Genomic DNA, 225,585 nt, shown 5'->3' on the forward strand with positions numbered 1-225,585 from the left:
TTGATCGGCCGCAGGTCCAGCTGCGCCCGCACCTTGGCTTCGGCAAAACGCTCGACCTCGAACAGGTCCTCACGCATGCGCTCGTCACGCAGTGCAATGCCACTGCTCACCGAATCCATCTCGATGCTCAGCCCCGCCACGCCTTTGCGGTCGACCGTGCCATGCAGCACCAGAAAGCGGTGCACTTCGGCAGTGTCACCGTTTTTGCCGGTAATGAACGACAGGCGCGACGATTCGCCATCGAGGTGCCAATTGGCGTGGGCAGGCAGGCACAAAGCCAGCAACAAGGCGGGCAGCAGACGGGGCAGCTTGAACATGACAGATCTCGTGAAACCAGGCCGCCAACCTTACCCGCCCGCCTTCATGGCAGCAAGCGGCAGCCCTCGTGCGGGCCCTGCCAGCTAGCCTGATTGCGCCGCCCCAACCCCTCGGCAGTGACTCGTCGCTGCTGGCTGTTTTCCTCCAGCAGGCTCAGCGGCAGCCATTGCTTTACATAGCCTTGGCAGTAGGCCTGCCCGAAGCCCATGACGAAGCGGCACGAGCAGTATTCCTTGGCCGAGTAGGCCGAGAGGATGCCGGGGAAATCAGCCAACGCCTGACGCTCCTGCCAGGCCCAGAACACAAGGCCCAGCAACACCAGCAACAAGGCCCGCTTCATGTGCCCTCCCGGGGCACTGCCGCCAGTACCCGCTTGAGCAGTTCGTCGTGCTGGTAGCTGCCGTCGCGGTCATCGGCATAGCGCACGATCACCAGCTTTTGCGCGGGCAGCACGTACAGCGCCTGGCCCCAGTGGCCAAGGGCGGCGTAGGCGTCTTCGGGTGCACTCGGCCAAGGCCGTTGGGCGCCGGCCAACGGCCGGTTGAGCCACCAGTGGCCGCCAGGGTTGGCCTCACCGGGCACAGGTTCGGCATGGGTAAACGCTGTTCGGTTGAAGGCCACCCAGGCCGTGGGCAGCAGTTGCCGGCCTTGCCAGCGCCCGTCACGCTGCATCAGCAAGCCGATTCGCGCCAGGTCGCGGGCGCTGAGGTACAGATAGGAAGAGCCCACGTAGGTGCCCGCCCCGTCACGCTCCCACACCGCGCTGTCGATACCTAACGGGCTGAACAGCGCGTGCCAGGGGTAATCGGGGTACTGCCCGGCATCGAGCATGCCGCGCAGTGCAGCCGCCAGCAGGTTGCTGTCACCACTGGAATAGAGAAAACGCTCACCGGGGCTGGCCGCCGTACCCCGCGCCGCCGTATAGGCCGCCATGTCCTCGCGGCCACGGGTGTATAGCATGGCCACCACTGATGACTTGAGGGGGGCGTATTCGTAGTCTTCCTGCCAGTCCAGGCCACTGGCCCAGTGCAGCAGATCGGCCATGCGTATGCCGGGATGGCCGCGCATGGCGGGATAGAAACGGGTGACCGGATCTTCCAGCTGGAAGCGCCCTTCGCCTTGGGCCACGCCCATCAGCGTGGCGAGTACGCTCTTGCTTACCGACCAGGTCAGGTGCGCGGTGGCGGCAGTGGTGGGGGCGGTGTAGCGCTCGTGGAGGATACGGCCATCGCGGATGATCAGCAGCGCGTCGGTGCGGATGCCGCTGCGGTCGGGGGCAGTGCGAGGGGGGAAGGCGTAGGCGTCGACGGCTTGCCAGTCGAAACGGGCAGGATCGTTCTGCCAGTCAGGGTCAGGCCAGTCCTCGGCTTCGGCGGTTGCCAAGGCCAGGCAAAGAACCAATAGCAGACCTTTCAGCATTGTGTTTCAGCTCGAAATTTTGGGGCCGCCTTGCGGCCCCCCGGGATCATCGGTTCACAAAAACCTATCAGGCCTTCATGACAATCCCGCAGCCGCCCAAGCCTTGTTCAGGCGCTGCTCGCGCGCCGCCGCAGCCAACGCCATCACCCCTTGGTCACGCTGCCAGATTTGCGCCCAATGCACCGGCCCTGCCGCCAATGCTGCGTCGATCGCCCCCCGCAACGCCTGGAACTGCGCAAACAAACCACCCAACAGCAAATGGCCATCCGTGCAGTCGGCACACTGCCGGCTACCCTCGGCACACCCGGCCAGCAGCCCAAGCAGTTGCAGGCGTAAAGCCTGCGGCCAGGCGCTTTCCTGCCCCACGCCATACAACCAGGCCGTCAGTGCCGTGAGCACATACAAGTCCTCCAGCGAGCGAAACGGCTTCACATAAGCATCCCAGCCGTCACCGGCCAGCAGCTCGCACGCCGCCTGTTCCAGCAGCAAGCGCCCATGGCCCACCTCCGGCATCAACGGCAAGGTCGGCAATGGCTCCAGGGTCACGCCGGGCTCCCCGGGGTACACCACCGCCAGGTTCAATTGTGGCGCCGCGCCTGCGGTTTCGCTGCGGGCCGCCACCAGCAGCCACTCCGCCTCCAGCCCGGCGGTGACGAAGTCCTTGCTGCCGGTCAGGCGCAAGCCGTCCAGGCGCGTGTGCATGTCCGCCGGCCGCACGCTGCGCCGCTCGGTCGCGCACAGCGCGCCGAGGCTGGACGGTGCACTGGGCCACAGCACGCGCAAGGCGGCCTGGTAACCCACCAGAAAAGCCAGGCCCGGCGTGGCCATCGCGCGCCCGCCCAGTGCCGCCAGTTCGAAGGGGACAACCGGGCCGAGGCGCTCGAGCAGCGCGGCATAGGTTTCGCCCAGAGTGCCCGCCGGCGCGTGGCGAAGCGGGTCGTTCAATCGTTGCAACCAGGCCATGGGACGGCTCCTTGCTGGGGCTTTCTGGTCAAGGTTTGGGGGGTGTCACGCAAGCATCACCAAAGATTCACAGGGGTGACACCGCGTCTACCTAGGCTGACTTTGCACAACAAAGCCGACCGGCCGCAACCCTTCATGGCTGGCTTATGGAGACTCGTAATGACTCGGATCGCTCATTCTGGCGACAACAGCACTGAACGCCGTCTGCAAGCCGAACGCCTGGTTGGCGCCGCGGCGCTGCAAGAGGCCCAGGCCCTGCGCTTCAAAGTGTTCAGCGCAGAATTCAAGGCCAAGCTCAAGGGTGCCGAGCACGGCCTGGACATGGACGACTACGACGTGCACTGCCGCCACATTGGTGTACGCGACCTGAGCACAGGCGAGCTGGTGGCCACCACCCGCCTGCTCGACCACCAGGCCGCCAGCAGCCTGGGCCGCTTCTACAGTGAAGAAGAATTCCGCCTGCACGGCCTGTTGCAGCTGCAGGGCCCGATCCTCGAACTGGGCCGCACCTGCGTAGCCCCCGACTACCGCAACGGCGGCACCATCGCCGTGCTGTGGGGTGAACTGGCCGAGGTGCTCAACGAGGGCCGCTACAGCTACCTGATGGGCTGTGCCAGCATCCCGATGCAGGACGGCGGCGTGCAGGCCCATGCCGTGATGCAGCGCCTGCGTGATCGCTACCTGTGCAACGAGCACCTGCGGGCCGAGCCAAAGAACCCGCTGCCAAGCCTGGCGTTGCCGGGCAACGTCATCGCCGAAATGCCACCGCTGCTCAAGGCCTACATGCGCCTGGGCGCAAAGATTTGCGGCGAGCCTTGCTGGGACGAGGACTTCCAGGTGGCCGACGTATTCATCCTGCTCAAGCGCGATAATCTCTGCCCGCGCTACGCCCGGCACTTCAAGGCGGCGGTCTGATGCAGAAGCTGCGGGTAGTAGCCCGCCTGACCCGACTGCTGCTCGTGCTGTTGCTGGGTATGTTCATGGCCAGTCTTATTGCCCTCGGCGAACGCCTCGGTTTCAAGGCTCCCCTTGAGCGCCGCCAGCGCTGGACCTGCCTGTTCATGAAACGCCTGGTCGCCGCCCTGCCCTTCAACGTGCGTGTAGTCGGCGAACTGCCGCAGCGGCCGATGCTGTGGGTCAGCAACCACGTTTCGTGGACCGACATCCCCCTGCTCGGCATGCTGCTGCCCCTGTCGTTCCTGTCCAAGGCTGAAGTGCGTCATTGGCCGGTGGCGGGTTGGCTGGCGGAAAAAGCCGGCACACTGTTCATTCGCCGTGGTGGTGGCGACAGCCAGCGCCTGCACGAACAGATCGCCGGGCAACTGGGGCTGGCGCGCCCCCTGCTGATCTTCCCCGAAGGCACCACTACCTGCGGTCGCAACTTGCGCACCTTCCATGGCCGCCTGTTGGCAGGTGCCATCGACCGGGGCGCGGCGGTGCAGCCGGTGGCTATCCAGTATCTGCGTGATGGCCAGATCGATCCGATTGCGCCGTTCATTGGCGACGATGATCTGGTGTCGCACCTGATGCGCCTGTTTGCCCAGCCGCGAGGCGAGGTGTGCATTCACTTGCTGCCACCTATCGGCAGCGTGGGCAAGGAGCGTGCGGTGCTGGCGTTGCAAGCACAGCAGGCGATTCACCTGGCTTTGTTCGGGGTTGAAGAAGTTGAAGCAGTGCCAAGGCGGCCGGCGCGGGCTGCCTGAGCCTGGCGTGGGCAAGCTGGCGCCTGCGAGATCGAGCGCCGCGCGGGCGGCGCTCGATCTCACAGGCGCTACAAGTCCTCAGCCCTACGCTGCGCCGCCGCAAAAGCCTGTAACTGGGGATAGAACTCGCGAAAATCCGCCAGCAGCGGCTCATACAGCCGCTCCAGTTCCACCATTACCCCGGCCATCCCCTCAGGCCGCGACAAGCGTCGGGCAATGCCGTTGAACACCTGTTCCAGCGTGGCAAAATCGCCATAAGCCCCTAGCCAGTCATCCGCTGCCATGAACGGCGCAATCCGCGCCAATCGCCCCGGCAGCTCGGGCTCCGCCAGCAGCACCCTGTAAAACGCGCCAGTAAACTGCGCCAGTGGCTGCTCGGCGTAGTGGCCCCAATGCCGCGCCAGGCAATGGTCGAAGAAGACATCCAGCACGATGCCGGCAAAGCGCCGCCGCTCGCGCGGAAAGCGCGCCAGTGCCGCCAGCACCAGCGGATGCTGATCGGTGTAGCTGTCGATATGCCGGTGCAGCCGGATAGCCGCCTCCAGCGCAGGAGGGAAGCGCCCTTCCAGCGAGCCTTTGACAAAATCGCCATACAGGCTGCCAAGCAGTTGTTGCGGCGCCGGGCCGCCCAGGTGCAGGTGTGCGAGGTAGTTCATGGGCGCAGTCTACCACCGCTCCGCCTTATATCGTTATAACGCGATATACCGATTCGCGCTCAGCTCAGAACCTCTTGGTATTTGGATATCGGGAACAGCCGATTTACATTTCGCTCTATCGCGATATACCGCTACAACGAGCCTCCACCCATGCCTCTTGATCTCGACGAAATCATAAAAGCGCTGGCCCATCCGGTCAGGCGAGAAATCCTCAGCTGGCTGAAAGACCCGGCAACGCAATTCCCCGACCAGTACCACAGCACCGAAAACGGTGTGTGTGCCGGGCAGATCGACCAACGCTGCGGCCTGTCGCAGTCGACCGTCTCCGCCCACCTGGCCACCTTGCAGCGCGCCGGGCTCATCAGCAGCCAGAAGATTGGCCAATGGCACTTCTTCAAACGCAACGAAGCCACCATTGAGGCATTCCTCGAACAACTGCGCCAAACACTTTGACAAGGCAGGTAACCGCTATGACCACGCTTTTCGATCCGATCACCCTGGGCGACCTGCAACTGCCCAACCGCATCATCATGGCCCCGCTCACCCGCTGCCGTGCCGACGAAGGCCGCGTGCCCAATGCGCTGATGGCCGAATACTATGTACAGCGCGCCAGCGCCGGGCTGATCCTCAGCGAAGCGACTTCGGTCACTGCCATGGGCGTCGGCTACCCGGATACCCCCGGTATCTGGAACGATGAGCAGGTGCGTGGCTGGAACAACGTCACCAAGGCCGTGCACGCCGCCGGCGGGCGCATCTTCCTGCAGCTGTGGCACGTTGGCCGTATTTCCCACCCCAGCTACCTGAACGGCGAGCTGCCGGTGGCCCCCAGCGCAATCCAGCCCAAGGGCCATGTAAGCCTGGTGCGCCCGCTAAGTGACTACCCCACCCCGCGCGCGCTGGAAACCGAGGAAATCAACGACATCGTCGAGGCCTACCGCAGCGGTGCCGAAAACGCCAAGGCTGCCGGTTTCGATGGTGTAGAGATTCACGGCGCCAACGGTTACCTGCTTGACCAGTTCCTGCAAAGCAGCACCAACCAGCGCACTGACCTCTACGGAGGGTCGCTGGAAAACCGTGCACGCCTGCTGCTGGAGGTGACCGATGCGGCCATCGAAGTGTGGGGCGCAAACCGCGTAGGCGTGCACCTGGCGCCGCGTGCCGATGCTCACGACATGGGTGATGCCGACCGCGCCGAAACCTTCACCTACGTGGCTCGCGAGCTGGGCAAGCGAGGCATTGCCTTTATCTGCTCGCGGGAGCGGGAAGCCGATGACAGCATCGGCCCATTGATCAAAGAGGCATTCGGCGGCCCGTACATCGTCAACGAGCGGTTTGACAAGGCCAGCGCCAATGCGGCCCTGGCCAGTGGCAAAGCCGATGCAGTGGCGTTTGGCGTGCCGTTCATCGCCAACCCCGACCTGCCGGCGCGGCTGGCGGCGGATGCGCCATTGAACGAGGCGCGGCCAGAGACTTTCTATGGCAAGGGGCCGGTGGGGTACATCGATTATCCGCGGTTGTAATCACGATTGCCGGGGCCGCTTTGCGGCCCATCGCGACACAAGGCCGCTCCCACAGGGATAAGCACAGCCCTCAAGGTAGCGCCGAACTTGTGGGAGCGGCCTTGTGTCGCGAAAGGAGGGCAAAGCCCTCCCGCGCTCTGTTACGGCCGGGCGTTGATCTGCTGCTGCAGGTTCTGAATCTGGCTCTGCAGCGTATTCAGGTTGCGCGTCGTCTGCGCACGGAAGGCATCGAATTCCTGCACCGACGCACCACCGGACGCTGCCGCAGCCGGGCGGTTGTCGATCTGGCTCTTCAACACCAAAATATCCTGTTCCAGGCCCTGGATTGCCGCGCTCGGGTTGCCCTGCTTCTTCAGCGCCGCCACATCGCTCCCACAGGGATAAGCACAGCCCTCAAGGTAGCGCCGAACTTGTGGGAGCGGCCTTGTGTCGCGAAAGGAGGGCAAAGCCCTCCCGCGCTCTGTTACGGCCGGGCGTTGATCTGCTGCTGCAGGTTCTGAATCTGGCTCTGCAGCGTATTCAGGTTGCGCGTCGTCTGCGCACGGAAGGCATCGAATTCCTGCACCGACGCACCACCGGACGCTGCCGCAGCCGGGCGGTTGTCGATCTGGCTCTTCAACACCAAAATATCCTGTTCCAGGCCCTGGATTGCCGCGCTCGGGTTGCCCTGCTTCTTCAGCGCCGCCACATCGCTGCCCAGGCTCTTGAGCTGCCCGTCCAGCGTGCCGCCATCCACCTGCGCGGCCTTCAGCGCGGCAACCTGCTCGTTCAGGCCCTTCAACTGGGCATCCAGCTTGCCGCCATCAACCTGCCCTGAACGCAACGCGGCCAGCTCGCCATTCACCAGCTTCAACTGCGCCTGCAGCTGGCTTTGCAGCTCGGTCACAGCCTTCTGCTGTTCACGGGTATCGGCCAGCACCTGCTCCAGGCGCTTACCCAGGTCGCCGGTCTGCCCGGCTACGCCTTGCTGCAACTGGCGCAACTGCAGCTTCAGCGCCTCGCTGCTGGTATTAACACCGGACTCGCTGGCCTCAACCTTGCCACTGATCGCCTGCAAGCGCCCGGCTGCTTCTTCACTGATGCGGGCAAAGCTCTCCTGGGTCGCCACCAGTTGCTGCTCCATCAGCGAGATCTGCTGGAAGCTCCACCAGCCCAGGCCCGCCAACGCGATGAACGAAGCGCACAGCAGCGCCCACAACGGCCCCGTGCTGGCACCACGGGCGGCTTTCTGCCGGCTGCGCACCACGTGCGCCGGTATCAGTTCGTCATCATCAACGGTGCCCGCCCGCAAGGTAGGCACATCATCGTAGTCATCGTGAGCATGGTTACGCATGGATACATTCAACCGCGGTAGTCGCACAGAGGCACGAGTATAAACCGCAAGCGCGGCGCATTGATGACCATTGTCAGCCAGACGGCCTCACTGCGCAGGCGGCAAATGCTTCCACCAGCCGCAGAATTCATCCAGTGCCGTCCACAGGCTGACCTTGGGCTGGTAGTCCAGGTACTGCCGGGCGCGGCTGATATCCAGGGTAAAGTCACGGCTCATCACCTGCATCCCCAGGCGCGACAAGGTCGGTTGCGGGCGCCCCGGCCACAACATGCAAGCGGCCTCATTCAGCGCGGCCAGGCTATAGGCCAGGCCGTAGGAGCGGTAGCGGGTCACCTGTGGCAGTTGCATCTGGCGCATCACGTAGTTGACCACGTCCCACAGCGGCAGCGGCTGGCCGTTGCTGATGTTGTAGGCCTGGCCCAGCGCACGCTCGTCGGCGAACAACGCGCTGAGCAGTGCTTCGTTGAGGTTGTGCACGCTGGTGAAATCGACTTTGTTCAAACCGTTGCCGATGATCGCCATGCGGCCTTTGCGCTGCATCTGCATCAGCCGCGGAAAAATGCTGGCATCGCCGGCACCGGTGACAAAGCGCGGGCGCAGCGCCAGTACTTCGAGGCCGAACTCCTGGGCCCCGAACACTTTTTGCTCGGCCAGGTGCTTGGTTTGCCCATAATGGTCGTGAAAACGGCGCGGCACTTGCTCTTCACGGATGTCCAGGCGCGAACGGCCATTGAAATAGATCGAAGGCGACGACAGGTGCACCAGGCGCCGCACATGTTCCTTCAGGCAGCCCTCGACCACGTTTTCGGTGACGACCACATTGCCTTGGTAGAAGTCCTGGTAGCGCCCCCAGTTGCCCACTGCGCCGGCGCAGTGCACCACCGCCTCGATGCCTTGGCACAGGCGGCGGGCCAACTCGGGGTCGCCCAGGTCGCCAGGGATGAACTGGGCGCCGCGCTTGACCAGGTGCTCGACCCCTTCGGCGCGGCGGCCGCTGACCCGCACGTCCAGGCCCTGCTCCAGGGCGTAGCGCGCAAAGCGCCCGCCAATGAAGCCACTCGCGCCGGTGACCAGAATTCGCATGTAAGACTCCGTCTTGCCAGATTTCAGATGCAACTGACGCCAGCCGTGGCTACAAGGGCACCAGCCATTGCCGTGCGGTGTGCCGCAGGTGGTCGGTCAGTTGCGCGAGCAATTGCCCGCCATTGCGCCAATGATGCCAGTACAGCGGCACGTCGATGGGGGTATCGCTGCAGATTTCCACCAACTGCCCGTTGGCCAGTTGCTCACGGGCCTGCAATTCGGGCACCAGCCCCCAGCCCAGCCCGGCCTCGGTCATGCGCAGGAAGCCTTCGGATGACGGGCACAGGTGGTGCAGGAAACCATCCTCGATGCCCAGTGAGGCCAGATAGCGATGCTGCAGGAAATCATCCGGGCCGTACACGATCGCCGGGGTGCGGGCCAGGCGGCTGGCGACAAAGCCTTGGGGGAAATGCCGCGCCATGAACCCGGGGCTGGCCAATGCCCGGTAGCGCATGGCCCCCAGCAGCAGGCTGCGCGCCCCGGCTACCGGGCGTTCACTGCCACACAGGCAGGCCGCCACTTCGCCAGCACGCATGCGTTTCAGGCCCACTTCCTGGTCTTCTACGACCAGGTCGGTCAATACGTTCTGCTGCGCACAGAAGTTGCCCACCGCACCGGCCCACCAGGTGGCCAGGCTATCGGCGTTGAGCGCAATGCGCAGGCGTTCCGGCATGCCCTCCTCGTCCAGCGCCGGCACCTGGCGCTGCAAGTCACGTTCCAGCAGGCGCACCTGCTGCACATGGTTGAGCAACTGACGGCCGACTTCGGTTGGGCTGGGCGGCGCGGCACGCACCAGCACGGGCTGCCCGACGCGCGCTTCGAGCAGCTTGATGCGCTGGGAGATGGCCGACTGCGACAAGCCCAGCACTTGCGCGGCACGCTCGAAACCACCCTGTTCGATCACCGCCGCCAGGGCGGCCAGCAACTTGTAGTCGAACATCGATTTTCCTAATGACGGATCAGCTTTATTTGTTTTTCTTATACAGCGCAAGCCACCACAATGGCCAGCATCTTTAAGGTTCCTTTTATGGAGAGCACGCCATGTGGCAAAGCTATCTCAACGGCATGCTGGTGGCCTTCGGCCTTATCATGGCCATTGGCGCACAGAACGCCTTCGTCCTCGCCCAGAGCCTGCGCCGTGAGCACCACTTGCCGGTAGCAGCATTGTGCATCGTCTGCGATGCCCTCCTGGTGGCTGCCGGGGTATTCGGCCTGGCCACGGTGCTGGCCCACAACCCGACCTTGCTGGCGGTGGCGCGTTGGGGCGGCGCCGTGTTCCTGGTCTGGTACGGCGCCAAGGCGCTGCGCAGCGCCTGTTCCAGCCAGAGCCTGAAGCATCAGCAGGGCCAGGGCGTACGCTCGCGCCGTGCCGTGCTGCTCAGTGCCCTGGCGGTGACGCTGCTGAACCCGCACGTCTACCTCGATACGGTGTTGCTGATCGGTTCGCTGGGCGCCCAGCAGACTCAGCCTGGCGCCTATGTGGCCGGGGCGGCCAGTGCCTCGCTGCTGTGGTTCTCGACCCTGGCGATTGGCGCGGCCTGGCTGGCACCGTGGCTGGCACGGCCGGCGACCTGGCGCATGCTCGACCTCATGGTGGCGGTGATGATGTTCGCAGTGGCGGCGCAACTGATCTTTTCCTGAACAGACACCACCGGTCGGTATCGTGTAACCGCTCTGGAACCTCTATTCCCTATCTTTGTTGCGTGGTTATGCGCCGGGGCTGGTGCTATGATCGGCCCCTTGCGTCGCAAAGAGTACAAACTCGCCGACGCTCATAGGGCCGCCCGTGATCGGCCCTGCGCAAACCGCGAACTAGACCTGAATCAGGAGATCCACCATGGCTTTTGAATTGCCGCCGCTGCCGTACGCCCACGATGCCCTGCAGCCGCACATCTCCAAGGAAACCCTGGAGTTTCACCACGACAAGCACCACAACACCTATGTCGTGAACCTGAACAACCTGGTCCCAGGCACCGAATTCGAAGGCAAGACCCTGGAAGAGATCGTCAAGAGCTCTTCGGGCGGCATCTTCAACAACGCCGCTCAGGTCTGGAACCACACCTTCTACTGGAACTGCCTGTCGCCAAACGGCGGCGGCCAGCCTACCGGTGCCCTGGCTGAGGCCATCAACACCGCTTTCGGTTCCTTCGACAAGTTCAAGGAAGAGTTCACCAAGACTTCGGTTGGCACCTTCGGTTCCGGCTGGGGCTGGCTGGTGAAGAAAGCTGACGGTTCCCTGGCCCTGGCCAGCACCATCGGCGCCGGCTGCCCGCTGACCAGCGGCGACACCCCGCTGCTGACCTGCGACGTCTGGGAACACGCCTACTACATCGACTACCGCAACCTGCGTCCGAAGTACGTCGAGGCGTTCTGGAACCTGGTCAACTGGGCCTTCGTTGCCGAGCAGTTCGAAGGCAAGACCTTCAAGGCCTGAGTCATCCAGCCTTGATCAAAAAACCCGGCCATGTGCCGGGTTTTTTTGTGCCTGAATCAGACGCGAAGAGGCCTGCACGGTTTTGCTTGCTCAGCCTGCATAGCGCGCTAACATCAAACCTCTGGAAGATTGACGCAGCGCACTCAAGTTGCGGGGTCAGGCAACCGATACACTGCTCATGATCGGCCGATAGTGTATCGTCATCGTTGATGGCAAAATGATGCCATGCGCATGGATTAAGGAAACCCCATTGAAGCTGGAATTGCGGAACAGCTTGTCGGTCAAGTTGCTCAGGGTCGTGCTGCTGTCGGCGTTGGCGGTTGGCGTCGTGCTCAGCTGTGCGCAAATTGTCTACGACACCTACAAGACCCGCCAGGCCGTGAACAACGATGCCCAGCGTATCCTCGACATGTTCCGCGACCCCTCCACCCAGGCGGTATACAGCCTCGACCGCGAAATGGGCATGCAGGTGATGGAAGGCCTGTTCCAGGACGAATCGGTGCGCATGGCGTCCATCGGCCACCCCAACGAAACCATGCTGGCCGAAAAGTCCCGCCCGCTGCAGGACATGCCCATGCGCTGGCTGACCGACCCGATCCTCGGCCAGGAACGCACCTACACCACGCAACTGGTTGGCCGCGGCCCCTATAGCGAATACTACGGCGACCTGAGCATTACCCTCGACACCTCGTCCTACGGCGAAGACTTCCTGATCAACGCGGTGATCATCTTCATTTCCGGCGTACTGCGGGCCTTGGCCATGGGCCTGGTGTTGTACCTGGTCTACCACTGGCTGCTGACCAAACCGCTGTCCAAGATCATCGAGCACCTCACCCAGATCAACCCCGACCGCCCGAGCCAGCACCAGATCCCGCTGCTCAAAGGCCACGAGAAGAACGAACTGGGTCTCTGGGTCAACACGGCCAACCAGTTGCTGGCGTCGATCGAGCGCAACACTCACCTACGCCATGAAGCCGAAAACAGCCTGCAGCGCATGGCCCAGTACGATTTCCTCACAGGCCTGCCCAACCGCCAGCAACTGCAGCAGCAACTGGACAAGATCCTCGTCGATGGCGGTCGCCTGCAACACCGTGTGGCAGTGTTGTGCGTGGGCCTGGACGATTTCAAGGGCATCAACGAACAGTTCAGCTACCAGGTTGGTGACCAACTGCTACTGGCCTTGGCCGACCGCCTGCGCGCCCACAGCGGCCGCCTGGGCGCCCTGGCGCGGCTGGGTGGTGACCAGTTTGCCCTGGTACAGGCCAATATCGAGCAGCCCTACGAGGCGGCCGAACTGGCGCAGAGCATCCTCGACGACCTGGAAGTGCCGTTCGACCTCGACCACCACCAGCAGATCCGTCTGCGCGCCACCATCGGCATCACCCTGTTCCCCGAAGACGGCGACAGCACCGAGAAGCTGCTGCAGAAAGCCGAACAGACCATGACCCTGGCCAAGGCCCGTTCGCGCAACCGCTACCAGTTCTACATTGCCAGCGTCGACAGCGAGATGCGCCGCCGCCGCGAGCTGGAAAAGGACCTGCGCGAAGCCCTTCCGCGCAACCAGCTGTACCTTGTGTACCAACCACAGATCAGCTACCGCGACCACCGTGTGGTCGGCGTCGAGGCGCTGCTGCGCTGGCAGCATCCAGAGCTGGGCATGGTGCCACCGGACCAGTTCATTCCGCTGGCCGAACAGAACGGCAGCATCATCAGCATTGGCGAATGGGTACTGGACCAGGCTTGCCGGCAACTGCGCGAATGGCACGACCAGGGCTTCAGCGAGCTGCGCATGGCGGTCAACCTGTCCACCGTGCAGCTGCACCACAGTGAACTGCCACGGGTGGTCAACAACCTGCTGCAGGCCTACCGTCTGCCGCCACGCAGCCTGGAGCTGGAAGTCACCGAAACCGGCCTGATGGAAGACATCAGCACTGCCGCCCAGCACCTGCTGAGCCTGCGCCGCTCCGGGGCGCTGATTGCTATCGACGACTTCGGCACCGGCTATTCGTCGCTCAGCTACCTGAAATCGCTGCCGCTGGACAAGATCAAGATCGACAAGAGCTTCGTCCAGGACCTGCTGGACGACGATGACGACGCCACCATCGTTCGCGCCATCATCCAGCTGGGCAAGAGCCTGGGCATGCAGGTGATCGCCGAAGGCGTGGAAACCGCCGAACAGGAAACCTACATCATTGCCCAAGGCTGCCACGAGGGCCAGGGCTATCACTACAGCAAGCCGCTGTCAGCCCGTGAACTGACCCACTTCCTCAAGCAGGCGCAGCGCAATCAGGTTTCGATGCTCTGAGCTGGCAGGCCTGGTTACAGGCTGTGACCCGCATTTACATGAATTGCGCGCCCGCCCCTTTACAGCAAATGCAAATCTTTCGCATGATGTTGCGCTTTCGCGTGCCACGGCGCACGGCCCACCCCTTGGTCCAACCACACGACGCAGGAAAACCAACAATGATTCGAATGCCTCTGGCCTCCGCCAGTCTGCTGGCCATTGCCATCGCTCTCGCCGGTTGCGGTGAAGGCAAGGACGACAAAGCCGCCGCGCCGCAAGCTCAGGCACCTGCCGCCGCCAGCACCACCGCTGCTGCGCCTGGGGCTGTTGACGAAGCCGCCGGCAAAGCCGTGGTCAAGCACTACGCCGAAATGGTCTACGCCGTGTACAGCGACTCGCTGAGCACCGCCAAGACCCTGCAGAGCGCAGTCGATGCGTTCCTGGCCAAGCCCAACGACGAAACCCTGAAAGCCGCCAAGCAAGCCTGGGTCGCCGCGCGCGTACCGTACCTGCAGACCGAGGCCTTCCGCTTCGGTAACACCATCATCGACGACTGGGAAGGCCAGGTGAACGCCTGGCCGCTGGACGAAGGCCTGATCGACTACGTCGACAAGAGCTACGAGCACGCCCTGGGCAACCCGGCTGCTGGTGCCAACATCATCGCCAACACCGAGATCCAGGTGGGCGAAGAGAAGGTCGACGTCAAGGACATTACCCCTGAAAAACTGGCCAGCCTGAACGAGCTGGCTGGCTCCGAGGCCAACGTTGCCACCGGCTATCACGCCATCGAGTTCCTGCTCTGGGGCCAGGACCTGAACGGTACCGGTCCAGGCGCTGGCAACCGCCCGGCGTCCGACTACCTGGAAGGCCAAGGCGCTACCGGTGGCCACAACGACCGCCGCCGTACCTACCTGAAAGCGGTCACCGACCTGCTGGTCACCGACCTCGAAGAGATGGTCGGCAACTGGGCACCGAACGTGGCCGACAACTACCGCGCCAAGCTGGAAGCCGAGCCTGTCAACGACGGCCTGCGCAAGATGCTGTTCGGCATGGGGAGCCTGTCGCTGGGTGAACTGGCGGGTGAGCGCATGAAGGTTTCGCTGGAAGCCAACTCGCCGGAAGACGAGCAGGACTGCTTCAGCGACAACACTCACTACTCGCACTTCTACGACGCCAAGGGCATCCGCAATGTCTACCTGGGCGAGTACACCCGCCCGGACGGCACCAAGGTCAGCGGCCCGAGCCTGTCGTCGCTGGTGGCCAAAGCCGATCCTGCTGCCGACGCCACCCTCAAGGCCGACCTGGAAGCCACTGAAGCCAAGATCCAGGTGATGGTCGACCACGCCCTTAAAGGCGAGCACTACGACCAGTTGATTGCAGCTGACAATGCTGCCGGCAACCAGATCGTGCGTGATGCCATCGCGGCCCTGGTCAAACAGACCGGCTCGATTGAACAGGCCGCTGGCAAGCTGGGCATTGCCAATCTGAACCCGGACACTGCGGACCACGAGTTCTGATCCTGCTGTAGCGCCTCATCGCAAACGCCCGGCCTAGTGCCGGGCGTTTTCATTTGTAGGCCTGGTAAAGCGCTTCCTGCTGCCTGAGGTACACGCAAGTGCCCATCCTGTAGCCCTTCAAGCAACCCAAACAGGAGGCAAAGTGCTGCAGATTCTTGATGTCTGGGGCGAAGGCCGAATCGTCCAGCGTGTAAATGGGAGGAACCTTGTTACCGGATTCACCCATGCCTACAACCTGAACAAGGCGGGCCAGCTCATCTCCAACGGGCCGTTTACGGGTAGGCATATTCCCAACCTGATTGTCGTATACGAATACGATGCTCCGGATTTTCCCCTCGACGATCACGCAGTCCCTCACGTAACGCTGATGGGCGCTCCGATCACCCACCATGTGGCCGAGGAAATCTGCCGGGTTGTTGCACGCCCCGGCAAGGTTTACCTGTACGACCCCAACGAAACCGACCGCAAAATGTTCGAGGCCGTTGCCTTCGCCCAGGGGCTGCAGCCAATGGGCCGCTTCGTGCCCGCTGAACTCGCGCCGCCTTTCAACGAGATCACCCTGCTCGCAGCCTACGTCTACCGCACCCCGACGGCCCCGTTGCCACGCCCGGAAATCCAACACTAGAAGGAAACGCCAAATGGCCAGCCTCACCTACCTGCACTCCATCGCCAACAACACGCCCTATACCCTGACCCTGATCGACGGTGAAAACCGCAGCCAGAGCCTGGCAATAGGCGCCCAGCAAGCATGGAATGGCTCGCTCGCCGTGCCCTGGATCGGCAAATCGAGTGAAAACCACAAGGCCTTGCGCTTGATCCTCGGCCCGAATGCCGAGACCAACATCTGGGTATTTCAGGATTACTGGCAGCCCGCGCACAAGGATGCAATCAAGTGCCTCACCGCCTCATCCATGGAGTACGCCAGCGAGGAAGTCATCGAGGTCCCAGGCGACAACCGTGATGGCGGTAGCAAGAACCTGATCATCAGCCTGGTCAACAGAGAGTTCAAACTGTTGATGGCCTGAGCCCCCTCGGCAGCGACGATTTCATCAAGCAAACGCAAATTGCTCTTATTCAATGATCCTGGGCCTGCTAAGCTTGCACGCCGGTTTTTCGCTCACGCCCAGGATCCTTGATGTCCTCGTCGCTGTTCCGACTCTCTCCTCTGCTGCTGGCCTTTGCCCTCGCCGCCTGTGACGACGCCCCGCGTTTCACCCAGGCCGAGCCTGGCGAAGCATTGTCGGCCGGCAAGGCGACCGTGCAGCGCGCTGACCGCAACGCCTATTCCCTGCCTTCGGCCAACCTCTCGCCCGAGCGCCGCGTGGACTTCGCCGTGGGCAACAGTTTCTTCCGCAACCCCTGGGTCATCGCGCCGTCCACCACCACCGCCCGCGACGGGCTGGGCCCGCTGTTCAACACCAATGCCTGCCAGAACTGCCATGTTCGCGATGGCCGTGGCCACCCGCCAGCGCCGGGTGACAGCAACGCGGTGGGCATGCTGGTACGCCTGTCGATCCCCGACCAGCCCTACCTGGCCAAAGTGATCGAGCGCCTCGGCGTGGTACCGGAGCCGGTGTACGGCACCCAGCTGCAGGACATGGCCATCCCCGGCGTGGCGCCTGAAGGCAAGGTGCGGGTCAGCTATACACAGCAAACCGTGTCGTTCAAGGACGGCCACCAGGTCGAACTGCGCAAACCTGCCCTGCAGATCACCCAGCTCGGCTATGGCGTGATGCACCCCGACACGCGGTTTTCGGCGCGGGTCGCCCCGCCCATGATCGGCCTGGGCCTGCTCGAAGCCATTCCCGAAGCCGACCTGCTGGCCAATGAAGACCCGGACGACCGCAACCACGATGGCATCCGCGGGCGGGCCAACCGGGTGTGGGACGATGCCCAGGGCAAGACCGTGATCGGCCGCTTCGGCTGGAAAGCCGGTCAGCCCAACGTCAACCAGCAGAACGTGCATGCCTTTGCCGGTGACATGGGCCTGACCAGCACCCTGCAGCCACACGATGATTGCACCCCGGCCCAGGCCGACTGCCTGGCCGCACCCAACGGCGACGGCGCCAACGGCGAGAAAGAAGTCAGCGACAACATCCTGCGCCTGGTGACCTTCTACACCCGCAACCTGGCCGTGCCGGCCCGCCGCGATGTGGGCGCGCCGCAGGTGCTGGCGGGCAAGAACCTGTTCTACCAGGCTGGCTGCCAGGGTTGCCACACACCGCAGTTCACCACGGCTGCCGAGACTACCGAACCAGAACTGGCCAACCAGGTCATCCGCCCCTACAGCGACCTGTTGCTGCATGACATGGGCCCAGGCCTGGCCGACGAACGCACTGAATTCGCCGCCAACGGCCAAGACTGGCGTACCGCGCCACTGTGGGGCATCGGGCTGAGCGAAACAGTGGCAGGCCACAGCCAGTTCCTGCATGACGGCCGCGCCCGCAACCTGCTTGAAGCCGTGCTCTGGCATGGTGGTGAAGCCGAGGCGGCACGCAACTTCGTACTCACTTTCAATGCCGAGCAACGCACTGCGTTGCTGGCGTTCCTGAACTCACTTTAAAACGCGCTAAGGAGCCGGGCATGTTCCGACCCAAACTGTTGTTCACCAGCCTCGCCGCACTCGCCCTCGGCGCCTGCTCGCCGCAGGACCCGCAAGCCGTGACCTCCGCCGCCATCGCCAAGCAAGTGATCCTGCCCACCTACAGCCGCTGGGTCGAAGCCGACCGCACGCTGGCCGCCAGCGCCCTGGCCTACTGCGAAGGCAAGGAAGACCTGGCCAAGGCCCGCGCCGACTTCCTCAACGCGCAGAAGGCCTGGGCCGAGCTGCAGCCGCTGCTGGTCGGCCCGTTGGCCGAAGGCAACCGCGCCTGGCAGGTGCAGTTCTGGCCCGACAAGAAGAACCTGGTCGGCCGCCAGGTCGAACAGCTCGTCAATGGCGACAAGCCGGTCGATGCCGCGACTCTGGGCAAGGCCAGCGTGGTGGTACGTGGCTTGTCAGCCTACGAGTACATCCTGTTCGACAGCAAGCCGGACATCGCCACTGCCGAGCAGAAAGCCCGCTACTGCCCGCTGCTGGTGGCCATCGGTGAACACCAGAAGGTCCTGGCCGAGGAGATCCTCAAGGGCTGGAACAGCACCGACGGCATGCTTTCGCAGATGACCAAGTTCCCGAACCAGCGCTACGCAGACTCTCACGAGGCAATCGCAGACCTGCTGCGCTCCCAGGTCACCGCCCTGGATACCCTGAAGAAGAAGCTGGGTGCGCCGATGGGTCGCCAGAGCAAGGGCATCCCGCAGCCGCTGCAAGCCGAAGCCTGGCGCAGCCACAATTCGCTGAAGAGCCTGGAGGCCACCCTCAAGGCCGCCGAAACCGTTTGGGTCGGGGTCGACAACCAGGGCCTGCGCGGCCTCCTGCCCAGCGGTCAGAAAGCGCTGGCAGACAAGATCGACGCCGCCTACGCTACCTCGCTCAAACTGCTGGCCGACAACCAGAAAACGCTCGGTGAGCTGCTGGCCGACGACGCAGGCCAGCAAACCCTCAACCAGCTCTACGACAGCCTCAACGCCGTCCATCGCCTGCACGAAGGCGAGCTGGCCAAGGCGCTGAACATCCAGCTGGGCTTCAATGCCAACGACGGTGACTGATCATGCTGCGACGCCAGGCACTCAAACTCGGTAGCGTATTGCTCAGCGCCCTCACCTTGGGCGGCTGGAGCCTGTTCCGCAACAAAGGCAGCGAACCTTTGCTGCTCTCGGCGCGTGACGATGGCGACGGCAAGCACTATGCCGTCGGTTTTCGCCTGGACGGCACCCAGGTGTTCAGCACCCAGGTCGCCCAGCGTTGCCATGCCATCGTCCACCACCCCGAGCAGCCGATCGCCTTGTTCGTCGCCCGCCGCCCCGGTACCGAAAGCTACCTGGTCGACTTGCGCGACGGGCGCCTGCTGCAAACGGTGGTTTCGCAGCCTAACCGGCACTTCTACGGCCACGCGGTGGTACACAAGGGCGGCGAATGGCTGTATGCCACCGAGAACGACACCACCGACCCGGGGCGCGGCGTGCTTGGCGTATACCGTTTCGAGGGCGAACGCCTGGTGCACACCGGCGAGATCCCGACCCACGGCATTGGCCCGCATGAGGTCGCCTGGCTGCCCGATGGTGAAACACTGATCGTGGCCAATGGCGGTATCCGTACCGAAGCCGAAAGCCGGGTAGAGATGAACCTCGACGCCATGCAGCCAAGCCTGGTGCTGATGCAGCGCGACGGTACCCTGCTGAGCAAGGAAACCTTGGCCCAGCAGATGAACAGCGTGCGCCACCTGGCGGTGGGCAGCGATGGCACCATTGCTGCCTGCCAGCAGTTCATGGGCGATGCCGACGAAACTGCCGAGCTGTTGGCGATCAAACGCCCGGGCGAGCCGTTCAAGGCCTTCCCGGTGCCGGAACGCCAGTTGCAGGCCATGGCCCAGTACACTGCCAGTGTCGCCATCCACAGCGAACTGCGACTGGTGGCGCTGACTGCGCCAAGGGCCAACCGCCTGTTCGTCTGGGACCTGGACAGCGGCGCGGTGCGGCTGGACGCGCCCATGCCCGATTGCGCGGGGGTTGGCGCGGTGAAAGACGGCTTTGTCGTCACCTCCGGGCAGGGCCGTTGCCGCTTCTACGATTGCCGTAAGGCCGAGCTGGTCGGGCAGCCGATGAACCTGCCGTCCGGTTTCTGGGACAATCACCTGCATCTTGTCTGATTGATCCGCTGCCTGCACCGGCCCTATCGCCGGCAAGCCAGCTCCCACAGGTACACCACAGGTCCTGAAACCTACGGTGTACCTGTGGGAGCTGGCTTGCCGGCGATAGGGCCGGTGCAGACAATTCACTCCCCTTCAATCAAAAAACAGTCAATACTTCCCCCATCCACACGTGGGCAGGATCGCCCGTTGTCGTGTCCAGGCTAATAACAACCGTATCCAGGGAACCGGACCTATGCTGCGCCGCCGCATGCTGATCATGTTGGCCGTGGTTCTGCTGATCGTGCTGGCCTTGGGGGGCTACAAGGCTTTCTCCATCTACCAGCAGATCCAGATGTTCACTGCCCCCAAGCCGCCCATCACCGTAGCGGCAGCCTTGGCCGAACAGCGCCAGTGGCAGGAGCGCCTGCCCGCCGTCGGCAGCCTCAAGGCCCTGCAGGGTGTGGAACTGAGCCTGGAGGTAGAAGGGATCGTCAAATCCCTGCACTTCGACTCGGGCCAGCAGGTCAAGGCCGGGCAACTGCTGCTGCAACTCAACGACGACCAGGAAACGGCCCTGCTCGGCACCGCCCAGGCTGACCTGGGCCTGGCCAAGGTCGATTTTGGCCGGGGCAGCCAGCTGGTCGGTGACTCGGCCATCTCCCGTGGCGAGTTTGATCGCCTAAGCTCCCAGTACCGCCGAAACCAGGCGGTGGTCGAGCAGCTCAAGGCGCAGAAGATCAAGAAGAGCATCAACGCCCCGTTCAGCGGCACCATCGGCATCCGCCAGGTAGACATCGGCCAATACCTCGCCGCCGGCACGATGATCGCCACCCTGCAGGATACGTCCAGCCTGTACGTCGACTTCAACGTACCGGAACAGGCCCTGCCGAAGCTGAGCCTGGGCCAGCAAGTGCTGTTACAGGTGGCCGCCTACCCGGGCCAGACCTTCCCCGCCAGCCTCAGCGCCATCAACCCCAAGGTGGAAGAAACCACACGCAACCTGCTGGTCCGTGCCGTCCTGGCCAACCCCGACGGCAAGCTGCTGCCAGGCATGTTCGCCAACCTGCTGATCTTGTTGCCCAACCCTCAATCACAAGTGGTGGTGCCGGAAAGCGCGATCACCTACACCCTGTATGGCAACTCGGTGTACGTCGCCACGCCAAAGAAGGACAAGGATGGCCAGCCCGAAACCGACGACAAGGGCCAACCCCGGCTGGTCGCCGAACAACGCACGGTTCAAACCGGCGAGCGCCGCGACGGTGTGGTGGTGGTCAGCAAGGGCCTGCAGGCCGGCGAACAGGTGGTCACCGCCGGGCAACTGAAGCTCACCCCGGGCGCCGCGATCCGCATCGGCCAGGACCAAGCCCTCAAGCCCGAACAGGGCGTCCCGGGCAAGGACTGACAGGAGGCTGGCATGGCGTTTACCGATCCGTTCATCCGTCGCCCGGTGCTGGCCAGCGTGGTCAGCCTGCTGATCCTGCTGCTGGGCTTCCAGGCCTGGAACAAGCTGCAGATCCGCCAGTACCCACAAATGGAAAACGCCCTGATCACGGTGACCACCGCCTACCCCGGGGCCAACGCCGAGACCATCCAGGGCTACATCACCCAGCCGCTGCAGCAAAGCCTGGCCAGCGCCGAAGGCATCGACTACATGACTTCGGTGAGCCGGCAGAACTTCTCGATCATTTCCATCTACGCGCGTATCGGCGCCGACAGCGACCGGTTGTTCACCGAGCTGCTGGCCAAGGCCAACGAAGTGCGCAACAAACTCCCTCAGGACTCCGAAGACCCGGTGCTCAGCAAGGAAGCCGCCGATGCCTCGGCGCTGATGTACGTCAGCTTCTACAGCAAGGAAATGAGCAACCCGCAGATCACCGACTACCTGTCGCGGGTCATCCAGCCCAAGCTGGCCACGTTGCCAGGCATGGCCGAGGCGGAGATTCTCGGCAACCAGGTGTTTGCCATGCGGATCTGGATCGACCCGGTGAAGCTGGCCGGCTTCGGCCTGTCTGCCACTGACGTGACCAATGCGGTACGCCGCTACAACTTCCTGTCTGCCGCCGGTGAGGTGAAGGGCGAGTACGTGGTCACCAGTATCAACGCCAGTACCGAGCTGAAATCGGCCGAGGCATTCGCCGCCTTGCCGGTCAAGACCAGCGGTGACAGCCGTGTGCTGCTTGGCGATGTGGCGCGGGTCGAGATGGGGGCAGAAAACTACGACACGGTCAGTTCGTTCGACGGTACTCCGTCGGTGTATATCGGCATCAAGGCCACCCCGGCAGCCAACCCGCTGGATGTGATCAAGGAAGTTCGGCGCATCATGCCCGAGCTGGAAAGCCAGCTGCCCTCGGCGCTCAAGGTGTCGATCGCCTACGACGCCACCCTGTTCATCCAGGCCTCCATCGACGAAGTGGTCAAAACCCTCGGTGAAGCGGTGCTGATCGTCATCGTGGTGGTGTTCCTGTTCCTCGGCGCCCTGCGCTCGGTACTGATCCCGGTGGTGACCATTCCCCTGTCGATGATCGGCGTGCTGTTCTTCATGCAAATGATGGGCTACTCGCTCAACCTGCTGACCCTGCTGGCCATGGTGTTGGCCATCGGCCTGGTGGTGGACGATGCCATTGTCGTGGTGGAGAACATCCACCGGCACATGGAGGAAGGCAAGTCGCCGTTCGACGCGGCACTTGAGGGCGCCCGGGAAATTGCCATGCCAGTGGTGTCGATGACCATCACCCTGGCTGCCGTCTATGCGCCGATCGGCTTCCTCACCGGGCTTACAGGGGCCTTGTTCAAGGAGTTCGCCCTGACCCTGGCCGGGGCGGTGATCATTTCCGGCATCGTGGCCCTGACCCTTTCACCGATGATGTGCGCCCTGCTGCTGCGCCGGGAGCAGAACCCCAGCGGCCTGGCCCATCGCCTTGACCAGCTGTTCGAACGCCTGAAGGTACGCTACCAGCGCCTGCTGCACGCCACCCTCGACAGTCGGCCGGTGGTGCTGGTGTTTGCCGTGATCGTGCTGTGCCTGATCCCGGTGCTGCTCAAGTTCACCCAGAACGAACTGGCACCCAACGAGGACCAGGGGGTGATCTTCATGATCAGCAGCTCGCCGCAGCCGGCCAACCTCGATTACCTCAATGCCTACACCGACCAGTTCACACCCCTGTTCAAAACCTTCCCCGAGTATTACTCGTCGTTCCAGATCAATGGTTTCAATGGTGTGCAGAGCGGCATTGGTGGTTTTTTGCTCAAGCCTTGGAACGAGCGCGAACGTACACAGATGGAGCTGCTGCCGCTGGTGCAGGCCAAACTTGAGGAAGTCGGCGGCCTGCAGATTTTCGGCTTCAACCTGCCCTCGTTGCCCGGCACTGGCGAGGGCCTGCCGTTCCAGTTCGTGATCAATACCGCTGGCGACTACCCGGCGCTGCTGGAGGTGGCCCAGCGCATCAAGACGCGCGCCCAGGCATCTGGCAAGTTCGCCTTCCTCGACATCGACCTGGCCTTCGACAAGCCTGAAGTGGTGGTCGACATCGACCGGGCCAAGGCGGCGCAGATGGGGGTGTCGATGGACACGTTGGGCGGCACACTGGCCACCTTGCTGGGCGAGGCGGAAATCAACCGCTTCACGCTGGAAGGACGCAGCTACAAGGTAATTGCCCAGGTCGAGCGGCCATACCGCGACAACCCCGGCTGGCTGAACAACTACTACGTGAAGAACGACCAGGGCAAACTGCTGCCACTCTCGACCCTGATCACCCTCACCGACCGCGCCCGCCCGCGCCAGCTCAACCAGTTTCAGCAGTTGAACTCGGCGATCATCCAGGGCGTGCCCATGGTCAGCCTGGGCGAAGCGCTGAAGACCGTGCAGGACATCGCCCGCGAAGAGGCCCCCGAAGGCTTCGCCTTCGACTATGCCGGCGTGGCCCGCCAATACGTGCAGGAAGGCAGCGCGCTGTGGGTGACCTTCGGCCTGGCACTGGCGATCATCTTCCTGGTGCTGGCAGCGCAATTCGAAAGCTTCCGCGACCCGCTGGTAATCCTGGTGACGGTGCCGTTATCCATCTGCGGGGCGCTGCTGCCGCTGTTCCTGGGTATATCGAGCATGAACATCTACACCCAGGTGGGGCTGGTGACCTTGATCGGGCTGATCAGCAAGCACGGCATTCTCATCGTCGAGTTCGCCAACCAGCTGCGTGAGGAGCGCGGCCTAAGCGTGCGCGAGGCCATCGAAGAAGCGGCGGCCATTCGCCTGCGGCCGGTGCTGATGACTACGGCGGCGATGGTGTTCGGCATGGTGCCGCTGATTCTGGCGACCGGCGCCGGGGCGGTCAGCCGTTTTGACATCGGGACGGTGATCGCCACCGGGATGTCGATTGGCACACTGTTTACCTTGTTCGTGCTGCCTTGTATCTACACCTTGTTGGCGCACAAGACGAATGCCAAGGAACCTGCAACAGCCTGACCGGCCTCTTCGCGGGCTTGCCCGCTCCCGCAGACAGGGCATCGGGCCTGACATGGGTGCAGTACCTGTGGGAGCGGGCAAGCCCGCGAAGAGGCAGTATGGGTACAGAAGGCCGATAGAAAATCACTGCTACGCAACACAATCTAATAATTACCGCTCACAAGCTCCCACATCATTCAGATTCACGGCTGATCTTCCTGCTCGCCAGTGAAAGACTGAACAACTGTCTCATCCACTCTGCCCGGTAACTATTAGACTCAGAATGGCAGGCTACCCGCGAGCCAGACGTCTTCCAGCAAAATTCAAACACTCCTGGAAATGGCTTCGGTAAAAAATCCTACACCTTGATCAGAAGTTTCGCCACCCTCTTCGGCTTGTACATCTTGGGCTTAACGCTATTATCAAAAACGTCGCAATGACGCGACGCACACATGGATAAATCAATAATTTTCAAAAACCATCCCTCTACCGGCAAGGTGGTTATTGACCCTCTAAAAGACAATTGCATGCTTCGGATATCCGCAATATCCAAAATCACGATGTTGGCAATTAAACGCACCGATGCATTGAAAAATTCAGGCTATACGTTACAGTTCAGGGCAGCGGGAATCGTCTCTCTATGAGTCAGGCCAAAAACTTTAAAATCACCATTCTTCGCCCATTGCTTTTGATTCTTTTATGTCTATTAGGCGTTTTTCCTCTGGACGTCATCCTTCCTTCGTTCCCTGCGCTTTCAGAAGCCTTTCAAGTAGAACCAAAGCAAATAGCTTACTCTGTAAGCTTATTCGCGTTTGGCGTAGCTGTGGCGCAAATATTTATTGGCCCTCTGTCTGACCGAACTGGGCGTAAAAGGCTATTAATCGTTGGTTTGGGGGTATCCATTGCTGGGGCTATTGGCTGCCTAATTTCAACTGACTATGAGATTTTTTTGGCATTTCGGTTGTTGCAAGCCGCCGGCTGTGGCAGCTTGGTTCTTGGCCAAGCACTTGTACAGGACCTGTATAGTGGAAAGCAGCGCAACACCATGCGCATCTTGTTGACGAGTGCAAGTGGTTTATTCATATCCATCTCGCCCGTCGCCGGTGCAGCTATCCAACAATCAATCGGCTGGACAGGCAGCTTTACTGTATTTATTGGAATAGCCATCTCAGTCATCGTGCTTGCATGGGTTCTGCTGAACGAAACACCTGTTTTATGCGCGGGTAATTCAGGTGTTCAAAGTTATATTGTGATGTTGCGCGACGCCTTCTATGTAACCTATTCCCTACAGGCCACTTTAGCGTTCGCCTGCCATTTTTCCTTCATCGTCGTTGCACCACTGGTACTGATGGAGCAGCTAGGCCTTACACCGTATCAGTTTTCCGTTGTATTCATCGCCTACGGGCTGGCGTATGTCGTTGGTGGTGCCATCGCGACTTTCTTGAACAATCGCATCAGCGCACAAGCTCAGATCTGCGCGGGATTTCTACTGATAGGCTCCGCAGGTGCGGCCCTATTGATTTGGCAGTGGGTGGCAGGGCTGACAGTAATAGGCCTCATGATACCGATGATTTTATGTACAGCAGGAACGACGTTGGTACGCCCCGCTGCGGCTACGCAAGCATTAGCCCGCTATCCGCAGCAGGCAGGGGCAGCAGCGTCGCTCAACACAACAGTGCTATTTGCCGGGGGTGGTTTCGCAGGCACTGTGATTGCGTCAGCTGAACAGCTGCTTCCATTGAGCCTGGGGATTCTGTTCTTGAGCAGCGCCCTTGGCGGTTTCCTGCTGCTCACGCGCCTCAAAGGCAATAGCCTGCAGCACTGCTAACATCTGCAGAAGAGGCCGGAAAGCCCGACACAAAAATGCCAGAGGCCCCGCAATCGCGAGGCCTCTGGCATTTCTAGCTACCGCAGGGTTCAACCAAATGGCCGTAACCCCTGACGCAAACCAAACAGGAACAGCAAAAGGTCCTGGTCCGGCGCAACCTGTGCCTGCTGCTGCTGTTTCGCTTCCCGCGGCAACGCGCACTGGTCGGCCATTTCAGCCTTGCTGAACACGGTCGGCCTGGGCTCTTCCCAGGCAGCCACCGCCACGGTGGTGACCGCCAGGCCAGCTACCAGGAACAAAGCTCGAGCGATTTCTAGTTTCATTACCCTAACCCTTTGACAGCGCTGCCAAACGCCATCTTGTAAAAGTAGAGCAGCGTCTGCCATTCCGCGTCATTGAGCGACGAATGGCGGCGCAGTTGGCGCAGGTCGTTGCCAGCCGCACGCTGACAACTGATGCGCCGCCTGCACTTCTCAAGGTCCAGCAGCGCCACTTCGACGCGCGCTTGCTCGCCTTCGCCAATCACCTTGATGAATACGTGCTTGCCATACAGGCAGCCGTGCTGCCAGTGCCCCAGGTGCATACGCGCCAGGTTATCCGCCAGGTCCTTGAGCATGCGCTCATGCACCACCTGCGGGTAGCGCTCGCGGGCACCTTCGGCATGCCAGGTGTCTAGCTCGACAAAACCATCCAGCGCTTCGCTCACCAGCAGCGCACGCCACTGGTGGTCGGCATCGCGTTCGGCGCCACAGAAGACAATGCGGGGTACACGCACACCCAGTTGCTCGAAACTGTTCAACGCATCGAGTTCACGCAATACGGTCGGCCGGCCGAAAGGGTGCAGCAGGCTGCGATAGATATGCCCGACCTGGCGCTTGGCATACAGCAGCTTGCCGCTGGCATCGTTGAGGCGTTGCACACCACTCTCGCCGCCGCGGCGCTGGTTAGGCTCCTCGACCCACTCGCCCTGTTGGCGCCAGTAAAAATCGAACCGCGACTCCCCGTTCTGGGCTACAGCCATCAAACACTACCCCTTACGCAATACATAGACCCGCCACATGGCATAGAACGGCAGGAAGTCGAGGCGTTCCTGGATTCTGAAGCCGGCGGCCCTGAATTCTTCTTCAACCGTTTCGGCAGGTAACACGAAACGGTTCTGGTAATTGTCCTGCTCGGCCTTGGCACTGCGGCGGTGTTCCAGTTTTTTCCGGCGCCAGGCCTTGAAATTGCCATCCACCCACAGTGAAAGGATCACACTATCACGGCTAACCCGCTGAAATTCCGAAAGAATGGTCTTTCGGTGGGCAGATTCGCCAATGTGATGGAACAGGCGCATGCAGAAAATGCTGTCCACCGCGTTATCCGGCAGGTCAATGGCAAACGCTGACGTCTGCAAAGGACGTACCCGCGCCACCACTTCTGGCGGTTGCGCGGCGCACGCTGTCTCGATCATCGCTTCGGAATTGTCGGCACCAATAATCACCCTGTTGGGCTTTTCTGCCAACAGCGGCCAGAAGCGGCCCGCACCGCACGGCAGGTCCAGTACCAGGCCAGGCTCACCTGCCAATGCCAGGGCGCGGCGCGCCAGTTGCTCATCTCGCTTGTGGGAAAGGCGTCGCGCCAGGCCGTCCTGGTGCTTGAGAAAGTACTCACGCGCATGGTCTTTGTCGTACTTCTCGGAAAATTCAAGCTTGATGGGGCTACGCATTGGGCATCTCCTGACTCCAGTGCCGCTCACCTTAGGCAAGCAAGCGTTGGAATCAGGTCACGCCAATGTGAAAAAAATGTTGCCCTCCCTTCGACCTGTTACAAGCCATTACTCGGCCATGGCGTTCAGGTCGCCTTTGCCCGTGGTACTGCTCAGGTCTACCTGGAAACGGCAACCATGCGGCAAGGTGGATGTCAGGGTGACACGCCAGCCTTGGTCATCACAGATCCGCTGTACCAGCGAAAGCCCCAGCCCCAGGCCCTCACCGCGCCGCTCATCGCCGCGTACGAACGGCTTGAACATGGCCTCGCGCTGCTCTTCGGGAATGCCCACACCGCTGTCCTCCACACTGAAACCGTTGGCTTCCAGGCTCAGGCGGATGTAGCCGCTGTCGGTGTAGTGCGCAGCATTACGCAACAGGTTACCCATCACTGACTGCAGGAAAGTGGCGTTGTACAGCACCGGGCTTGCGCTGACGCGGCCATCGAAGTACAGGGTAAGGCCCTTCTGCTCGATGGTATCGCGCCACACGCCGATAAGCTCGTCGGCCACTTCGCGAAGGGTCGCCTGCGAAGCCACCGCCCCCTCGTCACGCTGCGCCCGCGCCAGCATCAGGAAGGTCTTGACCAGTTCGCGCATTTCTTCGGTGGCCCGCGCCACGCGCTCCACCTGGCTACGCGCGCGGGCGTCGAGGTTGGGGTTCTCCATCAGCAGTTCGCAGGACGTGGCCAACACCATCAAAGGCGTACGCAGTTCGTGGCTGACGTCACTGGTGAACAGCCGTTCGCGGGTCAGTGCGTCGCGCAGGCGGCCCAGGGTGTCATCGAAAGCCACTGCCAACTGGCCAACTTCGTCCGCGGCATAGTCCGGTGCCAGCGGCGGGGCCAGGCCCAGCAGCTGGTCACGGTGGCGTACCTGGCGAGCCAGGCGGATCACCGGCGCCATCACCCGGCGCGCCACCAGCCAGCCGAGGATAACGGCCAGCACCAGGCTGAGCACGAAGCCCACCACCACCACCGCGAACAGCACGCGCTCGCGTTCTTCGAAGTCGCTCTGGTCCTGCAGCAGCACATAACGGCGGCCATCGACGATCTCGACCATGGCGTGGTACGACAGCTGGTCGCGAAACACCTCGTGAAAGCCCCGGTCGAGGTGGCGCAGATCTTTGGGCAGCTCGAAGTCGTCACGCCCGCCGCTGAAGTAGAACAGCTGATCGGGGCGTGGCCGGTGGCTCCAGTCGCTGACGCTGTCCATGCGCAGCAGGCGCTGCAGGTCACCGCCCAATACCGAGGAAATCAACCGCTCTTCGACCAGGTGCACAGTGGCAACGATGCCGAAGGCGAACGCCCCGGCCACCAGCGCGCTCATCAAGGCAAAGGCGATGATGATGCGCTGGGCAAGGCTTTGCTTAAACTCCATCGCGACCCTCGGCGAGGCGATAGCCGACGCCATGGACGGTATGCAGCAACGGTTTTTCAAACGGTTTGTCGATCACCTGGCGCAGCTGGTGTACATGGCTGCGCAGGCTGTCGCTGTCAGGGCAGTCGTCGCCCCACAAAGCCTCTTCCAGCACTTCGCGGCGCAGTACGTGCGGGCTTTTCTGCATCAGCACTGCCAGCAGCTTGAGACCGACCGGGTTGAGCTTGAGCAAGCGCCCCTGACGGGTAACCTCCAGGGTGTCGAGGTCGTAGCTGAGGTCGGACACCTGCAGCGTGCGGCGCCCACCGCCCTGGGCACGGCGCAGCACCGCTTCGATGCGGGCCGCCAGCTCCGACAGGGCGAACGGCTTGAGCAGGTAGTCGTCGGCACCGGAGCGGAAGCCTTGCAGGCGGTCGTCCAGCTGGTCGCGGGCGGTAAGCATGATCACCGGCGTGTCGCGGCGGGCGTCCTCACGCAAGCGCTTGCAGAGGGTGTAGCCATCGATGCCGGGCAGCATGATGTCCAGCACGATCAGGTCGTAGTGTTCGGTGGCCGCCAGGTGCAGGCCGGACAGGCCGTCCTGGGCGCAGTCGACGGTATAGCCCTTCATGCCCAGATAATCGGCCAGGTTGGCCAGGATATCGCGGTTGTCTTCAACCAAAAGAATGCGCATCGGTTTCTCCTGTGCGGCGCTTCTCGCTGTGGTGCGCGGCAGGCGCAGCTTAAGGCCAATGCCTGCATGGTGCCAGCCCCAAGCAAAATTCACCGCACTTGACGGTTTTTTCACTGATCCTTCACGGACACAGGATAGCGGGCGGCCGACAATGCCCGATCTTTTTCGTGCCCTGGAGCCGTCATGCAGCAACGAACCCGCCCTCGCCCGATCAATTACTGGCTGTACCTCGGCATACCCTTGGCGACTGCGCTGGCCTTGATCCTGCTGGAGCTGACTTCAGTCGACATGGATGTGGCCAACCTGTTCTTCGATCCCGCTGCCGGGCAGTTCATTGGCCGCCACAGTTATCTGCTGGAAACCATCCTGCACGACCGGGTCAAGCAACTGGTGATCTTGCTGGGTGTGTTGTCGCTGCTGACGTTTGCCGCCAGTTTCTTCTGGAAGCGCCTGTTCGGCTGGCGCCGCGAACTGGGCTGCCTGGTGCTGGCCCTGGGCCTGTCCACAGCCTTTGTCACGCCGCTGAAAAAGGTGACCCAGGTGCAGTGCCCGTGGAGCCTGACCCAGTTTGGCGGCACGGAAACCTACAGCAAGCTGCTGGAGCCGCGTCCGGCCACCGACAAGCCTGGGCTGTGCTGGCCGGGTGGGCATGCAGCTACCGGGTTCTGCCTGTTTGGTCTGTTCTTCATGCTGCGTGATCGAAAGCCGCGGTTGGCACGGGTGGCGTTCGTAGTGGCGCTGATAGCCGGATCAGTGCTGGGTGTGGGGCGGATGATGCAGGGGGCGCACTTTTTGTCGCACAACGTGTGGACGGCCGTGTTCTGCTGGTTGATCGGGTTAGGGTCGTATTACCTGGTTCTGTATCGGCGGGGCGTGGTGGAGGCGCCATCTGTCGAACCTAGCGTCGCCTGACAGAGGGGCCGCTTTGCGGCCCATTCACAGCACAAGGCTGCGAAGAGGCCCTCACAGGAAAATAAAAAGCCCCGGTTCTCACGAACCGGGGCTTTTTAATGGTGCAGGGGGTAAGGCTGGCTTACATCATGCCGCCCATGCCACCCATGCCGCCCATATCTGGCATGCCGCCGCCAGCTGGGGCTTCGCTCGGAGCGTCAGCAATCATGGCTTCGGTGGTGATCATCAGACCGCCGATCGAAGCAGCAGCTTGCAGGGCCGAACGGGTGACCTTGGCCGGGTCCAGGATACCCATCTCGATCATGTCGCCGTATTCGCCGGTAGCAGCGTTGTAACCGTAGTTGCCGGAACCTTGCTTGACCTTGTCAGCGACAACGCTTGGCTCGTCGCCGGCGTTGGCAGTGATCTGGCGCAGCGGCGCTTCAACAGCGCGACGCAGCAGGGCGATACCGACGTTCTGGTCTTCGTTGTCGCCTTTCAGGTCAACGATTGCGTTCAGGGCGCGAACCAGGGCAACACCACCGCCAGGCACCACGCCTTCTTCAACGGCTGCACGGGTAGCGTGCAGGGCGTCTTCAACGCGGGCTTTCTTCTCTTTCATTTCAACTTCGGTGCCGGCACCGACCTTGATCACGGCAACACCGCCAGCCAGCTTGGCCAGACGCTCTTGCAGCTTCTCACGGTCGTAGTCCGAGGAAGTCTCTTCGATCTGGGCACGGATCTGCTTGACGCGCGCCTGGATGTCATCTTCAACGCCAGCGCCGTCGATGATGGTGGTGTTTTCCTTGGACAGGATGACGCGCTTGGCGTTACCCAGGTGCTCCAGGGTAGCGGTTTCCAGGGACAGGCCGATTTCTTCGGAGATGACCTGGCCGCCGGTCAGGACAGCGATGTCCTGCAGCATGGCCTTGCGACGGTCGCCGAAGCCCGGAGCCTTGACAGCAGCAACCTTGACGATGCCGCGCATGTTGTTGACTACCAGGGTAGCCAGCGCTTCACCTTCAACGTCCTCGGCAACGATCAGCAGAGGGCGGCCGGCCTTGGCAACGGCTTCCAGAACTGGCAGCAGCTCACGGATGTTGGAGATCTTCTTGTCGACCAGCAGCAGCAGTGGGCCTTCCAGCTCGGCAACCATGGTGTCCGGCTTGTTGACGAAGTACGGCGACAGGTAGCCGCGGTCGAACTGCATGCCTTCTACAACAGACAGTTCGTTATCCAGGCCCGAGCCTTCTTCAACGGTGATCACGCCTTCTTTACCGACTTTTTCCATGGCTTCGGCAATGATGTTGCCGATGGAGTCGTCAGAGTTGGCGGAGATGGTGCCTACCTGAGCGATGGCCTTGGAGTCGGCGCATGGCTTGGACAGGTTTTTCAGCTCGGCAACAACGGCGGCGGTCGCCTTGTCGATGCCGCGCTTCAGGTCCATCGGGTTCATGCCGGCAGCGACGGCTTTCAGGCCTTCGTTGACGATGGCCTGAGCCAGAACGGTAGCGGTGGTGGTGCCGTCACCGGCAGCGTCGTTGGCCTTGGAAGCAACTTCCTTGACCAGCTGGGCGCCCATGTTTTCGAAGGCGTCTTTCAGCTCGATTTCTTTGGCGACGGAAACGCCGTCCTTGGTGATGGTTGGCGCGCCGAAGCTCTTGGCCAGTACCACGTTACGGCCTTTCGGGCCCAGGGTCGCTTTTACAGCGTCAGCCAGTACGTTGACACCAACCAGCATTTTCTTACGAGCGGAATCGCCAAACTTTACGTCTTTAGCAGCCATGATCGTTTAATCCTTGAAATTCTTTGGAGTAACGGGAAGTCGGGGAAATCAGCCTTCGACAACGGCGAGGATTTCGTTCTCGGCCATGACCAGCAGGTCTTCGCCATCGACTTTCACGGTGTTGCTGCCCGAGTAAGGGCCGAAGACCACTTTGTCACCCACTTTCACGGCCAGCGCGCGAACTTCGCCGTTGTCCAGGATGCGACCGGTGCCGACGGCTACAACTTCGCCGCGGTTTGGTTTTTCAGCGGCCGAACCCGGCAGGACGATACCGCCAGCGGTTTTCGATTCTTCTTCGCTGCGACGGATGACTACGCGGTCATGCAGAGGACGAAGCTTCATTGTCGATCTCTCCCAAATTGTGGTTTTCATCGGCCGGTATCGACACCGGCGGGTTGATGCTGTCCGGCGTTGCCGGGAAGTGGCCCGCGTTGGGCGAACCACTTGTGTAATGTCTGGTGTTGCCACCAGAAACCTTGCGGTGACCACATACATGAGGCCGCCATAATCAATTACAAGGCTAGGTACACAAAATTTTTCATCAGGCCGAAAAAGACCGGGGCCGCTTTTGCGGCCCCGGTGCGTTCTACTTGTCGCGGCGCTCGTACTCGCCTTCGATCACGTTCGGGCGATGGCCGCCCTCACGCGGCTGCGCCTGGAACGGGTCGTCCTGGAACGCTCGCTGGCGCATGGCCTGGGCCTCGGCACGCTCGCGCATCTTGCGCGCAGCCAGATGACGGGTGAACGGCAGGAGGCACACCAGGCCGAGCACGTCGCTGATGAAGCCTGGCAACAGCAGCAGGCCGCCACCGACGGCCAGCATCATGCCCTGGAACATGTCTTCGGCGGGCAGTTCACCGCGCTGCAGGCTCTCACGGGCACGCAATGCGGTGGCCAGCCCGGCCACCCGCATCACCAGCACGCCCAAGGCGGAGCCGGCGATGATCAGCAGCAGCGCCGGGAAGAACCCGATCGCGGCACTGACCTTCACGAACACGAACAGCTCCAGCACGGGAAACAGCAGAAACAACAGTAGAAAAGCACGCATCAAAGCAATCCTCGTTGGAAGACAACCTTCCTGTAAGACCTACAGATGGATGCAGATGCTCGGTTTTTCAACCCTCGACCTGCGCCGCAGTGGGCCACTGGTCAGCGCGCGCCAGCAAAACAAGGGCTTCGCGGACTTGTGTCGGCGTATTGCAAATACTGGGAAAAGGCAACCAGTGCACCGCCTGGCCAATGCGCAGGTGCATGCCCTCGCTGTCCACCCCGGCCATCTGCGCCGGCACATGCTGTGGCAGGTCGGTCAGCGCTACATAGTGGGCGATGGCGTTGGCATGATCGCTGTTCATGTGCTCGACCATGCTCGCCTCGGCTTTGCCGGCGAACGGGTTGGGCAAGGTCACCTGGTCGAGCCAGTGGATCGCGCCAAAGCCGCCAATGTAGCGGTGACGCACGGGCTGCAATACCCAGAAGTCGAAGTCGTGGGCCTTGTGGTAGTTGGCCGCGTCCGGGAAATAGCGGTAGTAGCGCTCGGCAGCCGCTTCCACAGTGGCCTCGTCGACCAGCTTGTGCGCCTCGGCCATCACGGTCAGGCGCCCTACTGCCTGCACATCCTCGGCCTCGCGCTCACCCACCAGCAGCGAGCACTTGGGGTCTTTCTGCAGGTTGTGGGTGTGCTGGGCGATGCGGCTGATCAGGATCAACGGGTTACCGTCGGCGTCAAGGCAATACGGCACGACCGAGCCGAACGGGTAGCCCGGCATTGACTTGGAATGGGTCGAGAGCACGCCGCGGTACTCCTTGAGCAGCAGTTCCCGGGCTGGGCGGATGGCGTTGGTACTCACTTGAGGGCAGCTCCTGGCGGACTGGGAGGGGGACAAGATAAGCATTATCACCCAATGCTGCCAATGGGGCTGCTGTGCAGCCCCCGGCGATTTACCAGGTAACGCCGAAGCCAGCGGTATAGCGGGTCTTGTCCAGGTCACTTTCACGCGTGCCGGTGATAATGTCCTTTTCAGCCTTGAGGTTCAGCGAGGCCCACTCGGTGACCTTGTAGCGCAGGCCAACTTCGGCATCCAGCGAGTAGTCGGCCACGCCACCCAGCGGCTTGGCGAACTCGCCGTTGGTAAACAGCTGCACGTTCTTGCCGATCAGGTAGCGGGTGTAGTCCCACTTTACCGCTGCGGAATAGAAGTTGTCCTTGCCGCCGTCCTGGTACTCGAAGTCGGTGCGGTTGATCAGTGAACCCAGCGAGAACGCCCCCAGTTCATCGTCCCAGAACTGGTAACCCGGGCCGGTACCGACAGTGCGCTGACGGGCCAGGTCTTCGATGCGGTCACGCTTGTATTCCGCACGCCCCTGCCAGAACCACTTCTCGGTAATGAAGCGGTCCAGTGCGTACTCGGCGCTCCAGTTGTCGGTAGTGGTGACGTCGTCCTTGGTCTCGCGGTTGTATTCGCCTTCGGCATTGTGCCGCCAGCGGCCATGGCGAGCGGTGGTCTTGAAGCCTACGTCGTAATCGTCGGTGTCGTTCTCGGCGCGCTTGTAGTCCAGCGCCACATCGACGTTGCCTTTCCACACGAAGTCCTCGACCAGCGGTTTGGGCTTCATGATCTGCTCGATGCTGGCCAGTTCCACAGTCTTCGGCGCCTCGCCGTTGGCCAAGGTCACCTTGCCGGGCTCTGCGGCTTTCAGCGACTTGGCTTTTTCACCGGTGTAGGCGTCTTGCTTGACCAGCATCTCCTGGTCGCTTTCCAAGGTCTGGACTTGTTTCCAGTCCAGCGCAATGGACCCACCGTACGGGGTTTCCAGCAGCAGCTTGCCGCCGTCGAAGACTTTGATCTTGCCACTGAGCCGGTCACCGTTCTTCATCCATACGGTGTCGGCCAACACCGGAGAGGCGCACAAGGAGGCAGCTAGCAGGCACAACAACGATCTAGAATACATAAGCGGGCTATGGGTTCGATTTGACAAAAAAGCCGGGCATTATCCAGATACCGACGGCCAGAGCAAGGACAGACCGAGCACATGGCGTTGAGTTCAACTCTCATTTGCCGGACCACCGGTCCAGTTTCATCTGCAGCCCAAGGGGGGCGTGATGTCTGATGGATATGAGCACGCACTGGGGAGTGCCGAGGGCCGACGAACGGTGTTGTACTCGGTACTCGGCCAAGTGCCGCCCGGCAAGGTGGTGAGCTACGGCCAACTGGCCGAGCTGGCGGGGCTTGGCCGCGCGGCACGTTGGGTCGGGCGCACCCTTGGGCAGCTGCCGGCAGACACCCGGCTGCCCTGGCACCGGGTACTCGGCGCAGGTGGCCGGCTGAGCCTGGCATTGGGTACGCCATCAGGGGATGAACAGCGGGCGCGATTACGCGCAGAGGGTGTGAATGTAACCAACAATCGTGTGGATATGTCGCGCCATGGCTGGCGCCCAATGGAGCACAGCGGTTAGAGTGCGCGCTTTGTTTTCGTAAACTTGAGGCAGATGTTGGCCCATGCCCCGTAAAACCTGGCGCGCTGCGCTTGCTGCCTATGCCAGCCCGTCAACCTTGGTACTTTTGCTGCTCGGTTTCGCCGCTGGCCTGCCCTACATGCTGGTGTTCTCGACCCTGTCCGTGTGGTTGCGTGAAGCCGGCGTTGCCCGCGAAACCATTGGTTACGCCAGCCTGATCGGCTTGGCCTACGCCTTCAAATGGGTGTGGTCGCCGCTGCTGGACCAATGGCGCCTGCCGCTACTCGGCGGCCTGGGGCGCCGGCGCTCGTGGTTGCTGCTGTCGCAAGCGCTGGTGGTGGTCGGGCTGGTTGGCATGAGCCTGTGCGACCCGCAACAACACCTGTCGTGGTTGATTGCCATGGCGGTGCTGGTAGCGTTCGCCTCTGCCACACAAGATATCGCCGTCGACGCCTATCGCCTGGAAATCGCCGACGACCAACGCCAGGCCGCACTCGCCGCCAGCTACATGGCCGGTTACCGGGTGGCCGCATTGCTCGCCACGGCAGGCGCACTGTTCTTCGCCGAATGGTTCGGCTCCACGGGTTTCAGTTATTTGCACAAGGCCTGGGCCGGCACGTATGTGATGTTCGGGGTGATGATGCTGCCCGCCCTGTTCACCACGCTGGTCATGCGCGAGCCGCCAGTGCCCATGCGTACCCAATTGTCGGCAGCGCGCTATGGGCTGATGCACCAGCTGGCGTCGGTGTTCGTACTGATCATCCTGCTGGTGTCGGTACCCGCCAGCTTTACCCAGATGTTCAATACCGGCTGGTCCAGCGTCATTTCCGGTGATGCCACGCCGCTCGACCTGTTGCTGGAAGACCGCGCTTTCCTGCGCCTGATCCTCTATGTGCTGCTGAGCTGGGCGTGCCTGTCCAGCCTGGGCCGCCGGGGCCTGGCCCCGGTGCTGACCCCGGTCAACGACTTCATCACCCGCTATCGCTGGCAGGCCCTGCTGCTGCTTGGTCTGATCGCCACGTATCGCATGTCGGATACCGTGATGGGCGTGATGGCCAACGTGTTCTACATCGACATGGGCTTCACCAAGGACCAGATCGCCAGTGTCAGCAAGATCTTCGGCCTGATCATGACCTTGGTCGGCGCCGGGGTTGGCGGCCTGCTGATCGTGCGTTTTGGCATCATGCCGATCCTGTTCATCGGCGGTATAGCCTCGGCCGGCACCAACATCCTGTTCCTGATGCTGGCCGACATGGGGCCGAACCTGGAAATGCTGGTGGTGACCATCTCGCTGGACAACTTCAGCTCCGGCATGGCCACCTCGGCCTTTGTTGCCTACCTGTCGAGCCTGACCAACCTGAAGTTCTCGGCGACGCAGTACGCGCTGCTTAGCTCGATCATGCTGCTGTTGCCGCGGCTGATCGGCGGGTATTCAGGGGTTATGGTGGAGAAGTTCGGCTACCACGACTTCTTCCTGATCACCGCATTGCTGGGTGTGCCTACGCTGATTCTGATCGCCCTCCAGTGGCGCCAGGAAGCCGGGCGAGGCAAGCCGGTGGCAGAGGAAGGTTCAGCCGCTGAGCGGCCCTGAAAGAACTCTATCCCTGTACCGGCCCTTTCGCGGGTAAACCCGCTCCCACAGGTACTGCACAGCGCTCAAAGACGGTGCCGTACCTGTGGGAGCGGGTTTACCCGCGAAAGGGCCGGTACAGCCAACTGAATTTACTGAGCAACAGCCCCTTCCCCAGGCCGCCCACCGACGACAAACCACAACGGCCACAACGCCAGAGCCCCCGCCACACCCGCCGCCATGGCAAAGTGCAACAAGCTGGCCCCGGCGCCGATCATCGCCAGCACCGCACCGCCCAACCCCAGCAGGGCAATGGTGATCATCCCCAGCATGGCCGAGACCAGGCCTTTGCTCTGTTCGCTGGAGAACAATGTCATGCGGTACAGCACAGCGTTGGCCACACCCAGCCCCAGCGCGTACAGCGACATGCCCGCCACCACACTGGTAACGCTCGGCCAGGACCAGGTCGCCAGCACCATCAGGCACAAGCCGGCCAGGTAAGGCCATAGCGCGCCACGCACCAGGGCCGGGAGTGGGTAGCGATCGGCGATGCGGTTGATGATCAGGTTACCGAGGATCAGCCCGCCAAACACCGGCAGCTGCCACAACGCATATTCCATCGTGCTCAGCCCCTCATCGTGGATGAGCAGCACCGGCGACAGGCCGATCCAGCCAATCAGCGGCAAACCGACCAGGCCCAACGCAGCGCTGCCAGCGACAAAGCGCCGGTTCGTCAGCAACTGACCGTAGCCCGCCAGCAGTGGCAGCAGGTGAATCGGCGTGAACGCCAGGCGCGAGCCGTCGCGGCGTTCCACACCGAGAGTCTCCGGCATCAGGCGGTACAACAGCCCCCACACCAGCACCGCGCCAATGGCAAAGGCCACGAACAGCCAGCGCCAGTCCAGCCACTGCAGCAGCAGGGTTCCCACCAATGGCCCAAGCAGGGGTGACAGCAAGGCGATGTTGGCCAGCAAGGCCATCATGCGCACAGCGTCAGCCTCGCTGAAGGCTTCGTTCAGGGCCGGGTAGCTGACTGTGACGACAAAGCCGAGGCCGATGCCCTGCAACAGGCGCAGCAGGTTGAACAGGCCAATGTCGTGAACCCAGAAGGTGGCCAGACAGGCCAGGCCGAAAAACGCGCAGCCAACCAGAAGCAGCGGACGCCGGCCATAACGGTCGGCCAGTGGACCGATCAGCCATTGCAGCACCACGCCCCCCAACAGATAGAGGTTCAGGGCATGGGGGATGTAGTCGGGGCTGGCGTTCAGGTCGCCCACCACCACCGGCATGGCCGGCATGACGGCGTCGCTGGCCAAATAAGTCAGCAGCTCGAACAAGGCCAGGGTCAGGCCGAACAACAAGGCGCGCAGCGGGGTGATGTACAGCAGTGGTTTCATGATGGCATATCGGGTGTGGCAGGTGGGGCCAGGGTATATGCCAGAAAAGTCGAGCAATTGCTGTGAACAAGTGTAAAACCGGGGCCGCTTCGGGGCTTGCCCGCTTGCACAGAGGTCAAGCAATCCCTGTGAGAGCGGGCAACCCCGCGAAAGGGGCACGCAGCGGCCCCTTTGATGACAACGCGGTACTACTGCGTGGCCGTTTCCTGCACCACACGAATCACCCGCTGCGGAAACGGAATGTCGATCCCCTCGGCTTTCAGGCGGTCACGCGCCTGCTCGTTGAGCATGAACATCACGTCCCAGTAATCGGACGTCTTGGTCCACAAGCGCAGCGAGACGGTAATCGAGCTGTCGCCCAGCGTCGCCACTACCGCCTGCGGTGCCGGGTCGGGCAGAACACGCGGGTCCTTTGCCAGCTCCAGCAGCACGTTGCGGGCCTTCTGCAGGTCGGCCTCGTAGTCCACACCCACATCGAATACCACCTTGCGGGTAGGCTGGCGGTTGGTGTTGGTAATGATGCCGTTGGACAGGCTGCCGTTAGGCATGATCACAGTCTTGTTGTCACCGGTACGCAACACGGTGTGGAAGATCTGGATGCTGTCGACTGTCCCGGCAACGCCCTGCGCCTCGATCCAGTCACCGATGCGGAAGGGGCGGAACATCAGGATCAGCACACCACCGGCAAAGTTCGCCAGGCTGCCCTGCAAGGCCAGGCCGATAGCCAGGCCCGCAGCACCGATAGCGGCCACGAACGAGGTGGTCTCGATGCCAATCATCGAGGCCACGCTGACCAACAGCAGCACCTTCAGCACGATGTTCGCCAGGGTGCTGATGAAACCCTGCAGCGCCAGGTCGGCGTTGCGCAAGCCCACCAGCTTGCCGAGGCGTGCGCTGACTTTGTTGATGATCCACCAGCCCACCGCCAGGGTCAGCAGTGCCAGCAGCACACGGCTGCCGTACTCCATGATCAAGGGGATCCAGGTCTGGGATTGGCGGACGAGCTGATCGACTTCAGCGTTCAAATCCATATTCATCTCCTGATGCCGAGCGGCAAGTACACGGTAGAACAGGCTGCGCGCATTCACACAGCCCCGGCCCCCATGGACATCATTGCGCCATCGGGGTTCCGGCCCGCAACCGCATCAATCGCGGAAGTTGTTGAACTGCAGCGGCATGTCGAATTCCTTGGTGCGCAGCAGCGCAATGGCTTCCTGCAGGTCGTCACGCTTCTTGCCGGTGACCCGCACCTGCTCACCCTGGATGGCGGCTTGCACTTTCAGCTTGCCATCCTTGATGGTGGCAACGATCTTCTTCGCCAGGTCTTTGTCGATGCCTTCGCGGAATTTGGCTTCCTGCTTCTTTTCCTTGCCGGAAGGGTACGGGTCCTTGGTTTCCAGGCACTTCACGTCGATCTTGCGCTTGACCAATGCAAGGCGCAGGATTTCCAGCATCGCTTCGAGCTGGAATTCTTCCTCGGCGGTGAGCATCACGGTCTGATCTTTGTCCTTGAACTCAAAGGTGCCCTTGCCTTTCAGGTCGTAACGGCGATCAAGTTCCTTGATGGCGTTATCAACGGCGTTCTGCACTTCGTGCTTGTCCAGTTCCGATACCACGTCGAACGAAGGCATGGTTGTTCTCCCAAAATAAAAGCGCGCTCAGGCTGAAGATGGAGCGCGCTGGGTTTGACGGTTAAAATGCGGACTCATTATAACGGGTTGCGAAACGCATATGAGCAGCACCTGGCATATTCTCGGCGCCGGTAGCCTGGGCAGCCTATGGGCCTGCCGCCTGGCGCGCACAGGCAAGGCAGTGCGCCTGATCCTGCGTGACGGGCAACGGCTGCAGGCTTATCAGCAGGCTGGCGGCCTGACACTGGTCGAACAGGACCACTCCCAGCACTACGCCATCCCTGCCGAAACCGCGCAGGCACAGGGCCCCATCCACCGCCTGCTGGTGGCCTGCAAGGCCTACGACGCAGCCCCGGCGATCGCCAGTGTGGCAGCGCGTCTGGCCGAGGGGGCCGAAGTACTGTTGCTGCAAAACGGCCTGGGCAGCCAGGACGAAGTGGCCGACCTGGTGCCCCACGCACGCTGCATCTTCGCCTCCAGCACTGAAGGGGCCTTTCGCGAGGGGGGCTGGCAGGTGCGCTTTGCCGGCCACGGTTTCAACTGGCTGGGCGACCCACGCAACCCGACAACACCCGCCTGGTTCGATGACCTGCACCAAGCCGGCATACCTGCCGAGTGGACGGTCGATATCCTCACCCGCCTGTGGCGCAAGCTGGCGCTCAACTGCGCCATCAACCCGCTGACCGTGCTACACGAATGCCAGAACGGCGGGTTGCTTGGGCACCTGGCTGAAGTCGATGCGCTGTGCGCCGAACTGGTCCAGTTGCTGCGGCGCTGCGGCCAGCCGCAAGCGGCAGATGAGCTCAGCGAAGAAGTGCAGCGGGTGATCCTTGCCACCGCAGCCAACTACTCTTCCATGTATCAGGATGTGCGCGCGGGCCGACGCACCGAGGTGCACTACCTGCTCGGCCATGCCTGTCGGGCGGCCGGGCGCCACGGCCTGCAACTGCCACAGCTTGAACACTTGCTGCAGCGCCTGGTCGATAACTTGCGCATGCGTGGCTTGCCCTGCGACTGACGCGCCCCTTTCAACCGGATACGGACATTGCCTAGCCCATGACCTTGCGCCAACGCCTGGAAAACCTCCCGGTCGGGCAGAAGCTGCTGGCGGCCCTGCTGGTATTGCTGGTGACCATCCTGCTGGTGGCCAACCTCACCTTCATTAGCGCCGCCTACTGGATCACCCAGGAAAGCATGGCGCCGCAGGCACTGCAGACCATCGGCCGGCTGGTGGCCAACCCGCAGCTGGCGGCCCGCGCTGGCGACACCCCGGAAACCGCCAGTGCCCTGCTCAAGGAACTGGACAGCTACACGCCGCTACGCGCCGCCGCTGTCTACGGCGGCGACGGGCGTATGCTGGCACAACTGCAGCATGGCGAGCCGCTGGCCCTGCCCAAGCGTTTTCGCAACATAGACGGCTGGCGCCTGATGGAGTTTCGCAGCACCCAGCTGATCCGCATACCGCGCGACGCCAACCCGCCTGCACACCTGCTGCTGGTGGCCAGCAGCGAGCTGCCCATGGCGTTCTACACCGGCACACTGAGCGCCAGCCTGGGCATACTGGTGTTCAGCATCCTGCTGTGGATTGTGGTCGCCCGGCAGATAAAACGCCTGATCACCCAGCCGATCAACCAGCTCGAAGAGCTCAGCCGCCAGGTCACCCGCGAAGAGAGCTACGCCTTGCGGGCCAAGCGCGGCAACGACGACGAAATCGGCAGCCTGGCCGAAGCCTTCAACACCATGCTCTCGCGCATCGAAGGCCGCGAGCAGCAGCTAAAACGCGCACGAGACGAATTCCAGAGCGCCTACGACCAGGCCCAGGGCCTGGCCGAGGAAACCCGCCATACCAACCGCAAACTTGAGTTGGAAGTGCAGGTGCGCAGCAAGATCGAGAAAAAACTCACAGGCTTCCAGAACTACCTCAACAGCATCATCGACTCGATGCCCTCGGCGCTGATCGCCCTCGACGAACAGCTCTACGTGACCCAGTGGAACCACGAAGCCACGGTGCTTTCCGGTACGCCACTGGACGAAGCGCTGAACCAGCCAGTATTCATTGCCTTCGAGCCGCTCAAGCCGTTCTTGCCACAGTTGAAGGAAACCGTGGAAAAGCACCGCGTCGCGAAAATCGAGCGGGTCACCTGGCCCAAAGGCGATGACCTGCGCCACTACGCTTTGACCTTCTACCCCCTGACCGGCGGCGGTGGGCGCGGCGTGGTGATCCGTATCGATGACATTACCCAGCGCCTGTCGCTGGAAGAGATGATGGTGCAATCCGAAAAGATGCTCTCGGTCGGTGGACTGGCGGCGGGCATGGCCCACGAGATCAACAACCCGCTGGGCGCCATCCTGCACAACGTGCAAAACATTCGCCGACGCCTGTCGTCCGAGCTGCCGCGCAACCAGGAGCAGGCCGAAGAGCTGGGCATCGACCTGGCCACGGTCAACCGCTACCTGGACAGCCGTGAGGTGCCACAGTTGCTCGATGGCATTCAGCAGGCCGGTGCCAGGGCAGCGAAGATCGTTACCCACATGCTCAGCTTCAGCCGCCGCAGCAACCGCCAGTTGGCGCCGTGCGACCTGCCGGCACTGATCGACCAGGCGGTGGAAATTGCTGGCAATGACTTTGACCTGGCCATCGGCTTCGACTTCAAGGGCCAGGCCATCGTGCGCCAATTCGACCCGGAGTTGGGCCCTGTGCCATGCACCGCCAACGAACTGGAACAGGTACTGCTCAACCTGCTGAAAAATGCGGCTCAGGCCATCCACGTGCGGCCACAGCCCAGCGAGCCCGGGCGCATCACCCTGCGCACCCGGCTGAACCCGCCATGGGCGGAAATCCAGGTCGAGGACAATGGCGTCGGCATGCCCGAGGCGGTGCGCAAACGCACCTTCGAGCCGTTCTTCACCACCAAGGAAATCGGCCAAGGCACCGGCCTGGGCCTGTCGGTTTCGTATTTCATCATCACCAACAACCACAAGGGGCAGATGGAAGTGCAGTCCACGCCCGGCCAGGGCACCTGCTTTACCCTGCGCCTGCCCCTTGGCCAGCCGGCGACACCGGCCAACACGGAGAAGTGACATGGGCTACCGCCTGTCGAAGATCTACACACGCACCGGCGACACGGGCGAAACCGGCCTGGGCGACGGACGCCGGGTGCCCAAAGACCACCCGCGGATCGAGGCAATTGGCGAGGTGGACAGCCTGAACAGCCAGTTGGGCTTGCTGCTTGCGGGGCTGGACGAGCAAGGCCTGGACGAGGTGAGCGCCGTGCTGATGCCGTGTCAGCACCGCTTGTTCGACCTGGGCGGTGAGCTGGCGATGCCGAGCTACCAGGCATTGACCCTGGCGGAGGTGGAACGCCTGGAAGCAGCCATCGATGTGTGGAACGAAGAGCTGGGGCCGTTGAAGAACTTCATTTTACCCAGTGGTTCGGCGCTGGTGGCGCAAGCGCATGTGTGCCGCAGCCTGGCGCGCAGTGCAGAGCGACGTTGTCAGCAGTTGAATGCCGTGGAGCCACTGGAAGGCGTTGGGTTGGCGTATATCAACCGGCTTTCCGATCTGTTGTTCGTGGCGGCGCGGATCATCGGGCGGCGCCAGGGGGTGGATGAGGTTTTGTGGCAGCCTGCCGAGAAACCCAAAGGCTGATATTTCTGGGGCTGCTTTCAGCCCATTCGCGGGACAAGCCCGCTCCCACAGGTACCTCACTGCCCTGAGGTTCGGCGCATTACCTGTGGGAGCGGGCTTGCCCCGCGAATGGGCGGCGCAGCCGCCCCTGTTACAGGCAACTCACCTCTCGGGCCAGAACGCCCGGATCCCGGCAACACCCTGTGCCCCGGCTTCCCAGGCTTGCTCGCGCTGATCAGGCCCTACCCCACCCAGCAGGTAGACCGGTTTGTTGAACCCGGCTATCAACCGCTGCGCCTCATCCCACCCTAGCGGCACTGCCTCAGGGTGGGTCTGGGTCGCCTGCACCGGCGACAAGGTGACAAAGTCCACGCCCATCTGCTCCGCCAGCGCCAGCTCCTCGGCGCTATGGCAGGACGCTGCCAGCCAGCGCTCATTGGGAAATGGCCGGCCCTTGGCCGCGTACTTGCGCAGTTGCGCGGCCGTCAGGTGCCAGCCGGCCGCAGGGAAGTCACCCAGCCACTCCAGCGGCCCCTTGAGCATCAGCTGTGCCTTGCCTGCACACAGCCCGACTGCATCCACCGCGACATCGCGATACTTGGGGTCGTACATGTCCGGCGCCCGCAGCTGGATCAGGCGAGTACCGTTGGCCACCGCCTTCTGGATGCCCTTGAGCATCTGTGGCACTTCCAGGCCATCCGGGGTAATCAGGTACTGATCCGGCAGCCGCGCCGCAGCAACGATGGGCTTGTTGGCTTCAGGAAATTCATAGTGCGACAGATCCCGCGGGGCCACCCACTCCAGCGGCTGCCCTTCTGCGCCATGAGGTGCGCCCGTGAACGCTTCGACCTCGCGCACGTCCAGCAGCACCTGTTTGTCCGGGTAGTCATGGCTGACCTTGATCAGTGCACGCGAACGGGTCACCTCGATGCCCAACTCTTCGCGCAGCTCACGGGCCAGGGCCGCTTCAACGCCTTCGCCCTCTTCCACCTTGCCGCCGGGAAACTCCCACAGGCCGCCCTGGTGCTGGGTATCGGCTCTGCGTGCAATCAGAATGCGGCCGTCAGTACCTCGAATGACCGCCGCTACAACATGTATCCGTTTCACCCTTCACGCTCCGCCAGGCCGGCCTGCTGCCACGCCTGGAAGGCTGGCCACTGATAAATGGTTTCGATATAGGCTGCCGCCTCTGCCGGCACCTCCACGCGGTAGCTGCGCAGGCGCACGGCCACCGGGGCGAAGAAGGCGTCGGCCAGGGTCGGCTTGCCGAACAGGAACGGGCCGCTGTCCTTGGCCACCACGCGGCATTCGGACCACAGCGCGACGATACGGTCGATGTCGACCTGCACGTCCAGCGGCACAGTGTCGAGGGCCTGGTCACGCGACAAGTCGAACGGCATGGCCCCGCGCAGGGCAAAGAAACCGCTGTGCATCTGCGCGCAAGCCGAACGGGCCTGGGCGCGGGCGGCTGCGTCAGCAGGCCACAGTTGAGCGTCGGGGTGCTGTTCGTTGAGGTATTCGGCGATGGCCAGAGAATCGGCGATCACACCGTGCTCGCTCTTGAGCAACGGCACCTTGCCAGTGGAGGAAAATGCAAGGATACGCTGACGAGTATCAGGCTGGTTCAGCTTGATCACGGTTTCTTCGTAGGGCACGCCAGCCAGCTCGAGGGCCAGGGCGCCACGCAGCGACCAGGAGGAATACAGCTTGTCGCCGATGATCAGGTGATAGCTCATGGTTCGGCTCCATCAGGTTTGTATTGCAAAACCCGCAGGCTGCTGCGCAGCCTTTCGCGGGCAAGCCCGCTCCTACAAGGACCGCACCGCTCCTACAGGCCTTGCAAAACCTGTGGGAGCGGGCTTGCCCGCGAAGAGGCCTTCGGATCAGTAGATCAAGTACGGTATTCAGCGTTGATCTTCACGTACTCGTGGGACAGGTCGGTGGTCCAGATGGTTTCGCTGCACTGGCCACGGCCCAGTTCGATACGGATGGTGATCTCTTCCTGGGCCATCACTGCCGAACCCTGTGCTTCGGTGTAGCTCGGGTCGCGGCCACCTTTGCTGGCGATGCACACGCTGTCCAGGTACACGTCGATCAGGCTTACATCCAGCTCAGGCACGCCAGCACGGCCAACGGCGGCCAGGATGCGGCCCCAGTTCGGGTCGGAGGCGAACAGGGCGGTCTTGATCAATGGCGAGTGGGCCACGGCATAGCCGACATCCAGGCATTCCTGGTGGTTGCCACCACCGTTGACCTGCACGGTCACGAACTTGGTGGCGCCTTCGCCGTCACGGACGATGGCCTGGGCCACTTCCATGCACACTTCGAACACCGCCTTTTTCAGGGCTTCGAACAGCGCGCCGCTGGCTTCGGTGACCTCTGGCAGGTTGGCCTTGCCGGTGGCAATCAACATGCAGCAATCGTTTGTCGAGGTGTCGCCATCGATGGTAATGCGGTTGAACGACTTGTTGGCGCCGTCCAGCATCAGGTCCTTGAGTACCGCCGGGGCAACCTTGGCGTCGGTAGCGATGTAGCCGAGCATGGTGGCCATGTTCGGGCGGATCATGCCTGCACCCTTGCTGATGCCGGTGACGGTAACGGTCACGCCATCGTGCTGGAACTGGCGGCTGGCACCCTTAGGCAGGGTATCGGTGGTCATGATGCCGGTGGCAGCTTCCGCCCAGTGGTTTTCCGACAAGTTGTCGAGGGCAGCCTGCAGTGCACCTTCGATCTTCTCGACCGGCAGTGGCTCGCCGATCACGCCGGTGGAAAACGGCAGTACAGACTCGGCCGGCACGCCAGCCAGCTCGGCCAGCTTGGCGCAGGTACGTTCGGCTGCGGCCAAGCCTGGCGCGCCCGTGCCTGCGTTGGCGTTACCGGTGTTGGTCAGCAGGTAGCGCACGGTGCCCTGTACACGCTGCTTGGCCAGGATCACCGGTGCTGCGCAGAAGGCGTTGAGGGTAAACACACCAGCCACGCTGGAGCCTTCGGCACAGCGCATGACCACCACATCCTTGCGCCCCGGGCGCTTGATGCCGGCAGAAGCGATGCCGAGTTCAAAACCCGGTACCGGGTGCAGGGTGGGCAAAGGACCAAGACCAACAGCCATTAGAGCGCTCCTAGAAAAACGGTGAAGTGATGATGGAAGAGCGGGGCCGCTTCGCGCCCCATTCGCGGCACAAGGCCGCTCCCACAAGGGCATCGCAGCCTTCCGGTCGGGCGCGGTCCCTGCAGGAGCGGCCTTGTGCCGCGAATGGGCCGCAAAGCGGCCCCAGTTTGTCACGTTACAGCAATGAATCAGATCACTCGATCTGCCCGTGGCAATGCTTGAACTTCTTGCCCGAACCACACCAGCACGGCTCGTTGCGGCCCAGTTTCTGGTCGTTACGCACTGGCGCTGCGGCCACCGCCACTTCGGCGCCCTCCTCGCTCAGTTGCTCGCTTTCCAACCCTGGGGCAGGGGCATGCTGGAACTGCATGCGGCTGGCCAGTTCCTCGGCCTCGCGGCGAAGGCGTGCTTCCTCCTCGATCGGATCTTCGCGGCGAACCTGAACGTGCGACAGCACGCGGATGGTGTCGCGCTTGATCGACTCGAGCAGCTCCTGGAACAGGCTGAACGACTCGCGCTTGTACTCCTGCTTCGGGTTCTTCTGCGCATAGCCACGCAGGTGAATACCGTGGCGCAGGTGGTCCATGGTCGACAGGTGGTCTTTCCACAGGTCGTCCAGCACGCGCAGCAGGATCTGCTTCTCGAAGGTACGCAGGGCTTCGATACCGGCCTGGTCTTCCTTCTCGGTGTAGGCAGTGGTGATCTCGTTCAGCAGCTTCTCGCGCAGGGTTTCCTCGTAGAGGTGATCGTCCTCATCGAGCCACTGCTGGATCGGCAGTTTCATGGCGAAATCGCTGGCCAGCGAGGCTTCCAGACCGGCCACATCCCACTGCTCTGGCAGCGACTGCGGCGGGATGTGCTGGCTGATGGTAGCGTCCAGCACTTCCTTGCGGAATTCGACGATGGTGTCGCCGATGTTCTCGGCGGCCAGCAGGCTGTTGCGCATGTGGTAGATCACCTTGCGCTGTTCGTTGGCCACGTCGTCGTATTCGAGCAATTGCTTACGGATGTCGAAGTTGCGGCCTTCAACCTTGCGCTGGGCTTTCTCGATCGCGTTGGTGACCATGCGGTGTTCGATGGCCTCGCCCGACTGCATGCCCAGTGCCTTCATGAAGTTCTTCACCCGGTCAGAGGCGAAGATGCGCATCAGGCTGTCTTCCAGCGACAGGTAGAAGCGGCTGGAGCCCGGGTCACCCTGACGGCCCGAACGGCCACGCAGCTGGTTGTCGATACGGCGCGACTCATGGCGCTCGGAGGCGATCACGTGCAAGCCGCCCGACTCGATCACTTGCTGGTGACGCTTCTGCCAGTCGGACTTGATCTGGGCGATCTGTTCGGCGGTCGGGTTTTCAAGGGTGGCCACTTCGGCTTCCCAGTTACCACCCAACAGGATGTCGGTACCACGGCCGGCCATGTTGGTGGCGATGGTCAGTGCGCCTGGGGCACCAGCCTGCGCGATGATCTCGGCTTCCTTCTCGTGGTACTTGGCGTTCAGGACCTTGTGCTCGATACCTTCCTTGAGCAACAGGTTCGACATGTGCTCGGAGGTTTCGATGGTCGCAGTACCCACCAACACCGGGCGGCCCTGGGTCATGCTTTCCTTGATGTCGGCAATGATCGCGGCGTATTTCTCGTCGGCGGTCAGGTACACCAGGTCGTTGAAGTCCTTACGTGCCAGCGGCTTGTTCGGCGGGATCACCATCACGTTGAGGCCGTAGATGGACTGGAACTCGAACGCTTCGGTGTCGGCGGTACCGGTCATGCCGGACAGCTTGGTGTACAGGCGGAAGTAGTTCTGGAAGGTGGTCGAAGCCAGGGTCTGGCTCTCGGCCTGGATATTCAGGTTTTCTTTTGCCTCGATGGCCTGGTGCAGGCCCTCGGACAGGCGACGGCCCGGCATGGTGCGGCCGGTGTGCTCGTCAATCAGCAGGACCTGGCCGTCCTGGACGATGTACTCGACGTTGCGGTGGAACAGCTTGTGCGCGCGCAGGCCAGCGTAAACGTGGGTCAGCAGGCCCAGGTTGTGCGCTGAGTACAGGCTCTCGCCCTCGGCCAGCAGGCCGGCCTGGGTGAGCATTTCTTCGATGAACTGGTGACCGGCTTCGTTGAGCTCGACCTGGCGGCTCTTCTCGTCGATGGTGAAGTGGCCTTCCTGGGTGACCTGGCCTTCCACTTCTTCGATATGCTGGGTCAGGCGCGGGATCAGGCGGTTGATCTCGATGTACAGCTTGGAGCTGTCCTCAGCCTGGCCGGAGATGATCAGCGGGGTGCGTGCTTCGTCGATGAGGATGGAGTCGACTTCGTCGATCACGGCGAAGTTCAGCTCACGCTGGAACTTCTCTTCCTGGCTGAACGCCATGTTGTCGCGCAGGTAGTCAAACCCGAATTCGTTGTTGGTGCCGTAGGTAATGTCGGACGCATAGGCGGCACGCTTTTCTTCTGGCGGCTGGAAGGCCGAGACGATACCGACCGACAGGCCGAGGAACTCGTACAGCGGACGCATCCAGTTGGCGTCACGGCGGGCCAGGTAGTCGTTGACGGTGACCACGTGCACGCCCTTGCCGGACAGTGCGTTCAGGTACACGGCCAGGGTACCGACCAAGGTCTTGCCTTCACCGGTGCGCATTTCTGCGATCATGCCCTCGTGCAGGGTCATGCCACCGATGAGCTGCACATCGAAGTGGCGCATGCCCATCACACGCTTGCCGGCCTCTCGGGCCACGGCGAAAGCTTCAGGCAGCAATTGGTCCAGTGTCTCGCCTTTGGCCAGGCGCTCCTTGAACTCTGCGGTCTTGCCCCGCAGTTGCTCGTCGGAGAGGGCCACCATCTTCTCTTCGAAGGCATTGACGATACTCACCGTCTTGAGCATGCGTTTCACTTCACGCTCGTTCTTGCTTCCAAAAAGTTTTTTTAACAAAGGCGCAAACATATCGGCAGGATCTTCCACACGTAGGGATGGAGGGCGGCCCCATGAGTCGCCCGTGCAGCCCTGAGGCCGCATGCGAACGAGCATTCTACCCGGAAACGATGGTGAGGAAAGTGGTGGATTTCCACGATGCTATTACAGCGTTTTGGCAGGGGCTTGTCTTAGATAGGGGCATTCTCCGTGAGTTCAAGGCTTGGCAACATGAAAGCTATCGAGAATTGGTCTTATCTGGCCTGCACTGGGGAATGCCTGTAATAGCGGGCAAGCCCGTGAAGAGGCCGGCACCGGCTACAGAGGTGTTAAACTGCTGACCTTGAACCTCATGCACAGTCCCATGGCCTACAAACCCTCCCCTGCCCAGCCGCCCTCCGCACTGCTGCGCCAGGTCCGCCCGCTGCGCCTGCTGCTGAACCAGGCCGAGCGCCTGGAGCACCTGCAACGCCTGCTGGAAAGCCAGCTGCAACCCGCTGCCCGCGAGCACTGCCATGTCGCGTCATGGCGCGATGGCACCTTGCTGCTGGTTGTGACCGACGGCCATTGGGCAACCCGCCTGCGCTACCAGCAGAAGCGCCTGCTGGCGGCATTGCAGGCCATGGAGGCGTTCGGCAACCTCAGGCGCATCCTGTTCAAGGTGCAGCCACCGCTGGTGCCGGCCAAGCGTGGCCTAAACACCACCGAGCTGTCGGCCAATGCCGCGCAGAGTATTCGCGGTTCCGCTGAAGGCATTACCGACGAGAAGCTGCGCGCCGCATTGGAGCGTTTGGCTAACAATGCTTCGCGCAAAAAAAAGCCTTCAGAATAAAACAAGCTAAAAAACCTGCACTTTAAGACTGACAATTTTACCAGTAGCCGGTAGGTTTTGGAGATGGTTTATTGAGCGTTCTTAACCCAGGAACTGCATCATGACCCTGCCCACGACTGACTATAGCGAACATACAACTTTCACTGACAAGGCATACAACGGCTGGAACGCAATACGCAGCGGACACTCATTAACATTCAACACCGCAAATCAAAGCAACATTTATGTTGAATATGACTCGCCGCCAAACCTCCCACCGCTTCCCCGACACGATGGCGTGCTGCTGATCCAGAAGACGATAAGCGGTCTGGTCCAGGGACACCTCTACTCTATCAGCTTGCGTGTCAAGCGATTCCCCAAGGACCCCGTCCCACACCTCACCTGGTACATAGACGATACTGTCCAGCATCGCTCAAAGCTTGAAAACCACCAGGACTGGCAACGTTTCGTTGTCGACTTCCGCGCGACATCCCCGACTCATACCCTGACACTTGGCAGTTTCGAGCCTGACAATACGCATGTGCATTTCGCTTTCGACGATATCCGCATTTACCCGCACGTACTGCATATCAATTTCGAGGAGCAACCTGGCGAGCAGCTCATTCTACCCGGGCAATCACTCGTACTTCCGCATTTTACGCTGCACCATCTTAGTAGCAATTATGGCTCTAAAACAGGCATTGAGAAAGTCAATGAAACCGTCGAAAACATGGCTGAGGGAAAGGCAATTGTACTTTCCAAAGGCCAAAGTTCCGACAGCAATAAAATCGCACTGGATCTGAACGGTGAGTACGGGTACATGCAGTTCGCCTGGAGCCTGATTCATTACGAGGGGTCCGTGAGTTTCTTCACCTCGACTGAGCCAGACCCGCTGAAAACGATCAACTTGGCGAGCGACGGCACACCCAAGCACTTTCTGGTGAGTTTCCGGTCGCCGTACGGCAAGCCAATCACACGCGTGGAGTGCACCTCGACAGACCACAGTTACATCGATTTCATCCTGCTGAAAACCCATGCTGTCCTGAGTGCCTACGACAGAGATAGCCACGACGCATAACCCCAAGCACGCTTGGGGAACTCAGCGAATAAAAAAGGCCACCCGAGGGTGGCCTTAATCACTAGAGAGAGTGCTCGAACTTACACGGCCGCAACAGGGCGCATATAAGAGATCGGTGCCGTGCTGGCATCTTCGAACGTGACCACTTCCCAGGCATCGGTTTCAGCAATCAGCTTGCGCAACAGCTGGTTGTTCAGCGCGTGGCCGGACTTGAAGCCCTTGAACTCGCCAATCAGGCTGTTGCCCAGCAGGTAAAGGTCGCCAATGGCGTCGAGGATCTTGTGCTTTACGAATTCGTCTTCGTAACGAAGGCCGTCCTCGTTGAGCACGCCGTCCTCATCGACCACGATGGCGTTCTCGACACTGCCACCCAATGCAAGGTTGTGCTTGCGCAGGTACTCGATGTCACGCATGAAGCCGAAAGTACGCGCGCGGCTGACTTCTTTCACAAACGAGGTGCTGGAGAAGTCGACGCTGGCGCTCTGGGTCCGGTTGCGAAGCACCGGGTGATCGAAGTCGATCTCGAAGCTCACCTTGAACCCTTCGAAAGGCAGGAACGTGGCGCGCTTGTCGCCCTCTTCCACGGTTACCTCACGCAGGATGCGGATGAACTTCTTGGCTGCGTCCTGCTCTTCCAGGCCGGCAGACTGAATCAGGAATACAAAGGGTCCGGCGCTGCCATCCATGATCGGCACTTCCGAGGCGGAGAGCTCGACGTAGGCGTTATCGATGCCCAGGCCCGCCATGGCGGAGAGCAGGTGCTCGACCGTATCGACCTTGACGTCACCGTTGACCAGCGTCGTCGACATGGTTGTCTCGCCGACGTTGGCCGCACGCGCAGGGATCTCGACCACAGGGTCAAGGTCGGCGCGGCGGAAGACGATGCCGGTGTCAACAGGTGCGGGCTTGAGGGTCAGGTAAACCTTCTCCCCAGAGTGCAGACCGATACCTGTGGCACGGATGGTATTCTTCAGGGTGCGTTGTTTAATCATGGCATTGGCCGCTTCAGCGCAAATTGCGAACAGGTATCAACAAAGGCTGGGGATGATAACAGACCCAACCTTTGATGAATACCAATCACCTTTATACCCCTGATAAATTCCATTAATCAGCCTGACGACGCAGGAAAGCCGGGATATCAAGGTAGTCCAGGTCATCCTGAGGGTTCAGTTTAGCGGCTGCAGCAGCACCTGCATGGGCCTGATTGCGCATCACGGTCGGGCGCTCCAGGTCACGGTAGTTGACCGCTGGCTGCTCCTGGCGTACCGGCGCAGGATTGGACGCCTCGTATGCCTGCTGAGCGGTCTGCAGGGTGTTGTCGACCACTTTGACCGGCTTCTCGATGCGCGCGCCCAGGCCAGTGGCCACAACGGTAACGTGCAGCTCGTCGCGCATGTCCGGGTCGATCACGGTGCCGACCTTGACCATGGCGTGGTCAGAGGCGAAGGCTTCGATGATGCTACCCACATCGGAGTACTCACCCAGCGACAGGTCCGGACCTGCGGTGATGTTCACCAGGATGCCACGGGCGCCCTGCAGGTTGACGTCTTCCAGCAATGGGTTGCGGATCGCCGCTTCGGTGGCTTCACGGGCGCGGTTCGGGCCGCTGGCACAGCCAGTACCCATCATTGCCATGCCCATTTCGCCCATCACCGTACGCACGTCGGCGAAGTCGACGTTGATCATGCCTGGGCGTTTGATGATGTCGGAGATGCCGCGAACGGCACCGGCCAGCACATCGTCGGCCTTGGCAAAGGCAGACAGCAAGCTGGCATCCTTGCCCAGGATGGTCAGCAGTTTCTCGTTGGGAATGGTGATCAACGAGTCGACGCTTTCAGCCAGCATGCGGATGCCTTCATCGGCGATCTGCATACGTTTGCGGCCTTCGAACGGGAACGGACGGGTCACCACGGCTACGGTGAGAATGCCCATTTCCTTGGCCACTTCGGCAATGATCGGCGCTGCACCGGTACCGGTACCGCCACCCATGCCAGTGGTGATGAACACCATGTTGGTGCCCTGCAGTACCTCAGCGATGCGCTCACGGTCTTCCAGCGCAGCCTGACGGCCCACTTCCGGATTGGCACCGGCACCCAGGCCCTTGGTCACGCCAGTGCCCAATTGCAGGATGGTGCGCGCGCCAATGCTTTTCAGCGCCTGGGCATCGGTGTTGGCGCAGATGAATTCCACGCCCTCGATGCTGCTCTTGACCATGTGGTTGACGGCGTTGCCGCCACCACCACCAACGCCGATCACCTTGATGACCGGGCTTTGCGGGACGTTGTCTACGAGCTCGAACATTTTCCCTCTCCTTACAGTTCTCTAGTTGTTGCGCCTACCACTACTGCTTTGAAACTTAGAAGTTGCCCTGGACCCACTTCTTGAAGCGCTCAAGCACTGGGGCCTTCGGTTCATCGCCATAGCTGTTGTTGCTGCTGTTTGTGTTACCGGTCAGGATCAGGTCCTCGGACTGCTTCAGCAGACCGTAAGTGAGCAAGCCCACGCCGGTGGAATAGATCGGGTTGCGAACCACGTCGCTCAGCCCCCGAACGCTGTGCGGTACACCCAGGCGTACCGGCATGTGGAAGATTTCCTCGGCCAGTTCCACGGCACCTTCCATCTTCGCGGTGCCACCGGTGAGTACGATGCCGGCTGGCACCAGGTCTTCGTAGCCGCTGCGGCGCAGTTCGGCCTGAATCAGGGTGAAGAGCTCGTCGTAACGTGGCTCTACCACTTCAGCCAACGCCTGACGCGACAGCTCGCGCGGTGGGCGGTCGCCCACGCTCGGCACCTTGATGGTTTCGCCGGCGCCAGCCAGTTTGGCCAGGGCACAGGCGTAGCGGATCTTGATTTCTTCGGCGTACTGGGTAGGGGTACGCAGGGCCATGGCGATGTCGTTGGTCACCTGGTCGCCGGCAATCGGGATGACCGCGGTGTGACGGATGGCGCCTTCGGTGAAGATGGCGATGTCGGTGGTACCGCCACCGATGTCCACCAGGCAAACACCCAGCTCTTTTTCATCGTCGGTCAGCACCGAGTAGGCCGAGGCCAGCTGCTCAAGGATGATGTCGTCAATTTCCAGGCCGCAGCGGCGTACGCACTTCTCGATGTTCTGCGCCGCGTTGACTGCGCAAGTGACCACGTGGACCTTGGCTTCCAGACGCACGCCAGACATGCCCAGCGGTTCGCGCACGCCTTCCTGGTTGTCGATCACGTAGTCCTGCGGCAGGGTGTGCAACACGCGCTGGTCGGCCGGAATCGCCACAGCCTGGGCAGCGTCGAGTACACGCTCCAGGTCGGCCAGGCTGACCTCGCGGTCGCGGATGGCGACGATGCCGTGGGAGTTCAGGCTGCGGATGTGGTTGCCGGCCACCCCGACGAAAGCCGAGTGGATGCGGCAGCCGGCCATCAGCTGCGCTTCTTCGACGGCGCGCTGGATCGACTGCACGGTGGACTCGATGTTCACCACCACGCCTTTCTTCAGGCCGCGGGACGGATGGGTGCCGATCCCGACGATTTCCAGGGTGCCGTCTTCGCCCACTTCGCCCACCAGCGCCACCACCTTGGAGGTGCCAATGTCCAGCCCGACGATCATTTTGCCGCTATGCGCGTTTGCCATGGTCCTGCCTCTCTCTAATTCTTCGCAACGGCGGGTTGGGCCGTCGTCGGTGCAATCGGTTCCCGCCAACCAACGGCAAGTCCGTTGGAATAACGCAGATCAATGCGGGCGATAGTGGTGATCTGGTCTTTGAGTGTCTTGTCGTAAATGGCAATGAAACGGCGCATCTTCTCCACCAGATGGTCGCGCCCCAACAGCAGCTCGATACCGGGCCCGGCGCTGCTCGCACCGGTAGTCAGGAACCAGCTGCCCCGCTCGCGCAGCTCCAGGCGAGCGATGGAAAAGCCCAGGGGGCGCAGCATCTGGCTCAATACCTGATACTGCTGCATGACTTGTTGCTGAGCACGCTGCGGCCCAGCCAGCTGCGGCAGGTGCTCGTAGTTGGCCAGTTCGCGCGGGGTGAAGGCCTGGCCCTGGTTGTTGAGCAAGGCTTCGTCGCCCCAGCGCGCCACCGGCAGCTGTTCTTCCAGGCGGATCACCACCTCGTCAGGCCACACCCGGCGCACTTCGGCGTGAGCGATCCATGGCATCTGCTCGAGCTCCGCACGCATCGCCGGCAGGTCGACGCTGAAGAAGCTCGCCGCCACGTACGGTGCGATGCGCTGCTGCACCGACTGCTGGCTGATGTAGCTGAGGTCGCCCTGCACGTCGATCTTGGTGATCGGCCGATCGGCATACGGCATCAGGCGAATGGCGCCCTCATAGGCACCAAAGCCGGCCGCCACCAGCAGCACCGGCCACAGCAGGCGCTTGAGGCCTCCCAGGCTTGGCCGCGGCAGGCGCGCCGATACGGGCTCGTCGGCCACCAGCCGGCTGGCACCACGCGGCACCGGCTTGCTACGGCCGGTAACGGGTTGCTGCTGACGTATCATCGCGCCTTGCACGGTTGTTAACCTCGCGTCGTCACGCTTTCAGCCAGGATTGCCAGCACCAGTTGCTGGAAGTCCAGGCCGGCCGCGCGGGCCGCCATTGGCACCAGGCTATGATCAGTCATGCCCGGTGCGGTGTTGACTTCGAGCAGCCAGAACCGGCCCTGCTCGTCCTGCATCACGTCCAGCCGCCCCCAGCCTTCGATGCCGATGGCATCACAGGCACGTGCAGTCAGGTCGATCAGTTCCTGTTCCTTGACGCTATCCAGGCCGCACGGGATGCGGTACTGGGTATCGTTGGCGATGTACTTGGCGTCGTAGTCGTAGAACACGTGCGGCGTACCCAGGGCGATCGGCGGCAGCACCTGGCCGCGCAAGACCGCGATGGTGAACTCCGGGCCGTGGATCCACTGCTCCACCAGTACCTGGGAATCGTATTTGGCGGCGTCCTGCCAGGCGGCGACCAGTTCCTGGGCGCTGTTCACCTTGGCCATGCCGATACTAGAGCCTTCATGGGCGGGTTTGACGATAAGCGGGAAGCCCAGTTCCGTACTGGCCAACAAACAATCGCTTTCGCTCGCCAACACCGCGTGACGCGGGGTCGGAATGCCCAGGCTCTGCCACACCTGCTTGGTGCGCAGCTTGTCCATGGCCAGCGCCGAGGCAAGGATGCCGCTGCCGGTGTAGGGGATGCCCAGGCACTCCAGCAGGCCTTGCATGCTGCCGTCTTCACCGCCACGGCCGTGCAGGATGATGAACGCACGGTCGATCTTCTCGCGTTGCAGGCGCTCGAGCAGGTCATCTCCCACGTCGATGGCAACGACGTCGACACCGGCCGTGGTCAGCGCGTGGATCACCGCTGCGCCGGACTTCAGCGACACTTCACGCTCGGCGCTCTTGCCACCATACAGCACGGCAACACGGCCGAACGCCTTGACGTCCAGGGTCGAGTGCAGCTTTTCGTAGGCGCTGGTCATTTCGACTTCTCCTGCTTGGCGCCTGCGAACAGCGGGCTTTTCATCAACTGTGGGGCCAGGCCTCCGACATCACCGGCACCCTGGCAGATGAGGATGTCGCCAGCGCGCAGCAGTGGTTTGACCAGCGGCGCGAGTTCTGCGCCACGCTCGATGTAGATCGGGTCCAGTTTGCCGCGCTGACGGATGCTGTGGCACAGCTGACGGCTGTCGGCTCCAGGGATTGGCTCTTCGCCGGCCGGGTAGACTTCCATCAGCAGCAGCACGTTGGCATCGCCCAGCACCTGCACGAAATCGTCGTACAGGTCGCGGGTGCGGCTGTAGCGGTGCGGCTGGTAAACGATCACCAGGCGGCGGCTAGGCCAGCCACCACGCACGGCTTTGATCACTGCAGCTACTTCGGTCGGGTGATGGCCGTAGTCGTCCACCAGCATCACGCTACCGCCTTCGACCGGCAGTTCGCCGTATACCTGGAAGCGTCGGCCGACCCCCTGGAAGCCTGACAGGCCCTGGATGATGGCCTCGTCAGTGATGCCTTCGTCAGTGGCAATGGCAATGGTGGCCAGGGCGTTGAGCACGTTGTGGTTGCCAGGCATGTTCACTGACACGTCCAACGGCTCGCAGTCACGGCGCAGCACGGTGAAGTGGGTCTGCATGCCCTGCTGGCGCACGTTGATGGCGCGGATGTCTGCCTCTTCGCTGAAGCCATAAGTCACGGTCGGGCGCTTCACCTGCGGCAGGATTTCGCGCACCACCGGGTCGTCCAGGCACATCACCGCCAGGCCGTAGAACGGCAGGTTGTGCAGGAACTCGACGAAGGTTTTCTTCAGTTTGTTGAAGTCACCTTCGTAGGTCGCCATGTGATCGGCGTCGATGTTGGTGACCACGGCCACCATCGGCTGCAGGTGCAGGAAGCTGGCATCGCTTTCGTCTGCTTCGGCGATCAGGTAGCGGCTGGTGCCCAGCTGGGCATTGGTACCGGCAGCGGTCAGGCGGCCACCGATGACAAAGGTCGGGTCCAGGCCACCGGCAGCGAACACCGAGGCCAGCAGGCTGGTGGTAGTGGTCTTGCCGTGGGTACCGGCAACCGCCACGCCGTGACGGTAGCGCATCAGCTCGGCGAGCATCTCGGCACGCGGCACCACCGGAATGCGTCGCTCAAGGGCGGTAGCCACTTCCGGGTTGGCCGGGTTGATGGCACTGGACACGACCAGCACATCAGCGGTGGCGGCGTTCTCGGCGCGGTGGCCGACGAAGATCTCGGCACCGAACGATTCCAGGCGCTCGGTCACCGGCGACGCTTTCAGGTCCGAACCGGACACTTCATAGCCCAGGTTCAGCAACACTTCGGCAATACCGCACATGCCCACGCCGCCGATACCGACAAAGTGAATACGGCGGATACGGCCCATCTTGGGCTGGGGCATGGCTTTCTGGCTCTCAACCATGGGCCACCTCCAGGCAGATATCGACCACGGTGCTGGTTGCAGCAGGTTTGGCCAGGCGCCGTGCGGTGCCTGCCATTACGGTGAGTTTCTCGGGTTGCATCAGCACCTCGTTCAGGCGTTCAGCGAGCTGCGCTGCGCCAGTTGTCGCTTGTGGCATCAGGAAGGCAGCGCCTTCACGGGCCAGATATTGGGCGTTGTGGGTCTGGTGATCGTCGATGGCGTGGGGCAATGGCACCAGCAGCGAAGGCAGGCCCGCTGCCGCCAGCTCGCTAACGGTCAGGGCACCGGCCCGGCACACCACCATGTCGGCCCAGCCATAGGCTTGGGCCATGTCCTTGATGAAGGGCTCTACCTGAGCCTCGACGCCCGCCTCGTGATAACGCTCGGCGGTGATTGGCGCGTGTTGCTTGCCGGCCTGGTGGAACACCTCTGGCCGCAGCGCAGCAGGGACTTCGGACAGGGCCTTAGGCAACAATTTGTTCAAGGGTTCCGCACCCAGGCTGCCACCGAGCACCAGCAGGCGCGCTCGGCGCTGGGCCAGGGGCGCGCGTTGTGCATCCATGAACAGCTCCGGGCGCACCGGGTTGCCGGTGGTACGACGCTTGTCGCTCGCCTCGAAGGTGTTCGGGAAAGCTTCGCAGACCCGCGCAGACAGTGGCACCAGCAACCGATTGGCGGTACCGGCACGGGCGTTCTGCTCGTGGATCACCAATGGCACGCCGCACAGCCGCGCGGCCACACCGCCGGGGCCAGTCACATAACCGCCAAAGCCCAGTACGCATACCGGCTTGAGCTGGCGAATGATGCGTCGCGCCTGCAGTACCGCCTTGATCAGGGTGAACGGCGCCTTGAGCAACGACAGCTTGCCTTTGCCGCGCAGGCCGCTGACCTGGATCAGGTGCAGCGGCAGGCCAGCCTGGGGCACCAGCTCGTTTTCGATGCCACGCGGCGTGCCCAGCCAGTGCACGGTAAAACCACGCGCCTGGAACTCCCGGGCGCAGGCCAGGGCCGGGAATACATGCCCCCCGGTGCCGCCCGCCATGATCAATATGTTTTTGCCGTCAGCGGCCATGACTGGTCTCCTCGGCAAAATCGCTTTCGCTGAACTCGTGTTCTTCGCTACCCAGGTGCGTGCGGCTCTCCCACTCGATACGCAGCAACAGGCCCACGCAGGCGCAACAGATCACCAGTGAGCTGCCCCCGTAGCTGAGGAACGGCAGCGTCAGGCCCTTGGTTGGCAGCAGGCCGACGTTCACCCCGATGTTGATCAGGAACTGGCCGATCCACAGGAACGCCAGGCCGAAGGCCACATAGGCGGCGAAGAACTGCTTGGCCTTCTCGGCCCACAGACCGATGTACAGGGCACGCACGGTCACGAACACGAACAGTGCAATGGTCAGCAGCGAGCCGACCACGCCCAGTTCTTCGGCCAGTACCGAGAACACAAAGTCGGTGTGTGCTTCGGGCAGGTAGAACTGCTTCTGCACGCTATTGCCCAGGCCAACACCCAGCCACTCGCCGCGGCCGAAGGCGATCAGTGCCTGGGTCAGCTGGTAGCCCGAGCCGAACTGGTCGGACCACGGGTCGGTAAAGGTGATAAGCCGCGCCATCCGGTAGGGCTGCGCCTGTACCAGCACGAACACCGCCAGTACCGCCAACACCACCATGAGGCTGAAGCGGAACAACCCAACCCCGCCGAGGAACAGCATGGCCGCCGCCGCGCCCATCATCACCACGGTGGCACCGAAGTCCGGCTCCATCAGCAACAGGGCCGCCATGGGCAGCAGCACGATGAACGGCTTGAAGAAGCCCATCCAGGTTTCGCGCACCTCGGTCTGCCGGCGCACCAGGTAACCCGCCAGGTAGACGACCACGAACACCTTGGCGATTTCCGAAGGCTGGACGTTGAAGAAGCTGAAGCCGATCCAGCGCATGGAACCGTTCACTTCACGGCCGATACCCGGCACCAGCACCAGTACCAGCAGCCCGAAAGCGCCTAGCAGCATCATGAAGCCCATGCGCTGCCAGGTGGCGATCGGCACCAGCATGGTCGCGCCACAGGCAACCAGGCCCAGGAACACATACACCAAGTGGCGGAACATGTGGTAAAGCGGGTTGCCCGACTGCACCGCAGCCACTTCCGAGGAGGCCGAGGTGATCATCACCAGGCCAAGGCCCAGCAAGGCCAGGCAGCCTGCGAGCATCGGGAAGTCCAGGTCGATGCCACGACCGCTGATCAGCGGCGACGGGTAGGGCTTGAAGATGCCGAAGATCATGCAAGGCCTCCCGCTGCCTGGGCAAACAGGCGCCCGCGCTCTTCAAAGTTCTTGAACATGTCGAGGCTGGCGCACGCCGGCGACAGCAACACCGCATCGCCCGCCTGGGCCAGCTCGGCACACTGCTGCACGGCGTCGTCCAGGGTCTTGACCCGCACCAGCGGCACGTCATCACCCAAGGCCTCGGCCAGGCGCTCGGCATCACGGCCAAGCAATACCACGGCGCGGCAGAAACGCTTGACTGGCTCGCGTAGCGCAGTGAAATCGGCACCTTTGCCATCGCCACCGGCGATCAGCACCAACTTGCCTTCGATATCGGCACCCAGGCCCTCGATGGCTGCCAGGGCCGCACCGACGTTGGTGGCCTTGGAATCGTCATACCAGTTCACGCCATTACGCTCACGTACCCACTGGCAACGGTGGGCCAGGCCACCGAATTCACGCAGGGCTTCGAGCATGGGCTCAAACGGCAGGCCGGCCGCATGCCCCAGGGCCAAGGCTGCCAGGGCGTTGCTTTGGTTATGGGCGCCACGCACCTTCAGCTCGCGTGCTGGCATCAGCGCCTGGAACTCGAACGCCAGGTATTTCTCACCGTCTGCTTCACGCAAGCCGAAGGCTTTGAAATCGGGCTGGTTGAGGCCGAATGTCCAGCATGGGCGGCCTTCCACAGGCAACGGTCGGCTCAGGGCATCCTGGCGGTTGACCACCACCTGGCGGGCACCGCGGAAGATCCGGTGTTTGGCCAGGTGGTAGGCCGGCAGGCCACTGTAGCGGTCCATGTGGTCTTCGCTGATGTTCAGCACAGTGGCCACTTCAGCATTGAGCTGGTCAGTGGTTTCCAGTTGGAAACTGGACAGCTCCAGCACGTACAGCTCGACGTCATCAGCCAGCAAGTCCAGCGCCGGGGTACCGAGGTTGCCGCCCACAGCCACACGTTTGCCTGCCTTGGCGGCCATTTCGCCGACCAGGGTGGTAACGGTGCTCTTGGCGTTGGAGCCGCTGATGGCAATGATCGGCGCCTTGGCGTGGTGGGCGAACAGCTCGATATCACCGGACAGCTTCACGCCACGCGCGGCGGCCTGCTGCAGGGCCGGGGTGGCCAAGGCCAGACCGGGGCTCACGTACAGCTCGTTGGCGCGGCACAGGAAGTCCACGTCCAGTTCACCACAGCGCACTTCCACCTGCGGGTAATCACGGCGCAGGGTGTCCAGTTCCGGCGGTTGCTCGCGGGTATCGGCGACCGCAAAGGCAATGCCCCGGCTCGCCAGGAAGCGAACCAGGGACATGCCGCTCTTGCCGAGGCCGACAACGATGCGGAATTGGTCGGAAGCGATCAAAGACACGCTCATCTACCTCAGTTTCAGGGTTGCAAGGCCGATCAGCACCAGAATCACGGTGATGATCCAGAAGCGGACGATCACCCGTGGCTCTGGCCAGCCCTTGAGTTCAAAGTGGTGGTGGATCGGCGCCATGCGGAACACGCGCTTGCCGGTCAGCTTGAAGGAGGCGACCTGGATCACCACCGACAGGGTTTCCACCACGAAGATGCCGCCCATGATGAACAGCACGATTTCCTGGCGGACGATCACGGCGATGGTGCCCAGCGCGGCGCCCAGCGCCAGCGCGCCGACGTCACCCATGAAGACTTGTGCCGGGTAGGTGTTGAACCACAGGAAGCCCAGGCCGGCGCCGATCAGCGCGCCGCAGAACACGATCAGCTCACCCGAGCCCGGCACGTAGGGGATCAGCAGGTATTCGGCGAACTTCACGTTACCCGACAGGTAGCAGAAGATGCCCAGGGCGCCGCCCACCATCACCGTCGGCATGATTGCCAGGCCGTCTAGGCCATCGGTAAGGTTGACCGCGTTGCTGGAGCCGACGATGACGAAGTAGGTCAGCACGACGAAGCCAATGCCCAGCGGGATAGTGACATCCTTGATAAACGGCAGGATCAGCGTGGTCTCGACGCTGGTCGGCGCCGTCTTGTACAGGAACACGGCCGCAGCCAGCCCGAACACCGACTGCCAGAAGTACTTCCAGCGGCTTGGCAGGCCACGGGAGTTCTTTTCGATCACCTTGCGGTAGTCGTCAACCCAGCCGATCGCACCGAATGCCAAGGTCACGATCAGCACCACCCACACGTAGCGGTTGGACAGATCAGCCCACAGCAGGGTGCTGATGGCGATGGCCGACAGGATCAGTGCGCCACCCATGGTCGGGGTGCCGGACTTGGACAGGTGCGATTGCGGGCCGTCGTTACGCACGGCCTGGCCGATCTGGCGAATTTGCAGGGTACGGATCATCCACGGCCCCAGCCACAGCGCCAGGGACAACGCGGTCAGTACACCAAGAATCCCGCGCAGGGACAGGTACTGGAAGACCGCGAAGCCTTTGTGGAACTGTTGCAGATACTCGGCCAACAGCAGCAGCATTAATGTTTCTCCCCGCTGGCACCGCACAATGCCGCCACGACGTTTTCCATCGCAGCGCTGCGCGAGCCCTTGATCAAGATAGTGGTGTCGCTGGCATTTTCAGCGCGAACAGCGTCGATCAGCTCAGCTTGAGTAGCGAAATGATGGCCATTGGCGCCGAACGCCGTGACCGCATGCATCATGTTGGAACCCACTGCGTACAGGGCGTCGACCTTGCCACGCGCGTAGTCACCCACCTGACGGTGGCCTTCTTGCGCCCATTGCCCCAATTCGCCGATATCCCCAAGCACCAGGACGGTGCGTCCGGAAAAGCCGGCGAGTATATCAATGGCCGCGCACATGGAGGTGGGATTTGCGTTGTAACTGTCGTCGATCACCCGCACACCGTTCGGCGCGACCTGCGCCACGGTGCGGCCCTTGACCGGCTGCACGGCAGCCAGGCCGGCGGCAATGCCGTTCAGGCTCAGACCAACGGCATGGGCGGCAGCGGCGGCAGCCAGGGCGTTGCTGACGTTATGGGTACCCAGAAGGTTCAGCTGTACCTGCACGCTGCCATCAGGCCCGTGCAGGGTGAACGACGGGCAGCCACGCGCGTCGCGACCAATGTCGCTGGCGTGGAAATCGGCCTGCGGGTTATCCAGTGCAAACGTGAAGATGCGGTGGTTGCCGGCACGTTTGCGCCAGATTTCGAACGCCTTGTCGGCCAGGTTGAGGATGGCGACACCGCCCTCACCCAGGCCTTCGAGAATTTCGCCTTTGGCTTCGACGATCTTCTCGGGCCCACCGAATTCGCCAACGTGGGCGGTACCTGCGTTATTGATGATGACCACCTGAGGGTTGGTCAGGCCGACGGTGTAGCGGATTTCACCGATGCGCGACGCACCCAGCTCGATCACTGCAGCGCTGTGCTCCGGAGCGATTTCCAGCAGGGTCAGCGGCGCGCCAAGGTCGTTGTTCAGGTTGCCGCGGGTGGCATGCACCAGGCCGCGGGTGCGCAGGATGCTGGCAAGCATCTCCTTGACCGTGGTCTTGCCACTGGAACCGGTAATCGCCACCACGGGCTTGTCGAACGCGGCGCGATTCAGGGCGCCGAGCTGACCAAGCGCTACCCGGCAATCCTTGACCCGCAACTGCGGCAGGTCGACACCGGCCACCTCACGCTCGACCAGGGCGGCGACTGCGCCTTTGGCTTTGACATCAGCCAGGTAGTCATGGCCATCGAAACGCGGGCCGGCCAAGGCGACGAACAGCTGCCCGGCGCTGACACTGCGGCTGTCGATGCTGACACCGGTGAAAGTGGCGTCGGTACCGACTTGTTGACCACTCAGTGCTGTGGTCAGCTGGCTGAGTGTCATCGGCTTAAGCATGTGGAGCCTCCCAGGCTGCAAGGGCCTTCTCGGCTTCGGTCAGGTCGGAGAAGCCATGGCGCTCGCCATTGATCTCCTGATAATCCTCATGCCCCTTGCCCGCCAGCACGATCACGTCGTTGGCAGCGGCTGAGGCGATCAGGTGCGCAATGGCTTCGCCACGGCCGGCGACGAACTCGACGTCTTCAGGCTTGGTGAAGCCGGGACGGATGTCGTCGAAGATGCGCAGCGGGTCTTCCGTGCGCGGGTTGTCGTCGGTGACCAGCACACGGTCGGCCAGGCGCTCGGCCACTTCAGCCATCAATGGGCGCTTGCCGCGATCACGGTCGCCGCCGCAGCCAAACAGGCACAACAGTTGGCCGTGGGCATGCGGGCGCAGGGCTTCAAGCACTTTTTCCAGGGCATCCGGGGTGTGCGCGTAGTCGACCACCACCAGTGGTTTTTGACCGCCACCCAGGCGCTGCATGCGGCCCACAGGCCCTTGCAGGCGCGGGGTGACCTCAAGGATTTCGTCCAGCGCGTAATCCAGCGCCAGCAGGGTTGCCACGGCGGCCAGCATGTTGCTCAGGTTGAAGCGGCCCAGCAGCTGGCTGCGCAGGGTGCGCTCACCCTGAGCAGTCACCAGCGTGGCTCGCACGCCATCGTCACTGAACACGGCCTCGCGGCAGAACAGCGAGGCGTCGGGGTTTTCCAGGCTATAGCTGAGCAGCCGGGTCTCGACCAGGTCGACACTCGGGCGGCGAGCAAAGTCTTCGGCCAGGCGACGACCAAAGTCGTCATCCAGGTTGACCACCTGGCAACGCAGGTTTGGCCAGGCGAACAGCTTGGCCTTGGCCGCCTCATACGCCTGCATGCTGCCGTGGTAATCCAGGTGATCACGGGACAGGTTGGTCATGACCGCGATGTCGAACGCCAACGCAGCGACACGCCCTTGCTCCAGGGCGTGAGAGGAAACCTCCATGGCCACGGCCTTGGCGCCCTGCTTTTTCAGGTCGTAAAGGGTGGACTGTACGGCAATCGGGTCTGGCGTGGTCAGGCGACCACTTTGCAGTTCACCGTAAAAGCCGGTCCCCAAAGTGCCAATAAGGCCGCAGCGCTGGCCGAGCACATCAAGCGCCTGGGCCACCAATTGAGTAACGCTGGTCTTGCCGTTGGTACCGGTCACACCCACCAGGTTCAGCTGGCGGCTGGGCTCACCATAGAAGCGCCCGGCGATGTCCGAGAGTTGGGCGATCAGGCCCTTGACCGGAATCAGCGGCACATCGGTCAGCGGCAGCACGTTGGCGCCCTGCTCTTCATAGGCCACGGCGGCAGCGCCACGGGCCAAGGCATCGGCGATATGTTCGCGGCCATCAACCTTGGCGCCCGGCACGGCCAGGAACAGATCGCCGGGGCGTACATTGCGGCTGTCCAGGGTCAGTTCACGAATCAGCGGGTCACGGCTGGCGTGAGCGAAAAGCTTGCTCAATGGCATTGTCATCATCCACGCCCTCCCTTGGCGGCTGCTGCATTGACTTGCGACTGTTCGGCGGGTGCCGGTGGCGGCAGGTTGTCTGGCGGTACGTTCATCAAACGCAGGGTGCCGGACATGACCTTGCTGAATACCGGCGCCGAAACCAGGCCACCGAAGTAACCACCCTTGCCCGGCTCGTCGATGACCACGACGATGGCGTAGCGCGGGTCGCTCATTGGCCCGAAGCCGGCGAACAGCGAACGGTAGGCGTTTTCGGTGTACCCCTTGGACCCCACCGTGGCTTTACGCGCTGTGCCGGACTTGCCGGCCACGTGATAGAACGGCACCTGGGCACGGAACACACCACGCGGTGCTTCAATCACCTGCTGCAGCATGCCCTGAACGGTTTCGGCGGTTTCCTTCGGAATGGCTTGCACAGCTTCCGGAGCCTTGTCGACCTTGATGATCGACAGCGGCACCATCTTGCCGTCGTTGGCCAGCGCCGCGTAGGCATGCACCAGCTGCAGGGCGGTCACCGACAGGCCATAGCCATAGGAAAGGGTCGCGGTTTCAGCCTTGCGCCACTCGCGGTGGTTGGGCAGGTTGCCGACACGCTCACCCGGGAAGCCAAGGCCGGTGTACTGGCCCAGGCCGACCTGGGACATGACGCGGTAGATGGCCTCGCCACCAATGTCGAAGGCGATCTTGCTCATGCCGACGTTACTGGAGTTGATCAGGATGCCGGTCAGGTCGAGGATCGGGCCCTCGCTGCGCGACACGTCCTTGATGGTGTAGCGGCCGATCTGCAAGCTGCCCGGGTAAACCTCGACCTTGTCGGTCGGCTTCCAGCGGCCGCTTTGCAGTGCCGCACTCATGGAAATCGGCTTGACCGTGGAACCGGGCTCGAACACGTCGATGATTGCCCGGTTGCGCATCGCTGCCGGGAACATGCTGCGGCGGTTGTTCGGGTTGTAGGTTGGCTGGTTGACCATGGCCAGGACTTCACCAGTCTTGACGTCCATGATCACCAGGCTGCCGGCCTTGGCGTCCTGCTCGGCAATGGCGTTGCGCAGCTCGCGGGTAGCCAGGTACTGCAGGCGCAGGTCTATCGACAACGCCAAGGTCTTGCCGGCCTTGGCGTTCTTGGTTACCTGGATGTCCTTGATAAGCCGGCCACGCCGGTCCTTGATCACCTGCCGCTTGCCGGGCACGCCGGCCAGCCACTCGTCATAGGCCAGTTCCACCCCTTCGCGACCGTGGTCGTCGAGGTCGGTGAAGCCGACCATGTGCGCGGTGACATCGCCGGCCGGATAGAAGCGGCGGAATTCTTCCAGGCCGTACACACCAGGCACTTTCAGGTCGAGCACGTGCTGGCCCTGCTCCGGGGTCAGGCCGCGGACCAGGTAGATGAACTCTTTGCTGGCCTGCTGGGTCAGGCGCTCGACCAGTTGCTGCGGGTTTTGCCCCAGCGCTGCGGCCAGCTGTGGCCAGCGGTCTTTGGACGCCTGCATTTCCTTGGGGTTGGCCCACAGGGTGGTGACCGGGGTACTCACAGCCAATGGCTCACCGTTGCGGTCGGTGATCAGGCCACGGTGCGCAGGGATAGGGATGTGACGCAAACTGCGCGCATCGCCCTGCCCCTTGAGGAAGTCACGGTCGACCACTTGCAGGTCGATGATGCGCCAGCAGATAGCGCCGACCATGATTGCCAGCAAGCCGATCACCACGCGGAAGCGCCACGGGTAGAGTGCGCCTTCGAGCTTCATCATGGCGCCACCATCCGCACTTCGTCAGCCGCAGGCACGCGCATTTTCAACTGCTCGGAAGCCAGGTTTTCGATACGGCTGGCGGCGGTCCAGGTGCTCTGTTCCAGAATCAGCCGGCCCCACTCGGCCTGGGCCTTGTCACGCTCATTCAACTCGCCGTAAAGGGTATTGAGCAACTGACGGTTCCAGTGCGCGCTGTAGGACACGGCGACGGCCGAAACCAGCACGCCGATAAACAGCAGAAGCATCAGGAAGCTTCCGCCTGGCAAAGGCTTGGCAAAGAGCCTGCTCACCGCAGTTTCTCCGCCACACGCATCACGGCGCTACGCGAGCGTGGGTTGGCCTTGAGCTCGGCTTCGGAGGCGAACTGGGCCTTGCCGATGAGCTTGATTTTCGGCTCGAAGACTTTGTGCTGTACCGGCAGGTTGCGTGGCAGGTTGTCGGCCTCGCCCTTGACCAGCTTGCGCATGAACAGCTTGACGATACGGTCCTCAAGGGAGTGGAAACTGATCACTGCCAGGCGGCCACCGACCTCGAGTGCATCCAGCGCGGCCTCCAGGCCAGCCTCCAGGTCACCCAGCTCGTTGTTGACATGGATCCGCAGCCCCTGGAAGGCACGGGTAGCCGGGTTCTTGCCTTTTTCCCAGGCCGGGTTGGCAACCTTCAGCACTTCCGCCAGGTCGGCAGTGCGGGTGAACGGCTCCTTTTCGCGGCGCTCGACCACGGCACGCGCCATGCGGCCGGAGAAACGCTCTTCACCGTACTCTTTGAAGACACGGGCAATTTCTTCCACAGGCGCAGTGGCGATGAACTCGGCGGCACTGATGCCCTGATCCGGGTTCATGCGCATGTCCAGCGGGCCATCATTGAGGAAACTGAAGCCACGCTCTGGGTCATCCAGTTGCGGCGAGGACACGCCCAGGTCCAGCAGTACACCGCTGACCTTTCCGTGCAGGCCGCGTTCGGCCACTTCTGCACCCAGCTCGGCAAAGCTGCGCTGCACAATGACAAAGCGGCCGTCTTCGGCCGCCAGCGCTTGCCCCGTGGCAATCGCCTGTGGATCTTTGTCGAAGCCCAGCAGCCGCCCTTGCGGCCCGAGCTTGCTGAGAATCAGCCGGCTGTGTCCGCCACGGCCGAAGGTGCCGTCCAGATAGCAACCGTCGGCGCGCAGGGCCAATGCCTCGACAGCTTCGTCGAGCAGGACGGTAATGTGGTTGAAGCCGCTATCTATGGTCACAGGATCAGGTCACGCAATTCGTCGGGCATGGCGCCCGGTTGTTGAATAGCTGCAAGGTCGGCTGCCGAAACCGTGTTCCAGGCATCTTCATCCCACAGCTGGAATTTGTTCAGTTGCCCCACCAGCATCGCCTTCTTGTCGAGCTTGGCGTACTCACGCAGGCGGGGCGGCACCAGGAAACGCCCACTGCCATCGAGCTCCAGGTCAACCGCATTACCGATCAGCAAACGCTGCAGACGGCGGTTTTCCTCACGCAACGATGGCAAGGCTCGCAACTTGGCCTCTATCTGTTCCCACTCATCGAGGGGGTATACGCACAAGCAGGGGTCAACGGCGTCAATGGTCACGATCAGCTGGCCATTGCAACGCGAATCCAGCTCGTCACGGTACCGACTCGGCATGGCGAGACGTCCCTTGGCATCGAGGCTGACGGCGTTGGCTCCGCGGAACACGGCTGTGATTCCCCACAATGTTAGCTTTTTTGTGCCAGAAAACCCACTTCATCCCACTTTCTGCCACTTGCGCACACTATAGGAATCCGCCCGCAGCACCGTCAAGGCGCGTTCATAAGGAAAAGCCTTACAGGACCGAGATTTAGCGCGATAAGGGAATGTGGAAGCACTACCGAGGAAGAGAAAACACGAGAAAAATCAAACCCACGCAAGCAAATGGAGTTCGAACTTAAAGTGATTTATCAAGAGTAAGATTTTTTCGGTATTACCAGAGAGGATCTGCTATCGAATCAAGCAGGGGAGGAAAAGGTGGAGAGTCGATCTGTAAGCCGGGTTTTGTCGAGGACAGTCATTCCTCTACGACGGCCATCACTGGACGCCTCTAGCAACCTACCCGGTTCCGACGCGGGCCACGCCTGATGGAACCCTATTTGGTCTTGCTCCGAGTGGGGTTTACCTAGCCACGAACTGTTGCCAGACGTGCGGTGCGCTCTTACCGCACCTTTTCACCCTTACCGGCACCGAAGTGCTTAGGCGGTTATTTTCTGTGGCACTTTCCGTAGGCTCGCGCCTCCCAGGCGTTACCTGGCACTCTGCCCTATGGAGCCCGGACTTTCCTCCCCCTGCTGCTCACACAACAAAAAGTTGCGGAACAAAAACAGGCAGCGACTGTCCGATCGACTCTCCGCCGCCAAGGTTACCGGCACGCGCGCACAAGAACAAGCAATACCGGCAATTATATCAAACTGCCACTATTCGGTTTTCTGCTTTTCCAGCGCAAGTTGATACAACAGGTTCTTGCGCACACCGGTAATTTCCGCCGCCAGCGCCGCAGCCCGCTTCAGTGGCAGCTCGGCCAACAGCAGGTCGAGTACTCGCTGGGCCTCGGTACTGATGGCCTGCTCGCCCTCCGGCGCGCTCCAGCCGCCAACCAGTACCACGCACTCACCGCGCTGCTGGTTGCTGTCGCCGGCAACGAACGCGCGCAGCTCGGCCAGCGGCAGGCCCTTCAGGGTCTCGAAGGTCTTGGTCAGCTCGCGCGCCAGCAGTGCCGGGCGTTCGCCACCAAAAACCAGCTCCATGTCTTCGAGGCATTCGAGGATACGGTGCGGGGCCTCATAGAAAATCAGCGTACGCGGCTCTTCCTTCACCTGCTCGAGGCGCGCCCGGCGCCCGGCCTGCTTGGCCGGCAGGAAGCCTTCGAAGATGAAGCGGTCCGACGGCAGGCCGGCCGCCGACAGTGCGGCGATCAAGGCGCAGGCGCCCGGCACCGGCACCACGCTCACCCCCGCAGCCCGCGCCTGGCGTACCAAGTGGTAGCCCGGGTCGGAAATCAGCGGCGTGCCGGCATCGGAAACCAGTGCCACGTTCTCGCCAGCCAGCAGCTTGGTGAGAAAACGCCCGCCCTCATCACGCTCATTGTGTTCATGACAGGCCGCCAGCGGTGTGTCGATGCCAAAGTGTTGCAGCAGGCGGATCGAATGGCGGGTGTCTTCGGCGGCGATCAGCGCCACATCCGCCAGCACCTTCAGCGCCCGGGCGCTCATGTCGTCGAGGTTGCCGATGGGGGTTGCCACCACATACAGCGTCCCCACCGTGGATTTCGAAGCCCCTGCCACATCAGTCACTGCGCACACCTGTCATTCGGATCAAAGGCGCCATTGTAGCCCGAGCGCCTGCAACAGGGCGCAAAGAACTTCGCCAGCGATCGGCGGCAGGCCACCTATAGTGAAGGATCAGCACAGCAACATCGCGCCCCGGCCAGTGCTTGGGTACAATTGCCGGCCAACTTGATCGAGTAACAGGACCTTTACATGATCGCTTGCCTGCGGCTGCTCACAGCCCTCTGCCTCGCTGCCCTGCTGGCAGCCTGCGCCAGCTCGCCCTCATCCAGCCTGGGCGAACTGCCACGCACCCCGGATGCCAGCATCGAGCAACTGCTCGAAAAAGCCGCTTCCAGCAAGTCAGCGGAAGATGCCGCCCTGCTGCGCCTGAGCGCGGCCGACCTGGCCTACAAGCAGAAGGACTTCCCACGCGCCGCACGCATTCTTGAGCAAGTCCCGCTGGACACACTCAAGCCGGCCCAGCAAGTGTTCGCCAGCACCCTCGCGGCCGAGCTGGCCATGAGCCGAAACCAGCCCAAGGCGGCCCTGACTGCCCTGGCTCACCCCAGCCTGCAACGTGTAGCCGAGCTGCCGGCGGAGCAGCAAGCGCGCACTTACAATGTGCACGCCGCCGCCCTTGAAGCCGACGGCCAGACCCTGGCTGCCGCGCAACAGCGCGTGCTGCTGGCCCCGCTGCTCAGCGGCCAGGCTGCCAGCGCCAACAATGACGCCATCTGGGCACTGGTCGCCTCGTTGCCGGCAGAGCAACTGCAGCAGCCAGCCAACGACCAGACCCTGGCCGGCTGGACCAGCCTCGCCTTCGCCGTGAAGAGCGCCGGCACCCTGGAGCAGCAGCAAGCGGCCATCGATACCTGGGTCAAACAGCACCCAGGCCACCCTGCCGCCCAGCAACTGCCGCTGGCGCTGACCAAGCTCAAGGAGCTGGCCAGCCAGCCACTGACCAAGATCGCCCTGCTGCTGCCCCAGGAAGGCCCGCTTGCCGGTGTTGCCCGCGCCCTGCGTGACGGTTTCATGGCCGCCCACTTCCAGGCCCAGCAAGCTGGCCAGCCAGCGCCTGCGGTGCAAGTGTTCGACAGCTCGCGCATCGGCTCGCTAGACGATTTCTATCGCCAGGCCCAGGCCGCCGGCGTGCAACTGGTCATCGGCCCGCTTGAAAAGCCACTGGTCAAACAACTGGCCGCCAAACCGCAACTGCCGATCACCACACTGGCCCTGAACTACGCCGACGCCGGCCAGAAGGCCCCGCCGCAACTGTTCCAGTTCGGCCTGGCTGCCGAAGATGAAGCACGCGAAGTCGCCCGCCGCGCTCGCGCCGACGGCATGGTCCGCGCCGTGGCCCTGGTGCCGAGTGGCGAATGGGGTGACCGCGTGCTGGCCGCCTTCCGCCAGGACTGGGAAGGCAATGGCGGCACCCTGCTCGCTGCCGAGCGCATTGCCCAGCCGGTTGCCCTCGCCCAACAGATCGCCGACCTGTTCCAGCTGCGCCAGAGCGAAGGCCGCGCCAAGAGCCTGCAAAGCACGGTAGGCGGCAGCATCGCCGCACAACCGTCGCGCCGCCAGGATATCGATTTCATCTTCCTGGCCTCGACCCCGCAACAGGCCCAGCAGATCAAGCCGACCCTGAACTTCCAGTACGCCGGTGACGTCCCGGTCTATGCCACCTCGAACCTGTACAGCGCCAGCGGCGACGTCAACCAGTACAATGACATGAACGGCATCCGCTTCTGCGAAACGCCGTGGCTGCTCGACACCAGCAACAGCCTGCGCCAGCAAGTGGTACAGCAGTGGCCGCAGGCCGCTGGCAGCCTTGGCCGCCTGTATGCCATGGGCGTCGATGCCTACAGCCTGGCGCCGCGCCTGGGCCAGCTGAAAGCGCTGCCGGACAACCGTGTCCAGGGCCTTTCGGGCAGCCTGAGCATCAACGCCAACCAGCGTATCGAGCGCCAGCTGCCATGGGCCGAGTTTGCCGGCGGCCAGGTCAAGCGCCTGCCTGACACCGCGCGCTGATGCCAACAGCGTCGCCCACAAGCGCCGGGCAAGCAGCAGAAACCCAAGCCCTTGAGTACCTTCAAGGGCAGGGCCTGCAGCTGCTGGCGCGTAACTGGCGATGCAAAGGCGGTGAGCTTGATCTGGTCATGCTTGACGCCGATACAGTAGTATTCGTCGAAGTCCGCTACCGGTTGCACGCGTGCTTCGGTGGCGCCCTCGCCAGCATCGACGGGCGCAAGCAGAAACGGTTGGTGCTCGCCGCCAGCCGGTACCTGCAGAAGGCGCCCCACTGGGGCAACCACCCCTGCCGCTTCGACGTAGTCGCCCTGCAGGGCAGCCACCATGCAGGCAGGCCGCTTCAATGGCTGAAAAACGCCTTCGAATGCTGAACCCACTTCGTTTTTTTTGCTCTATGTTTCGCGGGCTGGTCGTTGTTGCGCGTCGCAAAGGCCACCGCCCCACTTAAGGTCACCAGATGGACATGCAATCCCGAATTCGCCGGCTGTTCCAGGCCAGCATCGATACCAAGCAACAGGCAATGGACATCCTGGCACCGCACATCGAGCAGGCCAGCCTGGTCATGGTCAATGCGCTGCTCAACGAGGGCAAGATGCTCGCCTGTGGCAACGGCGGCTCGGCCGGTGATGCCCAGCACTTTTCGTCGGAACTGCTCAACCGTTTCGAGCGCGAGCGCCCGAGCCTGCCAGCCATCGCGCTGACCACCGACAGCTCGACCCTGACCTCGATCGCCAACGACTACAGCTACAACGAAGTCTTTTCCAAGCAGATTCGCGCCCTGGGCCAGCCCGGCGACGTTCTGCTGGCAATCTCCACCAGCGGCAATTCGGCCAACGTCATCCAGGCGATCCAGGCCGCACATGACCGCGAAATGATTGTCGTAGCATTGACCGGCCGCGACGGCGGCGGCATGGCTTCGCTGCTGCTGCCCGAAGACGTGGAAATCCGCGTACCTTCGACGGTTACCGCACGCATCCAGGAAGTCCACCTGCTGGCGATCCACTGCCTGTGCGATCTGATCGACAGCCAACTGTTCGGGAGTGAAGAATGACCCCTATGCGCCTCGGCCTGATGGCCCTGACTCTGTGCCTGAGCGTCACCGGTTGCAGCTCGGTACTTACTTCTACGCGCAATTCGCCGATCGAAGACGATCGCGGTACGCGCACCATTGGCAGCAAGATCGACGACTCGCTGATCGAAACCAAGGCCTCGGTGAACATTTCCAAGGCCAGCCCTGACCTGGACAAGGGCTCGCACATTGTTGTCAGCAGCTACAACGGCATCGTCCTGCTGGCCGGCCAGACCCCACGCGCCGACCTCAAGAGCCTCGCCGAGCAAACCGCCAGCCAGGTACAGCGCGTCAAGAAAGTGCACAACGAACTGCAGGTGATGCAACCCTCCTCCATCCTGGCACGCAACAACGACGCCTGGCTGACCACCAAGATCAAGACCCAGATGCTGGGTGACAGCGCCGTGCCAAGCTCGCGCATCAAGGTGATTACCGAAAACGGTATCGTCTATCTGCTCGGCCTGGTGACCCAACAGGAGGCCAATTCGGCCACCGCCGTGGTACAGAGCGTGTCGGGTGTGCAGAAGATCGTCAAGCTGTTCGAGTACATCGACTGATTCATTGCTGCCTGCACCGGCCTCTTCGCGGGTGAACCCGCGCCCACAGGGATCTCACAGCTTTCAAGCCTTGTGCATTCCTGTGGGAGCGGTTTTACCCGCGAAAGGGCCAGTACAAGCAACAACAATGCCCCACCTTTCAGAAACCCAGGAAACACCGCATGAAAAAGCTTCTGCTGCCTGCCCTGCTGATCGGCACCTTCGCCACCCTGGCCGGCTGCTCCACGCCAAGCCTGATCACCCTCAACGATGGCCGTGAAATCCAGGCTGTCGACGCACCGAAGTACGACCGCGATGCAGGCTTCTACGAGTTCCAGCAACTCGATGGCAAGCGCACCCGCATCAACAAGGACCAGGTACGCACTATCAGCGACCTGTAACCCGAAGTTGGCGGCAAAGAAAAAGGCGATCCAGTTGGATCGCCTTTTTTGTTACTTGACCACTTTCAGGCTTGGCCGACCACTTGGGCGCGGCGGCTGGCCACCCCCTTCCGGCGGGCCATCGTCGTCCGGCTGCACATCATCCTCTTCCAGCTCGTCGCCATCCATCGGCGACTCCAGCTCGAAGACCATGCCTTGGCCATTTTCACGGGCATAGATGCCCAGGATGGCGCCAACCGGCACGAACAGCGAATGGGCCACGCCACTGAAGCGGCCCTCGAAGCTGACTGCGTCGTTATCCATGTGCATGCTGCGCACGGCACTTGGCGAGATATTCAAGACGATCTGACCATCACTGGCGAAACCATCCGGCACCTGGACTTTCGGGTATTCGGCATTGACCAGCATGTGGGGCGTGCAATCGTTGTCGACGATCCACTCATACAGTGCTCGAACCAGATAGGGGCGACTGGAGTTCATCAACAGCTCCTTAAAGCTTGCGCATTTCACGTTCTACAGAGGACAGGCTCGCCAGGAAAGGCTCGCGAGCGAACTGCCGCTCCATGTAATCCAGCAGCGGCTTGGCTTGCCGCGGCAATTCGATACCCAACACCGGCAAACGCCAGAGTATGGGCAATAGACAGCAATCGACCAGGCTTTGCTCCTCACTCATGAAACAGGCGTACTCACCGAACAATGGTGAAACACCGGTCAGGCTTTCGCGCAGGGCCTTGCGTGCCTCGGCACGGGCGGCCTCGGTGCTGCGCGCGTCCAGCACGGTGTCGGCCAAGGCACACCAGTCGCGCTGGATGCGGTGCATCAGCAAACGGCTGTTACCCCGCGCAACCGGGTACACCGGCATCAGCGGTGGGTGCGGGTAACGCTCCTCGAGGTATTCCATCACCACGGTCGACTCATACAACGCCAGGTCACGGTCGACCAGGGTCGGCACACTGCCGTAAGGGTTCACCTCGGCCAGCCTGGCCGGCAGGCGACTGGGGTCGACATCGATGACCTGGACGCTGACACCCTTCTCGGCCAGCACAAGGCGTACCCGATGAGAATAATGATCAGCGGGATCGGAATAGCAGGCTAACCTGTTGGTTGCGCCCATGTAGCGGCTCCTCGCACGGGATGCTTGTGCAACTGTAAATGAAAACGCGCCCGGGGTACCCTGGCAAAACTGCCAGGGCGCCCCGGGCGCGTTCAACAACCAGAAACTACTGCGTGATCAGTGCACGTCCTTCCAGTATTCACGCTTGAGCAAGTAGGCGAATACGAAGAAGAAAGCCAGGTACAGCAACACGTAGGTACCAATGCGCTGGCTTTCCAGTTTGACCGGGTTGGCCGAATAGGCCAGGAAGGTCACCAGGTTCTTGACCTTCTCGTCGAACTGCTCGGTCGTCAGGGTACCGGAATTCGGCGTAATGGTCAGCTGGTCACAGGCTTCATGGGTGATCGGGCTGCCGGTCAACGGGTCAAATTGCTTCTTGCCATCGACCACGGTCTGCACCTGCTTGCAGCCAACCACCTGGTTACCCTGCAGGCCAACCAGCACGTTAGGCATGCCCACGTTCGGGAACACCTTGTTGTTCACCCCGTAAGGGCGCGACGGGTCTTCGTAGAAGCTGCGCAGGTAGCTGTACAGCCAGTCGGTACCCCGCACACGGGCGACCAGGGTCAGGTCGGGTGGCGCAGCGCCGAACCAGGTCTTTGCGTCGCTGGGCTTCATGCCGATCTGCATGTGGTCACCGATTTTGGCGCCGGTGAACACCAGCTTCTCGAGCATCAGCTCGTGAGGGATGCCCAGGTCATCAGCCACCCGCTCGTAACGCTGGAACTTGGCACTGTGGCAACCCATGCAATAGTTGGCAAAGGTGCGCGCACCGTCCTGCATGGCCGCCTTGTCGGTCAGGTCGATATCGACCTTGTCCAGCTCCAAGCCATGTTCGGCAGCGAAGGAAAAGGCAGGCATCACTGCCAGCAAAAATACTGCAATCAACTTTTTCATCAGCCAGTCACCCTTTCCGGAACCGGTTTGGTCTTCTCGAGCCTTGTGTAGAACGGCATCAGCAGGAAGTAGGCGAAGTACAACACCGTGCACACCTGCGACAGCAAGGTACGCCCAGGTGTCGGCGCCAGCACGCCCAGCACGCCGAGGATGACGAAGGCCACGCAGAACACCAGCAGGAAGAGCTTGCTGATCCAGCCCTTGTAACGCATGGAACGTACCGGGCTGCGGTCAAGCCAGGGCAGCACGAACAGCACAGCGATGGCCGCCCCCATGGCGATCACGCCCATCAGCTTGTCAGGCACCGCGCGCAAGATCGCGTAGAACGGTGTGAAGTACCACACCGGCGCGATGTGCTCGGGCGTCTTGAAGGCGTTGGCCTGCTCGAAGTTCGGTTTTTCCAGGAAGTAACCACCCATCTCCGGGAAGAAGAACACCACAGCGCAGAACACGAAGAGGAACACCACCACGCCAACGATATCCTTGACGGTGTAGTAAGGGTGGAACGGGATACCGTCCAGCGGAATGCCGTTTTCGTCCTTTTTCTTCTTGATGTCGACACCATCGGGGTTGTTCGAACCCACTTCGTGCAGAGCAAGAATGTGCAGCACCACCAGGCCGAGAATCACGATGGGCAGGGCGACCACATGCAGGGCGAAGAAGCGGTTCAGGGTGATGCCCGAAATCAGGTAGTCACCGCGGATCCACTGGGTGAGGTCGTCACCGATCACCGGGATGGCGCCGAACAGGGAGATGATTACCTGGGCACCCCAGTACGACATCTGGCCCCACGGCAGCAGGTAACCCATGAAGGCTTCCGCCATCAGCGCAAGGTAGATCAGCATGCCAAACAGCCAGACCAGCTCGCGTGGCTTCTGGTAGGAGCCGTAGAGCAGGCCGCGGAACATGTGCAGGTAGACCACGATGAAGAACGCCGACGCACCGGTGGAGTGCAGGTAGCGCAGGATCCAGCCGTATTCCACGTCACGCATGATGTACTCGACCGAAGCGAACGCCTCTTCCGCCGAGGGCGTGAAGCTCATGGTCAGCCACACACCGGTGACGATCTGGTTGACCAGTACCAGCAATGCCAGGGAGCCGAAGAAGTACAGGAAGTTGAAGTTCTTGGGCGCGTAATACTTGCTCAGGTGGTCTTCCCACATTTTTGTGGCGGGGAAGCGAGCATCAATCCAGTCCATGAACTTGCTCATCATGCGTTCTCCTGGTCGACGCCGATGACGATGATATCGTCCGACTCGTAAGAGTGCGGCGGCACTGGCAGGTTGAGAGGTGCCGGCTGCGACTTGTAGACACGGCCGGCCAGGTCGTAGTGGGAGCCGTGGCACGGGCAGAAATAGCCACCCACCCATTTCGGACCAAGGTCAGCAGGCGCAACTTCCGGGCGGAAGGTGGGCGAGCAGCCCAGGTGCGTGCACAGGCCGACGAGAATGAGGATTTCCGGCTTGATCGAGCGAACCTCAGGGTCGACGTAGGTCGGCTGCACCGAAGCCTTGGACTCTGGATCAGACAGGTCACCCGTAATTTTTTTCAGGTTGCCAAGGATTTCTTCCGTTCGGCGCACGATGAACACCGGCTGGCCACGCCACTCAGCCACCATCTGCTGCCCGGCCTCGACCTTGGCAATATTGACCTTCACCGGTGCACCCGCGGCTTTCGCCTTGGCACTGGGAAACCATGACCCCACGAACGGTACCGCAGCCCCCACTGCTCCCGCTGCCCCGACCACGGATGTCGCGGCTACGAGGAAGCGGCGCCGGCCTGCGTTGACGCCGTCATTGCTCATTCAGTCCTCTCCCATCAGCTTGCTTGGCCTGTTGAACCAGGCTCGTACTTAGGTTGTGTCAATGGCACTAAAATTTGGCAGCCATGGTAAGAAACAAAACCACACACTGACAAGGTGATTACCCAAGCAAGGGCCACAACCCGCGCTTTGCTTGATCTGCGTCTATGCGACAAGCGGCCACTGACATGCTGACAGGTTAGTTCAAGCCAAAAAAAAAGCCCGGTTCCAAGGAACCGGGCTTTTTTCGACTGCCGAAGCGGTATTAACGCTTGGAGTACTGAGGACGCTTACGCGCTTTACGCAGACCCACTTTCTTACGCTCAACTTCACGAGCGTCGCGGGTGACGTAGCCAGCACGACGCAGAGCGCCACGCAGGGTTTCGTCGTATTCCATCAGAGCGCGGGTGATACCGTGACGGATCGCACCGGCTTGACCGCTGACACCACCACCGGAAACGGTGACGTAGATGTCGAATTTCTCAACGGTTTCGGTCAGCTCGAGTGGCTGGCGAACAACCATGCGAGCGGTTTCGCGACCGAAGAACACGTCCAGAGAACGGTTGTTGATGGAAATGTTACCAGTACCCGGACGCAGGAATACGCGAGCGGTTGCGGTCTTGCGACGGCCAGTGCCGTAATTTTGAGTCGCCGACATAATGAACTATCCCGTTAGATCTTCAGTTCTTGAGGCTGCTGAGCAGTGTGTGGGTGAGCAGCACCCGCGTACACTTTCAGCTTGCGGTACATGTCGCGACCCAGCGGGTTCTTAGGCAGCATGCCTTTGACCGCGGTTTCGATAACACGCTCAGGGGCCTTGGCGATCAACTTCTCGAAGTTGATTTCCTTGATACCGCCCGGGAAGCCGGAGTGGGAGTAGTACATTTTGTCGGAAGACTTGGCACCTGTCACACGAACCTGCTCGGCGTTGATAACGACGATGTAGTCGCCGGTGTCAACGTGAGGGGTGTATTCTGGTTTGTGTTTGCCACGCAGACGGCTAGCGATTTCGGTAGCCAGACGACCCAGGGTCTGGCCAGCGGCGTCGACTACGAACCACTCGCGCTTTACTGTTTCCGGTTTAGCAGTAAAAGTTTTCATTCTCTAAAGCCTCAGAGGCCGCCCAGCGAAAAATAGACGGCGAATCTTACTGGATAGTGCACAGCTTGCCAAGGGCAAGCGCGCAGCCGAACACAGACGCTTTTGGGGGCTCGGGTCGGGCACGCCAATGTTCGACGGGGTTCTTCCTGCGTGATGGTGCATCACTTCCGCCACGCGGAGAGGGGCTGAATTATCCAGATTGCGAGAAAAATTTCAACCTGCTTTGATGGGCATCTATTGCCAAGGAGTGTCTAACCGATGGAATACCGTCAGCTCGGCCGTACCGACCTCAATGTCAGCGCCCTGTGCCTGGGCACCATGACCTGGGGCGAACAGAACGTTCAGGCCGAAGCCTTCGAACAGATTGCCCGGGCCAAGGCCGCCGGGATCAACTTCATCGACACCGCCGAGATGTATCCGGTGCCGCCGCGCCCGGAAACCTACGCGGCTACCGAGCGCATCATCGGCAACTGGTTCCGCGACAACGGTGATCGCGACGACTGGGTGCTGGCCAGCAAGGTGGCAGGCCCCGGCAACGGCATCAGCCACATTCGCGACGGCCAGCTCAAGCACAACCGCCAGCACATCGTGGCGGCGCTGGAGGAGAGCCTGAAGCGCCTGCAGACCGACCGTATCGACCTGTACCAGCTGCACTGGCCGGAACGCAGCACCAACTTCTTCGGCAAGCTGGGCTACCAGCACCTGCCACAGGACCACTTCACCCCGCTGGAAGAAACCCTCGAGGTACTCGACGAGCAGGTACGGGCGGGCAAGATCCGTCACATCGGCCTGTCCAACGAAACGCCGTGGGGCACCATGAAATTCTTGCAACTGGCCGATAGCCGGGGCTGGCCGCGGGCGGTGTCGATCCAGAACCCGTACAACCTGCTCAACCGCAGCTTCGAGGTGGGCCTGGCAGAGGTGGCAATCCGTGAGCAGTGCGGCCTGCTGGCCTATTCGCCGCTGGCCTTCGGCATGCTCTCGGGCAAGTACGAGAACGGCGCACGGCCGGACAACGCGCGCCTGACCCTGTTCAGCCGCTTTGCCCGATACTCCAACCCGCAGACCGTCGCAGCCTGCAGCCGCTATGTGCAGCTGGCCCGCGAGCACGGCCTGGACCCGGCGCAGATGGCCCTGGCGTTCGTCACCCGGCAACCGTTCGTGACCAGCAACATCATTGGCGCGACCAGCCTGCAACAGCTGGACAGCAACCTGGCGAGCCTTGAGCTGAGCCTGAGCGATGAGTTGCTGGCAGCGATCGAAGCCATACACCAGGCGCAGCCGAACCCGGCGCCTTGAGCTGAAAGGGGCTGCATTGCAGCCCCGCCGCTACACGGGGTAGACACAATCGCCAAAAAATAAGACGATCCAGCCGGTGATTGACCACTCTACCCTATAAGAACAATGACAATGATGTTTACCCAACCCTCCGCGTCGCTGCGGCGCGTCAGCATCCTGGCCATTGACAAGGTGTTTGCTTCGACCTTGATGCAGGCCAAGGATTTCTTTCACCTCGCCAGCCTGCGTTACAGCAAGCAGCTAGGCCTGGGCTTGCAGCCCATGTTCGAGATCTGCCTGGTGAGCCCCGACGGCCAGCCGGTGGACAGCTTCAGCAATGTGCAGCTTCCGGTCGACGGTGGCCTGGACGACGCCGACGTCATCATTCTCCCGGCCTACTGGGACGACTTCGACAACCTGCTGCAACGTTATCCACAGGTGCTCCCATGGCTGCGTGAACAGCATGCCCGCGGCGCGGTGCTGTGCGCCGAGGCCAGTGGCGTGTTCTGGCTGGCCGAGTCCGGCCTGCTCGATGGCAAGGAGGCGACTACCTACTGGCGCTTCTTCAACAGCTTTGCCGAGCGCTTCCCGAAGATCCGGTTGAATCAGGACAAGCACCTGACCGACGCCGACAATATCTATTGCGCCGGCGGGGCCACGTCGGCCTGCGACCTGTACATCTACCTGATCGAGCGCTTCTGCGGTGCCAACGTGGCCCGCGCCGTGTCGCGCGACATTCTTTACGAAGTGCAGCGCAACTACACCCCGGGGCGCATGGGCTTTGGCGGGCAGAAGCTGCACCAGGACCTGATCATCCTGCAGATTCAGCATTGGCTGGAGGAGCACTTCGCCGACAAGTTCCGCTTCGAGGACGTTGCCCGCAACCACGGCATGAGCATCCGCAATTTCATGCGCCGCTTCCAGGGCGCAACGGGTGACAAGCCGCTGCACTACCTGCAACGGCTGCGGATCGAGACCGCCAAGGGGTTACTGTCGAGCACACGCAAGAGCATCAAGACCATCAGCTACGAGGTCGGTTATGACGATGCCAGTTTCTTTGCGCGGCTGTTCCGCCAGCACACCGAGCTGTCGCCGAACCAGTATCGGCAGCAGTTCATGCAAGAGGCTTGAGGCCTTGCGGGGCTGCTTTGCAGCCCATTCGCGGCACAAGGCCGCTCCCACAAATGCCCAGCGTGCGCCGATCAATGTGGCAGCGGCCTTGCGTCGCGAATGGGCCGCAAAGCGGCCCCAAAAATCTTACGGCTTGTGTGCGCGCGACAGGAATTCGTGCGACTGCATCTCCAGCAACCGGCTCAGGGTACGCTGGAACTCGAAGCTCAGGCGCCCGCCGGTGTACAGGTCTTTCAGCTCCACCTCGGCCGAGATGATCAGCTTGACGTTGCGGTCGTAGAATTCGTCCACCATGTTGATGAAGCGGCGGGCGATGTCGTCGGTGGCAACACCCATCTGCTCCACATTGCTCAGCAGCACGGCGTGGAAGATCTTGCCCAGTTCGATGTAGTCGTTCTGGCTGCGCGGCCCATCGCAAAGGGCGCGGAAGTCGAACCAGGCGACATCGTCACAGGTGCGCAGGGCATTGATCGGACGGTTCTCGATCATCAGCACGTCGTTCTCGATCGCCTGCGTGCACTCAGGGGTGAGCGCCTTGAAGCTGGCGCGCATGCTCTGGTGCGCCGCGTCATTGAGTGGGAAGTGGAACAGTTCGGCCTGCTCCAGGTGGCGCAGGCGGTAGTCGACCCCGCTATCCACGTTCACCACGTCGGTGTACTGCTTGATCATGGCGATGGCCGGCAAGAAGCGCGCACGCTGCAGGCCGTCCTTGTAAAGGCCGTCTGGCACGATGTTGGAAGTGGCCACCAGCGACACACCATTTTTGAACAGCTCTTCCATCAGAGTGCCGAGGATCATCGCATCGGTAATGTCCGACACGAAGAATTCGTCGAAACAGATCACCCGGGCTTCTTCGCTGAAGCGCTTGGCGATGATGGTCAGCGGGTTCTTCTCGCCCTTGAGGGTTTTCATTTCCTCGTGCACACGCTTCATGAAGCGGTGGAAGTGCGTACGCATCTTCTGCTTGAACGGCAGCGCTTCGTAGAAGGTATCGACCAGGTAGGTCTTGCCTCGCCCTACCCCACCCCAGAAATACAGGCCCTTGACCGGGGTCTGCTCCTTCTTGCCGAACAGTTTGCCGAACATGCCCGGCTTGTTGTTCTGCGCTTGTACCAGGTCGTCGTACAGGCGCTGCAAGTGACGCACCGCAGTTTCCTGCGCCGCGTCATGGAAGAAGTCGGGACGTTTCAGATCTGCTTGATAGCGTTCTAAGGGAGTCATAATTCGTTAGCGAGGCAACAAAAAACGGGCCGTCACTGTAGCGACAGGCCCGCTTAATGGCAATCAGACTTGCGTCAATATGCCTCAGTCCTGCTGTGGTGCCAGGGCATCACGCAGGCTCTGAATGGCGGCATCACGGGCTTGCGCGCTGTCGAACTGCGGCCCGTCGGCGACCTGCTCGCCATTGAGCCACAGGCCGAAGCTCAGGCCTTCTACCCGTACATCGGCCTCGCCACCCTGCTGCAGCTGCTTGCTCACGGCGCCAGCACTCTTGCCGTCAGCGAAGCTGCGCGACAGCAGCAGTTGCTCACCGTCAGCGGCCAACAGGCGGAAACGGAAGCTGCCGTCTTCGTCACGGAAGCTGACGAAGCGCGCGCTCTTGGCTGACTTCTTCTTCACCTCGGTGGTGGCCTGCACGCTGCTGCGGAACGAACGCAGGCCAACGGCTTCGCGCAGTTGCTCGAGGAACGGCGTGGCAATCTTGCGGGCCTTGGCGGCACCGGCCAGCAGGATGTCTTCCAGGTCCGCCGGGCGGGCGATCAGTTGGTGGTAGTACTCGCGTTTTTCCGCCAGTTGGCCATCCAGCAACTGGAACAGGCGCTGCTTGGCATCACCCCAGCCCAGGCCCTGCAACAGCTCTTCGCGGAACCCGGCGCATTGCTCCGGCGTCGAGAAGGCCTGGTACAGGGTGAACAGGTGCGAGTTGTCCGGGTCTTTCGCTTCACCCGGCGCGCGCGAGTCAGTCACGATGCGCGAGATGGCGTCTTTCATGTCCTTGGCGCTGGTGAACAACGGGATGGTGTTGTCGTAGCTCTTGGACATCTTGCGCCCGTCCAGGCCTGGCAGCGTGGCCACGGTTTCCTCGATCACCGCCTCTGGCAGGGCGAAGAAGTCCTGGCCCTGGCCGAACAGGTGGTTGAAGCGTTGGCCGATGTCGCGGGCCATTTCCACGTGCTGGATCTGGTCACGGCCGACCGGCACCTTGTTGGCGTTGAACATGAGGATGTCCGCGGCCATCAGCACCGGGTAGCTGAACAGGCCCATGGTCACGCCGGCGTCCGGGTCCTCCCCATTTTCGACGTTCTTGTCCACCGAGGCCTTGTAGGCATGCGCGCGGTTGAGCAGGCCCTTGGCGGCAACGCAGGTCAGCAGCCAGGTCAGTTCGGGAATTTCCGGGATGTCGGACTGGCGATAGAAAGTCACTTTGTCCGGGTCAAGGCCACCGGCCAGCCAGGTGGCGGCGATTTCCAGGCGTGAACGCTGGATGCGCAGCGGGTCATCGCATTTGATCAGGGCGTGGTAGTCGGCCAGGAAGTAGAACGAGTCGACACCGGGCTGCTGGCTGGCACGGATCGCAGGGCGAATGGCGCCGGCGTAGTTGCCCAGGTGCGGAGTGCCGGTGGTAGTGATACCGGTAAGAATGCGCGTGGTCATGGGTGTTCGCTTATTCAGGCTTGGCTCAGTTCGAAAGGCGCGGCAGCAGCAGATCCTTCAGATCGGTCAGCTTGCCATGGAAGAAGTGTCCGCATTCTGCCACTTTCAGCAGCTCATGGGGGCGCGTCAGGCTGTCGGACCAATCGTAAACCAGCTGCGGTGCGACGACTTCGTCGGCGTCCGGCTGCACCACGGTCACCGGGCAGCGCTGCGGCAGCGGGAATTCGGCGGTCAGGCGCATGACCGCCGGGGCGATCATGAACAGGTGCTGCAACTCGACGCCTGCAGTTTCAAGTCGCCCGGCCAGGCTGGTGGCAACGAAACCACCGAACGAAAAGCCCATCAACACCAGCGGCAACTCTGGGTGCGAGCTACGCAGCCAGGCTGCCGCGGCCTCGGCATCGGCCACTTCGCCGGCCCCCATGTCATGGCTGCCGGCGCTCTGGCCGACGCCACGGTAGTTGAAACGCAGGGTCGCGTAACCGGCATCACGGGCGGTGCGTTGCAGGGTCGAGACCACCTTGTTGAGCATGGTGCCGCCCTGGACCGGGTTGGGGTGGCAGATCAGCACCGCGCCACGGGCGTCAGCCACGTCCAGGTACAAGGCTTCCAGCTGGCCGGCGGGGCCATCGATGATCAAGGGGGTTTCGCGGACAAGCAAGGCACTACTCCGTGACCTCGGGAAGGGTCGATTCGTCTAGGTGTGAAATTCTGTTCTGATTTGCGATCGCTCGCGGTATACAGCGCAGGTCTGAGCCGTTAACGTAAAGCAAAGCCGTTTATAGAGGAAGGACTCGTGGAACTCTCGCTCCTTGTTTGGTTGTTGCCAACCCTGGCCCTGGTCATTGGCGTGGCGGTCGGTTTCATTGTTGCCCGCCTGCTGCCCAACGCAGCACCCAGCAACACCCAGCGCCAACTGGATGACATCCAGAAGCGCTTCGACAGCTACCAGAACGAAGTGGTCACCCACTTCAACAGCACTGCCATGCTGGTCAAGAAACTGACCCAGAGCTACCAGGACGTACAGGATCACCTGGCTGAAGGCGCCAACAGCCTGGCCCTTGATGAAGTCACTCGCCAGCGCCTGCTGGCTGCCCTGCATTCCGAAGCGCCGCAAGGCCCGCGTGACCGCCTGACCCCACCGAAAGACACCGCCGAAGTGCCGCGCGACTATGCGCCAAAAGCGCCGAACTCGCCGGGCATGCTGGACGAGAGCTACGGACTCAAGCGTTGATCCACTGAACCTGTAAAAGGCCTCGCAAGAGGCCTTTTTTGTGGATGCCGTGTTCTTGCCGCTGCGCGCCCTTTTCGCGGCACAAGGCCGCTTCTACAGATGCCCCAGCGCCTCCTCGATATCCAGCAGCAGATCCTCCACATCCTCCAGCCCAACCGACAATCTCACCAGCCCCTCCGATATCCCGTGATGGGCGCGCTCCTGGGGCGTGTAACTGGAGTGCGTCATGCTCGCCGGGTGCTGCGCCAGCGACTCGGCATCCCCCAGGCTCACCGCCCGCGCAAATAGCTGCAGGGCATTCATGAAGCGCCGCCCGGCCTCGATACCGCCCTTGAGCTCAAAGGCAATCATCCCGCCCGGCAAACGCATCTGCCGCCGTGCCAGGTCGTACTGGGCAAACGACGGCAAGCCCGGATAGTGAATCAGTTCCACCTGGGGCTGCCGGGCCAGGAACTTCGCCACCTCCAGGGCATTGGCGCAATGCCGGTCCATGCGCAGCGCCAAGGTCTTGATACCGCGCATCAATAACGCAGCGTCATGGGGCGACAAGACTGCCCCGGTCATGTCTTTCAGCCCTTCCAGGCGAATGCGGTCGACCAACGCCTTGCGCCCCACCACCAGGCCGGCGGTGATATCGCCATGGCCGCTGAGGTACTTGGTCGCCGAATGCACCACCAGGTCCGCCCCCAGCTCCAGTGGCCGCTGCAGGTACGGCGTGCAGTAGGTGTTGTCGACTACCACAAGCACGTCTCTCCCATGTACAGCCTCGACCACCGCTGCGATGTCGACCAGTTGCATATTGGGGTTGGCCGGCGTTTCGAAGTAGATCATCCGCGTTTTACTGTTGATCGCCGCTTTGAGGGCCTTGGCGTCATTGAGGTCGACATGGTGAATCTTGACTCCGAACTCGCCAATCCCATGGTGCAGAAACGCGAAGGTACAGCCATACAGGGTGCGCCCGACGATCAGTTCATCACCGGGGCGCAACAGGGTCCAGATGGTCGAGGTAATGGCGCCCATACCCGACGCCAGCGCCAATCCCGCCTCACCGCCCTCCAACGAGGCCATGCGTTGCTCAAGCAAGGCCAAGGTGGGATTGGAGATGCGGCTGTAGAAGTGCCCTGCCTCTTCCCCGGCGAAGCAAGCAGCGCCGTATTCAACAGTGGGGAAGGCATAGGTAGCGGTCTGGTACACCGGCGGCACCAGGGCGCCTCCGTGGGAAAGCGGGTCGTAGCCATGGTGAATGGCCCGCGTGGAAAAACCGGTGTTGTTATGGGAGTCGCGCATGGCAACAGCCTCTTGTGGTTTGTTATAAGCTTATGCCACCGAGCTGCCCGATTTTTTCCAAAATAGCCCACGCATTTGCGTGCTTGCTGGAATAAAAACAACAATCAACGGACCAGGAGGGCAAAACATGCCTTCAAGCCTCGACCGCACCGACCGCGCCCTGCTCGCCGCTTTGCAGGACAATGCCCGCCTGACCGTTGCCGAACTCGCCGACCAGGTAGCGTTAACCACCTCGCCCTGCTGGCGTCGGGTCAAACTGCTGGAAGACAACGGCTACATCACCGGCTACCAGGCCATCCTCTCGCCCAAGTCACTGGGGTTTGGCGTGACCGCGTTCGTCAGCATCATGATGGACTCGCACACCAAGGACATGGCGCTGGCGTTCGAGCAGCGGCTGATGGAGATTCCCGAAATCGTCGCCTGCCACAACATCTCCGGGCGCTATGACTTTTTGCTGGAGATCCTGGCGCGGGACCTGGAGTCGTTCGGGGAATTCACCCGTGAAGTGCTGCAACGCCTGCCGGGGGTGAAGGAGATCTATTCGAGTTTTTCCTACAAGGCGGTGAAGGAGAAACGGGTGATACCAGTGTCAGAGAAACATATTTAAGACAAATTCCGAGCACTAAAAACGCTCCACCGCCGGCCTGGCCAAATGCTTCCTTGACTAGGTTATCGAAGAGCGCAAGACCGTCGAGGTAGTCGCTTCGGTGCGCCCGGATGTGCGAGGCGCCGAGGTTTATGAAAAGGGGGCGTGCAAGGTTTCGACGAGACTAAGCGCCCGTTGCTGATAGTGGGAGAGCCGATCAGCGGTCAAGGCCGCTAAAGGATATCTGCTCGAGTTTGCCTACAAGCCGCTAAATGAGAAATGAGAATACCGGTATCGGAAAAACACCTCCAAGACAGATCTCTCCGAGCAGCAGGAAGCTTCCTACTGATTGACCGGCCGCAGCTGACATACCGCGAATTCTATATACGTAACGCTGACCCATGTAGTGACGAGGAAAATCTACATGGCACAGGACAATACCTATTATCTCGATGAGGCGCTGTACATCAGTGCGCAAGCACCGACAGGTAGTGAACTCGCTTTCATTGGCGGGGGTGGAGGCGGGCCGGGCCCAGGTGGTTGGGGGCTAAGCGATGGTGCTCCACGCGGAACCAGCCCGACCAAAAAAGATATAGCACAAGTGATTTCTACACGCAGAGTGCTAACGGAAGAATTTCAGGTAACCGAGAGAGACTATTCAGACAAGTATGCCCAGGAACTAAACCAGCTTCCTGAAACCATCAATGCTTTGAAATCTCAGATCAAAGCTGAAGCCCTAAATTCATCTAACGCTTCATCACCTGCAGCAGCAGAACAGCAAATCCTCACCTCACGTATCAGTCAGCTCCGTGATGCCTATCTACAGAAACTGCCCGATGCAAACAGTTACTTTGGCGCACCGGCTTTCTACAAGCGTGGCGACTCAATGATGAGCCGATTTCTGGACCCGGGCTTCTTCGCGGCGACCACGGGTGAAGCGCTGGGTGTGGAGTGGGCGACCAAGCTGCAAAGGTCGTGGGATGGGGCATACCGCTTGCACCTCGACGCCCTTAAGCATCAAGCGCTCGCTGACGAATTGGCGGCGCTGGCAGCACATGTAGACCAAGCAGAAATTGACCGCCAACCCCTGAATCTGCCGCAGGCTATAGCACGCAGAACAGCCCAGATTCACACTGAGCGGCAAGTGCATTTTGACTGCCTGCCGAACGTTTTGCAGCATGAGCTAAACGGGCAAACCCGCATTGACGACTCCCTCACCCTGGTACAAACGCTCCAAGCGTATTTATCCAAAGCCGCCGCGCTGAGGCACGCCAAGCAATCGCAGATCCCACACTTTCAAGATCGAAATCCTCGCATCAATGCTCCTCTGTCAAAACCGCAACTCGAAGGGCTTTTGCATCTGGTGGATGAGCAGAGATTGCGTCGCGCCGGCCCACGCTGGAAGGAATACCATCAAGCGCTTGCCCTGAGCGAGTCGATCCATTTCCTGGACGTTTATACGAGGGGCACACAAAATCTGGCGCATCGTGCAGTAGCAGTTGAGCACTTGCTGACGAGGCACATCAGCGATCAGGCGGCAAATCAGCAGGCCCAGGCCGCAGCAGATGAAGCTGCTCGACAACAAGCACTGGTTGCAACGCAGGAAGCGGCACGACTGCAGGCCGAACGCAAGGCGAAGGACGAACGCTTTATCTACAGACTCGTACCTGGCCAGTTGCAGGCCATCGAGAAACCCGCTGCCGAACGAAAGGCTACAAAAGCCAGGCAGAAAGCCGAAGCCGAGCGCAGGGCCAAGGAGGCAGCGGACAAAGCCGCTGCTCAGCGCCAGGCCAGAGAACAGGCTCAGCTAGCCAAAGCAGAAGCGAGAGCCGAACAAAAAGCCCGAAAACTTGAGGCGGATCGCAACGCCCGCGAGGCCGTTGAGAACGACAGAGCTGAGCGCCAGGCAAAAAAAGCAGCGCGCTTGGAAGCCGCTGCGCGCCGGGAGAACGAGGCAAAGCAAAAACGTGAGGCCTTACGCATACAGGAGGAAATCGAGCGGTCACGTATTACGTTCGCATTAGGCCACACCGCCGCTTCACTGCCACTCGTGGTGCCTGTGGGGCCCTCATCTTTCGGTAACCCTGCAACTGCGCATGAAGGCTTGAAAACCGCCATACGTTCAGCTGTAACTGGCTTGGCGGCTTCTGGCGCAGCCCAAGCGCTTATCGCCACGTTGGCAATGGCCTGGCCATCGAGCTTGGGTAATAGTGACCGCCGCTACCTGACCAGCATCCCGTTGCAGGACCTCTCATCCCCAGGCGGGCCCGATCTCGAAGCCCTCGCACTGTCGTCCCGCAGTGTCGACCTCCCATACCTGTTGGCCGGTAGCGAGACTGCGGATGACCTGAATCTGTACGTGATACCCGGGGGCAAGCCGGTGCCGGTCCGCGTAGCGAAATTCGATAGGGAACGGCAAGTCTACAGTCTGGCCCTTACCAATCCTCAGCGGATATTGACGTGGACACCTGCACTGGCGCCCGGTGCTGAAGCAGGAAGCTCCACTAGCTTGCCGCAAGTACCGCAAGGTACCGTCATTTACACCGGCAGTACCCTGAACCCCGTCAATGCCGAAACAGAGGGTTACCCGGCGCTGGACTTGCTGGACCAGGAACGACTGATCATCACCTTCCCCATGGACTCGGGTTTACCGCCTATTCTGGTGGTGTTCAAAAGCCCGCGATACGAGGCAGGTACATCGACCGGAAATGGTGCGCAGGTATCAGATACATGGCGTACATCGGCAGCCAGCCTCGAAGGGGCTCCAATTCCTGCCCAGATTGCTGATCTTCTCAGAGGGAATGAATACGGGAGCTTTGACGCGTTCCGACGGCAGTTTTGGAAGGCGGTGGCTAATGACCCCGAGCTGTCCAAGCAGTTTAGCCCCCAAGACATCCGTCGAATGAAAAAACACGGATATTCGCCCTGGGTCGACAGAGATGATGAGTACATGAGCAAACGCTCTCACGAAATTCACCACGTTGTACCAATCAGCAAGCAGGGAGGCGTATATGATATGGACAATTTAATAATTTTGACACCCAAAGCTCACAATCATATTCACTATGGAAAAAGCAATCTTGAAAAACAAATTTGAAGATTACACAAAGCAAGAGTTCCTTGCTTTCCTCCAAATGATTAATACAGCTATCGAGGATGAGCCAGACAACGTACTAGTACCTTTGATCGAGCTTTTTGAGAAAATTACCGAGCATCCGTCTGGGAGTGACCTGTTTTTTAGACCGCAAGGCAGCAACCGGGGCGAGCCTGAACAAGTACTTGAAATCGTCGAAACCTGGCGCCTGGCCAATGGCAAAGTGGGTTTCAAAGCCAACTAAATAGATTGAGACCCTGATAACCCAGGGTCTCAATCTATTCGGACCGGATATTCTGGAGAAACGCCTAAAACAATTTATTGAATCCAACCGGGAGCTTGCCCTACGAAACGGTAAATAAAAAAAGGCAAATTCCCGTGTAGGAAAAGCGTACCTAAGAAAACTCCTTCCAATCACCGGGAACGTTCCTACTGACATACAGCCTACCTCTGACATAAATAAAACTCGTCCCCAGGCACACTTTCCCTGCCTTCAACTCAGGGACGACTCTATGGCCAGCCTTCTTCCAGAATTCATCATCCGTAAACTCGAAGGTCGGACATTCCACAGCTTCGACCATTTCTCCCAATCCTTCTGGCTGGCGATCGCAGAAGACCCAGTCTACAGCCAGCAATTCATCCCCGCCCAACTCAACCGCCTCAAGAAAGGCTGGCCCCCTCGGGCGCCATTCCATGAGACGGTAAAGGGTCTGCGTTCTTATCAGATAGGCCAGCTGAACCCGCCCGAGTGGGGTGGGTTGATGTACGACGCTGAAAACCTGCGGATCATGAGCGCCATGCAATACGCGCTGTCATCGGAGACGCCATGGTGATCAGGCTGAAACACTGCCTGGCCGACTATTCATACGATGAGTTCCGGCTGATTGTTGAGGCGTTGATTCAGGCGACAGGCTCGCGTGCTTGGCAGGATCGATTGCTGGAACACTTTATCGAAGTGGTTGAACATCCTGATGGCGCTGACCTTATCTATTACCCCGAGGAAGATCGGGGAAGATGCGCCGAGCAGGTCATGGCGCGCGTCTTGGAATGGAGAGCGTCAAGGGTCTTGCAGTGTTCAGAATTAAAATTAACTAGCCTGCCAGGTCTGGATGCAGCTCAGAGGCTTAGCGAAGAACCTTTGCCAGCGGCGGTACATGGCACCGGCTCTGCCGGTGTTCGCGGCTAAAGCCGCTCCTACAGTGATCGCGCAAACTTTCAGATTCTCAACAAAGCGGTTGGTCTTAAAGGCTCCGCACAACCCAAGGATTACGCGCATAAAAAAACCCGCCGAAGCGGGTTTTTTCTTGCAGGCCAGCGCTTAGATCGCGCCGCGCTGACGCAGCACGTCCAGCACCAGTTTCACACCTTCATCCACGCTGGTGGCCTGGGTGTCGATCACAAGGTCGGCATCCAGCGGCACATCGAACGGGAAGCTTTCGCCCGGGATGTTTTCGCCACCGGCCGCGTACAGGCCTTGCGGGTCACGCTCGCGGCAAGCCAGCGGCGAAGCCTGTACGTACACCGTCACCAGGCGGTCTTTGCCGATCAGGGCCTTGGCCTGTTCGCGGCCTTCGGCATCCGGGGCCACGAACGCAGCCAGGGTCAGCAGGCCGGCTTCGTTGAACTGGCGCGCCACATGGGCGGCGCGGCGCCAGTTTTCGGTGCGGCCGGCGCGGTCTTGCGGCAGGCCCTTGTTCAGGTCGTGGCGCAGGTTCTGGCCGTCCAGCACGTACACCGCACGGCCCATGTCGAACAGCTTGCGCTCCACGGCATAGGCCAGGGTGCTCTTGCCAGCACCGGACAGGCCGCTGAACAGCACGGTGGCTGGCTGCTGGCCGAAGCGCAGGGCGCGCTCTTCGGTAGACACGTGGGCCTGCTTGCCATGCTGGCCGGTGCTGCCGTGTGGCAGAACGGGTGGCGCGATGATCATGCCGGCACCGACGGTGCCGTTGGTCAGGCGGTCGATGACAATGAACGCACCGGTGGTGCGGTTGCTGTCGTAGCCGTCCAGGGCGATCGAGGTGTCCAGCGCTACCTTCACGCGGCCGATCTCGTTCAGCTGCAGCGCGCTGGCAGCGCCCTGCTCCAGGGTGTTCACATCGACCTTGTGGGTGATGCTGGCAATCGAGCCCGGCACATAGCTGGTGGCGCGCTTGATGTCGTACTTCTTGCCCGGGAGCATTGGCTCCTCGGCCATCCACACCAGCATGGCGTCGAACTGATCGGTCACTGGCGGCACGTTGTCGGCATGTACCAGCAGGTCGCCACGGGAGATGTCGATCTCGTCTTCCATGGTCAGGGTCACGGCCTGGCCTGGGCCGGCGTTTTCCAGCTCACCTTCGTAGGTGACGATGGACTTGACGCGGCTGCTCTTGCCCGACGGCAGCACGACGATTTCGTCGCCCTTGTGCACCACGCCACTGGCGATGGTGCCGGCGAAGCCGCGGAAGTTCAGGTTCGGGCGGTTCACGTACTGCACCGGGAAGCGCAGGTCGGTGAAGTTGCGGTCGGCCGCAACCTCGACGGTTTCGAGGATTTCCATCAGCGTCGGGCCGGCGTACCACGGCGATTGCTCGCTGTGGTTGACCACGTTGTCGCCCTTGAGCGCCGACATTGGTACGAAGTGCAGGCTGCTCGGGGTCAGGTTGATGGCTTCGGCAAACTTCAGGTAGTCGGCCTTGATCGACTCGAAGACGCCTTCATCGAAGCCCTTCAGGTCCATCTTGTTGACTGCGACCACGATGTGCTTGATGCCCAGCAGCGAGGCAATGTAGCTGTGGCGGCGGGTCTGGGTCTGCACGCCATAGCGGGCATCGACCAGGATAATCGCCAGGTCACAGGTGGACGCACCGGTGGCCATGTTGCGGGTGTACTGCTCGTGGCCAGGGGTGTCGGCGATGATGAACTTGCGTTTGGCGGTGGAGAAGTAGCGGTAGGCGACATCGATGGTGATGCCCTGCTCGCGCTCGGCCTGCAGGCCGTCGACCAGCAGTGCCAGGTCGACTTCTTCGCCGGTAGTGCCGACTTTCTTCGAATCACGGGTGATGGCTTCGAGGTGGTCCTCGTAGATCATCTTCGAGTCGTGCAGCAGGCGCCCTATCAGGGTGCTCTTGCCGTCATCCACGTTGCCACAGGTGAGGAAACGCAGCAGTTCTTTGCGCTCGTGCTGAGCCAGATAAGCGAGGATGTCTTCGCTGATCAAATCGGATTGGTGCGACATGGAGTAACCCTGAAAATTAGAAGTAGCCCTGACGTTTCTTGTCTTCCATGGAACCGGCGCCATCGTGGTCGATGACCCGGCCCTGGCGCTCGGAAGTGCGCGTCAGGAGCATTTCCTGAATGATGTCGGTCAGCGTTTCGGCTTCCGACTCGACAGCCCCCGTCAACGGGTAGCAACCGAGGGTACGGAAACGCACCTTCTTCTTGACGATACGGGCTTTCTCTTCCTCGGAGAGGTGCTCGAGGATACGCTCGTCGTCGATCATGATCAGGGTGCCGTTCTTCTCGATGACTTCACGCTCGGCGGCGAAGTACAGCGGCACGATCGGGATGCCTTCTAGGTAGATGTACTGCCAGATGTCCAGCTCGGTCCAGTTCGACAGCGGGAACACGCGGATCGACTCGCCCTTGTTGACCTTGCCGTTGTACACGTTCCACAGCTCGGGGCGCTGGTTCTTCGGGTCCCAGCGGTGCTTGCTGTCGCGGAACGAATACACACGCTCTTTGGCCCGCGACTTCTCTTCGTCGCGGCGCGCGCCACCAAAGGCGGCGTCGAAACCATGCTTGTCCAGTGCCTGCTTCAGGCCCTGGGTCTTCATGATGTCGGTGTGCTTGGAGCTGCCATGGGTGAACGGGTTGATGCCCTGCGCCACACCCTCAGGGTTGACGTGGGTGATCAGTTCCAGGCCCATTTCCTCGACCATCTTGTCGCGGAAGCTGTACATCTCCTGGAATTTCCACTGGGTGTCGACGTGCATCACCGGGAACGGCAGCTTGCCCGGGAAGAAGGCCTTGCGCGCCAGGTGCAGCATCACGGCGGAATCCTTGCCGATCGAGTACAGCATCACCGGGTTGTCGAACTCGGCGGCCACCTCGCGGATAATGTGGATGCTCTCCGCCTCCAGCTGTTTCAAGTGCGTCAGTTTGTCGACCATGGCTACTCACGAAAAACGATCTTATGGACGGCCTGCGGGCCGTGTTCGAGCGAGCCACTTTATCACAGCGGCTGCTTCTATTTAGGAGGCGGGCTAGATCGAAAAGGTCTAACGATATGACTGCGGGTTTGGGCTGCCAGGGCCGGCCCTTTCGCGGGCTCGCCCGCTCCCACAGGTATTGCCCCCCAGGCTTGGTGCGATCCCTGTGGGAGCGGGCGAGCCCGCGAAGCAGGCAACGCTGATATCAAATGGGATTGGGGCAATCGATGAACAGGTGCTCCACGGCAAACCGCCGCGCCAGGTAATCGCCCAGTGCCTGCACCCCGTAACGCTCGGTGGCATGGTGCCCGGCAGCAATGAAACTGACGCCATTCTCGCGCGCACTGTGATAGGTCTGCTCCGACGCCTCGCCGGTCAGGTACAGGTCCACCCCGGCGGTAATCGCCGTGTCGATGTAACCCTGCCCGCCACCGGTGCACCAGCCGACCCGGCGGATCATCTGCTCCCCCTCCACCAGCAATGGCTCACGCCCCAGCACTTCCTGAACCCGCCGGGCAAAATCGCGGGCAGTCACAGGTTCGGCCAGTGAGCCGACCAACCCGACCACCTTGGGGTTCTCCGGGTCCAGCGGCCCTTCGACGGTGATGTCCAGTTGCCGCGCCAGCTGCACGTTGTTGCCCACCTCCGGGTGAACATCCAGCGGCAGGTGAAACGCCAGCAGGCTGATGTCGTTGTTCAGCAAGGTTTTCAGACGACGCTGGCGGATACCGGTGATGCACGGGTTCTCACCCTTCCAGAAGTAACCATGGTGCACCAGCACCAGGTCGGCCTGGGCCTCGACCGCAGCATCCAGCAACGCCTGGCTGGCGGTCACACCACTGACGATACGGCTGACCTGCGGCCGGCCCTCTACTTGCAGGCCATTGGGGCAATAATCCTGGATCTTCGCGCTGCCCAGGTAACGCTCGGCTTCCTCGACCAGGGTGTTTAGAGCGACGGCCATGAAAATCTCCTCGAAAACTGCGCTTTTCTCGGGCGCAACGCCAATGGAACGCCCGTATAATGCCGGCCATTATGGGCCGTCGCCGGCACTGGGGGAACCGGTGTATGATCCCGCGCGCTCATGCCCCACTGCGCGGCCACTGGCCCTCGCTCTTTCCAGGATTCGTTCATGTTCAAGGCTTTGCGTTACTTTGGCTGGCCCCTGCTTACCGGCGTACTGATCGCCATGCTGATCATCCAGCGCTTCCCGGAGTGGGTAGGCCTGCCCAGCCAGGACGTCAACCTGCAACAGGCACCGCAGACCACGCGGATCATGCAAGGCCCGGTGTCGTACGCCGACGCCGTGACACTGGCTGCCCCTGCAGTGGTCAACCTGTACACCACCAAGGTGGTGAACAAAAGCGCACATCCGCTGTTCGAGGACCCGCAGTTCCGCCGCTTCTTCGGCGATAACCTGCCCAAGCAGCGCCGCTGGGAGTCGAGCCTGGGCTCGGCGGTGATCATGAGCCCCGAGGGCTACCTGCTGACCAACAACCATGTCACCAGCGGCGCCGACCAGATCGTCGTGGCCCTGAAAGATGGCCGCGAAACCCTGGCCCGCGTGATCGGCAGCGACCCGGAAACCGACCTGGCGGTGCTGAAGATTGACCTGAAGAACCTGCCGGCGATCACCATAGGCCGTTCGGACACCATTCACATCGGCGACGTGTCGCTGGCCATCGGCAACCCGTTTGGTGTTGGCCAGACCGTGACCATGGGTATCATCAGCGCTACCGGCCGTAACCAGCTGGGCCTGAACAACTACGAAGACTTCATCCAGACCGACGCAGCGATCAACCCCGGCAACTCGGGCGGCGCGCTGGTCGATGCCAATGGCAACCTGGTTGGCATCAACACCGCGATTTTCTCCAAGTCCGGCGGTTCACAAGGCATTGGCTTCGCCATCCCGGTGAAACTGGCACTGGAGGTAATGAAGTCGATCGTCGAGCACGGCCAGGTGATCCGTGGCTGGCTGGGCATCGAGGTGCAACCGCTGAGCCAGGAGCTGGCCGAATCGTTCGGCATGAAGGACCGCCCGGGTATCGTGGTGGCAGGTATTTTCCGCGAAGGCCCGGCGGCCAAGGCCGGGTTGCAACTGGGTGACGTGATCCTGAGCATCAACGGCGAACCGGCCGGTGATGGCCGCAAGTCGATGAACCAAGTGGCGCGGATCAAACCCAACGAGAAGATCACCATCGAGGTGATGCGCAATGGGCAGCAGTTGAAGCTGGTTGCCGAGGTGGGGCTGCGGCCGCCGCCGGCGCCGGCTGCCAGCCAGGAAGAGAAATAAACCCAGGGCCGCGTTGCGGCCCTTCGCGGGCACGCCCGCTCCCACAGGAACTACGCTGGCTCCAAAGCCAGCGCTAAACCTGTGGGAGCGGGCGTGCCCGTGAAGGGCTGCCGCGCAGCCCAAACAGCATCAATGCAGGATCTGGCTCAGGAACAACCGGGTCCGGTCACTGCGCGGCCGGTCGAAGAAGTCATCCGGCGCCGCCTGCTCCACAATCTCCCCCTTGTCCATGAAGATCACCCGGTTCGCCACGGTGCGGGCAAAACCCATCTCGTGGGTCACGCAGAGCATGGTCATGCCGTCTTCGGCCAGGCCCACCATGGTATCGAGCACTTCCTTGACCATTTCCGGGTCCAGCGCCGAGGTCGGCTCGTCGAACAGCATGATCTTCGGCTTCATGCACAGCGCACGGGCAATCGCCACACGCTGCTGCTGGCCACCCGACAATTGCCCCGGGTACTTGTGCGCCTGCTCGGGAATACGCACGCGCTCCAAATAATGCATGGCAATTTCCTCGGCCTTGCGCCGCGGCATCTTGCGCACCCACATCGGCGCCAAGGTGCAGTTTTCCAGAATGCTCAGGTGCGGGAACAGGTTGAAGTGCTGGAACACCATGCCCACTTCACGGCGGATGGCCTCGATCTGCTTGAGGTCGTTGGTCAGCTCGACGCCATCGACCACGATGCGCCCCTGCTGGTGCTCTTCCAGGCGGTTGAGGCAACGGATGGTGGTGGACTTGCCCGAGCCGGATGGCCCGCACAGCACAATGCGCTCGCCCTGGCGCACGTTCAGGTTGATGTCCTTGAGCACATGGAACTGGCCGTACCACTTGTTCACACCCTGCATCTGGATGATGCCTTCGGGGCCGGCAGGCTGCTTGATCGCTTCACTCATTTCGAAACTCCTAACGCTTGTGGCCAGTGTCCAGCTTGCGCTCCAGGTGCATGGAGTAGCGGGACATACCGAAACAGAAAATCCAGAACACCAGGGCGGCGAACACATAGCCCTCGGTAGCCATGCCCAGCCAGGCCGGGTCGGCGGCGGCTTGCTTGACGCTGTTCAGCAGGTCGAACAGGCCGATGATGATCACCAGGCTGGTGTCCTTGAACAGGGCAATGAAGGTGTTGACGATGCCGGGAATCACCAGCTTGAGCGCCTGCGGCAGAATCACCAGGCCCATCGAACGCCAATAGCCCAGGCCCATGGCGGCGGCAGCTTCGTACTGGCCCTTGGGGATGGCCTGCAAACCACCGCGCACCACCTCGGCGATATACGCCGACTGGAACAGGATCACGCCGATCATCGCCCGCAGCAGCTTGTCGAAGCTCATGCCTTCGGGCAGGAACAACGGCAGCATCACCGACGACATGAACAGCACGGTGATCAATGGCACGCCGCGCCAGAACTCGATGAAGGTCACGCACACCACCTTCACGGCCGGCATCCTCGAACGCCGGCCCAAGGCCAGCAGGATGCCCAGTGGCAAGGCGCCGACAATACCCACGGTGGCGATCACCAGGGTCAGCATCAGCCCGCCCCACTGGCTGGTCGGTACGCTCTCCAGGCCCAGGTACCCACCGTGCAGCAGGGTGTAGGCCAGTACCGGGTACAGCACCAGGAAGCCCAGGCCGTAGAAGGCCTTGCGCGGGAAGCGCTTGATGAACAGCGGCGCAGCGCCGATGACGGCAAGCCACACCGTCAGGTCCACCCGCCAGCGCAGCTCGGCCGGGTAGTAGCCGTACATGAACTGGCCAAAGCGCTGCTGCACGAACACCCAGCAGGCGCCCTCCTTGGTGCAGTCGGCGCGTGTGGTGCCGACCCAGTTGGCGTCGATCAACGCCCACTGAACAAGCGGCGGTACGATCAGCCATACCAGGTAGATGGCGAACAGGGTCAACAGCGTGTTGAGCCAGCTGGAGAACAGATTGGCACGCATCCATGCGAGCACGCCGACGGTTTTCACCGGTGGCGGCATATCGGGTTTGAAAACATGGGCATTCACAGGCGTATCCTCACCGCTCGATCAGCGCAATGCGCTTGTTGTACCAGTTCATCAGCAGCGAAATGCTGATGCTGATGGCGAGATAGACACTCATGGTGATGGCGATCACCTCGATAGCCTGGCCGGTCTGATTGAGCACGGTGCCGGCGAACAGCGAGACCATCTCCGGGTAGCCGATACCGGCCGCCAGCGACGAGTTCTTCGCCAGGTTCAGGTACTGGCTGGTCAGCGGCGGAATGATCACCCGCAGTGCCTGGGGAATGATCACCTTGCGCAGGGTCGGGCCCTCGCGCAGGCCCAGCGAGCGCGCGGCCTCGGTCTGGCCATGGCTGACCGAACGGATGCCAGAACGCACGATTTCAGCGATGAAAGCTGCCGTGTAGATAGTCAGCGCCAAGGTCAGCGCCAGCAGTTCGGGGATCAGCACCCAGCCACCGACGAAGTTGAAGCCCTTGAGCTGCGGCACCTCCCAGCTTACCGGGCTGCCGAACAACAGCACGCTCAGGCCCGGGATGACGAGCAGTAGCGCCAGCCCCACCCAGAACTTGTGGAACGGCACGCCGGTCTCGTCGAAGCGCTTGTTGGCCAGGCGCACCATCACGACAGTGGCGGCAATCGCCACCCCCAAGGCAACGACGAACGGCCAGAAGCCATCGGCCATGGACGCGCCCGGCATGTTCAGGCCACGGTTGCTGATAAAGAACATATCGTCGATGTTGATGCTGCCGCGCGGTCCCGGCAGGGTCAGGAACACGGCGAAGTACCAGAACAGGATCTGCAGCAGCGGCGGAATGTTGCGGAAGGTTTCCACATACACGGTCGCCAGTTTGTTGATCATCCAGTTCGGTGACAGGCGAGCCACCCCAATGATGAAGCCCAGAACCGTCGCCAGGATGACGCCGATGAAGGTGACCAGCAGGGTATTGAGCAGGCCGATGAGGAACACCCGCGCATAACTGTCGGATTCCACATAGGGGATCAGGTGCTGGGCGATGCCGAAGCCGGCACTGCGGTCGAGAAAGTCGAAGCCCGAGGTGATACCCCGGTGTTGCAGGTTGGTTTGCGTGTTGTGGAACAGGTACCAGCCCAGGCCGACCACGAAGACGATCGTGAGGATCTGGAACAGCCACGCGCGCACACGCGGATCGTTAAGGGACAAGCCCTTGGGTGCGCCGATTTGATTTTGCATGAAGTGCCCCGGACAGTAGGGATTCGACAGCCTGCAGCGGCGGGATGCCGCCGCAGGGTGCAACCATCAGCGCACTGGTGGCGCGTACTGGATGCCGCCGTTGTTCCACAGGGCGTTCATGCCACGGTCAATCTTCAGGTCGGTGCTCTGGCCCAGGTTCTTCTCGAACACTTCACCGTAGTTGCCGACTTGCTTGACGATCTGTACTACCCAGTCTTTGGGCAGCTTGAGGTCCTTGCCGTACTCACCATCCGCACCCAACAGGCGGGCGACGTCAGGGTTTTTGGTGCCCTTGGCTTCGGCCTCGACATTTTTCGAGGTGATGCCTGCTTCTTCGGCGTTGAGCATGGCGAACAGGGTCCACTTGACGATGCTGAACCACTCCTCGTCGCCTTTACGCACCACCGGGCCCAGTGGCTCCTTGGAGATGGTTTCCGGCAGTACCACGTAGTCGGTCGGCGCGGCCAGCTTGGAACGCTGGGCAAACAGCTGCGACTTGTCCGAGGTCAGCACGTCGCAACGGCCCGACTCCAGCGACTTGGCGCTTTCGTCCGAGGTGTCGAAGGTGATCGGGGTGTACTTCAGGTTATTGGCGCGGAAGAAGTCCGACACGTTCAACTCGGTGGTGGTACCGGCCTGGATACAGATGGTTGCGCCATCGAGCTCTTTGGCGCTGGATACACCCAGCTTCTTGTTGACCAGGAAGCCAACCCCATCGTAGTAGGTGACACCGGCAAACACCAGGCCCATGCCGGCATCGCGCGAGCTGGTCCAGGTGGTGTTGCGCGACAGCACGTCGACCTCGCCCGACTGCAGGGCGGTGAAGCGTTCCTTGGCGTTGAGCTGGCTGAACTTGACCTTGGTCGCGTCGCCGAACACGGCAGCGGCCACGGCGCGGCAGACATCGGCGTCGATACCGACGATCTTGCCTTGCGCATCAGGTACCGAGAAGCCCGGAAGACCGTCGCTCACGCCACACTGGACGAAGCCCTTCTTCTTGACCGCATCGAGGGTGGCGCCTGCCTGGGCATTGCTCACGGCGCCCAGTGCGGCGGCAGCGGTCAGGACTGCCAGGGTGGTTTTCAACATCTTCATTCACAACCTCCAAATCGCTCTTGTTGTATCGAGCCGGAATTGCACCGCACCCTTTTGAGGCGTATCCGACCCGTATTGGCTTGTTATTGGGTCACTTGGCGCAATGGACTGTTCTGTGACAGCCTTCGCGTGCAAAGGGTGTTACCGTTTCGGCCTGCCCTTTGCATCGCAGATTGAATTGCAAAGCGCGTACCAGATTCTCTGGCTGTAGCGTTTAAGCGCTCGTCAAGTGGGGAAAGTTGTATCGTTGCGACATTCTTTTTCCGACAATCATTTCCAGCGCCTTCTTTTCACGCACGCCATAACAAGACCCGCACACTTTCGGAGCAGTCATGACCAACCCGCTGATTCTCGAACCACAGAAAACCGCTGATGCCTGTGTGATCTGGTTGCACGGTTTGGGGGCCGACCGTTACGACTTCCTACCGGTAGCCGAATTCATGCAGGAGCGCCTGCTCAGCACCCGGTTCATCATGCCCCAGGCCCCGACCCGGCCAGTCACCATAAATGGCGGTTATGCCATGCCCAGCTGGTATGACATCAAGGCCATGACCCCGGCCCGCGCCATTGACGAAGCGCAGCTGGAAGCGTCGGCCGAGCAAGTGGTTGCCCTGATCAAGGCCGAGCAGGCCAAAGGCATCAACCTGTCCCGTATCTTCCTGGCCGGTTTTTCCCAAGGTGGCGCGGTGGTGCTGCACACTGCCTATATAAAGTGGCAAGAAGCACTGGGTGGGGTGATTGCCCTGTCCACCTATGCCCCCACCTTCAACGACCAGCACCAGTTGAGTGCCTGCCAGCAGCGCACCCCGGCCCTGTGCCTGCATGGCGTGCATGACCCGGTGGTGATCCCGTCCATGGGCCGCACCGCTTTCGAGTACCTGAACACCTGGGGCGTCGCCGCCCGCTGGCACGAATACCCGATGGAACACGAAGTGGTGGTCGAAGAACTGAACGACATCTACGAATGGTTGAGCAAACAGCTGCAATAGGCTGGCTCTCTTGTAGTTGTGGGAGTATTCCACTACGCCGCGCCCGGATCTTGCATTACACTGCCCGGCGTACATTCCTTAATCAGTTGATGAGACGATCGTGCTCAAAGCACTCAAGAAAATATTCGGCAAGGGAGACGCCGCGCCACACGCCGTTGCTCCTGCTGCCAGCGTGGCACCGCCTGCGCCCGCACCCGCCAGCGAGGCCCGGCCCGCAGCAAAACCGGCCGTAGCGCATGCCAACCCCGCCCCAAAGGCTGAACAACCCGCTGCTGCTACGCCACCTGCCGACAAAGCGGCCAAGGACAAACCGCGTCGCGAGCGCAAGCCCAAGCCACAGGCCAGCCTGTGGAAACCGGAAGACTTCGTGGTCGAGCCGCAGGAAGGCAAGACCCGCTTCCACGACTTCAAGCTGTCCAACGAGCTGATGCACGCCATCCACGACCTGGGCTTCCCGTACTGCACGCCGATCCAGGCGCAGGTGCTGGGGTATACCCTGCGTGGTCAGGACGCCATTGGCCGGGCCCAGACAGGTACCGGCAAGACTGCGGCGTTCCTGATCTCGATCATTTCCCAACTGCAGCAGACGCCACCGCCCAAGGAACGCTACATGGGCGAGCCACGCGCGCTGATCATCGCCCCTACCCGCGAGCTGGTGGTGCAGATCGCCAAGGACGCCGTGGCGCTGACCAAGTACACCGGCCTGAACGTCATGAGCTTTGTTGGCGGCATGGACTTCGACAAGCAGCTCAAAGCCCTTGAAGCACGCCACTGCGACATCCTGGTGGCCACCCCGGGCCGCCTGCTGGACTTCAACCAGCGCGGCGAAGTGCACCTGGACATGGTCGAGGTGATGGTGCTGGACGAAGCCGACCGCATGCTCGACATGGGTTTCATCCCACAAGTGCGCCAGATCATTCGCCAGACACCACCGAAAAGCGAGCGCCAGACCCTGCTGTTCTCCGCCACCTTCACCGACGACGTGATGAACCTGGCGAAGCAGTGGACCACCAACCCGGCCATCGTCGAGATCGAGCCGGAAAACGTGGCCAGCGAAACGGTCGAGCAGCACGTGTATGCAGTGGCGGGTAGCGACAAATACAAGCTGCTGTACAACCTGGTGACCCAGAACAACTGGGAACGGGTGATGGTGTTTGCCAACCGCAAGGACGAAGTGCGGCGCATCGAGGAAAAACTGGTGCGCGACGGCATCAATGCCGCCCAGCTGTCGGGCGATGTGCCCCAGCACAAGCGCATCCGCACCCTGGAAAACTTCCGCGAAGGGCGCATCACGGTGCTGGTGGCCACCGACGTGGCCGGCCGTGGCATCCATATCGATGGTATCAGCCACGTGATCAACTTCACCCTGCCAGAAGACCCGGACGACTACGTGCACCGCATTGGCCGTACCGGCCGCGCGGGGGCCAGTGGCGTGTCGATCAGTTTTGCCGGGGAGGATGACTCGTACCAGTTGCCGGCGATCGAAGAGCTGCTGGGGCGCAAGATCAAGTGCGAAATGCCGCCCGATGAACTGCTAAAGCCGGTGCCGCGCAAACACCACTGACCTGTGCCGGCCTCTTCGCGGGACAAGCCCGCTCCCACAGATTTTCCGCTGCCCTTGGGTTCAGCAAAGCACCTGTGGGAGCGGGCTTGCCCCGCGAACCGGGGCAAAGCCCCGGCCATCAGACAGCAATCTACCAGCGCCCCGCCGCATCCTGGTCACTCTGCTTGCCTTCAACCCACCGCGGCCCTTCCTGGGTGTTTTCCTTCTGGGCGCAAGATCAAGTGCGAAATGCCGCCCGATGAGCTGCTAAAGCCGGTGACGCGCAAACACCACTGACCTGTGCCGGCCTCTTCGCGGGACAAGCCCGCTCCCACAGATTTTCCGCTGCCCTTGGGTTCAGCAAAGAACCTGTGGGAGCGGGCTTGCCCCGCGAACCGGGGCAAAGCCCCGGCCATCAGACAGCAATCTACCAGCGCCCCGCCGCATCCTGGTCACTCTGCTTGCCTTCAACCCACCGCGGCCCTTCCTGGGTATTTTCCTTCTGGGCGCAAGATCAAGTCCGAAATGCCGCCCGATGAGCTGCTAAAGCCGGTGCCGCGCAAACACCACTGACCTGTGCCGGCCTCTTCGCGGGACAAGCCCGCTCCCACAGATTTTCCGCTGCCCTTGGGTTCAGCAAAGCACCTGTGGGAGCGGGCTTGCCCCGCGAACCGGGGCAAAGCCCCGGCCATCAGACAGCAATCTACCAGCGCCCCGCCGCATCCTGGTCACTCTGCTTGCCTTCAACCCACCGCGGCCCTTCCTGGGTATTTTCCTTCTTCCAGAACGGCGCACGGGTCTTCAGGTAGTCCATGATGAAGTTGCAGGCCTCGAACGCCGCCTGCCGATGGGCGCTGGCCACGCCACCAAACACGATCGGCTCGCCCGGTTCCAGCGCACCGATGCGGTGCAAAACCTCCACCTTGAGCAACGGCCAGCGCTGCTCGGCCTCGACCACGATCTTGGCCAGCGCCTTTTCGGTCATGCCCGGGTAGTGCTCAAGGAACATCCCCGCCACTTCGCGGCCATCGTTGAAATCCCGCACATAGCCAACAAAACCGACCACCGCGCCCACGCCAACATTGGCCGCATGCATGGCATTCACCTCGGCCCCTGGGTCGAACGCGCCGTGTTGCACTCGCACTGCCATGTTCAGCCTCCGGTCACCGGCGGGAAGAACGCCACTTCATCACCCTCTTGCAGTGGCTCATCGAGCTTGCACAGCTCTTCGTTGCGCGCGCACATCAGGTTCTGCTCAGCCAGCACCGCATAGTGCCCACCCTTGCCCACCAGGGCCTGGCGCACATCGTCCAGCACCTTGAACGCGCCCTCTACACGCTCGCCATCCACACCCAGCAGTTCGCGGTAGCGGGCGAAGTACATCACCTTGACCTTCATCATGCCTGCACCTTGTAATGGCCACTTTTGCCGCCGAGCTTTTCCAGCAGGCGTACCTGTTCGATGACCATGCCCTTGTCCACAGCCTTGCACATGTCATAGATCGTCAGCGCGGCAACGCTGGCAGCGGTCAGCGCCTCCATCTCCACGCCGGTCTGCCCGGCCAGCTTGCAACGGGCGACAATCCGCACGGCGTCCTGGCCCTCGGCACTGAGCTCGACCTTGACGCTGGTCAGCATCAGCGGGTGGCAAAGCGGGATCAGGTCGCTGGTCTTCTTCGCCGCCTGGATCCCGGCAATGCGCGCCACGGCGAACACGTCGCCCTTGGGATGCTCCCCGTCGACGATCATCTGCAAGGTCTGCGGCAACATGCGCACCCGCGCCTCGGCAGTGGCCTCGCGCTCGGTCACGGCCTTTTCAGTGACGTCGACCATGTTGGCCCGCCCCTGGGAATCAAGATGTGTCAGCACTGCTCTGCTCCTGTGAAGGGAACTGGCAGTGTAAACCTGTGGGTCAGGTTTGAGCAGAGGTATGAGGCATGCACATCACCTGTAGGAGCAGCCTTGTGCTGCGAAAGGGCCAGCATGACTGGAAAATAGCCCTGCGTGTAATGGCCTCTTCGCAGGACAAGGCTGCTCCTGCAAGGGAAGGCCGGGCGGCTAACCGCCCGGCGGTGACGGTTACAGATGCGACTCGGCGTACTCGGCCAGCACCGAGCGGGGCACGCCCTGCAGGGTGATGTGCACGCCGTGGGGGAAGTCCTTGAAGCGCTCGGTCAGGTAGGTCAGGCCCGAGCTGGTCGCGGACAGGTAGGGGGTGTCGATCTGCGCCAGGTTACCCAGGCAGACCACCTTGGACCCGGAGCCGGCACGGGTGATGATGGTTTTCATCTGGTGCGGCGTCAGGTTCTGGCACTCGTCGATCAGGATCAGGCTCTGCTGGAAGCTACGGCCTCGGATGTAGTTCAGCGACTTGAACTGCAGTGGCACGCGCTCGAGGATGTACTCCACGCTGCCATGGGTGCTTTCGTCATCCATGTGCAAAGCTTCGAGGTTATCGGTGATGGCGCCCAGCCACGGCTCCATCTTCTCGGCCTCGGTACCCGGCAGGAAGCCGATCTCCTGGTCCAGCCCCTGCACGCTGCGGGTAGCGATGATGCGCCGGTAGCGCTTGCTGACCATGGTCTGCTCGATGGCTGCGGCCAGGGCCAGAATGGTTTTGCCGGACCCGGCTGCGCCGGTCAGGTTGACCAGGTGGATATCCGGGTCGAGCAGGGCAAACAGTGCCAGGCTCTGGTGGATGTCACGAGGCTTCAGCCCCCAGGCTTCCTGGTGCAGCAGTGGCTCCTGGTGCAGGTCGAGCAACAGCAGCTCATCGTTGCGGATGCCCTTGATCCAGCCGACAAAGCCCTGCTCATCGATAATGAACTCGTTGATGTGCACCGCAGGCAGGTTGTCGATCATCTGCACCCGATGCCAGGTGCGGCCGCGCTCCTGGCGGGTATCGACCTTGCTGACGCGGTCCCAGAACGAACCGGTGACCGAATGGTAGCCCTTGGACAACAAGGACACGTCGTCGACCAGCTGGTCGGTGCTGTAATCCTCGGCCGCAATGCCACAGGCGCGCGCCTTGAGGCGCATGTTGATGTCTTTGGTGACCAGCACCACGTCCAGGTCGGTGCGCCGCGCCCGTACTTCGAGCAGCTGGTTGATGATGATGTTGTCGTTGAGGGTTTCCGGCAGCAGCTTGTTCGGCTCGTTGCGCGGGGTCATCAGGATGGACAGGAACCCCTTGGGCCCGCTCTTGTTGCGCTGGATCGGTACGCCCTGCTCGACATCGTTGGGCGAGGCGTCGCCGAGGGTCTGGTCGATCAGGCGGATGGCCTGGCGGCATTCGGCGGCGATGGTCTGTTTGCCGGTCTTGAGCTTGTCGAGTTCCTCCAGCACCGTCATCGGAATGGCGACGTGGTGCTCCTCGAAGTTGAGTAATGCGTTGGGGTCGTGAATCAGGACGTTGGTATCGAGCACATACAGGATTGGCTTGCTGGAGGAAGGGTTGCGTCCTTGGTCATCCATACTCGGTCACCTTATGTCGAAGCCATACGGCACGGTCTGTTGCGCCGCAAAGTGACTACCGTTCTCCCCGTATCCGCGTTGTTACGGGCGGGAAGCGAACCTGGCTAGGTGGGCCTGGATGACGCCACCTGTGCTGCAGGAATCGGCTGTCTGGTTTCTTCATACCGCAAAAACCATGACCGTAAAAAGCATTTTTACGTGTTTTTGAACTTTATTTTTCCGATTGACGAAGAGGCCTTGGCGACAGCGCCAGAGGGGGCTACGCTCAGAAGTCATACCCCTGTTCGCGATAAGCATATTCCCGGCAATCCGCCCAGCCGATGCCGCTCTGGGCAGTATTTCGCAGCAACCACTCTACCGCTGGCTGAGCCTTGGGCAGGCTGTCATGGAGCTGGATCACGCCCTTGCGCCACAACAGCATCAGGGTCAGCACCCGCTGCGCAGAGGCCTCTGCGCTCAGCGCGCCATCGTCCAGGGCATCGATATCCCACAACGACACGCGCAGTTGCTGGCGGGCCATGAACGCCTCGCCATCGGCCCGGCGCTGCCCATACGGTGGCCGGAACAACGGCACGTACTGTGCCGGCAGGTCAGCCTGCACCCGTGCCTGGCTACGCCGCAGCGAGTCCTGCCAGCCCGTCCATTGGGCATGGGAACGGTATTCCCAGCCTTGGATGCCTACACACTGCCCGCGGTAGAGCTGGCGCAAGGCATTTGCCGCCCCGGCGTCACGACGTTGCTGCAAGCGGTTGCCCAGCACGAAGAATGTAGCTTGAAGCTTTTGCCGGCGCAGGTAGTGGGCAAGCAGATCGGTGTTACCACCCTCTGGCCCTGGTCCGCCGACAAAGGTCAGCAAGAACATACGGTCGTTCAGTTCATCGCCAGTGCGCTCCCGCGCAGACAGCCGCTCCACCTCGCTGCTGGTCTGCGGCAGCAAGGCGGCCTTGCGCAGCTGCTCGTCCAGGTAACGCACGTGGAACTGGTGGCTCGGCTCAATCCAGTTTGTATAGAACGTGCCGACATCGGCCGCGAACGTTGCTGCCTGCGTACGTAAATCTGCCATTGAAGTTACCGGGTAGCAGAATGAGGCATCCTGCTCGCAGCTGCGCTGCGCCTGCTCATACCCCTGCCACAGGCGCTGCCACAGGCGCGCGCGCACAAGACGCACCTTTTGCAGGTTGATCTGCCGCAAGCCTAGCCGCGCCGCCAGCGCCGCGTCGTCCAGCAACTCGCTTTCATGCAGTACCTGCGCAAACGAGAGGATCTCGGCCCGCGAAGCCACATCGAACAGCGCCGGGCTGTTCAGTTGCTCGGGCCACAGGCTGCGATCCAGGCTTACCTGGGGTGAAGGGGCGGCTTGCACGGCAAGGCTCAGCAGCGCGGCCAGCAAGGCAAAGGCAATGCGCACGGTGGAGGGCTCCGCATCGACAAAACGCGAACTATAGCGCCTGCGCCGGCCATGGTCTGTGACTATCGTCGCCATAGTTTGGACTTGCACCGCCCAGCCCGTAGAATCTTGGGTCAACGATGCCAGGAGCCGACCCGATGCTGACGGTGATTTCACCCGCCAAGACCCTCGACTACGACACCAAGCCTGTGACCGAACGTTTCACCCTGCCCCAGTACCTGGACGACTCACAGGTACTGATCCAGCAGCTGCGCGAGCTGTCGCCTGCGCAGATCAGCGAACTGATGCACCTGTCCGACAAGCTCGCGGGCCTGAACGCCGCCCGCTTCGGCAGCTGGACCCCGGACTTCACCCCGGCCAATGCCAAGCAGGCACTGCTGGCGTTCAAGGGTGATGTGTACACCGGCCTCGACGCAGAGAGCCTGGGCGAGGACGACTTCAGCTACGCGCAAGACCACCTGCGCATGCTTTCGGGTCTGTACGGCCTGCTGCGTCCGCTGGACCTGATGCAACCCTATCGCCTGGAAATGGGCACCAAGCTGGCCAACGCCCGCGGCAAGGACTTGTATGCCTTCTGGGGCACACGCATCAGTGAATGGCTGAACCAGGCCCTGGCCGAACAAGGCGATGACGTGCTGCTGAACCTGGCCAGCAACGAGTACTTCAGTGCAGTGAAACGCAGCGCACTGAAGGCCCGAGTGATCAATGTCGACTTCAAGGACTTGAAGAACGGTCAGTACAAGATCATCAGCTTTTACGCCAAGAAAGCCCGCGGCATGATGAGCCGCTTCGTTATCCAGCAGCGCATCAGCGACCCGGAACAGCTCAAGCAGTTCGATGTGCAGGGGTACTACTACAGTGCCGAGCAGTCAAAGGCTGATCATCTGGTGTTTTTGCGGGATCATCCCTCGGATTGATCCTGTGACGCCCTCTTCGCAGCTAAAGCCGCTGCCACAGGGATTGCGCGGGCCGGGAGCTCAGCGCGCCCCAGTTGGCAGCAGGCCTTGGCCGCGAAGAGCCTGCTGCCATTAAACCTCCCCTCCGCCCTGATTTGGGGCTCGATGCAAATCGCCATCACGTCACGATTTCGGCGCCAGAAAAACATCACCCCTACCTTTATCGCAAAACGCCATAAGACCGTTCATACCTTTTTTGACGAATTCTGAAAATTTTTTTCGGATGCTGGCATAAAAATATCCCGTTACAGTTTCACCCTTTATACACGGGGGTGAACTACCCGCGTGCTATCAAATTGAAACTGCCGACAGCTGAATAAATATTTAGAAATCTTTCATCCGGTCGAAACCCACTCAGGAACTTCTTATGCGGCAGATCGCTCATAGTGCCGTAACGATTTTCCTGCCTACGGGCTGTGAGAGATGACTTACAGGTGACAGAGGCAGATATCTACTCACTGCCTTGGTAACTTCAACAGGTTGCACGGGGTCCCCCGAAAACCTTGCCCATGCAGGAGAGAAGCGTCCCTTACAAATCGTCCTAGTGGTTGATTTCAAAGGATTTATCCACTTGAAAAAACAAGCACAGCAGTGTGCCAAGTAGCGCATTGCAATAAAGACGGCTGCATGCCAGGGCACGTTTTTTATTAATGGCTTTTGACTGCCAACTTTAAGTGCATAAGTTTGTGCGCTCCGGATTTATTTTGCCTGCGCTCGGCCAAGTGTGCATTCGCCATGAATCCGTGCGCCTGAAAAACTGTTGTTAATCAACCCAGCCCGACTCTCTGCGGAGGTGTCGGCGTGATAAACACATGAGGTGATAGCGATGCGTATCAGCATCTTTGGTTTGGGTTATGTGGGTGCAGTCTGTGCAGGCTGCCTGACGGCGCGTGGCCATGAAGTGATCGGTGTGGACGTGTCCAGCACCAAGATTGACCTGATCAACCAGGGCAAGTCGCCCATCGTCGAACCTGGCCTGGAAGCACTGCTGCAACAGGGCATCGCCAATGGCCGTCTGCGCGGCACTACCGACTTCGCCGAAGCCATCCGCGCCAGCGACGTTTCGATGATCTGCGTGGGTACGCCCAGCAAGAAGAACGGCGACCTGGGCCTGGAGTACATTGAGTCGGTATGCCGTGAGATCGGCTACGTACTGCGTGACACCACCCGCCGTCACACCATCGTGGTGCGCAGCACCGTGCTGCCGGGTACCGTCAAGAACGTGGTCATCCCGATCCTCGAAGACTGCTCGGGCAAACAAGCCGGCGTCGACTTCGGCGTCGCGGTAAACCCGGAATTCCTGCGTGAAAGCACCGCGATCAAGGACTACGACCAGCCCCCGATGACCGTCATCGGCGAACTGGACAGCGCCAGTGGCGACATCCTGCAAGCCCTGTACGAAGAACTCGACGCCCCGGTCATCCGCAAGCCGATCGAAGTGGCCGAGATGATCAAGTACACCTGCAACGTGTGGCACGCCACCAAAGTCACCTTCGCCAACGAAATCGGCAACATCGCCAAAGCGGTAGGCGTTGATGGGCGTGAAGTGATGGACGTGGTCTGCCAGGACACGGTACTGAACCTGTCCCAGTACTACATGCGCCCAGGCTTTGCCTTCGGCGGCTCATGCCTGCCCAAGGACGTGCGCGCCCTCACCTACCGTGCCGCCAGCCTGGACGTGCGCGCCCCGCTGCTCGACTCGCTGATGCGCAGCAACGAATCGCAGGTGCAAAACGCCTTCGAACTGATCGAAGCCCACGACAAGCGCAAGGTCGCCCTGCTTGGCCTGAGCTTCAAGGCCGGTACCGATGACCTGCGCGAAAGCCCGCTGGTAGAACTGGCCGAGCGCCTGATCGGCAAGGGCTACCAGTTGGACATCTTTGACGAGAACGTTCAGTACGCCCGCATGCATGGCGCCAACAAGGACTACATCGAGTCGAAGATCCCGCACGTGTCGTCGCTGCTCAATGCCGACCTCCAGCAGGTGATCGACAACGCCGACATCATCGTCCTGGGCAACCGTGACGAGCAGTTCCGCACGCTGGCCCAGCAAGCGCCAGCCGGCAAGCAGGTGATCGACCTGGTCGGCTTCATGAGCAAACCGAGCAGCACCACCAGCCGTACCGAAGGCATCTGCTGGTAAGCCCTCGGCCGGGCGACGCGGCCGAGCCTGCGTCGCCCACCCTTTCCCGAATTCTCGACGGATGCTGAACATGCAAAGGCTCCAGACCGTGCTGTTGCAGTGCGCCGGGTGGCTGCTCTACATGAGCCTGCTCATGCTGATCGCCCTGGCCCTGCCAGCCGATATCTTCGACTCGCAATCGAAGCACTTCATTTTCCTGGTCGGCGCAGTCGGCATCTGGCGCTATTCCATGGGCGCCACCCATTTCATCCGCGGCATGATCTTTCTTTACGGCGTGTACCCGTACCTGCGCCGCAAGGTGCAGAAAATGGGCGCTGCCACCGACCCGTCGCATGTCTACCTGATGGTGACCAGCTTCCGTATCGAAGCACTGACCACGGCCCAGGTTTACAGCTCGGTGATCCGCGAGGCGATCAACTGTGGCTTCCCTACCACCGTGGTCTGCTCGCTGGTGGAGATGTCCGATGAACTGCTGGTGAAAAGCCTGTGGGCCAAGTACAACCCGCCGGCCCATGTGAAGCTGGACATCGTGCGCATTGCCGGTACCGGCAAACGCGATGGCCTGGCCTACGGCTTCCGCGCCATCTCGCGCATGCTGCCGGACGAAAACGCCGTGGTGGCCGTGATCGACGGCGACACCGTGCTGGCCGATGGTGTGGTACGCAAGACCGTGCCGTGGTTCAAGCTGTTCCCCAACGTCGGCGGCCTGACCACCAACGAGTTCTGCGAAGTGCGCGGCGGCTACATCATGAGCGAGTGGCACAAGCTGCGCTTCGCCCAGCGCCACATCAACATGTGCTCCATGGCCCTGTCCAAGCGCGTGCTGACCATGACCGGGCGCATGTCGATGTTCCGCGCAAGCGTGGTGACCAACCCTGAGTTCATCGCCGACGTTGAAAGCGACTCGCTGATGCACTGGCGCCTGGGCCGCTTCAAGTTCCTTACCGGTGACGACAAATCCAGCTGGTTCAGCCTGATGCGCCTGGGCTACGACACCTTCTACGTGCCGGACGCTGCCATCAACACGGTCGAGCACCCACCAGAAAAGAGCTTCTTCAAGGCCAGCCGCAAGCTGATGTACCGCTGGTACGGCAACAACCTGCGGCAGAACTCCCGTGCACTGGGCCTGGGCCTGCGCCGCCTCGGGCTGTTCACCAGCATCGTGCTGTTCGACCAGCGCGTATCGATGTGGACCAGCCTGCTAGGGCTGACGGTGGCGGTGATCGCCAGCCTCAAGTTCGGCCTGGCCTTCCTGCTGGTGTACCTGCTGTGGATCGGCATCACCCGCCTGATCCTCACCATCATGCTGCTGTGCTCCGGCCACAACGTAGGCCCGGCCTACCCGCTGATTCTCTATTACAACCAGATCATCGGCGCGCTGATGAAGATCTACGTGTTCTTCCGCCTCGACAAGCAGTCGTGGACGCGTCAGCCCACTGCCCTCAAGCGTGACCTCGCCAGCTTTCAACAATGGTTCAACACCTGGTCCTCGCGGACCATGACCTTCTCGGCTGCCAGCATCTTCGTTGCTGTGCTGTTCATGGTCGTGTGAGCCCAACCCGGATCGGATCTAACAGGAACAAACCCCCATGAATACCGCCGTGAACGTCAATGTCGTGCATGAGTCCGAAGCCCAGCGCCAACACGCCCGGGTGCGCATTCCCGCCAAGCTGCGTTTCCTGGACGCCCAGCGCCAAACCCATGAAGTGAAGGTCGACGACCTTTCCGCCGGTGGCCTGAGCTTCCACACCAAGCAGCAACTGTCGGTGGGCGAAGTACTGCGCGGGCGCCTGCAGTTCGTGGTCGACAACCTGGGCCTGTCGATCGACATCGAGTTCCAGGTGCGCTCGTACAACCCGGACAATGGCCGGACCGGTGCGCAGTTCCAGAACCTTGAACCACGCGACATCGCCACCTTGCGGCACATCATCACCAGCCACCTGTCGGGCGAGCTGATCAGCATCGGCGATGTGCTGAGCACCTTGCAGCGCGACAATTTCACCAAGGCACGCAAGCAGAAAGACGGTGGGTCGGGCCTGAGCGCCTTCGGCCGACTCAAGGCAGTCACCGTCACCCTCGGCGTATTCGTGGTCGGCGTCGCGGCTTTCGGCTTTGTCGCCAAGTCGCTGTACGGCATGTACTTCGTCAGCCACGCCGAAGCCGGTGTGGTCGCGGTACCGACCACCACCGTCACCATGCCGCGCGACGGCACCGTGAGCAGCCTGGTCGACAGCGGTGGGCAGATTGCCAAGGGCGCACCACTGGCCAGCTTCACCACCAGCATGCTGGACATGCTCAAGGGCAGCCTGGACGACGCGCAACTGGAGCCGGCGAAGATCGAGGAACTGTTCGGCAAGCAGCTGTCTGGCACCCTCACCAGCCCCTGCGATTGCGTGGTTGCCCGCCAACTGGTGGACGACGGGCAGTACGCAGCCAAGGGCCAGCCGATCTTCCAGCTGATTCCGCGCACCACCACGCCGATGGTCGAGGCCCGCTTCAGCTACCGCCAGTTCGACGAGGTCAAGCCAGGTACCCAGGTCAACTTCCAGGTCGCCGGCGAAGACGAAGTGCGCACTGGCCAGATCGTCAGCAGCACCAGCCTGAACAGCGAAGACTTGTCCTCCGACATCCGCGTGCAGATCAAGCCTGACAGTGGCATGCCTGCCGAACTCGCCGGCCGCCCGGCAGCGGTCAACAGCGACCGTGGCCCGTCGCTGAACTGGCTTGTAGACAAAGCCGTGGCCCGTGGCCTGTAAGAGGATCACCGCATGATGCCCTGCAAGAAGAGCGCAAGCCTGGGCCTGTGTGCCCTGGCAGCCGCCATCACCCTGGCCGGCTGTGCAGGCCTGCCTGACCAGCGCCTGGCCAACGAAGCCATGAAACGCGGCGACACGGCACTGGCCGAGCGCAACTACAAGGCCCTGGCCGACTTGGGCTACAGCGACGCGCAAGTGGGCCTGGCGGACATCAAGGTGGCCACCCGCGACCCGTCGCAAATCAAGGAAGCCGAGGCCACTTACCGCGCCGCGGCCGCTACCTCGCCCCGTGCCCAGGCGCGTCTGGGCCGCCTGCTGGTGGCCAAGCCTGACAGCACCCAGGCCGAGCGCGAGGAAGCCGAAACCCTGCTCAGGCAGGCGGCGAAACAGGGCGAAAGCAATACCCTGATCCCGCTGGCAATGCTTTACCTCAGCTATCCGCAGAGCTTCCCAACGGTCAACGCGCAGCAGCAGATCGACCAGTGGCGCGCCGCCGGCAACCCGGAAGCGGGCCTGGCCCAGGTGCTGCTGTACCGTACCCAGGGCACCTACGACCAGCACCTGGGCGAGGTGGAGAAAATGTGCAAGGCCGCGCTGAACACCACCGACATCTGCTACGTCGAGCTGGCCACGGTGTACCAGAAGCGCGTTCAGGCCGATCAGCAAGCCGCCCTGCTCGCCCAGCTGAAAGCTGCCTACGCCCGTGGCGCAGTGCCGGCCACCCGGGTCGACAGCGTGGCCCGGGTCCTGGCCGATCGCAGCCTCGGCCAGACCGATGAGAAAACCGCCAAGGACCTGCTTGAGCAGGTGGCCCCAGCCAATCCGGCATCCTGGGTCAGCCTGGCGCAACTGCTGTACGACTTCCCCGAACTGGGCGACACCGACCAGTTGCTGGCCTACATCGACAAGGGCCGCAAGGCCGAACAACCACGCGCCGAACTGTTGCTGGGCCGCCTGTACTACGAAGGTAAAACCCTGCCAGCCGACGCCAAAAAAGCCGAGCAGCACCTGCAAGCGGCGGCCGATGCCGGTGAAATCAGCGCCCATTACTACCTGGGCCAGCTGTACCGCCGCGGCTACCTGGGCAATGTCGAGCCGCAGAAGGCCGTCGACAACCTGCTGGCCGCCGCCCGTGGCGGGCAGAACAGCGCCGACTATGCCCTGGCTCAGCTGTTCAGCGAAGGCCATGGCATTCGCCCGCAACCCGGCAACGCCTGGGTATTCGCCCAGCTGTCGCAGGCCAACCCGACGCCGCAATCGGCTGAACTGCTGCAGCAGCTCGATCAGCAACTGTCACCTGAACAGCGCAGCCAGGCCCAGCAACTGCTGGACCAGGAGAAGCGTGCACGCGGCAGCATGGCGCAGGGCGCACATAGCACCCTGGCCCTAGAAGCCCTGCAGGACGACGAAAAAGAAGTAGACGGTGAGGACTCGCTATGACGCTCAATCCCTTCGTGAAAGCCGGCATCGGCCTGAGCTTCGCCCTGCTGTGGTCCTGCCCGACCCTGGCGGAGATGACCGCCGAGAAAAACTTCGGCCTGGACGTGAAGATTACCGGGCAATCGGAAGACGACCGTGACCTGGGCACCCGGCCTGGCGGCGACGTCAACGGCCTGGGCCTGGACCTGCGCCCATGGGTGTACGGCGAGCGGGGCAACTGGAGCGCCTACGCCATGGGCCAGGCGGTCGCAGCCACCGACACCATCGAAACCGACACCTTGCGCCAGAACGACGACGGCAGCACCACCGACACCGGCGAAGACAGCCGCCAGCCAGACAAAAGCTACCTGGCCATGCGTGAGTTCTGGGTGGGCTACAGCGGCCTCACCGCCTACCCGGGCGAGCAACTGCGCTTCGGTCGCCAGCGCCTGCGCAGCGACGATGGCATGTGGCGCGACACCAACATCGAAGCACTCAACTGGACCTTCGACACCACCCTGCTCAAGGCCGACCTGGGCGTGGCCCAGCGCTTCAGCGAGTACCGCACCGACCTCACCGAGCTGGCCCCGGAAGACAAGGACCGCACGCACATCTACGGCAACGTCGCTACGCAGTGGACCCCTGGCCACTGGGTGGGCGTCCGCGCCCACCACACCCATGACAGCAGCAGCCTGAAAAACCCCGGCGAAACCGTCGATGCGCTGGACAAGACCCGCACCGGCGACCTGACCTGGCTGGGCCTTGAAGCCAACAGCGATGCCTACAACTGGCGCAACGACCACACCGTCAATTACTGGGGCAGCGTCACCTGGCTGACCGGTGACCGCGACAAGCTCAGCAGCCAGGCCGTAGGCGACGACCAGGTTGCCACCGGCACGCAGAGCGGCGACGTCAATGCCTGGGCCACCGACCTCGGCATCCGCGTGCGCCTGGACCCGCAATGGCAGGTCGGCGCGGCCTACGCCCGCGGCAGCGGCGGCGGCGGTGACGACGGCTCGAACAACTTCGAGCAGACCGGCCTTGAGAGCAACCGCTCCAACTTCACCGGCACCCGCTCGCGCGTGCACCGCTTCGGCGAAGCCTTCCGCGGCGAGCTGGGCAACCTGCAGGCCGCCACCCTCTTCGCCTCCTGGCAACTGCGCGACGATTACGACGCCAGCCTGATCTACCACAAGTTCTGGCGCGTCGACGGCAACCAGAACATCGGCTCCAGCGGCATCAACGCAGCCGTCAACGACAACGGCATCAGCCGCCAACTGGTCGACGGCGAAAAAGACCTTGGCCAGGAAATGGACGTGGTCGTGACCAAGTACTTCAAGCAAGGCCTGCTGCCGGCTTCGATGAGCCAGGCCATCGACGAGCCGTCCGCCCTGGTGCGCTTGCGTGCCGGTGTGTTCAAGCCGGGCGACGCCTACGGCAAGGAAGCGGACTCGTACATGCACCGCGCCTTCGTCGATGTGATCTGGCGCTTCTGAGGCCGCTAGGGGACTGACTGTTATGAACCTTCACCCGCACTTACGTCACAGCCTGTTGGCCAGCGCTTTGCTGCTGGCAAGCGGCCTGGCCGCTGCCGCAGAGCCCCAGGTAATCGCCAAGGGCTTGCAGCAGGCCAAGACCTACACCGTGGCCAGCGCACCGATCGAGCCGCTGCAGATGGACCCGCCAAAGCTGCCTGACCTGACCGGTTTCACCGCCGAAGCGGTGCAGAAGAAGATCGACCGCCGCCACAAAGGCAAGGTCAGCCTGCGCCGTATGTTCCAGGAGGACACCCTCAAGGAGTTCGTCGGCGGCGACAACAAGGCAGCCGAGTGGGTGCAGCGCCAGCACGGCATCCCGCAGGCGATCTTCGTCGATGATGGCCATGTCGACCTGGTCGAGTTGAGCAAGCAGGTACCCAGGCAGTACCTCAGCGAGGTCGAGCCAGGGGTTTACCTGGCACGCCTGCCGATCGTGGTCGGGCAGAAGGGTATCCTCGAGATCGACGGCAAGGTCAAACAGCTGCGCCTGTCCCAGGAGGGCGGCTCGTTCCTGGTCAACGACGGCAAGCTGTTCGTCACCGACACCCAGGTGACCGGCTGGCGCGAAAAAGACAACGGCCCGGCCACCTTCCGCTCGCCCAAGGAATTCCGACCGTTCCTGCTGTCGTGGGGCGGTACCGAGACTTACATCGTCAACACGAAGATGGCCAGCTTCGGCTACGCCAAGTCCAAGTCGTATGGCGTGAGCATCTCGCAGTACACGCCCAATATGGCCAAGCGCATGGGCCGCCCGGAACCCACCGGCTGGATCATCGGCTCGGCGTTCAGCGACATGTGGTACGGCTTCTACTGCTACGAGACCCAGGACTTCGTGGTCAAGGACAGTACCTACCGCGACAACATCGTCTACGGCATCGACCCGCACGACCGATCGCACCGCCTGATCATTGCCGGCAACACGGTGCACGGCACCAAGAAAAAGCACGGCATCATCGTTTCGCGTGAGGTCAACGATAGCTGGATCATCAACAACAAGAGCTACGACAACAAGCTCTCGGGCGTAGTGATCGACCGTAACAGCGTCAACAACCTGGTGGCCTACAACGAGATCTACCGTAACCACACCGACGGCATCACCTTGTACGAAAGCGGCGACAACCTGATCTGGGGCAACAAGCTGATCAACAACCGCCGCCACGGGATCCGCGTGCGTAACAGCGTGAACATCCGCCTGTACGAAAACATCGCCATGGCCAACGGCCTGGTCGGCGTATACGGCCACATCAAGGACCTGTCCGACACTGACCGCGACATCGCCCTCGACCCATTCGACACCAAGGTGTCGCTGATCGTGGTGGGTGGCGAGCTGGCGACCAACGGCTCCGGCCCGCTGTCGATCGACTCGCCGCTGTCGGTCGAGCTGTACAAGGTGTCCATGCTCGCCCCACGCAAGGCCAGCGGCATCAGCCTCAATGGTGTGCTGGGCGAGCGCCAGGACGAAATCCTCGACCTGCTGGTGCGCCAGCAAAAAGCTGTGCTGATCGACCCGGTCGAACGCCAGACCGAAATGATCGATTAAGGAAGCCCAGACCATGACCCCACACCTGATCAAACTGCTGGGCCTGTCCGCCGCCCTCCTGGCGATCAGCCAAGGCGTGCGTGCCGACGAAGTGAAGGCCCCCACCTTCAGCGCCGAACCTTGCTGCCAGCTGTGCCCCGAAGCGCACGACGCCAGCCGCTACACCACTCGCTACCAGCAGAACTTCACCACGCTGGTGCAGGCCAAGGGCGACTGGCTGTTCCGTACCCGCGAAGACCTGCGCACCGAGTTCAACACCACCCCGGCCGGCTACAAGCGCCTGCAGCAGGTGCACGACGCGTTCAAGAAGCGCGGCGTGGAGCTGGTGCTGGTGTACCAGCCGACCCGTGGCCTGGTGAACCGCAACATGCTCAACCCGGCCGAGAAAGCCGCCTTCGACTACCAGAAGGCCCTGGGCAACTACCAGGCGATGCTCAAGCGCTTCGCCAGCATGGGCTACAACGTGCCCGACCTGTCGCCGCTGACCAACGAGCAACTGGCCGCCGCCGACCAGGGCAAGGACTTCTACTTCCGCGGCGACCAGCACTGGACCCCATATGGCGCCGAGCGCGCAGCAAAAATCGTGGCCGACACCGTGCACAAGATGCCGGCCTTCGAAGGCATCCCGCGCAAGGAATTCGAGACCAAGAAGTCCGGGCGCATGGGCAAGACCGGCACCCTGCACAACGTTGCCGGCCAGCTCTGCGGCACCAGCTACGCCGTGCAGTACATGGACCAGTTCGCCACCGAACCGAAAGGCTCGAGCGGCGGCGATGACCTGTTCGGTGACGGCGGCAACGCGCAGATCACCCTGGTCGGCACCAGCCACAGTGGCAAGAACTACAACTTCTCGGGCTTCCTCGAGCAGTACATCGGCGCCGACGTGCTCAATGTCGCCTTCCCTGGCGGTGGCCTGGAAGGCTCGATGATCCAGTACCTGGGCAGTGAGGAATTCCAGAAGAACCCGCCGAAGATCCTGGTCTGGGAATTCTCCCCGCTGTACCGCCTGGACCAGGAAACCATCTGGCGGCAAATCCTGGGCCTGCTCGATGACGGCTGCGACGACCGCCCGGCCCTGATGAGCGCCAGCACCACCCTCAAGCCCGGCAAGAACGAGCTGATGGTCAACGGCAAGGGCGGCGTGATCAAAGACCTGATCAACCGCAACCTGCAGATGGACGTCAAGTTCGAAGACCCGTCGGTGAAGGTGCTGCAGGCCACCCTCTGGTACCTCAACGGCCGCCACGAGGACATCAAGCTGGAGAAACCGGAAACCTCCGACACCGACGGCCGCTTTGTCTTCCAGATGCGCGAAGACGAAGACTGGGCCAGCCAAAGCCTGTTGGCGTTCGAAGTACAGGGGCCGGAAAGCGGCACCCAGAAGGTCGAGGCCAAGCTCTGCAAACGCAACAACTTCGCCGTGCCTGCGCAAACCGCGCAAGCCGGCCAGTGAGGCGACCCATGACCATGCTCAAGCGAATTTCCAGCCCCGCCCTGCTCGCCTTGGCCCTGTTTGGCGGTGCCGCGCACGCCGCGCTGGTACCCCCACAGGGTTACTACGAGGGGATCGAAAAACTCAAGACCAGCGATGGTAACTTCCGCTGTGAAGCGGCGCCCAAGCCCTATACCGGTGCGCTGCAGTTCCGTAGCAAATACGAAGGCTCGGACAAGGCACGGGCAACGCTCAACGCAGCCTCGGAAAAGGCCTTTCGCAAGTCGACCGAAGACATCACCACCCTTGAGAAAGGCGTGAGCAAGATGGTTGGCCAGTACATGCGCGACGGCCGCCCGGCGCAGCTCGACTGCACCCTGACGTGGCTGGGTACCTGGGCGCGCGCCGATGCGTTGATGTCCACCGACTACAACCACACCGGCAAGTCGATGCGCAAATGGGCGCTGGGCAGCATGAGCGGTTCGTGGCTGCGCCTGAAGTTCTCCAACTCGCAGCCATTGGCCGCGCACCGCGCCGAGGCCGAGCTGATCGAAAAATGGTTCGCCCGCCTGGCCGAGCAGACCGTGCGCGACTGGAGCGACCTGCCGCTGGAGAAGATCAACAACCACAGCTACTGGGCAGCCTGGTCAGTCATGGCGACCGCTGTCGCCACCGACCGTCGCGACCTGTTCGACTGGGCCGTGAAGGAATACAAGGTAGGCGCCAACCAGGTGGATGACCAGGGCTTCCTGCCCAACGAAATCAAGCGCAAGCAGCGTGCGCTGGCCTACCACAACTACGCCCTGCCGCCGCTGGCGATGATTGCCAGCTTCGCCCAGGCCAATAACGTCGACCTGCGCAGCGAGAACAACTTCGCCCTGCAGCGCCTGGGCGAAGGGGTACTGGCCGGTGCACGCGACCCCAGCCACTTCAAGGCCCGCGCGGGTGAAAAACAGGACATGACCGACCTCAAGGTCGACGGCAAGTACGCCTGGCTCGAGCCGTGGTGTGCGCTTTATCACTGTGTCGGCGACACGCTTGATCGCAAGCAGCACATGCAGCCGTTCAACAGCTTCCGGCTGGGCGGCGACCTGACCCGGGTCTACGACCCGAACGCAGAGAGCAAAAAATGAATTGAGCCCCATTGTGGGGGCGGCACCTGTGGGAGCGGGCATGCCCGCGAAGAAGCCACCGCGGTGCATGGCAAGGGCTTTGCCCTTGTTCGCGGGCTTGCCCGCTCCCACAGGGATCTAAGTTGCCTTCCAGTCTTGCACTGGGGGGTTTGGGGGGCGCTTTGCCCTGGATGCTGTGAACAAATTAGGAGAACCGGGATGGTCTTCTCGTCCAACGTGTTCCTGTTCCTGTTCTTGCCGATCTTCCTCGGCCTGTACTACTTGAGCGGGCAACGCTATCGCAACCTGCTGCTGCTGATTGCCAGCTACATCTTCTATGCCTGGTGGCGGGTGGACTTCCTTGCACTGTTCGCCGGGGTCACCCTGTGGAACTACTGGATCGGCCTCAAAGTGGGTGCCGCCGGCGTGCGAACCAAACCGGCGCAGCGCTGGCTGCTGCTGGGCGTGGGCGTCGACCTGGCCATCCTCGGCTACTTCAAGTACGCCAACTTCGGCGTCGACAGCCTGAACGCGATCATGACCTCGTTCGGCCTGGAGCCGTTCATCCTCACCCACGTGCTGCTGCCGATCGGTATCTCGTTCTATATCTTCGAGTCGATCAGCTACATCATCGACGTATACCGCGGCGACACCCCGGCTACCCGCAACCTGATCGACTTCGCGGCGTTCGTGGCCATTTTCCCGCACCTGATTGCCGGCCCCGTGTTGCGCTTCAAAGACCTGGTCGACCAGTTCAACAACCGCACCCACACCCTGGACAAGTTCTCCGAAGGCTGCACCCGCTTCATGCAGGGTTTCATCAAGAAAGTGTTCATCGCCGACACCTTGGCGGTGGTGGCCGACCACTGCTTTGCCCTGCAAAATCCGACCACGGGTGATGCCTGGCTGGGCGCGCTGGCCTACACCGCGCAGCTGTACTTTGACTTCAGCGGCTACAGCGACATGGCCATCGGCCTGGGCCTGATGATGGGCTTCCGCTTCATGGAGAATTTCAAGCAGCCGTACATCAGCCAGTCGATTACCGAGTTCTGGCGGCGCTGGCACATCAGCCTGTCGACCTGGCTGCGCGACTACCTGTACATCACCTTGGGCGGTAACCGCAAAGGCACCTTCAACACCTACCGCAACCTGTTCCTGACCATGCTGCTGGGCGGCCTGTGGCACGGCGCCAACTTCACCTACATCATCTGGGGCGCCTGGCACGGCATGTGGCTGGCCATCGAACGCGCGCTGGGCATCGACACCAACCCGCAGCGCTTCAACCCGGTGAAGTGGGCCTTCACCTTCCTGCTGGTGGTGGTGGGCTGGGTGATCTTCCGCGCCGAGAACCTGCATGTGGCCGCCCGCATGTACGGTGCCATGTTCAGCTTTGGCGACTGGCAGCTGTCGGAGCTCAACAGCGCCCAGCTGACCGGCCTGCAAGTGGCCACCCTGATCGTCGCCTACATCTCCCTGGCGTTCTTCGGCCTGCGTGATTTCTACCGCAATGCCAAGCCGACGCCCCAGGCCACTCCGGTGCAGGTCAACAACGACGGCTCCATCGGCCTGGACTGGACCCGGGTGATGACCCGCGCCCTGGTGCTGCTGCTGTTCGTGGCCTCGATCCTCAAGCTTTCGGCGCAAAGCTACTCGCCGTTCCTGTACTTCCAGTTCTGAGGCCGATGACATGAACCGCACATTACGCATTACTTACTCCCTGTCGTTCCTCGGTTTGCTGGTGGGCATGGGCGTGTGGTCCACCGGTGGCCTGCAAAGCTTTCAGCGCACCGAGCAGATGACCCTGCTCAACGGCAAGCTGGCCAAGGCCGCCGAGACCCACTACGACGCCGAGTTCCCGATCAAACGCCTGGGCACCAACCTTTGGGCGGCCATGGACTTCAAGCTGTTCAACGAGGGCCGCCCCGGTGTGGTGCTGGGCCGCGACCAGTGGCTGTTCAGCGACGAAGAGTTCAAGCCTACGGCTGGCGCCGAACAACTGATGCAGGAAAACCTGGCGCTGATCCGTGGCGTGCGCGACACCTTGCAGCAGCACGGTAGCCAGCTGGTGCTGGCGATCATCCCGGCCAAGGCGCGCGTCTATTCGGAATACCTGGGCAAGGAGCAGCCGGCCAGCCTGCACGATGACCTGTACAACCAGTTCCATGCCCAGGTGCGCCAGGCCAACGTGTTCGCCCCGGACCTGCAAGCGGCCATGGAACAAGCCAAGGCGCGTGGTCAGGTATTCCTGCGCACCGACACCCACTGGACACCGATGGGCGCCGAAGTCGTCGCCCAGGCGCTGGCCGAGGCTGTAAGCCGGCAGAACCTGCTCAATGGTGACCCGCAAACCTTCGTCACCGAAGCCGGCAGCACGGCGCCCTACAAAGGCGACCTGACCAACTTCCTGCCACTGGACCCGCTGTTCAGCAACCTGCTGCCGGCCCCGGACAACCTGCAACAACGCAGCACCCGCCCGGCGCAAGCCGCCGCTGAAGGCGATGACGCGCTGTTCGCCAACAACGAGATCCCGGTCGCGCTGGTGGGTACCAGCTACAGCGCCAACCCGCACTGGAACTTCCTCGGCGCGCTGCAACAAGCCCTGCGCAGCGACGTTGCCAATTACGCCGAAGACGGCCACGGCCCGTTGCTGCCAATGCTCAAGTACCTGCAAAGCGATGCCTTTAAAAACGCTGCACCGCAAGTGGTGGTGTGGGAATTCCCCGAACGTTATCTACCCATGAAAAACGACCTCAGCAGCTTCGATCCGCAGTGGATCGCGCAGCTGAAAAACGCCCGTAAATCCGAAGAAAACCTGGCCTTGTCGTCCACCCGGACGAACCACTGAACGATAGAGAGGAAATGCACATGACTACCAAGACTTCCATTGCCAAAGCCCTCACCCTCGCGGCCGGCCTTTCCCTTGCTTCGATGCAGGCCTTCGCCGGTGCCGATGCTGCGCTGTATGGCCCTAGCGCACCGAAAGGCTCGACCTTTGTGCGCCTGTACAACGCAGCCAGCGCACCGGCTGCCGCGTCGGTCGGCAACACCCAGATCAAGCAGGTTGGCGCCCAGGCCAGCAGCGACTTCAGCTTCCTGCCAGGCGGCGACTACACCGCCCAGGTCGGCGGCAAGAGCGTGCCGGTGAAACTGGCCTCGGACAAGTACTACACCCTGGTCAACAGCGGCACCGGCAACCCGCAGCTGATCGAAGAACCACCGTTCAAGAACAAGCAGAAAGCCCTGGTGCGCGTGCAGAACCTGAGCGACCAGCAGCTGACCCTGAAAACCGCCGACGGCAAGACCGAAGTGGTCAAGCCGGTGGCCGCCAACGGCCGTGGCGAACGCGAAATCAACCCGGTCAAGGTCAACCTGGCGCTGTACCAGGGCGACAAGAAAGTGGGTGACGTGAAACCCGTCGCCCTGGAGCGCGGCGAAGCCGCCGTGCTGTACGTAACCGGTTCCGGCAACGCTTTGTCGCCGGTGTGGGTAACTCGCCCCGTGGCTAGCAACTGATCCCCTGCCTTTAACGACTATTGGAGAAACATGATGATCCCGGTAATTCTTTCTGGTGGTAGCGGTTCGCGTCTGTGGCCTCTGTCGCGCAAGCAGTTCCCCAAGCAGTTCCTGGCCCTGACCGGCGAACACACCCTGTTCCAGCAAACCCTTGAGCGCCTGGCGTTCGAAGGCATGGACACGCCGATCGTGGTCTGCAACAAGGACCACAAATTCATCGTCCAGGAGCAGCTCGCTGCGCTGAAGCTGGAAACCCAGGGCATCCTGATGGAGCCGTTTGGCCGCAACACCGCGCCGGCCGTGACCATGGCCGCCATGAAACTGGTCAACGAAGGCCGCGACGATCTGATGCTGGTGCTGCCCGCCGACCACGTGATCGACGACCAGAAGGCCCTGCAGCGCGCCCTGGCCTTGGCCACCGTTGCCGCCGAGCGTGGCGAAATGGTGCTGTTCGGCGTACCGGCGACCAAGCCGGAAACCGGCTACGGCTACATCCGCTCCAGCCAGGACGCGCTGCTGCCCGAGGGCGTGGCGCGCGTGGCCCAGTTCGTGGAAAAACCCGACGAAAAACGTGCCGCCGAGTTCGTCCAGGCCGGTGGCTACTTCTGGAACAGTGGCATGTTCCTGTTCCGCGCCAGCCGCTTCCTCGAAGAGCTGAAAAAGCACGACGCCGACATCTACGACACCTGCGTGCTGGCCCTGGAGCGCAGCGAGGAAGAGGACGATGTACTCAGCATCGATGAAGCGACCTTCGCCTGCTGCCCGGACAACTCCATCGACTACGCGGTGATGGAAAAGACCCAGCGCGCCTGCGTGGTGCCGATGTCGGCCGGCTGGAGCGACGTGGGCTGCTGGTCGTCGCTGTGGGACGTGCACGAGAAGGACGACAACGGCAACGTCACCAAGGGCGACGTGGTGGTGCAGGACAGCCGCAACTGCATGATCCACGGCAACGGCAAGCTGGTGTCGGTGATCGGCCTGGAGAACATCGTGGTGGTCGAGACCAAGGACGCCATGATGATTGCCCACAAGGACAAGGTCCAGGGCGTCAAGCAGATGGTCAAGACCCTCGACGAGCAGGGCCGTACTGAAACCCAGAACCATCTGGAAGTGTATCGCCCGTGGGGCTCGTACGACTCGGTGGACATGGGCGGCCGCTTCCAGGTCAAGCACATCACCGTCAAGCCGGGTGCCAGCCTGTCGCTGCAGATGCACCACCACCGTGCCGAGCACTGGATTGTGGTGTCTGGTACTGCCGAGGTCACCTGTGACGAGAACGTGTTCCTGCTGACCGAGAACCAGTCGACCTACATCCCGATCGCTTCGGTCCACCGCCTGCGCAATCCGGGCAAGATCCCGCTGGAAATCATCGAAGTGCAGTCCGGCAGCTATCTGGGCGAGGATGATATCGAGCGTTTCGAGGATGTGTATGGGCGCACTTCCACGCCGGTCGAGCGTGGGGTATCGGTCAAGACCATCGCGCAGTAAGTGAACCTTGGGGCCGCTTTGCGGCCCTTTCGCGGGACAAGCCCGCTCCCACAAGGGCTGGGGGCGGGCTCGCGTTTTTGAGCCCTCCCCCATTTCAGGCTACGATGGTCAGACCCCGCGCAACCTAGGTCTGCAAGCCCCATGATCATCGGCGCCTTCCTCATCCTCACCTGGCTGGTGCTGCTGCTGCGCTACCCGGCCAAGGCCCTACCGATCTCCTTGGCCGCCGTATGTGGCCTGGGCCTGGTAGCCTTGTTCGTTGCCTGGCAGGAAACCCGCGAAGCCTCGCAACTGGCCCGCCTGGACCTGCGCCTTGCCTATGCCCCCAAACAATGCCCGGCTGACCGCGCGTTGCAGGTACACATGAAAAACGGCAACAAGGCCCCGCTGACCGAACTGCGCTGGCGAGTGGCGGCGTATGCACCGGGCGACACGGTGAACCTGGCCGAAAGCACCTACAACGCCCCGCGCTACCGAGGGCCGGGTGATTTGCAGCCGGGGGCCGAGTGGAAGGACTGCCTGCCGCTGCCCCCCTGCGCGCCGGTTACCGGCCACAGACCCTGGAGTTTCGCGCCGAGCACCTGCAAGGTACATTCGCCAATTAATCGAAGGCTACTCCCATGCCCACCGTCCTGATCACCGGTTGTTCCAGCGGCATCGGCCGCGCCCTCGCCGACGCCTTTCGCGATGCTGGCCACCACGTCTGGGCCACTGCTCGCAAGGCAGAGGATGTTGAAGTGCTGAACGCCGCCGGCTTCACCGCCCGGCAACTGGATGTGAACGACAGTGAGGCCCTCGCCCGCCTGGCCGAAGAACTCGAAACCCTGGATATCCTGATCAACAACGCCGGCTACGGCGCCATGGGCCCGTTGCTGGACGGTGGTGTGGATGCCCTGCGCCAACAGTTCGAAACCAACGTGTTTGCCGTGGTCGGCGTGACCCGCGCGCTGTTCCCGTTGCTGCGCCGCTCACGCGCCACGGTGGTGAACATCGGCAGCGTTTCCGGTGTGCTGGTCACGCCATTCGCCGGTGCCTACTGCGCCTCGAAAGCGGCCGTGCATGCGCTGAGCGATGCCTTGCGCCTGGAACTGGCGCCGTTCGGTGTGCAGGTGATGGAAGTGCAGCCGGGGGCGATTGACACGCAGTTCGCCAACAATGCCCAGCGCCAGGCCGAGCAGGTACTGGCGGCGGACTCACCATGGTGGCCGTTGCGTGAGCATGTCCAGGCGCGGGCGCGGGCTTCACAGGACAAGCCGACTTCGGCGGCGGTGTTTGCCCAGGGTGTGTTGGCGGCAGTCGGCAAATCGCCGGTACCGGGGATGGTGCGGTTGGGGAATGGCAGTACGGCGTTGCCGCTGATGGCGAGGTTGCTGCCACGGCGGTTGCTGGATTGGGCGCTGCGCAAGCGCTTTGGCCTGCTGCGCCCGCTCTGAGATCTCGGCTACCTGTACCGGCCCTGCCTTTACGCTTTCTTCGCGGGCTGCTCATCAAACGCCTGCCAGCCACCCCCCAAGGCCTTGTACAGCCCCACCAACGCCTGGGACACCGCCGCCGAGCTGTCGATCCACTGCTCCTCGCTGGCCAGCAATGCACCCTGCACCGTCAGCACATTGAGAAAGTCCACCGCCCCTTCCACATACTGGCGCTGGGCAGTTTCCAGGGCGATGCGGTTCTGTCGCACGGCCTCGGCCAGGTGGTCACGGCGCAATTGGCTGGCGTTGTACAGGCGAAGTACATCGTCAATCTCATGCCATGCCCCCAGCACCACCTTGCGGTAGTTCAGCGCCGCTTCCTGCTGCTGCGCCTCGCGCAGCTCCAGGGTGCCAGTGAGCCGGCCGCCCTCGAAAATCGGCAGCGACAGCTGCGGCCCGAAGGCAAAGCGGCGCGAATCCCAGCCGCCGAAATCCGACAGTTGCATGGCCTGGAAGCCGACACTGCCCGACAGCCGGATGCTCGGGTAGAAATCCGCCTTGGCCACGCCAATGCTGGCGGTGGCGGCATGCAGGCGGGCTTCGGCCTGGCGGATGTCCGGCCGGCGCTCGGCCAGTTCGGAGGGCAGGCCGATGGCAAACTGCTGCTGCGGCGCGGGCAGCTCGCCGCCCTGCAGCAATTCGGCCTGCAAGCTGCGCGGCGGTTCGGCAGCAAGCAGGCTGAGCGCGTTGATCAGGTCATCACGCCGGGCTTCCAGGCTTGGCAATCGCGACTCGATCGAAGCAACCTGAGCGCTGGCCTGGGCCACATCCAGGCGCGTGGCAACGCCTTCGGCCTGGCGGTTTTCGGACAGCTTCAGGCTGTGCCGGGCAACCTTGAGGTTGTCCTGCGTCACATCGAGGGTGTGCTGCACGGCGCGCAGCTGGATGTAATTGCCGGCGGTTTCCGAGAGCAAGGCCAGCAGCACCCCGCGGCGGTCGTTCTCGGCCACTTCGACAGTAGCATCGGCAGCCTCGACCTGGCGCCGCACGCGGCCCCACAGGTCCAGCTCCCAACCGGCCACCAGGTCGCCTTGCCAAAGGTTGTACGCCGCTTTGCCTGCCTTGCCAGACGGATCGCTCAGGCCTTCGGCGCTGTTGCGGGCGCGGCTGTAGCCGGCGCTTGCATCCACCGACGGCACTTCATCGGCAGCCACGGTACTGCGCAGGGCGCGGCTTTGCAGCAAGCGGGCGCTGGCCATCTGCAGGTCGAGGTTGCGCTCGGCAACGCGCTGGATCAAGGCACTGAGCTGTGCGTCATGGAAGGTTTCCCACCAACGCAGTTCCAGCGGTTGGGCCTGCGGCTGGCTGGCCGCCGCCTCGCCTTGCAGCGGCGCCCACTGCTGCGGTGCCTGGCTGTCAGGGCGCAGGAAGTCCGGGCCCATGGTGCAGCCCGCCAGCAACATGGCCAGCAGTACCGGGCTCAAGCGTAATGCCGGTTTCATCGTGCGCTTACCTCTTTGCCGTCCAGCTTGTCGCCACGGGTATCGATGGTCGCTTCCACCGACATGCCCACACGCAGGCGGGTGAGCAGTGGCTGGCCATCATCGAATACGATCTTCACCGGAATGCGCTGCACCACCTTGGTGAAGTTGCCGGTGGCGTTGTCCGGTTTGACGGCGGCGAAGGTGACGCCGGTAGCCGGGGCAATGCTTTCCACATGCCCTTGCAGCTTTTCGCCGGAGAAGGTGTCGACGCTGATGCTCACCGGCTGGCCAGGCTGCACGTGGGTCAGCTGGGTTTCCTGGAAGTTGCCGACCACATAGGCCTGCTGCAACGGCACCACCGACAGCAGGCGGGCACCCGGGTTGACGTAGGCGCCTATGCGCAGTGCGCGCTCGCCGACCATGCCGTCCACCGGCGCAGTAATGCGTGTGTAGGACAGGTCGAGCTGGGCCTTTTCCACGCCCGCTTCGGCCCGTTTCAGCTGGCCATCGGCGCTGGCCACCTGGGCGGTCAGAATATCCACCTGCTTGCGCGCTGCCACTAACGCCGCCTGAGCATTGGCCAGGCGCGCACGGGCCTGGTCGACGCCGCTGCGCGCCTGCTGGGCGTTCTGCACGGTACCGGCGCCCTGCTCGGCCAGGCGGCTGTAGCGGTTGACCTCATGGTCGGCGAACGCCGCTTCGGCCTGGGCGGCTTTGACAGCAGCCTCGGCCTGGGCAATCAACGATGCCTGGCGCTCAAGGGTGGCGCGGGCATCGGCGCTTTGCGCCTGGGCCACCAGCAACTGCGCCTGCGCGGCATCCAGGGCGGCCTGGTAATCACGGGCGTCGATGGTCGCCAGCAACTGGCCGGCCTTGACCTGCTGGTTGTCCTCCACCAGCACTTCTTTGATAAAGCCGGCCACCTTTGGCGCGACCACGGTGTAGTCGGCAATCACGTAGGCGTCGTTGGTGCTCTGCCGGTGGTCGCTGCCAAATATCCAGGGGCCGACGATGCCAGCCAGGACAGCCACGGCCAGCACCGAGCCGATGAACAGGGTTTTGCGGTTGTTGGTCATTTCAGCGGTTCTCGAATTCATCCAGGGGTCAGGCCACCGCACGCGGCGGATAGACCCGGGTAGGCACGAAAGGAATCAGGCAGATCAGCGCCACGGCAATGCAGGCCAGGACCAGGTACAGGTCAGCCGAGGTCAGTACCAGCGCCTGGTCGTGGATGCGCCTGGCCAAGCCCGCAGCGCTGTCGTCGACCAGCGGGGCGTTGCCCAGGCTGTCCACCAGGTGGTTGGAATGAAAGTGCCGGCGCAGGGTGCCAACGGCATCCAGCAGGCCACCGGCGATCACGGCGGCCAGGCCTTTCACGGTGTTGAACCAGCTGGAGGCGAACGGGCCTTCCTGCGGCGTCATGCCGTTGGTGGACAGCATCAGCAGCGGCAGCACCGCCATCGGCTGGCCGAACACCTGCAACAGGTAGAACGGGTAGAAGTCGCCACGGATCCACTCGCTGGTCAGCAGGCTGCTGCCGACACAGGACACCGCCAGCATCGCCAGGCCAATACCCAGCACCCAGCGGCAGTCCACCGCGCGGATGTTGCACAGCGCCGCCGTCAGCGGCAGGGCGATCAACTGCGGCATGGCCACCAGCATCATCAACGGGCTGGTCTGCGCCGGGCGGTAGCCCTGGATCTGCGCCAGGTAGGCAGAGGGGATGCTGCCCACACCCGAGAGCACAATCAGCACACCGGCCAAGGTCACCAATGCAAAACTCAGGTTGCGCCGCTGCAGCATGCGCAACTGGAAGAACGGCAGCGGCTCGGACCACTCGTTGTACATGAACAGCACCAGCAACAGCAGGCCACCGCCCAGCAGCCAGCAGATCAGCGGCGAATCGAACCAGCCCCAGCGGTCGCCCAGCGACAGGCCCAGCACGATGCAGCTGATGGCCGGCAGGCCAAGCAGCACGCCACGCCAGTCGAACTGCTTGAAACGCTCCAGGCGCACCGGGTCCTGTGGCAGGCCCCAGCCGACGCAGACGATGGCCAGCAGCGAGGGCAGGATGATCTGCCAGAACGCCCATTGCCAACCGACATATTCGGTCCATAGCCCCGCCAGTGGTGTGCCGAGGTTGGGGCCGAAGGTGGCAGTCAGGGCGTAGCAGGCCAGGCCATAGACCTTGATACCTGGTGGCAAAAAGCGCAGGGCCACGCTCATCAGCATCGGCGGCAGGGCTCCCGAGGCAAAGCCCTGCAGCACACGCAGCAGCATCAGGCTGTGCAGGTTGGGGGCGAACGGTTGCAACAGGCCGAGCACGGCGAACAGGGCGATTGCGCTCATGGTGAAGCGCCGCAGCGAGAAGGTGGTGGCCAGCCAGGGCGCAAAGGCCATGGCCGAGACCGAGGCGGCGCTGTACACCGCCAGCAACCAGGCGCCCTCGTCGGCACCGATGCCCATGGCACCGCGGATATCGGCGAGGGAAATCTTGGTGACCGACTCGTTGAGGCCTGCACACAGCACGGCCAGCAACACACCGAACAGCCCGACCACCACCTGCAGGCCAAACGCCGTCTGCGCAGGTGCGGCCGGCGCGGGGGCGGCGGCCAGCGCCGCAGAGGGCGCGGTCAGGGAAGTCATGGGAATACATCTCCAGCAACAATTTCAGGGCTGGGGCAAGTTTAAGAAGGTCGAATGCTGACGAAAACTGACTTGTTGGTAGTTGTATATTGCGTCAGACGCAATCGATGCCGAAATCACGGATCTATGCGGCCACACGCTTTCAACGTCTGGCGCAACCAACGGTGCGCGGGGTCGTTGTCAAAGCGCGGGTGCCACGCCTGCATCACATTGACCTTCTCCAACGGCACCGGGATCTCGAACGAGCGCAATGGCAACTTCAACCGCTGCACGCTGTTGAGGATATTGGCGGGTATCGGCAGGATCAGGTCCGAATCCGGCAGCGAGAACATCGCCGAATGGAAACTGGTGGTGATCAGGGCCACTCGACGTTCCACCTTGTGATTGGCCAACGCCACATCAATGGGTCCATTGGCCCGGCCGCGTCGGGACACGCTGATCTGCGGGTAGGCGGCAAATCGCTCAGGGGTGATCGGGGCGTCGAAGATCGGGTGCCCCTCCCGCGCCAGGCCCACGAAGTAGGTGTTGAACAGGCTCTGCACCTTGATTTCCGGCCCCAGCTCAATGGCCGAGCTGATGATCAGGTCGATATGCCCGTTGCGCAGCACCGCATCATCGTCACCACTGCCCTCCGGGACGAACCGCAACACCGTACGCGGCGCCTGGGCCAGCATCATGCGCAGCAGCTGAGCGCCGTACAGGGCAATGAACAGATCATTGGTGCGGATGTTGAAGGCACGGTCCAGGTTAACCAGGTCGACATCGTCACGGCTGCGAAACACCTGCCCGGCCTGCTCTACCAGCCCATGCACCTGCTCGCGCAAGGCCAGCGCCCGCGGCGTCGGCACCAGGCCACGGCCGGCGCGCACCAGGATGGGGTCACCCAGGGCATCGCGAATGCGCCCCAAGGTGCGGCTCATGGCGGCCGGGCTCAGGTTCATGCGCTGCGCTGCGCCCACGACGCTGCCTTCGTCGAGCAGGGCATCGAGGGCGACGAGCAGGTTCATGTCCGGGAGTTGCATGGCCGTTTTCCATTACAGCTGTGGGAAACGCGATGGTAGCAGGTTGGTGGATTGCATCAGACGCAATGCGCTCTTGCGTGGTGGGGCATTTATTCACTGGGCACGTTTGGCCATAAATGGGTGATTGGCAGGTCGGGCCCTTTCGCGGGGCAAGCCCGCTCCCACAGTTACTCCACAGCGTTTGGGCATTTTGGGAGTCCTGTGGGAGCGGGCTTGCCCCGCGAAAGGGCCCGACCTGCAAGCACATTACTCAGCCTCAGCCAAGGATCCCCATGCCCAGCCCCGTCCTGATCGCCATCGACGCCTCCCCTGCTTCCAGCGCCCTGCTCACCCTCGCCCGCCGCTACTGCCGCCCCGGTGAACACGAACTGCACGTGCTGCTGGCCATCGATTCCACCTTCGCCGTGCATGAGCAACCTGCGCCCTACACCGCCGAGGAACTGGAAGAATACCCCGCCGCCTGCGAGGAACAGCAGCATGCCGACCACGCCGTAGCCGCGGCCGTGCGCGAGCTGCAGCAAGCCGGCTTCACCTGCCAGGGGTGCATGGTGGCCGGCCAGCCCGTTGATGTGATTGTGGCCAAGGCGCAGGAATTGAACTGCGAGCTGATCATCATGGGCCACCGTCACCTGACACGGTTGGGGCGGTTGCTCGACCCGTCGATCAGCTCGAAGGTGATCGATCAGGTCCAGGTACCTGTGTTGGTGGGGGCGACGAGTGTATGAATCGGGACATGTGCCACCTTACGGGCAACACATCTCTCAAGGCGAACTCGGCTTCACCACCACCGTACACGTCGTCCCCGCCGCCAGCAAAAACCCTTCCGGCACGTCATCGATGTGAATACGCACCGGCACCCGCTGTGCCAGGCGCACCCAGTTGAAGGTGGGGTTCACATCGGCGATCAGCTCGCGGCTTTGTGGGTTGTCGCGGTCATAGATGCCGCGGGCAATGCTCTCCACATGCCCCTTGATGCGCTCGCCGCTCATCATCTGCAACTCGGCCTGGTCACCCACCTTCAGGTGCGGCAGCTTGGTCTCCTCGAAGAACCCGTACACCCAGAACGAATTTTCGTCGACCACCGCCATCACCGCCTCACCGGTGCGCGCGTAGTCGCCCTTGTGGATATTCAGGTTGGTCACGTAGCCATCCACTGTGGCGACGATATGCGTGCGCTTGAGGTTCAGCTCGGCTGCCGCCAGTTCGGCAAGGGCTTGCTGGTAGTCTGCCTGGGCGGAGTTGGCGATGTTGCTGGCGTCGTCACGGTTTTCCTTGGAGATCACCAGGTTGTCCATGTCGGCACGGCGCTTGGCGTTGACCTTGCGCATTTCCCAGGTGGCCTTGCGTGACGCCACCATGGCCTTGGCCTGGTCGACCGCCAACTGGTAGTGCTCGGGGTCGATCTGGATCAGCAGGTCGCCCTTCTTCACCCGCTGGTTGTCCTTGACCGGTACGTCCACCACGTAGCCTGGCACATCGGCAGCGACGTTGATGATGTCGGCGCGTACGCGGCCGTCGCGGGTCCACGGCGTGGTCATGTAGTGCAGCCACAACTGGCGACCGATGGCCACGGCAGCGACCAGCACCAGCAGGGTGGCGATAAGGCTGAAGAACTTTTTCATCGAAGGATTCTCACCAGTAGACAGTAAGCGCCATGGCGCCGAACAGGCAGACGAACAGGCTCAGGCGCAACAGCGCCGGGTGCCAGAAGAAGCGGTAGCCATCATGGCTGGCAATGAACCGGTCCAGGCCCCAGGCCAGGCCCAGGGCGAACAGGAACATCAAGGTCATGGTGGGCATGTAAACGCCATGAAAGGCGATCTCACGGGGCATGGTGCAATCCTTTCGCCGGTGCCAGTGGCGACTGTGGGTCGAGCAAGGAGGAACGGATGAAGTGCAGGTAGCTCTGCGCGCGGCGCAGTACCGAGGTGTCGAAATGACGGGCGAACGGTTCGTCGGTGGCCTGCACCCTGGCAATGGCATGGTCCACGGCGACCAGGGCGCGTTCGTGGTTGCTGGCATTTGGCTGCAAGAACAAACGTGTCAGGGCACGGCCCATGACGCGGATGGCCTGGCGCCACGGCTGCGACTCGGCGTAGGCCGGGTGCACCGGTGCGCGAGCTTGTTCCTTGCGCAGCTCGATCACGGCGTGGCCGATTTCCAGCACGGTGAACATCCAGCCCATCAGTTGGCTCTGCACCTGCGGCTTGCCAGCCGCCAGGCCATAGGCCTGGTGCAGCAGGTCGCGGGTACGGCTTTCGAAGGCCGTACCGATACCGCGCAGGCGGCCACTGATGGCGAACAGCACCTGCTCGCGCAGCTCCTGCTCCAGGCGGTTCCACAACCAGCGGCTGTTGGGCGGCAGGATGATCGCCCCGGCGGCGGCACAAACGAACATGCCGATGACCATGCCGATGTAGTCGTTGATGAAGGTGTACGGGTCATACACCGTCAGGTTGTTCGGCACCGAGCCAATCGCGAAGAACACCAGCAGGCCGATGCCGTAACCGGCATAGGCAGGGCGCGACGAAAGGAACGCGCCCAGCACGAACACCGGCGCCAGCACCATGCACAGCAGCGGGAAACCGTCGATCCAGGGGAACACGAAGAAGGTTTCGAAGAAGCCGACAAAGGCGCCGATGGCTGTGCCGCAGGCCATCTGGAACGACATGCGCTTGGGGTTGGGTGACGCCGCCGAAAGGCCCACGGTAACCGTGGCGATGAGGGTCATCATGGCGCCGCTGGGCCAGTCGCTGAGCAGCCAGTAGCTGCCCAGCAGCAACAGCACCGCCGAGGCGCGTACACCGGCGGCCAGCGACACCAGCCAGCTGGTCTGCGCCACGTAGGGCTCGTCCCACTGTTCGCGCTCATGCCTGTGCGCGGCCAGCGAGGCGTGGGTTTGGGCGTAGCTGAACATCTCGTCGACGAAGCGGTACAGCAGTTCGAAGGCGGTGTGGAAATCGAGGAGGTCGGATTCGCTGGGGTCGGTCGCCAGGTACTCGGCGCGCAGGCCCCGCACCTGCGCTTGCAGCCCCTCTTTGTAGGCAGCCAGTTCCAGGGTCAGGCGCAGTGCATCGGCGTCGGTCAACGCCCGGCCCACGTAAGGCTGCAGCAGCTCCACCAAGGTGTTCAGGCCTGGCTCGATGGCGCTGACGATCTGCAGCGGGCCACGGGCGCGCAGGCGCTCCAGCAAACGGTGCAGGGCGTTGAAGCGCGTGGTAATGGCCATGAACTCGCTGTTCATCCGTACCAGCCGGCCACTGCGACGGCGCATGTGCGGGTCTTCGAAGGCGGTGACGTTGCGCAGGCTCTCAAGGCCCACGGCCTCGGCAACGAAGCGCACGTTGCTGCTCTCGAAACGGTCCTTCTGGCTATCGCCACGCAGCGCCTCGACCACTACCCCGGCAAAAACGCCAAAGCGCTGGTACAAGGCGTTGCGCATGGCGGCACTGGCCGACTGCGGCAGGATGGCGGCGCTGACGAAGGTCGACACCAGAATGCCCAGGGCAATCTCCAGCACCCGCCATACCGCCGCCATGAAGGCCTGGTCGGGGTGCTGCAGCACCGGCAGGCCGATCATCGCGGCCGTGTAGCCGGCCAGCACAAAGCCATAGGCACGGAAGGTGCGATAGCGCATGGCGCCTGCCGAACATAGCCCCACCCACAAGGCCAGGCTGGGCAGGAACAGCTCGGTGTTCTGCGGGAAAATGGCAATCAGCGCCACCATCATCGCCGAGCCGGCCAGGGTGCCGAGCACCCGGTAGAAGCTCTTGGCGAACACATGCCCGCTTTGCGGCTGCATGACGATGAACACGGTGATCATGGCTGTGCGCGGTTGCGGCAGCTCCAGGCGCATGGCCAGCCACAGGGTGATGAACGCGGCGGCCAGCACCTTGAAGATGTACACCCAGGTCACGCCGTCGGTGCGGGCCCAGGCAAAGAAGCCCCGGCGCCACTCCAGGCTTTGCAGCCAGCGCACGGGCAAACTGGAAGTGCTCATTCGGCGTTATCCGGCTTCTTGTCGAAAATGGCCAGGGTGGCCGGGGTTTTCGGCGCGGCCTGGCGTTCCTCTGTCGGCGCATCCTGACCGGCCTGCAGGCCACCACCCAGGGCGGTCACCAGCTCGGCATGGGCAATCAGGCGGGCGGCCTGCACCTGCTGCTGCACCTGCTGCTGGCGGAACAGCAAGGTCTGCGCGTTGAGCACGTTCAGGTAGTCGGTGAGGCCGCGCTGGAAGGCAACCATGGCGATGTCGTAGGTTTTCTGCGCGGCGGCGACGGACTCGGCAGCGAAATGCGACTGTTCTTTCATCGACTCGCGGCGGATCAACTGGTCGGAGATGTTCTTCAGTGCCCCCACCACGGTCTGGTTGTAACGGGCCACAGCCACGTCATACCCCGCCGACGCCACACCCAGTTCCGAGCGCAGGCGGCCGCCGTCGAAGATCGGCAAGCTGATGGCCGGCCCGACGTTGTAGTTGAACTTGCGCCCGGTCAGGAATTCCAGCGGGCCACCGCCGGTAGCCATGAAGCCCAGGCTGCCGACCAGGTCGACGTTGGGGAAAAAGCCGGCGTGGGCGACGTCGATACCTCGCGCCTGGGCAGCCACCTGCCAGCGGCTGGCAACCACATCGGGACGCTGGCCGACCAGTTCGGCGGGCAGGTTCGATGGCAGTTTCAGCGGCGCGGCCAAGGCCAGGGCCGGGCGCTGCAATTGCGCGCCCTCCCCCGGGCCCTTGCCGGCCAGTGCGGCCAGCTGGTTGCGGGTCAGGGCAATGTCTTCGTTCAGGCTGTCGAGCTGACGGTGGGTTTCCGGCAGCGGCGCTTCGGCCTGGCTGACTTCGAAATGGGTACCGATGCCGGCATCCAGGCGGCGCTTGGCCAGGGCCAGGATTTGCTCCTGCTGCTCCAGTTCGGCCTTGACGATATCGCGCTGGGCAAAATGCAGGCTCAGCTGGATATAGGCACGCACCACGTTGTTCTGCAGCTCCAGCTGCGCCTGGCGGGCTTCGGCCACGCTCATGTGCGCCTGGTCCACAGCCTGCTCACTGGCATTGCGATCACGGCCCCAGAGGTCGAGGGCATAGCTGAAGCCGATGGCGGCGTTGTTGTCCCAGGTGTTGGCGCCCGACAGCGCGCCCGGGCCGTAGAACTGGTCCTCAGGCCAGTTGTGGCGCTTGAGGGTGGCCTGGCCGTTGGCCTGGAGCTTTTCGGCCGACTCGACCACGCCGGCCATGGCCTTGGCCTCGCGCACACGCGCCGCGGCCATGGCCAGGCTAGGGCTACCGGCTACCGCCAGGGTAATCCAGCGATCCAGCTGCGGGTCGCCATAGGCGTGCCACCACTGCTGGTCGGGCCAATGGGCGTCGGTCGCGGCTTCGCGTATGGCCGCGTCGGTGGTCAAGGTATTGGCTTGCAGCGTCTTGCTTTGCGGGGCGATGCCCCAGGTTCCGATACAGCCACTCAAGGTGAGGGCAAGGGCACAGGCACTGAACGCATTGAGCGTTCTGATGATGCGACGCGGCACAGCTGCGATTTCCCGAGGAAGAGGTGAAGGGGGCCGGGCAATTCTAGGGGGCGGCAGCACTGGCGATAAGCGCAGATTCCTGCGAATCTTTGTTACCAAAACAGCGATAATCCGCCTTTGGTCGAAGGCAACTTTTCATCTTTTCTGCGTTACTTCGTGACACAATTTTGTCCTCTACATCGAGAGTGACCCATGGACACCCTGCAAAACATGCGTGCTTTCAGTTGCGTAGCCCAGCTTGGCAGCTTTACCGCTGCTGCCGCGCAACTGGACACGACCACCGCGAACGTGTCGCGGGCGGTCTCCAACCTGGAAGCCCATCTGCAAACAAGGCTGCTCAACCGTACCACCCGCCGCATTGCGCTGACCGAGGCCGGCAAGCGCTACCTGATGCGTTGCGAACAGATTCTTACCTATGTGGAAGAAGCCGAAGCCGAAGCCAGCGATGCCCATGCCCGCCCGGCCGGGCAGCTGAAGGTGCACTCGATGACCGGGGTCGGCCAGCATTTCGTGGTCGATGCAATCGCCCGCTACCGTGAATCGCACCCGGACGTCACCTTCGACCTGACCATGGCCAACCGCGTGCCCGACCTGCTTGACGAGGGCTATGACGTGTCCATCGTGCTGGCCACCGAACTGCCCGACTCGGGGTTCGTGTCGCAGCGCCTGGGCATCACCTACAGCATCGTCTGCGCCTCGCCCGACTACATCGCCCGCCACGGCGTGGCGCACAAGCCCGCCGACCTGCTCAAGCATGCCTGCCTGCGCATGGTCAGCCCGGTGATCCCGCTGGAAAAATGGCTGTTCGACGGCCCGGAAGGCCAGGAGATGGTCAACATCACCAGCTCGCCGTTCATGGTCAATACCGCCGACGCCATGAAAACTGCCATCCGCAGCGGCATGGGTGTAGGCGTGCTGCCGATCTATTCGGCCATCGATGGCCTGCGGGATGGCAGCCTGGTGCGGGTGCTGCCCGAATACCGCCTGCAGGAACTGAACCTGTACGCCATCTACCCGTCGCGGCAGTACCTGGATGCCAAGATCAAGACGTGGGTCGAGTACCTGCGCAACTCGCTGCCGGAGATTCTCGCCGCCCATGAGGCGGACCTGAAAACCCATCAGGTGCTGATCGCCAATTAAAAAGCTGCTGCATGGCGGGGGTGGACAATGGTAGGTTGCTAACCATTGTCGGCCCATTCGCGGGCATGCCCGCTCCCACAGGTACAGCGCTGCCCTCAAGGCCTGCACATAACCTGTGGGAGCGGCGGTGAAGCGCTCCGATTTACCCGCGAAGAATCCACCCTCGTCCCACCGCCTTGCAGAGAAGTTGCCCGATGAAAAAGACCGTCCTGGCCTTCAGCCGTATCACCCCGGCCATGGCCGAGCGCCTGCAGCAAGACTTCAACGTGATTTTGCCCAACCCCAAGCTCGGCGACATCAACGCCCAGTTCAACGAAGCCCTGCCTGAGGCCCACGGCCTGATCGGCGTTGGCCGCAAGCTGGGCCGTGCGCAGCTTGAAGGCGCGGCCAGGCTGGAGGTGGTGTCCAGCGTGTCGGTCGGCTACGACAACTATGACCTGGACTACTTCAACGAACGCGGCATCGCCCTGACCAACACCCCCGACGTACTCACCGAAAGCACCGCCGACCTGGGCTTCTCGCTGGTCATGGGCTGCGCCCGCCGCACGGCCGAACTGGATGCCTGGACCAAGGCCGGCAACTGGCAGGCCACCGTGGGGCCGACGCTCTTCGGCAGCGATGTGCATGGCAAGACACTGGGTATCGTCGGCATGGGCAACATCGGTGCCGCCATTGCCCGTCGTGGCCGGTTCGGCTTCAACATGCCGGTCATCTACGCGGGCAACAGCCGCAAGACCGCGCTTGAGCAAGAGCTGGGCGCACAGTTCCGCAGCCTGGAGCAGTTGCTGGCCGAAGCGGACTTCGTCGTTATCGTGGTGCCATTGTCCGACGCCACCCGCAAGCTGATCAGCGCCCGGGAACTGAAGCTGATGAAGCCAAGTGCCTTCCTGATCAACATCGCCCGCGGGCCGGTAGTGGATGAAGCAGCGCTGATCGAAGCGTTGCAGAACGGCACCATTCGTGGGGCTGGCCTGGATGTGTACGAGAAGGAGCCACTGAGCGATTCGCCGCTGTTCAAACTGCCCAATGCGCTGACGTTGCCGCACATTGGTTCGGCCACTGCCGAAACCCGTGAGGCCATGGCCAACCGCGCGATGGACAACCTGCGCGCGGCGCTGCTGGGTGAGCGGCCGCGCGACCTGGTGAACCCGCAGGTGTGGAAGGGCTGACAGCCTTACTTTGCCTGTACCGGCCTCTTCGCGGGCTTGCCCGCGAAGAGGCCGGTACAGGCAACAGATTATCTATTTAGCCACCAAAATACCCTCAGCCACCTTCGCCTTGGGCTTGCGAAACACCAGCACATTCCCCGCCATTACCGCCACCAGCCCGCACAAGGCCGGCGCCGTCCACTGATACCCCTCGGCCACCGCCGACACATTCAACGCCACCAACGGGAACAGCACGGTGCAGTAGGCTGCCCGCTCCGGCCCCATGCGCCCGACCAGGGTCAGGTAGGCAGTGAAGCCGATTACCGAACCCGGAATCACCAGGTACATCAGCGAACCGATGTAGCGGGTGTTCCACTCCATGGTGAAAGGAATGCCGCTGAACAGGCAATAAACCATCAACATGGCGGCGCCGTAGACCATGCCCCAGGCATTGGTGGTCATGGGCTTGAGCCCGGCCTTCTGCTGCATGCTCGACAGCATGTTCCCCGCCGAGAAGCACAGCGTGCCGAGCAAGGCCAGGCCCAGGCCGTACAGGGTTTCACGGCTGGCCGCATGGTGCGACAGCTCCGGCCAGAACAGCAGCCCCAGGCCGAGCAGGCCCAGGGCACCGCCGCCCAGCACATTGGCGGCGATCTTCTGGCCGAAGAACACCCGCGCGTTCAGCGCGTTCCACAAGGTCGCCGTGGAAAACACCACGGCGATCAGGCCACTGGCAATCCACTGGCTGGCGGTGAGGAAGCACATGAAATTGACGCAGAACAGGCACAGGCCCTGGGCCAGGCAGATCTGGTGGCCGCGCCTGTTCATGGGTTGCAGGCGACGGGTGAGCAGCAGGATGGCGAACAGGATGAGGCCCGCAAGGGCGAAGCGATAGACGATCGAGACCGGGATGGCGACCACGCCCAGCTGGAGCTTCAGGGCGATCCAGGTGGTGCCCCAGATCAGGACGGTGAGCAGGTAGAGTGACAGGTTCATGGCGGCGGTTCCTTGGGCCTTTCAAAATCGGTGCCCGGCGCTTCGCGGGGCAAGCCCGCTCCCACAAATACCGTGCAGCCTTCGCATGCTGTGGGAGCGGGCTTGTCCCGCGAATCGGGGGCGCAGCCCTCGCCGAGGCCCTCAGTGTTCGTCCTCCTGGCATTAACCGCTTGCACAAACTTGCGCTTTTCCCTCTCAGCTAGCTGTCACTGCGGCGCAAGCGCAGTACGATGGCCGTCAGAGGAACCACCCATGACGCCACTCACCCAGCTGCAAGTGTTCAACGCCATGCACGCCTCGCCCCACGCCCGGCTGGAACTCAGCGCACACCTAGGCGATGGGCTGGCGGGGGCGTTGTGGAGCAACCGCGACGATGCCCGCGACTACCAGGCGCCGACCCATCACACCCTGTCGTGCTACATCGCCGACGGCACCGGCACCTTCCGCCGCCAGCGCCCGGCCGACAAAGGTGCGCCCGGCAAGCTGTGCGTGATGCCGGCCGGGCAGGAATCGAACTGGGTGGTCAATGGTGCAATCCGCCTGGCCCACCTGTATGTCAGCGAGGCACAGTTCGCCCTGGGCTGCGTGCGCCTGCTCGATCGGGAACCGCGAGAGCTGCAATTGCAGGAAGCGACTTTTCTGGACGACCCGCAACAGGCCGCACGTTTTCGCCACCTGATTCAGCTGGACTGGGACGAGCCCGGCGAGCGCCTGCTGGCCAGCAGCCTGGCACACGAGATCGTCGACCATGCGCTGCTCAGCCAGGTGGGGCTGCGCCAGGGCCTGCGCCTGAAAGGCGGGCTGGCGCCGAACCTGCGCCGGCAGTTGGTCGACTACATCGAGGCGCACCTGGACCAGCCGGTTACCCTGGGTGAACTGGCCTTGCGCTGCAACTTGTCCGAATACCACTTTGCGCGCATGTTCCGTACCAGTTTCGGGCTACCGCCGCACCAATACCTGCTGGCCCGGCGACTGCACCGGGCCTGCCAGCTGCTGCAACTGGGGGTGATGCCGCTGGGGGAGATTGCCCTTTTGTGCGGGTTTGCCAGTGCCAGCCATTTCAGTAACCGGTTCCGGCAGGCGCTTGGTGCAACGCCTGGGGAATATCGCTCGGCATTCAAGGCGTGAAATGGGGCCGCTTTGCGGCCCTTTCGCGGCACAAGGCCACTCCCACAGGGATCATCGTTCCCTTGCAGGAGCGGCCTTGTGCCGCGACAGGGCTGCAAAGCAGCCGCAAATACCTAGAATTCGAAGGTGCTGGACAAACTCACCTGCCGGGCATCCCCAATCGCCACAAAGTACTGGTTCACCGCCGAACTGTAATAAACCTTGTCGAACAGGTTCTTCACGTTCAATTGCAAACGCACGTTGTGCTCATCAAGCTTGGTCTCGTAACTGGCGAACGCGTCGGCCACGGTGTACGACGGCAAGTCGAAAGTGTTGGTCGCGTTGCCCGCCCGCTCACCCACGTAACGCGCGCCTGCCCCCAAGCGCAGATTGTCGCCACCGAACAGGCTGCCGAAGTCGTACACCGCCGACAACGAACCGCTGTGCCTGGCCACATTCTGCAGGCGTTTGCCTTCAAGATCAGGGTCCTTGGTCACCTTGGCATCGGTAAACGCATAGCTGCCGATCAGGCTCCAGCGCTCGCTGAGCTGCCCGGTCAGGTCAAGCTCCACACCCCGTGAACTGACTTCCCCTGCATTGCTGTAGACGGTCTCGCCGGTTCCGCTGTCGAAATTGGCGACCAGCACGTTGCGCTTGGTAATGTCGAACAGCGCAAGGGTACCGGTCAGGCTACCGGGCATGTCGAGCTTGGCTCCCAGCTCCCAGGACTTGCCCTCTTCGGGTGCGACCGAAGCGTCCAGCACCACACCGCCGGTCAGCGGTGCAATGCTGGAGTTGGGCTTGAACGACTCGCTGTAGCTGCCATAGAACGAGAGCTGGTCATCAACCTTGTAGACGATGCCTGCGTGCGGCACCCATGCCTGGCCGCTGGTATCGGTATTGGCCGTGAACGGCCGGCCACGGCCGGCATACTGGTCGTATTGCTGGAAACGTGCGCCGGCCACCAGTATCCAGTGCTCGTCCAGGTGCAGTGCGTCTTGCATGAACAGTGCATCGGTGCGCAGCTTGTCGGTCTGGTCGCTGTCACTGGCTCGTATGCTGGTGCCTTCCACCTCCTGACCATAAACGGGGTTCAGGTAACTGAAGGTGGAGCGGGCAGTCTGGCGAATGAGGTCGCCGCGATACACTTTGCGGTCTTCATGGTCGACGCCGAACAACAGATCATTCTGCATGCCGGCCAATTCCACATTACCGGCCAGGCTCAGAGTAGCGAACTGGTCGCGGCTCATGGCGTTGTGGGTGCCGTCGATGCTGCGCGTCAGCGTGCCTTTGGCTTCGTTGACGCCGGTCACCCGCACCTGGCTTGCATCATAGGTCTCGCGGTTGAAGCTGTAGCCAAAGTGCAGCTTCCAGTCGTCGGCCAGCTGATGGTCGACTTCCAGGCGGTACAGGTCGGAGCGCCCCTCCATGTCGTTGAACGGCTCGTCCAGGCGGCGCGTGGCGGGGATGTTCAGCGGGTGGCCGTTGCTGCCGAACGCGGTGCCACGGTCGAAGGGGTAGAGAAACTCGCGGTGCTCGTAGGCCAGCACCACCTGCGTGTCTTCGCCCAGCCAGGCCAGCGACGGCGCCACCAGCGATTCGCGGTGCACGCCGTAGTTGCGCCAGTAGTCTTCGTCTTCGTGATCGACGATCAGGCGGTAGGCGAAGTTGCTGTCGCCCAGCGCACCGGTGCTGTCCAGCCCGCCGCCACTGCCGTTCTTGCCGCTGCCGTAGGTCGAGCCACGCACGGTCAGGGCGTTGTACTGCTGCAGTTGTGGGCGCTTGCTGACCACGTTGATCACCCCGCCCGGGTCCTGGATGCCGTACAGCAGCGAGGCCGGCCCCTTGAGCACTTCGACCCGCTCGGTGCTGGCGTTGAGGCTGCGGCCCTGCACGATGGGCATGCCATCGCGCATGATCGAGCCGTCGCGGTTGTCGCCAAAGCCGCGCTTCATCACCGTGTCGGATGTGCCGCCAAAGTTGTTGCCCTGGGTAATGCCGCTGACGTTGGCCAGGGCATCATCGAGGTTGCGCGGGGCTTGGTCGCGGATGACCTGGGCCGGTACCACGTTGATGGCCTGCGGGATGTCCTGATTCGGCCCCTGCCCGCGCATGATCGAAGCGCTGGCCGGGGGCTGGTAGCTGTAGTCGTCCAGCTGCGAGGTTACGTTGGTGGCCTGCAGGTTGAGGGCGCCTGAAGTGTCGGCGGGTTCGAGGGTCAGGGTGCGTGCGTCGACGCGCCGCCAGGCCAGCCCGGCGTTGCCCAGCAGCTGTTGCAGCGCCTGCTCGGCGCTGAACCGGCCATTCAATGCCGGGGCCTGTACACCTGGCAGTTCGAGGGTGTAGACCACGCTCTGGCCGGTGGTGCGGCTGAAGGCGTTGAGCGCCTGGGCCAACGGTTGGGCCGGCTGGGCGAAGGCAAAGGCCTGCAGCTGCTCGGCGGCGCTTGCCAGGGGGGCGACGGCGAAGGCCGGCAGCGCAGCAAGGCCGAGCCAGAGAGGGACGCAACGCGGGGAGAACTTCATGGACGCTGACCTGTGAGAGGGTGATGATTGCGAATGAATCGCACTTTCACTCATTACACGGATGCCACGTCCTGTTACCTCACCCGCTAACTGAAAATATTTTCCCTGTACCGGCCTCTTCGCGGGCACGCCCGCTCCCACAGGGATGGCACAAGTTCAAAATCCGGTGCAGTACCTGTGGGAGCGGGCATGCCCGCGAAGAGGCCGGCACAGGCAACTACCGGATCAAGGTCAAACGCCCTAACACGGTCTGCCGCGAAAAGCCCATGACCTTGCCCAGCGAATCCAGCGCCAGCAGCGGCTCGGTCAACGGAAAGCTGCCGCTGACCTTGCGCTGCCCCAGTTCGCCATCCAGCAACAGGATGCGCCCCGGGTAATAGCGCCCAAGGTCTTCGATCACCTGCGCCAGCGGCACCTGGTAATAGTTCAGCCACCCCTGCCGCCAGGCCAGGCGGTTGTCACTGTCCACCACCAAGGTGTCGCCTACCCTGCCTGCGCTGTAGGCCACCTGCTGGTTGGCAGTCAGTTCACCCGCCAAAGTGCCTTGCGCGGGGCTGACCCTGACCCGCCCACTGCGCACTGTCACCTGGGCGCCCTCGCCTTGCTCACGCACCTCAAACTGGGTACCGAGCACTCGCACTTCGCCACCGCCCGCTTCGACCACGAATGGCTCACCGTTATGAGTGACCTCAAAGTATGCCGCGCCATACAGCAACCGCACACGGCGCTCACCCTGGGCAAAATCGACTGCAATGGCGCTACCTGCATCAAGCGTCACCTGCGACTGGTCGGCCAAGGTCACCTGGCGAATCTGCCCGGCACTGCTGTAGTCAGCCTGCAGCTCCTGCAACCAGTATCCCGGGTGCCAGCCCCCGGCAACGCCCACGGCCAGCATCAGGCAGGCCGCCATCGCCATTGCCGCCATCCGCCGCCACGGGCCACGGGTCGGTGGCCTGGCCATTGCATTGAGGTAGTGCTGCAGGGCGTCCTGTTCTTCGTCGGCCAGTCGCGCGGCCGGAGCGGCGCTTTTCTGCCACAGCGCCTGGGCCTGTTGGTAGGCCTCACGGTGCCCAGGGTCGGCCAGCAACCAGCGCTTGAACGCAGCCCCTTCCGCTTGCGCGGGCTGCTCATTGATGCGGCTGAGCCATTGCAAAGCGGCCTGGGACTGCGCCTCGGTGATCGGGGGCAAACGGCTCATCGACGGGCACTCCCAGGCCGGCGTGGGGTGGGCGCGGGCTCGGCAACACTCGCCTTGCACGCTTCAAGGGCGCGCATCATATGCTTTTCCACGGCACTCTGGGACAGCTGCATGGCCTTGGCGATTTCACCGTACTTGCAGCCGTGGATGCGGTTGAGCAGAAAGATCTGCCGGGTGCGCTCGGGCAAGGCGCGCAAGGCGGCTTCGATGCGCTGCAGGTCGTGGTCGACCTCCAGCGCCTGCTCGGGCGCCTGAGCCATGCCCGTGTCGTCCATTGGCAGCGCGGCTTCTGCCACGCGTTCACGGCTGCCTTCACTGCGCAGGTGGTCGATCGCCAGGTTGCCGGCACAACGCAACAGGTACGTGTCCAGCGCCTCGACCTTGACCTCGGGGCGGCGCCAGAAACGCAGGAACAGCTCCTGGACCAGGTCTGAAGCCGTGGCGCGACAGCCTACACGCCGGCTGACCAGTGCCTCCATGCGCGCACGCTGGGCCAGGAACACCTGGACGAAACGTGCACGCCCGCCCGCGCTGTCGGCCTCGGGCTCGATGATATCCCTCTGCTCGCTCACGGGTTCACACAGCGAACACGGCCAGCAAAGGCCCGAGCACCACACTGGCGGCAGCTGCGCCCAGCAGCAGGCGCGGCTGGTAGGGCAAGCCAAACACCCACACGGTCACCCCCGCCATCATCACCGCCGTCCACTCCACCAAGCCATGGGCCCAACCACGCAGGTGCACGCTGAGGACCAGCGACAGCATCAGCAGCAGCCAACCGGCAACCCGCAACACCCGTAACTGCCCGGGGCGCGGCTTGCGCCCAAGCAGTTCGCTGAAGTGCTTTTCCATGGCCAGGCACAGGGCGACAAAGCCTGCGAATGCAATCAGTGCGTTACCCAGCATCAGCTCACCTGCGCCGTTTCAGTGCCCGGTTTTTGTGCCACGCGTGCTCGCCTGGCTGCCGGTTTGGGGCTGCGCAGCATCTTGCCGGCCAGCCAGGCCAGGAACAGGCCGGTACCCAGTGCCGTCAGGTCGAAGCCCGCCATGGCCCAGTCACCCGCCTGCAACGAATGGTTCAGTCCCCGGTCGGTGCCAAGGCCGTTGAGCAGCGGCAACAGGGCAAAGGCCAGCGCACCCAGGGCCAGTTGCTCGCCCCAAGCCCGGCGCCCGCTGCGCAGCACGGCATGCACCAATGACAAGCCCCAGGCGATGAAGAAGGCATTGACCTCCCAAGTGGCACGGCCCTCGATGCCCACCGGGATCAGGCGGTTGGCCCAGAAGAAGCCCGCCACCGCCAGCAACAGCCCGCTCATGCTGACGATATTGAGCACCTCGACCAGGCGCAACTCACCCGGCATGTGCGGGCGCTTGGCATGTTTGAGTTGGCGCTTGCCCAGCCACATCACCAGCCCGGTGCCGATCACCGCAGTGCCAGCAATGCCAAAAAAGAAGTACAGCCAGCGCAGCCAGGGCCCGGCAAAGTTGCCCATGTGCAACCCGGCAAAGCTGAAGGCGGTCATCATTGCCCCGCTCTCTGGCTTGCCCTGGCTCAGCAGCGCGCCACTGGCGCCGTCAAACGTCCAGTTGGCACTGCGCCGATAAGCCACGTGGTCGGCAGCCGATTGGGTAAAGGTGACGCGGGCATTGCTGTCACCCGGGTTCTGCACCTGGATGTTGCCAATGCGCGCCCCGGGCTGCAGCGCCTGCACCTTGGCATACAGGCTTGGCAGGGCGACCAACGGCGTCGCCAGTTGGGCTGCCTTGGGCGCATCGTCGCGCCCGAACAGGTCGTTGAAGTACTTGCCGGTGTCATTGCCATAGCTGGCCATGATGCCCGCCGGCATCACCATGTACATGAACAGCACCAGGCTGCTGTAGCTGATCATCAGGTGGAATGGCAGCACCAGCACGCCTATGGCGTTGTGCCCGTCCAGCCAGGACCGCTGGCCCTTGCCGGGGCGGAAGGTGAAGAACTCCTTGAAGATCTTCTTGTGGGTGATGATGCCGGTGACCAGCCCCAGCAGCATGATGAAGGCGCAGAAGGTCGACAGCCAGCGGCCAAACGGGTATGGCATCTGCAGCTGGAAGTGGAAACGGTAGAAGAAATCGCCACCACGGCTGTCGCGCGCCTCAACCGGTTGGCCGGTCTGCGTATCCAGGGTTTTGTTGACAAAGCCACGCGGCCCGCCATTGGGATCGCGATAGCCAACGCTCAAGCCCGCCTCGCGCTCGTTGGGCATGCGGATGAACCAGGACGCGGAATGCCCGGCGTTGTCTTGCAGATACTGCTGGGCCTTATCCAGGCTGAGGGCCGGGTCCAAGGCATGACTGCGCACTTCGGGCTGCATCCAGTGGGTAATTTCTTCCTTGAAATACGACAACGTGCCGGTCAGGAAGATGGCAAACAACAGCCAGCCGAAGATCAGGCCGGTCCAGGTGTGCAGCCAGGCCATCGCCTGGCGGAAGCCTTCTTTCATGGGTTTTTCATCCAGTAGGCAACGCCGCTGATCATGGCCAACAGCAGGCTGGGCGCCAACACGCCCAGCCAGGCACGCCAGGCGCTGCGACAGGCAAAGCACCAGATGAATGCCAGCAGGTAAAAGACGAACGACAACAACAGGCCGGTCAGCGTGGCATCGACCGTTGGCAGCGGTACTACCAGGGCAATGCAGACGCTGGCCATGGACGCCAACAGGTAGCCGCCCAATAGCGCGGCCAGGCTGCGTGAGGCAACGGCCAGCCGATAGCTGTGCGGAAGGCCGGCAGTTTTGCGCGTCATGGCAAGGTCCGGATGTTTTCTGGGGGTGCAATAATAATGATTTCAATTCTCATAGGCAAAGAGTTAGCGATGTGCTGCCTGTTCTGGCCCTATCGCCGGCAAGCCGGCTCCCACCGGTATTGCACAGGGCTTGAAGACAGCGGGCTTCTGTGGGAGCTGGCTTGCCGGCGATAGGGCCGGTGGAGATTGCCGAGCACTTTGCCCTGCAATGCAGTGCGAACAATTCTTACTACTATTTGCGCTACACAGCGCCGGAGTATCACGGTGCCCAGCGCGCTCACATCCACGGTCGAAGGCCTGTACCGCGCCCATCACAACTGGCTTACCCGGGTGCGGCTGTTCGAAGGTGAACTGGCGCTGCAAGTGGCCAACGATCCCCGACCATTGCTGGTGCGTACCGGCGAAGGGGCGCTACACCGGCACGGCGGCCGCTTCACCGGGGGCTGGCAGTCGGTCTCGGCGCTCGACCACAATGTGGGCGCCTGGGTCGACGGCATGCTGGTGGCCTCGCAGATGCGCCTGGCGGATTTCCGGGTCGTATCCGCTGGATGACAGTGAGCGCATCCTGCAAATGCTGGAGGTAGCACTGCCGGTTCGGGTGCGGCGCTTCACCCGGTCGTGGGTGATGGTGGATGTGGGGTGAGGGCTACCAGGTGACCGCCGCGGGTTTTGCAGGGGGCGTAGATCGAGCGCCGCCCGCGCGGCGCTTCGCGGGGCAAGCCCGCTCCCACATTTGTTTCGGGCCAGTTATGCCTGCAAGAGAGGCGCGCGACCGCCTTGTTTGTACGACTCGATATCGAGCCATGCGCCAAGGCGATCGCGCTCCTTTGTCACAGGACTGATTGGCCCGAAACAAATGTGGGAGCGGGCTTGCCCCGCGAAGCGCCGCGCGGGCGGCGCTCGATCTCACAGGCGACAAAAAATTCATGGCGAAAACACCCGCAAAAAAAAAGATCAAATCAACTGAGCCATTTTCCCAACCTTGCGTGACAGACATGGCAGCCCCCCTCTCTAAGGACCCGACCCATGCCGTTGCGCCCCAGCCCCCTCGTCCACGCCCTGCTGCTCACCACATCGCTCGGCGTGGCCACGCCTGCCAGCCCCATTTGCAACAAGAAATTTATTTTCAAAAAGGGCTTGAATTCGGTCCGCGGTTGCCTGACCTTAGAGTCAAGAGGCGCAGAAATTCCAAGGGTCTCAAGGACCTGAGCGCGTCTCCATGCGAGCAAGCTGAATAAGGATTGAATCATGCAAATCCAGGTCAACAGCAGCAACCATTTCGAAAGCAACGCCCGTCTCGACCAGTGGGTCCGCAGTACACTGCAAAGCTCCCTGGAACGTTACGAAGAAGACCTCACCCGCATCGAGGTTCACCTGCGCGACGAGAACGGCGCCAAGCCCGGACCGCATGACAAACGCTGCCAGATGGAGGCTCGCCCCAAAGGCCACCAACCGATTTCCGTGACCCACACTGCCACTTCGGTGGACCAGGCAGTCGACGGTGCCGCCACCAAGCTCAACCACGCGCTGGAACACTTCTACGGCAAGCTGCGCAGCAAGCGCGGCGCCCTGGAACTGAGCGACCCGGACGCCTGACCGCACAATGAAAAACGCCCGGCCAAGTGCCGGGCGTTTTTATTAAAGGCCATTGAAGGCCTTCCTCAACTCACTACCCTCAGCTTTGGTACGGGGAACAGGTTCTCCAGGGTTTTCAGCAAACGCGCGTGATAAAGCGGCTTGCGGAAAAAATCCACCACCTGCAGGTGCAGCATTTCACTGACGTCATCCACGTCGGCCTGCCCGGACATGACAATCACCGGCAGGTGCTGGCGGGCCGTGTGATTGCGCATGCGCCTGATCAGACCAATGCCGCTTTCCTCCGGCATACGCAGGTCGGTGATCACCAGGGCAACGTCCGGATGACGGGTAAGCTGTTGCAAGGCAACCTGTACCGATGTCGCGGTCAGGCAGGCGAAGCCTTCATTTTCGAGAAGTTCGGCCAGCTCCAGCAGAGCGTCCTGCTCGTCATCCACCAAAAGGATCTGCTGGCGCGAGAAAGCGTTCTGCATGGCGTTGGCTCCTGCTCACCGGTCAAAGGGCATTTTTGATCGTGGTGAAGGTGGTGTTGACGGCCGTGGAGATGTCGCCAACGAAGGCGGCCAGCACCACTGCGACCATCGTCGCGATGACCGCGTATTCGATACCGGACGCACCGTCCTTGCGATGCAGGAAGGTCATGCAATGCAGAATGAACAGTTTCATGTCTCAGCTCCTTGCGGCACATGCCGGCGATTGCGGTATCAAAGTGACACCTATTTGCCATCAAAGAATCGCCAAGCTGAGGCGGACTGCAAATGTATCAAAGGATTAATCACAAAGGATTATCTCAAGAGAATTAACACCCGCAATACTGCTAACCCTCTGTATTGCCTCGACTTAATCACAATTCCAAAAAAAAGCCCTCCCGCTCATGGCAAATGGCAATGGCTGCGCTACCGTCCTATAGCGAAATAGTGACTTTTTGCCATCAGTTGCAACGTGCAGGGAGGCCGAGATGAGCAGTCGCTTGACCCTAGCCTTGGCTGCTTTCTTCCTGCTGGCAGCGCTGTTGGCCGGCTACTGGGGTGTTGTGCTGAGCCGCCCGGCGGCCACGCCCGCACCGGTTACCCCTGCGGCCGAACAACCGATTGCAGCCGTCGCCCCACCCCCCATCACTCCACCGGAGCCACCGCGTACGGCCGTGGTCGTCCTGCGCAAGGCTTTACCCGCCAATACGCCGGTCAGTGAAGACGATGTGCTGATCGAGCGCCTGCAGGTTGCCCCCACCGGGGCCTACCAGCAAACCGCCCAGGTGATCGGGCGCACCAGCGCCAGGCCACTTGCAGCGGGCACCTGGCTGGATGAGTCCAGCTTCCAGGCTGGCGGGCCGCTGGCGCGGATGATCCGTGCCAACGAGCGGGCGGTGGCAGTCGGTGTGGACGAAGTGGTCGGCGCCGCCGGCCAACTGCGCCCAGGCGACTACGTGGACGTGTTGCTGTTCCTGCGTGAAGAGCCCAACAACCCGCAATCCTCCGCCCAAGTGGTGCTGCCGGCCTTGCGCGTGCTCAGTGTCGGCGACCAGACGGGCCTGGCCAACGACGGCCGCCCGGCGCAGACCGCCGAAGAGCAAAAGGCCCGGCGCGAACAAGCCAGTATGAACAACGGCACAGGTACCCGCACCGTGGCGCTGGCAGTGCCGGAGGCCTTGGCCAGCCGTTTGATGCTGGCTGCCCAGGCTGGCACCTTGCGCCTGGCCGTGCGCAGTGCCGATGAGCAGCGCCTGGCGCGGTACTGGAACGAGCCCGGTGCCCAACCGCAGGTGGAGGCCGCCAACCGCGAACTCTACCGCTTCAGCCAGCTCTCCCAGTCGCCGGTGGCCAACGCTGCCAGCCTGGCGACCAGCAAACCCACACCCGCCATGCACATCATCCGTGGCGCACAGGCTGACGATACGAATAAAACCCCCTGACCCGGCAAGGATGCAGCGATGCGTAGTTCCTTTTTGAGACAAGCATGTTGTACCGGGCTGCTGGCCGCGCTGTTGCCCCAGGCCCAGGCAGCGGGCAAAGGCTGCGAGGCGATCAGTCAGCTCCCTTCGGTCATCGAGATAGACCAGGGCCTGCAGCAGGAACTGCGCCTGCCACTGGCGATCAGCCGGGTTGCCGTAGGCGAGCCCAAGGTGGCCGATGTGCAGGCCAGCGGTGACCGCGGTGTGGTGATTACCGCAGTGGGCCAAGGCAATACCACGTTGATGCTGTGGACAGCATGCGCCCCGTCACCGCACCGGGCCATGGTATTCGTCAAAGGCCGGGCCAGTGCCGACATGGCCGAAGACAGTTTTTTGCCGTCGCAGGATGCACAACTGATCAGCCAGGTGCAGGCCGATATCCGTTTCGTGGAAGTACGCCGAAACAAGTACAGAGAAGCTGGCGCACGGCTGTTCTTCAAGGGTTCGAACAACAGCCTGATCGGTGCGCCTGGAACAGTGCCTAACACCTCTGTATCCCCAGGTTCGGTACCCATTGCGAACCCGGAGATCCCGCTCACAGAGAACGTCTTCAACATCGTCTGGGGCGGCGGCAGTAGCCGCTTCCTTGCCATGATCAACGCACTGGAAAGCAGCGGCTTCGCCTACACGTTGGCCCGCCCGAGCCTGACCGTACTCAGCGGCCAGACCGCAAGCTTCCTGGCGGGTGGCGAAATTCCGATTCCAGTCCCCAGCTCGGGCAGCGACAACGTGTCCATCGAATACAAGGAGTTCGGCGTACGTCTGGCGCTGACACCAACCATCATCAGCCCCGGCAGGATCACCCTCAAGGTGGCGCCGGAGGTCAGCGAGCTGGACTACAGCAACGTAGTAACCATCGCCGGCACGCAAGTGCCGGGTTTGACCGTAAGACGCACCGACACCAGCATTGCCCTTGCCGATGGCGAAAGCTTCATCATCAGCGGCTTGGTCAGCAGCAACACCAGGTCCGATGTCGACAAACTGCCTGGCCTCGGTAACCTCCCAATCCTGGGCGCATTCTTCCGGCAATCGACGCTCAAACGCGAAGAAACCGAACTGCTGATGATCGTAACTCCACACCTGGTCCAGCCGCTGGCCGCCAACGCGCGGCTGCCGGAACTGCCGGGTGAGAACTTGCGCAACTACGACCCCAGCTGGGGGCGCCTGTTCTTCCTGGAAAACGGCAACTTCGACGGCAAGGGTGGGTTATCCCAATGAACGAGAGCCTGAACCCCACCTTCCTCGCCATCACCCGCAATGAAGAGGACCTGCACTGGCTACAGGGCGCACTGGCGCCGCAAGGCCAGGTGATCGGTGCCAGTGCCGGCAGCCTCGACGAGCTGCTGGCGCTGGTCAACGCCACCTTCAGCAACCTGATGTTCATCGGCCTGGACCGCGAACAGCTGGTCAGCCAGTGCGCCTTGATCGAGGGGGTGCTGGAGGCCAGGCCGATGTTGGCGATTGTCGCCCTTGGCGATGGCATGGACAACCAACTGGTGCTGCATGCCATGCGCGCAGGCGCCCGCGATTTCGTCGCCTATGGCTCACGCCCCAGCGAAGTGGCCGGGCTGGTGAGGCGCCTGGGCAAGCGCATGCCGGCGGTGACCAGCAACCCCAGCCTTGGCGGGCTGACCGTGCTGTTCGGTGTGCAAGCCAATGCAGACGGCGCATTGCTCACCACCCACCTGGCCCGGGTGGTGCAGGAGAGCGGCCAGCAAACCCTGCTGCTGGACCTGGGCCTGCCGCGTGGCGACAGCCTGGCGCTGCTCGGCCTGGAGGCTTCGTTCTTTTTCGGCGACGCCCTGCGCCACCTGCGCCGCCTCGACACCACACTGATCGACAGCGCATTCACGCGCGACAAGAAAGGCTTGCGCCTGCTCACTTACGCCGAGGCCGACGACCCGCTGCAACAAACCAGCGCCGCCGAGCTGTACATGCTGCTCAGCGCCCTGCGCCAGCACTTCCAGCACATTGTCGTGAACCTGACTGGGCATGCCGACAGCGAAGCCCTGCGCACGTTGGTGAGCCATTGCGACAAACTGATCGTCTACACCGACCAGAATATCCTCGACTGCCGGCGCAACCTTGAAGTGCTCGACCTGTGGCGTGACCACGGCATGAAGCTGGAGCACGCCAGCCTGCTGGTGGACCGCTACCTGAGCAACGTTGCACCCGATGCCGATACCCTGGCCAAACGCTACGGGCTGCCCTTGCTCAAGGCCATCCCCTACAGCCCCGAAGTGCGCCTGAACGTGAAGAACCAGGGCCTGAGCCTGTTCGAACTGGCCCCGCGTGAAAACCTCACTCAAGCCCTGCGCAGCCTCGGCGAACGCCTGGCACGGCGCTCGGAAAACCTCGCACCACCCGCCTTCACCTGGCTGCGTCGGCTTTGGGGGAGCAAATGAGCAATGACCAACCCTTTGGTGGCCAGCAACACGCCTCCGGCGACCCCTACGCGCTAAAGCGTGCACTGCACCGCTTTGCCATCGACGCCATCGAGGACAGCGGCCGCAACCTGCTCGAAGGCGCCCGGCCAGCACTGACCCAGTTCGTGCTGGAGCAGGTGGGCGATTACGTCGCGCGCCTGCGCCTGGCCATGTCGCGCTACGAAATGGAGCGCCTGGCCGAAGAGCTGGTAGATGAGCTGACCGGTTTCGGCCCGCTGGAAGTGTTGCTGCGAGACCCCACCGTTACGGAAATCCTGGTCAACGGCCCCCATCGGGTGTTCGTGGAACGGGCGGGCCTGTTGCAACAGACCGACCTGCGTTTTATCGACGCTCACCATGTGGAGCGGGTGATGCAGCGCATCCTCGCGCCGCTTGGCCGGCGCCTGGATGAATCCTCGCCAATGGTCGACGCGCGCATGCCCGACGGCAGCCGGGTGAATGCGATCATTCCGCCTGTGGCGCTGGACGGCCCGTGCCTGTCGATCCGCAAGTTCCGCCAAGACATGCTCAAGAGCGCCGACCTGCTGGCCACACGCGCTATCGACCAGCCCATCTTCGACTTCTTCGAACGCGCCGTGGGCAAACGTTGCAACATCCTGGTCAGTGGCGGTACCGGCACCGGCAAGACCACCCTGCTGAACATCCTCAGCCAGATGATCGCGCCCCGCGAACGCCTGGTAACCATCGAAGACGTCGCCGAGCTGCAGCTGCACCATCCCCACGTGGTGCGCCTGGAAACCCGCCCGCCGAATGCCGAAGGGCATGGCGAAATCAAGGCCAGCGAACTGATCCGCAACGCCCTGCGCATGCGCCCAGACCGCATCATTCTGGGCGAGATCCGCGGCAGCGAAGTGCTCGACGTGCTCACTGCGATGAACACCGGCCACGATGGCTCGATGAGCACGGTGCACGCCAACACCGCACAGGATGCGCTGCTGCGCCTGGAAACCCTGGTCGGCCTGAGCGGCCGGCAGATTGCCGAGAAGACCTTGCGGCAGATGGTCTGCGCGGCGCTGGATGTGGTGATCCAGCTGACCCGCCTGCCCGACGGCCGACGCTGCGTCAGCGAGGTGCTGGAAGTGGTCGGCGTGCGCGATGAGGTGTACGTGACCAACACCCTGTTCCGCCTCGATCGTCGTGGCGGCGATACCTTTCTGCGCGAAGCACCCAACCCGGCGGGCAGCAAGCTGCGCGCAGAGGGCGTGCTGTGACCGGCCCCTTGCTGCTGGCGCTGTCCCCGCTGCTGCTGGGCGTCGCCCTGCTGCTGTTGCGCCGTAGCCTGTACAAGCGGCACGAAGAACGCATCCTGCAACGCCTGGGGCGGGCGTTCAGCATTGTGCGCAATGGCACCGTCCGGCGCGAATGGCTCGACGCCCTGCTGCAGCGCGCCGGCTTGGGGGCTGTCGACATCGAGCCACAGCGCTGGTTGCTGGCGTGGCTGGGCGTGGTGCTGCTGGGGCTGATCGCCGCCGGCTGGGTGGCCGCATTGATGCTGCTGGTCGGCCTGCCAACCCTTGCGTACCTGATCCTGAGCTGGCAAAGCCGCCGGCAAATGCGGCAAATCGTCGACCAGTTGCCTGGCCTGCTGGACTACAGCGTGCGCAGCCTCAAGGCCGGCCGCACCCTCAATGACGCGGTGCTGGGCGGTATCGACAGTAGCCGCGATCCCCTGCGCTCAGCCATGGCGCGGGTGCGGCGCAACGTACAGTTGGGCGTGGCGCTGGAGGATGCTGTGAGCGAGCTGGCCGAACTGCACAAGCAGGACGAACTGCGGCTGTTCGCCCTTGGCTTGCGCATCAACCAGCGTTACGGCGGCAATGCCAGCGAGCTGATGGAAAACCTGATCAAACTGATCCGCGAGCGTGAACAAGGGGCGCGTCAGCTCAAGGCGATGACCGGCGAGACCCGCATCACCGCGATCATTCTCGGCTCCTTGCCGCTGGCGATGGTCGGCTACTTCCTGATGGCCAACCCGCATTACCTGCTGGCCATGTGGCGGGACAGCAGCGGCCAGATGATGCTGTTGCTGGCCTTTGCCTTGCAGGTGCTCGGTTGCCTGGTGCTGTGGCGAATGATGAGGAGCCTGTGACCATGGCCTTGCTGATCTGCGCCCTGTGCCTGTTCATTGCCGCCAGCCTGTTTGGCCTGCAGGTCATTCGCCAATGGCGAGCGCGGGTACTGGTGACCCGACGCCTGCAGGGGCGACTAACCCGCGACGAACGCCTGGGCGACTGGCTGCACTGGCTGGGCAGCAGCGCGTGGGGGCAGCGCTTGCAAAGATTCGACGGCGAAAGCCAGGCCCTGCTCGAACGTATCGGCTGGCGCCGCAGCCGCCAGCGCGCCCTGTTTGCCGCTGTTCAGCTAGGCCTGCCGCTGTTGGCCGTGATGCTGACACTGCTGTTGCAACAGGGGTTCAAGGGCAGCGCGGCAGCCGGCTGGGTGGTCTGGCCAATGTGCGCGCTGGGCGTCGGTTACCTGCTGCCCAAGCGCCTGCTGGCCGTGGCTGCGGCACGTCGCCAGCAGCGCATCGCCGAAGAAGTCAGCCTGATGATCCCCTTGCTGCGGATTCTTTTCGAGACCGGCCTGGCCGTCGAGCAGGCACTGCGTGTGCTGAGCCAGGAAGGCCGAACGCTGATCCCGCACATCAGCGCAGAGTTGCGCCAGGTGCTGCAACGGGTGGATTCAGGCATGGCGCTGGGCCCGGAGCTGGAAAAAGTCGCCCAGCTGCTGGCTGTGGATGAGTTCACCGATACCTGCGTGATCCTGCGCCAATTGCTGGCACAAGGCAGCGGCGCGATGAAGTCGCTGCAGGCACTGAAGGCGCTGCTCGACGACCGTCGCCTGACCCGCCTGCAAGAACGGGTATCGATGATGTCGGCAAAGATGTCGGCAGTGATGATGGTGTTCCTGTTTCCGGCCTTGCTCATTGTCCTTGCCGGGCCAGGCTTTTCTGCATTGGCGCGGGCGTTGAGCCCATGAGGACTGAATGATGAAGACAATCCTGTTGTGCGCAAGCCTGGTGTTGCTGACCGGATGCGCCGGGCAACAGCCGGAAGGGCTGCGCCAGTTGTTCGCCACCGCCAGTTGCAGCAAGCCTGACGCCGACCAGCAACTGTCATTGAACCTGGCAGACGAAATGCTCAACGACGGGCGGCCACACGCCAGCCTGGCCCACCTGCAGCAACTGCCGGACACCTTCGAACAGGTTCGCCTGCGCAAGGCCAAGGTGTCACGGCTGCTTGGCCTCAGCGAGGCCGAACCTTTGTACCGCAGCCTGCTGGGCGGTTGCCTGGCCGCCGAAGGCGAACATGGCCTTGGCCAATTGGCCTCGGCCCGGGGCGACGACGTCCAGGCCCTGCAGAACCTCCAGCGGGCAGTAAGGCTCGCGCCTACCGATGAGCGGGTGCGCAACGACCTTGGCGTGGTGCTGATGAACCTGGGGCGCTATGAGCAGGCGCGCTTCGAGTTGCTGACGGCCATCGAACTGAAAGACGACAACCCGCTGCCTGCGGTCAACCTGGTGACCTTGGCGCTGGTGCAGGACAACTGGCAGCAGGCCACCGACCTGGTAGGCCGGCTGCAGCTCAAAGCGGGGCAATTTGCCGAAGCCCAGGCACGCGCCAGCAAGATCAAGGCCGGCGGCCGAGGCCCGATCGCATCGGCCAGGGCCCCGGACATGATGGTCAATTGATACACGGAGGTGATCATGATCAGGTACGTGATGCTACTGGCCTGCTGCGTAGGCAGCGCGACTTTGATGGCCGAGCAATACCCGCCCCATGCCGCTCCGGACGAAACGGCCACCGAACGGCTGTTGCGCGTGCAGTCCAGCGGCGAGCAGGCATCCAGGCGCCTGCAGGTGCAAACCGCGCGGGAGCGTGACCAGTCCATGCAGCGCTGGCTGGATACCTACAAGTATGAAATCCCCGACTTCTACCGCTGGACCAAGATGGCAGAGCGCAATAATTAGTTCGCGGGTATTTTTGCGTCGCCTGTTAGATCGAGCGCCGCCCGCGCGGCGCATCGCGACGCAAGGCCGCTCCCACATCTGTTTCGGGCCAGTTATTCCTGCGCCATCGGCGCGCGCTCCCTGGGTGCACGGCTGGAGATGGCAGAGAAGCGGCGACGCAACCTTCGATAGCGAATGGAACACACAAGGGGTCGCGCGCCAATGGCACAAGCGGGATTGGCCCGAAACGAATGTGGGAGCGGCCTTGCGTCGCGATGCGCCGCGCGGGCGGCGCTCGATCTAACAGGCGACGCGATACTCAAGCCAGGCAAGCGAAACGGCAAAACCGGCCAGCAAGCAGGGCGCAAACGGCCTTTTCTCCCCCGGCTGGCGTGCCCTGCGCCGTACCATTTGCCACACAACCAGTGCCACACCGGCACCCATAAAAGTGCCGAGTACGTGGGCCAGGCTGCTGGCCAGGGCCAGTGCGCCGAGCAGCTTGACGTCGCCAGCCCCGAACTGGCCCAGCATATAGCCGGGCAGCGTCAGCAGCAGCACGATGACGAAAGCCAGCGCGGCATCGCTGCCCGGGGCACCGAGCCAACTGTGCCCGGTGGCCAGCAACCAGGCCAGCGCACAGGCGGCAGCACCCAGCGTCAGGACATTGGAAATCTGCCGTTCCCAGGCATCCTGCCCCGCGCACAACACAAGCCAGACAAGCACTGCAAGGCTATGCATAGGCAAATGGCCATCCCTGTTCGTCGATCGGTTCTATGCTGTTACTCAGGATTCATGGTCAGGGTAGACGCAATCATGAAAGCAGGCCCGGCAAAACGGCAAAACGGCGCAGCGGCCATTGAGTTCGCGGCCGTATTCATGATCTTTTTCGCGGTGTTCTACGGCCTGGTCAGTTACACCTTGCCGATGCTGATGCTGCAGTCATTCAACCAGGCCAGCGCCGAAGCCGTGCGCCGTTGCGTGGCCCTGGACCCGAACAGCGCCAGCTACAGCACCGATGTGCAAACCCTGGCCCATCAGGTCATCAGCCAACAATTACAGTGGATGCCCTCCGCGTTCAACTTCCAGCCCGCCAGTGACGCGCAGGTAACCCTGGGCGCCAACAAATTGCTGACCGTGACCATCAATTACCCCAAAACGAAACTGACCAACGTGCTGCCGATGCTGGTACTGCCACTGATCGGTGAAGTACCGCGCCTGCCCGACCGCCTGCGGGCCGAAGCGAGCTTGCAGCTGTGAGCGGGTTGTTCGAGCGCTGGCTGGGCGGCCAGGCCACCGAGCAGGCAGCGACGGCCCCGCAAGCGGTGGGGCTGCAACTTTGGCTGGATGACCAAGGGCACGTGCTGCGCCTTGCTGGCCCACTGCGCACGGTGCTCCCTGCGAGTTCGCACAGCGCCCCCCGTGTGCATGACTACCTGCAACGGCACAGCTGGCTGGTGCTTGAAGGCCCCCCTGCCGACTGGCAGGGGCAACCGCTGGACCTCGACTTCGCGACCGTGCACGGCCCTGCCCTGCACACCCGCGGCTGGCTCCAGCGCCAGGCAGATGGCTGGCTGCTGCAGTTGTTCGATATCGGCGACCTGCTGGGCGAGCACGAGCAACAAGGCCATCGCCTGACGCAACAGGCACTGGCAGCCGCGCTTGGCCGCGCCCTGCGTGACTGCGACGAAGACCGCCTGATGGTGACAGCCACCGATCAACTGAAGCACCTGGCTGAGCACTGGCAGGCGGGCTCTCTGCGTCTGATGCTACTGGGCGATGGCGGCTGGTACACCTACACCAGCAGCGACAACGACTGGCCCTGGGCCGATGACGAGCGGTTGCGCCCCTGGCTACAAACGCTACCGCCACGCGGCCGAGAAGTGGCTGCCGGAAACCCGCTGTTGCAGTCATCGTGTGCCGGCTTGCCATTACTGGCCGTGCCCTATTTGCACGGCCATACCGTGCAGGCCTGGTTGCTGTGCGCAGGGGCACAGCGGCCGCCTGCTAGCGAAACGGTTGCGGCCCTGCTGCAAGCGCTGATCGAACCCCTGCTCAGTCGCCTGCGCCAGCACCAGTTGCGGCAACGTTCACGCCACCTGGATGAACTGCAACAGCAATTGGGGGCCGGCTGGTGGTCATGGCCCCTGCAAGGGCCGCTGCAATTCGACCCCGCCCTGGCCTTGCGCCTGGGTTTACCGGCCGAAGCCACCGCAGAGCAATGGCTAGGCCGGATACACCCGGCCGATCGCGAAGCCGCACGCATGGCATTGGAACAACTGCGCGCAGGCATTGCGTTGAACCTGAACCTGCGCCTGCTGCCAGCCAACCGCCTGGCAAGCCCGCGCTGGCTACAGTGGGCAGGCCAGCTGCAAGGCCGTCAGGTTCAGGGGTTTGTGCTCGATATCAGCGCGCTGAAAGCCCAGGAACTACAGGCCGGGGCCGCGCGCGCCCGGCTCGAAAACCTGATCGCCAGCTCGCCCGCAGTGATTTACGTCCAGCGCTATGCCGAAGGTGCACTGCACAGTGAATTTTTCAGCGCCAGCCTGATGCCGCTGCTGGGCTGGCCCAAAGACAGTGAACTGGCGCGCCACCCTGCTCAGGCCGTGCATCCCGACGACCACCCGACGTGGCTCGAACGCACCCGTACGCTGCTGCGCGATGGCCAGGTACGCTGCCGCTATCGCCTGCGCGATCACCTTGGCGGTTACCACTGGATACTGGACGAAGCCCGCCTGCTGCGTGACGACCTGGGCCAGCCTGTGGAGGCTGTCGGGCTGTGGCTCGACGTCAGCGAATTGACCGAGGCGGCCGAACGTGTGCGCCAGAGCGAGGAGCGTTACCGGGTGCTGGTAGAGGACTCGCCAGCCATGATCTGCCGCTATCGCCCAGACCTCGAGCTGCTGTTTGGCAACCACCCGCTTGCCGAACAGCTGGAATGCGCGCCGCAACAATTGACGGGCATGAACCTTGGTCAGTGGCTGTCCGACAGCCAACGGGCGGCCTTTCTCCAGCGCCTGTCTATGTTGACGCCGGCGCAGCCGTTGGCCAGTGCCGAAATCTGCCTGCAATTGCCCGGACGCAGAACAGCCTGGTGGGTGTGGGCCGAGCGTGGCCTGTTCGATGAGCACGGTCAGTTGCAGGAAGTGCAGGCGGTGGGGCGCGATAACACAGCGGTACGCCACAGCCAGCAGCAACTGCTGCAAGGGGCCAAGATGGCCACGCTGGGCGAATTGGCAACGGGCTTCGTGCATGAAATCAACCAGCCGCTGGCGACCATGCGCCTTGCGCTGGTCAATACCCTCAAACGCCTGGAAAGTGGCGTGGTCGATGCCGAGTATGTGGCGGGCAAGCTGCAGCGGATCGATGCCCAGGTCGAACGCATTGCGCGCCTGGTCGAGCATCTGCGCACCTATGGGCGCCGGTCCGAGGTAGAACAGCAGGTGTTCGCCGCCTGGGTGGCGGTGCAAGGTGCGCTGGGGTTGCTGGCTGAGGGGTTGAGCGGCAAAGGCGTGGCCTTGCTTGTTGAAGAGCCAGACCTGTGCCCGGAAGTACTGGGCCATGAGGACCAGCTCGAGCAGGTGCTGATCAACTTGCTGGTCAACGCCCGGGATGCGTTGCTCGAACGGAGGGTTGCCAAGCCGCGGATCAGCGTGAGCCAGCGCGTCGAGGACGGGCAGCTGTGCCTGTTGGTGGAAGACAACGGCGGCGGTATCGACCCACGCCTGCTCGAACGCATCTTCGAACCGTTCTTCACCACCAAGGCCGCCGGAGCGGGCACCGGCTTGGGCTTGTCGGTCAGCCACAGTATCGTCGAAGCCATGGGCGGCCGGCTCGAAGCGCACAACCGCAACGAAGGTGCGTGCTTCCAGGTCTGGTTGCCCGTCTACAGCGCCAGCTGAGCACGGCCGCCGGAGCAACTGAGGTTGGCCCCGACTTCGGCGTTGACCAGGTCGATGCCGAGGACCTTGAGCAACACGTTGACCAAGGGGTCCAGCAACGGGCTGAGCAGATTCTTGATCAAGGGTTCGACGATGCCTTTGACGCCGCCAAGGACGTTGCCGACGATTACCAGTACTTCACCGAGGCCGCTGTTTGCAGTGGGTTTGTAGGCTTCCAGCTGTATGCCTTGCAAGGTATCGGTGAGGCTGCCGACTACGTTGCTGTTGGCGGTTTGCATGCTCTGGTACACCGAGGGAAGGCCGATGTTCGGCGGCGTGCTGTTGGGGGCCTGGAACACCAGCGGGCGTTCGACCGCTCCGCTGCCCAGCACCTTGCTGTTGACGCGCAGGCCCAGGCCGCCACCAGCGAAGGGGCTACGTGCATCACAGATCGCAGGCAGTATGAGCAGCCGGGTGCAGCGTTTGGTCCCGATGTCGACCAAAGGCAACGCTTTGACAACGGTGGTGCCACTGGTAAAGAACGCGTCCACGGACTCAAAACGCCCCACCGCAATCTTGGCGGCTGAACTCTGAGTCTGAGTCGTCAAACGTTTGGGTGAGCAACTGAACGTTTCAGGCGATAACGGGTTGAGCCGCGTCGTCGCTTCTGCCACTTCAAGACCGATGTCCAGCGACAGCTTGTCCGGGACCAGGATTATATCGGTGACCGTACACGGCACGCCGACCAGGCATAGCACCGATTGCAATGTACTGGCGAGGTTCAGGCTGAGCAGATTGTTAAGCACATTGGTGATCGGCCCGACGAGATCCAACACAGCATTGAGCAACCCAAGCACCGAGTTGAGCAAAGGCAAATCCAGCGAAATCATCGCCCGCACCTGTGCGGTATGCACCCGCAGCTCATCGGTACGCGGGTCTCCCACCGCAGAAATCTGCTGCGGCTCGATCACTTTCAACCGTACCCGACCATTGACCAGCCCCAGCACGCTGATTGGCAAATCCACCGTTGCCGCACTTTCGCTGACCGCCAGCTGGATTACCCCCTGCACCAGTTGCAGCAATTGAATGCTGGCATCCAGCCCGGCCTGCGCTGTGCCGTTCTGAATATCGAGCAAGTCCCCCAGTTGCAATAACGTGCTGTTGCTGGCGCCCAGTGCCACCTTGCCCAGGTTGGTCACCACATCTGCCGCCGCACCACTCTGCTGCAGTACTTTTACCGCCGCTTGCAGCAACTGGGTAGCGGTGGCATCGGCAGTGAGCAGTTGCTGGTAGTCGCCCGCCTTGAGCTTGAGATCGATGGCGAGTTGGTCAAGGTAGCTAAGCAGATTGAGCTGGGTACTGGCGATGCCTTGCCAGCCGGCCACATCAAGCTGAACCGTACCACCCAGGGCGCCGAGAAGAGCGTTGAGCAAAACCGACTGCCGCGAGTCGACGGTCGCCAGCGTGGTACGAATACTCAACATCGCCTGCGGCGGCAGAGGCGACGATGCCACGGCATGCGCGTGCAAGGTCGTGGTCAAAGGCACGCCATTGCCCTGCGCCAAGGTGTACACCCCCGCAGCAAAACTGGTGGGCACTGTATTGCTGACATCCACCCGTATGGCTTCATTGCGAGTGTTGTCACTGGTGAAGGTTCGCAAGCTATTGGCGCCAGTCTGCAAGTACCCGCAACTGGCCGTTAGCGGGTTGCTGGCCGCATGGCCGTTGCGTGTGGCGGCGGCCCGGGCAATCGCGGTCGCCTGTGGCCCGCTGCCGGTGCACACGGCAAACTGGCCTGCCGCCTCCAGCGCCGACATGTCGGCAATGCGCTGCAGCTTGCGCTGTTCAAGAAACAGGCGGCCGCTGTCAATCACCACCAGCATGAACAGCAGGGCAAGGCCCAGGGTAACCACCGCCATTAGGCCGATTGCGCCACGCTGACGGGCAGCAGATGAGGGAACCACGGGCACTCCTTTGCCGGCCATTGGCCATGCGTCGCGGCTGCGATTCAAGGAGTGTAGTTACGATAATGGCTAATTGCCCACCAGGAACCAACCTGACAGGGGCCGGTCAACTTCAGCAGACAATCTTTGCAGGCCCTCAGGCATGAATAACCCTTTCGACCGAATCAGTGCTGCCTTCGCCCCCGAATACCGGGTCAACCTGAGCATTGCCAACCTCGACGGCAGCATCATGCTCACCCTGTCTGACGACGCCGGCGTAGTCGCCAAGCGCCTCATCACCCAGGCCCAGCGCAACGACCCGGTGCGCCTGCAACGGGTGATCGACAGCATCCGCCTGGGCCTCGCCATCGAACTCAGCCAGAACCCCATGCAAGTGCTGGCCGCGCTGACCCGTGACGCCCGCCACGAGCCGCGCCATTTCGTTGCCAACTGAGGGCTACTTGCCCTCCTCCACGGTCTTGCCGTTGGCGTCCAGCACCTTGGTCGAGGGGTAGCGGTACGAAGCGTAGCGCACCACCAGGATCGAAAACGCCAGCAGCAGGATGCCCCCACACAGGTACAGCAGGCCTTCGTCCGGTGCCTTGTGGTGCGAAACATCGCCGATCAGCAGGCGGGTGAGTGCGGTGATGGCCACGTACAGCAGGAAGCGGATCGGCATGTGGTTGGTCTTGAAGTAGATGCCGACCATCGCCCCCAGCTCCAGGTAGATGAACAGCAGCAGGATGTCATCGACACTGATCCCGCCCTTGCCGAGCATGTCCAGGAAGGTGACCACCGCCGCATAGGCGGTGATTGCGCCGATGCCGAACAGCGCCAGGTAATGGAACGCCTCGACACACAGGTTGCCCAGCGAGTCGGCCGAGCCGTGCAGGCCCTTGCGCAGTTTTTCTGCCCATTTGATGTTCACGATGTTCCATTCCCCGATACGTCTTGTAAGGATGATGCGTCACCGGTGTGACGCTTGTGCCATGCAGTTAAAGGGCCAAGCCCCTGTCTTGAGAAGACGACCGATTGCCGCAAGGCACCTTGAGGCGTGGCTCGATACCAAAAGGCGCGGGCTTTCTCCAAGGGCTTCAGCGTGCCGGTCAGCATCTGCACACGCAGCCGCTCAGCCGCTTTTACTCGATGGGGGCTGAGGAAATGGTGACGTGCCTGTACGGTTCCAGGCGAGTATTCTCCAGCCCCGGTGAAGGGCCCTACGGGGAAACTTTGCGTCAGCCCGCCAATAAAAAAGCCCCGCCAGATGGCGGGGCTCGGTGTTACTTACGAGTCGAGGCGATCAAGCATGTCCAGCACACCGCTGAACATGCGACCGACGCTGAATGCGCCGGCAATCGCTCGCAAACCACGCCATACCTGGCGCAATGAAAGGGTTATCCCCATAAGGGAGGTCCTTGTCTGCGAGAACCCTTGGCACCACCCGCCTCTCCGGGCTTGGCGAATGGTCACTGAAGCGGTGTCGATTCACTTCAGTACGCTAAGTGTTCGGTTTTTCGGCCCATTCCCGGCACGGTTCCCACCGCGGTTGAGGGGCCAGGCGATAGCAAGCTAACGCCGTGCCATCTTTTTACCACTTATCGGTTCATTGACCGAACCCGATTTAGAGCGATTAACCGTTAGATCATCACTTTTCCGACGAACGGTCATTAATCTTCCACTTTAAGTGGAGCACCCCGTCTATGCGAACAGTTTCACTGTAGAAAACTCCCCCAAATGCGTGCAAAAGGAGCCTAAACAGCGAATTTCGATAGCAAAATGTTTAACTCCGTCGAAAATCGCACAAAGCTTCACACTGGTGTGACCAAACGTCGGGGAACGTGATTTAACGTGTTTCAGCTATCTGATACTAATTTAGTGTCGGATTCGGCATTGCGCAGGGTGTCACACGTGGTTATATTCAAACCGTCGATTCACTTCAGTACCACTTCTGCTGTCCCCATCCAGGTCAACAGAAGACAAACAAGCCGCCCCATCCAGGCGGTTTTTTTGTGCCTGCCATTTGGCACCCATGCCGGGAATTGTACTAGTCCGACAGCTTGACGGCGGTGCCGCCCCACCCTGCTTGGCCTATTGAAACGCAGACTAATCGTCACCCGCCAGCAGAGCGCGGTTGGCCAGAACTGTTGGTCAGCCTCACTGCAAAAACTGAGGTAGAGAATACCACGGTGCCAATCACCAGTCCTCGCAAGCCGTTATTGGTAAAGTCCTCGATCACCAGGTACAGGCGTTCGATATGATCGGCCGGGATGCCGTGGTGCGGTCTCCATGCATCCCACCATCCCCTCGGCGCGCGCGTGGGCGATCAGGCAGTTGACTGGGGTCGCGGCGTCCTCGATGTCGGCGCCGCGCCGCTTCATAGGCCGCCGGCAGCACCCGCCCGCCCGGCAGTGCACTTTCGTTACGCATAACGATTCCCTTGGGTCGATTGCGACACGGCGGCAATCTCGAAGTAGTCGCCGCTCTAGGCAATCCCCTACACCACGCCGCCCAACACGGTGCCGTCGGGCAGCACCGACAACGGTGCGCCGGCGTTGGGCTGGCTCACCACCACCTCAAAGCCCGGGCGCCGCGCGGTATGTCAGGGTCATGTCGGCCCGGTCCCGGTAGGACAGTGCGGCCCCATTCATAATTCCAGCCTTTCTGATCGGCACGGGAGTTCGCCGCTCGTGCTTACAAATCGATCAGTTGCTTACAAGCGTCTGCGCTCACCGCCTTAGCCGTCGCAACACCTAACGCATAGCCGTTACCTGTTCCGGCGCCTTAATGCAGTGTGTCCCGGTCTGGAGCCTCCAGCACCTGGTTGAGCAATTCGCCGGCCATCGCCTTGATCGTTTCCGGCAGTGTCATGGCCAGTAACAGCTTAACAATCGGGTGGTCACCATCCAGGTGGACAGAGGTTCGGGGTGGTCATGGGATTTCCTTATGTGAAGGAGTGGGGTACGCCGAAATCAATTTTTCGGTCCGGAGTGCCCATTTCCACCATTTCGGGTGACAGGGGTAAAAAAGGCCCCCGGTCCTTTCGAACTGAGGGCCTCGATTTAACGGACAATCCGTTATGGTCACTGCACCATCTACCCTTATGGGTGTAAACGCTCGGGCACCATTACATCTACAGATCTGCTTTTCCGAGGCTTGCCCAGCACATAGGCCACTTGGGCCTGACCCACACCGGTCTGGGTGGGCACCACCGCAAGCAGGCTCCAGCCTTCCGAAAGCTTTTGATTAGCCGCTTCTGGTCCGATCACCTGAACCACTTCACCTACATCATGTGCTTCCATGGCTGTCGCTACTCGCTGGGGATGATGGCCCAGTGTAATCACTTTTCTGACAACTGGAGCAATCGGTTTTCAGCGCGCTGGCTCAATGCCTCGGCCAATGCCACGGCAGCCCGTAGCGCCTCGCTGCGCGACTCGTTGGCTTTTTCAGCTGCCACATGGAAGCGCTGCTGCTCTTCCTAACTCGGCAGGGCTATCGCCTCTTAGATGCGCAGTGCCAAGGCCTGCACCTGACCATACAATATCGTAGAGTTTTCGGCTTCAGCGAAAGCGCCCAGATCTTGCTCGATGCCAGCAAGCTCATCGGCTCGTGATTGTTCAAAGACATTGCTCATTGAGGGCCCCCTCTTTCATTAGATATGAATCAGCACCTGCAAATCGCTGCCTCTGGTAGGAAGCCAGGTTAGCAGCCCGCAACGCATTGGGTGGTTCGCGCCCCCAACTTTGAACAGGCCTTGACCATGCTGAAAGTAGTCCTCGATCACCCCACAACCCCCACTCCTCGAAGACACCCTGATATAGGCCACCGACTATGCGCTATGCGCAGCCACCGTGGTGTATTAGGCGTTGTTGCTTCAGCCTAAATCACCGGCTTCGATCCTGATGATGACCTCGATGCATGAACTGGAGGCGCTGCGGCCCTTGCTCGAGTCGGCGTTGGTTCAGGTGCAGATACCCGCAAAGCCTAGGATTCACACAAAGGCTGGTTAATTTGTTGCCAGGGCCGGCCCTTTCGCGGGCAAGCCCGCTCCCACAGGAATCACCACAGTCTTCAAGGTTTGGACATTACCTGTGGGAGCAACTGTCTTCTTGTGGAACCTGGCCTTGCCGCGACACCTGCGAGCAATCATCCGAACTGATGGGCTATGTCCGCGAACTGACCATCACCGGCCTGATGGATGAGAAACCGATGATGGTCTGGGCCGCCCATTACCTCAGTGCCATGGCCAAGGCGCTGATGAATGACGCCGAGTTGGGGGATGAAGCAGTGAGAGGTTTTTTTCAGAATCGATTGGTCCAAAACAAAGTTGGGGGCACCTTGCGGGGTCGCACGCTGCAAAAAAAGCGCGGCCATGCGCGGGGAAAAAATCAGATTTAAGCCCTTCCTTGTAGGGCATTTCCCAAAGATACTCTCGCCACCTGTTTTCCGTTGCGGCCGTATTAGCAGCGCTCTAGTCTCGGCGGGTCGCTGCATATCAGCGATCGGCTTTGACAGGCCGCGACGAGATACTTTGCATGGCTTTGTCCTCTATGGCGGCTGTGCATGGGGCACGCTCGCGTGCGCCGGTTCTGGTATCCGCCGGTCTGTCAACCTGTGCACAGCTGCCTCCTACCTGTTTGACAGCATGTGGGGAGCGGCCCTAAAAAATGGATACCAAAGCATGCTGAAAGTAGTCCCCGATCCTCCCTACAACCCCCATTCCCTCGAAGACACCCTGATCCAGGCCACCGACTACGCGCTATGCGCGGCCACCGTGGTGCATCAGGCGTTGCTGCTTCAACCCAGATCACCGGCTTCGATCCTGATGATGACCTCCATGCATGAGCTTGAGGCGCTGCGGGCTTTGCTGGAGTCGGCATTGGTTCAGGTGCAGATGCCCGTAGAGCCCAGGACTTCGCACTAAGGCTGATTAATGTGTTGCCAGGGCCGGCCCTTTCGCGAGCATGCCCGCTCCCACAGGGTCACCACAGCCTTCAAGGCTTGCACAGTACCTGTGGGAGCGGGCGTGCCCGCAAAAGGGCCGGGCCAGGCAGCCGAGAAACTTCAGGGGATCGAACAATGACAACAGAAGACACCCAGTTCACCGTCGGCAAGACCACTTTCTATCAAGGCGAAAACGGAACCCATCCACTGTTTCGTATTGAGCCTGGCATTCCGTGCAGGGATGCCCGCGAGCAGTCGTCGGAATTGATGGGCTATGTACGCGAACTTACCATCATCGGGCTGATGGATGAAAAGCCGATGATGATCTGGGCTGCGCACTATCTGAGTGCAATGGCCAAGGCGCTGATGGATGATGCTGAGTTGGGCATGAAGCAATGAAGGTTTGCCTTCACGTTGCATGATGGCCGCCGGTGTTCGCCGCAGCAATTTCAGCGCCTGTGAGATCGAGCGCCGCCCGCGCGGCGCATCGCGAGCGAAGCTCGCTCCTACGTTTATTTCGGGCCAGTCATGCCAGTGCCAGAGGCGCGCGACCGCCTGGTTTGTTCGACTCGATAGCGTGTCATGCACCAGAGCGTGCGCGCGCAAATCCCGCAGGAATAACTGGCCCGAAACAAACGTAGGAGCGAGCTTCGCTCGCGATGCGCCGCGCGGGCGGCGCTGGATTTATGCCACGCTACAATTTCTGCTTGCGAACCAACCCACATTGCCATTACTGTATATAGATACAGTAAGCCGCAACACAACCAGCAAAAAGGCATAGAGGTGATGAATGGCCGTCGAAGTGGTGTACCGCAGCAGCCGCGACCCGGAGCACTTGTTTATGGATAAGGCCGAAGCAGACCGTCACGACAAGATGCTCGAACTGGCCGAGCGCCTTGCTGAAGTGCTGCACAAAGCGGTGCCGTCGCTGACCGAGCAGCAGGTCGAGGAAGCCGGTATCTACATGGCCAAGAACCGCGATGTGTTCGCCCGGGCGTTCAAGAGCCAGCCGGATGCGTTGGCCGAACTGCTCGAAGCGCCCGCAGCAGAGTAAATACCTGCACTGGCCTCATCGCCGGCAAGCCAGCTCCCACAGGTACAGCGCACAGCCAAAAGATGGCACCCTACCTGTGGGAGCTGGCTTGCCGGCGATGAGGCCAGTGCAAACTGCACGAAACCCATCAGCCATACAACAGCCGCTCCGCCAACATCTGCGCCACCCGCGCCGGCGAACGCTTTTCCGCCTGCGCATGGCCAAACACTTCGGTGAGCCGTGAAGGAATGCGCGCCAGGTGCGCGGTAATGGTGCCCAGGTCCTCGCCACGGTGGGTCAGCGCCACATAGATCAGCCCACCGGCATTGATCACGTAGTCTGGCGCATACAGTATCCCGCGTGATTCCAGCTGGTCTGCCACCTGCAAGGTAGTCAGCTGGTTGTTCGCCGCCCCCGCCACTGCCGCACAGCGCAGCTGCATCAGGCTCTGCCCGTTCAATACCGGCCCCACACCGCAGGGTGCGAAGATATCGCAAGGGGTGCTGATCAATGCATCGTTGGTCACCGGTTTGGCATCGAACTGCTCCATCGCCAGCCGCACCCGACCTGGGTCCAGGTCGCTGACCAGCAGCTCCGCCCCCACCGCATGCAGTTGTTCCGCCAGCGCATAACCGACATTACCCAACCCCTGCACCGCCACCCGCAAGCCTCTGAGGTCATCGCTGCCCAGCCGGAACGAGGTGGTGGCGCGAATGCCAGCGAATACCCCCATTGCCGCATGCGGCGAGGGGTCACCCGAGGCCGTGGTGCTGGTTACGTGGGGGGTACTCTGGGCGATGCAGTCCATATCCAGGGTCGAGGTGCCGCTGTCTACGGCGATGATGAAACGCCCATGCAAGGTATCGATGAAACGGCCAAACGCCTCGAACAGCGCGGCGCGGTTCTCCACATGCGGGTTGCGCATGATCACCGCCTTGCCGCCACCCAGCGGCAGGCCCGCCAACGCCGCCTTGTAGCTCATGCCCTGGGCCAGGCGAATGGCATCCGTCATGGCGCTTTCATCATCGGCGTAGGGCAGGTAGCGGCAACCGCCCATGGCTGGGCCCAACTGCTCGCTGTGGATCGCTACAACCGCTTTCAGGCCCGTAGGTGGGTCATTGAACAGGTGCAGTGACTGGGTACGGGTGCTTTGCATCAGTGCGAACATCGACAGGCTCCCCACGAGGTGCTCCTTCCAGTATAGGCACCGGCCCGAAGCCGGGGTGGTCGCCGGACCACTGGACGAAACCGCCCGCCACGGCTAATACTCAAGCGTGTGTGGAGATACCCAATGAAGCCACGTCAAGCCTGCCTGGCCTGCCTGGAACGCGAGCCTGTCGCCCTGCTGGAAGCCGCCTTGTGGATTGCCGCCGAGCACGACCGCAGCGTCGAGCCCACAGACAGCCTTGCCATTCTGCATGACCTGCAGCGTGAGATCAGCGCCAACCTGCCGATGCTGCCACTGTGCGAACTGGCCCAACCACTGCTGCGCCAACTCAATGCCCTTGGCTTTCAGCAGGATGAGTACCACCCGCTGCGCCCGCAGGCTGCACTGATGGACAAGGTGCTGCAACGCCGCCGTGGCCAGCCGCTGACCCTGGCCATCCTTACCCTGGAGCTGGCCCGGCGCTTGTCCATCCCGCTGGAGGGCGTGGGCTTCCCTGGCCATTTCCTGCTGCGTGTGCCGGGTGCCGACCACCTGCTAGACCCCTGTGGTGGCCGACGCCTGTACCCCAATGATTGCCGTGAGCTGCTGGCCCGCCAGTTCGGCCCGCAGGTTGCGCTGACGGCAGAACACCTGCGCAGTGCCAGCCCGCTGCAGATGCTGCAACGCCTGTCACGCAACCTGCGCCAGTTGCACATCAGCAACGATAACCACCTGGCGGCCTTGATCGATGCCGAGCGGATCATGCAACTGGGCCCGGTGCAAGTCAGCGACTACGTGACCCGCGCCTCGCTGTACCAGCACCTGGACTGCCCACAGGCCGAGCGCTTCGACCTGGAGCATGCGTTACTGCTGACGGAAGACCCGGTCCAGCGCCTGAAGCTGTCCGAACGTATCGGCAAGCTTCCGACGGCGAACCGTTCGCTTCACTGAGCCGGGCTGTCGGGCTGCTGGGCAGGGTGGGCCTTGGCGAACGCCGGGTGCCCAGCTGCCAGTGCGGCAACCCGAAGGATGCGCGGGAAGCTGTCGAGGTCGACGTTGAAGCGTTCGGCGGCATACAGCTGGGGGATCAGGTAAACATCCGCCAGCCCGGGTTGGTCACCGAAACAGTAACCGTGGTCACCAACCAGTTGCTCTACTGCCGCCAACCCCTGGCTGATCCAGTGGCTGATCCACTGGTTGACCTGGCCCTCGTCCTGGCCCGCCTGGCGCAGCCGGTTGAGTACGCTGACGTTATGCAGCGGATGAATGTCGCAGCCGATGATTGCCGCCACGCCACGTACCTTGGCACGCGCTTCGGCCGTGGCTGGCAGCAGCGCAGGCTGTGGATAAACCTCTTCCAGGTACTCGATGATCGCTGGCGACTGCACCAGCAAATCGCCGCCATCGGTGCGCAAGGCCGGCACGCGGCCCTGCGGGTTGACGGCGACATAGCCCGCACCGCGCTGCTCGCCCTGCAGCAGGTTGACCGGCAGGGACTGGTAAGCCAGCCCCTTCAGGGCCAGGGCAATGCGCACCCGGTAGGACGAGGTGGAACGGTAATAGGTGTACAGCTCCATGCCCCTGCCTCCTCAGTTGGCTGCGATAACCGTGCCACGGCATTCGCCAAAACCGATGCTGGCCACGCCGTCACGCGTGCAGCGGGCACGCAGGATGATTTCGTCGCCGTCTTCGAGGAACTTGCGTACCTCGCCGCTGGCCAGTTCAATCGGCAGCTTGCCGCCTTCGGTGATTTCCAGCAGGCTGCCGTACGAACCCGGCGTAGCGCCCGACAAGGTGCCCGAACCGAACAGGTCGCCCGACTGCAACTGGCAGCCATTGACGCTGTGGTGCGCCACCAGCTGGGCAACGGTCCAGTACATGCTGCGGGTGTTGCTCAGGGTCAGGCGGTGCGGGGCAACGCCCTGCTCGCGCATGCGCTCGGTCAGCAGCAGCACTTCAAGTTCGATATCGTATGCACCGGCGGCCTGGTCGCGCTTGTCCAAAAGGTATGACAGCGGCTGCGGGTCGCCTTCCGGGCGTGCAGGCTGGGCGCAGCGGAAGGGCTCCAGCGCTTCGGCAGTGACCACCCAGGGCGAGATCGTGGTAATGAAGCTTTTGGACAGGAACGGCCCCAATGGCTGATATTCCCAGGCCTGGATATCACGCGCCGACCAGTCGTTGAGCAGGCACAGGCCGGCCACGTGCTCGGCGGCGTCGCCGACCGGGATCGCCTGGCCCATGTCATTGCCCTGGCCAATCCAGATGCCCAGCTCCAGTTCGTAGTCCAGCCGCGCGCAAGGGCCAAAGCTCGGCTCGGTGTGCCCGGCCGGCAAGGTCTGGCCCTTGGGCCGGCGCACGTCGGTGCCGGACGGGCGGATGGTCGAGGCGCGACCGTGATAACCGATCGGCACGTACTTGTAGTTGGGCAGCAACGGGTTGTCGGGGCGGAACAGCTTGCCCACGTTCTTGGCGTGCTCGATGCCCACGTAGAAGTCGGTGTAGTCACCGATCTGCGCGGGTACATGCAACTGGCAGGCGCTGGCCGGGTACAGCGCGGCCTGCAGCGCAGCCTGGTGTTCGCTGTGTTCGCCAAGCAGCACCTGCAAGCGCTCACGCAGGGCGACACGGGCGCTGCGGCCCAGCGCAAAGAATGCGTTCAACGCCCCACCACGGGTGGCTTCGACGGCGGCCTTGGCGGCGCCGTCGAACAGGCCGGCGGCCAGCACCGCCTCCAGGTCAAGGATCGCGTCGCCGATGGCCACGCCACAGCGCCTGGCTTCACCCGGCCGGCTGAAGATACCCAATGGCAGGTTCTGCAGCGGGAAATCGCTGTGCCCGTTGGCATGCTCGACCCAGCTACGGGCATTGGCAGTGTGGTTCATGGGTTATCTCCGGTTCGGGTTGAAGGTGCTCGGCAAGGTGGCCCAGCAACTGTCGTAGTCGGCCTGCAATTGCGGGCATTCAAGGGCTTGCTGGCTCGGGCGCAGCACTTGGCTGGTCTCGAACATGAAGGCCATGGTGTTGTCGATCTTGTGCGGCGCCAGGTCGGCGGCAATGGCTTTTTCGCAGGTTTCGGCGTCGGGGCCATGGGCGCTCATCACGCCGTGCAACGACGCGCCACCGGGCAGGAAGCCCTCGGCCTTGGCATCGTAGGCACCGCTGATCAAGCCCATGAACTCGTTCATCAGGTTGCGGTGGAACCATGGTGGACGGAAGGTGTTCTCGGCCACCATCCAGCGTGGCGGGAAGATCACGAAGTCCATGTTGGCCAGGCCGTGCACGCTGGTCGGCGAAGTCAGCACGGTGAAGATCGACGGGTCCGGGTGGTCGAAGCTGACCGTACCAATGGTGTTGAAGCGGCGCAGGTCGTATTTGTACGGCACGTTGCTGCCGTGCCAGGCAACCACATCCAGCGGCGAGTGCTGCAGTTCGCAGCCCCAGTGTTCGCCGAGAAACTTCTGCACCAGTTGCACCGGCCCTTCGGCCTCTTCGTAATGCGCCACCGGGGCAAGGAAGTCGCGCGGGTTGGCCAGGCCGTTGCTGCCGATCGGGCCCAGCTCCGGAAGACGCAGCGGTGCACCGTGGTTTTCGGCGATATAGCCACGGGCCTGGCCGTCGAGCAGTTCGACGCGGAACTTCATGCCACGAGGGATCACTGCAATTTCCAGCGGCTCGACCTCCAGCACACCCAGTTCGGTGGCAATGCGCAGGCGGCCCTGTTCGGGCACCAGCAGCAGTTCACCATCGGCGTTGAAGAACACCCGCTCCATTGAACGGTTGGCGCGGTAGATGTAGATGCTCACGCCGGCCGGTTTCTCCGCGCTGGCGTTGGCCACCATGGGCAGCCAGCCTTCGATGAAGTCGGTCGGCTCGGCAGGCATCGGCTGGGGGCTCCAGCGCAGGCGGTTGGGGTTGATGGCCCCCAGCGGCCCGCTCAGCGGCTGGCGTGCCAGGCGCTCGAAACGCGGGTGCAATGCAGACGGGCGAATACGATACAACCAGGTACGGCGCAGCTCGCTGCGGGCCATGGTAAACGCGGTGCCCGAGAGCAGCTCGGCATACAGCCCGTAGGGTGCCTTCTGCGGCGAGTTCTGCCCGACCGGCAGGGCACCTGGCAGCGCTTCGCTGGCAAACTCATTGCCGAAGCCGCTGAGGTAGTGAAGGTCGGGTGATGTGTCGCGATTCATCGATGCCTCCGGGCTCTGGTCGAGCCATTGCGGGCAGCTGGCTGCTGGCCCGATGCGGGTGACAGCGCGTCTGCATTGTTTTTATCGTAATCAGATTACGAATAACGTAATTTGCTACGCGCATGGCGTCAAGCTATAAAGGCGCGACTCGACGAATCCGGAAGCAGATGTCCATGACCAAAGCCAGCTCCTCCGCCGACAACGGCAAGCAGAAAGTTCGCTCGGCGGAGGTTGGTACAGACATCCTCAAAGCCCTTGCCGAGCTCTCCCCTTCCACCTCGCTGTCACGCCTGTCAGAACATGTGCAGATGCCGGCGAGCAAGGTGCACCGCTACCTGCAGGCACTGATTGCCAGCGGCTTTGCCGAGCAGGATGCAGCCACCAACCATTACGGCCTGGGCCGCGAGGCACTGCGGGTGGGGCTGGCGGCGCTGGGCAGCATTGATGTATTGAAAATTGCCGCACTGCCGCTGTCGCAACTGCGCGACGAACTGAACGAGAGCTGCTTCATCGCGGTGTGGGGCAACCAGGGCGCCACCGTGGTCAGCATTGAACCCGCGGTGCGTGCAGTGACTGTGGTCACGCAGATGGGCTCGGTGCTGCCGCTGCTCACTTCGTCCACAGGCCTGGTGTTCGCTGCCTACCTGCCTGAGCGCGAGACCCTGGAGTTGCGTGATCGGGAACTGGCTGCCCTGCAGCAGCGTGCAGACGACTACCAAGCAGTACTGGCGGGCATCCGCGAACGCGGCCTGCACCATGTGCACGGGCTGCTGATGCCGGGCGTGGATGCGCTGTCGGCGCCGGTGTTCAACGCCTTGGGGCAGATTGCTGCCGTAATGACCGTGGTCGGGCCGACATCGATCTTCCATGCCGACGAGCACGGTCCGGCGGCGCAACGGCTGCTGGCGGCAGCGCGGGAAACCAGCTGGCGGATGGGCTATTCGCCTGCTGCCTGAACGCTGGCGGCACTATTGCCCGATACGTAAAGGTGAATGTCATAAGCCGCTATTTTTCCTACCGGATCAAGCGCTTATTCTTTACTCACTGGCCGGCATGAAGGGCTCTCCCCCCGCCTTTCATGCCGGCGAGGTTCACCGACGTAGATTTTGAAGCTCCTTGATCTGACGTCTCGATTGGCCGCTGCGGCTTGCAGCGGCCTTTTTTTTGCCCTGAACAACATGCGCTCTCGACTGGCTGACGCGGCCCCTGTGGGAGCGGCCTTGTGTCGCGATCGGGCTGCAAAGCAGCCCCGGCAATTTATGCAGTGCGGCTGATATCCTGGGGCCGCTCTGCGGCCCAATCGCGACGCAAGGCCGCTCCCACAAAGTACCCTGCAAGCTCTCTACAGCGGGTACTTCTGCAGGTTCGCCATCATCTGCTGCAGCGCCTGCAAACTGTCCTGCGGATGCACTGCCCGCTCAAAGTCACCGATCCGTGCCCAGTTCTCGGCCACCTGCTCCGGGGTAAAGCCTTCGCGCGGATCGAAGCCCACCCCCAGGCTGCGCTCCCAACGCACCTTGCCCACCCAGCCGCCGCCTACTTCGAACAGCTCACCGGTGCCCTGGCACTGCTCGCTGCCCAGGTACACCACCAGCGGGCTGACCAACTCGGGCTTGAGCCGCTCGAATACCTGGGGCGGGATCAGACCTTCGGTCATGCGCGTGCCACCGGTGGGGGCGATGGCGTTGGCCAGGATGCCGTGCTTGCGCCCTTCGATCGCCAGGGTGCGGGTCAGCCCGTACAAGCCCAGCTTGGCCATGCCGTAGTTGGCTTGGCCGAAATTGCCGTAAATGCCAGAGGTAGAAGCGGTGAAGATCACCCGCCCCCAGTTCTGCTCACGCAGGTGGGGCCAGGCCGCGCGGGTGACTTTGTAGGCCCCTTCAACGTGCACCTGGTAGACCTGCTCCCAGTCGCTGTCGTCCATCTTGTGGAAGGTCTTGTCACGCAGGATACCTGCATTGTTTACCAGCACATCAACCCGGCCAAAGCTGTCCAGGGCCTGCTCGACGATACGTGCACCCTGGCTGACCGAATCGTGGTTGGCGATGGCGATGCCACCGGCGGCGCGGATCTCTTCCACCACCCGGTCGGCGGCCGAGGCGCTGGCACCTTCACCGTGGGTAGATCCGCCGAGGTCGTTCACCACCACCTTGGCGCCACGTGCGGCGAACAGCAGCGCATGGGCACGGCCGAGGCCACCGCCGGCTCCGGTGACAATCACCACGCGATCTTGCAGACGGACAGGCTCGCTCATGCTCATGGCTCCAGGCAGGTTCAGGTAAGCCGAGTGTCCGCCGCAAGCAACGGGCGGACAACAAAGCTCACGCAGGCTGAATGCCTGGCAATAACGCAGGGCGATGCGGCCCGGTCAGGACCACGCCACTTTCTGCGGATAGAAGCTCACAGGCTGCTCACGAAAGGCCAGGTAGTGGCGCAGCACCTGGGCTGGCGCTTCAGTGTGCGGGTAATGGCCAATGCCCGGTAGCTGCACGGTGTCCGGTTCCGGCACCAGTTGCCGGTAGCGCTCAAGCATGTGCGTGCCGGAAAGCGGGTCGACCACGCCATTGATCAGGCGCAGTGGCACGCCTGAACGCTGCATCGCCCCGACCCAGCGCTCGCGGTGCAATCTGCGCTCGGGCATATAGCCCACCAGCTTGTGCAGGATGCGCGTCCCCCGGTTGGCGGCAATCAGGCTCCAGAAATCATCCAGAGCACTTTCGCTGGGGTGGGTGCAAGGGCCGTAGACCTGCGTCACGTTGCGCACCAGGTCATCACGCCCGAACGAACGCCCGACCAGCCAGCCGAACCGGCTGAGTAGCAGCTTCTGGATCAGCAGCATGCGGCAGCTTTCGGGGAACAGCCCGCTGTTGAGGAAAACGCAGCTGGCAACCTCGGCACGCTGTTCATGGTGCCGTGCCAGCAATTCCTGGGCGACGCTGCCGCCGTAGTCGTGGGCCAGCAGGTGCACCGGCTGGTCGACCTGCAGGTGGCCAAGCAAAGCCTCCTGCAAGTCCGCCTGCTCCATCAGGCTGTAGGCGTGATCGACCGGCTTGGCCGAATCGCCAAAGCCCAGCATGTCGCAAGCGATCACCCTGAAGCGTTGGCTCAAAGGCCCCCACAAATAGTGCCAATCCCAGCTGGCGGTGGGGAAACCGTGTAACAGAAGCAGGGGCTCTCCTTGCCCTGCGGTCCAGTAGCGGATGCTCTGGCCCCGGAAAGTGAAACTCTGTCCCCGGGTACGCCAGACGCACAATGGAATTTCGGCCATAGGCATCAGAACGGTCCCGGTGATTTGGTGTTGGCGGAATAGGGCAAGGCTGCGGTCATTGCATGTCACCTCGGCACATACATGTGCTCTCTATGTCGAGGCAGAGTCTAGCCAGCAGGCCATGGGCTGAAACTTGCGTTGCCAGCCAGCTTGATGACTGAGCGAGTCAGTGGCACGAACGGTCAGAGCAGCATGGCCAGCAGCGGTGCCGCGAACAGGTTCAACAGCCCCGTCAGGACCATGACCAGCCCGGCCACCGAGCCTTCCTCGCGGCCTACCTCCTGGGCCCGGCTGACCCCGGCACCATGCGCGCCAACGCCGAACAGCGCACCCCGTGCCAACGGCGTGCGCAGCGGCAACCAGCGCAGCAGCACGCCACCGAACATGGCGCCGAGCACGCCGGTGAACATCACGAACACCGCCGTCAGCTCTGGCACCCCACCCAGGTCATGGGCCAAGGGCATGGCAAACGGCGTGGTGATCGAACGCGGCACCAGCGACAGGCTGGTTGCGTTGTCCAGCGCCAGCAGGTGCGCAAGGCCCCATGAGCTGGCGATCGAGGCACTGCTGCCCGCCACCATGCCCACCATCAGCGCCGGCCAATGGCGCGCCAGCATGGCCCGCTGCTGCCAGATCGGCACCGCGAAGGCCACGGTCACCGGGCCGAGCACGCTCATCAACCAGTGGGTGTTGCGGGCATATTCGGCATAGGCTGTATGCAGCGGCACTGCCACCGCCAGCAGCAACACTGGCACCAGGATCAACGGCGACAGCAGGTAGCGCTTGCTGCGCCGGTACAGCCAGCGGCTGCCCAGATACGCCAGCAGGGTCAGGGCCAACCAGAACAGCGGCATGGGTTCAAGGCTCATGGCGCAAACTCCAGCGGCACACCAGCTCCACGGTCAAAGCAGTCACCACCATCACCATCAGCGTGCTCACGGCGATCACCAGCAAAATGCGCCAGCCCTCTTCACGGATGAGCGAACCGTAATCAAGCAGGCTCATCAGCGCCGGGATGAAAAACAGCAGCATCTCAGCCATCAGCCAGCCAGCGCCCAATTGCAGCATGGCCGGCTTGAGCACACCCGAAGCGAACAGTATCAGCAACAGTGCCAGGCCCATCACGCCACCGGGGATCGGCCAGCCCAGCCAACTGGCGAGCTGGCCGCCGAGCAGGAACAAAGAACAAAGGATCGCCAGCTCGACAAGCAGGCGCAGGGCTTTTTTCATTAACGCGGGTTTCATGGTGCGGATTCCTCGACAAGCCCTCATTTTAAGATTCGGCTGCCTAGGCCAGAAGCGAATTGTTAGACTGGTCGCCATTCCATAATGGAATCCGAGCATGGAATTCAAACAACTGCGCAGCTTTATCGAAGTGGTCCAACGCGGCGGTTTTACCCAGGCGGCGCAAACCCTGCACATCAGCCAGTCGGCGGTGAGCAAGCAGGTAGCACAGCTGGAGCAAGATGTGGGCCAGCCGCTCCTGGAGCGCCAGGCCTCGCAGCTGCACCTGACGGCTGCCGGGCGCATTGTGCTGGAGCGTGGCGAGGCCCTGCTACGCCAACGCCAGGCACTGCTAAATGAACTCGACGACCTAAGCCAGATGGAGCGTGGCGAGCTGCGCCTGGGGTTGCCGATGCTGGGCAGTGACGCCTTGTTCGCCAGTTTGTTCGCCGAGTATCGGCGGCGCCACCCTAACATCGCGATCCAGTTGCTCGAAGGTGGCAGCCGTAACGTGGAGCAGGCGGTGAAGAGTGGCGAACTGGAACTGGGCGGCAGCCTGACGCCTAGCGACGAAACGTTCGACTACCAGCCGTTTTGCAATGAACCGCTGGATGCCCTGCTGCCGGCTGGCCATGCCTTGGCGGGCCTGGACGGGGTCGACCTGGGGCAACTGGCCGATACGCCGTTCCTGCTGTTTCAGCGCAGCTTCGTGCTCAATGACCGGCTGCTGAAGGCGTGCCAGCAGCAAGGGTTTATCCCGAAGGAAGGCGGCCGCAGTGGCCAGGCGGATTTTTTGGCAGCGCTGGTGGCAGCGGGCCAAGGCGTGGTGTTGCTGCCCCGGGTGGTGGCAAAAGCGCTTGAGCGCCCTGGGGTGGTGCGTTTGCCGCTGCGTTCGCCGCAGGATTTGCGGTGGGATATTGCCTTTATCTGGCGGCGCGGGGCGTACCTGTCACGGGCGGCGCAGGCGTGGTTGGCGTTGCTGCGCGAGTGGCCGGTGCCGGGCAGTAGCTAATGATTGAGCCAGTGCCGGCCCTTTCGCGGGTGAACCCGCTCCCACAGGGACACCACAGTTTGGGAAAACTGCGCCCTACATGTGGGGTTTACCCGCGAAGAGGCCAGGACACGCGAGCATGCCCCGTCAGGCTTTCAACGCTTGAAGCAGCTCCGCCAACCACGGTTCGGCATCGGCTTCCGGGGTCACCGTCTCGCTGGCATCCAGGCGCAGCATCGGCTGCACTTCGCGCACGCCCAGCTCGGCAAACAGCTCGCGCATTTGTTCGCCACCACCACAGTAGGTATCGCCATAGCTGGCGTCGCCCAGCGCAATCACTGCACCCGGCAGGCCACGCCAGGCCGCAGGCAGGGTGTCACGAATGGCGCTGTACAACGGCATGAGGTTGTCCGGCAGCTCGCCCATGCCGGTGGTCGAGGTCACGGCCAGCAAGGCGTCTGGGGCAAAACCTTCAAGGTCCTGCAAGGTGGCACGCGCCGCATGCCAGGCCTCCAGGCCTGCTGCCTTCAGCAGCGATTCGGCGTGACGGGCGACTTCTTCGGCGGTGCCATAGACCGATCCGGAAATAATGGCGACTTTCATCGGGTAGAGGATTCCGAAACTGAGTGAAAACGTAGGATACTAGCATTCAGCGCTGGCAAAAGGCCGCCTCTACCAAAGTCGCCGCCTTCAGCCTTTCTTTGCTCAATGGCCCAGACATGATCAACGCGCAATTGCTGCAATCGATGGTCGATGCGTCCAATGACGGGATCGTGGTTGCCGAACAGGAAGGCGACGACACCATCCTGATCTACGTGAACGCCGCCTTCGAACGCCTGACCGGCTATAGCCGCGACGAAATCCTCTACCAGGATTGCCGCTTCCTGCAGGCCGACGACCGTGACCAGCTTGGCCGTGCCCGCATCCGCAGGGCCTTGGCCGAAGGCCGCCCCTGTCGCGAAGTGCTGCGCAACTACCGCAAGGATGGCAGCGCGTTCTGGAACGAGCTGTCCATTACACCGGTAAGGCTCGAAAGTGAACGGCGATCCTATTTCATCGGGATTCAAAAGGATGTCAGCCGCCAGGTCGCACTGGAGCGCGAACTGGCCGAGCTGCGCGCTAGCCTGATACCCGACGAACGCACCTGAACCAAGTACGCCACGCACGGTCAATACCGTTGAAGAAATCGCCACCACCGAGTTCGATCATGCAAGCAGACGCGCTCCTGACCCAGGACGAGCTGGATTTCATCCAGAGCATGCAGCATTCGCCACAGTTGAACCTGGCCGACTCGATGTCGAGCCTGCTGGTCAATGGCGACCGTCGCATCCAGAGCTTGCTGACCCGCCTGGTGGCCAACGAACAAGTGACTTTGCAGGCCCAGTTCAACAACCAGCAGATCAGCTTCCCGCTGCAGTTGGTGGAAGACGAGTTCCACGCCTTGCATCTGCAAGTGGGTTCACCGGAAATCTACGAAGACGGCCCCATGCTGCGCGCGTGGCGGCTGCCGATGGATACGCCCAGCCCGTTGCTCGACAGCCATGAGCAGCAAAGCGGCCTGTGGGTCCGCGACATTTCGTTCAAAGGTGTGCTGGTTGAGATCCGCGGCTTGCCAACAGCGCCCACCCGTTTCGAGTTGAACTTCGCACCGGGCGACATCAGCCCGATCGAACTGCATGGTGTGCTGGGCCGGCGCATCGGCCCGGACCTGGCAGCCTACGACCTGGGCCAGAGCCCGGCAGAAGAGATCGACCGCCTGCGCGACTACATCCTCCAGGCCCATCGCCGGGCGCACCCCGAACTGCACACTCAAGTATCGAGCTGACCGGCCAGAAACTGCCGCAAGCGCTGGCGCATCACACTACCTTGCGCCCCCAGACAGGCGATCTGGCTGCCTGCCAGGTGGTCCTGTGCCACTTCTGCAGCTTCGCCGGCCAGCAACAACGGGCATTCCAGTACCGCAGCCATGCGCACCAGTCGGCGGGTGAGTTCAGCCGTGGGTGGGTGGTGGGAAAACAGCACCAGGGCATCGGGTTCCAGGCGTTCGCAGACCAGCGCCAGCTCCTGCAGCGGCTGCCCGCTTGCCAAGGGCCTCACGCCAATCTCGTCGCTGCCCAGGCTCAGGCCGGTCACCAGTAATTCCAGTTCGTGGCATTGCCCTGGCAACGCTGCCAGCAGCACTGTGCGGCCACGCGGCACATGGGCGAGCTGCAAACGGGCAAATACCCGGCCACGCAAGAACTGGTCAAGGAACAGCCACTCGCTGGCCTGCCCATAGACGCCCTGCCCGGCCGCCAGGTCGTGCCAAACCGGCATGAACACCTCAGCGAACACTTGGTCCAGGGTGTTGGCAGCAAACACCTCGTCGAACAGCCGGTCCAGGCCGGCCATGTCAAACCGCTGCACGGCCTGACGCGCCTGGTGCTGCCAGCGCAACCAGGCGTCCGTCGCCCCGCTGACCTGCGCGGCAAGGGCATGGCCGCGAGCGAGGATGCTGCCCACTTTGCTCACCGCTACGCCGCGCTCAAGCCAGCCGAGGATACGGCGGATATCATCGATGTCCGCTTGGGAATAAAGACGGTGGCCACTGTCGGTGCGGGTTGGCTGAATCAGCCCGTAGCGGCGCTCCCAGGCACGCAGGGTCACGGCGTTGACACCCGTCAGTCGGGAAACTTCGCGGATCGGAAACAGCTCCTGCTGCTCAAGAGCCACTTCGATCAGCGGATCACGTCCATGTTCGTTCATCTGCACGGCGTACCCTGAGTGCGGAATTTGGGCGCTCATTCTACTACGCCGACACCGATCGCAGGGTGCAACCGTTTGCCGGCTGACATTTGCCGAAGATCACACAGGCGCGATAATCCGCGCCCGATTCTTGCATGCACACCTGCGTTGCCCACCACCCCGGGCCACGTAGCCAAAGGGGCCAGCTACCCGCCAGCCCCGTTGCCAGGAGATACACGATGTCTACCCCACCCGTCACCTTGATGGTGTCGCGCCGCGCCGCCCATGGCCGCTACCAGGACCTGCTGGCCTGGCTGCATGAAGGCGAGCAGCTGGCCACCGACTTCCCCGGCTACCTCGGTTCCGGCATCCTCGCCCCGCCCGCCGATGGCGACGAATTCCAGATCATCTTCCGCTTCAGCGACGAACCCACCCTGCATGCCTGGGAGCATTCCGCCTCGCGCCGGGCCTGGTTGCAGCGCGGCAACGGGCTGTTCGAGCGCCCCAAAGAGGCGCGCGTCAGTGGTATCGACGACTGGTTTGGCACCAATACGGTGCAAAAACCACCGCGCTGGAAGCAGGCCGTGGCCATCTGGCTGGCATTTTTCCCGGTCTCGCTGGCGTTCAATCTGCTGTTCGGCCCCTGGCTGGCGACGCTGGGCATGCTGCCCCGGGTAATGCTCAGTACCTTGGCCCTGACGCCGCTGATGGTGTACCTGTTCATCCCCCTGTCCACCCGCCTGCTGGCCAGTTGGCTGCATGCCTCCCCGGCCACCACTGGCGCCTTGCGCAGCCGCTGAACCCAGGCCATACAACAAGGAAACAGTTCGGGTATGCTGGGCGGCAACCAAAGGACAGACAAGTTGACCGCCCCGAACATGAACAGCCCCATTCTCGTTACCGGAGCCAGCCAGCGCGTCGGGCTGGCCCTGGCCCTTGAACTGGCACAGGCCGGCCATACGGTGGTCAGTGCCAGCCGCAGCGTCCATCCACAGACGGCCCACCCGAACATCGTGCACTTTCAGGCCGACCTGTGCCTGGCAGCCGATCGCCAGGCCCTGATCGATCACCTGCATACCCATTACGACGGCCTGCGCGCCATCATCCACAACGCCTCGCTGTGGCTCGATGACGGGCTCGACAACCTCGAGACCATGTTCCGCCTGCACGTCGAAGCGCCCTACCACCTCAATCTGGCCCTGGGCGACCTGCTGGCCAAGGTGGACAAAGCCGACATCATCCATATCTGCGACGAAACCTCTTCGCGCGGCAGCAAAAGCCACATCGGCTACGCTGCCACCAAGGCTGCGCTGCAGAACATGGTGCTGTCGTTCGCTGAAAAATATGCGCCCAAGGTGCATGTGAACGGTATCCTGCCCGGGCTGCTGATCCTCAAGGAAGGGGGCGACGAAGCCTACCGCCAGCAAACCCTGAAAAAGGCCCTGCTGGAGTTCGAACCCGGCGCCGGCCCACTGATCGAGACAGTCAAGTACCTGCTCGCCAGCCAGTACAGCACTGGCAGCCAGGTGGTCATCAACGGTGGCCGCCACTTGAAGAACCGCATGATCTGAGAGAAGCCCATGACCCCACAGCAACAGCTCGAACTCGAAGCCGCCGCATTCCGGCGCCTGGTCGAACACCTGCAAAAGCGCACCGATGTACAGAACATCGACCTGATGAACCTGTCCGGTTTCTGCCGCAACTGCCTGTCCAAGTGGTACAAGGCCGCAGCTGACGAGCGCCAGCTCGACCTGAGCCTGGATGACGCCCGTGAAGCGGTGTACGGCATGCCCTACGCCGAGTGGAAAGCCCAATACCAGAAAGAAGCCAGCGCCGAACAACAAGCGGCGTTCGAAAAAGGAAAACCTCGTGACTGATCTGAACACCCTGCGCGCCAGCCTGGCCAGCGGCCACCATGTATTTGCCGATACCTTGGCGTTCATTGCCGACAATTACAGCTATCAGCCGCAGGCCTTCAACAACGGCGGCGTGGAGAACGCAGCCGGGCAAAACGAAGGCTCGTGCAAGACACTGGGCCTGGCGTTGCTGGAAGGGCTGAGCGACCAGGAAGCGCTGCTGGCCTTTGGCGAGCACTACCGTGATGTGCTGGCCACGCCTGAGGGCAGCGACCATGGCAATATCCGTGCGCTGATCGAGCATGGTTTGGCCGGTGTGAAATTTGCCGGGCAGCCGCTGTCGCGCAAGCCGTGAGACAAGCGGGGCTCTGTGGGAGCGGGCTTGTCCCGCGAACACCGGCAAAGCCGGTGCCAGGCACCGCGTGGCTCCATTCGCGGGACAAGCCCGCTCCTACAGAATGCACCCTCAATCCATGAGGGTGCCAGGCCCACCTTCATCCAGCGCTCCCTGCATCAACCACTGCAAGGCCACCGGCCACAGGCTCTCGCGAAACCGGTCATGGAAAAACGCGAAATGGCCAATTTCCTCGACCGAAATATCCACAGGCGCGATACGCAGGTGCCGGGCCCCCTGTAGATAACTCAGCAAGCGCTCGGTCGCCGCCACAGTGCCAAACGGGTCATCGGTCAAGCTGATGGCCAGCGTCGCTGCCTGGACGTGGGCAAACGGTACCCTCTCAAGCCGGCGCCCACTTGGCCGGTGCTCATAGCGTGGCGTACGGGTGGTCCAGTCATCCACCACCCCCGCCGGGGTGTCTTCCATCCAGCCCAGGCGCTTGCCAGGGAAGTAGCCCAAAGCGCGGGTAAGCAAAGGCATCACCACATGCCATTTGCCGAACAGCCGCCAGCGTTGATCAGCCGCGTAATCGCGCCAGTAGGCAAACTGTGCGCCTACCATCACTACCCTGCGTATCTGGCCGGCCGACGGTGCCAGGCCTACTGCACAACCGCCAAAACTGTGCCCCACCACGTCTATTGGCTGGCCGGGGAAACGCTCGACCGCATGCGCCAACATCGCTTCGAAATCCAGACGGCCCCAGTCGCTCCACGATGCCTGGAAGCCACGCAACGAAGCCGGGCGGGATTCACCGATGCCACGGTAGTCGTAGGTCAGCACATCGCAGCCCTGGGCAAACAGGTAGTCGGCAAAGCGGGAGTAATAGCGGCAGCGTACCGAAGTGGCCGCGTTGATGATCACCAGCGGGCGCTGGGGGTCAGGCTGGGCGTGACGCCAGCAGAAGCCGCCGAGGCTGTAGCCATCGGCTGTGGCCTGGCGAAAAGGGGTGGCGGGTTGGGTGAGGCTACTCATGGCGCATTCCCTGTTGTTGTGCGCCAAAACTAGCAAAAAATCTTGAACCTGTGCTGGCCTTATCGCCGGCAAGCCGGCTCCCACAGAATTCCACAGGCCATGAGGCTTGTGGTCTAGCTGCGGGAGCTGGCTTGCCGGCGATAGGGCCAGCCCGGTTCGGCTTACAGCTCGATGCAGTCGAACTTCACATCGGTGGCCACGTCGTCGTCATAGTTGACGTCAGCACGCTCGAAGCCGAACAGGTTGAGGAACTGCTTCTTGTAACCGGCATAGTCGGTCAGGTCGAACAGGTTCTCGGTGGTGACCTTTGGCCACAGGGCCTTGCACTCGTCCTGTACGTCGTCGCGCAGCTCCCAGTCGTCCAGGCGCAGACGGCCCTTCTCGTCGACTTCGGCCGGCGCACCATCGGCGCGATACAGACGGTCGCGGTACATACGGTCCAGTTGGTCCTGGGTGCCTTCGTGAACGCCTTTCTCCTGCATGATCTTGAAGACCATCGACAGGTACAGCGGCATCACCGGAATGGCAGAGCTGGCCTGGGTGACCACCGATTTCAAAACGGCCACATTGGCGCCGCCTTTCACTTCGTCGGCCAATTTCTTGTTCAGGCGCAGAGCGGTATTGTCCAGGTCCTGCTTGGCCTGGCCCAGCGCACCGTGCCAGTAGATTGGCCAGGTGATGTCGCTGCCGATGTAGCTGAAGGCCACGGTGCGAGCACCTTCGGCCAGCACGTTGGCGCCGGCAAGGGCATCGATCCACAGCTGCCAGTCCTGGCCGCCCATGACGGTGACGGTGTCGGCAATTTCCTGCTCGGTGGCCGGCTCGATGCTGGCCTCGATGATGGTGTCCTTGTTGGTGTCGATGGCAGTCGACTTGTAGGGCTGGCCGATCGGCTTGAGTGCCGAGCGAATGACTTCACCGGTCTGCGGCAGTTTGCGCACAGGCGAGGCCAGCGAGTAGATGACCAGGTCGACCTTGCCACCCATCTCGTTCTTGATCAGCTCGATGACTTTGGCACGGGCCTCGTCGGAGAAGGCGTCACCGTTGATCGACTTGCTGTACAGGCCCTCGGCCTTGGCAAACTTGTCGAAGGCAGCGGAGTTGTACCAGCCAGCAGTGCCGGCCTTGGTTTCGGTGCCTGGTTTTTCGAAGAACACGCCCAAGGTGTCGGCCTTGAAACCGAACGCTGCGGTGATACGTGCGGCCAGGCCGTAGCCACTGGAAGCACCGATGACCAGGACCTTTTTCGGGCCATCCTCGCGCACGCCCAGCTTGCGGGTGGCTTCGATCTGGTCACGGACGTTGAGCTCGCAGCCCTTCGGGTGAGTCGTGGTGCAGATAAAACCGCGAACCTTAGGATGAATGATGGCCAATGTCTGTACCTCGTCAGGTTTATGCCGGGGAAGCGCCGCGTGGGGCGATTCCGATTGATCAGAGGGTGAGACTACCCCCGCAGGTTATCCGACACATATTACGGGGTGATCAAAAGGATGCAAAACCTGGGTTTACCTGTACCGGCCCTATCGTCGGCATAGCGCCCGATGAAGGTGTCCAAAATCATTAGGCCAGTTCAAGCCAGCTCCCACAAGGACTGCGCAAACCTTCCGCCCTGTGGGGTACCTGTGGGGGCTGGCTTGGCGGCGATAGGGCCAGTAATGCCAACATCACTCTGAGGCCAAAGCACCTTTCAACCACTCCAGAAACTGCCGGGCCAGCGGATCTTCCTGACTGTCCCGATGCACCAGGCAAGCCCACGCCGGCCCCCGTACCCGCTGCGCCGACAACGCCTGCAGACGCCCCTCCTCCATCGCCCGCTGTGCCAGCAACTGGCTGACCAGGGCCACCCCCAGCCCCTCGCTCGCCGCATCCAGCAACAGCCCGGGATCGGAAAAATTCAGCCCCTTGCCCTGCTGCCCCACATCCTCGCCACCCTCCAGCTGCCAATGGCTCCAGTCCATCTCCCGCTCGCCATGCAAGGTAGTGCGCACAACCGAAGCGGCCATTGAAGGATGGCAGGCCGGGTACAGTTGATCCTGATGCAGCACGCTGAAGCTGCACTCGGCCTGGGCACTGAGGTCATCGCGGATGGCCAGGTCGATGGTCTCGGTGGCCATGTCCGGCACCTCGAAGCTGGTGAACAACCACAAGTCGACCTGCGGGCAACGCCGGTGAAAGTCAGCCAGCCGCGGCAACAGCCAATGCCTGGCAAATGCCGGGCTGGTGTTGACCACCAACTGGTCAGGCTTGCGGTACTGGTCAAGCCGACGAATGCCCACGGCCAGGTGCTGCAACAGCGATTGGGTGGTGCTGAGCAGGTCATGCCCGGCATCGGTCAGGCTCACGCTACGCCCGCTGCGGTGGAACAGCGGCTGCTCCAGGTAGGTTTCCAGGCTGCGGATCTGCTGGCTGATGGCCGACTGCGTGAGGTTCAGCGCCTCGGCAGCCTTATGGAAACTGCCCAGCCGCGCCGCAGCCTCGAAACCGCGCAGGGCATTAAGAGGTGGCCAGTGTTTAAGCATGATTGATAAGCCCTGCTAATCAGATGTGCGCTAAATCTATCGTTTGTCGCCCGCCAGGCCTAGCCATAGCATGCATACCAACACCCGCGACGGCGGGCTTCGTTGATAAAAATCCTTCATAGATCGGAGTTCACTATGCACCTGTTCCTCGACAGTGGCTGGCGCATGCCCGCCGAATGGGCACGTCACGCGGCAACCTGGATGATCTGGCCACACAATCAGGACTTGTGGGAAAGCGCCTGGAACGTGCGCCTGGCCGATGTACAGCAGGACTACGCTCGGGTCGCAGCGGCCATCGCTCGTTTCGAGCCGGTGAAGATGGTGGTCGACCCGTCTGCCGTGGCCAGCGCCCGCGCGCTCTGCGGTGCCAACATCGAGCTGATCGAACTGGCAGTGGACGACAGCTGGTGCCGTGACAGCGGCCCGAGTTTCGTCTGCCACCCGCAGCATGGCCTGGCCGGCCTGAGCTGGCGCTTCAATGCCTGGGGCGACAAGTCGCAGCATGGTCTGGACCGCAGCCTGGGCCGGCGCATCCTCGACCAGCTAGGCCTCGACGGTTTCAGCACCTCGCTATGCAACGAAGGTGGCGCGGTGCATGTCGATGGTGAAGGCACGCTGATCACCACAGAATCGGTGCTGCTTAACCCCAACCGCAACCCTGGTGTGAGCAAGGCCGAGTTCGAAGCCTGCTTTGCCCGCCATCTGGGCATCAGCAAGACCGTCTGGCTGCCGGGTGACCCGCAATACGTCACCGGCGACATGACCGACGGCCACATCGACGGCGTGTGTGCCTTCGCCCGGCCAGGCGTATTGCTGGTCGACGCCACGCATGATCAAGGCTCGTTGTACGCCGAAGTTGTGCGGGAAAACCGCCGTGCCCTGGAACTGGCCACGGACGCCCGGGGCCGACACTTCGAACTGCTGGACCTGTACGAAGCCACCGCCGCGGTCGACCATAACGCCGAAGTGTTCTGTGCGTCCTACACCAACTTCTACATCGCCAACGGCGCAATCATCATGCCGGCCTATGGCATCGCCGCCGACAAGGAGGCCGCTGCACAGCTGGCCCACGCTTTCCCGGGCCGGCAGATCGTACCCGTGCGTATCGACCACATAGCCCACGGCGGTGGCGGCATCCACTGCATTACCCAGCAGCAGCCGGAGGTACAGCCATGAGCCTGCTACGGGTGGCCACCACTCAGATGCCGTGCAGCTGGAACCTGCCCGATAACCTCGACCGCGCCGAACAGCTTGTGCGCCAAGCCGCTGCCAAAGGCGCCCAGGTGATCCTGCTGCAGGAGCTGTTCGCTACCCCGTACTTCTGCATCGAACAGGACCACCAGCACCAGGCCCTCGCCCAGCCCTACCCCGGCAGCCCGATGCTGCAGCGCTTCGCTGCGCTGGCCGGCGAGCTGGGCGTGGTGCTGCCGCTGAGCTGGTACGAGCGCGCCGGCAATGCCTTCTTCAACTCGCTGACCGTGGCCGATGCCGACGGCCGCCTGCTCGGGGTGTACCGCAAAACCCACATCCCCAACGCTATCGGCTACCAGGAGAAGGAGTACTTCAGCCCTGGCGACACCGGCTTCAAGGTCTGGGATACCGCCTTTGGCCGCCTGGGCATTGGTATCTGCTGGGATCAGTGGTTCCCCGAAACCGCTCGCTGCCTGGCACTGATGGGCGCCGAAGTGCTGTTGTTCCCCACCGCCATCGGCTCCGAGCCCGGCTGCGCCGAACTGGACTCACGCGACCATTGGCAGGTGGCCATGCGCGGCCACGCCGCCGCCAACCTGTTGCCGGTGGTGGCGGCCAATCGCGTAGGCGATGAAGTCGCCGCCAGCGACGCTTCGTTGAGCATGCGCTTCTATGGTTCGTCGTTCATCTGCGACCACAAGGGCGCCATGCTCGCCGAGGCCGACCGTGACAACGGCGGCATCTGGCTGCACGACCTGGACCTGGCACGCATGCGCGATGACCGCCTGAGCTGGGGCATCTACCGCGACCGTCGCCCGGAAATGTACGCCCCACTGCTGACTCTGGACGGCAAGCATCCACATACCCTGAGGGCCTGAGCATGAAACACCACGTTCTAGCCGCATTGGCGCTGGCCATTTGCGCCAGCCAGGCCCAGGCCGAACAGGCCGTTTTGCGCCTGTACAACTGGGCCGACTATTTTGCCGAGGACACCCTGAAGCAGTTCACGGCCGAAACCGGCATCCAGGTCATCTACGACGTCATGGACGGCAGTGAAGTACTCGAAGCCAAGCTGATGTCCGGGCGCAGTGGCTACGACCTGGTGTTCCCCGGTGACACCGTTGCCGAACGGCTGATGCGCGCCGGCAGCCTGCAGCCACTGGACCACAGCCGCCTTGAGGCACTGGACGACATCGAGCCTGGCCTGCGCCAGCTGCATGCCCGGTACCCCAGGGCCAGCCAGGCGACCGTCCCCTACACCTGGGGCACCATCGGCCTGACGGTGAATGCCGAGAAAGTCCGCCAGCGCATGCCCGATGCGCCGCTGGACAACCTCGACCTGCTGTTCAAGCCGGAGCTGGCGGCCAAGTTCGCCGACTGCGGTATCTCGGTCATCGACTCGCCCGACGAAGTGTTGGCTGTGGTCCTCAACTACCTGGGGCGCGAGCCACGCAGCGCCAAGCGTGAAGACTTGGCCGCCGCCAGCGAGCTGCTCAAGGCCATACGCCCGTATGTGCGCAAGTTCCAGTCGCAGCCGGTGACCGAACTGGTCAACGAAAACCTGTGCGTGTCCCTGGGCTATAGCGGCGACGTGATCCAGGCCCAGCGCACGGCCGAGGCCGCAGACAAGCACCTGGACTTCCAGTACCGCGTGCCCCGCCAAGGCACCACGGTGTGGATGGACACCATGGCCATCCCGGCCGACGCCAGGCACCCGGAATACGCCTATCGTTTCATCAACTTCGTCATGCGCCCGGCGAACATGGCTGCCATCAGCAACTTCACCGGTTACCCCACTGCCAGCGCCAAGGCGCGCCAGGCGGTGGACCCACGCATGCGCGACAACCCCGATATCTACCTCGACGAAGCAACCTATGCCCGACTAATACCGGGCCGCGATATTCCACAGGCTGACATGCGGGCACGCATGCGCGTGTGGACACGCTTCAAGACTGCACAGGACTGAGCCATGCCAAGCCGTAGAACCTTCCTGCAACTGTCACTGGCGGCCGGCCTCGGCACCGGCCTTGGCTTGCCCCTGGGCCTGACTCGCGCCGACGAGCCCGGGCGCTGGCTCATGCCTGACGAGGGCGAACCGCAGCAGCGCGCCTTCATCGCCTTCGGCGCCCAGGATGTCATCTGGGAAGACTTCACCGCCGATGTGCAAGCTGCCCTGGGCCGCATAGCCCAAGCCATCGCGCGTTATCAGCCGGTCACCGTGTTCTGCCGGGCAAGCGAACGAAAGCTGGCCGAGCAGCACTGCGCCAGCCCGCGCACAAGCTTTGTCGAGTGCGAACTGGACGACATCTGGATGCGCGACATCGGCGCCAACTTCGTCCTCAATGACGACGGCGCGCTGGGCGCGGTGGATTTCAACTTCAACGGCTGGGGCAACAAGCAGCGCCACCGCAACGATGCACAGCTGGCCAAGCGGATCGCCACACTCGCCGGCGCGCGCTATCAGCGCAGCGAGTTGGTCGGTGAAGGAGGTGCCATCGAAGTGGATGGCCATGGCACCGGCATCATGACCGAAAGCAGCTGGGTCAATGCCAACCGCAACAAGGGCTGGAGCAAGGCCGAGGTCGAGGCCGAGCTCAAGGAGCGCTTGGGGTTGAGCAAGGTTATCTGGCTGCCGGGCATCGCCGGTGAGGACATCACTGACGGGCATGTGGATTTCTATGCCCGCTTCGTGCGGCCGGGGGTGGTGATTGCCAACCTGGACAACGACGCGGAATCGTATGACCACGGCGTGACGCGCAAGCATCTTGAGATTCTCAAGCGCGCCACCGATGCAGAAGGCCGGACGTTGCAGATTCATGTCGTGTCACCGCCACAGCGCGGGCGGCGTAACAGGTTCAGCAAGGGCAATGAAGACTTTGCGGCCGGATACGTCAATTACTTCGTGATCAATGGCGCGATCATCGCGCCGCAGTTTGGTGATGCGCAGGCGGATGAAGAGGCTCGGGCGTTGCTGGCGGCGTTGTACCCGGGGCGCGATATCGTGCAGCTGGATATTGATGCCATTGCCGCCGGGGGTGGCGGGATTCACTGTGTGACCCATCAGTGTCCGGCTGTTTGAGTTGTGTTGCCTGACCTGGCCTCTTCGCGGCTAAAGCCGCTCCCACAAGGGCCCCGCCGCTATCAAGGGCTGTGTAATACCTGTGGGAGCAACTGTCTTGCTCAACTTCTAAAAGCTGGCGCGATCCCTGTGGGAGCGGGCTTGCCCCGTGAACACGGGCGAAGCCCGTGCCATCCACACGGTGTCTTCTTCGCGGGTAAACCTGCTCCCACCCTGATTTGAGCTGCGCTATGTTTTCATGGCTGCGGTAAGTCATCCCGCCACGGCGTGCCCGATCTGAGCATCGCGTTGAGGCGCACGATGAAGATTCTCATGCAGGCCACAATCGCAACCTTGGCAAGTTTCCCCCGCCCACGCAGCGCTTCATATCGGGCTTTGAGCGTTGGATTATGTTTCACCGCCACCAGGCACGCCATGTACAGCGCACGCCTGACCTCAAATCGGCCTCCTGAAATAAAGCGCTTGCCCACGGACTTTCCGCTGTCGTGATTGAAGGGGGCCACACCGACCAAAGAGGCTATTTCCCTGGACTCCACATGCCCCAGTTCCGGCAAGAGCGCTACCAGCTTGGTCGCGGTTACCATCCCGATGCCTTTGACTTCGTCCAATTTGGCAATCCGTTCATCGTTGAGCACTGTGGCCTGCTGCTTGATCGCTTGCTCCACCAACTTTATCTGCGAGGCAAAGTGCTGGAGATTGGTGTTCAGGAAAATGGCGACCATCGCTGACTGAGCCTGCTTCAGGCGCCGCCGGTCGTCATCTCGCTGTTGGACTAGGCGATCACGCTGCTGAAGGAGTTCCCGTAACAGGGCCCTTTCAGGGCTTGTCTTCAGGGTTGGCTTGTCTGGAATGACCTCAGCGAAATGGGCCAGCACTGCGGCGTCGATGGCATCGGTCTTGGCCTTGATACCCAAGGAATCCGCGAACGATCTGGCTCGTGTGGGGTTTACGCGTATGACCTTGTAGCTGGCGTCTTGGAGAAAGCGCATGACATCACGCTCGTAGCCGCCTGTAGCTTCCAGCAAGACGCGCTTGATGCTGAGCCCTCGAAGGCTCTTCACCAGTTCCTCAAAGCCCGCTGGATCATTGCGCACGCTGATCTTGATGCCCTGGGGCCGCACCAGTGCATCAAGGGAAAGACTGGATACATCGATACCCAAGAAGGAAGCCATCACCAAAACCTCCTAGACTTAACAGTGTGAGAGAGCTTTGGCTTGGCCCACGCTTGTGGTTCGAGATTAGGCCCTCATCCAACTGTTCGGGCTCTCGCCAAAGTGGAACGGTGAATGGCAGCTTGTGCTCCCACACGTGCTCAAGGCACCTTCGGCATTCAGCTTGCCATTCACCGCTCTCACTCCAAATTCTAATCCCCTCTCAAGACACAAGCGGCTTTAGCCGCGAAGAGGCCGGCACAGTTAAATTCAATCCCGGCGCCGTCGACGCCCGGTGATCATAGACAACGGCAGGTTCTCGCGCAGGCGCACACTCTCGTAGATGGCCGCCAGCACATGCACACACACCAACGCCAACACCGCATCGGCCAACCAGCTGTGCAGGTCGGTCGGCCAATCGGCGCCCCACAGCGCGTCCACCTCCTGGGACGCCCAGCCGGTCAGGACCAGCCCTGCGATACCGGTGAGCATCAACAGCATCACCAGGGCGCCAATTGGCGAATGCCCCAGGCGATGACAAGGCTCGCCGCGCAGCAGCGCACGGGCATGCACTGCCAGGCGCGCCGGGGTTGGCCAGAAATCGGCCCAGCGCGCACTGGGTGGCCCGACAAAGCCCCAGACCACGCGCACCACGACACAGGCCAGTGCGTAGTAACCCAGCCACTGGTGCCAGTCGTCACCTTCTTCGTTGAAAAAATAGTCGGCGAAGAACACACCGGCGATGGAGAGATGGCACAGCCGCAGGAGCGGGTCCCACAGCTGCACCGTGCCGTCGCTGTTCAATCGTGGTACTCGGACTTGACCGCCTTGCCGCTCACCGGGTCATGGTAGATCTCGACCTTGCGGCCATCCTTGTCGAGACCATAGATCTCGTAGCAGTTGCCCTTGGTAACCTTGAACTTGTTGATCTTGTAACCCTGCTCCTTGAGCTGGGCCTGGAACTTTTCCTGGTCTTGCCAGGTGCTTTTGTCTGCGGTGGTGCATTGGGTGGCGGCGAATGCTGTGCTGCTGCCGATCAGTAGCATCAAGGCGATGAGGGTGCGCATGGGTATGGGCTCCATTCAGTTGAGTGAAAACAGCACGGAATTCAGCTTAGTTGGATAGCCCGCCGAGCGCCCATTGATTTGTTTTTCACATCAATCCGAAAGAAAAACAAACTTAACAAATGAGCCAAAGCCACCGATGCTTGGGCATTACGCCCATCGCACGGAGAACAACAACATGAATGACGTGGTCATCGTCGCCGCTACCCGCACCGCCATCGGCAGCTTTCAGGGCGCCCTGGCCACGGTACCTGCGGTCGACCTCGGTGCCGCCGTGATCAAACGCCTGCTGGAGCAGACCGGGCTGGACCCGGCGCAGGTCGACGAAGTGATCCTCGGCCAGGTGCTCACCGCCGGCGCCGGCCAGAACCCAGCGCGCCAGGCCGCGATCAAGGCCGGCTTGCCCTACAGCGTACCGGCACTGACCCTGAACAAGGTCTGCGGCTCGGGCCTCAAGGCACTGCACCTGGCCGCACAGGCCATCCGCTGCGGTGATGCCGATGTTGTGATTGCCGGTGGCCAGGAAAACATGAGCCTTGCCCCCTATGTGATGCCTTCAGCCCGCACTGGCCAGCGTATGGGCCATGGCCAGCTGATCGACAGCATGATCACCGATGGCCTGTGGGATGCCTTCAACGACTACCACATGGGCATCACCGCCGAGAACCTTGTGGACAAGTACGGCCTGAGCCGTGAACAGCAGGACGCCTTTGCCGCCGAGTCGCAGCGCAAGGCCGTGGCGGCCATCGAGGCCGGGCGCTTCAACGATGAAATCACCCCGATCGTATTGCCGCAGAAAAAAGGTGAGCCCAAGGTGTTCGCCCAGGACGAACAGCCACGCCCGGACACCACCGCTGATTCCCTGGCCAAACTGCGTCCTGCGTTCAAGAAGGATGGCAGCGTTACCGCTGGCAACGCCTCCAGCCTGAATGACGGCGCCGCCGCCGTGCTGCTGATGAGTGCCGCCAAGGCCAAAGCCCTGGGCTTGCCAGTACTGGCGAAGATCGCCGCCTATGCCAGTGCAGGGGTAGACCCGGCAATCATGGGTATCGGCCCGGTTTCAGCGACTCAGCGTTGCCTGGACAAGGCCGGTTGGCAACTGGCCGAACTGGACCTGATCGAAGCCAACGAAGCCTTTGCCGCACAGGCGCTGGCAGTGGGCAAGGTGCTGGAATGGGATGCTGCGCGGGTCAACGTGAATGGCGGGGCGATTGCCCTGGGCCACCCGATTGGCGCTTCCGGGTGCCGGGTGCTGGTGACCTTGCTGCACGAGATGATCAAGCGGGACGCCAAGAAAGGCCTGGCGACCTTGTGCATCGGGGGTGGGCAAGGCGTGGCGCTGGCGATCGAGCGCTGATCAGCAGGCCCGGCCTATTCGCGGGTAAACCCGCTCCCACAGGGACCGCACAAGTTTCAAGGTTTATGCTGTACCTGTGGGGCCAGGGACCACATGAATTTTCAAGGCTTGCACTGTACCTGTGGGAGCGGGTTTACCCGCGAAGAGGCCGGCACAGGCAGCCGATGATCAAGCCGCAGCGCGGTTCTGTTCCAGTGCAGCAGCCAGCACCGCGACTTCCTGGCACTTCTGCACAGCCAGGTCCAGCGGGCAGTGCAGCAGCGCACAAGATGGCGCCAGCCACAGCCGCTCTCCCAGGCGTTCATGGGCATCGTGCAGCAGATCCAGGGTCTGTCCCAGGTTGCAAGGCGCGGCGTTGACGCCGTCAACCAGGCCCAGCGAAAGCACTTTGTAGGCCGGCAGGCGGTCGAGGATGGTCACGTACTGGTCGGGTGCCTGCACCAGGTCGATGTGCAGGCCATCGACCGGCAGGTTGGCGGCCAGGCCGAGGTTGCCGCCAAGGCCACCCGAGTAGGTGGCAATCAGCTTCTTCAAGGGAGCGCGCTGAAGGATGTTATAGACGCGTTCGTAAGCGTTTTTCCAGTCCTGAGGCAGGTCTTCGGCGAGGGTCGGCTCATCGATCTGTACCCACTCGACGCCCAGCGCAGCCAGGCGGTTGAGATACTGGTCATAGAGCGGCAGCAGGGTCTCGAGGCGCTCCAGCTTGTCGGTCCCGTCGTTGTTTTCGCCCTGCCACAAATAGGTCAATGGGCCGATTACCACTGGCTTGACCGCGTGGCCCAAGGCCTTGGCTTGCGCCACTTCGTCGAAGAGTTGCGCCCAGCCAAGGTCGAACGGTTGGTCAAGCCAGGCAAAGTCGCCAACGGGCAGCAGTTCGATGCCGGCGTCTTTCTGCACCTGCCAGTGGCGGGCACGCAGCTCGCGGTTGCCACCGATGCGTGGAAAGCCCAGGTTGTGTGCCAGTGCCATGTCTTGTCCCTTCAGCATGCATAAATGAATGAGGGGATTGTCCGGTTGACAATGGTTTGAGACAAACTCATTAAATTTGAGATGAACCCAAGATTTTTTCATGATCATGCTGATGTCTCATTCAGAGCACCACCCTGCGCATCCGGACATGACCCCGCCCGCCTTGTGCCGCACAATGCCACCCTGACCACACCAGGTGCCCGGCCACATGAGCCTGCTGAAAACCGCGCTGCGCGAACAGAACTTCGTCTGCGTCATGGAGTTCGTCCCCAAGCCTTCCACAGAACGCTTCGCCGCCATGGAAGCGATCATGGCCCGTGCGCACCTGTGCGGCTGGCCGATGACCGTGGCCATCGGCGATCGCGTCGGCAGCCCGCTGGACATGTCGCCGCTGGACGCCCTCGCCGCTTTCAGCAACCCGGTACCTGCCTTGCCGCACTTTTCCGGCAAGGACCGCGAGCGTCACCACCTGCTCGCCCAACTGCAGCGTATGGACGCCGCGGGCCTCGACCAGCTGTTGCTGCTGACCGGCGACCGCCTGCCCGGCCACGAGCCCGGCCAGCGCCCCGTACGCTACCTGGAATCGGTCGCCGCCCTGCAGCTCGCCCGCCAGGCTTGCCCGCACTGGCTGCTGGGCGCTGCACTGAACCCGTTCAAGTACTGTGAGGAAGAAGGCGGCGCCCAGTATTTCAAGGCCGAGAAAAAGCTGGCAGCGGGGGCCGACTTCCTCACGCTGCAACTGGGCTTCGACGCCGCCAAGCATCAGGAAGCCATGCACTGGATGCGCCGCCAGCCCACGCCCCTGCCCATGCTGGCCTGCCTCATGAGCCTTACCCACGGGCGTGCGGCCATGCTCGACCACGTGGCCGGCGTCACTGTCACCCCGTCCATGCGTGACATGCTCGAAGCGGAGACCGCGCAGTCCAAGGTGTTTGCCCAGGCGCGCAGTGTTGACCGCCTGGCCTTGCAGATCATCGGTGTAAAGCTGATGGGTTACGCCGGTGTGCACCTGTCAGGGGTTCACGAACTCAAACAGCTGCTGGCTCTGGAAGCCCGTATCGAGCACTGGCAAACCCAGGTCCACACGCTGGAGCAGTGGGCGCCCGCCTGGCAGGCCAGTTGGCAGATGCCCGGGCTGCCGGCGGTGATCTTCCATCCGCCGCAAGCGGCCTGGCGGCAGGGCGAATCGCGGGTCGATGCCTCCTTCAAAGAGAAAGCACGCTATCACCTGATGCACGGCATGCATTCGCTGCTGTTCAGCCGCCGCAATGGCTTGAGCAAAGCATTTGGCTGGGCGGTTCGCCGGCCGCTGTGGGCTACGCGCGTTGGTGCTCAGGTGTTGCACAAAGTGGAACGTGCGGTGAAACGGCCATGGGTGGGTTGCGATACGTGCGGCCGCTGCCGTCTGGAAGACACGCTGTACGTCTGCCCGGAAACCTGCCCCAAGGGCTTGGCCAACGGCCCTTGCGGCGGTACCGCACTGAACCGCTGCGAGTTCGGCGACCGCGAGTGCATCCACAGCGTCAAGTACCGCACCGCCAAGGCAGTGCGGCAGACCGCTGTGCTCACCGAGCGCCTGATCCCGTGCATCGAGGTTGAAACCCGCCACCGCAGCTCGTGGCCGCAGTGGTTCCAGGCCGCAACGCCGCGGCGGGTCAGCCCGCAGCCAGCGCCTCGAAGCCAGCCCGAATCATAGCCTCGGGCAGTTCATCGGCGATGAACACCATCACGCTCTCACGGGTTTCACCCTCGGCCCACTGGGCGTCCCAGTCAAAGCCGTAGAGCTTGAGCACGCCCTGGAAGACCAGCTTGCGGTCTTCACCGGCGATGTTCAGCACGCCCTTGTAGCGCAGCAGCTGTTTGCCATGAGTTTCCAGCAGTTCGTTCATGAAACCGCTGAGGCGGTCGATATCCAGCGCGGTTTCCGTGCGCAGCACCAGCGTCGAGATCCTGTCCGGCGTGGCGGGCTTGAGCACCGGGCGAAGCGCCGGTTTCAGGTTTGCGCCCAGGTCAGGGTTGAGGTTGAAACCACGCACATCCAGTAGCTCAGCCAGGTCGATGCGGCCGTGTTCGACGATACCGATGGCGGCCCGGCCATTGATGCGCGCCAGGCGCTCGCGCAGAGCCTGCACCGCAGCCGGTTCAGCCAGGTCGGTCTTGCTCAGCAGCAGGCGATCGGCAAAGCCGACCTGGGCCTGGGCGATGGTCTGGGTCAGGTGCAGTTCGGCATGAACCGCATCGACCAGGGTGATGATGCCGTCAAGGATATAGCGCTCACGCAGCTCCTCGTCGATGAAAAAGGTTTGCGCCACAGGCGCCGGGTCGGCCAGGCCGGTGCATTCGATGACCAGGCGCTCGAAGGCGATCTCGCCTGCGTCCAGGCGTTCGAGCAGCAGGTACAAGGCGCGCGTGAGGTCGCCGTGGATGCTGCAGCACACGCAGCCATTGGCCAGGGTCATCACCTGCACCGGCTCGTCGCCCAGCAGCTGGCTGTCGATGCCGGCCTCGCTGAATTCGTTTTCGATCACGGCAATCTTCAGGCCGTGCTCGGCCTTGAGCATGTGCTTGAGCAAGGTGGTCTTGCCAGCACCAAGGAAACCTGTGAGTACGGTTACGGGAATAGGCGTCTGCACGCAGAACATCTCCTGTGCGGAAAAAACAGTGGCCTCATCGCCGGCAAGCCAGCTCCCACAGGTACTGCACAGACTTGTGGCCTATGGAGTACCTGTGGGAGCTGGCGTGCCGGCGATGAGGCCGGACAGGTCAACGCTTAGGGTTCAACAGCATTTGGGCCCGGACTTGCCGCCGTAACGGGCTTCCTGGCGTTCGCGGAAGAACGCCTCGTAGCTCATCACCGGCTTGTCCGGATGCGTCTTCTGCATGTGTTCGACATAGTTGTCGTAGTCGGGCATACCGACCATCAGGCGGGCTGCCTGCCCCAGGTATTTTCCCAGTCGACCCAAGTCGTTGAACATGATTGCAGTCCTCTCGATTACGCGTCAGGCAGGGCCTGGAACGGGGTTTCCTTGTCGCTGCGCTCCTTCCGGCCCCAGGCGGCGTAGCCGACCTTGATGGCGAAGAACAGGATGCTGAAGACCACCAGCAGGAACAGAATCGTCAGGCCCGCGTTGGTGTAGGCGTTAAAGATCACGTGCTGCATCTGCCCGATGTCCTTGGCCGGGGCCAGTACCTGGCCGGCGTCCAGTGCAGTGCTGTACTTCTTGGCCAGGGCCAGGAAGCCAACGGCCGGGTTCGGGTCAAACAGCTTGATCAGGCCTGCGGCAGTGGTGCAGATCAGCAGCCACACGGCCGGCACCAAGGTGACCCAGATGTAACGCTGACGCTTCATCTTGATCAGCACCACAGTACCGAGCATCAAGGCGATACCGGCCAGCATCTGGTTGGAGATGCCAAACAGCGGCCACAAGGTGTTGATGCCACCCAGCGGGTCGATCACGCCCTGGTACAGCAGATAACCCCACATTGCCACGCAACCCGCGGTGGCAAGCAGGTTGGCCCCCCACGACTCGGTGCGTTTGAGCGCCGGCACGAAGCTGCCAAGCAGGTCCTGCAGCATGAAGCGCCCGGCACGGGTACCGGCGTCCACCGCCGTGAGGATGAACAGCGCCTCGAACAGGATCGCAAAGTGGTACCAGAACGCCATGGTGTTCTCACCTGGCAACACCTGGTGCAGGATCTGCGCGATACCGACCGCCAGGGTTGGCGCACCGCCGGCACGGGCCAGGATGGTGTGCTCGCCGATGTCACGGGCGACGGCTTCGAGCTGCTCGGGGGTGATCAGGAAGCCCCAGCTGCTGACCGTCTGCGCCACCGAGGCAACGTCTGCGCCCACCACGGCGGCCGGGCTGTTCATGGCGAAGTACACGCCCGGCTCGATCACAGACGCGGCGACCATGGCCATGATGGCAACGAACGATTCCATCAGCATGCCGCCGTAACCGATGTAGCGGGCGTTGGTTTCGTTGTCCAGCAGCTTGGGCGTGGTCCCCGAAGAGATCAGCGCGTGGAAGCCGGACACCGCACCACAGGCAATGGTGATGAACAGGAACGGGAACAGGGTGCCCTTCCATACCGGGCCAGTGCCGTCGGTGAACTGGGTCAGCGCGGGCATTTTCAGCTCGGGCGCGATGATCAGGATACCGATGGCCAGACCAACGATGGTGCCGATCTTGAGGAAGGTCGACAGGTAGTCACGCGGCGCCAGCACCAGCCACACCGGTAGCACTGCGGCGACGAAGCCGTAGCCCACCAGCATCCAGGTAATCTGCACGCCGGTGAAGGTGAACGCCGGGCCCCAGACCGGATCCGCAGCAATTACGCCGCCCAGCCAGATCGAGGCCAGCAGCAGTACCACGCCAACGACCGAGATCTCGCCAATGCGGCCCGGACGGATATAGCGCATGTAGATGCCCATGAACATCGCGATCGGGATGGTCGCCATGACGGTGAACATGCCCCACGGGCTCTCGGCCAGGGCCTTGACCACGATCAGCGCCAGCACCGCGAGGATGATGATCATGATCAGGAAGCAGCCGAACAGGGCGATGGTGCCCGGAATGCGGCCCATCTCCTCGCGCACCATGTCGCCCAGCGAACGGCCGTTGCGGCGGGTGGACAGGAACAGGACCATGAAGTCCTGCACCGCACCGGCCAGCACCACGCCGGCGATCAGCCACAGCGTGCCGGGCAGGTAGCCCATTTGCGCGGCGAGCACCGGGCCGACCAAGGGGCCTGCGCCGGCGATGGCAGCGAAGTGGTGACCGAAAAGAATGTGTTTGTTGGTCGGGACGTAGTCCAGGCCGTCGTTGTTGAGCACCGCAGGGGTAGCACGGCGCGGGTCCAGTTGCATCACCTTGGTAGCGATGAACAGGCTGTAGTAACGGTAGGCAACCAGGTAGATGGCCACTGCCGCGACCACGATCCACAAGGCGTTGATTGCCTCACCGCGACGCAGGGCGACCACACCCAGCGCGCAGGCCCCTATGACTGCCAGCGCCAGCCACGGAATGTGGCGTAGCAGGCTATTATTGTTGTTCATGGTTAGCTTCCAGCTGGTGGATTGGAAAGACCGCCCACCGAGTCTAGGGCGAGTCATCGCGCATTGCCACACTTGCTTTGGTCTAGAGCCTCTGCGGCCAGATTGCGGTACCTGATGCACGTAGCATTTTAACTATAGTCAGGATGTCACTTTAGGACCTACCCGAGGATCCATGCCATGAGCGATCACGACGAACGCCGCCGTTTCCTGCGTATCCCGTTCGACGCCCCGACCAGGCTGTGCCAGGGCGAACGTTGCTGGGAGGTGAAACTGCTCGACCTGTCCCTCAAAGGCCTGCTGGTCGAAAGCCCGCAACCCTGGGATCCCGACCTGAGCCAGGACTTCGAAGCCTACATTGTGCTCAACGACGAAGTGACCGAGGTGCAGATGCAGGTCGAACTGCGCCACGAAGAACCGAACCGACTGGGCTTCATCTGCTTGTACATCGACATTGATTCGATGAGCCATTTGCACCGTCTTGTGGAATTGAACGGGGCTGACAGCACCAGAATGATGCGTGAGCTGCGCGAACTCATCGAATAATGAAATCTTTTAGCTAGCTAATAGCCTTCCCGCGTTGTGTTTCCTGTCTACCCAGACAGCTTTAAGGCTGGGTAGCTGCACTTTGTACACACCCCTCTAATACAGCATTTGATGAGTTGGTACGCCTTCTGCATTGGGTTTTCGCACATCCGGAGGCCGCCGATGTGCGCGCTCCGATCAAAATATTGTATACAATTCTAGTGGCAATCATTTGCAGGAACTGTCTACAGTAGCGACACAAAAATAAACAGAGAGCCTGCTCCATGACTACGTCCCCTAGCACGTCTCCCGCCAAGCGCCCCGAGGACGAAAACCTCGGCCTTGGTGCCAACCTGGCCTACGGTCTGCAACATGTGCTGACCATGTACGGAGGGATTGTCGCGGTACCCCTGATCCTGGGGCAGGCCGCAGGCCTCAACGGCGCCGAGATCGGCATGCTGATTGCCGCCTCGCTGTTTGCCGGTGGCCTGGCCACCCTGCTGCAAACCCTCGGCCTGCCGTTCTTCGGCTGCCAGTTGCCGCTGGTGCAGGGCGTGTCGTTTGCCGGTGTGGCGACCATGGGTGCCATCCTCAGCAGCGAGGGCGGCGGTGGCCTGCCCGGTGTGCTCGGCGCAGTCATGGCAGCATCGCTGATCGGCTTTCTGATCACCCCGGTGTTCTCGCGCATCACCAAGTTCTTCCCGCCGCTGGTGACCGGCATCGTCATCACCACCATCGGCCTGACGCTGATGCCGGTCGCCGCTCGTTGGGTGATGGGCGGCAACAGCGCTTCGCCGGAATTTGGCAGCGTGGCCAACATCGGCCTGGCGGGGCTGACCTTTGCCATCGTGCTGCTGCTGAGCAAGCTGGGCAGCGCGACCATCTCGCGCCTGTCGATCCTGCTGGCCATGGTGTTCGGCACCCTCATCGCCTGGGCGCTGGGCATGACCGACTTCAGCAAGGTCGCCGAAGGCCCGATGTTCGCCTTCCCCACGCCGTTCCACTTCGGTATGCCGGAATTCCACATCGCCGCGATCCTGTCGATGTGCATCGTGATCATGGTAACCCTGGTGGAAACCTCGGCCGACATCCTCGCCGTGGGTGAGATCATCGAGACCAAGGTCGACTCCAAACGCCTGGGCAACGGCCTGCGCGCCGACATGGCATCGAGCATCCTGGCGCCGATCTTCGGCTCGTTTACCCAGAGCGCGTTCGCCCAGAACGTTGGCCTGGTGGCCGTGACCGGGGTCAAGAGCCGTTACGTGGTGGCCACGGGTGGCGTGATTCTGGTGGTACTCGGCCTTCTGCCGGTCATGGGCCGGGTGATTGCGGCAGTACCGACCCCGGTACTGGGCGGCGCGGGCATCGTGCTGTTCGGCACCGTGGCGGCCAGCGGTATCCGCACCCTGTCCAAGGTCAGCTACAAGAACAACGTCAACCTGATCATCGTCGCGGCTTCGCTGGGCTTCGGCATGATCCCGATCGCCGCACCAACCTTCTACCACCACTTCCCGAACTGGTTCGAGACCATCTTCCACTCGGGCATCAGCTCGGCGGCAATCATGGCCATCCTGCTGAACCTGATATTCAACCACTTCACCACCGGCAACTCGGAAAACCAGTCCGTGTTCGCTGCAGCTTACGAACGCACCATCCAGTACTCCGACATTTCCGCGCTGCGTGATGGCGACTACTTCAAGGATGGCAAGCTGTTCGATGCCGAAGGCAACGAAGTGCCGATGCTGGAGCTGGACGAGCACGGCAACCAGACGGTCAGGCGCGAGGCAGTTGCCGAGCATTGACCGCTGACTGAGCGGTGAGAGGGGGGCCGCGCGCATCGTCGGCCCCTTTTTCGTTTGACTGTACTGGCCCTATCGCCGGCAAGCCAGCTCCCACAGGTACTGCACAGGACCTGGAAACTGTGGTCCTGTGGGAGCTGGCTTGCCGGCGATAGGGCCGGGCCTGACTACGGATTACTCGAACAATGCATCCAGGGCCTGTTCCAGGCGGGTGACGGCAATTACCTGCAGCCCCGCCGGCGCCTCTTTCGGCGCATTGCCCTTGGGCACGATCGCCCGCTTGAAGCCATGCTTGGCCGCTTCCTTCAACCGCTCCTGCCCGCTAGGCACCGGCCGCACCTCGCCCGACAGGCCGATCTCGCCAAACACCAGCAGCCCATGGGCCAGTGGCCGGTTACGCAAGCTGGACATCACCGCCGCCAGCAGCGCCAGGTCCGACGCCGTTTCCAGCACCTTGACCCCGCCTACCACATTTAAGAACACGTCCTGATCGTGGGTGGGAATACCGCCGTGGCGGTGCAGCACCGCCAGCAACATGGCCAGGCGGTTCTGGTCCAGGCCCAGGGTTACCCGGCGCGGGTTGGCCAAGTGGCTGTCGTCGACCAGCGCCTGTACCTCGACCAGCATTGGCCGGGTGCCTTCCCAAGTCGCCATCACCACACTGCCCGGTACTTCTTCCTGGGTACGGTTAAGGAAGATCGCCGACGGGTTGGACACCTCTTTCAGGCCCCGGTCGGTCATGCCGAACACGCCCAGTTCGTTGACCGCACCAAAGCGGTTTTTCACCGCTCGCAACAAGCGCAGGCGGCCGTCGGACTCACCTTCGAAATACAGCACGGTATCGACCATGTGCTCCAGTACCCGTGGGCCGGCCAGCGAGCCTTCCTTGGTCACGTGGCCGACCAGGAAGATCGCCGTGCCGCTCTGCTTGGCGTAACGCACCAGTAGCGCCGTGCTCTCGCGCACCTGGGCTACCCCGCCAGGAGCCGACTGCAACTGCTCGGTGAAAATAGTCTGGATCGAGTCGATCACCATTACCCGAGGCTTCTCGACCCGCGCGGTGGCGATAATGGTTTCAATACAGGTTTCGGTCATGACCTTGAGCTTGTCCTGGGGCAAGCCCAGGCGCCGCGAGCGCATGGCCACTTGCTGCTGCGACTCTTCACCCGTGACGTACAGCGCCGGCATGCCCGAGGCAATGTTGCACAAGGTCTGCAGCAGGATGGTCGATTTGCCGATGCCTGGGTCGCCACCAATCAGCACCACCGAGCCATCCACCAGGCCACCGCCCAACACGCGGTCCAGTTCGGTGCTGCTGGTGGTGAAGCGCGGGATTTCCTCAACGCTGACTTCGGCCAGGGTCTTGATCTGCGCTTGCTGGCCGGTCCAGCCGGCGCGGCCGCTGCTGGGCGCAGCCGCACCACCGCTTTCGATCATGGTTTCGACCAGCGTGTTCCAGGCTCCGCATTCGCCACACTGGCCGGCCCATTTGGGGAAGGTCGCGCCGCACTCGGTGCAGCCATACAAGCGCTTGGCCTTGGCCATGGGTGGGGTCTCCTGGAAAAAACCGCCATCATAGCCGAGCAGGACGTGTCTCGAACGCTTCGGGATGCGACAAAACTATTCGTTCTAAGCGCAGTCAGTAGCCCTGAACACAACGCATGAAGCGTTTTAGTGGCTTACACTGCGTTAACCTTACCTTTTGTTACAAGGAACCAAACATGGGCATGATCAGTGAGTTCAAGGCCTTCGCGGTCAAAGGCAATGTCGTCGACATGGCGGTCGGTATCATCATCGGCGCGGCCTTCGGCAAGATCGTCTCGTCCTTCGTCGGCGACGTGGTCATGCCGCCACTGGGCCTGTTGATCGGGGGGGTGGACTTCAGCGACCTGGCCATTACCCTGAAGGCTGCCGACGGTGACATTCCGGCAGTGGTGCTGGCCTATGGCAAGTTCATCCAGACCGTGATCGACTTCCTGATCGTTGCCTTTGCCATCTTCATGGGGGTGAAGGCGATCAACAGGCTCAAGCGCGAAGAAGCCGTGGCACCGACTGCGCCGCCGGTGCCTTCTGCTGAAGAGACGCTGCTGACCGAAATTCGCGATTTGCTCAAGACGCAGAACCAGAATCGGTTGCCTTGAGGTTGCTGGGGCCGCTTTGCGGCCCCAATAGCATTACCAATAGTTTTCTACCGCCACCTGCCCCGGCCGCTTGCTCAGGCTCAGCTGCAAGTCACGCGCCTTCAGCACCTTGCGAGTTTCATCGATCATCTCCGGGTTACCGCACAGCATCACCCGCGAATGCTCGGGCGACAGCTCCAACCCCGCCGCCTGCTCCAGCTCGCCATTCTCGATCAGCGTGGTAATCCGCTGATTCAAAGCCCCGGGGTGCTGCTCACGGGTCACCACCGGAATGAACTGCAGCTTGCCGGCATACTCAGCCAGATAGTCGCGCTGCTCCAGCCCCGCGATTTCATCCACGTAGGCCAGCTCTTTCGCTTCACGCACCGAATACACCAGCTTGATGCTGTCAAAACGCTCCCAGGCTTCGAAGTCCTGCAGGATCGACATGAATGGCGCAATACCGGTGCCGGTCGCCAGCAGCCACAGGTCGCGCCCGCCCACGAAGCGGTCAAGGGTAAGGAAACCGAAGGCCTGGCGGTCGATCAGCAAGGTATCACCCGCCCCCAGCCGGCTCAGCTCACTGGTGAACTCCCCCCCTGGCACCACGATGGAGAAGAAGTCGAGGTGCTCGTCATGGGGTGCGCTGACCATTGAGTAGGCGCGCCACACCACGCTGCCATCGGCCTTGGTCACACCAAGGCGGGCGAACTGTCCGGAACGGAAGCGGAACCCCGCATCGCGCGTAACCCGCAGGCTGAAGAGGTTCGGCGTGAGCGGCTGAACATCGAGCAGGGTCTGGCGGGTGAACTTTTCGGCGCTAGCGGTCATATCGGGCTCCAGGGTTGACGTGCGCACAGTGTCGCGCAAAGTGGCGCGGATAAAAACCACTGCTTTGTAGGGCCTCACACAACCGGATCGTGCCGAATTTGCAGAAACCCCTAAGCGCTATAACAAAAAATTCCCAACGCCATGGTAGGTCTTTTCCTACAATAAGCCGGGTACCCAAATGGATTGGATCCGACGCACCCGAGGAATTTCTGATGCTTCACTGGAATCCCGAACACCTTCAAGCGTTCGTCAACGAACGCAGCCCACGGAAGCTGTTCGACATCGCGGTACATCTGGCGCAAGACCTGGACATGGAGTACCTCGGGCTGAACATGCGCATCCAGATCGCCACGCAGACACCCAGGGTGTACCTCTACAGCAACTACCCGGCGGAGTGGATCGAGCGCTACCAGCGCGATGAGTTCTACAAACAGGACCCGGCCGCCAGCGTCAGCCACAGTTCGACCATGCCGGTGCTGTGGACCGACGAACTGTATCGTGAGGCCCCGCAGTTTCGCGAAGCGGCCTGCCAGTACGGCTTGCGTCATGGCTGGACGCAATCACTGCACGACCTGCAGCACAATGAAAGCCAGATCAGCGTGGCCAGACCAGCCCAATCAATCGACATCGTGGAGCTGTACGACAAGGCCGGCAGCGTACAGTGGCTGTGCCATACCCTGCATGCCGTACTCGGCGAACACCACCTGAGCGCACTGTGCCCACCGCAACCTAAAATGAGCGAGCGTGAACTGGAAGTACTGAAATGGTCGGCCGCTGGCAAGACCGCAGCCGACGTGGCTTGCATCCTGTCACTGTCGCAGAGCACCGTGAACTTCCATATCCGCAGCGTGATCACCAAGACCAATGCCGCCAACAAGGCCGGCGCCATCGCCATCGCTGCCCTGCGTGGCTGGATCTGACCTTCAGACCTGCGACCTTGGGCAAAGCCCTGTAGAATTGCCCGGCAAAGCCCGGGGCGAACCGCAACGGGCAGTTTCATACCCGAGCCAGACGCCATGCCCCTGTTGACCACCCCCTACGCCGAACTCGACCTGATCCGCCAGCCGGAACAGGCCAACGACCCGCTGCAGGCGTTCGACGCCGCCGACGAGTACCTGCTTGCGCAGTTGCACGCACAGGCACCCGACGCCAACTGCCGGGTACTGGTGCTCAATGACAGCTTCGGTGCCCTGGCCGCCAGCCTGGCGGGCCGGCTGCAGGTGGTCAGCAGCGGCGATTCTCACCTGGCGCACCTTGCCCTGGAAAAGAACCTGGCGCGCAACGGTTTGCCGTTCGACAGCGTGCCCTTCGTACCGGCCAGCGAACACTGGAATGGCACGTTCGACCGGGTGCTGGTGCGCGTGCCCAAGACACTGGCCCTGCTTGAAGAACAACTGATCCGCCTGCAGGGCCACCTGGCGCCAGGCGCGCAGGTGATTGCCGGGGCGATGATCAAGCACTTGCCACACGCAGCCGGCGACCTGATGGAAAAGTACATCGGCCCGGTGCAAGCCTCGCTGGCGCAGAAAAAGGCTCGCCTGCTGACCGCGACGCTGGCCGAACGGCCGGCCGCAAGCTCGCCCTACCCGAGCCGCTACCGCCTCGACGCGCCTGCGCTGGAGCTGGTCAACCACGCCAACGTGTTCTGCCGTGAAGGCCTGGATATCGGCACCCGGGCATTCCTGCCACACCTCCCACGCGACTTGGGCAACGCACGGGTGGCGGACCTTGGCTGCGGCAATGGCGTGCTGGCAATTGCCAGCGCACTGACCAACCCCGATGCCCAGTACACGCTAGTCGACGAATCGTACATGGCGGTGCAATCGGCGCAGGAAAACTGGCAAGCCGCGTTGGGCGAGCGCCCGGCGACTTTCATTGCAGCCGATGGGTTGGCAGGGGTGGAGAAGCAGTCGCTCGATGTAGTGCTGTGCAACCCGCCGTTCCACCAGCAGCAGGTGGTGGGCGATTTCCTTGCCTGGCGCATGTTCCAGCAGGCGCGCGAAGCGCTGGTGGTGGGTGGGGCGTTGTATATCGTGGGTAACCGCCACCTGGGCTATCACAGCAAGCTGGCGCGGTTGTTCCGAGGGGTGGAGCAGGTGGCGGCGACGCCCAAGTTCGTCATCCTGAAAGCCCGCAAGTAAGCCCCTGCGGGCATCCTGTGGGAGGTTGCCCAGCCCTTGGGCTGCGCTGTCACGCAGAGAACACCGGTCATTGTGGGCGTGGGCTTGTCCCGCGAAGGGGGCCGCGCGGTGCATGGCACCGGCTTTGCCGGTGTTCGCGGGGCAAGCCCGCTCCCACAGATGTCCCCGTTGTTCTCAATGGGTGGTCAATCCTGCTGCTCCCATGAAAAGCCGCATCACCCACGCTGCCACCCCCAGGGCCGCAACGCTCATTGCCCAGATCAGCACCAGCCAACCCAGTCGCTGCCACAGCGGTTTCTTCTCTTCCAGGCCATGTTTGCCGGTCATCATGCGGCCCTCCTAGTGATAGCCGTCTTCATGGGTCACCTTGCCGCGGAACACGTAGTAGCTCCAGAAGGTGTACATGAGGATGAACGGCAGGATAAACAGCGTGCCCACCAGCATGAAGCCCTGGCTTTGCGGTGGCGCTGCAGCATCCCAGATCGAAATCGACGGCGGGATGATGTTCGGCCACAGGCTGATGCCCAGCCCGCTGTAGCCGAGGAAGATCAGCACCAGGGTGAGCAGGAACGGCGTGTAGTGCGCATTGCGCGCCACCGCCTTGAGCAGCCCGTAGAACGTCACCAGTACCAGCAGCGGCACCGGCATGAACCAGATCAGGTTAGGCATGCTGAACCAGCGGTCGGCAATCTGTGGATAAGCGATGGGTGTCCACAGGCTGACGATACCGATCACTACCAGCAATACCAGCGCCAGCGGCCGTGCAAGATCGTGCATCTTCTGTTGCAGCGACCCTTCGGTCTTCATGATCAGCCAGGTGCACCCTAACAGCGTGTAGGCAACGATCAGCCCCACGCCACAGAACAGGCTGAACGGGGTGAGCCAGTCGAGGGTACCCCCGGCAAAATGCCGGTCGACCACTTTGAAGCCTTCGAGGAAGGCGCCCAGGGCCACGCCCTGGAAGAAGGTAGCGACCAGTGAGCCCCAGATGAACGCCTTGTCCCAGATATGCCGCTTGTCGGAGGTGGCCTTGAAGCGGAACTCGAAGGCAACACCGCGGAAGATCAAGCCAATCAGCATCAGGATCAGTGGCAGGTACAATGCTTCGAGTATCACTGCATAGGCCATCGGGAACGCCCCGAACAGCCCGGCACCGCCCAGGACCAGCCAGGTTTCGTTGCCGTCCCATACCGGGGCGACGGTGTTCATCATCACATCACGGTCCTGCTCGCCCTTGACGAAGGGGAAAAGCATGCCGATCCCCAGGTCGAAACCGTCCATCACCACGTACATCATGACGCCGAAGATGATGATTACGGCCCAGATCAGCGGAAGGTCGATACCCATGGCTCAGTCCTCCTTGCTCAGGCTGGCAGTCTTGGCCTCATGGCCATCATCGGCGGCAGACAGCGGCCGCGCGGGCGTGCGCTTCTGGCCAGGTCCGCCCGGTGTAGGCGCGTCGCCTTCTCCAGTCTGCGGGCCCTTGCGCACCAGGCGCATCATGTAGCCAAGCCCAGTGCCGAACAGGGCGAAATACACCACCACAAAGGCCACCAACGTGAAACCAAGCTGGGCGTAGCTGTGATTCGACACACCATCCGCCGTACGCATCAGGCCATACACCACCCACGGTTGGCGGCCGATCTCGGTGGTGAACCAGCCGGCGAGCAATGCGATCAGCCCGGAGGGCCCCATCCATAGCGCCATATACAGGAACGGGCGGGAGGTATAGAGCGTGCCGCGCTTGCGTAGCCACAGGCTCCACAGGCCAACGAAGATCATCAGGAAGCCGAGCCCGACCATGATCCGGAACGACCAGAAGACGATGGTGGAGTTGGGCCGGTCCTCGGGTGGAAACTCCTTCATCGCCGGCACCTGCTTGTCCAGGCTGTGGGTCAGGATCAGGCTGCCGAGCGCCGGGATCTCCACCTTGAAGCGCGTGGTCTCGGCCTTCATGTCGGGGATACCGAACAGGATCAACGGGGTCGGCTCGCCAGGTACATTCTCCCAATGCCCTTCGATCGCCGCGATTTTCACCGGCTGATGCTTGAGCGTATTAAGGCCGTGGAAGTCGCCGATCACCGCCTGGACCGGAGCCACGATCAACGCCATCCACATGGCCATCGACAGCATTTTGCGCACAGCCGGGTTGTCACGCCCACGCAGCAGGTGCCAGGCCGCCGAGGCGCCGACGAAAAAGGCTGTGGAAACGAACGCGGCCGTGGCCATGTGCATCAGTCGGTAGGGGAACGATGGGTTGAACACCACTGCAAACCAGTCCACCGGCACCACCCGGCCATCGATGATCTCGTGGCCTTGGGGGGTTTGCATCCAGCTGTTGGAAGCGAGGATCCAGAACGTGGAGACCAGCGTGCCGAGCGCCACCATGCACGTGGAGAAAAAATGCAGGCCGCGGCCCACACGGTTCCAGCCAAACAGCATGACGCCAAGGAAACCCGCCTCGAGGAAGAAGGCGGTCAGTACTTCATAGGTCAGCAGCGGTCCGGTCACGGCGCCGGCAAACTCGGAGAAACGGCTCCAGTTGGTGCCGAACTGGTAGGCCATGACCAGGCCAGAGACGACGCCCATGCCGAAGTTGACGGCAAAAATCTTTGACCAGAAGTGATAGAGGTCGCGGTAGACCTGCTGGTGGGTGCGCAGCCATAGCCCTTCGAGGACTGCCAGGTAGCTGGCCAGGCCAATGGTGATGGCCGGGAACAGGATGTGGAACGACACGGTAAAGGCAAACTGCATTCGGGCGAGCTCTAAGGCCTCTATTCCGAACATGGTGCTTCCTCTTCAGATAATCCGGCGTCCGGGCTTGTGGCCCCGTCGCCCACTGCCCCCACGGTAGTCGAGTGCGGCGCGTTGGAATTGTTCTGTTCGATCGTGGGGATTCCGGCCCGCAGGCCAATTCGTTCGTCGGTTGTTGCAAAAGCAACGGTTGACCCAGATCAACGAATGCCTAGAAGCATAGTCCCGAATAGGCCGGCGAGCCGTGTGGTTGTTTGTCGCGTGACCCGTTGCCCCACCCTCTTTCATACAGCGTGAAAAAGTGCCGATCCGGGCAAACAGTAACCACTTGTTACAAACAGGTGATACGCTGCGCACCCCCTCTACTGCGCCGAGGCCCTTGGTTTCCGATGTCCGATTCCGCACCGCAGTTTTTGCGTCACCACCGTCCCTTCCTGGCCTTCTGGCTGGCCCGTGTATTCACCGCCAGCGGCTTTCAGATGCTCACCGTGGCCATTGGTTGGCACCTCTACCAGTTGACCGGCAATGTGCTGGACCTGGGCCTGGTCGGCCTGGTCGAGTTCGCCCCGCGTGTGCTGTTCATGCTGCACACCGGGCATGTGGCTGACCGCTATGACCGGCGCAAGGTCGCTGCCCTGTGCCAGAGCCTGCAGGGGCTGATTGCCCTGGCACTGGCCGTAGGCAGCGCCACCGACAACGTCACCCGCGAGTTGATCTTCGCCCTCGCCTTCCTGCTCGGCGCCACGCGCTCGTTCGAAATGCCGGCAACCCAGGCGCTGTTACCCAACGTGGTGCCGCCCGGCCTGTTCCCTCGGGCAGTGGCAGCGTCGGCGTCGGCGACCCAGTCGGCAACCATCGTGGCGCCGGCGGTGGGCGGCTTCCTGTATGCCTTTGGCAGCCTCTGGGTGTATGGCCCCACCGTGGCCCTGTACGCCATCGCCTGCGTGCTCACCCTGAGCCTGCAGGCACGCGGCCAGGTCGTGCAGCGCGGTCGCGCCAGCATCGAATCACTGCTGGCCGGCATCCGCTTCATACGCAGCCGGCCCGATATTCTCGGGGCCATTTCGCTGGACCTGTTCGCTGTATTGCTGGGTGGGGCCACCGCGCTGCTGCCGGTGTTCGCCAAGGACATCCTGCTGACCGGCCCGCTGGGCCTGGGCCTGCTGCGCTCGGCACCGGCGGTGGGGGCGTTGTGCATGTCGCTGTGGCTGGCACGCTTCCCGTTCGAGCGCAACGTCGGGCGGACCATGTTTACCGCTGTCGGCGTGTTCGGCGTGGCCACCATCGCCTTCGGCCTGTCGACCTCGTTCTGGTTCTCGCTGGCGGTGCTGGTGGTGCTAGGCGCGGCGGACATGATCAGCATGGTCATTCGCAGTTCGTTCGTGCAGCTGGAGACACCAGATGAAATGCGTGGCCGGGTAAGCGCGGTGAACGGGTTGTTCATTGGTGCCTCGAACCAGCTCGGCGAGTTCGAATCCGGGGTGACGGCGCACTGGTTTGGCACAGTGCCGGCAGTGGTGATGGGCGGGGTGGGCACGCTGGTGGTGACCGGGGTGTGGATTAAAATGTTCCCGACACTGGCCAAGCGGGACCGGTTGCATAACGGTTGATCAGTTACCTGTGCCGGCCTCTTCGCGGGACAAGCCCGCTCCCACAGGGCCGGTACCGGCTATGGAAACCCATTCCCCAACGGCCATAGGCCCCCGCCAAGCATGCTGGTATGATGCGCGGCTTTTTTCCTCCCCACACAAAACCACGGCAACCGGTACGGTCTGTGCTTTGCTGATGGGGTCGATACATTCATGGCGCCGGGGGCGCCTTGGGGAGCGGGCATGCTGGAAAGGCTGTTTCAACTAAAAGCACACAACACCAACGTGCGCACCGAGATTCTCGCGGGCGTCACCACCTTCCTGGCGATGGCCTACATCCTGTTCGTCAACCCGAGCATCCTCGGCGAGACCGGCATGGACAAGGGCGCGATCTTCGTCGCCACCTGCCTGGCAGCGGCCATCGGCTCCACCACCATGGGCCTGATTGCCAACTACCCGATCGCCCTGGCGCCGGGCATGGGCCTGAACGCGTTCTTCACCTACACCGTGGTGCTGCACATGGGCCACACCTGGCAAGTCGCGCTGGGCGCGGTGTTCCTGTCGGCGGTGATGTTCTTCCTGCTGTCGATCTTCCGCATCCGCGAGTGGATCGTTAACAGCATCCCGCTGCCGCTGCGCTCGGCCATCGCTGCTGGTATTGGTTTGTTCCTGGCGCTGATCGCCTTGCATAACGCGGGCATCGTCGTCGATAACCCAGCCACCTTGGTGGGCATGGGCGACCTCAAGCAGCCCTCGGTGATTCTCGCCACGCTGGGCTTCTTCCTGATCGTCGGCCTTGAGTCGCTGAAAGTGCGCGGCGCGGTGTTGATCGGCATCCTGGCCGTCACCGTCGCGTCGATCGCAATGGGTGTGACGCCGTTCGGCGGGGTCGTGTCGATGCCCCCTTCGCTGGCACCCACCTTCCTGCAGCTGGACATCGCCGGTGCCCTCGATGTGGGCCTGATCAGCGTGATCTTCGCGTTCCTGTTCGTTGACCTGTTCGACAACTCCGGCACCCTGATCGCCGTGGCCAAGCGCGCCGGCCTGATGGGCAAGGACGGCCACATGCCGAAGATGGGCCGCGCCCTGATCGCCGACAGCACCGCCGCCATGGCCGGTTCCCTGCTGGGGACCTCGACCACCACCAGCTATATCGAGTCCGCTGCGGGCGTGAGCGCCGGTGGCCGCACCGGCCTGACCGCCATCGTGGTTGCCGTGCTGTTCCTGCTGGCGTTGTTCTTCGCTCCGCTGGCCGGTAGCGTGCCGGCGTTCGCCACCGCACCGGCGCTGCTGTTCGTCGCGGTGCTGATGGCCTCGGGCCTGGCAGAAATAAACTGGGACGACGTCACCGAAGCCGCGCCGGTGGTAGTGACCGCCCTGGCCATGCCGCTGACCTACTCGATCGCCAACGGTATCGCCTTCGGCTTCATCTCCTGGACCGCCGTCAAGCTGATCTCCGGCCGCCACCGCGACCTGAACCCGGCCTTGGTGATCCTTTCCATCCTGTTCGTCATCAAGCTGGGCTGGTTCAACGCATGAGTGCTGCTTTCGACCCCTCCTCCTACGCCACCCAGCTGGACGCCAAGGTGGCCCGGCTACGCGAGCTGCTGGCGCCCTTCGGTGCGCCGGAACCCGCAGTTTTCGACTCGCCGCGCGAGCACTACCGCCTGCGCGCCGAGTTCCGCCTGTGGCGCGAGGACGGCCAGCGCCACTACGCCATGTTCGCCCCGGGCGACAAGCACAAGGCGATTCTGATCGACGATTTCCCCATTGCCAGCGAGCGCATCAATGCACTGATGCCGCGCCTGAAGGCGGCCTGGCAAGCCAGTGAGGAACTGGGCAATCGCCTGTTCCAGGTGGAGTTCCTCACCACCCTGGCCGGCGATGCGATGATCACGATGTGTTACCACCGCCCGCTGGACGAGGCCTGGGAAGCGCAAGCGCGGCAACTGGCCGAAGCGCTGGGTGTGAGCGTGATTGGCCGCTCCAAGGGCAAGCGCCTGGTGATCGGCCGCGACCACGCGGTCGAAAAACTCGACGTGGCCGGCCGTGTGTTCAGCTATCGCCAGCCGGAAGGTGCGTTCACCCAGCCCAACGGCGCGGTGAACCAGAAAATGCTGAGCTGGGCCTACGAGGCCATTGGCGAGCGCCAGGACGATTTGCTGGAACTGTACTGCGGCAACGGCAACTTCACCCTGCCACTGGCCACCCGCGTGCGTCAGGTCCTGGCGACCGAAATCAGCAAGACCTCGGTCAATGCTGCGCTCAGCAACCTCGAAGAGAACGCTGTGGATAACGTGCGACTGGTGCGTTTGTCGGCAGAAGAGCTGACCCAGGCGCTGAATGAGGTGCGGCCGTTCCGTCGCCTGGAAGGCATCGACCTGAAGAGCTACACGTTCGGTACGGTGTTCGTCGACCCGCCGCGGGCAGGGATGGACCCGGACACCTGCGAGCTGACCCGGCGTTTCGAGCGGATTCTGTACATCTCGTGCAACCCGGAAACCCTGGCGGCGAACATCGCCCAGTTGCAGGACACCCACCGCATCGAGCGCTGTGCGCTGTTTGACCAGTTCCCCTATACCCACCACATGGAGAGTGGGGTGTTGCTGGTTCGGCGTTAAAGCATTCGCGGGGCAAGGCTGCCCCCACAGGACAGTGCAGTACCTGTGGGAGCGGGTTTGCCCCGCGAATGGGCCGCAAAGCGGCCCCGGGCTTCAACTCAGAAGTCGAAGAAGACGGTCTCGCCTTCCCCCTGAATACGGATATCGAAACGATACGCCGTTTTCCCATCCACTTCGCAACGCTTGGCAATCAAGGTTTCACGCCGCTGCGGCTGCTCAATCAGGTTGAGCACCGGGCACTTGGCGTTGGCTTGGGCTTCATCATCGAAGTACAGGCGCGTGTGCAGGTGGATGTTGATGCCACGGGCAAACAGGCTGATGTTGATGTGCGGCGCCATCGGCACGCCAGCAGCATTGTTCACCACACCCGGCTTGACCGTGTGCAGCGTCCACTCGCCAGCATCGAAGGTGGTGGCGGTGCGGCCGAAGCTGTTGAAGGCGTTCTCCAGGTTGTAGGCATCCTGATACTCGCCATTGGCGTCGGCCTGCCACACTTCCAGGAACGAGTCGCGCACCAGGTGGCCGTTACCGTCATACACCTGGCCGAGTAGCAGAATGTGCTCGCCTGGCGCGTCCGGCTTGGCCAGGCGGTTCCAGATTTCCTGATCGCGGGTCGGGTTGCCGGCCGCTTCCAGGGCCAGGCCGATGTGCACGTAGGGGCCGGCGGTCTGCGAAGGGGTTTCCGGCAGCAGTTCGATTGGCATGGCGGGTTCCTCAGCAGTTTTCGAAGTGGGTCTTGCGCTGGCCGCGCAGCACGATGTCAAAGCGGTAGGCCAGGCAGTCCATCGGGTTGGCGTTGCTCATGTCGAGCTTGGCGATCAACTGCTGTACAGCTTCAGGGTTGGCGATCGACTTGACGATCGGGCACATCGGGATCAGCGGGTCACCCTCGAAATACAACTGGGTGATCAGCTTGGTCGCAATCGACGGGCCGCTGATGCCGAAGTGGATGTGCGCCGGGCGCCAGTCGTTCGGGCCGTTGCGCCAGGGGTACGGGCCCGGCTTGATGGTGCGGAAGCTGTAGTAGCCGTCGCTGTCGGTCAGGCAACGGCCGACACCACCAAAGTTCGGGTCCAGCGGTGCCAGGTAACGGTCGTTCTTGTGCCGGTAGCGGCCACCGGCGTTGGCTTGCCACATCTCCACCAGGGTGTTCGGCACAGGCTTGCCGTACTGGTCGACGACGCGGCCGGCCACGATGATGCGCTCGCCGATTGGCAGGCCACCGTTGTTGAAGTTCAGCAGCAGGTCATGGTCGTGGGCGCCGAAGCCCAGGTGGGAAAAGTTCGGACCAGTGGTTTCGCTGATCGACTGTGGAATGCTGACCAGTGCCTGGCGCGGCGAGCGGGCAATGGACGTTTTGTAGTCAGGCGTAAGGGCTTTGGGGTGCCAGTTGCGATCACGGATCACGAAGCGGCTGTTGTCCTGGGCGGGCATGCCGGTTTCCTCTCTTGGAATTATGTGAACGCCTGGGCGTGGCAGGCGGACTTACAGTTTCCGGCAGGTCGCGGCCATTGAATATTGAAATCGACCACTAGTTCCATAACCAAATGGTTATGGATTAACACTTTGGCCTGACACCTGACGCTGCCGTGAACTAATCTTTGTCTTCTTGTTTCACGGCTCGGGAGAGCACACATGGAATGGCGAAAAGGCCGACGCAGCGACAACGTGGTCGATGCCCGGGGCGAAGGTGGCGGTGGCGGCGGCATGCGCTTCGGCGGCGGCAAGGGGCTGGGGCTCGGCGCAATTCTGCTGATCGTCGGCATCGGCTGGCTCACCGGGCAGGACCCGTTGCAGATTCTTGGCCAGCTCACCGGCCAGATGGCGCAGCAGCAACAGCAGACAGCGCCCAGTGGTGCGGGCGGCAAGGCGCCACCGGCCAACGACCAGCAGGCCGAGTTCGTTGCCTCGGTCCTGGGCGACACCGAAGACACCTGGAAAGCGCTGTTTGCCGAAGCCGGCAAGCAATACCGTGACCCCAAGCTGGTGCTGTTCAGTGGCCAGGTCAATTCGGCCTGCGGCTTTGCCTCGGCGGCCGTGGGGCCCTTTTACTGCCCGGCAGACCAGCGGGTTTATCTGGACATGTCGTTCTTCCGTGAAATGGAAACCCGCTTCGCTGCGGCCGGCGACTTCGCCCAAGCCTACGTGATTGCCCACGAAATCGGCCACCATGTGCAGACCCTGCTGGGCGTTTCGGCCAAGGTCGACGCCGCCCGCCGCAACGGCCAGCGCATGGAGGGCGACAACGGGCTGCTGGTACGCCAGGAGCTGCAAGCCGACTGCCTGGCCGGCGTATGGGCCTACCAGGCGCAAAAACGCCTGAACTGGCTGGAGCCGGGCGACGTCGAGGAAGCGCTGAACGCGGCCAACGCCATTGGCGATGACCGCCTGCAACAGCAAGGCCGCGGCCGCGTGGTACCGGACTCCTTCACCCATGGCACCTCGGCGCAGCGAGTGCGCTGGTTCAAAGCCGGGTTTGCGCAAGGTGAGGTGAACAGCTGCGATACCTTCAGCGCGCGCAGCCTCTGAAACTGCCGGGGCTGCATAGCGGCCCCTGGTTATCCAGTTACAAATCTGCTGAAAAAGCGTTTCAGCTTCCCGGATCATTGCCGATAACCCCTGCACGAGTCAGCGGGCACCCAGAACAACAACGCCTTGCGATCGAAGATCAAGAGAGCGAAAACTACTTCTGGAGTGCGTGCATGAACAGCTGGTTCGCCAACATCAGCGTCAACCTAAAACTTGGCCTGGGCTTCGGCCTGGTGCTGATCCTCACTGGCCTGCTGGCCCTGACTGGCTGGACCAGCCTGGGCAGCCTCATCGACCGCAGCAACTGGATGGGTGACATCGGCCAGCTCAACAAAGACCTGACCGACCTGCGTATTGCGCGTCTGCAGTACATGATCGCCAACGGCGACGATGCCGCCGCCGCCAACACCCAGACCAAGCTGGATGCCTTCAGCAAGCAGCAGGCCTACCTGGCCAGCACCTTCAACAGCCCGGACAACGTCAAACTGCTGAATGAGCTGGGCGCAACCATCAGCGCCTACAAGGTGTCGCTCAACAAGATGCGCCAAGGCTACGACGCCACCCGCGCAGCCCGCGTCTCCATGGACAGCTCGGCCACCCGCGCCGATCAGGCGATGGACGCCCTCAGCCAGGAAGTCATGGCGCGCCCAGAGGCCGACAGCGTACGCCTGGCCCAGTACCTGTTGATCAGCAAGGCCCGCCAGCAACTGCTGCAGGTGCGCATCGACGTGCGCGGCTACATTGCCGACAACAGCGCTGCCAACGAGCAGGCCGCCCTGCGCCAGCTGGATGCAGCGTTAGCCGATATCGACAACCTCAAGCGCCAGCTGCCCACCGAAGACGCCCGCCTGCAACAGTTCGAAAGCGCGGTACTGGCCTACCGTGACGCCGTGCGCCAGTTCCGCGACGCGGTCGCCAACATCACCACCTCACGCGCCGAAATGACCGTGCAGGGCGCCGATATCGTCAAGCGCAGCGATGCGCTGTACCAGATCCAGCTGGAACGCCGCGACATCGAGAGCACCCAGGCCCGTAGCCTGCAGGCCATCGCTACCCTGCTGGCACTGCTGGTCGGCATCCTGGCAGCGGTACTGATCACCCGCCAGATCACCGGCCCACTGCGTGAAACCCTGGTAGCGGTGGAAAAGATCGCCAGCGGCGACCTCACCCACCACGCGCGCATCACCCGCCGCGACGAATTGGGCGTGCTTCAGCAAGGCATCGCGCGCATGGGCACCACCCTGCGCGAGCTGATCAGCGGCATCCGTGATGGCGTCACCCAGATCGCCAGCGCCGCCGAAGAGCTGTCGGCGGTCACCGAACAGACCAGTGCCGGCGCCAACAGCCAGAAGGTCGAAACCGACCAGGTGGCCACTGCCATGCACGAAATGGCCGCGACCGTTCAGGAAGTGGCGCGCAACGCCGAGCAGGCCTCGCATGCCGCCACCGGTGCCGACGACGAAGCCCGCGCCGGCGACCGCGTGGTCGGCGAAGCGATTGGCCAGATCGAGCGCTTGGCGGAGGACATGCACCGTTCCACCGAAGCCATGAACCTGCTGCAGCAGGAGAGCCAGAAGATCGGTAGCGTGATGGACGTGATCAAGTCGGTGGCCGAACAGACCAACCTGCTGGCGCTCAATGCGGCGATCGAGGCGGCACGGGCTGGCGAGGCCGGGCGTGGTTTTGCCGTGGTCGCCGACGAAGTGCGCGGCTTGGCCCAGCGCACGCAAAAGTCCACCGAAGAGATCGAAGAGCTGATTGCCAGCCTGCAGCATGGCACCCAGCAAGTGGCGAACGCCATGCAGGGCAGCCGTAGCTTGACCGACAGCAGCGTCGAGCTGGCGCGCAAGGCCGGAGCCTCGCTGGAGAACATCACCAGTACGGTGTCGGGCATCCAGTCGATGAACCAGCAGATTGCGGCGGCGGCGGAGCAGCAGAGTGCGGTGGCTGAAGAGATCAGCCGCAGCATCCTGAATGTGCGTGATGTGTCCGAGCAGACGGCGGCGGCCAGTGACGAGACGGCAGCGTCGAGTGTGGAGCTGGCGCGGTTGGGTGGGCAGTTGCAAATGCTGGTCAGCCAGTTCCGCGTCTGACCTGGGTAACCCGGGGCCGCTTTGCGGCCCTATCGCCGGCAAGCCTGCTCCCACAGGGACCGCACAGGCCTCGTGGGCATCGGCGTCCCTGTGGGAGCTGGCTTGCCGGCGATAGGGCCGGTACAGGTGTCCGCTTACTTGACGATCATCCCCACCCCACGCCCACGCGGATCGGAAGCGGTCTCAAGCTTCGCCCCATCCACCCGGATCGCCTGGATATCGCCCATCTCCCAGCCTTGGTCCTCAAGCACGTAGCCCATCTTCTTCAGCTCATCCGCCACCGGCCCGGTCAGGGGTGCATAGCTGTCAAAGTAGATAGTGTCCTTGGGCAGCAACTGATGGTGCACGCGCTGTGCCGCGACCGCCTTGTCCAGCGGCATACCGTAGTCGTACAGGTTGTTCATCACCTGAAAGATCGAGGTGAAGATCCGCGAACCGCCTGGGGTACCGATGACCAGCTCGACCTTGCCATCACGGGTCATAAGGCTGGGGCTCATCGAGGACAGCATGCGCTTGCCCGGTTCGATTGCGTTGGCATCGCCACCGACTACGCCAAAGGCATTCGCAGCGCCTGGCTTGGCGCTGAAGTCGTCCATCTCATCGTTGAGCAGGAAGCCTGCGCCCTTCACCACCACGCCACTG

Annotated in this window: 213 protein-coding genes, 1 other RNA gene and 7 pseudogenes (2 of these 221 only partly in view); 102 read left to right on the forward strand and 119 right to left on the reverse strand. The window is 62.4% G+C overall.

Annotated elements, in window-relative coordinates; genetic code table 11:
* From CKW35_RS12315 to CKW35_RS12330, 4 genes are all read right to left on the reverse strand, one after another.
* On the reverse strand, window positions 1–317 hold the 5' portion of the coding sequence (locus CKW35_RS12315) for a YceI family protein (protein ID WP_016488906.1). It extends 265 nt beyond the left edge of the window; the window shows 317 of its 582 coding nt (coding positions 1–317); it begins with the start codon at window positions 315–317; the stop codon falls past the left edge of the window.
* A gap of 44 nt (window positions 318–361) precedes the next feature.
* Window positions 362–658: an amidase gene (locus CKW35_RS12320; protein WP_095116024.1), complete on the reverse strand. Its 297-nt coding sequence runs from the start codon at window positions 656–658 to the stop codon at window positions 362–364.
* Window positions 655–1,737, reverse strand: coding sequence for a serine hydrolase (locus CKW35_RS12325; protein ID WP_095116025.1), 1,083 nt, complete (start codon window positions 1,735–1,737; stop codon window positions 655–657). Before CKW35_RS12325 ends, CKW35_RS12320 begins: the two co-directional genes overlap by 4 nt.
* 75 nt (window positions 1,738–1,812) lie before the next feature.
* Window positions 1,813–2,700, reverse strand: coding sequence for an acyl-CoA dehydrogenase (locus CKW35_RS12330; protein ID WP_095116027.1), 888 nt, complete (start codon window positions 2,698–2,700; stop codon window positions 1,813–1,815).
* A gap of 159 nt (window positions 2,701–2,859) precedes the next feature.
* Here CKW35_RS12330 and olsB point away from each other — a divergent pair, with 159 nt between their 5' ends.
* A complete protein-coding gene (olsB, locus tag CKW35_RS12335) occupies window positions 2,860–3,615 on the forward strand; it encodes an L-ornithine N(alpha)-acyltransferase (RefSeq protein ID WP_016488910.1) in 756 nt (251 codons plus the stop codon).
* Window positions 3,615–4,403 (forward strand): lysophospholipid acyltransferase family protein, encoded by a 789-nt coding sequence (locus CKW35_RS12340; protein ID WP_016488911.1) that lies wholly within the window; start codon window positions 3,615–3,617, stop codon window positions 4,401–4,403. The genes olsB and CKW35_RS12340 overlap by 1 nt, the downstream gene beginning before the upstream one ends.
* Before the next feature lie 68 nt (window positions 4,404–4,471).
* Here CKW35_RS12340 and CKW35_RS12345 read toward each other — a convergent pair whose 3' ends face one another.
* Window positions 4,472–5,059: an ACP phosphodiesterase gene (locus CKW35_RS12345; protein ID WP_095116029.1), complete on the reverse strand. Its 588-nt coding sequence runs from the start codon at window positions 5,057–5,059 to the stop codon at window positions 4,472–4,474.
* A 150-nt stretch (window positions 5,060–5,209) separates the two neighbouring features.
* Between CKW35_RS12345 and CKW35_RS12350 the strand changes: the two genes are divergently transcribed.
* On the forward strand, window positions 5,210–5,512 hold the full coding sequence (locus CKW35_RS12350) for a helix-turn-helix transcriptional regulator (protein WP_016488913.1): 303 nt from the start codon (window positions 5,210–5,212) through the stop codon (window positions 5,510–5,512).
* 17 nt (window positions 5,513–5,529) lie between these two features.
* Entirely contained in the window at window positions 5,530–6,579 is a 1,050-nt protein-coding gene (locus tag CKW35_RS12355) for an alkene reductase (protein ID WP_016488914.1), read from the forward strand.
* 140 nt (window positions 6,580–6,719) lie between these two features.
* Here the strand turns inward: CKW35_RS12355 and CKW35_RS12360 are convergent.
* The 4 genes and pseudogenes from CKW35_RS12360 to CKW35_RS12375 form a co-directional block, all read right to left on the reverse strand.
* Window positions 6,720–6,953 (reverse strand): annotated as a pseudogene (locus CKW35_RS12360) (ATPase); the annotation flags it as partial.
* Between the two features lie 89 nt (window positions 6,954–7,042).
* Entirely contained in the window at window positions 7,043–7,912 is an 870-nt protein-coding gene (locus CKW35_RS12365) for a hypothetical protein (protein ID WP_016488915.1), read from the reverse strand.
* A gap of 87 nt (window positions 7,913–7,999) precedes the next feature.
* Window positions 8,000–8,995: an NAD(P)-dependent oxidoreductase gene (locus CKW35_RS12370; protein ID WP_060517495.1), complete on the reverse strand. Its 996-nt coding sequence runs from the start codon at window positions 8,993–8,995 to the stop codon at window positions 8,000–8,002.
* Window positions 8,996–9,044: 49 nt separating this feature from the next.
* A complete protein-coding gene (locus CKW35_RS12375) occupies window positions 9,045–9,935 on the reverse strand; it encodes a LysR family transcriptional regulator ArgP (RefSeq protein ID WP_016488917.1) in 891 nt (296 codons plus the stop codon).
* 101 nt (window positions 9,936–10,036) lie between these two features.
* Here CKW35_RS12375 and CKW35_RS12380 point away from each other — a divergent pair, with 101 nt between their 5' ends.
* The 12 genes from CKW35_RS12380 to CKW35_RS12435 all read left to right on the forward strand — a co-directional run bounded on the left by CKW35_RS12380 (window position 10,037) and on the right by CKW35_RS12435 (window position 26,226).
* Entirely contained in the window at window positions 10,037–10,636 is a 600-nt protein-coding gene (locus tag CKW35_RS12380) for a LysE/ArgO family amino acid transporter (protein WP_095116031.1), read from the forward strand.
* A gap of 196 nt (window positions 10,637–10,832) precedes the next feature.
* The gene (locus tag CKW35_RS12385) at window positions 10,833–11,429 is read left to right on the forward strand and encodes a superoxide dismutase (protein WP_016488919.1); all 597 of its coding nucleotides are present in this window, start codon (window positions 10,833–10,835) and stop codon (window positions 11,427–11,429) included.
* Between the two features lie 250 nt (window positions 11,430–11,679).
* Complete coding sequence (locus CKW35_RS12390; RefSeq protein WP_016488920.1) at window positions 11,680–13,734, forward strand: bifunctional diguanylate cyclase/phosphodiesterase; 2,055 nt, start codon at window positions 11,680–11,682, stop codon at window positions 13,732–13,734.
* Window positions 13,735–13,892: 158 nt separating this feature from the next.
* On the forward strand, window positions 13,893–15,230 hold the full coding sequence (locus CKW35_RS12395) for an imelysin family protein (protein ID WP_016488921.1): 1,338 nt from the start codon (window positions 13,893–13,895) through the stop codon (window positions 15,228–15,230).
* Window positions 15,231–15,372: 142 nt separating this feature from the next.
* Entirely contained in the window at window positions 15,373–15,855 is a 483-nt protein-coding gene (locus tag CKW35_RS12400) for a hypothetical protein (RefSeq protein ID WP_024717456.1), read from the forward strand.
* A gap of 13 nt (window positions 15,856–15,868) precedes the next feature.
* Window positions 15,869–16,255 (forward strand): hypothetical protein, encoded by a 387-nt coding sequence (locus tag CKW35_RS12405; protein WP_016488924.1) that lies wholly within the window; start codon window positions 15,869–15,871, stop codon window positions 16,253–16,255.
* A 110-nt stretch (window positions 16,256–16,365) separates the two neighbouring features.
* Window positions 16,366–17,793 carry a di-heme oxidoredictase family protein gene (locus CKW35_RS12410; RefSeq protein WP_016488925.1) on the forward strand — a complete coding sequence of 476 codons (1,428 nt, stop codon included), beginning with the start codon at window positions 16,366–16,368 and terminating at the stop codon, window positions 17,791–17,793.
* Between the two features lie 20 nt (window positions 17,794–17,813).
* Window positions 17,814–18,878 carry an imelysin family protein gene (locus CKW35_RS12415; protein ID WP_095116033.1) on the forward strand — a complete coding sequence of 355 codons (1,065 nt, stop codon included), beginning with the start codon at window positions 17,814–17,816 and terminating at the stop codon, window positions 18,876–18,878.
* A 2-nt stretch (window positions 18,879–18,880) separates the two neighbouring features.
* Window positions 18,881–19,978: a DUF1513 domain-containing protein gene (locus CKW35_RS12420; protein WP_016488927.1), complete on the forward strand. Its 1,098-nt coding sequence runs from the start codon at window positions 18,881–18,883 to the stop codon at window positions 19,976–19,978.
* A gap of 235 nt (window positions 19,979–20,213) precedes the next feature.
* Window positions 20,214–21,362, forward strand: a complete 1,149-nt coding sequence (locus tag CKW35_RS12425) for an efflux RND transporter periplasmic adaptor subunit (protein WP_016488928.1) — start codon at window positions 20,214–20,216, stop codon at window positions 21,360–21,362.
* 12 nt (window positions 21,363–21,374) lie between these two features.
* A complete protein-coding gene (locus CKW35_RS12430) occupies window positions 21,375–24,419 on the forward strand; it encodes a multidrug efflux RND transporter permease subunit (RefSeq protein ID WP_095116034.1) in 3,045 nt (1,014 codons plus the stop codon).
* 619 nt (window positions 24,420–25,038) lie between these two features.
* Complete coding sequence (locus CKW35_RS12435) at window positions 25,039–26,226, forward strand: MFS transporter (RefSeq protein ID WP_095116036.1); 1,188 nt, start codon at window positions 25,039–25,041, stop codon at window positions 26,224–26,226.
* Window positions 26,227–26,315: 89 nt separating this feature from the next.
* Here the strand turns inward: CKW35_RS12435 and CKW35_RS12440 are convergent, their stop codons facing one another.
* From CKW35_RS12440 to colR, 5 genes are all read right to left on the reverse strand, one after another.
* On the reverse strand, window positions 26,316–26,549 hold the full coding sequence (locus tag CKW35_RS12440; protein ID WP_023047343.1) for a hypothetical protein: 234 nt from the start codon (window positions 26,547–26,549) through the stop codon (window positions 26,316–26,318).
* Window positions 26,549–27,247, reverse strand: a complete 699-nt coding sequence (locus CKW35_RS12445) for a lipopolysaccharide kinase InaA family protein (RefSeq protein WP_095116038.1) — start codon at window positions 27,245–27,247, stop codon at window positions 26,549–26,551. Before CKW35_RS12445 ends, CKW35_RS12440 begins: the two co-directional genes overlap by 1 nt.
* A 6-nt stretch (window positions 27,248–27,253) precedes the next feature.
* A complete protein-coding gene (locus CKW35_RS12450; RefSeq protein WP_016488933.1) occupies window positions 27,254–27,934 on the reverse strand; it encodes a class I SAM-dependent methyltransferase in 681 nt (226 codons plus the stop codon).
* A 108-nt stretch (window positions 27,935–28,042) separates the two neighbouring features.
* The gene (locus CKW35_RS12455) at window positions 28,043–29,353 is read right to left on the reverse strand and encodes a HAMP domain-containing sensor histidine kinase (RefSeq protein ID WP_016488934.1); all 1,311 of its coding nucleotides are present in this window, start codon (window positions 29,351–29,353) and stop codon (window positions 28,043–28,045) included.
* On the reverse strand, window positions 29,343–30,026 hold the full coding sequence (gene colR / locus CKW35_RS12460) for a two-component system response regulator ColR (protein ID WP_016488935.1): 684 nt from the start codon (window positions 30,024–30,026) through the stop codon (window positions 29,343–29,345). Before colR ends, CKW35_RS12455 begins: the two co-directional genes overlap by 11 nt.
* Before the next feature lie 183 nt (window positions 30,027–30,209).
* Here colR and CKW35_RS12465 point away from each other — a divergent pair, with 183 nt between their 5' ends.
* Entirely contained in the window at window positions 30,210–30,938 is a 729-nt protein-coding gene (locus CKW35_RS12465) for a phosphatase PAP2 family protein (RefSeq protein WP_016488936.1), read from the forward strand.
* 121 nt (window positions 30,939–31,059) lie between these two features.
* Here CKW35_RS12465 and groL read toward each other — a convergent pair whose 3' ends face one another.
* The 5 genes from groL to CKW35_RS12490 form a co-directional block, all read right to left on the reverse strand.
* Complete coding sequence (gene groL / locus CKW35_RS12470) at window positions 31,060–32,703, reverse strand: chaperonin GroEL (protein ID WP_016488937.1); 1,644 nt, start codon at window positions 32,701–32,703, stop codon at window positions 31,060–31,062.
* Window positions 32,704–32,751: 48 nt separating this feature from the next.
* The gene (locus tag CKW35_RS12475) at window positions 32,752–33,045 is read right to left on the reverse strand and encodes a co-chaperone GroES (protein ID WP_016488938.1); all 294 of its coding nucleotides are present in this window, start codon (window positions 33,043–33,045) and stop codon (window positions 32,752–32,754) included.
* A 244-nt stretch (window positions 33,046–33,289) separates the two neighbouring features.
* Entirely contained in the window at window positions 33,290–33,751 is a 462-nt protein-coding gene (locus CKW35_RS12480) for an FxsA family protein (protein ID WP_023047345.1), read from the reverse strand.
* Between the two features lie 67 nt (window positions 33,752–33,818).
* The gene (locus CKW35_RS12485; protein WP_023047346.1) at window positions 33,819–34,550 is read right to left on the reverse strand and encodes a HugZ family protein; all 732 of its coding nucleotides are present in this window, start codon (window positions 34,548–34,550) and stop codon (window positions 33,819–33,821) included.
* Between the two features lie 91 nt (window positions 34,551–34,641).
* The gene (locus CKW35_RS12490) at window positions 34,642–35,652 is read right to left on the reverse strand and encodes a DUF481 domain-containing protein (protein WP_016488941.1); all 1,011 of its coding nucleotides are present in this window, start codon (window positions 35,650–35,652) and stop codon (window positions 34,642–34,644) included.
* 151 nt (window positions 35,653–35,803) lie between these two features.
* On the opposite strand from CKW35_RS12490, the gene CKW35_RS12495 reads away from it, so the two are divergent.
* Together CKW35_RS12495 and CKW35_RS12500 are read left to right on the forward strand one after the other, a co-directional pair.
* On the forward strand, window positions 35,804–36,157 hold the full coding sequence (locus CKW35_RS12495; RefSeq protein ID WP_060517481.1) for an MGMT family protein: 354 nt from the start codon (window positions 35,804–35,806) through the stop codon (window positions 36,155–36,157).
* A gap of 43 nt (window positions 36,158–36,200) precedes the next feature.
* A complete protein-coding gene (locus CKW35_RS12500; protein ID WP_016488943.1) occupies window positions 36,201–37,748 on the forward strand; it encodes an AmpG family muropeptide MFS transporter in 1,548 nt (515 codons plus the stop codon).
* 131 nt (window positions 37,749–37,879) lie between these two features.
* Here CKW35_RS12500 and CKW35_RS12505 read toward each other — a convergent pair whose 3' ends face one another.
* From CKW35_RS12505 to CKW35_RS12515, 3 genes are all read right to left on the reverse strand, one after another.
* Window positions 37,880–39,124, reverse strand: coding sequence for an MFS transporter (locus CKW35_RS12505; RefSeq protein WP_095116040.1), 1,245 nt, complete (start codon window positions 39,122–39,124; stop codon window positions 37,880–37,882).
* A 188-nt stretch (window positions 39,125–39,312) separates the two neighbouring features.
* Complete coding sequence (locus tag CKW35_RS12510; RefSeq protein WP_016488945.1) at window positions 39,313–40,155, reverse strand: mechanosensitive ion channel family protein; 843 nt, start codon at window positions 40,153–40,155, stop codon at window positions 39,313–39,315.
* Window positions 40,156–40,269: 114 nt separating this feature from the next.
* Window positions 40,270–40,755, reverse strand: a complete 486-nt coding sequence (locus tag CKW35_RS12515) for a YajQ family cyclic di-GMP-binding protein (protein WP_016488946.1) — start codon at window positions 40,753–40,755, stop codon at window positions 40,270–40,272.
* A 100-nt stretch (window positions 40,756–40,855) separates the two neighbouring features.
* Here CKW35_RS12515 and CKW35_RS12520 point away from each other — a divergent pair, with 100 nt between their 5' ends.
* From CKW35_RS12520 to CKW35_RS12530, 3 genes are read left to right on the forward strand one after another with little or no spacing between them, the layout of a single operon-like run.
* Window positions 40,856–41,773: a putative 2-dehydropantoate 2-reductase gene (locus CKW35_RS12520; protein ID WP_095116042.1), complete on the forward strand. Its 918-nt coding sequence runs from the start codon at window positions 40,856–40,858 to the stop codon at window positions 41,771–41,773.
* Between the two features lie 38 nt (window positions 41,774–41,811).
* Window positions 41,812–43,836 carry an ATP-binding protein gene (locus CKW35_RS12525; protein ID WP_016488948.1) on the forward strand — a complete coding sequence of 675 codons (2,025 nt, stop codon included), beginning with the start codon at window positions 41,812–41,814 and terminating at the stop codon, window positions 43,834–43,836.
* A 1-nt stretch (window position 43,837) separates the two neighbouring features.
* On the forward strand, window positions 43,838–44,404 hold the full coding sequence (locus tag CKW35_RS12530; protein WP_016488949.1) for a cob(I)yrinic acid a,c-diamide adenosyltransferase: 567 nt from the start codon (window positions 43,838–43,840) through the stop codon (window positions 44,402–44,404).
* A 141-nt stretch (window positions 44,405–44,545) separates the two neighbouring features.
* Here the strand turns inward: CKW35_RS12530 and CKW35_RS12535 are convergent, their stop codons facing one another.
* From CKW35_RS12535 to secA, 4 genes are all read right to left on the reverse strand, one after another.
* Complete coding sequence (locus CKW35_RS12535; RefSeq protein ID WP_016488950.1) at window positions 44,546–45,490, reverse strand: Nudix family hydrolase; 945 nt, start codon at window positions 45,488–45,490, stop codon at window positions 44,546–44,548.
* The gene (locus CKW35_RS12540; RefSeq protein ID WP_023048840.1) at window positions 45,487–46,119 is read right to left on the reverse strand and encodes a glutathione S-transferase family protein; all 633 of its coding nucleotides are present in this window, start codon (window positions 46,117–46,119) and stop codon (window positions 45,487–45,489) included. The genes CKW35_RS12535 and CKW35_RS12540 overlap by 4 nt, the downstream gene beginning before the upstream one ends.
* Window positions 46,120–46,274: 155 nt before the next feature.
* Window positions 46,275–47,492 (reverse strand): bifunctional glutamate N-acetyltransferase/amino-acid acetyltransferase ArgJ, encoded by a 1,218-nt coding sequence (gene argJ / locus CKW35_RS12545; protein WP_060517478.1) that lies wholly within the window; start codon window positions 47,490–47,492, stop codon window positions 46,275–46,277.
* 193 nt (window positions 47,493–47,685) lie between these two features.
* Entirely contained in the window at window positions 47,686–50,421 is a 2,736-nt protein-coding gene (gene secA, locus CKW35_RS12550; protein WP_016488953.1) for a preprotein translocase subunit SecA, read from the reverse strand.
* Window positions 50,422–50,752: 331 nt separating this feature from the next.
* On the opposite strand from secA, the gene CKW35_RS12560 reads away from it, so the two are divergent.
* Both CKW35_RS12560 and CKW35_RS12565 read left to right on the forward strand, forming a co-directional pair.
* Entirely contained in the window at window positions 50,753–51,220 is a 468-nt protein-coding gene (locus tag CKW35_RS12560; RefSeq protein WP_023048838.1) for a DUF721 domain-containing protein, read from the forward strand.
* A 100-nt stretch (window positions 51,221–51,320) separates the two neighbouring features.
* Window positions 51,321–52,277 carry a hypothetical protein gene (locus CKW35_RS12565; protein WP_016488956.1) on the forward strand — a complete coding sequence of 319 codons (957 nt, stop codon included), beginning with the start codon at window positions 51,321–51,323 and terminating at the stop codon, window positions 52,275–52,277.
* A gap of 80 nt (window positions 52,278–52,357) precedes the next feature.
* On the opposite strand, the gene lpxC is transcribed toward CKW35_RS12565, so the two are convergent.
* The 18 genes from lpxC to rsmI form a co-directional block, all read right to left on the reverse strand.
* Entirely contained in the window at window positions 52,358–53,269 is a 912-nt protein-coding gene (lpxC, locus tag CKW35_RS12570; RefSeq protein ID WP_016488957.1) for a UDP-3-O-acyl-N-acetylglucosamine deacetylase, read from the reverse strand.
* 112 nt (window positions 53,270–53,381) lie between these two features.
* Window positions 53,382–54,578: a cell division protein FtsZ gene (gene ftsZ, locus CKW35_RS12575; protein WP_016488958.1), complete on the reverse strand. Its 1,197-nt coding sequence runs from the start codon at window positions 54,576–54,578 to the stop codon at window positions 53,382–53,384.
* 55 nt (window positions 54,579–54,633) lie between these two features.
* Complete coding sequence (ftsA, locus tag CKW35_RS12580; protein WP_016488959.1) at window positions 54,634–55,896, reverse strand: cell division protein FtsA; 1,263 nt, start codon at window positions 55,894–55,896, stop codon at window positions 54,634–54,636.
* Window positions 55,897–55,910: 14 nt separating this feature from the next.
* Complete coding sequence (locus CKW35_RS12585; protein WP_012274056.1) at window positions 55,911–56,780, reverse strand: cell division protein FtsQ/DivIB; 870 nt, start codon at window positions 56,778–56,780, stop codon at window positions 55,911–55,913.
* Between the two features lie 5 nt (window positions 56,781–56,785).
* Window positions 56,786–57,742, reverse strand: a complete 957-nt coding sequence (locus tag CKW35_RS12590; protein WP_016488960.1) for a D-alanine--D-alanine ligase — start codon at window positions 57,740–57,742, stop codon at window positions 56,786–56,788.
* Entirely contained in the window at window positions 57,739–59,187 is a 1,449-nt protein-coding gene (murC, locus tag CKW35_RS12595) for a UDP-N-acetylmuramate--L-alanine ligase (protein WP_016488961.1), read from the reverse strand. The genes CKW35_RS12590 and murC overlap by 4 nt, the downstream gene beginning before the upstream one ends.
* On the reverse strand, window positions 59,180–60,259 hold the full coding sequence (gene murG / locus CKW35_RS12600) for an undecaprenyldiphospho-muramoylpentapeptide beta-N-acetylglucosaminyltransferase (protein ID WP_016488962.1): 1,080 nt from the start codon (window positions 60,257–60,259) through the stop codon (window positions 59,180–59,182). Before murG ends, murC begins: the two co-directional genes overlap by 8 nt.
* Window positions 60,249–61,463: a putative lipid II flippase FtsW gene (gene ftsW / locus CKW35_RS12605; protein WP_016488963.1), complete on the reverse strand. Its 1,215-nt coding sequence runs from the start codon at window positions 61,461–61,463 to the stop codon at window positions 60,249–60,251. Before ftsW ends, murG begins: the two co-directional genes overlap by 11 nt.
* Window positions 61,460–62,806 carry a UDP-N-acetylmuramoyl-L-alanine--D-glutamate ligase gene (gene murD, locus CKW35_RS12610; protein ID WP_095116137.1) on the reverse strand — a complete coding sequence of 449 codons (1,347 nt, stop codon included), beginning with the start codon at window positions 62,804–62,806 and terminating at the stop codon, window positions 61,460–61,462. The genes ftsW and murD overlap by 4 nt, the downstream gene beginning before the upstream one ends.
* Before the next feature lie 6 nt (window positions 62,807–62,812).
* Window positions 62,813–63,895 carry a phospho-N-acetylmuramoyl-pentapeptide-transferase gene (gene mraY / locus CKW35_RS12615; protein WP_016488965.1) on the reverse strand — a complete coding sequence of 361 codons (1,083 nt, stop codon included), beginning with the start codon at window positions 63,893–63,895 and terminating at the stop codon, window positions 62,813–62,815.
* A complete protein-coding gene (gene murF / locus CKW35_RS12620) occupies window positions 63,895–65,262 on the reverse strand; it encodes a UDP-N-acetylmuramoyl-tripeptide--D-alanyl-D-alanine ligase (RefSeq protein WP_095116046.1) in 1,368 nt (455 codons plus the stop codon). The genes mraY and murF overlap by 1 nt, the downstream gene beginning before the upstream one ends.
* Window positions 65,255–66,745 (reverse strand): UDP-N-acetylmuramoyl-L-alanyl-D-glutamate--2,6-diaminopimelate ligase, encoded by a 1,491-nt coding sequence (locus CKW35_RS12625; RefSeq protein ID WP_016488967.1) that lies wholly within the window; start codon window positions 66,743–66,745, stop codon window positions 65,255–65,257. Before CKW35_RS12625 ends, murF begins: the two co-directional genes overlap by 8 nt.
* Window positions 66,742–68,481: a penicillin-binding protein 2 gene (locus CKW35_RS12630; protein ID WP_161775544.1), complete on the reverse strand. Its 1,740-nt coding sequence runs from the start codon at window positions 68,479–68,481 to the stop codon at window positions 66,742–66,744. The genes CKW35_RS12625 and CKW35_RS12630 overlap by 4 nt, the downstream gene beginning before the upstream one ends.
* The gene (gene ftsL / locus CKW35_RS12635; RefSeq protein ID WP_016488969.1) at window positions 68,481–68,774 is read right to left on the reverse strand and encodes a cell division protein FtsL; all 294 of its coding nucleotides are present in this window, start codon (window positions 68,772–68,774) and stop codon (window positions 68,481–68,483) included. Before ftsL ends, CKW35_RS12630 begins: the two co-directional genes overlap by 1 nt.
* Window positions 68,771–69,718, reverse strand: coding sequence for a 16S rRNA (cytosine(1402)-N(4))-methyltransferase RsmH (gene rsmH, locus CKW35_RS12640; protein WP_016488970.1), 948 nt, complete (start codon window positions 69,716–69,718; stop codon window positions 68,771–68,773). The genes ftsL and rsmH overlap by 4 nt, the downstream gene beginning before the upstream one ends.
* A complete protein-coding gene (gene mraZ, locus CKW35_RS12645) occupies window positions 69,715–70,170 on the reverse strand; it encodes a division/cell wall cluster transcriptional repressor MraZ (protein ID WP_019439042.1) in 456 nt (151 codons plus the stop codon). Before mraZ ends, rsmH begins: the two co-directional genes overlap by 4 nt.
* Before the next feature lie 309 nt (window positions 70,171–70,479).
* An RNA gene (gene rnpB / locus CKW35_RS12650) (RNase P RNA component class A) lies at window positions 70,480–70,855 on the reverse strand.
* A gap of 67 nt (window positions 70,856–70,922) precedes the next feature.
* Window positions 70,923–71,798: a 16S rRNA (cytidine(1402)-2'-O)-methyltransferase gene (gene rsmI, locus CKW35_RS12655; protein WP_016488972.1), complete on the reverse strand. Its 876-nt coding sequence runs from the start codon at window positions 71,796–71,798 to the stop codon at window positions 70,923–70,925.
* A 186-nt stretch (window positions 71,799–71,984) separates the two neighbouring features.
* On the opposite strand from rsmI, the gene CKW35_RS12660 reads away from it, so the two are divergent.
* From CKW35_RS12660 to CKW35_RS12680, 5 genes are all read left to right on the forward strand, one after another.
* Window positions 71,985–73,802: a penicillin-binding protein activator gene (locus tag CKW35_RS12660; RefSeq protein WP_016488973.1), complete on the forward strand. Its 1,818-nt coding sequence runs from the start codon at window positions 71,985–71,987 to the stop codon at window positions 73,800–73,802.
* Window positions 73,802–74,173 carry a YraN family protein gene (locus tag CKW35_RS12665; RefSeq protein WP_016488974.1) on the forward strand — a complete coding sequence of 124 codons (372 nt, stop codon included), beginning with the start codon at window positions 73,802–73,804 and terminating at the stop codon, window positions 74,171–74,173. Before CKW35_RS12660 ends, CKW35_RS12665 begins: the two co-directional genes overlap by 1 nt.
* Window positions 74,174–74,259: 86 nt before the next feature.
* A complete protein-coding gene (locus tag CKW35_RS12670; protein ID WP_012274070.1) occupies window positions 74,260–74,853 on the forward strand; it encodes a phosphoheptose isomerase in 594 nt (197 codons plus the stop codon).
* Window positions 74,850–75,428 carry a BON domain-containing protein gene (locus CKW35_RS12675; protein ID WP_095116048.1) on the forward strand — a complete coding sequence of 193 codons (579 nt, stop codon included), beginning with the start codon at window positions 74,850–74,852 and terminating at the stop codon, window positions 75,426–75,428. The genes CKW35_RS12670 and CKW35_RS12675 overlap by 4 nt, the downstream gene beginning before the upstream one ends.
* A 161-nt stretch (window positions 75,429–75,589) precedes the next feature.
* Window positions 75,590–75,808, forward strand: coding sequence for a YgdI/YgdR family lipoprotein (locus tag CKW35_RS12680; protein ID WP_016488976.1), 219 nt, complete (start codon window positions 75,590–75,592; stop codon window positions 75,806–75,808).
* Between the two features lie 51 nt (window positions 75,809–75,859).
* Here CKW35_RS12680 and CKW35_RS12685 read toward each other — a convergent pair whose 3' ends face one another.
* From CKW35_RS12685 to rplM, 7 genes are all read right to left on the reverse strand, one after another.
* Entirely contained in the window at window positions 75,860–76,288 is a 429-nt protein-coding gene (locus CKW35_RS12685) for a ClpXP protease specificity-enhancing factor (protein ID WP_060517470.1), read from the reverse strand.
* A 10-nt stretch (window positions 76,289–76,298) separates the two neighbouring features.
* Window positions 76,299–76,922, reverse strand: a complete 624-nt coding sequence (locus tag CKW35_RS12690; protein WP_016488978.1) for a glutathione S-transferase N-terminal domain-containing protein — start codon at window positions 76,920–76,922, stop codon at window positions 76,299–76,301.
* 117 nt (window positions 76,923–77,039) lie between these two features.
* Window positions 77,040–77,819, reverse strand: coding sequence for a cytochrome c1 (locus CKW35_RS12695; protein ID WP_016488979.1), 780 nt, complete (start codon window positions 77,817–77,819; stop codon window positions 77,040–77,042).
* On the reverse strand, window positions 77,819–79,030 hold the full coding sequence (locus CKW35_RS12700; RefSeq protein WP_024717460.1) for a cytochrome bc complex cytochrome b subunit: 1,212 nt from the start codon (window positions 79,028–79,030) through the stop codon (window positions 77,819–77,821). The genes CKW35_RS12695 and CKW35_RS12700 overlap by 1 nt, the downstream gene beginning before the upstream one ends.
* On the reverse strand, window positions 79,030–79,623 hold the full coding sequence (gene petA, locus CKW35_RS12705) for a ubiquinol-cytochrome c reductase iron-sulfur subunit (RefSeq protein WP_016488981.1): 594 nt from the start codon (window positions 79,621–79,623) through the stop codon (window positions 79,030–79,032). Before petA ends, CKW35_RS12700 begins: the two co-directional genes overlap by 1 nt.
* A 262-nt stretch (window positions 79,624–79,885) precedes the next feature.
* A complete protein-coding gene (rpsI, locus tag CKW35_RS12710) occupies window positions 79,886–80,278 on the reverse strand; it encodes a 30S ribosomal protein S9 (RefSeq protein WP_003260797.1) in 393 nt (130 codons plus the stop codon).
* 14 nt (window positions 80,279–80,292) lie between these two features.
* Window positions 80,293–80,721, reverse strand: a complete 429-nt coding sequence (gene rplM, locus CKW35_RS12715; RefSeq protein WP_003260798.1) for a 50S ribosomal protein L13 — start codon at window positions 80,719–80,721, stop codon at window positions 80,293–80,295.
* A 258-nt stretch (window positions 80,722–80,979) separates the two neighbouring features.
* Between rplM and CKW35_RS12720 the strand changes: the two genes are divergently transcribed.
* Both CKW35_RS12720 and CKW35_RS12725 read left to right on the forward strand, forming a co-directional pair.
* Complete coding sequence (locus CKW35_RS12720) at window positions 80,980–82,020, forward strand: NADP(H)-dependent aldo-keto reductase (RefSeq protein WP_016488982.1); 1,041 nt, start codon at window positions 80,980–80,982, stop codon at window positions 82,018–82,020.
* 189 nt (window positions 82,021–82,209) lie between these two features.
* A complete protein-coding gene (locus CKW35_RS12725) occupies window positions 82,210–83,130 on the forward strand; it encodes a GlxA family transcriptional regulator (RefSeq protein ID WP_172455912.1) in 921 nt (306 codons plus the stop codon).
* Window positions 83,131–83,256: 126 nt separating this feature from the next.
* Here CKW35_RS12725 and zapE read toward each other — a convergent pair whose 3' ends face one another.
* The 3 genes from zapE to CKW35_RS12740 all read right to left on the reverse strand — a co-directional run bounded on the left by zapE (window position 83,257) and on the right by CKW35_RS12740 (window position 86,446).
* Window positions 83,257–84,351: a cell division protein ZapE gene (gene zapE / locus CKW35_RS12730; protein ID WP_016488984.1), complete on the reverse strand. Its 1,095-nt coding sequence runs from the start codon at window positions 84,349–84,351 to the stop codon at window positions 83,257–83,259.
* Window positions 84,352–84,435: 84 nt separating this feature from the next.
* A complete protein-coding gene (locus CKW35_RS12735) occupies window positions 84,436–85,785 on the reverse strand; it encodes a tryptophan--tRNA ligase (RefSeq protein ID WP_070086391.1) in 1,350 nt (449 codons plus the stop codon).
* A gap of 25 nt (window positions 85,786–85,810) precedes the next feature.
* Complete coding sequence (locus CKW35_RS12740; RefSeq protein ID WP_095116050.1) at window positions 85,811–86,446, reverse strand: alpha/beta hydrolase; 636 nt, start codon at window positions 86,444–86,446, stop codon at window positions 85,811–85,813.
* Window positions 86,447–86,581: 135 nt separating this feature from the next.
* Here CKW35_RS12740 and CKW35_RS12745 point away from each other — a divergent pair, with 135 nt between their 5' ends.
* A complete protein-coding gene (locus CKW35_RS12745) occupies window positions 86,582–87,019 on the forward strand; it encodes a YhcB family protein (RefSeq protein WP_016488987.1) in 438 nt (145 codons plus the stop codon).
* Window positions 87,020–87,112: 93 nt separating this feature from the next.
* Here the strand turns inward: CKW35_RS12745 and CKW35_RS12750 are convergent, their stop codons facing one another.
* On the reverse strand, window positions 87,113–88,306 hold the full coding sequence (locus CKW35_RS12750) for a methionine gamma-lyase (RefSeq protein WP_016488988.1): 1,194 nt from the start codon (window positions 88,304–88,306) through the stop codon (window positions 87,113–87,115).
* 127 nt (window positions 88,307–88,433) lie between these two features.
* Here CKW35_RS12750 and CKW35_RS12755 point away from each other — a divergent pair, with 127 nt between their 5' ends.
* From CKW35_RS12755 to CKW35_RS12780, 5 genes are all read left to right on the forward strand, one after another.
* Complete coding sequence (locus CKW35_RS12755) at window positions 88,434–88,913, forward strand: Lrp/AsnC family transcriptional regulator (protein ID WP_016488989.1); 480 nt, start codon at window positions 88,434–88,436, stop codon at window positions 88,911–88,913.
* Window positions 88,914–89,316: 403 nt separating this feature from the next.
* Window positions 89,317–91,989, forward strand: a complete 2,673-nt coding sequence (locus CKW35_RS28565) for an S-type pyocin domain-containing protein (RefSeq protein WP_256583388.1) — start codon at window positions 89,317–89,319, stop codon at window positions 91,987–91,989.
* A complete protein-coding gene (locus tag CKW35_RS12770; RefSeq protein ID WP_095116052.1) occupies window positions 91,973–92,230 on the forward strand; it encodes a bacteriocin immunity protein in 258 nt (85 codons plus the stop codon). The genes CKW35_RS28565 and CKW35_RS12770 overlap by 17 nt, the downstream gene beginning before the upstream one ends.
* A 268-nt stretch (window positions 92,231–92,498) precedes the next feature.
* On the forward strand, window positions 92,499–92,819 hold the full coding sequence (locus tag CKW35_RS12775; RefSeq protein WP_016488990.1) for a hypothetical protein: 321 nt from the start codon (window positions 92,499–92,501) through the stop codon (window positions 92,817–92,819).
* Window positions 92,813–93,172 carry a bacteriocin immunity protein gene (locus tag CKW35_RS12780; RefSeq protein ID WP_143499777.1) on the forward strand — a complete coding sequence of 120 codons (360 nt, stop codon included), beginning with the start codon at window positions 92,813–92,815 and terminating at the stop codon, window positions 93,170–93,172. The genes CKW35_RS12775 and CKW35_RS12780 overlap by 7 nt, the downstream gene beginning before the upstream one ends.
* Before the next feature lie 132 nt (window positions 93,173–93,304).
* Here CKW35_RS12780 and cysN read toward each other — a convergent pair whose 3' ends face one another.
* The 3 genes from cysN to CKW35_RS12795 all read right to left on the reverse strand — a co-directional run bounded on the left by cysN (window position 93,305) and on the right by CKW35_RS12795 (window position 97,143).
* Complete coding sequence (cysN, locus tag CKW35_RS12785) at window positions 93,305–95,206, reverse strand: sulfate adenylyltransferase subunit CysN (RefSeq protein ID WP_095116053.1); 1,902 nt, start codon at window positions 95,204–95,206, stop codon at window positions 93,305–93,307.
* A 16-nt stretch (window positions 95,207–95,222) separates the two neighbouring features.
* On the reverse strand, window positions 95,223–96,140 hold the full coding sequence (gene cysD, locus CKW35_RS12790) for a sulfate adenylyltransferase subunit CysD (RefSeq protein ID WP_003251799.1): 918 nt from the start codon (window positions 96,138–96,140) through the stop codon (window positions 95,223–95,225).
* A 244-nt stretch (window positions 96,141–96,384) separates the two neighbouring features.
* On the reverse strand, window positions 96,385–97,143 hold the full coding sequence (locus CKW35_RS12795) for a Nif3-like dinuclear metal center hexameric protein (RefSeq protein ID WP_023048688.1): 759 nt from the start codon (window positions 97,141–97,143) through the stop codon (window positions 96,385–96,387).
* 168 nt (window positions 97,144–97,311) lie between these two features.
* Between CKW35_RS12795 and algW the strand changes: the two genes are divergently transcribed.
* Window positions 97,312–98,472, forward strand: a complete 1,161-nt coding sequence (gene algW / locus CKW35_RS12800; protein WP_016488995.1) for a Do family serine endopeptidase AlgW — start codon at window positions 97,312–97,314, stop codon at window positions 98,470–98,472.
* Window positions 98,473–98,601: 129 nt separating this feature from the next.
* On the opposite strand, the gene CKW35_RS12805 is transcribed toward algW, so the two are convergent.
* The 4 genes from CKW35_RS12805 to CKW35_RS12820 all read right to left on the reverse strand — a co-directional run bounded on the left by CKW35_RS12805 (window position 98,602) and on the right by CKW35_RS12820 (window position 102,758).
* Window positions 98,602–99,366, reverse strand: a complete 765-nt coding sequence (locus tag CKW35_RS12805) for an amino acid ABC transporter ATP-binding protein (protein WP_016498022.1) — start codon at window positions 99,364–99,366, stop codon at window positions 98,602–98,604.
* Between the two features lie 10 nt (window positions 99,367–99,376).
* Window positions 99,377–100,474, reverse strand: coding sequence for an amino acid ABC transporter permease (locus CKW35_RS12810; RefSeq protein WP_016488997.1), 1,098 nt, complete (start codon window positions 100,472–100,474; stop codon window positions 99,377–99,379).
* Between the two features lie 10 nt (window positions 100,475–100,484).
* Window positions 100,485–101,663 carry an amino acid ABC transporter permease gene (locus CKW35_RS12815; protein ID WP_095116055.1) on the reverse strand — a complete coding sequence of 393 codons (1,179 nt, stop codon included), beginning with the start codon at window positions 101,661–101,663 and terminating at the stop codon, window positions 100,485–100,487.
* Between the two features lie 66 nt (window positions 101,664–101,729).
* Window positions 101,730–102,758 carry an amino acid ABC transporter substrate-binding protein gene (locus CKW35_RS12820; RefSeq protein WP_016488999.1) on the reverse strand — a complete coding sequence of 343 codons (1,029 nt, stop codon included), beginning with the start codon at window positions 102,756–102,758 and terminating at the stop codon, window positions 101,730–101,732.
* A gap of 332 nt (window positions 102,759–103,090) precedes the next feature.
* On the opposite strand from CKW35_RS12820, the gene CKW35_RS12825 reads away from it, so the two are divergent.
* Both CKW35_RS12825 and rhlB read left to right on the forward strand, forming a co-directional pair.
* Window positions 103,091–103,747 carry an alpha/beta hydrolase gene (locus CKW35_RS12825; RefSeq protein WP_016489000.1) on the forward strand — a complete coding sequence of 219 codons (657 nt, stop codon included), beginning with the start codon at window positions 103,091–103,093 and terminating at the stop codon, window positions 103,745–103,747.
* Window positions 103,748–103,847: 100 nt separating this feature from the next.
* Entirely contained in the window at window positions 103,848–105,311 is a 1,464-nt protein-coding gene (rhlB, locus tag CKW35_RS12830; RefSeq protein ID WP_070086394.1) for an ATP-dependent RNA helicase RhlB, read from the forward strand.
* A gap of 130 nt (window positions 105,312–105,441) precedes the next feature.
* Here rhlB and CKW35_RS27915 read toward each other — a convergent pair.
* From CKW35_RS27915 to CKW35_RS12855, 7 genes and pseudogenes are all read right to left on the reverse strand, one after another.
* Window positions 105,442–105,519, reverse strand: a pseudogene (locus CKW35_RS27915) (molybdenum cofactor biosynthesis protein MoaE); the annotation flags it as partial.
* Window positions 105,520–105,717: 198 nt separating this feature from the next.
* Window positions 105,718–105,792, reverse strand: a pseudogene (locus CKW35_RS27920) (molybdenum cofactor biosynthesis protein MoaE); the annotation flags it as partial.
* A 201-nt stretch (window positions 105,793–105,993) separates the two neighbouring features.
* Complete coding sequence (gene moaE, locus CKW35_RS12835) at window positions 105,994–106,440, reverse strand: molybdopterin synthase catalytic subunit MoaE (RefSeq protein ID WP_095116057.1); 447 nt, start codon at window positions 106,438–106,440, stop codon at window positions 105,994–105,996.
* 2 nt (window positions 106,441–106,442) lie between these two features.
* Window positions 106,443–106,688: a MoaD/ThiS family protein gene (locus tag CKW35_RS12840; RefSeq protein ID WP_016489003.1), complete on the reverse strand. Its 246-nt coding sequence runs from the start codon at window positions 106,686–106,688 to the stop codon at window positions 106,443–106,445.
* Window positions 106,688–107,158: a cyclic pyranopterin monophosphate synthase MoaC gene (gene moaC / locus CKW35_RS12845; protein WP_016489004.1), complete on the reverse strand. Its 471-nt coding sequence runs from the start codon at window positions 107,156–107,158 to the stop codon at window positions 106,688–106,690. The genes CKW35_RS12840 and moaC overlap by 1 nt, the downstream gene beginning before the upstream one ends.
* A 210-nt stretch (window positions 107,159–107,368) precedes the next feature.
* Window positions 107,369–108,763, reverse strand: a complete 1,395-nt coding sequence (locus CKW35_RS12850; RefSeq protein ID WP_016489005.1) for a PhoH family protein — start codon at window positions 108,761–108,763, stop codon at window positions 107,369–107,371.
* Window positions 108,764–109,028: 265 nt separating this feature from the next.
* Entirely contained in the window at window positions 109,029–110,171 is a 1,143-nt protein-coding gene (locus tag CKW35_RS12855; protein ID WP_095116058.1) for a polysaccharide deacetylase family protein, read from the reverse strand.
* Window positions 110,172–110,308: 137 nt separating this feature from the next.
* On the opposite strand from CKW35_RS12855, the gene yaaA reads away from it, so the two are divergent.
* The 15 genes and pseudogenes from yaaA to CKW35_RS12935 all read left to right on the forward strand — a co-directional run bounded on the left by yaaA (window position 110,309) and on the right by CKW35_RS12935 (window position 129,501).
* Window positions 110,309–111,088, forward strand: a complete 780-nt coding sequence (yaaA, locus tag CKW35_RS12860) for a peroxide stress protein YaaA (RefSeq protein WP_016489007.1) — start codon at window positions 110,309–110,311, stop codon at window positions 111,086–111,088.
* A gap of 865 nt (window positions 111,089–111,953) precedes the next feature.
* Window positions 111,954–113,270, forward strand: coding sequence for a nucleotide sugar dehydrogenase (locus CKW35_RS12870; protein ID WP_023047936.1), 1,317 nt, complete (start codon window positions 111,954–111,956; stop codon window positions 113,268–113,270).
* Window positions 113,271–113,340: 70 nt separating this feature from the next.
* Window positions 113,341–114,822 carry a glycosyltransferase family 2 protein gene (locus tag CKW35_RS12875; RefSeq protein ID WP_095116062.1) on the forward strand — a complete coding sequence of 494 codons (1,482 nt, stop codon included), beginning with the start codon at window positions 113,341–113,343 and terminating at the stop codon, window positions 114,820–114,822.
* Between the two features lie 37 nt (window positions 114,823–114,859).
* Window positions 114,860–116,026 carry an alginate biosynthesis protein Alg44 gene (locus CKW35_RS12880; RefSeq protein WP_095116064.1) on the forward strand — a complete coding sequence of 389 codons (1,167 nt, stop codon included), beginning with the start codon at window positions 114,860–114,862 and terminating at the stop codon, window positions 116,024–116,026.
* A gap of 12 nt (window positions 116,027–116,038) precedes the next feature.
* Window positions 116,039–117,466: an alginate biosynthesis TPR repeat lipoprotein AlgK gene (gene algK / locus CKW35_RS12885; protein ID WP_016489012.1), complete on the forward strand. Its 1,428-nt coding sequence runs from the start codon at window positions 116,039–116,041 to the stop codon at window positions 117,464–117,466.
* Window positions 117,463–118,941 carry an alginate export family protein gene (locus CKW35_RS12890; protein WP_095116067.1) on the forward strand — a complete coding sequence of 493 codons (1,479 nt, stop codon included), beginning with the start codon at window positions 117,463–117,465 and terminating at the stop codon, window positions 118,939–118,941. The genes algK and CKW35_RS12890 overlap by 4 nt, the downstream gene beginning before the upstream one ends.
* Window positions 118,942–118,963: 22 nt before the next feature.
* On the forward strand, window positions 118,964–120,523 hold the full coding sequence (gene algG / locus CKW35_RS12895) for a mannuronan 5-epimerase AlgG (protein ID WP_095116071.1): 1,560 nt from the start codon (window positions 118,964–118,966) through the stop codon (window positions 120,521–120,523).
* A 13-nt stretch (window positions 120,524–120,536) separates the two neighbouring features.
* On the forward strand, window positions 120,537–121,976 hold the full coding sequence (locus tag CKW35_RS12900) for an alginate O-acetyltransferase (protein ID WP_060517448.1): 1,440 nt from the start codon (window positions 120,537–120,539) through the stop codon (window positions 121,974–121,976).
* An 8-nt stretch (window positions 121,977–121,984) separates the two neighbouring features.
* Window positions 121,985–123,088, forward strand: a complete 1,104-nt coding sequence (locus CKW35_RS12905) for a mannuronate-specific alginate lyase (protein ID WP_016489016.1) — start codon at window positions 121,985–121,987, stop codon at window positions 123,086–123,088.
* A 198-nt stretch (window positions 123,089–123,286) separates the two neighbouring features.
* Window positions 123,287–124,744: an MBOAT family protein gene (locus CKW35_RS12910; protein WP_016489017.1), complete on the forward strand. Its 1,458-nt coding sequence runs from the start codon at window positions 123,287–123,289 to the stop codon at window positions 124,742–124,744.
* A 10-nt stretch (window positions 124,745–124,754) separates the two neighbouring features.
* Window positions 124,755–125,912: an alginate O-acetyltransferase gene (locus tag CKW35_RS12915; protein ID WP_016489018.1), complete on the forward strand. Its 1,158-nt coding sequence runs from the start codon at window positions 124,755–124,757 to the stop codon at window positions 125,910–125,912.
* Window positions 125,913–125,932: 20 nt separating this feature from the next.
* The gene (locus tag CKW35_RS12920) at window positions 125,933–126,580 is read left to right on the forward strand and encodes an alginate O-acetyltransferase AlgF (RefSeq protein ID WP_016489019.1); all 648 of its coding nucleotides are present in this window, start codon (window positions 125,933–125,935) and stop codon (window positions 126,578–126,580) included.
* Window positions 126,581–126,613: 33 nt separating this feature from the next.
* On the forward strand, window positions 126,614–128,068 hold the full coding sequence (locus CKW35_RS12925; protein ID WP_024717464.1) for a mannose-1-phosphate guanylyltransferase/mannose-6-phosphate isomerase: 1,455 nt from the start codon (window positions 126,614–126,616) through the stop codon (window positions 128,066–128,068).
* A 141-nt stretch (window positions 128,069–128,209) separates the two neighbouring features.
* Window positions 128,210–128,673, forward strand: a pseudogene (locus tag CKW35_RS12930) (multidrug transporter).
* A gap of 15 nt (window positions 128,674–128,688) precedes the next feature.
* Entirely contained in the window at window positions 128,689–129,501 is an 813-nt protein-coding gene (locus CKW35_RS12935) for an SDR family oxidoreductase (RefSeq protein WP_016489022.1), read from the forward strand.
* A gap of 29 nt (window positions 129,502–129,530) precedes the next feature.
* Here the strand turns inward: CKW35_RS12935 and CKW35_RS12940 are convergent, their stop codons facing one another.
* The 4 genes from CKW35_RS12940 to CKW35_RS12955 form a co-directional block, all read right to left on the reverse strand.
* Window positions 129,531–130,982, reverse strand: coding sequence for an efflux transporter outer membrane subunit (locus tag CKW35_RS12940; RefSeq protein ID WP_016489023.1), 1,452 nt, complete (start codon window positions 130,980–130,982; stop codon window positions 129,531–129,533).
* Window positions 130,979–132,040: an HlyD family secretion protein gene (locus CKW35_RS12945; RefSeq protein WP_060517442.1), complete on the reverse strand. Its 1,062-nt coding sequence runs from the start codon at window positions 132,038–132,040 to the stop codon at window positions 130,979–130,981. Before CKW35_RS12945 ends, CKW35_RS12940 begins: the two co-directional genes overlap by 4 nt.
* A gap of 28 nt (window positions 132,041–132,068) precedes the next feature.
* A complete protein-coding gene (locus tag CKW35_RS12950) occupies window positions 132,069–133,610 on the reverse strand; it encodes an MFS transporter (protein WP_095116074.1) in 1,542 nt (513 codons plus the stop codon).
* A gap of 116 nt (window positions 133,611–133,726) precedes the next feature.
* Window positions 133,727–134,632, reverse strand: coding sequence for a LysR family transcriptional regulator (locus tag CKW35_RS12955; RefSeq protein ID WP_060517440.1), 906 nt, complete (start codon window positions 134,630–134,632; stop codon window positions 133,727–133,729).
* Between the two features lie 272 nt (window positions 134,633–134,904).
* On the opposite strand from CKW35_RS12955, the gene CKW35_RS12960 reads away from it, so the two are divergent.
* Complete coding sequence (locus CKW35_RS12960) at window positions 134,905–135,357, forward strand: universal stress protein (RefSeq protein WP_016489027.1); 453 nt, start codon at window positions 134,905–134,907, stop codon at window positions 135,355–135,357.
* A 36-nt stretch (window positions 135,358–135,393) separates the two neighbouring features.
* Here CKW35_RS12960 and CKW35_RS12965 read toward each other — a convergent pair whose 3' ends face one another.
* The 4 genes from CKW35_RS12965 to CKW35_RS12980 are packed head-to-tail and all read right to left on the reverse strand — an operon-like array spanning window position 135,394 to window position 140,158.
* Window positions 135,394–136,254, reverse strand: coding sequence for an HlyD family secretion protein (locus CKW35_RS12965; RefSeq protein WP_095116078.1), 861 nt, complete (start codon window positions 136,252–136,254; stop codon window positions 135,394–135,396).
* Window positions 136,255–136,264: 10 nt separating this feature from the next.
* Complete coding sequence (locus CKW35_RS12970) at window positions 136,265–136,465, reverse strand: DUF1656 domain-containing protein (protein ID WP_009685040.1); 201 nt, start codon at window positions 136,463–136,465, stop codon at window positions 136,265–136,267.
* The gene (locus tag CKW35_RS12975; protein ID WP_023048186.1) at window positions 136,455–138,632 is read right to left on the reverse strand and encodes an FUSC family protein; all 2,178 of its coding nucleotides are present in this window, start codon (window positions 138,630–138,632) and stop codon (window positions 136,455–136,457) included. Before CKW35_RS12975 ends, CKW35_RS12970 begins: the two co-directional genes overlap by 11 nt.
* Complete coding sequence (locus CKW35_RS12980; RefSeq protein WP_070086839.1) at window positions 138,629–140,158, reverse strand: efflux transporter outer membrane subunit; 1,530 nt, start codon at window positions 140,156–140,158, stop codon at window positions 138,629–138,631. Before CKW35_RS12980 ends, CKW35_RS12975 begins: the two co-directional genes overlap by 4 nt.
* Before the next feature lie 192 nt (window positions 140,159–140,350).
* On the opposite strand from CKW35_RS12980, the gene CKW35_RS12985 reads away from it, so the two are divergent.
* Both CKW35_RS12985 and CKW35_RS12990 read left to right on the forward strand, forming a co-directional pair.
* Entirely contained in the window at window positions 140,351–141,298 is a 948-nt protein-coding gene (locus CKW35_RS12985; protein ID WP_016489031.1) for a LysR family transcriptional regulator, read from the forward strand.
* 194 nt (window positions 141,299–141,492) lie between these two features.
* On the forward strand, window positions 141,493–142,467 hold the full coding sequence (locus CKW35_RS12990) for a D-glycerate dehydrogenase (RefSeq protein WP_023048849.1): 975 nt from the start codon (window positions 141,493–141,495) through the stop codon (window positions 142,465–142,467).
* 72 nt (window positions 142,468–142,539) lie between these two features.
* Here the strand turns inward: CKW35_RS12990 and CKW35_RS12995 are convergent, their stop codons facing one another.
* Window positions 142,540–143,442, reverse strand: coding sequence for a DMT family transporter (locus tag CKW35_RS12995; protein WP_016489033.1), 903 nt, complete (start codon window positions 143,440–143,442; stop codon window positions 142,540–142,542).
* Between the two features lie 252 nt (window positions 143,443–143,694).
* Between CKW35_RS12995 and CKW35_RS13000 the strand changes: the two genes are divergently transcribed.
* Window positions 143,695–144,570: a helix-turn-helix domain-containing protein gene (locus CKW35_RS13000; RefSeq protein WP_016489034.1), complete on the forward strand. Its 876-nt coding sequence runs from the start codon at window positions 143,695–143,697 to the stop codon at window positions 144,568–144,570.
* A gap of 113 nt (window positions 144,571–144,683) precedes the next feature.
* Here the strand turns inward: CKW35_RS13000 and CKW35_RS13005 are convergent, their stop codons facing one another.
* The 6 genes from CKW35_RS13005 to CKW35_RS13030 all read right to left on the reverse strand — a co-directional run bounded on the left by CKW35_RS13005 (window position 144,684) and on the right by CKW35_RS13030 (window position 151,051).
* Entirely contained in the window at window positions 144,684–147,074 is a 2,391-nt protein-coding gene (locus CKW35_RS13005) for a TonB-dependent siderophore receptor (protein WP_095116080.1), read from the reverse strand.
* 217 nt (window positions 147,075–147,291) lie between these two features.
* Window positions 147,292–148,272, reverse strand: a complete 981-nt coding sequence (locus CKW35_RS13010) for a FecR family protein (protein WP_095116082.1) — start codon at window positions 148,270–148,272, stop codon at window positions 147,292–147,294.
* The gene (locus CKW35_RS13015; RefSeq protein ID WP_016489037.1) at window positions 148,269–148,844 is read right to left on the reverse strand and encodes an RNA polymerase sigma factor; all 576 of its coding nucleotides are present in this window, start codon (window positions 148,842–148,844) and stop codon (window positions 148,269–148,271) included. Before CKW35_RS13015 ends, CKW35_RS13010 begins: the two co-directional genes overlap by 4 nt.
* A gap of 4 nt (window positions 148,845–148,848) precedes the next feature.
* Window positions 148,849–149,175: a DUF3325 domain-containing protein gene (locus CKW35_RS13020; RefSeq protein WP_016489038.1), complete on the reverse strand. Its 327-nt coding sequence runs from the start codon at window positions 149,173–149,175 to the stop codon at window positions 148,849–148,851.
* Complete coding sequence (locus CKW35_RS13025; protein WP_095116084.1) at window positions 149,175–150,749, reverse strand: PepSY domain-containing protein; 1,575 nt, start codon at window positions 150,747–150,749, stop codon at window positions 149,175–149,177. Before CKW35_RS13025 ends, CKW35_RS13020 begins: the two co-directional genes overlap by 1 nt.
* The gene (locus tag CKW35_RS13030; protein WP_016489040.1) at window positions 150,746–151,051 is read right to left on the reverse strand and encodes a DUF3649 domain-containing protein; all 306 of its coding nucleotides are present in this window, start codon (window positions 151,049–151,051) and stop codon (window positions 150,746–150,748) included. The genes CKW35_RS13025 and CKW35_RS13030 overlap by 4 nt, the downstream gene beginning before the upstream one ends.
* Before the next feature lie 330 nt (window positions 151,052–151,381).
* Between CKW35_RS13030 and CKW35_RS27945 the strand changes: the two are divergent.
* Together CKW35_RS27945 and CKW35_RS13045 are read left to right on the forward strand one after the other, a co-directional pair.
* A pseudogene (locus tag CKW35_RS27945) lies at window positions 151,382–151,694 on the forward strand (hypothetical protein); the annotation flags it as partial.
* Between the two features lie 605 nt (window positions 151,695–152,299).
* Window positions 152,300–152,647, forward strand: a complete 348-nt coding sequence (locus tag CKW35_RS13045; RefSeq protein WP_016489041.1) for an HPF/RaiA family ribosome-associated protein — start codon at window positions 152,300–152,302, stop codon at window positions 152,645–152,647.
* A gap of 65 nt (window positions 152,648–152,712) precedes the next feature.
* Here the strand turns inward: CKW35_RS13045 and CKW35_RS13050 are convergent, their stop codons facing one another.
* Both CKW35_RS13050 and CKW35_RS13055 read right to left on the reverse strand, forming a co-directional pair.
* Window positions 152,713–153,120 carry a response regulator gene (locus CKW35_RS13050; protein ID WP_016489042.1) on the reverse strand — a complete coding sequence of 136 codons (408 nt, stop codon included), beginning with the start codon at window positions 153,118–153,120 and terminating at the stop codon, window positions 152,713–152,715.
* 22 nt (window positions 153,121–153,142) lie between these two features.
* Window positions 153,143–153,313 (reverse strand): Flp family type IVb pilin, encoded by a 171-nt coding sequence (locus tag CKW35_RS13055; protein WP_016489043.1) that lies wholly within the window; start codon window positions 153,311–153,313, stop codon window positions 153,143–153,145.
* A 292-nt stretch (window positions 153,314–153,605) separates the two neighbouring features.
* Here CKW35_RS13055 and cpaB point away from each other — a divergent pair, with 292 nt between their 5' ends.
* Genes cpaB through CKW35_RS13095 form a run of 8 tightly spaced genes read left to right on the forward strand, consistent with a single transcriptional unit; the run spans window position 153,606 to window position 161,015 of the window.
* Entirely contained in the window at window positions 153,606–154,559 is a 954-nt protein-coding gene (gene cpaB / locus CKW35_RS13060; RefSeq protein ID WP_016489044.1) for a Flp pilus assembly protein CpaB, read from the forward strand.
* Between the two features lie 18 nt (window positions 154,560–154,577).
* On the forward strand, window positions 154,578–155,816 hold the full coding sequence (locus CKW35_RS13065; protein WP_023047443.1) for a type II and III secretion system protein family protein: 1,239 nt from the start codon (window positions 154,578–154,580) through the stop codon (window positions 155,814–155,816).
* On the forward strand, window positions 155,813–157,003 hold the full coding sequence (locus CKW35_RS13070; RefSeq protein WP_095116087.1) for a pilus assembly protein: 1,191 nt from the start codon (window positions 155,813–155,815) through the stop codon (window positions 157,001–157,003). The genes CKW35_RS13065 and CKW35_RS13070 overlap by 4 nt, the downstream gene beginning before the upstream one ends.
* Window positions 157,000–158,256 carry a CpaF family protein gene (locus CKW35_RS13075; protein ID WP_095116089.1) on the forward strand — a complete coding sequence of 419 codons (1,257 nt, stop codon included), beginning with the start codon at window positions 157,000–157,002 and terminating at the stop codon, window positions 158,254–158,256. The genes CKW35_RS13070 and CKW35_RS13075 overlap by 4 nt, the downstream gene beginning before the upstream one ends.
* Window positions 158,253–159,134, forward strand: a complete 882-nt coding sequence (locus CKW35_RS13080; RefSeq protein ID WP_024717468.1) for a type II secretion system F family protein — start codon at window positions 158,253–158,255, stop codon at window positions 159,132–159,134. The genes CKW35_RS13075 and CKW35_RS13080 overlap by 4 nt, the downstream gene beginning before the upstream one ends.
* 2 nt (window positions 159,135–159,136) lie before the next feature.
* Complete coding sequence (locus CKW35_RS13085; RefSeq protein ID WP_023047446.1) at window positions 159,137–160,024, forward strand: type II secretion system F family protein; 888 nt, start codon at window positions 159,137–159,139, stop codon at window positions 160,022–160,024.
* Between the two features lie 10 nt (window positions 160,025–160,034).
* Window positions 160,035–160,736 carry a tetratricopeptide repeat protein gene (locus CKW35_RS13090; protein ID WP_024717469.1) on the forward strand — a complete coding sequence of 234 codons (702 nt, stop codon included), beginning with the start codon at window positions 160,035–160,037 and terminating at the stop codon, window positions 160,734–160,736.
* Window positions 160,737–160,751: 15 nt separating this feature from the next.
* The gene (locus CKW35_RS13095) at window positions 160,752–161,015 is read left to right on the forward strand and encodes a DUF3613 domain-containing protein (RefSeq protein WP_016489051.1); all 264 of its coding nucleotides are present in this window, start codon (window positions 160,752–160,754) and stop codon (window positions 161,013–161,015) included.
* Between the two features lie 279 nt (window positions 161,016–161,294).
* Here the strand turns inward: CKW35_RS13095 and CKW35_RS13100 are convergent, their stop codons facing one another.
* A complete protein-coding gene (locus tag CKW35_RS13100) occupies window positions 161,295–161,732 on the reverse strand; it encodes a prepilin peptidase (RefSeq protein ID WP_016489052.1) in 438 nt (145 codons plus the stop codon).
* Window positions 161,733–161,807: 75 nt separating this feature from the next.
* Here CKW35_RS13100 and CKW35_RS13105 point away from each other — a divergent pair, with 75 nt between their 5' ends.
* The gene (locus tag CKW35_RS13105) at window positions 161,808–162,251 is read left to right on the forward strand and encodes a TadE/TadG family type IV pilus assembly protein (RefSeq protein WP_016489053.1); all 444 of its coding nucleotides are present in this window, start codon (window positions 161,808–161,810) and stop codon (window positions 162,249–162,251) included.
* On the forward strand, window positions 162,248–164,893 hold the full coding sequence (locus tag CKW35_RS13110) for an ATP-binding protein (protein ID WP_095116092.1): 2,646 nt from the start codon (window positions 162,248–162,250) through the stop codon (window positions 164,891–164,893). Before CKW35_RS13105 ends, CKW35_RS13110 begins: the two co-directional genes overlap by 4 nt.
* Here the strand turns inward: CKW35_RS13110 and CKW35_RS13115 are convergent.
* Window positions 164,878–166,836, reverse strand: a complete 1,959-nt coding sequence (locus CKW35_RS13115; RefSeq protein ID WP_256583389.1) for a TadG family pilus assembly protein — start codon at window positions 166,834–166,836, stop codon at window positions 164,878–164,880. The two genes, CKW35_RS13110 and CKW35_RS13115, sit on opposite strands and share 16 nt — an antisense overlap.
* Before the next feature lie 142 nt (window positions 166,837–166,978).
* Here CKW35_RS13115 and CKW35_RS13120 point away from each other — a divergent pair, with 142 nt between their 5' ends.
* On the forward strand, window positions 166,979–167,269 hold the full coding sequence (locus CKW35_RS13120; protein WP_016489056.1) for a DUF3509 domain-containing protein: 291 nt from the start codon (window positions 166,979–166,981) through the stop codon (window positions 167,267–167,269).
* Between the two features lie 3 nt (window positions 167,270–167,272).
* Here CKW35_RS13120 and CKW35_RS13125 read toward each other — a convergent pair whose 3' ends face one another.
* From CKW35_RS13125 to CKW35_RS28570, 3 genes are all read right to left on the reverse strand, one after another.
* Window positions 167,273–167,743 (reverse strand): phosphate-starvation-inducible protein PsiE, encoded by a 471-nt coding sequence (locus tag CKW35_RS13125; protein ID WP_023048378.1) that lies wholly within the window; start codon window positions 167,741–167,743, stop codon window positions 167,273–167,275.
* Window positions 167,744–169,913: 2,170 nt separating this feature from the next.
* The gene (locus CKW35_RS27950; protein ID WP_143499783.1) at window positions 169,914–170,114 is read right to left on the reverse strand and encodes a hypothetical protein; all 201 of its coding nucleotides are present in this window, start codon (window positions 170,112–170,114) and stop codon (window positions 169,914–169,916) included.
* A 200-nt stretch (window positions 170,115–170,314) separates the two neighbouring features.
* A complete protein-coding gene (locus CKW35_RS28570) occupies window positions 170,315–170,446 on the reverse strand; it encodes a hypothetical protein (protein ID WP_256583390.1) in 132 nt (43 codons plus the stop codon).
* 145 nt (window positions 170,447–170,591) lie between these two features.
* Here CKW35_RS28570 and CKW35_RS28575 point away from each other — a divergent pair.
* From CKW35_RS28575 to CKW35_RS13150, 5 genes and pseudogenes are all read left to right on the forward strand, one after another.
* Window positions 170,592–170,822, forward strand: a pseudogene (locus tag CKW35_RS28575) (hypothetical protein).
* A 79-nt stretch (window positions 170,823–170,901) separates the two neighbouring features.
* Window positions 170,902–171,090: pseudogene (locus CKW35_RS13135) on the forward strand (DUF3077 domain-containing protein); the annotation flags it as partial.
* Window positions 171,091–171,493: 403 nt separating this feature from the next.
* Window positions 171,494–171,736, forward strand: coding sequence for a hypothetical protein (locus CKW35_RS13140; RefSeq protein WP_095116096.1), 243 nt, complete (start codon window positions 171,494–171,496; stop codon window positions 171,734–171,736).
* A 155-nt stretch (window positions 171,737–171,891) separates the two neighbouring features.
* Window positions 171,892–172,155: a DUF3077 domain-containing protein gene (locus CKW35_RS13145; RefSeq protein WP_095116098.1), complete on the forward strand. Its 264-nt coding sequence runs from the start codon at window positions 171,892–171,894 to the stop codon at window positions 172,153–172,155.
* 391 nt (window positions 172,156–172,546) lie between these two features.
* Window positions 172,547–172,810, forward strand: a complete 264-nt coding sequence (locus CKW35_RS13150) for a YebG family protein (protein WP_095116101.1) — start codon at window positions 172,547–172,549, stop codon at window positions 172,808–172,810.
* Window positions 172,811–172,937: 127 nt separating this feature from the next.
* Here the strand turns inward: CKW35_RS13150 and CKW35_RS13155 are convergent, their stop codons facing one another.
* Window positions 172,938–173,957: a Glu/Leu/Phe/Val dehydrogenase dimerization domain-containing protein gene (locus CKW35_RS13155; protein WP_095116141.1), complete on the reverse strand. Its 1,020-nt coding sequence runs from the start codon at window positions 173,955–173,957 to the stop codon at window positions 172,938–172,940.
* A gap of 123 nt (window positions 173,958–174,080) precedes the next feature.
* Between CKW35_RS13155 and CKW35_RS13160 the strand changes: the two genes are divergently transcribed.
* Window positions 174,081–174,887 (forward strand): SirB1 family protein, encoded by an 807-nt coding sequence (locus CKW35_RS13160; RefSeq protein WP_016489066.1) that lies wholly within the window; start codon window positions 174,081–174,083, stop codon window positions 174,885–174,887.
* On the opposite strand, the gene maiA is transcribed toward CKW35_RS13160, so the two are convergent.
* Genes maiA through hmgA form a run of 3 tightly spaced genes read right to left on the reverse strand, consistent with a single transcriptional unit; the run spans window position 174,881 to window position 178,123 of the window.
* Entirely contained in the window at window positions 174,881–175,513 is a 633-nt protein-coding gene (gene maiA, locus CKW35_RS13165; RefSeq protein ID WP_016489067.1) for a maleylacetoacetate isomerase, read from the reverse strand. The genes CKW35_RS13160 and maiA overlap by 7 nt on opposite strands.
* Before the next feature lie 12 nt (window positions 175,514–175,525).
* The gene (gene fahA, locus CKW35_RS13170) at window positions 175,526–176,818 is read right to left on the reverse strand and encodes a fumarylacetoacetase (protein WP_016489068.1); all 1,293 of its coding nucleotides are present in this window, start codon (window positions 176,816–176,818) and stop codon (window positions 175,526–175,528) included.
* A 3-nt stretch (window positions 176,819–176,821) separates the two neighbouring features.
* Window positions 176,822–178,123, reverse strand: coding sequence for a homogentisate 1,2-dioxygenase (gene hmgA, locus CKW35_RS13175; RefSeq protein ID WP_016489069.1), 1,302 nt, complete (start codon window positions 178,121–178,123; stop codon window positions 176,822–176,824).
* Between the two features lie 173 nt (window positions 178,124–178,296).
* Here hmgA and CKW35_RS13180 point away from each other — a divergent pair, with 173 nt between their 5' ends.
* Window positions 178,297–179,079, forward strand: coding sequence for an IclR family transcriptional regulator (locus CKW35_RS13180; RefSeq protein ID WP_016489070.1), 783 nt, complete (start codon window positions 178,297–178,299; stop codon window positions 179,077–179,079).
* 386 nt (window positions 179,080–179,465) lie between these two features.
* On the opposite strand, the gene CKW35_RS13185 is transcribed toward CKW35_RS13180, so the two are convergent.
* The 4 genes from CKW35_RS13185 to CKW35_RS13200 all read right to left on the reverse strand — a co-directional run bounded on the left by CKW35_RS13185 (window position 179,466) and on the right by CKW35_RS13200 (window position 182,636).
* The gene (locus CKW35_RS13185; protein WP_016489071.1) at window positions 179,466–180,377 is read right to left on the reverse strand and encodes an SDR family oxidoreductase; all 912 of its coding nucleotides are present in this window, start codon (window positions 180,375–180,377) and stop codon (window positions 179,466–179,468) included.
* 114 nt (window positions 180,378–180,491) lie between these two features.
* The gene (locus tag CKW35_RS13190) at window positions 180,492–181,397 is read right to left on the reverse strand and encodes an alpha/beta fold hydrolase (protein ID WP_016489072.1); all 906 of its coding nucleotides are present in this window, start codon (window positions 181,395–181,397) and stop codon (window positions 180,492–180,494) included.
* 176 nt (window positions 181,398–181,573) lie between these two features.
* Window positions 181,574–182,260, reverse strand: a complete 687-nt coding sequence (locus tag CKW35_RS13195; RefSeq protein ID WP_016489073.1) for an LrgB family protein — start codon at window positions 182,258–182,260, stop codon at window positions 181,574–181,576.
* Window positions 182,250–182,636, reverse strand: a complete 387-nt coding sequence (locus tag CKW35_RS13200) for a CidA/LrgA family protein (protein WP_016489074.1) — start codon at window positions 182,634–182,636, stop codon at window positions 182,250–182,252. Before CKW35_RS13200 ends, CKW35_RS13195 begins: the two co-directional genes overlap by 11 nt.
* Window positions 182,637–182,733: 97 nt before the next feature.
* Here CKW35_RS13200 and CKW35_RS13205 point away from each other — a divergent pair, with 97 nt between their 5' ends.
* On the forward strand, window positions 182,734–183,627 hold the full coding sequence (locus CKW35_RS13205) for a LysR family transcriptional regulator (protein WP_016489075.1): 894 nt from the start codon (window positions 182,734–182,736) through the stop codon (window positions 183,625–183,627).
* A gap of 126 nt (window positions 183,628–183,753) precedes the next feature.
* Here the strand turns inward: CKW35_RS13205 and CKW35_RS13210 are convergent, their stop codons facing one another.
* Window positions 183,754–184,209 carry a flavodoxin gene (locus CKW35_RS13210; protein WP_016489076.1) on the reverse strand — a complete coding sequence of 152 codons (456 nt, stop codon included), beginning with the start codon at window positions 184,207–184,209 and terminating at the stop codon, window positions 183,754–183,756.
* A gap of 116 nt (window positions 184,210–184,325) precedes the next feature.
* On the opposite strand from CKW35_RS13210, the gene CKW35_RS13215 reads away from it, so the two are divergent.
* Window positions 184,326–184,754 carry a PAS domain S-box protein gene (locus CKW35_RS13215; RefSeq protein WP_095116103.1) on the forward strand — a complete coding sequence of 143 codons (429 nt, stop codon included), beginning with the start codon at window positions 184,326–184,328 and terminating at the stop codon, window positions 184,752–184,754.
* 59 nt (window positions 184,755–184,813) lie between these two features.
* Window positions 184,814–185,431, forward strand: a complete 618-nt coding sequence (locus tag CKW35_RS13220) for a PilZ domain-containing protein (RefSeq protein ID WP_023047711.1) — start codon at window positions 184,814–184,816, stop codon at window positions 185,429–185,431.
* On the opposite strand, the gene CKW35_RS13225 is transcribed toward CKW35_RS13220, so the two are convergent.
* The gene (locus tag CKW35_RS13225) at window positions 185,416–186,351 is read right to left on the reverse strand and encodes a MerR family transcriptional regulator (RefSeq protein ID WP_095116107.1); all 936 of its coding nucleotides are present in this window, start codon (window positions 186,349–186,351) and stop codon (window positions 185,416–185,418) included. The genes CKW35_RS13220 and CKW35_RS13225 overlap by 16 nt on opposite strands.
* A gap of 218 nt (window positions 186,352–186,569) precedes the next feature.
* Between CKW35_RS13225 and CKW35_RS13230 the strand changes: the two genes are divergently transcribed.
* Genes CKW35_RS13230 through CKW35_RS13245 form a run of 4 tightly spaced genes read left to right on the forward strand, consistent with a single transcriptional unit; the run spans window position 186,570 to window position 188,541 of the window.
* On the forward strand, window positions 186,570–187,130 hold the full coding sequence (locus CKW35_RS13230; protein ID WP_060517413.1) for a hypothetical protein: 561 nt from the start codon (window positions 186,570–186,572) through the stop codon (window positions 187,128–187,130).
* 33 nt (window positions 187,131–187,163) lie between these two features.
* Entirely contained in the window at window positions 187,164–187,901 is a 738-nt protein-coding gene (gene folM / locus CKW35_RS13235; RefSeq protein WP_016489081.1) for a dihydromonapterin reductase, read from the forward strand.
* 9 nt (window positions 187,902–187,910) lie between these two features.
* A complete protein-coding gene (locus CKW35_RS13240) occupies window positions 187,911–188,207 on the forward strand; it encodes a DUF1244 domain-containing protein (protein WP_010955294.1) in 297 nt (98 codons plus the stop codon).
* Entirely contained in the window at window positions 188,200–188,541 is a 342-nt protein-coding gene (locus tag CKW35_RS13245) for a HopJ type III effector protein (RefSeq protein WP_016489082.1), read from the forward strand. The genes CKW35_RS13240 and CKW35_RS13245 overlap by 8 nt, the downstream gene beginning before the upstream one ends.
* Window positions 188,542–188,652: 111 nt before the next feature.
* Here CKW35_RS13245 and CKW35_RS13250 read toward each other — a convergent pair whose 3' ends face one another.
* The 3 genes from CKW35_RS13250 to CKW35_RS13260 form a co-directional block, all read right to left on the reverse strand.
* The gene (locus CKW35_RS13250; protein WP_060517411.1) at window positions 188,653–189,555 is read right to left on the reverse strand and encodes an alpha/beta fold hydrolase; all 903 of its coding nucleotides are present in this window, start codon (window positions 189,553–189,555) and stop codon (window positions 188,653–188,655) included.
* Window positions 189,556–189,716: 161 nt separating this feature from the next.
* Window positions 189,717–190,928 carry an enoyl-ACP reductase FabV gene (gene fabV, locus CKW35_RS13255; protein ID WP_095116114.1) on the reverse strand — a complete coding sequence of 404 codons (1,212 nt, stop codon included), beginning with the start codon at window positions 190,926–190,928 and terminating at the stop codon, window positions 189,717–189,719.
* A gap of 291 nt (window positions 190,929–191,219) precedes the next feature.
* Entirely contained in the window at window positions 191,220–192,074 is an 855-nt protein-coding gene (locus CKW35_RS13260) for a LysR substrate-binding domain-containing protein (protein WP_016489085.1), read from the reverse strand.
* A 135-nt stretch (window positions 192,075–192,209) separates the two neighbouring features.
* On the opposite strand from CKW35_RS13260, the gene CKW35_RS13265 reads away from it, so the two are divergent.
* From CKW35_RS13265 to CKW35_RS13280, 4 genes are read left to right on the forward strand one after another with little or no spacing between them, the layout of a single operon-like run.
* The gene (locus tag CKW35_RS13265; protein ID WP_095116116.1) at window positions 192,210–193,250 is read left to right on the forward strand and encodes an agmatine/peptidylarginine deiminase; all 1,041 of its coding nucleotides are present in this window, start codon (window positions 192,210–192,212) and stop codon (window positions 193,248–193,250) included.
* Window positions 193,247–194,143, forward strand: a complete 897-nt coding sequence (aguB, locus tag CKW35_RS13270; RefSeq protein ID WP_023047706.1) for an N-carbamoylputrescine amidase — start codon at window positions 193,247–193,249, stop codon at window positions 194,141–194,143. Before CKW35_RS13265 ends, aguB begins: the two co-directional genes overlap by 4 nt.
* Window positions 194,144–194,145: 2 nt before the next feature.
* Window positions 194,146–195,231 carry an extracellular solute-binding protein gene (locus tag CKW35_RS13275; protein ID WP_095116120.1) on the forward strand — a complete coding sequence of 362 codons (1,086 nt, stop codon included), beginning with the start codon at window positions 194,146–194,148 and terminating at the stop codon, window positions 195,229–195,231.
* Window positions 195,232–195,234: 3 nt separating this feature from the next.
* A complete protein-coding gene (locus CKW35_RS13280) occupies window positions 195,235–196,344 on the forward strand; it encodes an agmatine/peptidylarginine deiminase (RefSeq protein WP_016489089.1) in 1,110 nt (369 codons plus the stop codon).
* Between the two features lie 236 nt (window positions 196,345–196,580).
* Here the strand turns inward: CKW35_RS13280 and CKW35_RS13285 are convergent, their stop codons facing one another.
* From CKW35_RS13285 to CKW35_RS13295, 3 genes are all read right to left on the reverse strand, one after another.
* A complete protein-coding gene (locus CKW35_RS13285; RefSeq protein WP_016489612.1) occupies window positions 196,581–197,516 on the reverse strand; it encodes an IS110 family transposase in 936 nt (311 codons plus the stop codon).
* 249 nt (window positions 197,517–197,765) lie between these two features.
* Entirely contained in the window at window positions 197,766–198,299 is a 534-nt protein-coding gene (locus CKW35_RS13290; protein ID WP_016489090.1) for a cytochrome b/b6 domain-containing protein, read from the reverse strand.
* Entirely contained in the window at window positions 198,296–198,562 is a 267-nt protein-coding gene (locus CKW35_RS13295; protein WP_016489091.1) for a PepSY domain-containing protein, read from the reverse strand. Before CKW35_RS13295 ends, CKW35_RS13290 begins: the two co-directional genes overlap by 4 nt.
* Window positions 198,563–198,737: 175 nt before the next feature.
* Between CKW35_RS13295 and CKW35_RS13300 the strand changes: the two genes are divergently transcribed.
* Window positions 198,738–199,916 carry an acetyl-CoA C-acetyltransferase gene (locus tag CKW35_RS13300; RefSeq protein WP_024718026.1) on the forward strand — a complete coding sequence of 393 codons (1,179 nt, stop codon included), beginning with the start codon at window positions 198,738–198,740 and terminating at the stop codon, window positions 199,914–199,916.
* A 168-nt stretch (window positions 199,917–200,084) separates the two neighbouring features.
* On the opposite strand, the gene CKW35_RS13305 is transcribed toward CKW35_RS13300, so the two are convergent.
* A complete protein-coding gene (locus CKW35_RS13305; protein ID WP_095116122.1) occupies window positions 200,085–200,885 on the reverse strand; it encodes a 5-methyltetrahydropteroyltriglutamate--homocysteine methyltransferase in 801 nt (266 codons plus the stop codon).
* A 208-nt stretch (window positions 200,886–201,093) separates the two neighbouring features.
* Between CKW35_RS13305 and CKW35_RS13310 the strand changes: the two genes are divergently transcribed.
* A complete protein-coding gene (locus tag CKW35_RS13310) occupies window positions 201,094–202,581 on the forward strand; it encodes a methylenetetrahydrofolate reductase C-terminal domain-containing protein (protein WP_023047382.1) in 1,488 nt (495 codons plus the stop codon).
* Here CKW35_RS13310 and yjiA read toward each other — a convergent pair.
* The 3 genes from yjiA to CKW35_RS13325 all read right to left on the reverse strand — a co-directional run bounded on the left by yjiA (window position 202,541) and on the right by CKW35_RS13325 (window position 205,944).
* Window positions 202,541–203,518 carry a GTPase gene (gene yjiA, locus CKW35_RS13315; RefSeq protein ID WP_095116143.1) on the reverse strand — a complete coding sequence of 326 codons (978 nt, stop codon included), beginning with the start codon at window positions 203,516–203,518 and terminating at the stop codon, window positions 202,541–202,543. The genes CKW35_RS13310 and yjiA overlap by 41 nt on opposite strands.
* 144 nt (window positions 203,519–203,662) lie before the next feature.
* Window positions 203,663–203,860, reverse strand: coding sequence for a YbdD/YjiX family protein (locus tag CKW35_RS13320; protein WP_003251633.1), 198 nt, complete (start codon window positions 203,858–203,860; stop codon window positions 203,663–203,665).
* A 17-nt stretch (window positions 203,861–203,877) separates the two neighbouring features.
* Complete coding sequence (locus CKW35_RS13325) at window positions 203,878–205,944, reverse strand: carbon starvation CstA family protein (protein ID WP_016489096.1); 2,067 nt, start codon at window positions 205,942–205,944, stop codon at window positions 203,878–203,880.
* Window positions 205,945–206,121: 177 nt separating this feature from the next.
* Here CKW35_RS13325 and CKW35_RS13330 point away from each other — a divergent pair, with 177 nt between their 5' ends.
* The gene (locus CKW35_RS13330) at window positions 206,122–206,487 is read left to right on the forward strand and encodes a PilZ domain-containing protein (RefSeq protein WP_023047384.1); all 366 of its coding nucleotides are present in this window, start codon (window positions 206,122–206,124) and stop codon (window positions 206,485–206,487) included.
* Between the two features lie 263 nt (window positions 206,488–206,750).
* Window positions 206,751–208,268 carry a nucleobase:cation symporter-2 family protein gene (locus tag CKW35_RS13335; protein ID WP_016489098.1) on the forward strand — a complete coding sequence of 506 codons (1,518 nt, stop codon included), beginning with the start codon at window positions 206,751–206,753 and terminating at the stop codon, window positions 208,266–208,268.
* Between the two features lie 171 nt (window positions 208,269–208,439).
* Here CKW35_RS13335 and radA read toward each other — a convergent pair whose 3' ends face one another.
* The gene (radA, locus tag CKW35_RS13340; protein WP_016489099.1) at window positions 208,440–209,810 is read right to left on the reverse strand and encodes a DNA repair protein RadA; all 1,371 of its coding nucleotides are present in this window, start codon (window positions 209,808–209,810) and stop codon (window positions 208,440–208,442) included.
* 176 nt (window positions 209,811–209,986) lie between these two features.
* Here radA and mscL point away from each other — a divergent pair, with 176 nt between their 5' ends.
* Window positions 209,987–210,406 carry a large-conductance mechanosensitive channel protein MscL gene (gene mscL, locus CKW35_RS13345; RefSeq protein ID WP_016489100.1) on the forward strand — a complete coding sequence of 140 codons (420 nt, stop codon included), beginning with the start codon at window positions 209,987–209,989 and terminating at the stop codon, window positions 210,404–210,406.
* 33 nt (window positions 210,407–210,439) lie between these two features.
* On the opposite strand, the gene CKW35_RS13350 is transcribed toward mscL, so the two are convergent.
* Entirely contained in the window at window positions 210,440–211,216 is a 777-nt protein-coding gene (locus tag CKW35_RS13350) for a ferredoxin--NADP reductase (protein ID WP_024718028.1), read from the reverse strand.
* A gap of 212 nt (window positions 211,217–211,428) precedes the next feature.
* On the opposite strand from CKW35_RS13350, the gene CKW35_RS13355 reads away from it, so the two are divergent.
* Together CKW35_RS13355 and CKW35_RS13360 are read left to right on the forward strand one after the other, a co-directional pair.
* Window positions 211,429–212,136 carry an autoinducer binding domain-containing protein gene (locus CKW35_RS13355; protein ID WP_060517403.1) on the forward strand — a complete coding sequence of 236 codons (708 nt, stop codon included), beginning with the start codon at window positions 211,429–211,431 and terminating at the stop codon, window positions 212,134–212,136.
* Window positions 212,137–212,232: 96 nt separating this feature from the next.
* Window positions 212,233–213,357: a methyltransferase gene (locus tag CKW35_RS13360; RefSeq protein WP_023047385.1), complete on the forward strand. Its 1,125-nt coding sequence runs from the start codon at window positions 212,233–212,235 to the stop codon at window positions 213,355–213,357.
* A 174-nt stretch (window positions 213,358–213,531) separates the two neighbouring features.
* On the opposite strand, the gene CKW35_RS13365 is transcribed toward CKW35_RS13360, so the two are convergent.
* The 3 genes from CKW35_RS13365 to CKW35_RS13375 are packed head-to-tail and all read right to left on the reverse strand — an operon-like array spanning window position 213,532 to window position 216,144.
* Window positions 213,532–213,687, reverse strand: coding sequence for a DUF2474 domain-containing protein (locus CKW35_RS13365; protein ID WP_016489104.1), 156 nt, complete (start codon window positions 213,685–213,687; stop codon window positions 213,532–213,534).
* A 9-nt stretch (window positions 213,688–213,696) separates the two neighbouring features.
* On the reverse strand, window positions 213,697–214,704 hold the full coding sequence (gene cydB / locus CKW35_RS13370; protein WP_016489105.1) for a cytochrome d ubiquinol oxidase subunit II: 1,008 nt from the start codon (window positions 214,702–214,704) through the stop codon (window positions 213,697–213,699).
* A 3-nt stretch (window positions 214,705–214,707) separates the two neighbouring features.
* A complete protein-coding gene (locus CKW35_RS13375; RefSeq protein ID WP_016489106.1) occupies window positions 214,708–216,144 on the reverse strand; it encodes a cytochrome ubiquinol oxidase subunit I in 1,437 nt (478 codons plus the stop codon).
* A gap of 356 nt (window positions 216,145–216,500) precedes the next feature.
* Here CKW35_RS13375 and CKW35_RS13380 point away from each other — a divergent pair, with 356 nt between their 5' ends.
* The 3 genes from CKW35_RS13380 to trmA all read left to right on the forward strand — a co-directional run bounded on the left by CKW35_RS13380 (window position 216,501) and on the right by trmA (window position 220,321).
* On the forward strand, window positions 216,501–217,721 hold the full coding sequence (locus CKW35_RS13380; RefSeq protein ID WP_095116123.1) for an MFS transporter: 1,221 nt from the start codon (window positions 216,501–216,503) through the stop codon (window positions 217,719–217,721).
* Between the two features lie 222 nt (window positions 217,722–217,943).
* Window positions 217,944–219,239, forward strand: a complete 1,296-nt coding sequence (locus CKW35_RS13385) for an NCS2 family permease (RefSeq protein ID WP_016489108.1) — start codon at window positions 217,944–217,946, stop codon at window positions 219,237–219,239.
* Window positions 219,236–220,321 (forward strand): tRNA (uridine(54)-C5)-methyltransferase TrmA, encoded by a 1,086-nt coding sequence (gene trmA, locus CKW35_RS13390; protein ID WP_095116125.1) that lies wholly within the window; start codon window positions 219,236–219,238, stop codon window positions 220,319–220,321. Before CKW35_RS13385 ends, trmA begins: the two co-directional genes overlap by 4 nt.
* Before the next feature lie 98 nt (window positions 220,322–220,419).
* On the opposite strand, the gene pcaG is transcribed toward trmA, so the two are convergent.
* Window positions 220,420–221,025, reverse strand: coding sequence for a protocatechuate 3,4-dioxygenase subunit alpha (gene pcaG / locus CKW35_RS13395; RefSeq protein WP_003251601.1), 606 nt, complete (start codon window positions 221,023–221,025; stop codon window positions 220,420–220,422).
* Between the two features lie 10 nt (window positions 221,026–221,035).
* Window positions 221,036–221,755: a protocatechuate 3,4-dioxygenase subunit beta gene (gene pcaH, locus CKW35_RS13400; RefSeq protein ID WP_016489110.1), complete on the reverse strand. Its 720-nt coding sequence runs from the start codon at window positions 221,753–221,755 to the stop codon at window positions 221,036–221,038.
* A 201-nt stretch (window positions 221,756–221,956) separates the two neighbouring features.
* On the opposite strand from pcaH, the gene CKW35_RS13405 reads away from it, so the two are divergent.
* Window positions 221,957–222,850 carry a neutral zinc metallopeptidase gene (locus CKW35_RS13405; RefSeq protein ID WP_016489111.1) on the forward strand — a complete coding sequence of 298 codons (894 nt, stop codon included), beginning with the start codon at window positions 221,957–221,959 and terminating at the stop codon, window positions 222,848–222,850.
* 173 nt (window positions 222,851–223,023) lie between these two features.
* Window positions 223,024–224,943: a methyl-accepting chemotaxis protein gene (locus CKW35_RS13410; protein WP_060517399.1), complete on the forward strand. Its 1,920-nt coding sequence runs from the start codon at window positions 223,024–223,026 to the stop codon at window positions 224,941–224,943.
* A 134-nt stretch (window positions 224,944–225,077) separates the two neighbouring features.
* Here the strand turns inward: CKW35_RS13410 and ggt are convergent, their stop codons facing one another.
* Window positions 225,078–225,585, reverse strand: partial view of a gamma-glutamyltransferase gene (ggt, locus tag CKW35_RS13415; protein WP_016489113.1) — the 3' end only. Its footprint extends 1,160 nt past the window's final position; 508 of the gene's 1,668 nt are visible here — the last part of the coding sequence; its start codon lies off the right edge, out of view — the gene reads right to left on this strand; the stop codon is at window positions 225,078–225,080.

Source organism: Pseudomonas sp. Irchel 3F3 (assembly GCF_900187545.1).
Taxonomy (GTDB): Bacteria; Pseudomonadota; Gammaproteobacteria; order Pseudomonadales; family Pseudomonadaceae; genus Aquipseudomonas; species Aquipseudomonas fortuita.

What these genes read in the sequence shown, in the direction of transcription:
- CKW35_RS13025 (WP_095116084.1), bottom strand. Translation starts at nt 150,749, where the DNA reads ATGAAAGAAGGCTTCCGCCAGGCGATGGCCTGGCTGCACACCTGGACC.
- CKW35_RS13380 (WP_095116123.1), top strand. Translation starts at nt 216,501, where the DNA reads ATGTCCGATTCCGCACCGCAGTTTTTGCGTCACCACCGTCCCTTCCTG.
- CKW35_RS12630 (WP_161775544.1), bottom strand. Translation starts at nt 68,481, where the DNA reads ATGAAGCTCGAAGGCGCACTCTACCCGTGGCGCTTCCGCGTGGTGATC.
- CKW35_RS13300 (WP_024718026.1), top strand. Translation starts at nt 198,738, where the DNA reads ATGAATGACGTGGTCATCGTCGCCGCTACCCGCACCGCCATCGGCAGC.
- CKW35_RS13020 (WP_016489038.1), bottom strand. Translation starts at nt 149,175, where the DNA reads ATGCTGGGTAACGCACTGATTGCATTCGCAGGCTTTGTCGCCCTGTGC.
- CKW35_RS12780 (WP_143499777.1), top strand. Translation starts at nt 92,813, where the DNA reads ATGGTGATCAGGCTGAAACACTGCCTGGCCGACTATTCATACGATGAG.
- CKW35_RS12940 (WP_016489023.1), bottom strand. Translation starts at nt 130,982, where the DNA reads ATGAAACCGGCATTACGCTTGAGCCCGGTACTGCTGGCCATGTTGCTG.
- CKW35_RS12480 (WP_023047345.1), bottom strand. Translation starts at nt 33,751, where the DNA reads ATGCGTGCTTTTCTACTGTTGTTTCTGCTGTTTCCCGTGCTGGAGCTG.
- CKW35_RS13310 (WP_023047382.1), top strand. Translation starts at nt 201,094, where the DNA reads ATGAGCCTGCTGAAAACCGCGCTGCGCGAACAGAACTTCGTCTGCGTC.
- CKW35_RS13000 (WP_016489034.1), top strand. Translation starts at nt 143,695, where the DNA reads ATGACGCCACTCACCCAGCTGCAAGTGTTCAACGCCATGCACGCCTCG.
- CKW35_RS13185 (WP_016489071.1), bottom strand. Translation starts at nt 180,377, where the DNA reads ATGAGCGAGCCTGTCCGTCTGCAAGATCGCGTGGTGATTGTCACCGGA.
- CKW35_RS12515 (WP_016488946.1), bottom strand. Translation starts at nt 40,755, where the DNA reads ATGCCTTCGTTCGACGTGGTATCGGAACTGGACAAGCACGAAGTGCAG.
- CKW35_RS12455 (WP_016488934.1), bottom strand. Translation starts at nt 29,353, where the DNA reads ATGGAGTTTAAGCAAAGCCTTGCCCAGCGCATCATCATCGCCTTTGCC.
- CKW35_RS12915 (WP_016489018.1), top strand. Translation starts at nt 124,755, where the DNA reads ATGAACCGCACATTACGCATTACTTACTCCCTGTCGTTCCTCGGTTTG.
- CKW35_RS13140 (WP_095116096.1), top strand. Translation starts at nt 171,494, where the DNA reads ATGCTGAAAGTAGTCCCCGATCCTCCCTACAACCCCCATTCCCTCGAA.
- CKW35_RS13355 (WP_060517403.1), top strand. Translation starts at nt 211,429, where the DNA reads ATGCTTCACTGGAATCCCGAACACCTTCAAGCGTTCGTCAACGAACGC.
- CKW35_RS13120 (WP_016489056.1), top strand. Translation starts at nt 166,979, where the DNA reads ATGAATAACCCTTTCGACCGAATCAGTGCTGCCTTCGCCCCCGAATAC.
- CKW35_RS12365 (WP_016488915.1), bottom strand. Translation starts at nt 7,912, where the DNA reads ATGCGTAACCATGCTCACGATGACTACGATGATGTGCCTACCTTGCGG.
- murG (WP_016488962.1), bottom strand. Translation starts at nt 60,259, where the DNA reads ATGGCCGCTGACGGCAAAAACATATTGATCATGGCGGGCGGCACCGGG.
- CKW35_RS12495 (WP_060517481.1), top strand. Translation starts at nt 35,804, where the DNA reads ATGTCTGATGGATATGAGCACGCACTGGGGAGTGCCGAGGGCCGACGA.
- CKW35_RS13030 (WP_016489040.1), bottom strand. Translation starts at nt 151,051, where the DNA reads ATGACGCGCAAAACTGCCGGCCTTCCGCACAGCTATCGGCTGGCCGTT.
- CKW35_RS13180 (WP_016489070.1), top strand. Translation starts at nt 178,297, where the DNA reads ATGACCAAAGCCAGCTCCTCCGCCGACAACGGCAAGCAGAAAGTTCGC.
- CKW35_RS12415 (WP_095116033.1), top strand. Translation starts at nt 17,814, where the DNA reads ATGTTCCGACCCAAACTGTTGTTCACCAGCCTCGCCGCACTCGCCCTC.
- pcaH (WP_016489110.1), bottom strand. Translation starts at nt 221,755, where the DNA reads ATGCCCGCCCAGGACAACAGCCGCTTCGTGATCCGTGATCGCAACTGG.
- CKW35_RS12890 (WP_095116067.1), top strand. Translation starts at nt 117,463, where the DNA reads ATGACGCTCAATCCCTTCGTGAAAGCCGGCATCGGCCTGAGCTTCGCC.
- moaE (WP_095116057.1), bottom strand. Translation starts at nt 106,440, where the DNA reads ATGGCAGTGCGAGTGCAACACGGCGCGTTCGACCCAGGGGCCGAGGTG.
- CKW35_RS12345 (WP_095116029.1), bottom strand. Translation starts at nt 5,059, where the DNA reads ATGAACTACCTCGCACACCTGCACCTGGGCGGCCCGGCGCCGCAACAA.
- CKW35_RS13200 (WP_016489074.1), bottom strand. Translation starts at nt 182,636, where the DNA reads ATGAAACCCGCGTTAATGAAAAAAGCCCTGCGCCTGCTTGTCGAGCTG.
- CKW35_RS13325 (WP_016489096.1), bottom strand. Translation starts at nt 205,944, where the DNA reads ATGAACAACAATAATAGCCTGCTACGCCACATTCCGTGGCTGGCGCTG.
- algK (WP_016489012.1), top strand. Translation starts at nt 116,039, where the DNA reads ATGATGCCCTGCAAGAAGAGCGCAAGCCTGGGCCTGTGTGCCCTGGCA.
- CKW35_RS12540 (WP_023048840.1), bottom strand. Translation starts at nt 46,119, where the DNA reads ATGAGCTATCACCTGATCATCGGCGACAAGCTGTATTCCTCCTGGTCG.
- hmgA (WP_016489069.1), bottom strand. Translation starts at nt 178,123, where the DNA reads ATGAATCGCGACACATCACCCGACCTTCACTACCTCAGCGGCTTCGGC.
- CKW35_RS12750 (WP_016488988.1), bottom strand. Translation starts at nt 88,306, where the DNA reads ATGCGCGACTCCCATAACAACACCGGTTTTTCCACGCGGGCCATTCAC.
- CKW35_RS13085 (WP_023047446.1), top strand. Translation starts at nt 159,137, where the DNA reads ATGGCCTTGCTGATCTGCGCCCTGTGCCTGTTCATTGCCGCCAGCCTG.
- CKW35_RS12690 (WP_016488978.1), bottom strand. Translation starts at nt 76,922, where the DNA reads ATGGGCGCAACCAACAGGTTAGCCTGCTATTCCGATCCCGCTGATCAT.
- CKW35_RS12755 (WP_016488989.1), top strand. Translation starts at nt 88,434, where the DNA reads ATGCCTTCAAGCCTCGACCGCACCGACCGCGCCCTGCTCGCCGCTTTG.
- algW (WP_016488995.1), top strand. Translation starts at nt 97,312, where the DNA reads ATGTTCAAGGCTTTGCGTTACTTTGGCTGGCCCCTGCTTACCGGCGTA.
- CKW35_RS13045 (WP_016489041.1), top strand. Translation starts at nt 152,300, where the DNA reads ATGCAAATCCAGGTCAACAGCAGCAACCATTTCGAAAGCAACGCCCGT.
- CKW35_RS13375 (WP_016489106.1), bottom strand. Translation starts at nt 216,144, where the DNA reads ATGTTCGGAATAGAGGCCTTAGAGCTCGCCCGAATGCAGTTTGCCTTT.
- CKW35_RS12565 (WP_016488956.1), top strand. Translation starts at nt 51,321, where the DNA reads ATGACCCTGCCCACGACTGACTATAGCGAACATACAACTTTCACTGAC.
- CKW35_RS12775 (WP_016488990.1), top strand. Translation starts at nt 92,499, where the DNA reads ATGGCCAGCCTTCTTCCAGAATTCATCATCCGTAAACTCGAAGGTCGG.
- CKW35_RS13265 (WP_095116116.1), top strand. Translation starts at nt 192,210, where the DNA reads ATGCACCTGTTCCTCGACAGTGGCTGGCGCATGCCCGCCGAATGGGCA.
- CKW35_RS12825 (WP_016489000.1), top strand. Translation starts at nt 103,091, where the DNA reads ATGACCAACCCGCTGATTCTCGAACCACAGAAAACCGCTGATGCCTGT.
- CKW35_RS12435 (WP_095116036.1), top strand. Translation starts at nt 25,039, where the DNA reads ATGAGTCAGGCCAAAAACTTTAAAATCACCATTCTTCGCCCATTGCTT.
- CKW35_RS12520 (WP_095116042.1), top strand. Translation starts at nt 40,856, where the DNA reads ATGAGCAGCACCTGGCATATTCTCGGCGCCGGTAGCCTGGGCAGCCTA.
- fahA (WP_016489068.1), bottom strand. Translation starts at nt 176,818, where the DNA reads ATGAACCACACTGCCAATGCCCGTAGCTGGGTCGAGCATGCCAACGGG.
- cysN (WP_095116053.1), bottom strand. Translation starts at nt 95,206, where the DNA reads ATGTCGCACCAATCCGATTTGATCAGCGAAGACATCCTCGCTTATCTG.
- CKW35_RS12660 (WP_016488973.1), top strand. Translation starts at nt 71,985, where the DNA reads ATGATCGCTTGCCTGCGGCTGCTCACAGCCCTCTGCCTCGCTGCCCTG.
- CKW35_RS12355 (WP_016488914.1), top strand. Translation starts at nt 5,530, where the DNA reads ATGACCACGCTTTTCGATCCGATCACCCTGGGCGACCTGCAACTGCCC.
- CKW35_RS13260 (WP_016489085.1), bottom strand. Translation starts at nt 192,074, where the DNA reads ATGCTTAAACACTGGCCACCTCTTAATGCCCTGCGCGGTTTCGAGGCT.
- petA (WP_016488981.1), bottom strand. Translation starts at nt 79,623, where the DNA reads ATGAGCAATGACGGCGTCAACGCAGGCCGGCGCCGCTTCCTCGTAGCC.
- CKW35_RS12985 (WP_016489031.1), top strand. Translation starts at nt 140,351, where the DNA reads ATGGACACCCTGCAAAACATGCGTGCTTTCAGTTGCGTAGCCCAGCTT.
- CKW35_RS12990 (WP_023048849.1), top strand. Translation starts at nt 141,493, where the DNA reads ATGAAAAAGACCGTCCTGGCCTTCAGCCGTATCACCCCGGCCATGGCC.
- CKW35_RS12900 (WP_060517448.1), top strand. Translation starts at nt 120,537, where the DNA reads ATGACCCCACACCTGATCAAACTGCTGGGCCTGTCCGCCGCCCTCCTG.
- colR (WP_016488935.1), bottom strand. Translation starts at nt 30,026, where the DNA reads ATGCGCATTCTTTTGGTTGAAGACAACCGCGATATCCTGGCCAACCTG.
- CKW35_RS12665 (WP_016488974.1), top strand. Translation starts at nt 73,802, where the DNA reads ATGCCAACAGCGTCGCCCACAAGCGCCGGGCAAGCAGCAGAAACCCAA.
- CKW35_RS13055 (WP_016489043.1), bottom strand. Translation starts at nt 153,313, where the DNA reads ATGAAACTGTTCATTCTGCATTGCATGACCTTCCTGCATCGCAAGGAC.
- CKW35_RS13410 (WP_060517399.1), top strand. Translation starts at nt 223,024, where the DNA reads ATGAACAGCTGGTTCGCCAACATCAGCGTCAACCTAAAACTTGGCCTG.
- CKW35_RS13320 (WP_003251633.1), bottom strand. Translation starts at nt 203,860, where the DNA reads ATGTTCAACGACTTGGGTCGACTGGGAAAATACCTGGGGCAGGCAGCC.
- CKW35_RS12945 (WP_060517442.1), bottom strand. Translation starts at nt 132,040, where the DNA reads ATGACCAACAACCGCAAAACCCTGTTCATCGGCTCGGTGCTGGCCGTG.
- olsB (WP_016488910.1), top strand. Translation starts at nt 2,860, where the DNA reads ATGACTCGGATCGCTCATTCTGGCGACAACAGCACTGAACGCCGTCTG.
- CKW35_RS12505 (WP_095116040.1), bottom strand. Translation starts at nt 39,124, where the DNA reads ATGAAACCACTGCTGTACATCACCCCGCTGCGCGCCTTGTTGTTCGGC.
- CKW35_RS12340 (WP_016488911.1), top strand. Translation starts at nt 3,615, where the DNA reads ATGCAGAAGCTGCGGGTAGTAGCCCGCCTGACCCGACTGCTGCTCGTG.
- CKW35_RS12695 (WP_016488979.1), bottom strand. Translation starts at nt 77,819, where the DNA reads ATGAAAAAGTTGATTGCAGTATTTTTGCTGGCAGTGATGCCTGCCTTT.
- CKW35_RS12385 (WP_016488919.1), top strand. Translation starts at nt 10,833, where the DNA reads ATGGCTTTTGAATTGCCGCCGCTGCCGTACGCCCACGATGCCCTGCAG.
- CKW35_RS13050 (WP_016489042.1), bottom strand. Translation starts at nt 153,120, where the DNA reads ATGCAGAACGCTTTCTCGCGCCAGCAGATCCTTTTGGTGGATGACGAG.
- CKW35_RS13010 (WP_095116082.1), bottom strand. Translation starts at nt 148,272, where the DNA reads ATGAGCCGTTTGCCCCCGATCACCGAGGCGCAGTCCCAGGCCGCTTTG.
- CKW35_RS13225 (WP_095116107.1), bottom strand. Translation starts at nt 186,351, where the DNA reads ATGAACGAACATGGACGTGATCCGCTGATCGAAGTGGCTCTTGAGCAG.
- yaaA (WP_016489007.1), top strand. Translation starts at nt 110,309, where the DNA reads ATGCTGACGGTGATTTCACCCGCCAAGACCCTCGACTACGACACCAAG.
- CKW35_RS13230 (WP_060517413.1), top strand. Translation starts at nt 186,570, where the DNA reads ATGTCTACCCCACCCGTCACCTTGATGGTGTCGCGCCGCGCCGCCCAT.
- cpaB (WP_016489044.1), top strand. Translation starts at nt 153,606, where the DNA reads ATGAGCAGTCGCTTGACCCTAGCCTTGGCTGCTTTCTTCCTGCTGGCA.
- CKW35_RS12795 (WP_023048688.1), bottom strand. Translation starts at nt 97,143, where the DNA reads ATGGCCGTCGCTCTAAACACCCTGGTCGAGGAAGCCGAGCGTTACCTG.
- CKW35_RS12380 (WP_095116031.1), top strand. Translation starts at nt 10,037, where the DNA reads ATGTGGCAAAGCTATCTCAACGGCATGCTGGTGGCCTTCGGCCTTATC.
- CKW35_RS13145 (WP_095116098.1), top strand. Translation starts at nt 171,892, where the DNA reads ATGACAACAGAAGACACCCAGTTCACCGTCGGCAAGACCACTTTCTAT.
- CKW35_RS12875 (WP_095116062.1), top strand. Translation starts at nt 113,341, where the DNA reads ATGCAAAGGCTCCAGACCGTGCTGTTGCAGTGCGCCGGGTGGCTGCTC.
- CKW35_RS28570 (WP_256583390.1), bottom strand. Translation starts at nt 170,446, where the DNA reads ATGAGCAATGTCTTTGAACAATCACGAGCCGATGAGCTTGCTGGCATC.
- CKW35_RS13070 (WP_095116087.1), top strand. Translation starts at nt 155,813, where the DNA reads ATGAACGAGAGCCTGAACCCCACCTTCCTCGCCATCACCCGCAATGAA.
- CKW35_RS13155 (WP_095116141.1), bottom strand. Translation starts at nt 173,957, where the DNA reads ATGTTCGCACTGATGCAAAGCACCCGTACCCAGTCACTGCACCTGTTC.
- CKW35_RS12590 (WP_016488960.1), bottom strand. Translation starts at nt 57,742, where the DNA reads ATGACCAGCGCCTACGAAAAGCTGCACTCGACCCTGGACGTCAAGGCG.
- CKW35_RS13065 (WP_023047443.1), top strand. Translation starts at nt 154,578, where the DNA reads ATGCGTAGTTCCTTTTTGAGACAAGCATGTTGTACCGGGCTGCTGGCC.
- CKW35_RS12405 (WP_016488924.1), top strand. Translation starts at nt 15,869, where the DNA reads ATGGCCAGCCTCACCTACCTGCACTCCATCGCCAACAACACGCCCTAT.
- CKW35_RS12815 (WP_095116055.1), bottom strand. Translation starts at nt 101,663, where the DNA reads ATGCAAAATCAAATCGGCGCACCCAAGGGCTTGTCCCTTAACGATCCG.
- secA (WP_016488953.1), bottom strand. Translation starts at nt 50,421, where the DNA reads ATGTTTGCGCCTTTGTTAAAAAAACTTTTTGGAAGCAAGAACGAGCGT.
- CKW35_RS12970 (WP_009685040.1), bottom strand. Translation starts at nt 136,465, where the DNA reads ATGCCCCGTGAGATCGCCTTTCATGGCGTTTACATGCCCACCATGACC.
- CKW35_RS13160 (WP_016489066.1), top strand. Translation starts at nt 174,081, where the DNA reads ATGAAGCCACGTCAAGCCTGCCTGGCCTGCCTGGAACGCGAGCCTGTC.
- trmA (WP_095116125.1), top strand. Translation starts at nt 219,236, where the DNA reads ATGAGTGCTGCTTTCGACCCCTCCTCCTACGCCACCCAGCTGGACGCC.
- CKW35_RS12840 (WP_016489003.1), bottom strand. Translation starts at nt 106,688, where the DNA reads ATGAAGGTCAAGGTGATGTACTTCGCCCGCTACCGCGAACTGCTGGGT.
- CKW35_RS13240 (WP_010955294.1), top strand. Translation starts at nt 187,911, where the DNA reads ATGACCCCACAGCAACAGCTCGAACTCGAAGCCGCCGCATTCCGGCGC.
- CKW35_RS13385 (WP_016489108.1), top strand. Translation starts at nt 217,944, where the DNA reads ATGCTGGAAAGGCTGTTTCAACTAAAAGCACACAACACCAACGTGCGC.
- ftsZ (WP_016488958.1), bottom strand. Translation starts at nt 54,578, where the DNA reads ATGTTCGAGCTCGTAGACAACGTCCCGCAAAGCCCGGTCATCAAGGTG.
- CKW35_RS12525 (WP_016488948.1), top strand. Translation starts at nt 41,812, where the DNA reads ATGACCTTGCGCCAACGCCTGGAAAACCTCCCGGTCGGGCAGAAGCTG.
- CKW35_RS12975 (WP_023048186.1), bottom strand. Translation starts at nt 138,632, where the DNA reads ATGAGCACTTCCAGTTTGCCCGTGCGCTGGCTGCAAAGCCTGGAGTGG.
- CKW35_RS12805 (WP_016498022.1), bottom strand. Translation starts at nt 99,366, where the DNA reads ATGAGTGAAGCGATCAAGCAGCCTGCCGGCCCCGAAGGCATCATCCAG.
- aguB (WP_023047706.1), top strand. Translation starts at nt 193,247, where the DNA reads ATGAGCCTGCTACGGGTGGCCACCACTCAGATGCCGTGCAGCTGGAAC.
- CKW35_RS12850 (WP_016489005.1), bottom strand. Translation starts at nt 108,763, where the DNA reads ATGGATGACCAAGGACGCAACCCTTCCTCCAGCAAGCCAATCCTGTAT.
- CKW35_RS13365 (WP_016489104.1), bottom strand. Translation starts at nt 213,687, where the DNA reads ATGATGACCGGCAAACATGGCCTGGAAGAGAAGAAACCGCTGTGGCAG.
- CKW35_RS12670 (WP_012274070.1), top strand. Translation starts at nt 74,260, where the DNA reads ATGGACATGCAATCCCGAATTCGCCGGCTGTTCCAGGCCAGCATCGAT.
- CKW35_RS12725 (WP_172455912.1), top strand. Translation starts at nt 82,210, where the DNA reads ATGCAGGCCAAGGATTTCTTTCACCTCGCCAGCCTGCGTTACAGCAAG.
- CKW35_RS12625 (WP_016488967.1), bottom strand. Translation starts at nt 66,745, where the DNA reads ATGATGACAATGCCATTGAGCAAGCTTTTCGCTCACGCCAGCCGTGAC.
- lpxC (WP_016488957.1), bottom strand. Translation starts at nt 53,269, where the DNA reads ATGATTAAACAACGCACCCTGAAGAATACCATCCGTGCCACAGGTATC.
- CKW35_RS12735 (WP_070086391.1), bottom strand. Translation starts at nt 85,785, where the DNA reads ATGACCACGCGCATTCTTACCGGTATCACTACCACCGGCACTCCGCAC.
- CKW35_RS12475 (WP_016488938.1), bottom strand. Translation starts at nt 33,045, where the DNA reads ATGAAGCTTCGTCCTCTGCATGACCGCGTAGTCATCCGTCGCAGCGAA.
- argJ (WP_060517478.1), bottom strand. Translation starts at nt 47,492, where the DNA reads ATGGCTGTTGGTCTTGGTCCTTTGCCCACCCTGCACCCGGTACCGGGT.
- CKW35_RS12410 (WP_016488925.1), top strand. Translation starts at nt 16,366, where the DNA reads ATGTCCTCGTCGCTGTTCCGACTCTCTCCTCTGCTGCTGGCCTTTGCC.
- CKW35_RS27950 (WP_143499783.1), bottom strand. Translation starts at nt 170,114, where the DNA reads ATGGAAGCACATGATGTAGGTGAAGTGGTTCAGGTGATCGGACCAGAA.
- murF (WP_095116046.1), bottom strand. Translation starts at nt 65,262, where the DNA reads ATGCTTAAGCCGATGACACTCAGCCAGCTGACCACAGCACTGAGTGGT.
- CKW35_RS12950 (WP_095116074.1), bottom strand. Translation starts at nt 133,610, where the DNA reads ATGACTTCCCTGACCGCGCCCTCTGCGGCGCTGGCCGCCGCCCCCGCG.
- murC (WP_016488961.1), bottom strand. Translation starts at nt 59,187, where the DNA reads ATGGTTGAGAGCCAGAAAGCCATGCCCCAGCCCAAGATGGGCCGTATC.
- CKW35_RS28565 (WP_256583388.1), top strand. Translation starts at nt 89,317, where the DNA reads ATGGCACAGGACAATACCTATTATCTCGATGAGGCGCTGTACATCAGT.
- CKW35_RS12905 (WP_016489016.1), top strand. Translation starts at nt 121,985, where the DNA reads ATGACCATGCTCAAGCGAATTTCCAGCCCCGCCCTGCTCGCCTTGGCC.
- CKW35_RS12450 (WP_016488933.1), bottom strand. Translation starts at nt 27,934, where the DNA reads ATGCGTAGCCCCATCAAGCTTGAATTTTCCGAGAAGTACGACAAAGAC.
- CKW35_RS13295 (WP_016489091.1), bottom strand. Translation starts at nt 198,562, where the DNA reads ATGCGCACCCTCATCGCCTTGATGCTACTGATCGGCAGCAGCACAGCA.
- CKW35_RS13335 (WP_016489098.1), top strand. Translation starts at nt 206,751, where the DNA reads ATGACTACGTCCCCTAGCACGTCTCCCGCCAAGCGCCCCGAGGACGAA.
- CKW35_RS13215 (WP_095116103.1), top strand. Translation starts at nt 184,326, where the DNA reads ATGATCAACGCGCAATTGCTGCAATCGATGGTCGATGCGTCCAATGAC.
- CKW35_RS12675 (WP_095116048.1), top strand. Translation starts at nt 74,850, where the DNA reads ATGACCCCTATGCGCCTCGGCCTGATGGCCCTGACTCTGTGCCTGAGC.
- CKW35_RS12445 (WP_095116038.1), bottom strand. Translation starts at nt 27,247, where the DNA reads ATGGCTGTAGCCCAGAACGGGGAGTCGCGGTTCGATTTTTACTGGCGC.
- algG (WP_095116071.1), top strand. Translation starts at nt 118,964, where the DNA reads ATGAACCTTCACCCGCACTTACGTCACAGCCTGTTGGCCAGCGCTTTG.
- maiA (WP_016489067.1), bottom strand. Translation starts at nt 175,513, where the DNA reads ATGGAGCTGTACACCTATTACCGTTCCACCTCGTCCTACCGGGTGCGC.
- ftsA (WP_016488959.1), bottom strand. Translation starts at nt 55,896, where the DNA reads ATGGCAAACGCGCATAGCGGCAAAATGATCGTCGGGCTGGACATTGGC.
- CKW35_RS13090 (WP_024717469.1), top strand. Translation starts at nt 160,035, where the DNA reads ATGAAGACAATCCTGTTGTGCGCAAGCCTGGTGTTGCTGACCGGATGC.
- CKW35_RS13195 (WP_016489073.1), bottom strand. Translation starts at nt 182,260, where the DNA reads ATGAGCCTTGAACCCATGCCGCTGTTCTGGTTGGCCCTGACCCTGCTG.
- groL (WP_016488937.1), bottom strand. Translation starts at nt 32,703, where the DNA reads ATGGCTGCTAAAGACGTAAAGTTTGGCGATTCCGCTCGTAAGAAAATG.
- CKW35_RS13360 (WP_023047385.1), top strand. Translation starts at nt 212,233, where the DNA reads ATGCCCCTGTTGACCACCCCCTACGCCGAACTCGACCTGATCCGCCAG.
- CKW35_RS12465 (WP_016488936.1), top strand. Translation starts at nt 30,210, where the DNA reads ATGCAGCAACGAACCCGCCCTCGCCCGATCAATTACTGGCTGTACCTC.
- ftsW (WP_016488963.1), bottom strand. Translation starts at nt 61,463, where the DNA reads ATGATCTTCGGCATCTTCAAGCCCTACCCGTCGCCGCTGATCAGCGGT.
- CKW35_RS13095 (WP_016489051.1), top strand. Translation starts at nt 160,752, where the DNA reads ATGATCAGGTACGTGATGCTACTGGCCTGCTGCGTAGGCAGCGCGACT.
- CKW35_RS12680 (WP_016488976.1), top strand. Translation starts at nt 75,590, where the DNA reads ATGAAAAAGCTTCTGCTGCCTGCCCTGCTGATCGGCACCTTCGCCACC.
- CKW35_RS13285 (WP_016489612.1), bottom strand. Translation starts at nt 197,516, where the DNA reads ATGGCTTCCTTCTTGGGTATCGATGTATCCAGTCTTTCCCTTGATGCA.
- cydB (WP_016489105.1), bottom strand. Translation starts at nt 214,704, where the DNA reads ATGGGTATCGACCTTCCGCTGATCTGGGCCGTAATCATCATCTTCGGC.
- CKW35_RS12395 (WP_016488921.1), top strand. Translation starts at nt 13,893, where the DNA reads ATGATTCGAATGCCTCTGGCCTCCGCCAGTCTGCTGGCCATTGCCATC.
- CKW35_RS12880 (WP_095116064.1), top strand. Translation starts at nt 114,860, where the DNA reads ATGAATACCGCCGTGAACGTCAATGTCGTGCATGAGTCCGAAGCCCAG.
- CKW35_RS13190 (WP_016489072.1), bottom strand. Translation starts at nt 181,397, where the DNA reads ATGCCTATGGCCGAAATTCCATTGTGCGTCTGGCGTACCCGGGGACAG.
- CKW35_RS12420 (WP_016488927.1), top strand. Translation starts at nt 18,881, where the DNA reads ATGCTGCGACGCCAGGCACTCAAACTCGGTAGCGTATTGCTCAGCGCC.
- CKW35_RS13205 (WP_016489075.1), top strand. Translation starts at nt 182,734, where the DNA reads ATGGAATTCAAACAACTGCGCAGCTTTATCGAAGTGGTCCAACGCGGC.
- CKW35_RS12430 (WP_095116034.1), top strand. Translation starts at nt 21,375, where the DNA reads ATGGCGTTTACCGATCCGTTCATCCGTCGCCCGGTGCTGGCCAGCGTG.
- CKW35_RS13100 (WP_016489052.1), bottom strand. Translation starts at nt 161,732, where the DNA reads ATGCATAGCCTTGCAGTGCTTGTCTGGCTTGTGTTGTGCGCGGGGCAG.
- pcaG (WP_003251601.1), bottom strand. Translation starts at nt 221,025, where the DNA reads ATGCCAATCGAACTGCTGCCGGAAACCCCTTCGCAGACCGCCGGCCCC.
- CKW35_RS12910 (WP_016489017.1), top strand. Translation starts at nt 123,287, where the DNA reads ATGGTCTTCTCGTCCAACGTGTTCCTGTTCCTGTTCTTGCCGATCTTC.
- CKW35_RS13305 (WP_095116122.1), bottom strand. Translation starts at nt 200,885, where the DNA reads ATGGCACTGGCACACAACCTGGGCTTTCCACGCATCGGTGGCAACCGC.
- CKW35_RS12500 (WP_016488943.1), top strand. Translation starts at nt 36,201, where the DNA reads ATGCCCCGTAAAACCTGGCGCGCTGCGCTTGCTGCCTATGCCAGCCCG.
- CKW35_RS12530 (WP_016488949.1), top strand. Translation starts at nt 43,838, where the DNA reads ATGGGCTACCGCCTGTCGAAGATCTACACACGCACCGGCGACACGGGC.
- zapE (WP_016488984.1), bottom strand. Translation starts at nt 84,351, where the DNA reads ATGACTCCCTTAGAACGCTATCAAGCAGATCTGAAACGTCCCGACTTC.
- CKW35_RS13005 (WP_095116080.1), bottom strand. Translation starts at nt 147,074, where the DNA reads ATGAAGTTCTCCCCGCGTTGCGTCCCTCTCTGGCTCGGCCTTGCTGCG.
- CKW35_RS12685 (WP_060517470.1), bottom strand. Translation starts at nt 76,288, where the DNA reads ATGAACTCCAGTCGCCCCTATCTGGTTCGAGCACTGTATGAGTGGATC.
- CKW35_RS12820 (WP_016488999.1), bottom strand. Translation starts at nt 102,758, where the DNA reads ATGAAGATGTTGAAAACCACCCTGGCAGTCCTGACCGCTGCCGCCGCA.
- mraY (WP_016488965.1), bottom strand. Translation starts at nt 63,895, where the DNA reads ATGCTGCTGCTGTTGGCCGAGTATCTGCAACAGTTCCACAAAGGCTTC.
- rpsI (WP_003260797.1), bottom strand. Translation starts at nt 80,278, where the DNA reads ATGTCGGCGACTCAAAATTACGGCACTGGCCGTCGCAAGACCGCAACC.
- CKW35_RS12330 (WP_095116027.1), bottom strand. Translation starts at nt 2,700, where the DNA reads ATGGCCTGGTTGCAACGATTGAACGACCCGCTTCGCCACGCGCCGGCG.
- CKW35_RS13275 (WP_095116120.1), top strand. Translation starts at nt 194,146, where the DNA reads ATGAAACACCACGTTCTAGCCGCATTGGCGCTGGCCATTTGCGCCAGC.
- rplM (WP_003260798.1), bottom strand. Translation starts at nt 80,721, where the DNA reads ATGAAAACTTTTACTGCTAAACCGGAAACAGTAAAGCGCGAGTGGTTC.
- CKW35_RS12925 (WP_024717464.1), top strand. Translation starts at nt 126,614, where the DNA reads ATGATCCCGGTAATTCTTTCTGGTGGTAGCGGTTCGCGTCTGTGGCCT.
- CKW35_RS12700 (WP_024717460.1), bottom strand. Translation starts at nt 79,030, where the DNA reads ATGAGCAAGTTCATGGACTGGATTGATGCTCGCTTCCCCGCCACAAAA.
- CKW35_RS12490 (WP_016488941.1), bottom strand. Translation starts at nt 35,652, where the DNA reads ATGTATTCTAGATCGTTGTTGTGCCTGCTAGCTGCCTCCTTGTGCGCC.
- CKW35_RS12870 (WP_023047936.1), top strand. Translation starts at nt 111,954, where the DNA reads ATGCGTATCAGCATCTTTGGTTTGGGTTATGTGGGTGCAGTCTGTGCA.
- mscL (WP_016489100.1), top strand. Translation starts at nt 209,987, where the DNA reads ATGGGCATGATCAGTGAGTTCAAGGCCTTCGCGGTCAAAGGCAATGTC.
- folM (WP_016489081.1), top strand. Translation starts at nt 187,164, where the DNA reads ATGCTGGGCGGCAACCAAAGGACAGACAAGTTGACCGCCCCGAACATG.
- CKW35_RS12440 (WP_023047343.1), bottom strand. Translation starts at nt 26,549, where the DNA reads ATGAAACTAGAAATCGCTCGAGCTTTGTTCCTGGTAGCTGGCCTGGCG.
- CKW35_RS13150 (WP_095116101.1), top strand. Translation starts at nt 172,547, where the DNA reads ATGGCCGTCGAAGTGGTGTACCGCAGCAGCCGCGACCCGGAGCACTTG.
- CKW35_RS13210 (WP_016489076.1), bottom strand. Translation starts at nt 184,209, where the DNA reads ATGAAAGTCGCCATTATTTCCGGATCGGTCTATGGCACCGCCGAAGAA.
- CKW35_RS12325 (WP_095116025.1), bottom strand. Translation starts at nt 1,737, where the DNA reads ATGCTGAAAGGTCTGCTATTGGTTCTTTGCCTGGCCTTGGCAACCGCC.
- CKW35_RS12935 (WP_016489022.1), top strand. Translation starts at nt 128,689, where the DNA reads ATGCCCACCGTCCTGATCACCGGTTGTTCCAGCGGCATCGGCCGCGCC.
- CKW35_RS12995 (WP_016489033.1), bottom strand. Translation starts at nt 143,442, where the DNA reads ATGAACCTGTCACTCTACCTGCTCACCGTCCTGATCTGGGGCACCACC.
- CKW35_RS13350 (WP_024718028.1), bottom strand. Translation starts at nt 211,216, where the DNA reads ATGACCGCTAGCGCCGAAAAGTTCACCCGCCAGACCCTGCTCGATGTT.
- CKW35_RS12965 (WP_095116078.1), bottom strand. Translation starts at nt 136,254, where the DNA reads ATGAAAAAGTTCTTCAGCCTTATCGCCACCCTGCTGGTGCTGGTCGCT.
- CKW35_RS12370 (WP_060517495.1), bottom strand. Translation starts at nt 8,995, where the DNA reads ATGCGAATTCTGGTCACCGGCGCGAGTGGCTTCATTGGCGGGCGCTTT.
- CKW35_RS13220 (WP_023047711.1), top strand. Translation starts at nt 184,814, where the DNA reads ATGCAAGCAGACGCGCTCCTGACCCAGGACGAGCTGGATTTCATCCAG.
- CKW35_RS13280 (WP_016489089.1), top strand. Translation starts at nt 195,235, where the DNA reads ATGCCAAGCCGTAGAACCTTCCTGCAACTGTCACTGGCGGCCGGCCTC.
- CKW35_RS12320 (WP_095116024.1), bottom strand. Translation starts at nt 658, where the DNA reads ATGAAGCGGGCCTTGTTGCTGGTGTTGCTGGGCCTTGTGTTCTGGGCC.
- radA (WP_016489099.1), bottom strand. Translation starts at nt 209,810, where the DNA reads ATGGCCAAGGCCAAGCGCTTGTATGGCTGCACCGAGTGCGGCGCGACC.
- CKW35_RS13075 (WP_095116089.1), top strand. Translation starts at nt 157,000, where the DNA reads ATGAGCAATGACCAACCCTTTGGTGGCCAGCAACACGCCTCCGGCGAC.
- CKW35_RS12960 (WP_016489027.1), top strand. Translation starts at nt 134,905, where the DNA reads ATGCCCAGCCCCGTCCTGATCGCCATCGACGCCTCCCCTGCTTCCAGC.
- cysD (WP_003251799.1), bottom strand. Translation starts at nt 96,140, where the DNA reads ATGGTCGACAAACTGACGCACTTGAAACAGCTGGAGGCGGAGAGCATC.
- CKW35_RS12720 (WP_016488982.1), top strand. Translation starts at nt 80,980, where the DNA reads ATGGAATACCGTCAGCTCGGCCGTACCGACCTCAATGTCAGCGCCCTG.
- CKW35_RS12350 (WP_016488913.1), top strand. Translation starts at nt 5,210, where the DNA reads ATGCCTCTTGATCTCGACGAAATCATAAAAGCGCTGGCCCATCCGGTC.
- CKW35_RS12510 (WP_016488945.1), bottom strand. Translation starts at nt 40,155, where the DNA reads ATGGATTTGAACGCTGAAGTCGATCAGCTCGTCCGCCAATCCCAGACC.
- CKW35_RS13330 (WP_023047384.1), top strand. Translation starts at nt 206,122, where the DNA reads ATGAGCGATCACGACGAACGCCGCCGTTTCCTGCGTATCCCGTTCGAC.
- CKW35_RS13405 (WP_016489111.1), top strand. Translation starts at nt 221,957, where the DNA reads ATGGAATGGCGAAAAGGCCGACGCAGCGACAACGTGGTCGATGCCCGG.
- CKW35_RS12425 (WP_016488928.1), top strand. Translation starts at nt 20,214, where the DNA reads ATGCTGCGCCGCCGCATGCTGATCATGTTGGCCGTGGTTCTGCTGATC.
- CKW35_RS12375 (WP_016488917.1), bottom strand. Translation starts at nt 9,935, where the DNA reads ATGTTCGACTACAAGTTGCTGGCCGCCCTGGCGGCGGTGATCGAACAG.
- CKW35_RS12560 (WP_023048838.1), top strand. Translation starts at nt 50,753, where the DNA reads ATGGCCTACAAACCCTCCCCTGCCCAGCCGCCCTCCGCACTGCTGCGC.
- CKW35_RS13250 (WP_060517411.1), bottom strand. Translation starts at nt 189,555, where the DNA reads ATGAGTAGCCTCACCCAACCCGCCACCCCTTTTCGCCAGGCCACAGCC.
- CKW35_RS13105 (WP_016489053.1), top strand. Translation starts at nt 161,808, where the DNA reads ATGAAAGCAGGCCCGGCAAAACGGCAAAACGGCGCAGCGGCCATTGAG.
- CKW35_RS12955 (WP_060517440.1), bottom strand. Translation starts at nt 134,632, where the DNA reads ATGCAACTCCCGGACATGAACCTGCTCGTCGCCCTCGATGCCCTGCTC.
- CKW35_RS12920 (WP_016489019.1), top strand. Translation starts at nt 125,933, where the DNA reads ATGACTACCAAGACTTCCATTGCCAAAGCCCTCACCCTCGCGGCCGGC.